At 67.6% G+C, this 221,073-nt stretch carries 221 protein-coding genes and 1 pseudogene (2 of these 222 running past the window's edge); 87 read left to right on the plus strand and 135 right to left on the minus strand.

The window, feature by feature from the left end; genetic code table 11:
• From DWF00_RS05805 to DWF00_RS05820, 4 genes are all read left to right on the plus strand, one after another.
• Positions 1 to 155: the 3' portion of an ABC transporter permease gene (locus DWF00_RS05805; protein ID WP_147283732.1), read on the plus strand. Its footprint begins 634 nt before the window's first position; only the last 155 of its 789 coding nucleotides appear in the window; its start codon lies off the left edge, out of view; the stop codon is at positions 153 to 155.
• Positions 156 to 162: 7 nt separating this feature from the next.
• Entirely contained in the window at positions 163 to 939 is a 777-nt protein-coding gene (locus DWF00_RS05810; protein ID WP_114830490.1) for an ABC transporter ATP-binding protein, read from the plus strand.
• A 157-nt stretch (positions 940 to 1,096) separates the two neighbouring features.
• Positions 1,097 to 1,999 carry a transglycosylase SLT domain-containing protein gene (locus tag DWF00_RS05815; RefSeq protein ID WP_425453062.1) on the plus strand — a complete coding sequence of 301 codons (903 nt, stop codon included), beginning with the start codon at positions 1,097 to 1,099 and terminating at the stop codon, positions 1,997 to 1,999.
• Positions 2,000 to 2,321: 322 nt separating this feature from the next.
• Positions 2,322 to 2,903, plus strand: a complete 582-nt coding sequence (locus DWF00_RS05820) for a L,D-transpeptidase (protein WP_114830492.1) — start codon at positions 2,322 to 2,324, stop codon at positions 2,901 to 2,903.
• A gap of 356 nt (positions 2,904 to 3,259) precedes the next feature.
• Here DWF00_RS05820 and DWF00_RS05825 read toward each other — a convergent pair whose 3' ends face one another.
• Positions 3,260 to 4,012, minus strand: coding sequence for an SDR family NAD(P)-dependent oxidoreductase (locus DWF00_RS05825; RefSeq protein ID WP_114830493.1), 753 nt, complete (start codon positions 4,010 to 4,012; stop codon positions 3,260 to 3,262).
• Positions 4,013 to 4,107: 95 nt separating this feature from the next.
• Between DWF00_RS05825 and DWF00_RS05830 the strand changes: the two genes are divergently transcribed.
• Complete coding sequence (locus tag DWF00_RS05830) at positions 4,108 to 4,425, plus strand: ArsR/SmtB family transcription factor (protein WP_114830494.1); 318 nt, start codon at positions 4,108 to 4,110, stop codon at positions 4,423 to 4,425.
• 172 nt (positions 4,426 to 4,597) lie between these two features.
• On the opposite strand, the gene DWF00_RS05835 is transcribed toward DWF00_RS05830, so the two are convergent.
• Positions 4,598 to 5,194 carry a TetR/AcrR family transcriptional regulator gene (locus tag DWF00_RS05835; RefSeq protein WP_114830495.1) on the minus strand — a complete coding sequence of 199 codons (597 nt, stop codon included), beginning with the start codon at positions 5,192 to 5,194 and terminating at the stop codon, positions 4,598 to 4,600.
• A 218-nt stretch (positions 5,195 to 5,412) separates the two neighbouring features.
• On the opposite strand from DWF00_RS05835, the gene DWF00_RS05840 reads away from it, so the two are divergent.
• A complete protein-coding gene (locus tag DWF00_RS05840) occupies positions 5,413 to 5,811 on the plus strand; it encodes a RidA family protein (protein WP_114830496.1) in 399 nt (132 codons plus the stop codon).
• Between the two features lie 179 nt (positions 5,812 to 5,990).
• Here the strand turns inward: DWF00_RS05840 and DWF00_RS05845 are convergent, their stop codons facing one another.
• Both DWF00_RS05845 and DWF00_RS05850 read right to left on the minus strand, forming a co-directional pair.
• Complete coding sequence (locus tag DWF00_RS05845; protein WP_114830497.1) at positions 5,991 to 6,521, minus strand: dihydrofolate reductase family protein; 531 nt, start codon at positions 6,519 to 6,521, stop codon at positions 5,991 to 5,993.
• 162 nt (positions 6,522 to 6,683) lie between these two features.
• Positions 6,684 to 7,052, minus strand: a complete 369-nt coding sequence (locus DWF00_RS05850; RefSeq protein ID WP_114830498.1) for a gamma-butyrobetaine hydroxylase family protein — start codon at positions 7,050 to 7,052, stop codon at positions 6,684 to 6,686.
• 248 nt (positions 7,053 to 7,300) lie between these two features.
• Here DWF00_RS05850 and moaA point away from each other — a divergent pair, with 248 nt between their 5' ends.
• Positions 7,301 to 8,302, plus strand: coding sequence for a GTP 3',8-cyclase MoaA (moaA, locus tag DWF00_RS05855; protein WP_181832749.1), 1,002 nt, complete (start codon positions 7,301 to 7,303; stop codon positions 8,300 to 8,302).
• 34 nt (positions 8,303 to 8,336) lie between these two features.
• On the opposite strand, the gene DWF00_RS05860 is transcribed toward moaA, so the two are convergent.
• Positions 8,337 to 8,651 carry an MliC family protein gene (locus DWF00_RS05860; RefSeq protein ID WP_114830500.1) on the minus strand — a complete coding sequence of 105 codons (315 nt, stop codon included), beginning with the start codon at positions 8,649 to 8,651 and terminating at the stop codon, positions 8,337 to 8,339.
• A gap of 152 nt (positions 8,652 to 8,803) precedes the next feature.
• Here DWF00_RS05860 and DWF00_RS05865 point away from each other — a divergent pair, with 152 nt between their 5' ends.
• The 3 genes from DWF00_RS05865 to DWF00_RS05875 all read left to right on the plus strand — a co-directional run bounded on the left by DWF00_RS05865 (position 8,804) and on the right by DWF00_RS05875 (position 10,943).
• Positions 8,804 to 9,109 (plus strand): hypothetical protein, encoded by a 306-nt coding sequence (locus DWF00_RS05865; protein WP_114830501.1) that lies wholly within the window; start codon positions 8,804 to 8,806, stop codon positions 9,107 to 9,109.
• Entirely contained in the window at positions 9,106 to 9,402 is a 297-nt protein-coding gene (locus DWF00_RS05870; RefSeq protein ID WP_114830502.1) for a hypothetical protein, read from the plus strand. The genes DWF00_RS05865 and DWF00_RS05870 overlap by 4 nt, the downstream gene beginning before the upstream one ends.
• Before the next feature lie 155 nt (positions 9,403 to 9,557).
• Entirely contained in the window at positions 9,558 to 10,943 is a 1,386-nt protein-coding gene (locus DWF00_RS05875) for an FAD-binding oxidoreductase (protein ID WP_114830503.1), read from the plus strand.
• A gap of 6 nt (positions 10,944 to 10,949) precedes the next feature.
• Here DWF00_RS05875 and DWF00_RS05880 read toward each other — a convergent pair whose 3' ends face one another.
• The gene (locus tag DWF00_RS05880) at positions 10,950 to 12,647 is read right to left on the minus strand and encodes a methyl-accepting chemotaxis protein (RefSeq protein WP_181832750.1); all 1,698 of its coding nucleotides are present in this window, start codon (positions 12,645 to 12,647) and stop codon (positions 10,950 to 10,952) included.
• Positions 12,648 to 12,939: 292 nt separating this feature from the next.
• On the opposite strand from DWF00_RS05880, the gene solA reads away from it, so the two are divergent.
• From solA to DWF00_RS05895, 3 genes are read left to right on the plus strand one after another with little or no spacing between them, the layout of a single operon-like run.
• Entirely contained in the window at positions 12,940 to 14,079 is a 1,140-nt protein-coding gene (gene solA, locus DWF00_RS05885) for an N-methyl-L-tryptophan oxidase (RefSeq protein ID WP_114830505.1), read from the plus strand.
• 27 nt (positions 14,080 to 14,106) lie between these two features.
• Positions 14,107 to 15,009 (plus strand): DMT family transporter, encoded by a 903-nt coding sequence (locus DWF00_RS05890; protein ID WP_114853004.1) that lies wholly within the window; start codon positions 14,107 to 14,109, stop codon positions 15,007 to 15,009.
• A complete protein-coding gene (locus DWF00_RS05895; protein ID WP_114830507.1) occupies positions 15,006 to 16,196 on the plus strand; it encodes a multidrug effflux MFS transporter in 1,191 nt (396 codons plus the stop codon). The genes DWF00_RS05890 and DWF00_RS05895 overlap by 4 nt, the downstream gene beginning before the upstream one ends.
• A gap of 17 nt (positions 16,197 to 16,213) precedes the next feature.
• Here the strand turns inward: DWF00_RS05895 and DWF00_RS05900 are convergent, their stop codons facing one another.
• The 3 genes from DWF00_RS05900 to DWF00_RS05910 form a co-directional block, all read right to left on the minus strand.
• On the minus strand, positions 16,214 to 16,624 hold the full coding sequence (locus DWF00_RS05900) for a hypothetical protein (protein WP_114830508.1): 411 nt from the start codon (positions 16,622 to 16,624) through the stop codon (positions 16,214 to 16,216).
• A 284-nt stretch (positions 16,625 to 16,908) separates the two neighbouring features.
• Positions 16,909 to 18,006 (minus strand): TRAP transporter substrate-binding protein, encoded by a 1,098-nt coding sequence (locus tag DWF00_RS05905; RefSeq protein WP_114830509.1) that lies wholly within the window; start codon positions 18,004 to 18,006, stop codon positions 16,909 to 16,911.
• 267 nt (positions 18,007 to 18,273) lie between these two features.
• Complete coding sequence (locus tag DWF00_RS05910; RefSeq protein WP_114830510.1) at positions 18,274 to 19,359, minus strand: TRAP transporter substrate-binding protein; 1,086 nt, start codon at positions 19,357 to 19,359, stop codon at positions 18,274 to 18,276.
• A gap of 489 nt (positions 19,360 to 19,848) precedes the next feature.
• Between DWF00_RS05910 and speB the strand changes: the two genes are divergently transcribed.
• Both speB and DWF00_RS05920 read left to right on the plus strand, forming a co-directional pair.
• A complete protein-coding gene (gene speB, locus DWF00_RS05915) occupies positions 19,849 to 20,901 on the plus strand; it encodes an agmatinase (RefSeq protein ID WP_114830511.1) in 1,053 nt (350 codons plus the stop codon).
• Complete coding sequence (locus tag DWF00_RS05920; protein ID WP_114830512.1) at positions 20,898 to 21,383, plus strand: Lrp/AsnC family transcriptional regulator; 486 nt, start codon at positions 20,898 to 20,900, stop codon at positions 21,381 to 21,383. The genes speB and DWF00_RS05920 overlap by 4 nt, the downstream gene beginning before the upstream one ends.
• Positions 21,384 to 21,491: 108 nt before the next feature.
• Here the strand turns inward: DWF00_RS05920 and DWF00_RS05925 are convergent, their stop codons facing one another.
• A complete protein-coding gene (locus tag DWF00_RS05925; RefSeq protein WP_114830513.1) occupies positions 21,492 to 22,163 on the minus strand; it encodes a spermidine synthase in 672 nt (223 codons plus the stop codon).
• A gap of 199 nt (positions 22,164 to 22,362) precedes the next feature.
• Here DWF00_RS05925 and rocD point away from each other — a divergent pair, with 199 nt between their 5' ends.
• From rocD to DWF00_RS05960, 7 genes are all read left to right on the plus strand, one after another.
• On the plus strand, positions 22,363 to 23,583 hold the full coding sequence (gene rocD / locus DWF00_RS05930; RefSeq protein ID WP_114830514.1) for an ornithine--oxo-acid transaminase: 1,221 nt from the start codon (positions 22,363 to 22,365) through the stop codon (positions 23,581 to 23,583).
• Between the two features lie 221 nt (positions 23,584 to 23,804).
• Positions 23,805 to 24,596, plus strand: coding sequence for a transporter substrate-binding domain-containing protein (locus DWF00_RS05935; protein ID WP_114830515.1), 792 nt, complete (start codon positions 23,805 to 23,807; stop codon positions 24,594 to 24,596).
• A gap of 95 nt (positions 24,597 to 24,691) precedes the next feature.
• The gene (locus DWF00_RS05940; protein ID WP_114830516.1) at positions 24,692 to 25,402 is read left to right on the plus strand and encodes an ABC transporter permease; all 711 of its coding nucleotides are present in this window, start codon (positions 24,692 to 24,694) and stop codon (positions 25,400 to 25,402) included.
• The gene (locus DWF00_RS05945) at positions 25,399 to 26,115 is read left to right on the plus strand and encodes an ABC transporter permease (protein ID WP_114830517.1); all 717 of its coding nucleotides are present in this window, start codon (positions 25,399 to 25,401) and stop codon (positions 26,113 to 26,115) included. Before DWF00_RS05940 ends, DWF00_RS05945 begins: the two co-directional genes overlap by 4 nt.
• A gap of 117 nt (positions 26,116 to 26,232) precedes the next feature.
• Positions 26,233 to 26,589 (plus strand): VOC family protein, encoded by a 357-nt coding sequence (locus DWF00_RS05950; RefSeq protein ID WP_114830518.1) that lies wholly within the window; start codon positions 26,233 to 26,235, stop codon positions 26,587 to 26,589.
• Between the two features lie 122 nt (positions 26,590 to 26,711).
• Positions 26,712 to 27,578 carry an NAD(P)-dependent oxidoreductase gene (locus DWF00_RS05955; protein WP_114830519.1) on the plus strand — a complete coding sequence of 289 codons (867 nt, stop codon included), beginning with the start codon at positions 26,712 to 26,714 and terminating at the stop codon, positions 27,576 to 27,578.
• A 146-nt stretch (positions 27,579 to 27,724) separates the two neighbouring features.
• Positions 27,725 to 28,111: a hypothetical protein gene (locus tag DWF00_RS05960; protein ID WP_114830520.1), complete on the plus strand. Its 387-nt coding sequence runs from the start codon at positions 27,725 to 27,727 to the stop codon at positions 28,109 to 28,111.
• Positions 28,112 to 28,119: 8 nt separating this feature from the next.
• Here the strand turns inward: DWF00_RS05960 and DWF00_RS05965 are convergent, their stop codons facing one another.
• The 9 genes from DWF00_RS05965 to DWF00_RS06005 form a co-directional block, all read right to left on the minus strand.
• Entirely contained in the window at positions 28,120 to 28,758 is a 639-nt protein-coding gene (locus DWF00_RS05965) for a uracil-DNA glycosylase family protein (protein WP_114830521.1), read from the minus strand.
• Positions 28,755 to 29,246 (minus strand): hypothetical protein, encoded by a 492-nt coding sequence (locus DWF00_RS05970; protein WP_114830522.1) that lies wholly within the window; start codon positions 29,244 to 29,246, stop codon positions 28,755 to 28,757. Before DWF00_RS05970 ends, DWF00_RS05965 begins: the two co-directional genes overlap by 4 nt.
• Positions 29,243 to 29,728: a hypothetical protein gene (locus DWF00_RS05975; protein WP_114830523.1), complete on the minus strand. Its 486-nt coding sequence runs from the start codon at positions 29,726 to 29,728 to the stop codon at positions 29,243 to 29,245. The genes DWF00_RS05970 and DWF00_RS05975 overlap by 4 nt, the downstream gene beginning before the upstream one ends.
• Positions 29,725 to 30,204 carry a hypothetical protein gene (locus tag DWF00_RS05980; protein WP_114830524.1) on the minus strand — a complete coding sequence of 160 codons (480 nt, stop codon included), beginning with the start codon at positions 30,202 to 30,204 and terminating at the stop codon, positions 29,725 to 29,727. The genes DWF00_RS05975 and DWF00_RS05980 overlap by 4 nt, the downstream gene beginning before the upstream one ends.
• Positions 30,201 to 30,689, minus strand: a complete 489-nt coding sequence (locus DWF00_RS05985) for a hypothetical protein (RefSeq protein WP_147283734.1) — start codon at positions 30,687 to 30,689, stop codon at positions 30,201 to 30,203. Before DWF00_RS05985 ends, DWF00_RS05980 begins: the two co-directional genes overlap by 4 nt.
• Complete coding sequence (locus DWF00_RS05990) at positions 30,686 to 31,165, minus strand: hypothetical protein (protein ID WP_114830526.1); 480 nt, start codon at positions 31,163 to 31,165, stop codon at positions 30,686 to 30,688. The genes DWF00_RS05985 and DWF00_RS05990 overlap by 4 nt, the downstream gene beginning before the upstream one ends.
• The gene (locus DWF00_RS05995; RefSeq protein ID WP_114830527.1) at positions 31,162 to 31,632 is read right to left on the minus strand and encodes a hypothetical protein; all 471 of its coding nucleotides are present in this window, start codon (positions 31,630 to 31,632) and stop codon (positions 31,162 to 31,164) included. The genes DWF00_RS05990 and DWF00_RS05995 overlap by 4 nt, the downstream gene beginning before the upstream one ends.
• Positions 31,633 to 31,634: 2 nt before the next feature.
• Positions 31,635 to 32,246, minus strand: coding sequence for a glutathione S-transferase family protein (locus DWF00_RS06000; protein ID WP_114830709.1), 612 nt, complete (start codon positions 32,244 to 32,246; stop codon positions 31,635 to 31,637).
• Between the two features lie 174 nt (positions 32,247 to 32,420).
• The gene (locus DWF00_RS06005; protein WP_181832751.1) at positions 32,421 to 32,879 is read right to left on the minus strand and encodes a thermonuclease family protein; all 459 of its coding nucleotides are present in this window, start codon (positions 32,877 to 32,879) and stop codon (positions 32,421 to 32,423) included.
• A gap of 189 nt (positions 32,880 to 33,068) precedes the next feature.
• On the opposite strand from DWF00_RS06005, the gene DWF00_RS06010 reads away from it, so the two are divergent.
• From DWF00_RS06010 to DWF00_RS06020, 3 genes are all read left to right on the plus strand, one after another.
• Positions 33,069 to 34,589, plus strand: coding sequence for a sensor histidine kinase (locus DWF00_RS06010; protein WP_114830529.1), 1,521 nt, complete (start codon positions 33,069 to 33,071; stop codon positions 34,587 to 34,589).
• A 68-nt stretch (positions 34,590 to 34,657) separates the two neighbouring features.
• Positions 34,658 to 34,894, plus strand: a complete 237-nt coding sequence (locus DWF00_RS06015) for an AbrB/MazE/SpoVT family DNA-binding domain-containing protein (RefSeq protein ID WP_114830530.1) — start codon at positions 34,658 to 34,660, stop codon at positions 34,892 to 34,894.
• Entirely contained in the window at positions 34,891 to 35,295 is a 405-nt protein-coding gene (locus DWF00_RS06020) for a PIN domain-containing protein (protein ID WP_114830531.1), read from the plus strand. Before DWF00_RS06015 ends, DWF00_RS06020 begins: the two co-directional genes overlap by 4 nt.
• Positions 35,296 to 35,307: 12 nt before the next feature.
• Here the strand turns inward: DWF00_RS06020 and DWF00_RS06025 are convergent, their stop codons facing one another.
• Together DWF00_RS06025 and cobT are read right to left on the minus strand one after the other, a co-directional pair.
• Positions 35,308 to 36,930: an ABC-F family ATP-binding cassette domain-containing protein gene (locus DWF00_RS06025; RefSeq protein ID WP_114830532.1), complete on the minus strand. Its 1,623-nt coding sequence runs from the start codon at positions 36,928 to 36,930 to the stop codon at positions 35,308 to 35,310.
• Positions 36,927 to 37,973 (minus strand): nicotinate-nucleotide--dimethylbenzimidazole phosphoribosyltransferase, encoded by a 1,047-nt coding sequence (gene cobT / locus DWF00_RS06030; RefSeq protein WP_114830710.1) that lies wholly within the window; start codon positions 37,971 to 37,973, stop codon positions 36,927 to 36,929. The genes DWF00_RS06025 and cobT overlap by 4 nt, the downstream gene beginning before the upstream one ends.
• A gap of 110 nt (positions 37,974 to 38,083) precedes the next feature.
• Between cobT and DWF00_RS06035 the strand changes: the two genes are divergently transcribed.
• Positions 38,084 to 38,923, plus strand: coding sequence for an adenosylcobinamide-GDP ribazoletransferase (locus DWF00_RS06035; RefSeq protein ID WP_425453056.1), 840 nt, complete (start codon positions 38,084 to 38,086; stop codon positions 38,921 to 38,923).
• Positions 38,920 to 39,135, plus strand: coding sequence for a DUF1289 domain-containing protein (locus tag DWF00_RS06040; protein ID WP_114830533.1), 216 nt, complete (start codon positions 38,920 to 38,922; stop codon positions 39,133 to 39,135). The genes DWF00_RS06035 and DWF00_RS06040 overlap by 4 nt, the downstream gene beginning before the upstream one ends.
• Before the next feature lie 170 nt (positions 39,136 to 39,305).
• On the opposite strand, the gene DWF00_RS06045 is transcribed toward DWF00_RS06040, so the two are convergent.
• Together DWF00_RS06045 and DWF00_RS06050 are read right to left on the minus strand one after the other, a co-directional pair.
• Positions 39,306 to 39,782 carry a GNAT family N-acetyltransferase gene (locus DWF00_RS06045; protein WP_114830534.1) on the minus strand — a complete coding sequence of 159 codons (477 nt, stop codon included), beginning with the start codon at positions 39,780 to 39,782 and terminating at the stop codon, positions 39,306 to 39,308.
• Between the two features lie 10 nt (positions 39,783 to 39,792).
• Entirely contained in the window at positions 39,793 to 40,626 is an 834-nt protein-coding gene (locus DWF00_RS06050) for a sulfite exporter TauE/SafE family protein (RefSeq protein ID WP_114830535.1), read from the minus strand.
• Positions 40,627 to 40,918: 292 nt separating this feature from the next.
• On the opposite strand from DWF00_RS06050, the gene DWF00_RS06055 reads away from it, so the two are divergent.
• A complete protein-coding gene (locus DWF00_RS06055; RefSeq protein WP_114830536.1) occupies positions 40,919 to 42,136 on the plus strand; it encodes an SMP-30/gluconolactonase/LRE family protein in 1,218 nt (405 codons plus the stop codon).
• A 144-nt stretch (positions 42,137 to 42,280) separates the two neighbouring features.
• Here DWF00_RS06055 and DWF00_RS06060 read toward each other — a convergent pair whose 3' ends face one another.
• The 8 genes from DWF00_RS06060 to DWF00_RS06090 all read right to left on the minus strand — a co-directional run bounded on the left by DWF00_RS06060 (position 42,281) and on the right by DWF00_RS06090 (position 48,639).
• Positions 42,281 to 42,715: an SRPBCC family protein gene (locus DWF00_RS06060; RefSeq protein WP_114830537.1), complete on the minus strand. Its 435-nt coding sequence runs from the start codon at positions 42,713 to 42,715 to the stop codon at positions 42,281 to 42,283.
• 16 nt (positions 42,716 to 42,731) lie between these two features.
• The gene (locus DWF00_RS29340) at positions 42,732 to 42,869 is read right to left on the minus strand and encodes a hypothetical protein (RefSeq protein WP_181832752.1); all 138 of its coding nucleotides are present in this window, start codon (positions 42,867 to 42,869) and stop codon (positions 42,732 to 42,734) included.
• Positions 42,870 to 42,999: 130 nt separating this feature from the next.
• Positions 43,000 to 43,458, minus strand: coding sequence for a PaaI family thioesterase (locus tag DWF00_RS06065; protein ID WP_114830538.1), 459 nt, complete (start codon positions 43,456 to 43,458; stop codon positions 43,000 to 43,002).
• 10 nt (positions 43,459 to 43,468) lie between these two features.
• Entirely contained in the window at positions 43,469 to 44,467 is a 999-nt protein-coding gene (gene dusA / locus DWF00_RS06070) for a tRNA dihydrouridine(20/20a) synthase DusA (protein ID WP_114830539.1), read from the minus strand.
• A 263-nt stretch (positions 44,468 to 44,730) separates the two neighbouring features.
• Entirely contained in the window at positions 44,731 to 46,128 is a 1,398-nt protein-coding gene (locus tag DWF00_RS06075) for an AtzE family amidohydrolase (protein WP_114830540.1), read from the minus strand.
• Entirely contained in the window at positions 46,125 to 46,349 is a 225-nt protein-coding gene (locus DWF00_RS06080; protein ID WP_114830541.1) for a DUF4089 domain-containing protein, read from the minus strand. The genes DWF00_RS06075 and DWF00_RS06080 overlap by 4 nt, the downstream gene beginning before the upstream one ends.
• Entirely contained in the window at positions 46,346 to 47,968 is a 1,623-nt protein-coding gene (locus DWF00_RS06085) for a regulator (protein ID WP_425453063.1), read from the minus strand. The genes DWF00_RS06080 and DWF00_RS06085 overlap by 4 nt, the downstream gene beginning before the upstream one ends.
• A complete protein-coding gene (locus tag DWF00_RS06090) occupies positions 47,968 to 48,639 on the minus strand; it encodes a cysteine hydrolase family protein (protein WP_245973763.1) in 672 nt (223 codons plus the stop codon). Before DWF00_RS06090 ends, DWF00_RS06085 begins: the two co-directional genes overlap by 1 nt.
• Positions 48,640 to 48,935: 296 nt before the next feature.
• On the opposite strand from DWF00_RS06090, the gene atzF reads away from it, so the two are divergent.
• The gene (gene atzF, locus DWF00_RS06095; protein WP_245973764.1) at positions 48,936 to 50,738 is read left to right on the plus strand and encodes an allophanate hydrolase; all 1,803 of its coding nucleotides are present in this window, start codon (positions 48,936 to 48,938) and stop codon (positions 50,736 to 50,738) included.
• A gap of 158 nt (positions 50,739 to 50,896) precedes the next feature.
• Here the strand turns inward: atzF and DWF00_RS06100 are convergent, their stop codons facing one another.
• From DWF00_RS06100 to DWF00_RS06135, 8 genes are all read right to left on the minus strand, one after another.
• Entirely contained in the window at positions 50,897 to 51,595 is a 699-nt protein-coding gene (locus tag DWF00_RS06100; protein ID WP_114830544.1) for a GntR family transcriptional regulator, read from the minus strand.
• Positions 51,596 to 51,680: 85 nt separating this feature from the next.
• The gene (gene hpxZ, locus DWF00_RS06105; protein WP_114830545.1) at positions 51,681 to 52,061 is read right to left on the minus strand and encodes an oxalurate catabolism protein HpxZ; all 381 of its coding nucleotides are present in this window, start codon (positions 52,059 to 52,061) and stop codon (positions 51,681 to 51,683) included.
• A gap of 77 nt (positions 52,062 to 52,138) precedes the next feature.
• Positions 52,139 to 52,915 (minus strand): SDR family oxidoreductase, encoded by a 777-nt coding sequence (locus tag DWF00_RS06110; protein WP_114830546.1) that lies wholly within the window; start codon positions 52,913 to 52,915, stop codon positions 52,139 to 52,141.
• Positions 52,916 to 53,150: 235 nt separating this feature from the next.
• Positions 53,151 to 54,407 carry an aminopeptidase gene (locus tag DWF00_RS06115; protein WP_114830547.1) on the minus strand — a complete coding sequence of 419 codons (1,257 nt, stop codon included), beginning with the start codon at positions 54,405 to 54,407 and terminating at the stop codon, positions 53,151 to 53,153.
• Between the two features lie 70 nt (positions 54,408 to 54,477).
• The gene (locus DWF00_RS06120) at positions 54,478 to 57,639 is read right to left on the minus strand and encodes an efflux RND transporter permease subunit (protein WP_114830548.1); all 3,162 of its coding nucleotides are present in this window, start codon (positions 57,637 to 57,639) and stop codon (positions 54,478 to 54,480) included.
• Positions 57,640 to 57,642: 3 nt separating this feature from the next.
• A complete protein-coding gene (locus DWF00_RS06125; protein WP_181832753.1) occupies positions 57,643 to 58,773 on the minus strand; it encodes an efflux RND transporter periplasmic adaptor subunit in 1,131 nt (376 codons plus the stop codon).
• A gap of 157 nt (positions 58,774 to 58,930) precedes the next feature.
• Entirely contained in the window at positions 58,931 to 59,944 is a 1,014-nt protein-coding gene (locus DWF00_RS06130) for a DNA topoisomerase IB (RefSeq protein WP_114830550.1), read from the minus strand.
• 70 nt (positions 59,945 to 60,014) lie between these two features.
• On the minus strand, positions 60,015 to 60,731 hold the full coding sequence (locus DWF00_RS06135; protein WP_114830551.1) for a GntR family transcriptional regulator: 717 nt from the start codon (positions 60,729 to 60,731) through the stop codon (positions 60,015 to 60,017).
• 310 nt (positions 60,732 to 61,041) lie between these two features.
• Here DWF00_RS06135 and uxuA point away from each other — a divergent pair, with 310 nt between their 5' ends.
• On the plus strand, positions 61,042 to 62,235 hold the full coding sequence (gene uxuA, locus DWF00_RS06140) for a mannonate dehydratase (protein ID WP_114830552.1): 1,194 nt from the start codon (positions 61,042 to 61,044) through the stop codon (positions 62,233 to 62,235).
• 111 nt (positions 62,236 to 62,346) lie between these two features.
• The gene (locus DWF00_RS06145; protein ID WP_114830553.1) at positions 62,347 to 62,637 is read left to right on the plus strand and encodes a GIY-YIG nuclease family protein; all 291 of its coding nucleotides are present in this window, start codon (positions 62,347 to 62,349) and stop codon (positions 62,635 to 62,637) included.
• Positions 62,638 to 62,735: 98 nt separating this feature from the next.
• On the opposite strand, the gene DWF00_RS06150 is transcribed toward DWF00_RS06145, so the two are convergent.
• The 31 genes from DWF00_RS06150 to DWF00_RS06300 all read right to left on the minus strand — a co-directional run bounded on the left by DWF00_RS06150 (position 62,736) and on the right by DWF00_RS06300 (position 90,748).
• Positions 62,736 to 63,878: an alpha-D-ribose 1-methylphosphonate 5-triphosphate diphosphatase gene (locus DWF00_RS06150; protein WP_114830554.1), complete on the minus strand. Its 1,143-nt coding sequence runs from the start codon at positions 63,876 to 63,878 to the stop codon at positions 62,736 to 62,738.
• 111 nt (positions 63,879 to 63,989) lie between these two features.
• Positions 63,990 to 65,576 (minus strand): sulfite reductase subunit alpha, encoded by a 1,587-nt coding sequence (locus DWF00_RS06155; protein WP_114830555.1) that lies wholly within the window; start codon positions 65,574 to 65,576, stop codon positions 63,990 to 63,992.
• A gap of 193 nt (positions 65,577 to 65,769) precedes the next feature.
• A complete protein-coding gene (locus DWF00_RS06160) occupies positions 65,770 to 67,566 on the minus strand; it encodes a NirA family protein (RefSeq protein ID WP_114830556.1) in 1,797 nt (598 codons plus the stop codon).
• Positions 67,567 to 67,582: 16 nt separating this feature from the next.
• On the minus strand, positions 67,583 to 68,005 hold the full coding sequence (locus DWF00_RS06165) for a globin family protein (RefSeq protein ID WP_114830557.1): 423 nt from the start codon (positions 68,003 to 68,005) through the stop codon (positions 67,583 to 67,585).
• Positions 68,006 to 68,015: 10 nt separating this feature from the next.
• Positions 68,016 to 68,807, minus strand: coding sequence for an ABC transporter ATP-binding protein (locus DWF00_RS06170; RefSeq protein WP_114830558.1), 792 nt, complete (start codon positions 68,805 to 68,807; stop codon positions 68,016 to 68,018).
• Positions 68,808 to 68,817: 10 nt separating this feature from the next.
• On the minus strand, positions 68,818 to 69,720 hold the full coding sequence (gene ntrB / locus DWF00_RS06175; RefSeq protein ID WP_114830713.1) for a nitrate ABC transporter permease: 903 nt from the start codon (positions 69,718 to 69,720) through the stop codon (positions 68,818 to 68,820).
• Between the two features lie 38 nt (positions 69,721 to 69,758).
• Entirely contained in the window at positions 69,759 to 72,470 is a 2,712-nt protein-coding gene (locus tag DWF00_RS06180) for a nitrate reductase (protein ID WP_114830559.1), read from the minus strand.
• A gap of 1 nt (position 72,471) precedes the next feature.
• Positions 72,472 to 73,686, minus strand: a complete 1,215-nt coding sequence (locus tag DWF00_RS06185; protein WP_114830560.1) for an NAD(P)/FAD-dependent oxidoreductase — start codon at positions 73,684 to 73,686, stop codon at positions 72,472 to 72,474.
• A gap of 185 nt (positions 73,687 to 73,871) precedes the next feature.
• A complete protein-coding gene (locus DWF00_RS06190; protein ID WP_114830561.1) occupies positions 73,872 to 75,182 on the minus strand; it encodes a CmpA/NrtA family ABC transporter substrate-binding protein in 1,311 nt (436 codons plus the stop codon).
• A 309-nt stretch (positions 75,183 to 75,491) separates the two neighbouring features.
• Positions 75,492 to 76,535, minus strand: coding sequence for a CmpA/NrtA family ABC transporter substrate-binding protein (locus DWF00_RS06195; protein WP_114830562.1), 1,044 nt, complete (start codon positions 76,533 to 76,535; stop codon positions 75,492 to 75,494).
• The gene (locus DWF00_RS06200) at positions 76,532 to 77,116 is read right to left on the minus strand and encodes an ANTAR domain-containing response regulator (RefSeq protein ID WP_114830563.1); all 585 of its coding nucleotides are present in this window, start codon (positions 77,114 to 77,116) and stop codon (positions 76,532 to 76,534) included. Before DWF00_RS06200 ends, DWF00_RS06195 begins: the two co-directional genes overlap by 4 nt.
• 45 nt (positions 77,117 to 77,161) lie before the next feature.
• Positions 77,162 to 77,743, minus strand: a complete 582-nt coding sequence (locus tag DWF00_RS06205) for a HupE/UreJ family protein (RefSeq protein WP_114830564.1) — start codon at positions 77,741 to 77,743, stop codon at positions 77,162 to 77,164.
• 11 nt (positions 77,744 to 77,754) lie between these two features.
• Positions 77,755 to 78,387 carry an urease accessory protein UreG gene (gene ureG, locus DWF00_RS06210; RefSeq protein ID WP_114830565.1) on the minus strand — a complete coding sequence of 211 codons (633 nt, stop codon included), beginning with the start codon at positions 78,385 to 78,387 and terminating at the stop codon, positions 77,755 to 77,757.
• Positions 78,384 to 79,061 carry an urease accessory protein UreF gene (locus DWF00_RS06215; protein ID WP_114830566.1) on the minus strand — a complete coding sequence of 226 codons (678 nt, stop codon included), beginning with the start codon at positions 79,059 to 79,061 and terminating at the stop codon, positions 78,384 to 78,386. The genes ureG and DWF00_RS06215 overlap by 4 nt, the downstream gene beginning before the upstream one ends.
• Before the next feature lie 6 nt (positions 79,062 to 79,067).
• The gene (locus DWF00_RS06220; RefSeq protein WP_114830567.1) at positions 79,068 to 79,808 is read right to left on the minus strand and encodes an urease accessory protein UreE; all 741 of its coding nucleotides are present in this window, start codon (positions 79,806 to 79,808) and stop codon (positions 79,068 to 79,070) included.
• Between the two features lie 24 nt (positions 79,809 to 79,832).
• Positions 79,833 to 80,141, minus strand: a complete 309-nt coding sequence (locus DWF00_RS06225; protein WP_114830568.1) for a putative quinol monooxygenase — start codon at positions 80,139 to 80,141, stop codon at positions 79,833 to 79,835.
• Positions 80,142 to 80,334: 193 nt separating this feature from the next.
• The gene (locus DWF00_RS06230; protein WP_114830569.1) at positions 80,335 to 81,375 is read right to left on the minus strand and encodes an ABC transporter substrate-binding protein; all 1,041 of its coding nucleotides are present in this window, start codon (positions 81,373 to 81,375) and stop codon (positions 80,335 to 80,337) included.
• 117 nt (positions 81,376 to 81,492) lie between these two features.
• Positions 81,493 to 83,229 carry an urease subunit alpha gene (gene ureC / locus DWF00_RS06235; protein WP_114830570.1) on the minus strand — a complete coding sequence of 579 codons (1,737 nt, stop codon included), beginning with the start codon at positions 83,227 to 83,229 and terminating at the stop codon, positions 81,493 to 81,495.
• A gap of 9 nt (positions 83,230 to 83,238) precedes the next feature.
• Positions 83,239 to 83,637: a PIN domain-containing protein gene (locus tag DWF00_RS06240; protein WP_114830571.1), complete on the minus strand. Its 399-nt coding sequence runs from the start codon at positions 83,635 to 83,637 to the stop codon at positions 83,239 to 83,241.
• On the minus strand, positions 83,637 to 83,915 hold the full coding sequence (locus DWF00_RS06245) for an AbrB/MazE/SpoVT family DNA-binding domain-containing protein (protein WP_114830572.1): 279 nt from the start codon (positions 83,913 to 83,915) through the stop codon (positions 83,637 to 83,639). The genes DWF00_RS06240 and DWF00_RS06245 overlap by 1 nt, the downstream gene beginning before the upstream one ends.
• Before the next feature lie 99 nt (positions 83,916 to 84,014).
• On the minus strand, positions 84,015 to 84,842 hold the full coding sequence (locus DWF00_RS06250) for a DUF1003 domain-containing protein (RefSeq protein ID WP_114830573.1): 828 nt from the start codon (positions 84,840 to 84,842) through the stop codon (positions 84,015 to 84,017).
• 31 nt (positions 84,843 to 84,873) lie between these two features.
• Positions 84,874 to 85,269, minus strand: coding sequence for a PIN domain-containing protein (locus DWF00_RS06255; protein WP_114830574.1), 396 nt, complete (start codon positions 85,267 to 85,269; stop codon positions 84,874 to 84,876).
• Positions 85,270 to 85,314: 45 nt separating this feature from the next.
• Positions 85,315 to 85,638 (minus strand): AbrB/MazE/SpoVT family DNA-binding domain-containing protein, encoded by a 324-nt coding sequence (locus tag DWF00_RS06260; protein WP_114830575.1) that lies wholly within the window; start codon positions 85,636 to 85,638, stop codon positions 85,315 to 85,317.
• A gap of 30 nt (positions 85,639 to 85,668) precedes the next feature.
• The gene (locus DWF00_RS06265; RefSeq protein WP_114830576.1) at positions 85,669 to 86,289 is read right to left on the minus strand and encodes an urease subunit gamma; all 621 of its coding nucleotides are present in this window, start codon (positions 86,287 to 86,289) and stop codon (positions 85,669 to 85,671) included.
• The gene (locus DWF00_RS06270) at positions 86,286 to 86,627 is read right to left on the minus strand and encodes a hypothetical protein (RefSeq protein ID WP_114830577.1); all 342 of its coding nucleotides are present in this window, start codon (positions 86,625 to 86,627) and stop codon (positions 86,286 to 86,288) included. Before DWF00_RS06270 ends, DWF00_RS06265 begins: the two co-directional genes overlap by 4 nt.
• A 10-nt stretch (positions 86,628 to 86,637) precedes the next feature.
• Entirely contained in the window at positions 86,638 to 87,495 is an 858-nt protein-coding gene (locus DWF00_RS06275) for an urease accessory protein UreD (protein ID WP_114830578.1), read from the minus strand.
• A 115-nt stretch (positions 87,496 to 87,610) separates the two neighbouring features.
• Positions 87,611 to 88,504: a PfkB family carbohydrate kinase gene (locus DWF00_RS06280; RefSeq protein WP_114830579.1), complete on the minus strand. Its 894-nt coding sequence runs from the start codon at positions 88,502 to 88,504 to the stop codon at positions 87,611 to 87,613.
• Between the two features lie 6 nt (positions 88,505 to 88,510).
• Positions 88,511 to 89,554 carry an aldose epimerase family protein gene (locus DWF00_RS06285; RefSeq protein ID WP_114830580.1) on the minus strand — a complete coding sequence of 348 codons (1,044 nt, stop codon included), beginning with the start codon at positions 89,552 to 89,554 and terminating at the stop codon, positions 88,511 to 88,513.
• A gap of 19 nt (positions 89,555 to 89,573) precedes the next feature.
• Positions 89,574 to 89,984, minus strand: a complete 411-nt coding sequence (locus DWF00_RS06290) for a type II toxin-antitoxin system VapC family toxin (RefSeq protein WP_114830581.1) — start codon at positions 89,982 to 89,984, stop codon at positions 89,574 to 89,576.
• On the minus strand, positions 89,984 to 90,229 hold the full coding sequence (locus DWF00_RS06295) for a type II toxin-antitoxin system VapB family antitoxin (RefSeq protein ID WP_181832754.1): 246 nt from the start codon (positions 90,227 to 90,229) through the stop codon (positions 89,984 to 89,986). Before DWF00_RS06295 ends, DWF00_RS06290 begins: the two co-directional genes overlap by 1 nt.
• A 75-nt stretch (positions 90,230 to 90,304) precedes the next feature.
• Entirely contained in the window at positions 90,305 to 90,748 is a 444-nt protein-coding gene (locus DWF00_RS06300) for a VOC family protein (RefSeq protein ID WP_114830583.1), read from the minus strand.
• 159 nt (positions 90,749 to 90,907) lie between these two features.
• On the opposite strand from DWF00_RS06300, the gene DWF00_RS06305 reads away from it, so the two are divergent.
• From DWF00_RS06305 to DWF00_RS06320, 5 genes are all read left to right on the plus strand, one after another.
• Positions 90,908 to 92,341, plus strand: coding sequence for a cation diffusion facilitator family transporter (locus tag DWF00_RS06305; protein ID WP_114830584.1), 1,434 nt, complete (start codon positions 90,908 to 90,910; stop codon positions 92,339 to 92,341).
• Between the two features lie 234 nt (positions 92,342 to 92,575).
• Complete coding sequence (locus DWF00_RS06310) at positions 92,576 to 93,916, plus strand: class I SAM-dependent methyltransferase (RefSeq protein WP_114830585.1); 1,341 nt, start codon at positions 92,576 to 92,578, stop codon at positions 93,914 to 93,916.
• A gap of 67 nt (positions 93,917 to 93,983) precedes the next feature.
• Positions 93,984 to 94,145 (plus strand): hypothetical protein, encoded by a 162-nt coding sequence (locus tag DWF00_RS29345; protein WP_181832755.1) that lies wholly within the window; start codon positions 93,984 to 93,986, stop codon positions 94,143 to 94,145.
• A gap of 156 nt (positions 94,146 to 94,301) precedes the next feature.
• The gene (gene pepN / locus DWF00_RS06315; RefSeq protein ID WP_114830586.1) at positions 94,302 to 96,947 is read left to right on the plus strand and encodes an aminopeptidase N; all 2,646 of its coding nucleotides are present in this window, start codon (positions 94,302 to 94,304) and stop codon (positions 96,945 to 96,947) included.
• 434 nt (positions 96,948 to 97,381) lie between these two features.
• Positions 97,382 to 99,505 carry a PAS domain-containing sensor histidine kinase gene (locus DWF00_RS06320; protein WP_245973765.1) on the plus strand — a complete coding sequence of 708 codons (2,124 nt, stop codon included), beginning with the start codon at positions 97,382 to 97,384 and terminating at the stop codon, positions 99,503 to 99,505.
• A gap of 3 nt (positions 99,506 to 99,508) precedes the next feature.
• Here the strand turns inward: DWF00_RS06320 and DWF00_RS06325 are convergent, their stop codons facing one another.
• The 22 genes from DWF00_RS06325 to DWF00_RS06430 form a co-directional block, all read right to left on the minus strand.
• Positions 99,509 to 102,460, minus strand: coding sequence for a bifunctional [glutamine synthetase] adenylyltransferase/[glutamine synthetase]-adenylyl-L-tyrosine phosphorylase (locus DWF00_RS06325; RefSeq protein ID WP_114830588.1), 2,952 nt, complete (start codon positions 102,458 to 102,460; stop codon positions 99,509 to 99,511).
• 15 nt (positions 102,461 to 102,475) lie between these two features.
• On the minus strand, positions 102,476 to 103,972 hold the full coding sequence (locus tag DWF00_RS06330; RefSeq protein ID WP_114830589.1) for a HAMP domain-containing sensor histidine kinase: 1,497 nt from the start codon (positions 103,970 to 103,972) through the stop codon (positions 102,476 to 102,478).
• 10 nt (positions 103,973 to 103,982) lie between these two features.
• The gene (locus DWF00_RS06335; RefSeq protein ID WP_114830590.1) at positions 103,983 to 104,666 is read right to left on the minus strand and encodes a response regulator transcription factor; all 684 of its coding nucleotides are present in this window, start codon (positions 104,664 to 104,666) and stop codon (positions 103,983 to 103,985) included.
• Positions 104,667 to 104,799: 133 nt separating this feature from the next.
• Complete coding sequence (locus DWF00_RS06340) at positions 104,800 to 106,008, minus strand: S1C family serine protease (RefSeq protein WP_114830591.1); 1,209 nt, start codon at positions 106,006 to 106,008, stop codon at positions 104,800 to 104,802.
• A 165-nt stretch (positions 106,009 to 106,173) separates the two neighbouring features.
• Complete coding sequence (locus tag DWF00_RS06345) at positions 106,174 to 106,641, minus strand: cytochrome c-type biogenesis protein (RefSeq protein WP_114830592.1); 468 nt, start codon at positions 106,639 to 106,641, stop codon at positions 106,174 to 106,176.
• A gap of 5 nt (positions 106,642 to 106,646) precedes the next feature.
• Positions 106,647 to 108,629, minus strand: coding sequence for a heme lyase CcmF/NrfE family subunit (locus tag DWF00_RS06350; protein WP_114830593.1), 1,983 nt, complete (start codon positions 108,627 to 108,629; stop codon positions 106,647 to 106,649).
• The gene (ccmE, locus tag DWF00_RS06355) at positions 108,629 to 109,081 is read right to left on the minus strand and encodes a cytochrome c maturation protein CcmE (protein ID WP_114830714.1); all 453 of its coding nucleotides are present in this window, start codon (positions 109,079 to 109,081) and stop codon (positions 108,629 to 108,631) included. Before ccmE ends, DWF00_RS06350 begins: the two co-directional genes overlap by 1 nt.
• A gap of 41 nt (positions 109,082 to 109,122) precedes the next feature.
• Positions 109,123 to 110,229: a c-type cytochrome biogenesis protein CcmI gene (ccmI, locus tag DWF00_RS06360; RefSeq protein WP_114830594.1), complete on the minus strand. Its 1,107-nt coding sequence runs from the start codon at positions 110,227 to 110,229 to the stop codon at positions 109,123 to 109,125.
• Positions 110,230 to 110,300: 71 nt separating this feature from the next.
• Positions 110,301 to 111,677, minus strand: coding sequence for an ATP-binding protein (locus DWF00_RS06365; RefSeq protein ID WP_114830595.1), 1,377 nt, complete (start codon positions 111,675 to 111,677; stop codon positions 110,301 to 110,303).
• A 9-nt stretch (positions 111,678 to 111,686) separates the two neighbouring features.
• On the minus strand, positions 111,687 to 112,355 hold the full coding sequence (locus tag DWF00_RS06370) for a response regulator transcription factor (RefSeq protein WP_114830596.1): 669 nt from the start codon (positions 112,353 to 112,355) through the stop codon (positions 111,687 to 111,689).
• Positions 112,356 to 112,402: 47 nt separating this feature from the next.
• Positions 112,403 to 112,723 (minus strand): PepSY domain-containing protein, encoded by a 321-nt coding sequence (locus tag DWF00_RS06375; protein ID WP_114830597.1) that lies wholly within the window; start codon positions 112,721 to 112,723, stop codon positions 112,403 to 112,405.
• Positions 112,724 to 112,786: 63 nt separating this feature from the next.
• A complete protein-coding gene (locus DWF00_RS06380) occupies positions 112,787 to 116,707 on the minus strand; it encodes a baseplate multidomain protein megatron (RefSeq protein WP_114830598.1) in 3,921 nt (1,306 codons plus the stop codon).
• Positions 116,707 to 117,153 (minus strand): NlpC/P60 family protein, encoded by a 447-nt coding sequence (locus DWF00_RS06385; RefSeq protein ID WP_114830599.1) that lies wholly within the window; start codon positions 117,151 to 117,153, stop codon positions 116,707 to 116,709. Before DWF00_RS06385 ends, DWF00_RS06380 begins: the two co-directional genes overlap by 1 nt.
• Positions 117,150 to 118,031: a DUF2163 domain-containing protein gene (locus DWF00_RS06390; protein WP_114830600.1), complete on the minus strand. Its 882-nt coding sequence runs from the start codon at positions 118,029 to 118,031 to the stop codon at positions 117,150 to 117,152. Before DWF00_RS06390 ends, DWF00_RS06385 begins: the two co-directional genes overlap by 4 nt.
• A gap of 153 nt (positions 118,032 to 118,184) precedes the next feature.
• Entirely contained in the window at positions 118,185 to 118,826 is a 642-nt protein-coding gene (locus DWF00_RS06395) for a DUF2460 domain-containing protein (protein ID WP_181832756.1), read from the minus strand.
• Positions 118,827 to 118,842: 16 nt separating this feature from the next.
• Complete coding sequence (locus DWF00_RS06400; RefSeq protein ID WP_114830602.1) at positions 118,843 to 119,433, minus strand: phage tail tape measure protein; 591 nt, start codon at positions 119,431 to 119,433, stop codon at positions 118,843 to 118,845.
• Positions 119,434 to 119,470: 37 nt separating this feature from the next.
• A complete protein-coding gene (locus DWF00_RS06405) occupies positions 119,471 to 119,674 on the minus strand; it encodes a phage tail assembly chaperone (protein ID WP_281270124.1) in 204 nt (67 codons plus the stop codon).
• A complete protein-coding gene (locus DWF00_RS06410; protein WP_114830604.1) occupies positions 119,671 to 120,033 on the minus strand; it encodes a gene transfer agent family protein in 363 nt (120 codons plus the stop codon). The genes DWF00_RS06405 and DWF00_RS06410 overlap by 4 nt, the downstream gene beginning before the upstream one ends.
• Positions 120,034 to 120,037: 4 nt before the next feature.
• Complete coding sequence (locus DWF00_RS06415) at positions 120,038 to 120,448, minus strand: phage major tail protein, TP901-1 family (protein ID WP_114830605.1); 411 nt, start codon at positions 120,446 to 120,448, stop codon at positions 120,038 to 120,040.
• A 25-nt stretch (positions 120,449 to 120,473) separates the two neighbouring features.
• Positions 120,474 to 120,884, minus strand: coding sequence for a DUF3168 domain-containing protein (locus tag DWF00_RS06420; protein ID WP_114830606.1), 411 nt, complete (start codon positions 120,882 to 120,884; stop codon positions 120,474 to 120,476).
• Positions 120,881 to 121,222, minus strand: a complete 342-nt coding sequence (locus tag DWF00_RS06425; RefSeq protein WP_114830607.1) for a phage head closure protein — start codon at positions 121,220 to 121,222, stop codon at positions 120,881 to 120,883. The genes DWF00_RS06420 and DWF00_RS06425 overlap by 4 nt, the downstream gene beginning before the upstream one ends.
• A gap of 2 nt (positions 121,223 to 121,224) precedes the next feature.
• Complete coding sequence (locus DWF00_RS06430) at positions 121,225 to 121,794, minus strand: head-tail connector protein (protein WP_114830608.1); 570 nt, start codon at positions 121,792 to 121,794, stop codon at positions 121,225 to 121,227.
• A 68-nt stretch (positions 121,795 to 121,862) separates the two neighbouring features.
• On the opposite strand from DWF00_RS06430, the gene DWF00_RS06435 reads away from it, so the two are divergent.
• Positions 121,863 to 122,636, plus strand: coding sequence for a S1 family peptidase (locus DWF00_RS06435; protein WP_114830609.1), 774 nt, complete (start codon positions 121,863 to 121,865; stop codon positions 122,634 to 122,636).
• Between the two features lie 75 nt (positions 122,637 to 122,711).
• Positions 122,712 to 123,560 (plus strand): S1 family peptidase, encoded by an 849-nt coding sequence (locus DWF00_RS06440; RefSeq protein ID WP_114830715.1) that lies wholly within the window; start codon positions 122,712 to 122,714, stop codon positions 123,558 to 123,560.
• A gap of 89 nt (positions 123,561 to 123,649) precedes the next feature.
• Here DWF00_RS06440 and DWF00_RS06445 read toward each other — a convergent pair whose 3' ends face one another.
• From DWF00_RS06445 to DWF00_RS06485, 11 genes are all read right to left on the minus strand, one after another.
• A complete protein-coding gene (locus DWF00_RS06445) occupies positions 123,650 to 124,894 on the minus strand; it encodes a phage major capsid protein (RefSeq protein ID WP_114830610.1) in 1,245 nt (414 codons plus the stop codon).
• Between the two features lie 24 nt (positions 124,895 to 124,918).
• Complete coding sequence (locus tag DWF00_RS06450) at positions 124,919 to 125,455, minus strand: HK97 family phage prohead protease (protein ID WP_114830611.1); 537 nt, start codon at positions 125,453 to 125,455, stop codon at positions 124,919 to 124,921.
• On the minus strand, positions 125,452 to 125,637 hold the full coding sequence (locus tag DWF00_RS06455; RefSeq protein WP_114830612.1) for a hypothetical protein: 186 nt from the start codon (positions 125,635 to 125,637) through the stop codon (positions 125,452 to 125,454). The genes DWF00_RS06450 and DWF00_RS06455 overlap by 4 nt, the downstream gene beginning before the upstream one ends.
• Complete coding sequence (locus DWF00_RS06460) at positions 125,634 to 125,834, minus strand: hypothetical protein (protein ID WP_114830613.1); 201 nt, start codon at positions 125,832 to 125,834, stop codon at positions 125,634 to 125,636. Before DWF00_RS06460 ends, DWF00_RS06455 begins: the two co-directional genes overlap by 4 nt.
• On the minus strand, positions 125,831 to 127,018 hold the full coding sequence (locus DWF00_RS06465) for a phage portal protein (protein WP_114830614.1): 1,188 nt from the start codon (positions 127,016 to 127,018) through the stop codon (positions 125,831 to 125,833). Before DWF00_RS06465 ends, DWF00_RS06460 begins: the two co-directional genes overlap by 4 nt.
• A gap of 47 nt (positions 127,019 to 127,065) precedes the next feature.
• Positions 127,066 to 128,352, minus strand: a complete 1,287-nt coding sequence (locus tag DWF00_RS06470; protein ID WP_425453057.1) for a DNA-packaging protein — start codon at positions 128,350 to 128,352, stop codon at positions 127,066 to 127,068.
• Complete coding sequence (locus tag DWF00_RS29780) at positions 128,303 to 128,707, minus strand: hypothetical protein (RefSeq protein ID WP_245973766.1); 405 nt, start codon at positions 128,705 to 128,707, stop codon at positions 128,303 to 128,305. The genes DWF00_RS06470 and DWF00_RS29780 overlap by 50 nt, the downstream gene beginning before the upstream one ends.
• A gap of 222 nt (positions 128,708 to 128,929) precedes the next feature.
• On the minus strand, positions 128,930 to 129,577 hold the full coding sequence (locus DWF00_RS28990; protein WP_147283735.1) for a hypothetical protein: 648 nt from the start codon (positions 129,575 to 129,577) through the stop codon (positions 128,930 to 128,932).
• A gap of 86 nt (positions 129,578 to 129,663) precedes the next feature.
• Positions 129,664 to 130,245: an LOG family protein gene (locus tag DWF00_RS06475; protein WP_114830616.1), complete on the minus strand. Its 582-nt coding sequence runs from the start codon at positions 130,243 to 130,245 to the stop codon at positions 129,664 to 129,666.
• On the minus strand, positions 130,242 to 131,624 hold the full coding sequence (locus DWF00_RS06480; protein ID WP_114830617.1) for a M20/M25/M40 family metallo-hydrolase: 1,383 nt from the start codon (positions 131,622 to 131,624) through the stop codon (positions 130,242 to 130,244). Before DWF00_RS06480 ends, DWF00_RS06475 begins: the two co-directional genes overlap by 4 nt.
• Before the next feature lie 213 nt (positions 131,625 to 131,837).
• Positions 131,838 to 133,418 carry a helicase HerA-like domain-containing protein gene (locus DWF00_RS06485; protein ID WP_114830618.1) on the minus strand — a complete coding sequence of 527 codons (1,581 nt, stop codon included), beginning with the start codon at positions 133,416 to 133,418 and terminating at the stop codon, positions 131,838 to 131,840.
• Positions 133,419 to 133,572: 154 nt separating this feature from the next.
• On the opposite strand from DWF00_RS06485, the gene DWF00_RS06490 reads away from it, so the two are divergent.
• Positions 133,573 to 133,959 carry a DUF2267 domain-containing protein gene (locus DWF00_RS06490; protein ID WP_114830619.1) on the plus strand — a complete coding sequence of 129 codons (387 nt, stop codon included), beginning with the start codon at positions 133,573 to 133,575 and terminating at the stop codon, positions 133,957 to 133,959.
• Between the two features lie 197 nt (positions 133,960 to 134,156).
• Here the strand turns inward: DWF00_RS06490 and DWF00_RS06495 are convergent, their stop codons facing one another.
• Entirely contained in the window at positions 134,157 to 134,687 is a 531-nt protein-coding gene (locus tag DWF00_RS06495; protein WP_245973767.1) for a GNAT family N-acetyltransferase, read from the minus strand.
• A 212-nt stretch (positions 134,688 to 134,899) separates the two neighbouring features.
• Here DWF00_RS06495 and DWF00_RS06500 point away from each other — a divergent pair, with 212 nt between their 5' ends.
• From DWF00_RS06500 to DWF00_RS06530, 7 genes are all read left to right on the plus strand, one after another.
• Positions 134,900 to 136,894 (plus strand): methylmalonyl-CoA mutase subunit beta, encoded by a 1,995-nt coding sequence (locus DWF00_RS06500; RefSeq protein WP_114830620.1) that lies wholly within the window; start codon positions 134,900 to 134,902, stop codon positions 136,892 to 136,894.
• A gap of 12 nt (positions 136,895 to 136,906) precedes the next feature.
• The gene (locus DWF00_RS06505) at positions 136,907 to 137,242 is read left to right on the plus strand and encodes a type II toxin-antitoxin system RelE/ParE family toxin (RefSeq protein ID WP_114830621.1); all 336 of its coding nucleotides are present in this window, start codon (positions 136,907 to 136,909) and stop codon (positions 137,240 to 137,242) included.
• Positions 137,239 to 137,520 carry a helix-turn-helix domain-containing protein gene (locus DWF00_RS06510; protein ID WP_114830622.1) on the plus strand — a complete coding sequence of 94 codons (282 nt, stop codon included), beginning with the start codon at positions 137,239 to 137,241 and terminating at the stop codon, positions 137,518 to 137,520. The genes DWF00_RS06505 and DWF00_RS06510 overlap by 4 nt, the downstream gene beginning before the upstream one ends.
• A complete protein-coding gene (gene thiD, locus DWF00_RS06515) occupies positions 137,517 to 138,350 on the plus strand; it encodes a bifunctional hydroxymethylpyrimidine kinase/phosphomethylpyrimidine kinase (RefSeq protein WP_210207904.1) in 834 nt (277 codons plus the stop codon). Before DWF00_RS06510 ends, thiD begins: the two co-directional genes overlap by 4 nt.
• On the plus strand, positions 138,347 to 140,512 hold the full coding sequence (scpA, locus tag DWF00_RS06520) for a methylmalonyl-CoA mutase (protein WP_114830623.1): 2,166 nt from the start codon (positions 138,347 to 138,349) through the stop codon (positions 140,510 to 140,512). Before thiD ends, scpA begins: the two co-directional genes overlap by 4 nt.
• Before the next feature lie 84 nt (positions 140,513 to 140,596).
• A complete protein-coding gene (locus DWF00_RS06525) occupies positions 140,597 to 140,854 on the plus strand; it encodes a nucleotidyltransferase family protein (protein ID WP_114830718.1) in 258 nt (85 codons plus the stop codon).
• A complete protein-coding gene (locus DWF00_RS06530; protein ID WP_114830624.1) occupies positions 140,854 to 141,204 on the plus strand; it encodes a HepT-like ribonuclease domain-containing protein in 351 nt (116 codons plus the stop codon). The genes DWF00_RS06525 and DWF00_RS06530 overlap by 1 nt, the downstream gene beginning before the upstream one ends.
• A gap of 164 nt (positions 141,205 to 141,368) precedes the next feature.
• On the opposite strand, the gene DWF00_RS06535 is transcribed toward DWF00_RS06530, so the two are convergent.
• From DWF00_RS06535 to DWF00_RS06555, 5 genes are all read right to left on the minus strand, one after another.
• A complete protein-coding gene (locus tag DWF00_RS06535) occupies positions 141,369 to 141,638 on the minus strand; it encodes a hypothetical protein (protein ID WP_114830625.1) in 270 nt (89 codons plus the stop codon).
• Positions 141,639 to 141,736: 98 nt separating this feature from the next.
• Entirely contained in the window at positions 141,737 to 142,525 is a 789-nt protein-coding gene (locus DWF00_RS06540) for an ABC transporter permease (RefSeq protein WP_114830626.1), read from the minus strand.
• On the minus strand, positions 142,522 to 143,433 hold the full coding sequence (locus DWF00_RS06545; RefSeq protein ID WP_114830627.1) for an ABC transporter permease: 912 nt from the start codon (positions 143,431 to 143,433) through the stop codon (positions 142,522 to 142,524). Before DWF00_RS06545 ends, DWF00_RS06540 begins: the two co-directional genes overlap by 4 nt.
• Positions 143,430 to 144,590 carry an ABC transporter ATP-binding protein gene (locus tag DWF00_RS06550; RefSeq protein ID WP_114830719.1) on the minus strand — a complete coding sequence of 387 codons (1,161 nt, stop codon included), beginning with the start codon at positions 144,588 to 144,590 and terminating at the stop codon, positions 143,430 to 143,432. The genes DWF00_RS06545 and DWF00_RS06550 overlap by 4 nt, the downstream gene beginning before the upstream one ends.
• Before the next feature lie 23 nt (positions 144,591 to 144,613).
• Entirely contained in the window at positions 144,614 to 145,729 is a 1,116-nt protein-coding gene (locus DWF00_RS06555) for a polyamine ABC transporter substrate-binding protein (protein WP_114830628.1), read from the minus strand.
• Positions 145,730 to 145,872: 143 nt separating this feature from the next.
• On the opposite strand from DWF00_RS06555, the gene DWF00_RS06560 reads away from it, so the two are divergent.
• A complete protein-coding gene (locus tag DWF00_RS06560) occupies positions 145,873 to 146,610 on the plus strand; it encodes a DUF3750 domain-containing protein (RefSeq protein ID WP_114830629.1) in 738 nt (245 codons plus the stop codon).
• A gap of 3 nt (positions 146,611 to 146,613) precedes the next feature.
• Here DWF00_RS06560 and DWF00_RS06565 read toward each other — a convergent pair whose 3' ends face one another.
• The 3 genes from DWF00_RS06565 to DWF00_RS06575 form a co-directional block, all read right to left on the minus strand.
• A complete protein-coding gene (locus DWF00_RS06565; protein WP_114830630.1) occupies positions 146,614 to 147,012 on the minus strand; it encodes a hypothetical protein in 399 nt (132 codons plus the stop codon).
• A complete protein-coding gene (locus DWF00_RS06570; protein ID WP_114830631.1) occupies positions 147,005 to 147,247 on the minus strand; it encodes a type II toxin-antitoxin system prevent-host-death family antitoxin in 243 nt (80 codons plus the stop codon). The genes DWF00_RS06565 and DWF00_RS06570 overlap by 8 nt, the downstream gene beginning before the upstream one ends.
• Positions 147,248 to 147,332: 85 nt before the next feature.
• Positions 147,333 to 148,616, minus strand: a complete 1,284-nt coding sequence (locus tag DWF00_RS06575) for a cystathionine gamma-synthase family protein (protein WP_114830632.1) — start codon at positions 148,614 to 148,616, stop codon at positions 147,333 to 147,335.
• Between the two features lie 151 nt (positions 148,617 to 148,767).
• Here DWF00_RS06575 and DWF00_RS06580 point away from each other — a divergent pair, with 151 nt between their 5' ends.
• Positions 148,768 to 149,226 (plus strand): Lrp/AsnC family transcriptional regulator, encoded by a 459-nt coding sequence (locus tag DWF00_RS06580; RefSeq protein WP_114830633.1) that lies wholly within the window; start codon positions 148,768 to 148,770, stop codon positions 149,224 to 149,226.
• Between the two features lie 102 nt (positions 149,227 to 149,328).
• Here the strand turns inward: DWF00_RS06580 and DWF00_RS06585 are convergent, their stop codons facing one another.
• Both DWF00_RS06585 and DWF00_RS06590 read right to left on the minus strand, forming a co-directional pair.
• Complete coding sequence (locus DWF00_RS06585; RefSeq protein ID WP_114830634.1) at positions 149,329 to 150,321, minus strand: alpha/beta hydrolase; 993 nt, start codon at positions 150,319 to 150,321, stop codon at positions 149,329 to 149,331.
• A gap of 141 nt (positions 150,322 to 150,462) precedes the next feature.
• Positions 150,463 to 151,629 carry an alpha/beta hydrolase gene (locus DWF00_RS06590; protein ID WP_114830635.1) on the minus strand — a complete coding sequence of 389 codons (1,167 nt, stop codon included), beginning with the start codon at positions 151,627 to 151,629 and terminating at the stop codon, positions 150,463 to 150,465.
• A gap of 197 nt (positions 151,630 to 151,826) precedes the next feature.
• Here DWF00_RS06590 and meaB point away from each other — a divergent pair, with 197 nt between their 5' ends.
• From meaB to DWF00_RS06605, 3 genes are all read left to right on the plus strand, one after another.
• Positions 151,827 to 152,801 carry a methylmalonyl Co-A mutase-associated GTPase MeaB gene (gene meaB, locus DWF00_RS06595; RefSeq protein ID WP_114830636.1) on the plus strand — a complete coding sequence of 325 codons (975 nt, stop codon included), beginning with the start codon at positions 151,827 to 151,829 and terminating at the stop codon, positions 152,799 to 152,801.
• 30 nt (positions 152,802 to 152,831) lie between these two features.
• Positions 152,832 to 153,443 (plus strand): pyroglutamyl-peptidase I, encoded by a 612-nt coding sequence (locus tag DWF00_RS06600; protein ID WP_245973777.1) that lies wholly within the window; start codon positions 152,832 to 152,834, stop codon positions 153,441 to 153,443.
• A gap of 67 nt (positions 153,444 to 153,510) precedes the next feature.
• Entirely contained in the window at positions 153,511 to 154,887 is a 1,377-nt protein-coding gene (locus DWF00_RS06605) for a TIGR03808 family TAT-translocated repetitive protein (protein ID WP_114830638.1), read from the plus strand.
• Between the two features lies 1 nt (position 154,888).
• On the opposite strand, the gene DWF00_RS06610 is transcribed toward DWF00_RS06605, so the two are convergent.
• From DWF00_RS06610 to DWF00_RS06620, 3 genes are all read right to left on the minus strand, one after another.
• Positions 154,889 to 155,503 (minus strand): ParB-like protein, encoded by a 615-nt coding sequence (locus DWF00_RS06610; RefSeq protein ID WP_114830639.1) that lies wholly within the window; start codon positions 155,501 to 155,503, stop codon positions 154,889 to 154,891.
• 38 nt (positions 155,504 to 155,541) lie between these two features.
• Entirely contained in the window at positions 155,542 to 157,239 is a 1,698-nt protein-coding gene (locus tag DWF00_RS06615; protein ID WP_245973769.1) for a SulP family inorganic anion transporter, read from the minus strand.
• A gap of 101 nt (positions 157,240 to 157,340) precedes the next feature.
• Entirely contained in the window at positions 157,341 to 158,339 is a 999-nt protein-coding gene (locus tag DWF00_RS06620) for an asparaginase (RefSeq protein ID WP_114830640.1), read from the minus strand.
• Between the two features lie 146 nt (positions 158,340 to 158,485).
• Between DWF00_RS06620 and DWF00_RS06625 the strand changes: the two genes are divergently transcribed.
• Both DWF00_RS06625 and DWF00_RS06630 read left to right on the plus strand, forming a co-directional pair.
• Positions 158,486 to 159,310, plus strand: coding sequence for an alpha/beta hydrolase (locus DWF00_RS06625; RefSeq protein WP_114830641.1), 825 nt, complete (start codon positions 158,486 to 158,488; stop codon positions 159,308 to 159,310).
• 50 nt (positions 159,311 to 159,360) lie between these two features.
• Positions 159,361 to 159,597 carry an Lrp/AsnC ligand binding domain-containing protein gene (locus tag DWF00_RS06630; RefSeq protein WP_038361355.1) on the plus strand — a complete coding sequence of 79 codons (237 nt, stop codon included), beginning with the start codon at positions 159,361 to 159,363 and terminating at the stop codon, positions 159,595 to 159,597.
• A 39-nt stretch (positions 159,598 to 159,636) separates the two neighbouring features.
• On the opposite strand, the gene DWF00_RS06635 is transcribed toward DWF00_RS06630, so the two are convergent.
• Together DWF00_RS06635 and DWF00_RS06640 are read right to left on the minus strand one after the other, a co-directional pair.
• The gene (locus DWF00_RS06635; RefSeq protein ID WP_147283736.1) at positions 159,637 to 159,996 is read right to left on the minus strand and encodes an HVO_A0114 family putative DNA-binding protein; all 360 of its coding nucleotides are present in this window, start codon (positions 159,994 to 159,996) and stop codon (positions 159,637 to 159,639) included.
• Positions 159,989 to 160,279: a toxin-antitoxin system TumE family protein gene (locus DWF00_RS06640; RefSeq protein ID WP_114830643.1), complete on the minus strand. Its 291-nt coding sequence runs from the start codon at positions 160,277 to 160,279 to the stop codon at positions 159,989 to 159,991. Before DWF00_RS06640 ends, DWF00_RS06635 begins: the two co-directional genes overlap by 8 nt.
• A 202-nt stretch (positions 160,280 to 160,481) precedes the next feature.
• Between DWF00_RS06640 and DWF00_RS06645 the strand changes: the two genes are divergently transcribed.
• From DWF00_RS06645 to DWF00_RS06675, 7 genes are all read left to right on the plus strand, one after another.
• A complete protein-coding gene (locus DWF00_RS06645) occupies positions 160,482 to 162,776 on the plus strand; it encodes an NADP-dependent malic enzyme (protein WP_114830644.1) in 2,295 nt (764 codons plus the stop codon).
• A 105-nt stretch (positions 162,777 to 162,881) separates the two neighbouring features.
• The gene (locus tag DWF00_RS06650) at positions 162,882 to 164,006 is read left to right on the plus strand and encodes an alpha/beta hydrolase family protein (RefSeq protein WP_114830645.1); all 1,125 of its coding nucleotides are present in this window, start codon (positions 162,882 to 162,884) and stop codon (positions 164,004 to 164,006) included.
• Between the two features lie 171 nt (positions 164,007 to 164,177).
• Positions 164,178 to 165,779 carry a peptide ABC transporter substrate-binding protein gene (locus DWF00_RS06655; RefSeq protein WP_114830646.1) on the plus strand — a complete coding sequence of 534 codons (1,602 nt, stop codon included), beginning with the start codon at positions 164,178 to 164,180 and terminating at the stop codon, positions 165,777 to 165,779.
• Positions 165,780 to 165,910: 131 nt separating this feature from the next.
• Positions 165,911 to 166,831 carry an ABC transporter permease subunit gene (locus DWF00_RS06660; protein ID WP_114830647.1) on the plus strand — a complete coding sequence of 307 codons (921 nt, stop codon included), beginning with the start codon at positions 165,911 to 165,913 and terminating at the stop codon, positions 166,829 to 166,831.
• A gap of 3 nt (positions 166,832 to 166,834) precedes the next feature.
• Positions 166,835 to 167,956 (plus strand): ABC transporter permease subunit, encoded by a 1,122-nt coding sequence (locus DWF00_RS06665; RefSeq protein ID WP_114830648.1) that lies wholly within the window; start codon positions 166,835 to 166,837, stop codon positions 167,954 to 167,956.
• Positions 167,957 to 168,049: 93 nt separating this feature from the next.
• Positions 168,050 to 169,684 (plus strand): ABC transporter ATP-binding protein, encoded by a 1,635-nt coding sequence (locus DWF00_RS06670; protein WP_114830649.1) that lies wholly within the window; start codon positions 168,050 to 168,052, stop codon positions 169,682 to 169,684.
• Positions 169,685 to 169,888: 204 nt separating this feature from the next.
• Positions 169,889 to 170,746, plus strand: coding sequence for a D-amino-acid transaminase (locus DWF00_RS06675; protein ID WP_114830650.1), 858 nt, complete (start codon positions 169,889 to 169,891; stop codon positions 170,744 to 170,746).
• Here DWF00_RS06675 and guaD read toward each other — a convergent pair.
• Entirely contained in the window at positions 170,743 to 172,047 is a 1,305-nt protein-coding gene (guaD, locus tag DWF00_RS06680; protein WP_245973770.1) for a guanine deaminase, read from the minus strand. The genes DWF00_RS06675 and guaD overlap by 4 nt on opposite strands.
• Before the next feature lie 113 nt (positions 172,048 to 172,160).
• Between guaD and DWF00_RS29680 the strand changes: the two genes are divergently transcribed.
• The 14 genes from DWF00_RS29680 to DWF00_RS06750 all read left to right on the plus strand — a co-directional run bounded on the left by DWF00_RS29680 (position 172,161) and on the right by DWF00_RS06750 (position 188,149).
• Entirely contained in the window at positions 172,161 to 173,762 is a 1,602-nt protein-coding gene (locus DWF00_RS29680; RefSeq protein ID WP_210207906.1) for a xanthine dehydrogenase small subunit, read from the plus strand.
• A complete protein-coding gene (gene xdhB / locus DWF00_RS06690; protein WP_114830651.1) occupies positions 173,755 to 176,097 on the plus strand; it encodes a xanthine dehydrogenase molybdopterin binding subunit in 2,343 nt (780 codons plus the stop codon). Before DWF00_RS29680 ends, xdhB begins: the two co-directional genes overlap by 8 nt.
• Positions 176,094 to 176,945: a xanthine dehydrogenase accessory protein XdhC gene (gene xdhC / locus DWF00_RS06695; RefSeq protein ID WP_114830652.1), complete on the plus strand. Its 852-nt coding sequence runs from the start codon at positions 176,094 to 176,096 to the stop codon at positions 176,943 to 176,945. The genes xdhB and xdhC overlap by 4 nt, the downstream gene beginning before the upstream one ends.
• Positions 176,942 to 178,507, plus strand: a complete 1,566-nt coding sequence (locus tag DWF00_RS06700; protein WP_114830653.1) for an ABC transporter ATP-binding protein — start codon at positions 176,942 to 176,944, stop codon at positions 178,505 to 178,507. Before xdhC ends, DWF00_RS06700 begins: the two co-directional genes overlap by 4 nt.
• 254 nt (positions 178,508 to 178,761) lie before the next feature.
• Entirely contained in the window at positions 178,762 to 179,787 is a 1,026-nt protein-coding gene (locus DWF00_RS06705) for an ABC transporter permease (RefSeq protein WP_114830722.1), read from the plus strand.
• A gap of 139 nt (positions 179,788 to 179,926) precedes the next feature.
• Positions 179,927 to 180,850 (plus strand): ABC transporter permease, encoded by a 924-nt coding sequence (locus tag DWF00_RS06710; protein ID WP_114830654.1) that lies wholly within the window; start codon positions 179,927 to 179,929, stop codon positions 180,848 to 180,850.
• Between the two features lie 25 nt (positions 180,851 to 180,875).
• Entirely contained in the window at positions 180,876 to 181,958 is a 1,083-nt protein-coding gene (locus DWF00_RS06715; RefSeq protein ID WP_114830655.1) for a BMP family ABC transporter substrate-binding protein, read from the plus strand.
• Between the two features lie 302 nt (positions 181,959 to 182,260).
• Complete coding sequence (locus DWF00_RS06720; RefSeq protein WP_114830656.1) at positions 182,261 to 183,433, plus strand: ABC transporter substrate-binding protein; 1,173 nt, start codon at positions 182,261 to 182,263, stop codon at positions 183,431 to 183,433.
• Positions 183,434 to 183,715: 282 nt separating this feature from the next.
• Positions 183,716 to 184,642 (plus strand): branched-chain amino acid ABC transporter permease, encoded by a 927-nt coding sequence (locus tag DWF00_RS06725; protein WP_114830657.1) that lies wholly within the window; start codon positions 183,716 to 183,718, stop codon positions 184,640 to 184,642.
• Positions 184,639 to 185,694 (plus strand): branched-chain amino acid ABC transporter permease, encoded by a 1,056-nt coding sequence (locus DWF00_RS06730; RefSeq protein ID WP_114830658.1) that lies wholly within the window; start codon positions 184,639 to 184,641, stop codon positions 185,692 to 185,694. Before DWF00_RS06725 ends, DWF00_RS06730 begins: the two co-directional genes overlap by 4 nt.
• On the plus strand, positions 185,687 to 186,436 hold the full coding sequence (locus DWF00_RS06735) for an ABC transporter ATP-binding protein (RefSeq protein ID WP_114830659.1): 750 nt from the start codon (positions 185,687 to 185,689) through the stop codon (positions 186,434 to 186,436). Before DWF00_RS06730 ends, DWF00_RS06735 begins: the two co-directional genes overlap by 8 nt.
• 1 nt (position 186,437) lies before the next feature.
• Complete coding sequence (locus DWF00_RS06740; protein ID WP_114830660.1) at positions 186,438 to 187,136, plus strand: ABC transporter ATP-binding protein; 699 nt, start codon at positions 186,438 to 186,440, stop codon at positions 187,134 to 187,136.
• 77 nt (positions 187,137 to 187,213) lie between these two features.
• On the plus strand, positions 187,214 to 187,672 hold the full coding sequence (locus tag DWF00_RS06745; protein ID WP_114830723.1) for a cupin domain-containing protein: 459 nt from the start codon (positions 187,214 to 187,216) through the stop codon (positions 187,670 to 187,672).
• A gap of 111 nt (positions 187,673 to 187,783) precedes the next feature.
• A complete protein-coding gene (locus tag DWF00_RS06750) occupies positions 187,784 to 188,149 on the plus strand; it encodes a PilZ domain-containing protein (protein WP_114830661.1) in 366 nt (121 codons plus the stop codon).
• 74 nt (positions 188,150 to 188,223) lie between these two features.
• Here the strand turns inward: DWF00_RS06750 and DWF00_RS06755 are convergent, their stop codons facing one another.
• Positions 188,224 to 189,468 (minus strand): flavin-dependent oxidoreductase, encoded by a 1,245-nt coding sequence (locus tag DWF00_RS06755; RefSeq protein ID WP_114830662.1) that lies wholly within the window; start codon positions 189,466 to 189,468, stop codon positions 188,224 to 188,226.
• A gap of 268 nt (positions 189,469 to 189,736) precedes the next feature.
• Between DWF00_RS06755 and DWF00_RS06760 the strand changes: the two genes are divergently transcribed.
• From DWF00_RS06760 to DWF00_RS06770, 3 genes are all read left to right on the plus strand, one after another.
• Positions 189,737 to 190,015, plus strand: a complete 279-nt coding sequence (locus tag DWF00_RS06760) for an HU family DNA-binding protein (RefSeq protein ID WP_281270128.1) — start codon at positions 189,737 to 189,739, stop codon at positions 190,013 to 190,015.
• Positions 190,016 to 190,098: 83 nt separating this feature from the next.
• Positions 190,099 to 191,274, plus strand: coding sequence for a vWA domain-containing protein (locus DWF00_RS06765; RefSeq protein WP_114830664.1), 1,176 nt, complete (start codon positions 190,099 to 190,101; stop codon positions 191,272 to 191,274).
• Between the two features lie 31 nt (positions 191,275 to 191,305).
• The gene (locus tag DWF00_RS06770; protein ID WP_114830665.1) at positions 191,306 to 191,902 is read left to right on the plus strand and encodes a hypothetical protein; all 597 of its coding nucleotides are present in this window, start codon (positions 191,306 to 191,308) and stop codon (positions 191,900 to 191,902) included.
• 8 nt (positions 191,903 to 191,910) lie between these two features.
• Here DWF00_RS06770 and DWF00_RS06775 read toward each other — a convergent pair whose 3' ends face one another.
• Positions 191,911 to 192,339 carry a universal stress protein gene (locus tag DWF00_RS06775; RefSeq protein ID WP_114830666.1) on the minus strand — a complete coding sequence of 143 codons (429 nt, stop codon included), beginning with the start codon at positions 192,337 to 192,339 and terminating at the stop codon, positions 191,911 to 191,913.
• 228 nt (positions 192,340 to 192,567) lie between these two features.
• Here DWF00_RS06775 and DWF00_RS06780 point away from each other — a divergent pair, with 228 nt between their 5' ends.
• Entirely contained in the window at positions 192,568 to 193,806 is a 1,239-nt protein-coding gene (locus tag DWF00_RS06780; RefSeq protein WP_114830667.1) for an MFS transporter, read from the plus strand.
• A 2-nt stretch (positions 193,807 to 193,808) separates the two neighbouring features.
• On the opposite strand, the gene DWF00_RS06785 is transcribed toward DWF00_RS06780, so the two are convergent.
• Together DWF00_RS06785 and DWF00_RS06790 are read right to left on the minus strand one after the other, a co-directional pair.
• Positions 193,809 to 194,129 (minus strand): 2Fe-2S iron-sulfur cluster-binding protein, encoded by a 321-nt coding sequence (locus DWF00_RS06785; protein ID WP_114830724.1) that lies wholly within the window; start codon positions 194,127 to 194,129, stop codon positions 193,809 to 193,811.
• Positions 194,130 to 194,368: 239 nt separating this feature from the next.
• The gene (locus tag DWF00_RS06790; RefSeq protein ID WP_114830668.1) at positions 194,369 to 194,707 is read right to left on the minus strand and encodes an Hpt domain-containing protein; all 339 of its coding nucleotides are present in this window, start codon (positions 194,705 to 194,707) and stop codon (positions 194,369 to 194,371) included.
• A 279-nt stretch (positions 194,708 to 194,986) separates the two neighbouring features.
• Between DWF00_RS06790 and DWF00_RS06795 the strand changes: the two genes are divergently transcribed.
• Positions 194,987 to 201,103, plus strand: a complete 6,117-nt coding sequence (locus DWF00_RS06795) for an apolipoprotein A-IV repeat region-like domain-containing protein (protein ID WP_114830669.1) — start codon at positions 194,987 to 194,989, stop codon at positions 201,101 to 201,103.
• 221 nt (positions 201,104 to 201,324) lie between these two features.
• The gene (locus DWF00_RS06800) at positions 201,325 to 201,828 is read left to right on the plus strand and encodes a TY-Chap domain-containing protein (RefSeq protein WP_114830670.1); all 504 of its coding nucleotides are present in this window, start codon (positions 201,325 to 201,327) and stop codon (positions 201,826 to 201,828) included.
• A gap of 158 nt (positions 201,829 to 201,986) precedes the next feature.
• On the opposite strand, the gene DWF00_RS06805 is transcribed toward DWF00_RS06800, so the two are convergent.
• The 4 genes from DWF00_RS06805 to DWF00_RS06820 form a co-directional block, all read right to left on the minus strand.
• Complete coding sequence (locus DWF00_RS06805; protein ID WP_114830671.1) at positions 201,987 to 202,541, minus strand: ABC-type transport auxiliary lipoprotein family protein; 555 nt, start codon at positions 202,539 to 202,541, stop codon at positions 201,987 to 201,989.
• 46 nt (positions 202,542 to 202,587) lie between these two features.
• On the minus strand, positions 202,588 to 203,721 hold the full coding sequence (locus tag DWF00_RS06810) for an MlaD family protein (protein WP_114830672.1): 1,134 nt from the start codon (positions 203,719 to 203,721) through the stop codon (positions 202,588 to 202,590).
• An 86-nt stretch (positions 203,722 to 203,807) separates the two neighbouring features.
• Positions 203,808 to 204,623 (minus strand): ABC transporter ATP-binding protein, encoded by an 816-nt coding sequence (locus tag DWF00_RS06815; RefSeq protein WP_114830673.1) that lies wholly within the window; start codon positions 204,621 to 204,623, stop codon positions 203,808 to 203,810.
• Between the two features lie 8 nt (positions 204,624 to 204,631).
• Positions 204,632 to 205,777, minus strand: a complete 1,146-nt coding sequence (locus DWF00_RS06820; RefSeq protein WP_114830674.1) for an ABC transporter permease — start codon at positions 205,775 to 205,777, stop codon at positions 204,632 to 204,634.
• A gap of 250 nt (positions 205,778 to 206,027) precedes the next feature.
• On the opposite strand from DWF00_RS06820, the gene DWF00_RS06825 reads away from it, so the two are divergent.
• Positions 206,028 to 206,912 (plus strand): hypothetical protein, encoded by an 885-nt coding sequence (locus DWF00_RS06825; RefSeq protein WP_114830675.1) that lies wholly within the window; start codon positions 206,028 to 206,030, stop codon positions 206,910 to 206,912.
• A 232-nt stretch (positions 206,913 to 207,144) separates the two neighbouring features.
• On the opposite strand, the gene DWF00_RS06830 is transcribed toward DWF00_RS06825, so the two are convergent.
• The 4 genes from DWF00_RS06830 to DWF00_RS06845 all read right to left on the minus strand — a co-directional run bounded on the left by DWF00_RS06830 (position 207,145) and on the right by DWF00_RS06845 (position 211,528).
• Positions 207,145 to 208,524, minus strand: a complete 1,380-nt coding sequence (locus DWF00_RS06830; RefSeq protein WP_114830676.1) for an FAD-binding oxidoreductase — start codon at positions 208,522 to 208,524, stop codon at positions 207,145 to 207,147.
• Between the two features lie 127 nt (positions 208,525 to 208,651).
• Complete coding sequence (locus tag DWF00_RS06835) at positions 208,652 to 209,539, minus strand: ABC transporter permease (RefSeq protein ID WP_114830677.1); 888 nt, start codon at positions 209,537 to 209,539, stop codon at positions 208,652 to 208,654.
• The gene (locus DWF00_RS06840; RefSeq protein WP_245973771.1) at positions 209,536 to 210,351 is read right to left on the minus strand and encodes an ABC transporter ATP-binding protein; all 816 of its coding nucleotides are present in this window, start codon (positions 210,349 to 210,351) and stop codon (positions 209,536 to 209,538) included. The genes DWF00_RS06835 and DWF00_RS06840 overlap by 4 nt, the downstream gene beginning before the upstream one ends.
• Before the next feature lie 148 nt (positions 210,352 to 210,499).
• The gene (locus DWF00_RS06845; RefSeq protein ID WP_114830678.1) at positions 210,500 to 211,528 is read right to left on the minus strand and encodes an ABC transporter substrate-binding protein; all 1,029 of its coding nucleotides are present in this window, start codon (positions 211,526 to 211,528) and stop codon (positions 210,500 to 210,502) included.
• A gap of 391 nt (positions 211,529 to 211,919) precedes the next feature.
• Here DWF00_RS06845 and DWF00_RS06850 point away from each other — a divergent pair, with 391 nt between their 5' ends.
• The 6 genes and pseudogenes from DWF00_RS06850 (at position 211,920) to DWF00_RS06870 (ending at position 217,881) form a co-directional block, all read left to right on the plus strand.
• Positions 211,920 to 213,311, plus strand: coding sequence for an FAD-binding oxidoreductase (locus DWF00_RS06850; RefSeq protein WP_114830679.1), 1,392 nt, complete (start codon positions 211,920 to 211,922; stop codon positions 213,309 to 213,311).
• Between the two features lie 21 nt (positions 213,312 to 213,332).
• Entirely contained in the window at positions 213,333 to 214,010 is a 678-nt protein-coding gene (locus DWF00_RS06855) for an NAD-dependent epimerase/dehydratase family protein (protein WP_114830726.1), read from the plus strand.
• Between the two features lie 30 nt (positions 214,011 to 214,040).
• Complete coding sequence (locus tag DWF00_RS06860) at positions 214,041 to 214,838, plus strand: creatininase family protein (RefSeq protein WP_114830680.1); 798 nt, start codon at positions 214,041 to 214,043, stop codon at positions 214,836 to 214,838.
• A 443-nt stretch (positions 214,839 to 215,281) separates the two neighbouring features.
• Positions 215,282 to 216,550: pseudogene (locus DWF00_RS06865) on the plus strand (Na/Pi cotransporter family protein); the annotation flags it as partial.
• Positions 216,551 to 216,662: 112 nt separating this feature from the next.
• Complete coding sequence (locus DWF00_RS30090) at positions 216,663 to 217,001, plus strand: PhoU domain-containing protein (RefSeq protein ID WP_425453064.1); 339 nt, start codon at positions 216,663 to 216,665, stop codon at positions 216,999 to 217,001.
• Between the two features lie 115 nt (positions 217,002 to 217,116).
• Positions 217,117 to 217,881, plus strand: coding sequence for an MBL fold metallo-hydrolase (locus DWF00_RS06870; protein ID WP_114830682.1), 765 nt, complete (start codon positions 217,117 to 217,119; stop codon positions 217,879 to 217,881).
• A gap of 13 nt (positions 217,882 to 217,894) precedes the next feature.
• Here DWF00_RS06870 and DWF00_RS06875 read toward each other — a convergent pair whose 3' ends face one another.
• The 3 genes from DWF00_RS06875 to otnK form a co-directional block, all read right to left on the minus strand.
• On the minus strand, positions 217,895 to 219,442 hold the full coding sequence (locus DWF00_RS06875; protein WP_114830683.1) for a malonate--CoA ligase: 1,548 nt from the start codon (positions 219,440 to 219,442) through the stop codon (positions 217,895 to 217,897).
• Between the two features lie 90 nt (positions 219,443 to 219,532).
• Positions 219,533 to 220,867, minus strand: a complete 1,335-nt coding sequence (locus DWF00_RS06880; RefSeq protein ID WP_114830684.1) for a malonyl-CoA decarboxylase — start codon at positions 220,865 to 220,867, stop codon at positions 219,533 to 219,535.
• 122 nt (positions 220,868 to 220,989) lie between these two features.
• Positions 220,990 to 221,073, minus strand: the final stretch of a protein-coding gene (gene otnK / locus DWF00_RS06885) for a 3-oxo-tetronate kinase (protein ID WP_114830685.1). 1,182 nt of this gene lie beyond the right edge of the window; only the last 84 of its 1,266 coding nucleotides appear in the window; the start codon falls outside the window, past its right edge; the stop codon is at positions 220,990 to 220,992.

Below are 221,073 nucleotides of genomic sequence, written 5' to 3' on the forward strand. Positions count from 1 at the left end.
TGGCCGCGCTGCTCTCGGTCATCCGCGACCCGTTGCTCGACATCGTGCCGACCGCCGCGAGCTATGCGATCGCGCTGGGGATGGCCGTCCTCGGCTGGCTGCTGACGCTGAACTTCGTCCGACGCTACTCGCGGCGCATCGTCTACTGGCTGTGAGGCGGAAATGGCCCAGGTAACGCTCAAGAACGCCTCGGTCGAACTCGCGATCTACAATTCGCGGGGGCGCGGGCTGAAGAACGAGATCCTGCGCCGGGCGGTGGGCGGGAGCCTCGAAGACACGCGCGACCGCAGCGTGACCGTGGTGCACGCGCTCGACGCCATCAACCTCGAGGTCTCGAGCGGCGAGCGCATCGGGCTGATCGGCCATAATGGCGCCGGCAAGACCACGCTGCTGCGCGTGCTGGGCCGAATCTACCCGCCGACAAGCGGCGAAGCGACCATCACCGGACGGGTCTCCTCGCTCATCGACCTGTCGATGGGCATGGATTCGGAATCGACCGGCTATGAGAACATCGTCCTGCGCGGCGTCATGCTCGGCCTCACCCGGACGCAGGCCCGCGCGCTCATCCCGGACGTCGAGGAATTCAGCGAGCTCGGCGAATACCTGAACCTGCCCGTCCGGGCTTATTCCAGCGGCATGCTGCTGCGCCTCGCCTTCGCGGTGAGCACCGCCGTCCGACCGGACATCGTCATCCTCGACGAGGTGATCGGCGTCGGCGACGCGTCCTTCGCCCAGCGGGCCGAGCAGCGCCTGCACGGCATGATCGACAAGGCGGAGATCATGTTCCTGGCCTCCCACGCCAACAACTCGATCCGGCGCTTCTGCCAGCGCACGCTCTGGCTCGCCGGCGGCAAGATCGTCATGGATGGCCCGACCGATGAGGTCATGGACAAGTACGAGAGCGCGAACGCCGCAGCAGCCCAGGAGCAGGCCGGCTGATCGGGGCGCTTGGCCTGCTCGAGCGAAGGGCCTATTCGATCCGGCGATGCCCCGCAAAGCCCGCCTCCTCGATCACGTCGCAGTTGGATGGAACCATCCAATTGCGAAAAACGTGACCGTCGCCCAAAAGTCAGAGCATGGCTTACGCGAAAAACCGATTCCCGCTTTTTCGCGCCGTGCCCTGGCGATCCTCGTCCTCCTCGGCAGCGCGCTCGCTGGCCCGGCCCAGGGCAATCCGGCCGAACCTGCCTCCTCGGGCATCGATGACGCGCTCTGCCGGCTGATCGATGCGTCCGCGCGCGAGCATGACGTTCCCTCTGCCTTCCTCACCCGCCTGATCTTCCAGGAATCGAGCTTCCGCCCGGGCGTCACCAGCCCGGCCGGGGCGCAGGGCGTGGCGCAGTTCATGCCCGGCACGGCGCGCGAACGCGGGCTGATCGACCCGTTCGACCCCGAGCAGGCCGTGCCGAAGGCGGCGCATTTCCTGGCCGAGTTGCGTCAGCGCTTCGGCAATTGGGGGCTGGCCGCAGCAGGCTATAACGGCGGACCCAACCGCGTCGCCGGCTGGCTGGCGCGCGGCGGCACCGGAGCCCTGCCCTACGAGACCGAGAACTACGTCGTCGCCATCACAGGCGCGAGCGCGCAGCAATGGGCCGAGGATGCGATCACTGAAGCCAGCCGCGACGCGCGCGACCTGCCGCTCATTCGCCGTCCTGCGACGCCCGACGGCACCTCGCCCTGCGGCACGGTGGTCGAGGCGGTTCGGGCTGGCAGCCGCCCCTCGCTCAGCATCGCGGAGGCCGCCTTCGCGCCCTGGGGCGTGCAACTCGCCGGCAATTTCTCGAAGGCGCGGGCGCTCGCCTCGTTCAAGCGCGCCGCCGCCAGGCACCGCGCGGTGGTCGGCGAGCTGCTGCCGATGGTGATCGGCACGCGGCTGCGCAGCCGCGGCACGCGCGCCTTCTACCGGGTGCGGCTGCCGGCGGCGACGCGGACCGAGGCGACCGCGCTGTGCCGGCGGATCCAGGCCCAGAGCGGAGCCTGCGTGGTGCTGCGGAGCTGAGAGACCCTTTGGCAATTTTACCAGCGACGGCCGTCTGACGCGGCTGTCTGCGCTTCCGGTGCTCACAGACATTAGTCTGCTCCGCTCCGGTTCTCGACAGCCACGCCAGCCCACTCGCGCTGGCGAATTCCAAAACGGTCTCTGAGTTGCTCCCGCTATGTTGCAGGTGCGCAACGGACGCTTGGGAAAGCCTCGCCCCTCGCGCCGATGTGATGGCTGGCTGATTGCAGCCTATGCGCGATTCTGACAGGAAAGTGAGGAGATGTTGACCTTTTGCAGTCAACTTCATGTCCTTCGAACCGCCGTCCTTCCAGAGGTCCCGATGAACCGCTTCTTCCGCATGGCCATTCTCGCCGGCCTCGGCGCGATGGCTGCCGTCTCTGCCGCCCAGGCCTATGAGATCGACCCGCTGACCCGCCTGCCGCTGATGGCCGACACCGACGCCAGCAAGGCGCAGGCGACGGCGATCCCGCGTGAGGTCGTCTCCTATGACGGCAAGCAGCGCCCGGGCACGATCGTGATCAACACCAGCGAGCGCCGCCTGTACTTCGTCCTGCCCGATGGCAAGGCGATGCGCTACGGCGTCGGCGTCGGCCGCCCCGGCTTCGACTGGGCCGGCGCCCAGACCATCACCCGCAAGGCCGAATGGCCGAGCTGGACGCCCCCGTCCCAGATGATCAAGCGCCGCCCCGACCTGCCGCGCTTCATGCCCGGCGGCCCGGAGAACCCGCTCGGCGCCCGCGCGATGTATCTCGGCTCGACCCTCTACCGCATCCATGGCTCGAACGAGCCGGAGACGATCGGCCAGGCCGTCTCCTCGGGCTGCATCCGCATGCTGAACGAGGACGTGATGGATCTCTACGAGCGCGCCAAGGTCGGCACCCGCGTCGTCGTCGCGCGCTGAGCGAGGCGACCTATCGAATAGGGAAAAGGCCGGCTCCAAGCCGGCCTTTTTCTTTGAGCCCAGATCCCGCTAGAGCATGCTGCGATCGGACGGGGACCTCTCCGCGTCATCCCGGACAAGCCGCGTTTGCGGCGCAGTTCCGGGATCCATCGTAAGGCTCCGCAGCGCCCTATGATGGATCCCGGAGCTCCGCTGCGCTGCGTCCGGGATGACGGCGTTTGATTCTGCCAAATCGCAGCCTGCACCAGGGCGTCTGTGCCGACGACACCTTCAAGTTCGATCGCAGTGCAGCCGACGAGATCGCTTGAGGACCCCGGCATCGCTGCCGGGGTTTGTCACTTTGTTCGACAGTGCCGTTAGCGAAGGCCACCCGTCACGTGCAGGGTCTCGCCGGTGACGTAGGACGCGCCCTCGGAGGCGAGGAAGGCGACGACCGAGGCAATCTCCTCGACCTTGCCGATGCGGGCCATTGGCGTGACGGATTCGATCCAAGTGCGCATGTCGCCCTCGGCCAGCCCCGCCGAGGTGACGCCCTCGGTGGCGATCATGCCGGGATTAACGGCGTTGACGCGGATATTGCGCGGCGCCAGTTCCTTGGCCAGCACGGTGGTGATGGCGTCCACCGAGGCCTTGGTGGCGGTGTAGACTGCCGTATCCGCCGGCTGGATGGTGGAGACGCCCGACGAAATGTTGATGATGCTCCCGCCGTCTGCGCTGAAATTCCGCACCGCTTCCTGGGAGACCAGCAAGAGGCCCAACACGTTCAGGTCGAAATGCTTGTGGAAGTGCTCCGGCGTGATGCCGTCGAGCGGGGCGAATTCGTAGATGCCGGCGTTGTTGACGAGCACATTGATCGGCCCCAGCGCCTTCACGGTTTCCGCAACGACGGATTTTACATCCTTCGGATCGGCGAGATTGCCCTGAACGGCGACTGCCTTGCCGCCATTTGCGACGATCTTCGCGACGACATCGTCGGCGCCCTTCTTGCTCGATGCATAGTTGACGGCGACAGCCGCGCCTTGCGCTGCGAGCTGAAGCGCGATTTCGGCGCCGATGCCCTTAGATGCGCCGGTTACCAGAGCTACCTTGCCTTGGAGTGTCTTGGTCATGATCGTGGTCCTTGATCGTCGTTGAGTTCATGAGTTCGATAGTTCGGAAATAATGAACTATTGAACGACGTCAAGGGCAGGCCTATATTTATTTCATGGTTCAGTTCGTTCACCCATCGACGCAGGACATCACACTGGCCGGCGTGCTCTCGGCGCTGGCCGATCCGACGCGTCTGAAAATCGTCAAGAGCTTGATCGGGCAGAAGAATTGCCTGTCGTGCACTGCCGCGGCACCATGCCCGAACATGGCCAAGTCAACATTGTCGAACCATTTCCGCGTGCTGCGCGAGACGGGGCTCGTCCACACGACGAAGCAGGGCGTTGAGCATCGCAACGCGCTGCGCGAGGCGGACATCAACGCGCGATTTCCAGGGCTGCTGACATCGATCCTGCAGCACGCTGAGGACGACTAGATCGCCGTGCGTCCTTTCGGACGCAAAGTGGCGATCTAGGCTTTTATTATTGCATCGGATTTTCTCGAAAACCGGATTCCACTTTTCGGTCCGATGCCCTAGCCAAGTTTAGGTGGGTCGGCGTATCGCGCCGGCCTTTTTCTTTGGGTCTGCGACGATGCGGCGACTGCGCTCAGCCCTCGGCCCGCAGCAAGCCGGCCGCGAGATGTCGGAATGCCTCGACGGCCCTCGCAAAGACGGCGTGAGGATCATCGGCGGCCGCGATCCAGAGCGAGGCGTTGAGCGCCGCTCCATTGAGCAGCCGGGCGGCGGCTTCCGCATCCACCGGCCTGACCGTTCCCTCGTGGATCAGCGCCTGGATCGTTTGCGTGGTCGTGCGAAGGCACGCATTCTGATTGGCCCATTGCGATGGATCGCCGAGCACGGCCGGCCCGTCCCGCAGCATGATGCGCTGGATCTCCGGCTCCAGAGCCATTTCGACATAGGCGATGCTCTCCGCGAGGAATCCGAGCCAGCGGGTCTCCGCCCGTTCTTGAGCAACGCGCATCCGCACCAGCATTTCGGCGTCGATCTGGTCGATGACGGCCTGCAGCAGCCCCTTCTTGTCGCCGAAATTGTGATAGAGCGCGCCGCGCGTCAGGCCGGCTTCGGCGGTTAGGTCATCCATCGACGACGCCGCATAGCCCTTGGCCGCGAAAGCCTTCCGGGCGGCCTGAATGAGCTTGGCTCGGGTTTCCTCCACCATCTCGGCACGTCGTCTCGCGACCATCGCCATCTCCCGCAAATAACATACGCGCCGTATGCATATTGACATACGGTGCGTATGTGCGGATATACCGACATACGGGATGTATATCAACGGCCGTCCCGGCCGGTGAAGCGCTGCGGACCCCCAACCTCAGCCCGCGCGCACGTCTCTCGCCGTTCCCGGCGAAGCAACGTCGCGTCGGGAGGTCGGGCCTGATTTGTTCGAACAGGAGTGAAATCATGACCAAACGCGATGCGGTGTTCCCTGCCGGCCGGCAGGCGCTCTACGAGATCCACCACTATTCGGCGGCGATTCGCTCCGGCGACTTCCTGTTCGTCTCGGGCCAGGTCGGCAGCCGCGAAGACGGTTCGCCCGAGCCGGTCTTCGAAAGCCAAGTCCAGCTTGCCTTCGACAATCTCGCGGCCGTGCTGGAGGCCGCCGGTTGCACGTTCGACGACATCGTCGATGTGACCACGTTCCACACCGATCCGGCCACGCAGTGGGAGACCGTCACCGCCGTGCGACTGAAGGCGATCGGCGAACGGCCCTACCCGAACTGGACCGCGATAGGCGTTAACTGGCTGGCGGGCTTCGATTTTGAGATCAAAGTCATCGCGCGCCTGCCTCAGTCCACCTGATCAATTGCATCACCGAGCACCTGCCTTGGAATTGGCTGGCGTTGAAGCCGATGCCGCCAAAGCCGCGGCTGATCGGCTTGACCGCACGCCATGTCGGCTCTCAGGCAGGTGACGACGTTCTGCTTCCGACCAATTGCGAACCGGACGCGTCGGCGCAGTTCGTCGGGCGAGACGCGTGATCAGGCAGGAACGTACGTCAACCTGATCGCGTCCTCGCCAATTCGATCGCTGGCCACAAGGCGGAGCGGCGGCCGGGGACCGGCGAAGAATGGCTTGCCGCGACCAAGCACGACGGGGTGCAAGTAGAGGCGATACTCATCAATAAGACCAAGGTCGGTCAGGCTTCGCGCCAGGTCTGGTCCGGAAACGGCAATCTCCCCGACGAGCCGAGCCTTCAGCCCACGGACCACCGCCTCGATGTCATCCGAAACAAGTGTGGCGTTGGGGCCGACCGACTTCAACGAGCGCGATACGACCCACTTCGGTTGGCTCCTCCACGCCGCCGCGAAGTCGCGTCGCTCCGCGTCCCACTCAGGATCGTCTTCATCCCAATAGCGCATGATCTCGTACATACGGCGACCGTACACACTGCCGGTCAGGTCGCGCACGTGCTCTATCCAATGACGGAAGAGCGCGGGGCTTGGCGCAAACGCCATGTAGTCGATATAGCCGTCCAGGGACTGGTTCATTCCGAAGACAAGCTTCGCCATGCTGCAAAATCTCCATCCCAGGGTCTTCAGAACAGCTTGAGCCGCCGTTACGCGCAGGTGAGGTTGGGCACAAACTGCGCGCCGCCTTGTCGGCCTGACGAACAACCAGAAGTCCGCCAACCATCGCTCGCGGCCTTTGGCCGGCAAAACCGCGAGCGCGCTCTACCTCTGCCCGCTCCGCTCCCGCGACAGTCCCTTCTCCGCCAGCGCGTCGAGATAGGCCTGCATCTTCTCCCCGCCATGCTCGCCAAGCTCGCGCAAATAGTCCCAGGCGAAGATGCCGGTGTCGTGCATGTCGTCGAAGCCGAGCTTGACGGCGTAGTGGCCGACCGGCTCGACGCGGAGGATCTCGACCTCGCGCTTGCCGGGCACGGTCTGCTTCTGCGTCGGACTGTGGCCCTGCACCTCGGCCGAGGGGCTCTCGACCCTCAGCAACTCGGCGGCAAGTGCGTAGCTCGCGCCGTCCTCGAAGGAGACGTGCAGGGTGCGCCGGTCCTTGGACAGGCGGATTTCGGTCGGCCAGGCTGACATCTTCGTGTTTCCCAACGCTGCACGCGATTCATATCGTGAGCATGTCCTAGCCGCAAAATCGCGCCCCACTTTTGCGGAACATGCTCAAGTGCATGTGACGATTGCCGCTATTGACGTCGCGCCCCGCGATGCCAATGTCTCTGCAAGCTATAGCAATGCTGTTGCCACCACGCACGTGCGAGCAACAGGTGGTGGAAACGCGGCAGAGACGAAAACCAGAAGTGCTTCTCGATCCCCACAAGCCCCTGATGCGCGCACCCCTGGTCGATCCGTTCGGCCGGGAGATTTCCTATCTGCGCATCTCCGTGACGGATCGCTGCGATTTCCGCTGCGTCTACTGCATGTCCGAGGACATGACCTTCCTGCCCAAGCGCGACCTGCTGACGCTCGAAGAGGTCGACCGCGTCGCCACCGCCTTCGTCGCGCGCGGCACGCGCAAGCTGCGCATCACCGGCGGCGAGCCGCTAGTCCGGCGCGACATCATGAACCTGTTCCGCTCGCTCTCGCGCCACCTGACCTCGGGCGCGCTCGACGAGCTGACCCTGACCACCAACGGCTCGCAGCTCGAGCGCTATGCCAGCGAACTCGCCGCCTGCGGCGTGCGCCGCATCAACGTCTCGCTCGACACGCTCGACCCCGACAAGTTCCGCAAGATCACGCGCTGGGGCGACCTCGCCAAGGTGCAGCGCGGCATCGAAGCGGCGCAGAGGGCGGGCCTCCGGGTCAAGATCAACGCGGTGGCGCTGAAGGGCGTCAACGAGGACGAGATCGAGGGCCTGATGGCCTGGGCCCACGGGCTCGGCATGGACCTGACGCTGATCGAGGTGATGCCGCTCGGCGAGATCGAGCCCGGCCGGATCGACCAGTTCCTGCCACTCTCGATCGTGCGCGCAAGGCTGATGGACAAGTACACGCTCGACGACGACCCGTACCGCACCGGCGGACCGGCGCGCTATGTCCGGGTGCGCGAGACCGGCGGGCTGCTCGGCTTCATCACGCCGATGACGCATAATTTCTGCGAGAGCTGCAACCGCGTCCGCCTGACCTGCACGGGCACGCTCTACATGTGCCTGGGCCAGGAGGACGCCGCCGACCTGCGCTCGGCCGTGCGCGCCTCAAGTGACGACGCCCTGCTCTACCGCGCCATGGACGAGGCGATCTCGCGCAAGCCCAAGGGCCATGATTTCGTGATCGACCGGCGGCGCTCGCGCCCGGCCGTGGGCCGGCACATGAGCGTGACGGGCGGCTAGTCACTGCCCCCCGGCAAGTCCCACAGCGCAGCCTTCACTTGCCGCGACAGGTCTCGCTCTGGCTCTTGCCTGCCCGCGCCAGCGTGGCGTCGTTCCCCTTGATCCAGAATTCCACGGCGCCGGACGCATAGCGGCCGCCATCGGCAGAAACCACTTGCGGCAGCGTGAGCTTGCCGCGCTCGCCGGCAATCGTCAGGACGACGTTTCTTGGCGTAGCGCCCGGAGCGGAAAACGCCGCGGTCAACCGCGTGCCGCCACTGCAGTCATAGCGCAGTTCGGCGGATAGGGCCGGGCCGGTCATCGCCACAACGGCGAGAAACCCGGCACATGCGACAGCTTTGGCGGCCATGTTGCCCTCCCTGGAAGCCGAACAGCCCGGATGCGAAGCGCTCATCCTGCGGCCAGCGGTCTGTGAGCTAGCACACATTTTCGCCGGGTCCGAGCGGCTATGCCTCTAGCGCTTTCAAGGCGCCTTGCTCGACCACCTTCCAGGAGAGACAGATGCGCAGCAGCCTTGCCCTTGCCCTCGTCACTCTTGTCACCCTCGGCCAGCAGCTCGGTGCCCAGAGCGCCGAGAGAGCCGATCATGACCGTCAGATCTCCGCCTGCAATGCCTGGCGGGAGCGGCTCTCGAACACGGTCCGCGACAGCAGCGGGACAGGATCGCTATCGCTGGAGGATGCGGCCGCCGCGAACGGGCTGATCGAGATGATCGGGAGGCGCTGCAGCGGCGACGATCCGCAGAGGATGTCCCAGCTCTTCGCCATCGTCCTCGACACGCTGAGCGACCAGAGGCAGCAGCCATGATGCCGGTCGCAGCGCTGACGGACCTGATCGGCTTTCTTGCCGCCGGCATGACCCTGACGGCCTTCTGCTGCACGCAAATGATCTCGCTCCGGGCGGCTGCGATTCTGGCGAACCTGCTCTTCATCGCCTATGGCGCGCTGCTCAATCTGACCCCTGTCCTCGGACTCCATTGCATCCTGCTGCCGCTCAACCTGCTGCGCTTCGCCGGTTGCATGCGGGAGAGGCAGGTCGATCTGCCCGGCCGGGCGACTGGACCATGCCCATTGCGGCGGGCGCCGCCTCTCCATCACTGACGCACGCGGCCAGTGCCCGCCGGTCCCCGGCGCCGACCCGGCTGGGTCGCGTTTCGACGATGGCGGGGCCCTCGTTCCCGCCTCTTTTGAGGCCCAGCCGTAAGAGCAGTCTCCCGCCTGCCCAAGCCCACCATCGCAAAGACGAGGAGGACACCATGGATGCCACCACGACCGACGCCTTCATCGGAGCCATGCGCGGCCCAGTCGTGACCCGAGCGGATGCGGACTACGACTCCGTCCGCAGCCTCTATAACGGCATGATCGACAAGAGCCCGATGCTGATCGCGCGCTGCACGGACGTCGCCGACGTCGTCACCGCCGTGAAATTCGCCCGCGACAGCGGCCTGCGCGTCGCGATCCGCGGCGGCGGGCATAACGGCCCCGGCCTCGCCAGCGTCGATGACGGGTTGATGATCGACCTCTCGCTGATGAAGGGCGTGCGCGTCGACCCCGCCAGCCGCACCGTGCGCGCCGGCCCCGGCTGCACGCAGGGCGATGTCGACCACGCCACGCACGCCTACGGCCTGGCGGTGCCGGCCGGCATCGTCTCCAGCACGGGCATCGCCGGGCTGACGCTGGGCGGCGGCACCGGCTACCTGACCCGCAAGCACGGGCTCACCAGCGACAACCTGATCGAGGCCGACGTCGTGCTGGCCGATGGCCGCATCGTCACGGCGAGCGCGGCGGAGAACCCGGACCTCTACTGGGGCCTGCGCGGCGGCGGCGGCAATTTCGGCATCGTCACCAGCTTCCTGTTCAAGGCGCACCCGGTCGGCATGGTCTATGCCGGGCCGGTGTTCTGGGACATCAAGGACGCGCAGCAGGTCATGAAGGCCTATCGCGACTTCCTGCCCGGCGCGCCGGAGGAGCTCGGCGCCTTCGTGGGCCTAAAGACCGTGCCGCCGGTGGAGCCCTTCCCGGCCGAGCATCGGGGCAAGAAGGCCTGCGCCGTCATCGCCTGCTATAACGGCCCGGCCGAGCAGGGCCAGGCCGCCATGGCCAAGCTCTTGAGCAAGCTGCCGGCGCCGCTGTTCAACTGGATGGGCGAGATGCCCTTCCCGGCGCTGCAGTCGATGTTCGACCCGTTCTTCCCCAAGGGGATGCAGTGGTACTGGCGCGGCGACTTCGTGAAAGAGCTGACCGACGCTGCGATCGACGCCCATATCGTCCAGGCGCAGCAGGTTCCGAGCGCGCTCTGCCTGATGCATCTCTACCCGATCGACGGCGCGGTGCGCCGCGTCGGCCGGAACGACACGGCCTGGAACACGCGCGACGCGACCTGGTCGATGGTGATCGCCGGCATCGACCCGAACCCGCAGAAGGCCGGCGAGATCACGCGCTGGACCAAGGGCTATTGGGAGGCGGTGCATCCCTATTCAGGCAGCGGCGGCTATGTGAACTTCATGATGGAGGATGGCGACGTCAGCCGGCTCAAGGCGACCTATGGCGACAATTACGAGCGGCTGGTCGCGCTGAAGGCGAAGTACGATCCGGAGAACTTCTTCCGCATCAACCAGAACATCAAGCCGATGCACGCCTGAAGAAGGCTACATCCGGTAGGCCATGCGCACGCCGCCCCAATGGCGGCCGTTGATGCGCAGCGGGGCATCGACCTCGCGCATGACATGGGTGACGCCGCCGCCCATGTCGCGGTGATAGGACTGGACCAGGAAGGGCCGCACCGACCGCGCCGCCATGATGCCGGCGCGGTCGTCGAAGATGCGGCGGTTGCGGCTGTTGGCCGTGTTCCAGACCGTCTCGCCCGGCCGCTGCTTCTGGGCGAACGGCACGTTGTGCACCGGGATGTAGCCGTTGCGGTCGATCGGCACCGCGAAGACGAGGCGCGGGTCGCTGCCGAGCATCTCGGCCAGGATCGGCGGCAGCAGCGCCTCCAACGCCGGCAGGGCACGATGCGTGAACTGCTGCGGATCGGTGCCGGCGACCGGCTGGTAGTCGATGTCGAACAGGTCGGCCTCGCTGAGCTTGCCCTGGCGCAGCGCCAGCTCGTAGAGCGCCGCAATGCGGGCGGCGAAGTGCTGGGCGCGGTCGATCAGCGGCCGGTAGGATTGCTCGATCTCGTCGAGCAGCCGGCGCAGCGGCTCGTGATCGCTGACAGCCGTCCCGTCGAAGGCGACGTGCAGGCCGAGCTCGCTCTTCGCCATCAGGCGGCAGACTAGCGGCGGCAGGTCGGCGATCGTGATCGAGCCGGACAGGCCGGGCTGAACCTTGGGCGTGCCCTGGCCGGCCAGCAGCGCGCCGCCAAGGCCGAGGTCGACGGTCTGCGACGAGAAGCTGTCGGAGCCAAAGCGCGCCTGGACCGGGTATTCGGCGGGAAAGCGATCATGCTGGCGGCGGTCGGCGAAGGCGGTGTGGCGCAGCAGCGGCACGAAGCGGACCAGCAGCCCTTCCGACTGCCTGGCGCCGTCGGCCATGGCACCCCGCGCCTCGGCGCTGCGGGCGGCGGCCATGAGCGCCATCTCGTCGATCTCGCCGACCTGGCGCGAGACGGTGTCGATGAAGCGGGCGGTCTCGTCGGCGCTGCGCGAGAGTTCGGCCGCAGCGGCGGCCTGCTCGTGGGCTGCGCTGCCGATCGCGGCGATGACCGGGTTGACGTCGCGCACCATCTGCAGCGCGTCGTTGACGATGCCGGCCGAGCCCTGGGCCGTCTGAGCCAGCCTGTCGACGCGGCTGCGGATATGGTCGACGGCCTCGCGCACCTCGACCGAGAGCGCCTTGACCTCCTGCGCCACGACGGCGAAGCCGCGCCCGCTCTCGCCGGCGCGCGAGGCCTCGATGGTGGCGTTGAGCGCGAGCAGGTTGGTCTGGCGGGCGATCTCGGCGATCGAATCGACGATGGAGCGAATCTCGACCGTGGCGATGGCGAGCCCGGTCATCATCTGCGTCGCCTCGCCGGCGCGCGTGGCGGCGGCCTCCAGCATGTCGCGGGCGCCGTTCATCGAGCTGCCGACCTGCTCGGCGGCGTCGGAGACCTGCTGGGTCGCGGTCGCGAGCGCGCTCGAATTCAGGCTCGCGGTCTCGGCCGCCTCGCGGAGGTCGCCGGTGCGCCTGTGGATGCCGATCGAGCCCTCCTCGGCCTGGCTCGACGTGTGCTCGGCCTGGTAGAGGCGCCCGGTCAGACGGCGCAGCGCAGCGACGACATCCTGCTCGAGCGCGCCGACCGCCTCCCGGATCGAGGCCTCGGTGTCGAGCGGATCGCTCTCGTCATAGGTGGGTGCCGCACGCATGCTTTTGGCAGGCGTGAACGGCCCTGCGGGCACAGCCCGGTTTCGGCTGTCCAACCAGCGCCGTAGCCTGTCGCGAAGCATCAGCAATCCCGTTCAGCAAGGAACCAGGCGTTTATCGATTCATAACGTTAACAAAGCCTGACCTTGCGTCAGATCGAGGCGCCAGCCAGCACGGCGCGGCATGGAGCCCCGCTACTAAAAGCGCTTCGCACTTCCCGAGATCATGTTTTAAAGCTCCGCTCCCATCCTGCTCTCGCTCTGAGCCCCCTGCCCCCTCTGCAAGGCCACTCTCATGACGAGCCAAAGCTATGACGTGATCGTCGCCGGCGTCGGCGCCATGGGCTCGGCCGCCTGCTGGCACCTGGCGCAGCGTGGCCTCAAGGTGCTCGGGCTGGAGCGCTTCGACCTCGGCCATGCGATGGGCTCCTCGCACGGGCTGAACCGGATCATCCGCCTCGCCTATTTCGAGGGCTCGCACTACGTGCCGATCGTGCGGCGCGCGCACGAGCTCTGGGCCCAGACCGGCGCGGAAGCCGGGATGCAGCTGCTGCACGTCACCGGCTCGGTCGACCTTGCGCCCGAAGGGGCGGGGATGGTCGAATCCTCCCTGAAATCCTGCCTCGACCACGGGCTGACGCATGAGGTGCTCGACGGCAAGGAGATCGCGCGGCGCTTTCCGGCCTTCCACCTGCCGGCCGGCCATCTCGGCCTGTGGCAGCCGGATGGCGGCTTCGTCGCCTCCGAGAAGGCGATCTACGCCCATGTCGGGCTGGCGCAGTCGCGCGGCGCCGATATCCGCACCAACGAACCGCTGCTCGACTGGTCTCCCACCGCTGACGGCGGCGTCACCGTGCGCACCGAGCGCGGCACCTATTCGGCCGGGCGGCTCGTCATCACCTCCGGCGGCTGGATCACTGATGCTGTGCCGGCGCTGGCGAGCAAGCTGACGACCGTGCGGCAGGCCATCGGCTGGTTCACCACGCGGCGGCCGGAGCTGTTCCGGCAAGGCGCCTTCCCGGTCTTCATCCTCACGGTCGAGGAAGGCAATTTCTACGGCTTCCCGCTCTACGAGCATCCCGGCTTCAAGCTGGGCGGGCCGCATTTCGCGCGCGAGCCGATGGACCCGCGCGATCCCGACCGCACGCCGAGCCCGCAGCAGGTCGCGATGATCAGGGAGTGCCTGGCGCGCTACCTGCCCGATGCCGCCGGCGACCCGCTGACGCTGAAGGGCTGCGTCTACACCGTCTCGCCCGACGAGGACTTCGTCATCGACACGGTGCCGGGCGTGCCGCAGGCGGTCTTCGCCTCGTGCTGCTCCGGCCACGGCTTCAAGTTCGCCAGCGCCATCGGCGAGATCCTCGCCGACCTCTCGACCAGCGGCCGCTCGGCCTTCAACCTTTCCCCCTTCTCGCTCGGCCGCCTCGCGGCCTGACCGGACATTCCCCGACAGGACGCCGTCTTGGCCAGTGCCGCCCAGAACCGCCGCGGAATCATCGCGTTGCTGATGGCGATGTCGCTCTTCGTCGGCAGCGACACGCTGATGAAGCTGGCGCGCGAGATCTATCCGGCCGGGCAGGCGCTCGCGGTGCGGGCGATCTTCGCCATCACCGCCGGCATCGTGCTGGTCTTCCTGTTCCGGGAGGGGCGCCACCTCGGGAAGCTGCTCAAGCCCTACGTCCTCCTGCGCGGGGTGATCGAGGGCACGGTCGCGCTGACCTTCATGTGGTCGCTCGGAAAGCTGCCGCTCGCCAACATCACCGCCATCCTGATGGCCTCGCCGATCATCATCGTCGTCATGGCGGTTCTGCTGGGCATCGAGAGCGTCGGCTGGCGGCGCAGCCTGGCGGTGGTCGTCGGTTTCCTCGGCGTGCTGCTGGTGATCAGGCCGGCGCCCGAGAACTTCGACATTCCGGCGATCGTGGCGCTGATCAGCGCCATCCTGGTCGGTGCGCGCGACCTGCTGACGCGCAAGATCGGCAGCGACATCCCGGCGACGGTGGTCACGCTGTCGACGACCGTGATCGTCGGTGCGTCCTCGCTGGGGCTCGGGCTCTTCGAGACGTGGCAACCGGCATGGCGCCTTGAGACCCTCTATCTCGCGGCCGCCGCCGTGCTGGTCACGATCGGCAGCGTGCTCACCGTGATCGCCTTCCGGAGCGGCGATATCGGCGTCATCTCCGGCTATCGCTATTCCGTCGTCGTCTTCGCGGTGCTCGTCGGCTATCTCGTCTGGGGCGACATGCCCGACGCCTGGGCGATGGCCGGCATCGCACTGATCGTCGCTAGCGGGCTCTACACGCTGCACCGGCAGCGCGTGCGCCCCGATTCCAAGCTCCAGATCGAAAGCGGGCCGACGCCATGAGCGCGACCGCTTTGCCAGCCAGGCCGACGCTGCTGGTGCTCGTGGCGATCTCGATGCTGCAGCCGATCGCGCTCAACCTGCTGGCGCCGGCGACACCGGCCCTGGCGCGCGCCTTCGGCGCCAGCTACGCCACGATCCAGCTCACGCTGACGCTGTTCCTGGTGGCGGTGGCGGTGACGCAGCTCATCATCGGCCCGCTCTCGGACCGGTTCGGCAGGCGGCCCTGCGTCGTCGCCGGGATCGCGGTCTTCGTCTCCGGCTCGGTGCTCGGCGCGCTCTCGCAATCGACCGGCGTGCTATTGAGCGCGCGGGTGCTGGAGGGCGCGGGGTCCGGCATCGCGTTTGCGCTGGCGCGCGCGATCATCCGCGACACCGCGAGCAAGGACCAGGCGGCGAGCCAGATCGCCAGCGTCACCATGGTCATGGTGGTGGCGCCGATGATCTCGCCCTATCTCGGCGGCCATATCGAGACCTGGTTCGGCTGGCGCGTGATCTTCTGGTTCATGACCGCAGTCGGCAGCGCCGTGCTGCTGCTGACCATCCTCAAGCTGCCGGAGACGGCGCCGAGCGTCGGCATCAGGACCTCGCTGCTCGGCGTGTTCCGCGCCTTCCCGGCGCTTGCGGTCGATCGCGGCTTCCTCGTCAACGTCGTGGCGCTGGCGATGACCTCGGGCGCCTTCTTCGCCTTCGTCGCGGCGGCGCCCTACATCATCGTCGAGATCATGGGCCGGGGCTCGGACACCTACGGCGCCTATTTCGTCCTGAACGCGCTCGGCTACATGATCGGCAACTTCTTCATGTCGCGCCAGGTCGTGCGGCGCGGCACCGGGCCGATGATCCGGTTCGGGCTGATCATCTCGTTCGCAGCGATGAGCGTCGCGCTGGCGCTGTCGCTGAGCCCCTGGTGGACGCCGCTCACCTTGTTCGTGCCGCTCGCCGTCAGCGCGCTCGGCAACGGCTTCACCATCCCCGGCTCGACCGCGGCCGCGCTCTCGGCCAAGCCCGAGCTCGCCGGCTCGGCAGCGGGGCTGATGGGCGCGCTCCAGCTCGGATCGAGCGCGCTCGTCACCGTGATCATCAGCTGGCTGGTGACGATCTGGCCCCAGTCGCTGGTCGTGACGATGTGGCTGATGACCGGAATCGGCCTGTTCTGCCTGCGCTTCGGCGGCTTCAAGCCGCGCGGCTGAGCGAGAGCCCAGCGAACTCAGCGGTAGAAGCCGCCCTCGTAGCGGTCGCGGCTGAGGTTGCCGACGCTGCCTCCGCCGACGAAGACGCCGCGGATTTCGCCCAGGCCGGTGGTGCCGCGCGCCTCGACATAGCCGAGCGCCCGCGCCGAGGAGCCGAAGGAGGAACCACGGCTGTTATAGGAGCGCTTGCCGAACTCGGCCCGGACCTGGCCGCCGGCGCGCACGCACAGCGTCGAACCCTCGACCTTGACGAAGCCCGGCCCGTATTCCGGGCAGGCGCGCGCGGCCTGCTGCTGCTTCAGGGCAGCGGGCAGTCTGGACTTGGCCAGCGCGTCGCCATGACCGGGAATGGGCTGGCCGATCGACTGCGCAGCCGCGGGCGCGGCAACGGCGAGCGCGGCGAGGAGGCACAGGGCGAAGCGCGGCATCAGCAAAATCCTCCAACGAAGCAGCGTTAGCACATCGGCATCATGCCGCTAAACCGCAAGCGCGGCAAAGCCATGGCGGCAAGATCGTGATCGGCAGAACTCTGGAGCCTGCTGCAATCAAGCGAAAACGTCTCCGCGTCATCCCGGATAAGCGGCGAAGCAGCGCCGCTCCGGGATGACGGCGTTCGCTTCTGGCAAGTCACAGCATGCTCCAGCTAAACGAAAAACCCCGGCCTTGCGGCCGGGGCTCTCGAGTTGGCCGGTAACCCGGCGGGTCGCTCTCTTCAGAGCTGATTGGCCGCGCGGGCGCGGATCAGGAAATTGTCGAAGGTATATTCGGCGATCTGGAACCAGAGATACTCGTCGCCGCGGAAGGCCGACATCGCCTCGTAGATCTTCTTGAAGTCGGGGTTCTTGGCCGAGGTCTCGGCATAGACCTCCTTGGAGGCCTTGAGGCAGGCCTCGAGGATCTCCTGCGAGAACGGCCGCAATTGCGCGCCGCCGCCGACGAGGCGCTTCAGCGCCGCCGGGTTGCGGGCGTCGTACTTGGCGGTCATGTCGACATTGGCGAGCGCAGCCGCCGTGGTCAGGATCGACTTGTAGGTCTTGGGCAGGCTGTCCCATTTGGCGGTGTTGATGAAGAAGTGCAGCGAGGCGCCGCCCTCCCACCAGCCGGGATAATAGTAGTAGGGCGCGACCTTGTTGAAGCCGAGCTTCTCGTCATCGGCCGGCCCGACCCATTCGGCCGCGTCGATCGTGCCCTTCTCCAGCGCCGGGTAGATGTCGCCGCCGCCGATCTGCTGCGGCACGACGCCGAGCTTGCTCAACACCTGGCCGGCGAAGCCGCCGATGCGCATCTTGATGCCCTGGAGGTCGGCCGCCGTCTTGATCTCCTTGCGGAACCAGCCGCCCATCTGGCAGCCCGTATTCCCGCCCGGAATCGCGTAGATGTTGTGCTTCTTGTAGAACTCGTTGAGCAGCTCGTTGCCGCCACCATGATAGAACCAGGCGTTCTGCTGGCGGGCGTTGAGGCCGAACGGCACCGCGGTGCCGAAGGCGAAGGTCGGGTCCTTGCCGACATAGTAATACGACGCGGTATGGCACATCTCGACCGTGCCGTTGGTGACAGCGTCGGAAGCCTGCAGGGCGGGGACGATCTCGCCCGCTGCGAAGACCTGGATCTGGAACTTGCCGTCGGTCGCCTCGGAGACCGCCTTGGAGAGCACTTCCGAAGCGCCGTAGATCGTATCGAGCGATTTCGGGAAGGATGAGGTGACGCGCCATTTCACCTCGGGATAGCTTTGCGCGATGGCCGGGCTCGCAATCACCCCGGCGGCGGCGGCCCCTGTGCCTGCCACCTTCAAGAACTGACGACGCTTCATCTGGACTGCCCCTCCCAGAGCCGATGGCGCGCCGGTTGATCCGGCTTGGCGCCTCCCCGTCACAAGAAAAACAGGTCCGTCATACAGCGCAAGAGGAAATGCATGCCCCCTATGCATAATTTGCAAGAATCTAGACTTTAGATGTAGCCGGCGAACCAAAATCGCCTTGGCAGCGCGCCATTAGAGCTTTCCAGTCAAGAAAAAGCCCGGCTTGCGCCGGGCTTTCATTTGGCTCGACCGGCGCCTGAGCGCCGATTTTCATCCGACTCAGCGGGCGCGCGAACGCACCTGGAAGACGTCGAAGGTGAGTTCGGCGACCTGCCACCAGAGATACTGGTCGGAGCGGAAGGCGGTCATCGAGTCGATCGCCTTCTTGAAGTCGGGGTTCTTGGCCGAGATCTCGCTGTAGAGCTCGTTCGAGGCCTTGAGGCAGGCTTCGAGCACGTCCTGCGGGAACGGACGCAGCTGCGTGCCGGCGCCGACGAGGCGCTTCAGCGCGGACGGGTTCTGGACGTCGTATTTCGCCGCCATCTGGGTGTTGGCATAGGTGCAGGCGGCGGTCAGCGCGGCCTGATAGGCCTTCGGCAGCGAGTTCCACTTCTCGAGGTTGACGAAAGCGTGGACGCAGGGACCGCCTTCCCAGAAGCCCGGATAGTAGTAGTACGGCGCGACCTTGGCGAAGCCGAGCTTCTCGTCGTCGTAGGGGCCGACCCATTCGGCGCCGTCGATCGTGCCCTTCTCGAGCGCCGGGTAGATGTCGCCGCCGCCGAGCTGCTGCGGCACGACGCCGAGCTTCTGCAGGACCGAGCCGGCGATGCCGCCGATGCGCATCTTCAGGCCCTGGAGATCGGCGACCGTCTTGATCTCCTTGCGGAACCAGCCACCCATCTGCGCGCCGGTATTTCCGCAGGGCAGGCCGTAGATGTTGAACTTCTTGTAGAACTCGTTGAACAGCTCGTTGCCGCCGCCCTGGAACAGCCAGGCATTCTGCTGGCGGGCATTGAGGCCGAACGGCACCGAGGCCGAGATCGCGAAGGTCGGGTCCTTGCCGACGTAGTAGTACGAGACGGTGTGGGCCATCTCGATGGTGCCGTTGGTCACCGCGTCGGCCGCCTGCAGGGCGGGGACGATCTCGCCGGCGGCGAAGACCTGGATCTGGAACTTTCCGTCGGTCAGGTCGGAGACCATCTTGGCCATGACCTCGGCGCCGCCATAGATGGTGTCGAGCGACTTGGGGAAGCTGGAGGCGAGACGCCACTTCACCTCGGGATTGGACTGGGCGACGGCGGGCATGGCGACCGCGGACGCGGCTGCTCCGGCCGTGGCGGCCTGGATAAACTGACGGCGCTTCATAGGGGCATCTCCTCAGACTTCAGCAGAACGATGCGCAGACGGGTTTCTCCCCATCCTGCGACGTTTCAGGACAATGGTGGCGGGCTGCGACGATCAGCAAGGCCGAGGATGTTGTTCTTTGGTGCAACGTGTACCGGCCACGATCTCAATACTTGCGCGATTCCGCGCTCTTCTCCCTAGACGTCATGCGACCGTCGACCAGCGCTCCAGGCTCGACAATTGCGCCTGAGGCATGGCACGGCTGCACCCAAAGCGCATGATACTTTTCGCGGGCGCGGTCAACCTCGCGCGCGACAGCTTTTTCCCATGACGCATTTTCTTTACGCGAACCGGTAGCCACTTCGCTTGAAAATGCTCTAGATCGCCGTGCGTCCTATCGGACGCAATGTGGCGATCTAGGCCTTTGTTATTGCATCGGATCTTTCCGAAAATCGGATTCCACTTTTCGGTCCAATGCTCTAGCACCGGCCAAAGACGAAAGGCGTAGCGATGGATCAGGACAAGCTGGCGAAGCTGAGGGCGCGCTATGCCGATGCGAGCGGCGCCGACATCCATGACCCGCGCTTCGCCAAGGTCGCGGCCGACCAGTTCAAGGGCGACAAGCGGAAATGGCCCTTCGCCGACGTCGCGACCTTCATCAACGCGCCCTACCGGCCGGATGCGCTGGGCCAGCCCGGCCTCGGCGGGCTCGACGTCGCGATCATCGGCCTGCCGATGGATCTCGGCGTCACCAACCGCGCCGGCACGCGGCTGGGGCCGCGCGCTGTCAGAGCCGTCGAGCGCATGGGACCGATGGACCATGTCAACGGCACCGCCCCCTTCGGCATGGTCAAGGCGGCCGATATCGGCGACGTGCCGTTCCGCTCGCGCTATTCGCTGGAGAGCTGCCACGAGGATATCGAGGCGACCTTCAAGACCATCGTGAAGGCCGGCGTCTCGCCGCTCGCGGTCGGCGGCGACCATTCGATCACCTACCCGATCCTGAAGGCGGTCGGCGAGAAGCGCCCGGTCGGCATGGTGCATATCGACGCCCATTGCGACACGTCCGGCCCCTATGAGGGTTCGAAATTCCACCATGGCGGGCCGTTCCGGCAGGCGGTGCTCGACGGCGTGCTCGATCCCGAGCGCGTCATCCAGATCGGCATCCGCGGCGGCGCCGAGTATCTCTGGGAGTTCTCCTACGAGTCCGGCATGACCGTGATCCATGCCGACGAGGTCGATCGGATGGGGTTGGATGCCGTCATCGCCAAGGCGCTCGCCGTGATCGGCGACGGGCCGACCTATGTCTCCTTCGACGTCGACTCGCTCGACCCGGCGTTTGCGCCCGGCACCGGCACGCCGGAAGTCGGCGGCCTGACGCCGCGCGAGGCGCTCGCCATCCTGCGCGGGCTGAAGGGCCGCGACATCGTCGCCGCCGACGTGGTCGAGGTCGCGCCGCAATATGACGCGACGACCAACACGGCCCAATGCGCGGCGCAGGTGCTGTTCACCGAGCTCTGCCTGATCGCCGAAGCGCGCGCCGCCGGTAAGGGAAGGCCGTGAAGCGCAAGCCGCTCAGCCTCGACGCGATCGACCGCAGGATCATCGCGATCCTGCGCAACGAGGGCCGCATCACCAACCAGGCTCTGTCCGAGCGGGTCGGCCTCTCCGCCCGCCCCTGCCTGGAGCGCGTGCGCAAGCTGGAGGCGTCCGGCCTGATCCTCGGCTATGGCGCCAGGCTCGCGCCGGAGCTCGCCGGGCACGCCATCGTCGCCTTCGCCCAGATCTCGCTGCGCGACCATTCGGTCGGGCGGCGCGAGCGCGTGGAGAGGGTGCTGCGCGCCGCGCCGGATGTGGCCGAGGTCCAGGTCGTCAGCGGCGAGGCCGATTATTTGGCGCGCATCGTCGCCGGCTCGCTCGCCGAATACGAGGAGCTGACCGGCGCCTGGCTCGCCGACCCGCAGCTCGGCGTCGCCAAGATCAGCACGACCTTCGCGCTCAAGGCGCTGAAGGAGTTCGAGGGTTATCCTCTGGCGGAGGAGTAAAGCATCGGACCGAAAAGTGGAATCCGGTTTTCGGAAAAATCCGATGCAATGACAAAAGCCTAGATCGCCACTTTGCGTCCGATAGGACGCACGGCGATCGAGCGCCGCTCAGCGCCGCGCCAGCCAGATCACATGCCGTGCGCCGCTGCGGCCCTTGTTCGCCCGCACCATGACTTCCTCGACCGCGAAGCCGGCCCGGCGCAGGCGCTGGGTGAAGCGGCGGTCGGGACCTTGCGACCAGACCGCGAGGATGCCGCCCGGGCGCAGCGCCGCCTTCGCCTGACCCAGGCCGCCGTCGTCGTAGAGCGCGTCATTGGCCGCGATGGTCATGGCCTCCGGGCCGTTATCGACGTCGAGCAGGACCGCGTCATAGGCGCCGGGCGCGGCCCGGATCACGCCCGCGACATCCGCCACCGTGATGGTGACGCGCGGATCGTCCAGGCAGTCCCCGAAAACGACGGCCATCGGCCCCCGCGCCCAGGCGACGACGGCAGGCATGAGCTCGGCGATCTCGATCCGCGCGTCAGTGCCCCAGGCGGCGAGCGCGGCGCGCAAGGTGAAGCCCATGCCGAGCCCGCCGATCAGGATGCGCGGCTTCGGCCTCTCGCTGAGCCGCTCGCGGACCAGCGTCGCCAGCGCCTCCTCGGAGCCGCTGAGGCGGCTGTTCATCAGCTCGTTCGTGCCGAGCATGATCGAGAATTCGCTGCCACGCTGCTTCAGGCGCAATTCTCCGCTGCCATCCGGCAGCTTGGCGGTGTCGAGCAGCGACCACGGGATCAACGGGCTATTCTCCTGCGAGGGGCAGCCAGCCTATAGACCGCGCGGGGCGGCGCTTCGAGTGCGCAATTTCACTGCGGAGCGGCCGACCCAGCCCAATCCTGCTGCCATGACGACAGAATCGGCCGAGCGAAGCGCGTTTCACCGCCCTCTCCGGCTGCAGCCTCGCGCCTACCCTGCCCCCTTGCGAGGGAGAGTAGCCATGAACGCCATCGAGCTCGAACGTCAGGTCTGCGCCGCCAACTACGCGCCGCTGCCGATCATGCTCTCGCATGGCGAGGGCGTCTGGCTCACCGATGTCGCCGGCGTGAAGCGGCTGGACATGATGAGCGGCTATTCCGCCGTCAGCCTCGGCCATGGCCATCCGCGCATCCTCAAAGTGCTGAGCGAGCAGGCGCGCAAGCTCACCGTCACCAGCCGCGCCTTCCATAGCGAGCCGCTCGGACCGTTCCTGGCCAAGCTCTGCGCCGTCTCCGGCCAGGAGATGGCGCTGCCGATGAATACCGGTGCCGAAGCTGTCGAGACCGCGATCAAGGCTGCCAGGCGCTGGGGCTACCGGGTCAAGGGCATCGCAGACGGCAAGGCCGAGATCATCGTGGCAGACGGCAATTTCCACGGCCGGACCACGACGATCGTCGGCTTCTCCTCGGACGAGGGCTATCGCGACGGCTTCGGCCCATTCACGCCCGGCTTCGTCAACGTGCCCTTCGGCGATGCAGCCGCGGTCGAAGCCGCGATCACGCCGAACACGGCGGCGATCATGATCGAGCCGATTCAGGGCGAGGCCGGCATCGTCGTGCCGCCCATGGGCTATCTCAAGCGCCTGCGCGACCTCTGCGACGCCAACAACGTCCTGCTCATCCTCGACGAGGTCCAGTCCGGCCTCGGCCGCACCGGGCGCTGGTTCGCGCATGAGCATGAGGGCATCCGGCCGGATGGTCTGATCGTCGGCAAGGCGCTCGGCGGCGGGGTCTATCCGGTCTCGGCCTTCCTCGCCTCGCGCGACGTGATGCGGCTGTTCGAGCCCGGCTCGCATGGCTCGACCTTCGGCGGCAATGCGCTGGCGGCAGCGATCGGGCTCGAGGCCCTGAACATCATCGAGGAGGAGCGGCTGGTCGAGCGCTCGGCCGAGCACGGCGCATACATGAAGCGCCGCCTCGCGGCGATGACGCAGGGTCTAGCGCGCGATGTCCGCGGCGCGGGCCTGTGGGTCGGCGTCGATCTCGACCCCAGCGCCGCTTCGGCAAAGACGGTCGTCAGCGCGCTGGCCGGCGCCGGCGTGCTGACTAAGGAGACGCATGAGACCGTGATCCGCTTCGCGCCGCCGCTGACGATCAGCCGGGCCGAGCTCGACTGGGGGCTCGACTGCTGCGAGGCGGTTTTCGCGAGCTTTGCCGGGCGCGCCGGAGCGGCAGCCGCCTGAAGGCGGCACGCTCCACAGATTCGCGCGCTCGGTTCAGAGCCCAGACCATGCGGAAATAATCAATAAAACCATAGAGTTGCACTGCCGGTTCTTTAAGCGCCCCCGCTTAGAAAAGCTGCATGCCCCCACTTGCGGGCAAGGCACCGGATCGCCCAATCTGTGGGCACAAGCCGGACACGGGAACTCGAAACGCCCGACCGGTCGAACCTGTGGGAGGTACCATGAAAGGTTTCGTTCGTTTGATCGCCGGCGCGGCCCTGGCCGCGGCATCCTTCGCGGCGCTGGGCTCGACGGCCGCGCTCGCCCAGCAGAAGGAATGGAAGGAGATCCGGATCGGCACCGAAGGCGCCTATCCGCCCTTCAACAACCTCAACGCCAAGAAAGAGCTCGAAGGCTTCGAGATCGACTACGCCAACATGCTTTGCGAGAAGATGAAGGTGAAGTGCACCTGGGTGGTGCAGGATTGGGACGGCATCATCCCGGCGCTGCTCGCCAATAAATACGACATCATCATCGCCGGCATGAACGCCACCGACGAGCGCAAGAAGCGGGTCGACTTCACCTCGGTCTACACCAAGACGCCGATCTGGGCGATCAGCGCCAAGTCGGCCTCGACCGACATCTCGCCCGCCGCCCTGAAGGGCAAGGCGGTCGGCACGCAAGGCGGGACCATCCACGCCAACTTCCTCGAGAAGTACTACAAGGACTCCAACATCCGCCTCTATCCGACCCAGGAAGAGGCCAATCTCGACCTGCTCAACGGGCGCCTCGACTACATCATCGCCGACTCGCTGGCGCTGCAGGACTTCCTCGACGGCAAAGGCAAGGATTGCTGCCAGAAGGCCGGCGAAGTGACGCGCGATCCGGCGATCCACGGCCCCGGCGTCGGCGGCGCGGTGCGCAAGGAGGACACCGCCCTGAAGGAGATGTTCAGCAAGGCGATCGCCGAATCGCTGGCTGATGGCTCCTACAAGAAGATCCAGGGCAAGTGGTTCAAGATCGACTTGATGTGACGGTCATCCGGCCGGGGCGGCGCTGCGCCGCCCCGGTTTTCCTTCGATAATCAGCGGCGACCCAACGCCGTTCGCTCAGCACGCCAGGGGGCGGCATGCTCGACAAGTTCGCATTGCTCGGCTTCGGCGACGGCGGCTGGGGCGCCGCGCTGCTCCAGGGCGCCTTCACCACCATCTCGATCGCGCTCGCGACCCTGCCCTTCGGCCTGATGCTCGGGTTGATCGTCGCGCTCGGCAAGCGCTCCGAGAACATCGTCCTGCGGGCGCTGGCGACGGCCTACACCACCGTGTTCCGCGGCGTGCCGGAGTTGCTGACGCTCTACATCATCTATTTCGGCATCCAGATTTTGGTGCAGCAGGTCTTCCACTCCTTCAGCATCCCGCCTTTCGTCGCCGGCATGGTGGCGCTGGGCGTCGTGCTCTCGGCCTTTTCCAGCGAGGTCTGGGTCGGCGCGCTGAACGCGATCCAGAAGGGCCAGCGCGAGGCCGCTTCGGCGCTCGGCCTGAGCAAGGCGCAGGCCTTCCGCCTTATCGTCTTCCCGCAATTGATGCGCGTAGCTTTGCCCGGCCTCGGCAATAACTGGATGGTGCTGCTGAAGGAGACCTCGCTGGTCTCGGTCATCACGCTGCAGGACATCATGTTCATCACCACCCGCGCCAATGTGGTGACCAAGGAGCCGTTCCTGTTCTTCGGCGCGGCGATGCTGCTCTACCTGATCTTCTCGCTGATCTCGGCCTGGGGCGTCGGCAGGCTAGAGGCCCGGGCCAACCGCGGTTACGCCGCCTTCGGCGGAGCGACGCGATGAACTGGTGCGACTATCCCGGCTACTGGGTCGGCAGCGAGGTCCTGCAGAACTACGGCTGCCGGATGGCGGGCGGGTTGTGGATCACCTTCGAGCTCGTCGCGATCTCGGTCGTGCTCGGCTTCGCGCTGGCGCTCGGACTTGCCGTAGCCCGGCTCTACGGGCCGAAATGGGCGCAGGCCGCGATCAACGGCTACACGACGCTGTTCCGCGGCACGCCGCTGCTGTGCCAGCTCTTCCTGGTCTATTACGGGCTCGGCCAGTTCCGCCTGTTCTGGCAGGATGTCGGCCTGTGGTGGTTCTTCCGCGAGCCGTTCTATTGCGCGCTGCTGACCTTCACGATCAACACCGCCGCCTACCAGGCCGAGATCCTGCGCGGCGCGATCCAGTCGATCCCGCGCGGGCAGTTCGAGGGCGCATTGGCGCTCGGCCTGCACCGCTGGGCGACGCTGCGCCACGTCGTCATGCCGCAAGCGATGATCCTGGCGCTGCGCCCGCTCGGCAACGAGCTGATCGTGATGATCAAGTCGAGCGCCGTCGCCTCGCTGGTGACGCTGATCGACCTGATGGGCGCGACGAAGCTCGCCTTCTCGCGCTCCTTCGACATCTCGATCTATCTCTACGCCGCGCTGATCTACCTCGTGCTGGTCGAGGTGATCCGGCAGGTCTGGGACAAGCTGGAGCTGCGGCTGACGCGGCACATCGCCTTGCGATAATGCAAACGCCACCGACGCGGCTTGCATACTAGTATGTCATATTTTTCTCAGGCGGCCAGTACCCTTGCCGTATGGGAATGCCGTATCTTCTCCCGCCGCATTGAGCGGGAGGGGTCTATGCGTCTCTACGGTCAGCGGGTCTTCGTCGAAGACCTCAAATCGGCGCGGCAATTCTATCACGAGGTCCTCGGGCTCTCGATCGATTGGGAAGATGCCGATGCAATCGGCTTCGACATCGGCGCGACGCTGATCATCGAGGCCGTCGGCGACACCGACGAGGGGGACGAGGGCGGAACGCTGGTCGGCCGCTTCGTCGGCTGCTCGCTCGCGGTCAACGATATCGAGGCGAGCTATCGCAGCCTGGTCGAGAAGGGCGTCACCTTCTCGGGCCCGCCGGAGCGGCAGCATTGGGGCGGCGTGCTCGCCTATTTCCGCGATCCGTACGGGAACGTACTGACCCTGCTCGGCGAGTAGCGCCCGCACGCCCCCTTCTCCCGCAAGAGGTGAAGGATAGGCACGCGCCCGCCGTACTTCCCTCTCGCGCGCCCGCGCGCTACAGCCGCTGCGCAATTCCAAAGCCAGCAGCGGAGCGTAGCATGGCCAAAGTCGCCTTCCTCGGTCTCGGCGTCATGGGTTATCCCATGGCCGGACATCTCAAGGCCAAGGGCCATGACGTCACGGTCTACAACCGCAATCCGAGCAAGGCGCAGGCCTGGGTGGCGCAGCATGGCGGCGTCTCGTCGCCCACACCGGCCGACGCGGCCAAGGGCCAGGAGATCGTGTTCTGCTGCGTCGGCAACGACGACGACCTGCGCGCGGTGACCACGGCCGAGAACGGCGCCTTCTCCGGCATGGAGAAGGGCGCTGTGTTCGTCGACCACACCACGGCCTCGGCCAATGTCGCGCGCGAGCTCGAAGCGGCGGCGAAGGCGGCCGGCTTCGGCTTCATCGACGCGCCGGTCTCGGGCGGCCAGGCCGGCGCCGAGAACGGCGTGCTGACCGTGATGTGCGGCGGCGAGGCCGGGACCTATGCCAAGGTCGAGCCGGTGATCGCGAGCTTCGCCCGGATGTGCAAGCTGATGGGCCCGGCCGGCTCCGGCCAGCTCACCAAGATGGTCAACCAGATCTGCATCGCCGGCACCGTCCAGGGCCTGTCCGAGGGCATCCACTTCGCCAAGCGCTCCGGGCTCGACGTCGAGGCGATGCTCGAGGTGATCTCGAAGGGCGCCGCCGGCTCCTGGCAGATGGACAACCGCGGCAAGACCATGAACATCGGCAAGTTCGACTACGGCTTCGCCGTCGACTGGATGCGCAAGGACCTCGGCATCGTGCTCGACGAAGCCCGCCGCAACGGCGCGCAGCTGCCGGTCACGGCGCTGGTCGACCAGTTCTATGCCGAAGTGCAGAAGCTGGGCGGGCAGCGCTGGGACACGTCGAGCCTGATCGCGCGACTGGAAGAGTGACATTACGTCAGGCGCTATACAATCCAGCCTGAGCATTGGCCAAGTATATGCCGTTGCGATAGCCGGCTCATTAGGCCGGCGGAGTTGCGCAGCTGATGGAATGATGCGAATTCTTCTCCCGCGGGCCATTCTCGGGGGAGGAAAACATGCCATCGACAAGACTAGGGCTGGCAGCCGCACTGCTGCTGGCGGCCTCGGCTCCGGCCTCCGCACTCGACAGGACGGTCAAAAGCGGCGCCGAGCAGATGATCGGCATTCACGGCACTATCAGCAATCAAACCTGCGAGTCGGGAGGCGGGCTGCCGACGCTGACCGAGAGACCTGCTCATGGCAGCGTCGAATTCCGGTCGCAGATGTTTCGGGTCACGAATACGAGCTCCCAGTGCCATGGCCGGCCGTATCGGGGCTATGGCATCTACTATCGCTCGCATCCGGGGTTCCGCGGCATCGACCGCGCGGTGATCTCGACGTTTGTGTTCAACGGCCGCACCGATGTGAGGACCGACCACACCGTGAATATCAGGGTGCAATAGCGCTCCGCTCACCCCACCAGCCGCGCCACGTCCGCGCGCAGCACCGGCAGCAGTTCGGCCTCGAACCAGGGATTGCGCCGGAGCCAGGCGTTGTTGCGCCAGGAGGGGTGCGGCAGCGGCAGGATGCGCGGGCGGCGCGGCGCGGACAGGATCGCGCGCCAGTCGGCGACGGTCTCCGACAGTTTCGCGCCGGCCTTGGGGCCGAGATGCCAGGCCTGGGCATAGCGGCCGACGACAAGGATCAGCTCGATCGCCGGCAAGGCGGCGAAGACGCGCGCGTGCCAGATCGGAGCGCATTCGCGCCTGGGCGGCAGGTCGCCGCCATGGGCGTCGTAGCCGGGAAAGCAAGCGCCCATCGGCACGATCGCGACTTTGCTCTCGTCATAGAAGACATCCTCGCCAATGCCGAGCCAGGAGCGCAGCCTGACGCCGGAGGGGTCGGTGAAGGGCCGGCCGCTGGCATGGACCCGGATGCCCGGCGCCTGGCTGGCGACGCAGAGCCGCGCCGTGACCGCAGCCTGGATCACCGGGCGCGGCTCATGCGGCAGCGGCGGCTGAAAACGCGGCTCGTCGCGGCAGACGCGGCAGGCGCGCAGCTCTGTCAGGACGGCGTCGAGCGTCTCGGGGCCGGCCGCGGGCGCGCTCATCGCGCAGCGAGCTGGCGGCGGCTCATCGCCGGGCCCTTGGCCGGCGCCTGCGAGATCATCCCGTCGCAGGTCCAGGGCTTGGAGCTCTGGGCAAACTTGTGCGGATCGCCGGGTTCGATCGTGGCGATGCCGTTGATGCGGCCACTCGGGCGGCTGCGCAGGACGTAGAGGTTGCCGGAGAGGTCGACGTCGAAGCAATAGGTGCGGCGGCTTTCGGGCGGGCCGTAGTAATAGCAGACGCCGTCCGGCACCGTGATCCAGCAAGCGTCGGTGTTCGGAACATTGCGGTTATGCCCGGTCGCCCGGCCGTCGATCCCGTGATGCTCGCTGAAAGGCAGATTGTTGCCGCTATAGCGGCCGGTGACGGTGTTGCCTTCGAAGAGCTTCTGGAGTTGCGGGCCGGTCAGGCGCTCGACGGCGCCAGCGGACAGGTTCGAGCCAAACAGGAGGGCGACCGCCAGCGCGGCCATGATGGGCATCGTCTTCATCGTGCTGCAAGACGCCGCGATTGCGGCACTCCCTGTTCCGGCGCCTGCGAGATCAGGCCGCCGCAATACCAAGGCTTGCCGTTGTCGGAAAGATGGCGGGGATTGCCCGGCTCGGCCGTAACGAAGGCGTCGTAGCTGCTACTCACGGTATGGTGCAGATGCAGCAGCTTGCCGATGGGCTGGACCCGGTAGCAATGCACCCGCTGCTGCTCCTGCGCGCCGTAATAGTAGCAGATCTGGTCGTCCTTGATCGTCCAGCAGGCGTCGGTGTTGGGCACGTTGCCGTTATGGCCGACCGCCTGGCCATTGGCGTCGTGGTATTCGCTGAAGAACTTGCCGTCCTTGAAGCGACCGCTGACGGTATGGCCCTCGAAGGTCCGCCTGATATCCTCGCCGCTCATGCGGTCTTCCGCCTGGACCGGCGCTGCCAATCCATGCAGGAGCATGGCCACCACGAAGGCGATGACCCAGCCTGTCCTCACTGCGCCGCCGCCAGGCGCCGCGACATCGGCGCGCCCTGCCCCGGCGCCCTCGAGATCAGCCCGTCGCAGATCCAGGGCTTGCCATGGTCGCCGAGATTGCGCGGATTGCCGGGCTCGATGGTCACCGCGCCGGTGAGCTGCGGATCGGTGAGATGGCGCAGGACATAGAGCCGGCCGACGGCCTGCACGGTGTAGCAATGGGTGATCCGGCCGCGCAGCGGACCGTAATAGTAGCAGACATTATCGTTCCGGACGGTCCAGCAGGCGTCGGTGTTCTCGCCCCAGCCGCCATTGCCGAGCGCGCGGCCGTCCGTGGCGTGATACTCGCTGAAACGATTGCCAACGACGAAGCGGCCACTGACGGTGTTGCCGTCAAAGGCCTGGCGGATCTCGTCTCCCGTGAGGAATTGCTGCGCCATGGCCGGCGCGGCGAGGCCGAGCGCGAGAAGGGCCGCGATGGCGCGCAGCACCCTCATCGCGCCGCCAGGCGCCGCGACATCGGCGCTCCCCGCTCCGGCGCCTTCGAGATCAGGCCGTCGCAAGCCCAGGGCTTGCCGTTATCGGTGTGGTTTCGCGGGTTGCCGGGCTCGACCGTGACGATCGCGTTGATCTCGCCGTTGCTCGCGTTGCGCTGGACCTGGAGCGAACCGGTCTGCTCGACGGTGAAGCAATGCACGGTGCGGTCGCTCGGCGGGCCGTAGTAGTAGCAGATCTGGTCTTCCTTGATGATCCAGCAGGCGTCGGCATTGGGCTCGTAGCCGTTGTTGCCGAGCGCGCGGCCGTCGAGGTCGTGATACTCGGTGAAGAAGCCGCCGCGCATATAGCGGCCGCTCACGGTGTTGCCCTGATAGGCTTGCCTGATCTGCTCGCCGGTCATTTTCTCGGCTGCGCCGGCCGGCTGTCCAAGAGCGAGCAAGGCAAGCGCGGCGAGCGCCGCCATGGTGCGTCCCGACGTCATCATCGCGCCGCCAGGCGCCGCGACAGCGGCGCTCCCTGCCCGGGCGCCTGCGAGATCAGCCCGTCGCAGACCCAGGGCTTGCCATTGTCGGTGTGACCGCGCGGGTTGCCGGGCTCGACCGTCATCATGGCGTTGAGGCGCCCGCCATCGGCATCATGCTGAACATAAAGCCCGGCGGTGAGCTGCAAGGTGGAGCAATAGACCGTGCGCGCGCTCGGCGGGCCGTAATAATAGCAGATCTGGTCTTGCCTGATGGTCCAGCAGGCATCGGTATTGGTCTTCCAGCCGTTATAGCCAAGCGCCCGCCCGTCCGGGAGATGGTATTCGGTGAAGGAGCCGCCCCAGGTATAGCGGCCGCTCACGGTGTTGCCCTCGAAGGCGCGCCTGATCTGCTCGCCGGTCAGCTTGTCCGCTGCGCCAGCCGGCTGGCTCAGCAGAGCGAGCGCGGCCATGGCCGCGAGGATGCCGATCCGCCTCATCGCGCCGCCAGACGCCGTGACAGCGGCGCTCCCCGTTCGGGCGCCTGCGAGATCAGCCCGTCGCAGACCCAGGGCTTGCCGCGGTCGGAATGCCCGCGCGGGTTGCCCGGCTCGACCGCGGCCAGCGCATCGACCTTGCCGTTGGCCGTGCTGCGCAACGCGTAGAGCCGGCCGGTCAACTCGATGGTGAAGCAGCTGACGACCCGCGCGCTGGGAGGACCGTAATAATAGCAGATCTCATCCGCCCTGACGGTCCAGCAGCCGTCGTCATTCTCGACGAGGCCGTTATTGCCGTAAGCCTGACCGCCGGCATCGTGATACTCGCTGAACGGATTGCCCCGGATGCCGCGGCCGCTCACGGTGTTGCCTTCGAAGGCCTGCCTGATCTGCGCGCCGGTCAGCGTCTCGACCGCCAGCGACGGCGCCGGCAGAGCGAGCAAGGCGGCGATCGCGACGGCAAGGCGCATGCTCAGGCGGCCCAGCTCGGCCGCGCCGCAAGCTCGCCGTGCCAGCGGCGGATATTGGCGAAATCCTCCGGCAGCGGGATGCGCGAGGGCCTCATGAAGTCGACGGCGATGCCGGCGGTGATGTCGGCCACAGTCATCAGCTCGCCGCACAGAAAGGGATTGGCCGCGAGCTGCAGGTCGAGGAGCAGGAGGTGGTCGTCGATCAGCTCGCGGTTGGCGTCGGCCCATTCCGGCACCTGATGCTCGAGCTCGACCATCGAGGGGTGGCTGTGGCGGAACACCGCCATGACGCTGGAGAACAGGCCGAGCTCGACGCGCCGGTTCCACATCTCGATCTGGCCCTGCTCCTTGGCGTCGCGGCCGAACAAGGCCGGCTCGGGATGCAGGCTCTCGAGATAGCGGCAGATCGCGATGGTCTCGGCCAAAGCCGTGCCGTCGTCGAGTTCGAGCACCGGCAGCCGCCGCATCGGGTTGATGCGGGTGAATTCCGGCGTGAGGTGCTCCTTCTTGGCGATGTCGACCGGGATCAGCTCGGGCAGCGCGATGCCCTTCTCGGCGAAGAAGATGCGGACCCGCCGCGGATTGGGTGAGCGCCCGCCGTCATAGAGCCTCATCAGCATGTCCCTTCTCCCGCGCCGCAGCATCACGGCCGCATTCACGGTGCAGCAGGCGCGCTGTCAAGGTAAAGTCCCGACATCGCGGCGCAACCATGGCGGCCCGCCTCGCGCAGGCTGGTGACGGCTGCATGACAGGCTGAGCGCCCTATACAGCGCTGCCGCAACGTCCGTTCAAGACCCTCCGCGATTATGGCTCCGGCGCCAGGTTTCGGGCCGCTCGAAATTCAGCGCCCAGATGCCGCGATTGGCCGCCTTCGCCTCGGCCTCCTCGGAGCGATAGCCGCCATAGGACACGGCCTGGCCCTGGCGGACCATGGCGGCGTTGACGTCGCTCTCGCCCTGGCGGCAGCGGGCGAGCCCGCGGCCATAGCGGTCGGCCTTGCCGATCTCGCAGGTGACGAGGCCGCGCGACAGGAGATCGACCAGCGCACGGCGGGCGGCGCGGCCGCAATCGACTTGCCCGCCGCTGCGGTCGGTGCAGCTCTGGCGATATTCCGGCGCGTCGATTCCCTCCAGCCGCAATTCCTCGCCGTTCAGCCGAAGCGAATCACCGTCGATCGCCTGGGCCGCGCCGGTGAGAGATCGCGCCGGGCCGAGCTTATATTGCAGCACCGCGCCGCCAATCGCCATAAGCCCAATGATTCCAAGGGCAACGACGAGATCAACCGTCCGGCCGACGCGCCGCCAGCCGAAGGGTCCATAGCGGGATCGTCCGAATCCGAAGCGCGTCATCAGGAAGAGCTTAACGATTTTGAGACCATATTGACGAGCCGGGCGTGCGTGCTGCGTTGTCGGCTGAGAGGAAGTTGCGTCGCGACAATGGCCGAGGTCACAGCCGAACAGGTGCAGCGAGGGCGTGGACCCGACCCCTCAGCGCTTGCGCGGCGCAAGCTGGTGACGCGCGAGGTCAAGTCCGTGCGCGAGAAGCTGACCTCCTCGACCGGGCTGGTGCGCGCCTTCGACTACGAGTTGCTGCGGGTCTTCGCCCAGTACCGGCTGCACGGCTCAGCCGGCGTGCTGGTGCTGGCGCTCTGCATCGGGCTTGCCGGCTGCCTCTGGGTGCCGGTGCCCCAGGTCGCGGCCTGGCTCGGCGCCGTCATCGCGTCCTGCGTGGTCATGATCGTACTGTGCCGGCGCTTCCTGGCGCAGCCGGCGGGTGAGGTCAAAATCCGCCTCTGGCGCAAGCTGCTGCCGGCCGCCGAGGCGCTGCACAGCCTGTCATGGACCTTGATCCTGGTGCTGTTCGCGCAGGTCGACGCGGCCGGCGCCAAGGTCTTCGTGATGACGACGCTGCTGATCGTCGGCGCGCTGACGGTCATGCTGTCCGCGACGATCCCGCTCGCGGTCTATTCCGGGCTGATCCCGATCACGATCGGCATCACGCTGTTCTTCTGGGGCCGCGCCGACATCGACAGCGTGACGATGGCGCTGATGGCGGCCTCGGCCCAGCTCTTCTTCATCTTCCTGGCCAATCGGCTCTACACGAGCTCGGTCGCCACCATCGCGTTCCGGGCCGAGAAGGACGCGCTGATCGCGGAGCTGGAAACCGCTACAGCCAATTCCGACGAGGCAAGGCGCAAGGCGGAGGAGGCCAACCTCGCCAAGTCGCGCTTCCTCGCCACGATGAGCCATGAGCTGCGCACGCCGCTCAACGCCATCCTCGGCTTCTCCGAGGTGATGAAGAACGAGATCTTCGGCACGCACGCCAACGCCGCCTACAAGGAATACTCGACCGACATCCACGGCTCGGGCCAGCACCTGCTCAACCTGATCAACGAGATCCTCGACCTCTCGCGCATCGAGGCCGGCAAGTACGAGCTCAACGAGGAGGCGCTCAGCCTCGCCGGCATCGTCGAGGATTGCCGGCACATGCTGAACCTGCGCGCCAAGGCCAAGGGCCAGACCATCCGCGAGGTGGCCGAGCCCGACCTGCCGAAGATCTGGGCCGACGAGCGCGCCATCCGCCAGGTCGTGCTCAACATCCTGTCGAACGCGATCAAGTTCACGCCCCAGGGCGGCGACATCACCATCAAGGTCGGCTGGACCGCGACCGGCGGGCAATACGTCTCGATCATCGATACCGGCCCGGGCATCCCCGATGACGAGATCCCGGTGGTGCTGCAGACCTTCGGGCGTGGCTCGCTCGCCATCAAGACGGCCGAGCAGGGCTCGGGGCTCGGCCTGCCGATCGTCAAGGGGCTGATCGACCTGCATGGCGGCGGCTTCCACCTGAAGTCGAAGCCGCGCGCCGGCACGGAAGTGACGATGACCCTGCCGGCCGAACGCGTGATGGACACGCTCGCGGCGCTGCCGGAGCCGGAGGCGAGGTCGGCGGCTTGACGCAGCCTTGACTCATCGGCATTGGATATACATTTATCGTGTATATCCTCACCCTTGAGAGGTCAGCCATGCAAGTCACCCGCTGGGGCAACAGCCTCGCCATCCGCCTCCCCGCCGCCGTGGTCGAAGCCCTCTCGCTCAAGGAAGGCGACGATATCGAGGTGCGCGTTGTCGGCGAGCGGGTCTTCGACATCGCCCGCGACCAGAGCCGCCTGCGGGCGCTCGACCGCATCCGCAGCCTGCGCAAGCCGCTCCCCGCCGGCTGGAGCTTCGACCGGGACGAGGCCAACGAGCGCTCGTCGTGACGAGGGCGTTCCTCGACACCAACATCCTCGTCTACGCCTTCTCCGACGACGCTCGAAACGCCGTCGCGGAGCAAATCCTCGGCAAGGGCGGCGAGATCAGCATCCAGGTCGTCAACGAGTTCTCGAATGTCGCCCGGAGGAAGCTCGGCTTCGACTGGCTGCAGATTTCGGAAGCGGTCGATGCCATCCGCACCTTGGCACGCGGAATCCACCTCCTCGATCTGGAGACCCATGCGGAGGCCATCCGATTGGCTGACCGGTATGGTTTCTCGTTCTACGACGCGTTGATCGTCGCTTCGGCGCTGCGGGCGAAATGCGACCTGCTCTACACGGAGGACATGCAGAGCGGGCTCCTGGTCGATGGCACGCTGCGGATCGAGAATCCGTTCCAGCCAGGCTGAATGCCTGCCGGCTCAGCTCCGCAAGCCCGGCGCCTCCTGGCCGGTGCGCGCCACATACTCCGTGTAACCGCCGCCATAGGCGTGGACGCCCTCCGGCGTCAACTCCAGCACGCGGTTCGATAGCGCGGCCAGGAAGTGGCGGTCGTGCGAGACGAAGAGCATGGTGCCCTCGTACTGCGCCAGCGCCGCTATCAGCATCTCCTTGGTCGCGATGTCGAGATGGTTGGTCGGCTCGTCCAGCACCAGGAAGTTCGGCGGGTCGTAGAGCATCTTGGCCATGACGAGGCGCGCCTTCTCGCCGCCCGAGAGCACCCGGCAGCGCTTCTCGACATCGTCGCCGGAGAAGCCGAAGCAGCCGGCGAGCGCGCGCAGCGAGCCCTGCCCGGCCTGCGGGAACGAATCCTCCAGCGACTGGAACACCGTGGCGTCGCCGTCGAGCAGCTCCATCGCGTGCTGGGCGAAATAGCCCAGCTTGACGGTGCCGCCGAGCGCGACCGTGCCCTCGTCCGGGTCGGTGCTGCCGGTCACCAGCTTCAGCAGCGTCGACTTGCCGGCGCCGTTGATGCCCATCACGCACCAGCGCTCCTTGCGGCGCACCTGGAAGTCGAGCCCCTCATAGATGGTCCGGCTGCCATAGCGCTTGTGGACGCTCTTCAGCGTGACGATGTCCTCGCCGGAGCGCGGCGCCGGCTGGAACTCGAACTGCACGGTCTGGCGGCGCTTGGGCGGCTCGACGCGGTCGATCTTGTCGAGCTTCTTGACCCGGCTCTGCACCTGCGCGGCGTGCGAGGCGCGCGCCTTGAAGCGCTCGATGAAGGCGATCTCCTTGGCCAGCATCGCCTGCTGGCGCTCGAACTGGGCCTGCTGCTGCTTCTCGCTGAGCGCGCGCTGCTGCTGGTAGAACTCGTAGTCGCCGGAATAGGTCGTCAGCGCGCCGCCATCGATCTCGACGATCTTGTTGACGATGCGGTTCATGAACTCGCGATCGTGCGAGGTCATCAGCAGCGCGCCGTCATAGCCCTTCAGGAACTCCTCCAGCCAGATCAGGCTTTCGAGGTCGAGATGGTTGCTCGGCTCGTCGAGCAGCATGGCATCGGGCCGCATCAGCAGGATGCGGGCGAGCGCGACGCGCATCTTCCAGCCGCCCGAGAGCGCGCCGACATCGCCCTCCATCATCTCCTGGCTGAAGCCGAGGCCGTCGAGCACCTCGCGCGCCCTGCCATCCATGGCGTAGCCGTCGAGCTCCTCGAAGCGCCCTTGGACCTCGCCGTAGCGGGTGATGATCTCGTCCATCTCGTCGGCGCGGTCGGGATCGGCCATCGCCGCTTCGAGCTCCTTGAGCTCGGCCGCGACCGCGCTGACCGGGCCGGCGCCGTCCATGACCTCGGTGACGGCGCTGCGGCCGGCCATATCGCCGACATCCTGGCTGAAATAGCCGATGGTCACGCCGCGATCGACCGAGACCTGGCCCTCGTCCGGGGGCTCCTGCCCGGTGATCATGCGGAAGAGCGTGGTCTTGCCGGCGCCGTTGGGGCCGACGAGGCCGATCTTCTCGCCCTTCTGCAGCGTCGCGGACGCCTCGATGAAGACGATCTGCTTGCCGTTCTGCTTGCCGATATTTTCGAGGCGGATCACTGGAGCTGGCCCTTCTGCGAGACTTGGTCCTGCTTGGAGACCTGGGCCTGCTCGAAGGTCGCCATGCCTGAATGCACGGCCGCGGCGGCCTTGACGATCGAAGCGGCCAGCGCCGCCCCACTGCCCTCGCCGAGGCGCATGTCGAGCGCCAGCAGCGGCTGCTTGCCGAGCCGGACCAGAGCCTCGGCATGGGCGCCCTCGGCGGAAAGGTGGCCGGCGAGGCAATGGTCGAGGGCCGAGGGCTCGATCGCGTGCAGGATCGCGGCGGCGGCGGTGACGACATAGCCGTCGAGGATGACCGGGATGCGCTGCAGGCGCGCCGCGATGATCGCGCCGCAGATCGCCGCCATCTCGCGCCCGCCGAAGCGGCGCAGGACCTCGAGCGGATCGTTCAGGTGCGCCGCGTGGAAGGCTAAGCCCGCCTCGACGGCGGCGATCTTGCGCTTCAGCCCCTCGTCGTCGACGCCAGTGCCGCGGCCGCACCACACCGCCGCCCCACCGCCATAGAGCGCGGCGTAGATTGCGGCGGCCGAGGTGGTGTTGGCGATGCCCATCTCGCCCAGGCAAAGCAGGTCGGCCCCGCCGGCGAGCGCCTCCATGCCGAAGGCCATGGTGGCAACGCAAGAGCGCTCATCAAGCGCGTCTTCCTTGGTGAAATCGCCGGTCGGCAGGTCGAGTGCGAGGTCGAAGACCTTGAAGCCGAGGTCGAAGGCGGCGCAGATCTGGTTGATCGCGGCGCCGCCGGCGGCAAAGTTCTCCAGCATCTGGCGCGTGACCGCCTGCGGGTAGGCCGAGACGCCCTGGGCGGCGACGCCATGATTGCCGGCGAAGACGCAGACCAGCGGCCGGTCGACGCGCGGCGGCGCCTTGCCCTGCCAGGCAGCGAGCCATTCGGCGATCTCCTCCATGCGGCCGAGGCTGCCGGCCGGCTTGGTCAATTCCTTGTCGCGGGCGCGCACGGCATTGGCCGCCTCCATGTCGGGGCCCGGCATGCTGGCGATGAGGTGGCGGATATCGTCGAAGGGCAGGCCTGAGGCGGACATCGCTGGAATCTCGTGAAAGCTCTGGATCGGCGGCGCATGCATGGCGCGCCTCGTTGGCGCTGCTGCTATAGGCTTGGGCTGGCGAAGACAATCGAGGATACCGAAGCGGCATGGCCGAGATGCAGGGCGAGAGCAGGCAGGAGGCGCCGCATTGGCCGGGCTGGCTCGCCGCCACCGCGATCTGCATCCGCTTCTATTCGCGCCTGCCGGTGCCGCGCCTGCCCGGCGAGGGCGACCTGCACGCCCTGCCCGATTTCCGGCTGGTGCCGCGCGCTCTGCCTTTGGCTGCCCTTGTGATCGCGCTTCCGGCGGCGCTGGTGCAGCTGGCCGGCGGTTTGGCCGGCGTCAATGCGTACCTCGCCGCCACGCTGGCGATCACGGCTCTGGTGCTGACGACCGGCGCCTTCCATGAAGATGGGCTCGCCGACACTGCCGACGGACTGTTCGGCGGTACGACGCCGGAGCGGCGGCTGGAGATCATGAAGGACAGCCGCGTCGGCTCCTACGGTGCGATGGCGCTCGGGCTGTCGCTGCTGCTCCGGGTCACGGCCCTCGCGGCGATCCTTCAGGCGGCGGGGGGCTGGGCCGCGGCGGCGGCCATTCTCGCCGCCGCCCCCTGGTCGCGCAGCGAGGGCGTGCGCCTGCTCGCGGGTGAGGCGGCAGCCCGCAGCTCGGGAGCCTCCGCCGCCGTCGGCCGGCCCGCCATGGTGACGGCAGGGATCGCTTCGGCCCTGGCCCTGGCACTGGGCCTTGCCGCGACGCTCGCCGCCGGCCTGCCGCCGCTTGGCCTCGCGTTGGGGCTGGTCCTTGCCGGCCTCGCCGTCACCTGGCTGGCGCAGCTGGCGCGGCGCCTCATTGGCGGGCAGACCGGCGACATCATCGGCGCGGCACAGCAGATCTCCGAGATCGCGATCTATTGCGGCTTCGCCTTCGTGCTGGGTGCGCGATGAGCGGTGCATCCACTCCCTGCATCAATATCTGCGTGATCGATCAGGCAAGCGGCCTGTGCGAGGGCTGCGGGCGGACGCTGCAGGAAATCGCGCAGTGGGGCGCGCTCAGCGAAGCTGAGCGGCTGGCGATCATGGCGGTGCTACCCGGGCGGCAGGCAACACAGGACGAGGCGCGGGATTCCGTGTGGGGGAAAAGCAGAACGGCCGGGTGAGCCGCCTTCTTTCCTTCTCCCGGATGGGAGAAGGTGCCCCGGCAGGGGCGGATGAGGGCCCGGCCCCAAACCAGCGAAACGAAAACGGAGCCACGGTCAGGTCACAGCGCAGCGTCTAACCGCAGGCCCTCACCCTGCCCTCTCCCATCCGGGAGAGGGTTCCTCGCGCTCTACGTCTCCGCGTCCGCTCCAAGCCGCGTTAGCGCCTCCCCGGTGATCCGGTAGAACACCTTCTCCGGATGAACCGCAGCCCCTAGCTCCTCGTAGAATCTCCGCAGGCGCTGGTCGTCGCGGGCGGCGGTGAAGTCGATGCGTTGGAAGCCGCGCTCCAGCGCCAGTCGGGCAAGCTCGCGCATCAGCGCGGCCCCGATCCCGCCGCCGCGCGCGGAAGCCGCGACATAGAGCTCCTTGAGGAAGAAGCCCGGTTGCAGGCCGGGACCGGGATAGATCGGCGCGAAGGCGGCGAAGCCGAGCAGGTCGCCCTCATGCTCCGCCAGCAGAAGCTCGGCGCCCGCGGGCCGCTCCGCCAGTCCGGCGAGGACGGCGTCGGGCTCCGGACACGGCACCTGATAATGCGCCTGCATCTCGACGAAGAGCGCGGCGAGCGCGGAATGATCGGCTGAGGTGGCGAGGCGCAGAATCGGCATGCGCGTTAGCTTAGCCGAGCAGCGACCAGGCGAAACGCCCGGCGACGCTCAGCAGGAAGATGCCGAAGACCACCTCCAGCTTGCGCTTGGAGAGCCGATGCGCCAGCCGCGCGCCGACCGGCGCCATCCAGATGCTGGTCGGGATGAACAGCAAGAAGCCGATGAAGGAGACATAGCCGAGCGAGAGCGGCGGCAGGATGTCCATCTTCGGCCAGCCGGCATAGATGAAGCCGAGCGCGCCGGGGATCGAGATCAGCACGCCGAGGCCCGACGAGGTCGCGATCGCCTGGTGGATCGGCCGGCCGTAGAAGGTCATGAACAGGCTGGAAAGCTGGCCTCCGCCAATGCCCATCAGCGCCGAAAGCACGCCGATCAGCCCGCCATAGCCGACCATGACCGGCTTGCCCGGCAGCTCGTCGCCGAATTTCCAGCGGTCGGCGGCGAAGAGCAGGCGCAGCGCGCTGAGCACGGCAACGACGACGAAGATGATCTTGAACAGGTCGGGCGGGGCGAAACGGGCGATATAGCTGCCGGCGAGCACGCCGAGCACGACCGGAGCGGCCCAGACCTTGAGGATGGCGAGATCGACCAGGCCCTTGGCCCGGTGCGTCAGGAAGGAGCGGATCGAGGTCGGGATGATGATCGCCAGCGAGGTGCCGACGCAGAGCGGCATGCGGACCTCCTCCGGCACGCCGATGACGCGGAAGATCTCATAGAGGATGGGCACGATGACCGCGCCGCCGCCGACTCCAAAAAGTCCGGCCAAAACACCAGTAATTGCACCTGCAACTATTAGGGACGCGGCGAGAAGGGCGAGTTCGCCGGGTGAAATCGCAGAAAACATCTAAGAGTCCGTCAGTAAAGGCGCGCTCCCTCTGCGGTATTTTGCATGCCAGGGCAAGGCGCAGGCGGCAGGGCCGCCATGTGCAGAGCGGTATGGCAGGTTGCACCGCACCATAACACGCGTTGCTGCCGCAATCTCCGGCCTGTGCTACAGAGATCGCCCGGCTGCAGCCGCACCAAGCTCCCCTGCGTCATGGCAACGCAGGGCACTCCAGGAAGGACTATCTCGCTAGCAAGGACACGGGCCGCACGACCGGGACAACGTCACAAAAGACTTATCCAGGGAGGTATCGATGACAGACCCGCATGCCGATACGCCGCTAGACAGTTCACTTTCGCGACGGACCCTGATCAGGGCGACGGGGATCGGCGTTCTCGCCGCCGCCGCAAGCCCCGCCTTCGCGCAGACGCCAGCCGCCCCGCCGACCACAGTGACCAGCCCACCCCGCGACTTCAGCCGCGGCGGCGCTCCGACCACCTATTTCAGCGATCCCGACATCCTGACGATCGACCCGGTCTTCAACAACTACGCCCAGCCCAATGCCGCGATCCAGCGGATCTGGACCGGCGCGCTCTGGGCCGAGGGGCCGGCCTGGAATGCGCAGGGGCGCTACCTCGTCTGGAGCGACATTCCCAACAACCGGCAGATGCGCTGGATCGAGGATGACGGGCGCGTCAGCGTCTTCCGCACGCCATCGGGCAACAGCAACGGCAACAGCTTCGACTTCCAGGGCAGGCAGCTCTCCTGCGAGCACCTCAACCGCCGCGTGGTGCGCTATGAGCTCGACGGCTCGGCGACGGTGCTGGCCGATGCGTTCGAGGGCAAGAAGCTGAACTCACCCAACGACATCGTCGCCCATACCGATGGCAGCTACTGGTTCACCGACCCGCCCTATGGCGGACAGCTCTACGAGGGCGCGCCGGATGCGGCGGGCGGGCCGAGCAATCCGAGCGGACGGATCAACCCGAAGCTCGGGCAACTCCCCGGCATCGGCACGGCCAAGCGCGAGTTGCCGACGAATTGCTACCGGATCGACCCGAGCGGCCGCATCGACCTCGTCGTCACCGAAGCGCAGGTGCCGGACCCGAACGGGCTGTGCTTCTCGCCCGACTTCAAGAAGCTCTACATCGCCTCGACCGGCAAGGGGCCGGGCGATAGCGGGCCGGGCGGCAAAGGCGACGTGCACGTCTTCGACGTCGGCACCGACAACAAGCTCTCGAACCAGAAGCTGTTCTCGGACTGCATGCTCGACGGCGTGAAATGCGGGCCGGACGGCCTGCGCTGCGATGTCGACGGCAATCTCTGGGTCTCGAGCAATGCCGGGCGCGCGGTCGGCTATAACGGTGTCTCGGTGTTCAACCCCGCGGGCAAGCTGATCGGCCGCATCCGCCTGCCGGAGGTCTGCGGCAACATCACCTTCGGCGGGCCGAAGCGGAACCGCCTGTTCATGGCGGCGAGCCAGTCGATCTACGCGGTCTATACGGCCACGCAGGGGGCGGGGCCGGGTTAGCGGCGCCGGAACCCCGCTTCCCGCACACACTCCGTCATGCTCGCCCTTGTGGCGAGCATCCACGTCTTGAACGGCGCCCACGATAGGCGAAGACGTGGATGGTCGGCACAAGGCCGACCATGACGTTGGGGGGCGGCCCCCCCTCTAGGCGAACAGGCGCTCCAGCTTGTCCATGGAGCCAGTCCAGCCGCGGGTGTGGCGCGTGGCCGCGTCGGTGTCGAAGAACTGCTCGTGCAGCAGGGTCAGGATGGTGACGTCGCCATCGGGCTTGAGCGTTACGGTGACGCGCGAGACGCGTTCCGGCGTCGAGACCCAGGCCCAGTCGAAGACCAGCCGCTCGTTCTCGACGACCTCGTGATAGGTGCCGGAGACCTGATGCAGCTCGCCATCGGTGCCGAGCATCACGATGCGATAGCGGCCGCCGACACGAGGGTCGATCTCAGCCGATTGCGCCGTGACGTTCTCCGGGCCGAACCAGCGCGCCAGCAGCTCGGGCTGCGTCCAGGCGCGATAGACCTCGGCGGGCGTGGCGTTGAGCCTCCGCTTCATCGTCAGGCTCGGCGTTACCTTCTGGTCCATGGCGTCCTCCTGCCGGTCAGGACTTAAGCTTGTCCTTGTCGACTTCGCCAGCGGGCTTGCCCGGCTCGGCGCCTTTGCGGGAACCCGTGAAGAAGGCTTCGAGCGCATCGAGCTTCTCGCGCCAGAAGCGTTCGTAGCGACGCAGCCAACCCATTGCGCCCTCCATCGATGCGGCATCGCGATGGCAGTCGGCCGCTCGGCCGCTTTATTTAACCATTTAGTTAATCTCAAGGAAGGGCAGCGTCAAGCGATCCTGTCATTGCGAGGGCTGATCGGGGGGCGCTTCAGTCCGAGACGCCGTCGCGCCCGGCGATGGTCATGCAGGTCGCGGTCATCAGCGCACAGAGCTTGGAGACGCCCTTGGCCTCCGCGAAGACCTCGGCCATGGCGAGGGTGAGCGTACGGCCGGCCTTGATCACCTTGCCCCTGGCGATGAGCCGCTCGCCCGCGGCTGGGGCGAGCAGGTTGATCTTGAACTCGGCCGTGAGGATTCCGGCGCCGCCAGGCATCGTCGTCAGCGCCGCATAGCCGCAGGCGGAATCGGCGATGCTGGAGACCGCGCCGGCATGGACGAAGCCGTGCTGCTGGCAAAGATGCGGTGAAACCGGCAATTCGATATCGACCTCGCCGGGCGCGACGCGCAGGAGCTTGGCACCAAGCGTCGCCATGAAGGCCTGCTTGCCGAAGCTCGCCCCTATGCGCGCGGCCACCTCTTGAGCGGAAAGCGAGGCGGGCGCGGTCATGGCAGGCTCCCTAGGCGGCGACGGCAGCCTGTTCGTAGCGCGAGACATGCGCCACCGCAGCGCGCAAATCCGCAAGTCCCGCCTCGGCAGAGACGCAGTGCTCGGCGAGATGGCGGCGGAACAGGCGCGCGCCGGGACGCCCCGGGAAAAGCCCGACGAGATGGCGGGTGAAGGCATGCAGCCGCCCGCCCCGCTCCAGATGCGCCGCGATAGGCGGCTCGAGCGCCTCCAGCATGGCGAAGGCGTCGGTGACCGGCGCGGCCTCGCCGAAAAGCAGCAGATCGGCCTGAAGCAGGATCTCCGGGTTCTGATAGGCCTCGCGGCCGATCATGACTCCGTCGAGATGGGCAAGATGCCCGGCCCATTCCGCCGGGGCGCGGATGCCGCCGTTGATCGCGACGATGAGATCGGGATTGGCCTGTTTCAGGCGATAGGCGCGCTCGTAGTCGAGCGGCGGAATCTCGCGGTTCTCCTTGGGCGAAAGGCCCTGGAGCCAGGCTTTTCGGGCATGGACGATCAGCGCATCGACACCCGCCGCACGCACGCTCGCAGTCAGCGCATCGAGCGCCGCTTCCGGGTCCTGATCGTCGACGCCGATGCGGCACTTGACCGTGACGGGGATCGCAACCGCCGCCTTCATCGCGGCGACGCAGGCGCCGACCAACTCGGGCTCGCGCATCAGGCAGGCGCCGAAGGCGCCGCCCTGGACGCGGTCGGAGGGGCAGCCGCAATTCAGGTTGATCTCGTCATAGCCGAAATCGGCGCCGATCTTCGCGGCCTCGGCCAGAAGCGCCGGATCGTTGCCGCCGAGTTGCAGGGCGACGGGGTGCTCGAAGGAGTCGAAGCCGATCAGCCGCTGGCGGTCGCCACGGATCACGGCCTGTGCCGTCACCATCTCGGTATAGAGCCGGGCGCGGCGGGACATCAGGCGATGGATGACGCGGCAATGCCGGTCGGTCCAGTCCATCATCGGCGCGACGGAGAATTTAAGCTCTTGATCTTTCAGCATAATCTTAGCGGCTCGGGCCGTGATCCCTGCGATGTCGCCGTGCTTTTACGCTATCGGGCGCAGTTTTTCGATATCCGCGTAGATGTGAGCGCTCCCGCCGTCATTGCGAGCGCAGCGAAGCAACCCAGGGGGACCGGGCGAGGGAGACCCCCTGGGTTGCTTCGCTGCGCTCGCAATGACGGCGGTTAGGTCGCCGCTCAAACGTCAAACGGCCTACACCTCACCCCTGCCCCTCTCCTTACAGGAGAGGGGTTCCCCGCGCTCTACTTCAAAGCCCCAGGCGCCCTCGCTTCGACGCAACCCGCCTGCTCCAGCGCATAAGCCGCACGCAAACAGATATCCTCGCGCCAGGGGGCTGCGATCAGCTGCACGCCGATCGGCATCCCCGCCCCAAAAACCGGCACGGCCGCGACCGGCAGGCCGATGCAGGAGATCGGCTGGGTGAAGAGGCCGAGATTGGGCCGCAGCGGCACGGCCTCCCCGCGCAGCTGAAGCGTGCGCTGGCCGATCTCGGGCGCGGGGCATGGCGTCGCCGGCGCGATGATCAGGTCGACCTCGTCGAAGAGCTGCATCATCCGGTCGTGGAACCAGCGCCGGGCGCGCTGCGCTTGGACATACCAGGCGGCCGGCAGCATTGCGCCGGCGAGGAAGCGGTCGCGGGTGTCGGGATCGAAATCGCCGGCGCGGGCCCGCAGCCGGTCGAGATGGAAGGTGGCGCTCTCGGCGTTGGTGATCAGGAAGGCGGCGGCGCGGGCAATCGCCGCGCCTTCGATGTCTACCACCCTATCAGCGCCCAGCGCCTCGGCGACGCGCGCTACGGCCTCGCCCGCCTCCGGCATGCCTTCGGTCGAGAAATGGCCGCCGGCAATGGCGACGCGCAGGCCGCCAACGCCCTGCGACAGGTCAGCCGAGACCGGCTCGACCGGGCTCGGCGCGCAGGATAGATCGTGCGCGTCATGGCCCTGCAGCGCGTCATAGGCGAGCGCGAGGTCGGTGACGTTGCGGGCGAAGGGGCCGAGATGGTCGAGCGAGTCGCAGAACGGGAAGCTGCGGGTGCGCGGCAGGCGGCCATAGGTGGGCTTGAGCCCGAAGATGCCGCAGAGCGAGCTCGGTACGCGGATCGAGCCGTTGGTGTCGGAGCCGAGCGAGAGCGGGGCCAAGCCCGCCGCCGTCGCAGAGCCCGAGCCCGAGGATGAGCCGCCAGCCATCCGCATCAGGTCGTGCGGATTGCGGCAGGCGCCGTCATGCGCGTTCTCGCCGGTGAAGTCATAGGCGTATTCGCCCATGTTGAGCCCGCCGAGCAGCACCGCTCCCGCCGCACTCAGCCGCTCGATAAGGACCGCATCGCGTGCAGACGGGGCGCGCTCGCGGTTGATCTTCGAGCCCGCGCGCGTCGGCAGGCCGGTGATGTCGAACAGGTTCTTGGCGGCGAAGGGCACGCCGGCAAGTGGGCCGAGTGCCTCCCCGCGCGCGCGCGCCGCATCGATGCCGCGCGCTTGGGCCAAGGCGCGGTCGGCGGTGACGTCGGTATAGGCGTTGAGCGCCGGGTTCAGCCGGGCGATCCGGTCGAGATAGGCCGAGGTCACCGCCTCGGCGCTGAGCTCGCCCTGCCTGACCCTGGCGGCGATGAGATGGGCCGGCGCAAAGGCGTCGAAGCTCACGCGTCGCCTCCGGAACGGCCCGGCCGGAAGGCCGGCGCCAATTCGAAGGAGCCGTCCTCGATCGGCGCCGCCTTCACGACCTCGAACATGGCGCGCGCAGTCGAGAGGAATTGCAGCACGCCGGGCCGGTGCTCGGCCGTAACAGTCAGGCCGAGCGCGGGCGCCATCGCGTCGAGATGGCCCGCCGCATCGAAGGCAGGCGCAGGCTTGGTCTCGCTCATTCGGCCGGCTCCAGCTTGCCATGCGGTTCGGTCGTCATGGTCTTAGGCTCGACCGCGCCGACGAGCGAGCGCGAGCAGGCATAGAGCAGGGCCGCGACCATGGCATAGGCCAGGCTGATCGAGGGCGTGACGCCGAGCCCCTTGCCGATGCCTATGGCCTCGCCATGCATCAGGCCGAAATAGGTCAGCACCGCGCCGGCCGCGGCGAAGGCCGCGGCGTTGAGGAACTGCCGCTCGATGACGAAGACGGCGATGGCGCCGAGCACGAGGCCGGACAGGATGGCGCCGCCGCCCATCAGTTCGAGCCCGTGATAGAGCACGCCCATATTGGCCATCTTGTCGATGCCCACAGCCGCCGCGTTGGTACCGGCCGCGCCGAGCGCGCCATCGATCAGGGTCTTGGCCCAGGCGGCGAGATGCGGGGTCAGGGCCAGCACAATGGCGGGAGCATGGCTCGTCGGCGTGGTCTGGAAGGCCTGCGCGCCGATCAGCATGCCGATATAGAGCAGGATCGGCGAGATCGCGACGATCGGGATCAGCGCCAGCAAGAGCGCGATGATGCCGAACCAGCAGAGCGCGATCACCATCAGGCCGGTCGCGGCGGAATAGCCGATGCGCCCGCCCATCGCCTTCCAGCCGGGATGGCCGATATAGACCGCGTTGATGAACGGGTTGCCCATCAGGCAGCCGATCAGCGAGACGACGCCGTCGGCGGTCAGCACCCGCGTCGTCGGATAGTGGTCGCCGGCCGCTTCCGCGCTCTCGACATTGTCCATCGCCTCGACGAGGTCGTAGATGCCGAAGGGGATCGCGGTGACTAGGATGATGCCGAGATAGCTGAAGCCGGAGAAGACGTGGTCGACCGCCGGCAACGGCAGCGAGAAGCCGAAGGTCGAGAAGGCCGCGCCAAGCTTGGCGAGGCTGAGTCCGCCGACGTCGAGGCCGAGCAGGGCCGAGCCCCAGGCGATGACCATGCCGAAGCCGATCGCAACCAGACCCGCCGGGATGCCGCGCGGATAACGCACGCCGCCGAACCAGCTCAGCAGGATGATGGCGAGGCAGGTCAGGCCGATCGCGGGCGTCAGAAAGATCTCTAGCGCCGGCCGCATCGAGATGAAGGCGATCGAGACGCCGGCCAGCGTGCCGAGCAGGGCGGCGCGCGGCGTGACCTTGCGGATGAAGGGCGCGATGAAGCCACCCGCCATCAGGATGAAGCTCTGGAAGAAGACCCAGACGAGCCCGGCCTCCCAGCCCTTGACAGGGTCGCCGGTCATGCTGGCGATCGGCAGCATGATGACGAAGGTGACGACGAACATATGAGGCACGCTGATGCCGGAGGGCAGCGCGCAGACGTCGTCTCGCCCGGTCTTCTTCGCCAGTTGGTAGGCGAGCCAGGCGTAGTATCCGGTCGAGAGGAACATCATCAGGCCGAGCGCCGGCAGGATGCGCCCGAAGACGATATCGCTCGGCATCTTCAGCACGAATTGCAGCAGCCCGGTCAGGACCAGCAGGTTGACCAGGATGTTGGTGCCGAAGCCGAACAGGGCGTTCCAGTCGCCCGGCGTCCAGAGCAGCGGCTTGGTTTTCGGCGGCATGGTCCCCTCCTTCGCTTGCTGCATCATTTCGGCAAGGCGGCCAGCACCTCGTCCGTGGACGAGACCCAGCCGAAAATGCCGCCCTGGGCCGCGATCATCCGCAGCCCGACCTCGTGGAACTCCGGAAAATACGAGCCGCAGGCATCTCCGAGCACGAGGCAGCGATAGCCCCGGTCGTTCGCCTCGCGGACGGTGGTGTGGACGCAGACCTCGGTGGTGACGCCGCAGACGAGCAGCGTCTCGATGCCGCTGTTGCGCAGCATCAGCTCGAGGTCGGTCTGGTAGAAGGCCCCCTTGCCGGGCTTGTCGATCACCGGCTCGTCCGGCAGCGGAGCGAGTTCCGGGATGATGTCGTGGCCGGCCTCGCCGCGGATCAGGATGCGCCCCATCGGGCCTTCAGCGCCGATGCGCTTGTCGGGCGCGCCGCGCGAGACCTTGGCCGGCGGGGCGTCGGAGAGATCGGGCCGGTGGCCCTCGCGGGTGTGGATGACGAGGATGCCGGCCTCGCGCGCGCCGGCCAGGATGCGCCGGCAGGGCTCGACAGCCGCCATCAGCAGCGAGACGTCGTTGCCGAGCGCCGCGCCAAAGCCGCCGGGCTCGAGGAAGTCGCGCTGCATGTCGATGATCACCAACGCCGCGCGCGCGAAGTCGACATCGAGCGGATAGGGCTTGGCTGGGATCTCTATTCTGGCCACGCAGGCGCTCCGTCGACAGCGGACGGAACGGGCTTTGCAAGGGACATGCCTGTGGAGAGGCCAGCGATCGGCAAATCGGGCAGGCTTACCGGAGCGACCCGGACAGCCGATCTAACGGATTGATGCGCAATGACAAATCGTGCCGCGGCCATGACTGGGCAACATCATCACCAGCAAGGCGGTGACGACGGGCGCGCCATCCTGGCGGATCGTCGCTGCCCATTGCATAATCTCTGCATACAATACGAAGCAATTGCCTATTTCATATGCATGCCCTTTCACCCGGAAAGCCCACCGTGCCGACACTGACCAGCATCCTCTCCGCCCATCTCGACGGCAGCCGGAGCATCCCGGAGACGATCGCCGCCTGCTATGCGCGGCTGCGCGAGCATGGCGACGACGCCATCTTCATCAGCCTGAAGCCGGAGGCCGAGGCGCTGGCGGAGGCTTTGCGGCTTCAGGACGAGGGGCCGCGCGGGCGGTCGCTCTGGGGCGTGCCAGTCGCGGTGAAGGACAATATCGACGTCGCCGGCCTGCCGACCACGGCCGCCTGCCCCGCCTTCGCCTATGAGCCGAAACGCGACGCCAGCGCGGTGGCGCGGCTGAGAGCGGCGGGCGCGATCATCATCGGCAAGACCAATCTCGACCAGTTCGCCACCGGCCTGAACGGCACGCGCTCGCCCTATGGCGTGCCGCGCAACGCGCTGCGCCCCGATCTCGTGCCGGGCGGATCGAGTTCGGGCTCGGCCAGCGCGGTCGCTGCCGGCATCGTTCCGGTGGCGCTCGGCACCGACACGGCCGGCTCCGGCCGGGTGCCGGCGGGACTGCAGAACCTCGTTGGGCTCAAGCCCAGCCTCGGCCTCGTACCCAGCGCCGGCGTGGTGCCGGCCTGCCGGACGCTCGATTGCATCTCGGTCTTCGCACTGACGGTCGAGGATGCCTGGCTCGCGCTGGAGGCGATGGCCGGGCTCGATGCCGAGGATCCCTTCTCGCGTACGCTGCCGCTCGGCCGGCTCGGCGCCGCGCCGCCGCACCTGCGCATTGGCGTGCCGCGCCCGGCCGACCGGGATTTCGACGGCGATGCGGGCGCCGCGCGGAGCTTCGAGGTCGCGGTCGAGTGCGCCCGGACGCTCGGCGCGGAGATCGTGCCGCTCGACATGACGCCGCTCTACGAGGTGGCGCGGCTGCTCTATGACGGGCCATGGGTGGCCGAGCGCTGGCTGGCGATCCGCGAGCTGCTGGAGCGCGATCCCGAGGCGATCCTGCCGGTAACGCGGCAGATCATCGCCGGAAAGCCGCTGCCGAGCGCGGCGGATGCCTTCTCCGCCCGCTACCACCTCGCCGAGCTGGCTCTCGCAGCCAATGCCGCGCTCAAGGGGCTGGACGCTCTGATGGTGCCGACCGCGCCGCGCGCAGTGACACTCGCCGAGATGGCGGCCGATCCGATCGGCGCCAACAGCATGCTCGGCCGCTACACCAATTTCGTGAACCTGCTCGACCTCTGCGCATTGGCGCTCCCAGTGACGCTGGCCTCCGACGGGCTCGCGGCTGGCATCACCCTGATCGCTCCGGCCGGCCGCGACGCCGCGCTCGCCAGCATTGGCCGCGCCCTGCACGCCGCCTCCGGCCTGCCGCTGGGAGCCACAGGCTCACCGCAGCCGGCGCTGACGTCGCGGCCGGTCACGGCGCCGGTGGGCATGATCGAGGTCGCTGTGGTCGGCGCCCATCTCTCCGGCATGCCGCTCAATGGCGAGCTGACCGGCCTTGGCGGCGTGTTCCTGCGCAGCACCGCGACGACGGCGGCCTACCGGCTCTTCGCCCTGCCCGGCGGCCCGCCGGCGCGGCCGGGCCTGCTGCGCGTGCACGAGGGCGACGGCGCGCCGATCGCGCTCGAAGTCTGGGCGCTGTCGCCGGAGGGGTTCGGCAAGCTCGTCGCCGGCATCCCCTCGCCGCTCGGCATCGCCACCCTGGCGCTGGCCGACGGCACCCGCGTCAAGGGCTTCATCGTCGAGGCGGCCGCGGTCGCGGAGGCGCGCGACGTGACGCATTACGGCGGCTGGCGTGCGTTCTGCGCGAGCCTGAAGTCGAGCGCGGCTTAGGACCTGCAAAGGTCCAACGAAAACGTCTCCGCGTCATCCCGGCCGAAGCGCAGCGTAGCGCCGGGATCCATCGTAGAGCGCGGAGCCCTACGATGGATCCCGGAGCGGCGCCGCTAAAGCGGCTTGTCCGGGATGACGTGGGAGGGAGCGAAAACCGCTCAGCGCGTCTCGGCGTAGCTGTGGAAGGCGTCGCGGACGATGCCGATGTGCTTGCGCATGGCCTCGGTGGCTCCGGCCTGATCGCCGCGCATGATCGCCTGCACGACGAGGTCATGCTCCTCATAGGAGCCGCCGAGCCGGCCCGCCGCGCGGAATTGGGCGCGGCGGAACGGCGCGACGCGGGTGCGGGTCATCAGCGTGATGTCGGCCAGGTAGCTGTTATGCGAGCCGGCATAGATCGCGGTGTGAAAGGCCTCGTTCTTCTCATGGTAGCGCACCGGGTCGCCCTCGCGCACCAGGGTGCGCAATTCCTCGTGCAGCGCCTCCAGGCTGCGCCGCTCGGCAATGGTCATGTTGCGGGCGGCCATGCCGGCGCAGAGCCCCTCCAGCTCCGCCATCGCCTCGAACATGTCGTTGAGCTGGCGCGGCGTCGGCAGCGCCACCACGGCGCCGCGATGCGGCCTGACGCTGACCAATCCGGATGCGGAGAGCTGGCGGATCGCCTCCCTGACCGGCGTGCGCGAGACGCCGAAGCGGCCGGCCAGCTCCTGCTCGTCGAGCGGCGTGCCGGGCTCGAGCACGCCGGAGACGATCTCGTCGGCGAGTTGCAGGCGCAGCGCCTCCGTCCGCGTCCGCGGCGCGGCGAGCGGCGGCTTCGGCGCTTTCGGTGAAATCGGCTTGGCGGCGCTGCGCGGCATGAATCAGGATCGTCGAACGGGCAAAGGTACGGACTCGTCCATAGCAGCTGCGCGCTTCGCGGTCATGGCGCGGCGCAAGGTGCTCTCATTCGGCGATCAGGCTGACATGGGCCGAGACCACGCGCCAGCCTTCGGCGAACTTCACCCAGATCTGGCTCTGCCGCCCGACCTTGCCGGGCATGCTGGCGCGGCGGAACAGCGTGTTGGCCGTGGCCATGTCCTGGCCATAGGTGGTGATCACCGTGCGATCGAGCATGCGCTCCAGCCCGACCGGGGAGCGGGCCGAGCGGAAGGCGGCGATCTCGTCATAGCCGTAGAGGTTCTCAGCCACGCCATAGCGGATCGTCTGCGGGCTCTGCCGGAACAGCGAATCGAGCGTGACGACGTCGTTGCTGGTCAGGGCCGCCTCGTAGATGGCGAAGACCGCCTCGACTTCGGCAAGGACATTTGGATCGTTGATCGTCATCGGCGCTTCCCTGGCGGGCGTTGGGGGAAAGGTGCCCGCTCAGCGCCGTCAAAGCAATTTCCGATCCAGCCGAGCCCTCAGCTCAACATGCGCGTGTCGCCGCAGACCGAGATCTCCTGGCCGGAGATCGTCTTGGCGAAGGGCGAGGCCAGGAAGGCGATCTGCCTGGCGATGTCGGCGGGGTCGACGAACTGCTTGATCGAGACGCCGGCGAAGAGGCGCTGCGTCATCTCCTCATGCGAGATGTTGAAGCTGCGCGCCTTGTTGGCGATGACGCTCTGGATGCGCGGGCCTTCGACGAGGCCGGGGCAGATCGCGTTGGCCCGGATGCCGAACTCGCCGAGCTCGGCCGAGAGCGCCTTGGTGAAGCCGATAACGCCCCATTTCGCCGCGCCATAGGGCGAGCGCAGGGGGAAGCCGTGCTTGCCGGCCTGGCTCGACAGGTTGACGATGCTGGCGTTGCCGGACTGCTTGAGGTGCTGGACCGCGAGCCTGGTGCAGTTGAACTGGCCGGTGAGATCGACCGCGAGGCAGGAATCCCAATCGGCCGGGTCGATCTCGTCGACGCGGCCGGTCGGCCCGGCGATGCCGGCATTGTTGACGAGGCAATCGAGCCCGCCGAGTGCGGTCAGCGCCTCGTCGAACAGCGTCGCGACCGCGTTGCGGTCGGAGACGTCGCAGATTGATTGCGTGATGGCCGGGTCGCTCGCCGTCATGGCCGCGAGCGCCTCGCGGTCGACGTCGCAAATATGGACTTTTGCGCCCTCGGCCGCGAAGGCGCGGGCCGTCGCCCGGCCGATGCCGCCGGCGCCGGCCGTGACCAGAACGCGCAAGCCTTCGATCTGCAGATCCATGGTCGCCTCCCCTTGGTTCTTGTTTTGGCAGAAAGCCGGGCGCGGGGAACCCTCTCCTGTAAGGAGAGGGCAGGGTGAGGTGTCGGCCAGAACACCAGTTAAACGAACCGGGGTGGGCATCTCACAAGTTGCCAGGTGCCGGTCAGCCCACGGCAGCCGCGTCCAACGGCCTACACCTCACCCAACCCTCTCCTCCCAGGAGAGGGCTCCCGCGCTCTCTCCTAAAGCGGCGAAGCTACGCCCACTCGCCTTTGCGGAACACCGGCACGCGGCGGCCATCCTCGTGCACGCCGTCGATGTCGACCTCGCCGGAGCCGATCATCCAGTCGATATGGATGAAGCTCTTGTTGCCGCCCTGGGCCGCGACCTGCTCCGGCGTCAGGCTGGCGCCGTCGACGAAGCATTTCGAATAGCACTGGCCGAGCGCGATGTGGCAGGAGGCGTTCTCGTCGAAGAGCGTGTTGTAGAACAGGATACCGCTCTTCGAGATCGGCGAGGAATGCGGCACCAGCGCCACCTCGCCGAGCCGGCGCGAGCCCTCGTCGGTGTCGAGCACCTTGTTCAGCACCTCCTCGCCGCGCGAGGCCTTGGCCTCGACGATGCGGCCTTCCTCGAAGCGCACCTGGATCTGGTCGATCAGCGTGCCCTGGTAGGAGAGTGGCTTGGTCGAGGAGACATGGCCCTCGACCCGGCGCGCATGCGGCGTGGTGAAGACCTCCTCGGTCGGGATGTTCGGGTTGCAGACGATGCCGTTCTTGGCCGGCGAGGCGCCGCCCTGCCAGAGATGGCCGTCAGCCAGGCCGACCGTGAGGTCGGTGCCCGGGCCGGTGAAGTGCAGCGCGGCGAAGCGCTGGCCGTTCAGCCAGTCGTAGCGGCTGCGCAGCGTGGCGTTATGCGCGCTCCAGGCCGCGACCGCGCCGTCCTTGTCGACGCGCGAGGCCGCGAAGATCGCCTCGGCCAGCTTGGCGACGGCGACATCCTCCGGTTCGCCCGGGAAGACTTGGCGAGCCCAGGCGGCGCTGGGATAGGCGATGATGTTCCAGTTGATGTCGAAGCCGGCGATCTTCTCCAGCGCCGGCTGGTAAGCAACGGAATTGGCCTTGCTGGCGCGCGAGACCTTGGCCGGGTCTTCGCCCGAGAGCAGCATCGGATTGTCGCCGACGATGGCGAGCCGCGCCGTGTTGCCCTCGAAGGCTTTGGCGACGCCCTCGTAGAGCCAGCTCGCCGCCTTGTCGAAGCTCGCATCCGGCGCGAAGCGATAGCGCGCCAGCGTGATCTCCTCGTCGGAGAAGAACGGCGTGATCAGCCCGGCGCCGGCCTTGTAGGCATGCTCGGCGATGCGCCGCACCAGCGGCAGCGCCGCGACCGGGGCGGTGAGGAAGAGGTCCTGCCCCGGCTGCAGGTTGAGGCCGACCTTGACCGCGACCTCGGCGAGCCGGTCGAGCTTGACGGGATCGATGGCGGCGGAGAACTCGCGCTGATGGGTGTTCATGAGACTCAAGCCCAATAGGTTCCGAGCGCGGTGGACGCGCTCATGATCAGGGTGACTGGGGCGATCTAACTCAGTTGCCGTGGCCCGCGGTAGGGGCCGGCTCGCTCAGCGGGATTGCGTCCTTCGGCTTGCCGCGCACGCGCTCGCGCATCCACTGGAACACGACATAGAGCATCGGGATCAGGAAGATGCCGAAGATCGAGGCGAAGAGCATGCCGCCAAAGACCGGCGTGCCGACAGCGCGGCGACTCAGCGCGCCGGCGCCGGTGGCGATGACCAGCGGCAGCAGGCCGAGAATGAAGGCGAAGCTCGTCATCATCACCGGGCGGAAGCGCAGGCGGGCGCCGGAGATAGCGGAATCGACGATCGACTCGCCCTTGGCGCGCTGCTCCAGCGCGAACTCGACGATCAGGATGCCGTTCTTCGCCGCGAGCGCGATCAGCACGACCAGGCCGATCTGGGCGTAGACGCCAAGGCTGACGCCAGTGAGCGCGATCGATGCGACGGCGCCGAGGATCGCAACCGTAACCGACAGCAGCACAGCAACCGGAACGTTCCAGCTTTCGTAGAGCGCGACGAGGAACAGATAGGCAAACAACACGGCGAGAGCGAGCACGATCGTCGTACCACCGCTCGCCGCCTTCTCCTGCAGAGCCGTTCCGGTCCATTCGAAGCCGTAGCCGGCCGGCAGGGTTGTCGCCGAGATCCGCTCCATCGCAGCCAACGCCTCGCCGGAGCTGACGCCGGGCTTCTGCGAGCCGTTGATGATCACCGCACGGTAGCCGTTATAGCGCGTCAGCGCCTGCGGGCCGGTGACGAGCCGCGCCTGCGCCAGGGCGTTCATGGGCACCATGGTGCCGGCGCTGTTGCGGACATAGATCTTGCCGATGTCGGTGACGGCGCGGCGGAAGGGCGTCTCGGCCTGGACGTTGACCTGCCAGGTGCGGCCGAAGACGTTGAAGTCGTTGACGTAGAAGCCGCCGAGCGTGGCCTGGAGGGCGCTGAAGATGTCGGCGATCTGGACGCCGAGCACCTGCGCCTTGTCGCGGTCGATGTCGAGATAGATCTGCGGCGTGTCGGCGGCGAAGGTGCTGAACACCGCGGCGAGCTCTGGCGCCTGGTTGGCGGCGATGAGCAGGCCGCGCATCGTCGCGGCGATGTCGGTCGGCGACTGGCCCTGCAAGGCCTCGAGCACGTACTGGAAGCCGCCGGTGCTGCCGAGACCGATGATCGGCGGCAGGTTGAAGGGGAAGACCGTCGCCTGCTGCACGGCCGCGAGCTGCGGCGAGACCTGCCTGATGATTGCGGCGGCGCTCTGGGCCGGATCCTTGCGGTCCTCGAACGGCTTGAGCCGGACGACAAAGAAGGCCTGGTTCGAGGACGCCAGGCCGTCGATGAAGTTGAAGCCGACGACGGAGAGCACGCCTTCGACGCCGGCGATCGGCCGGATGATGTTCTCGACCTGCTCGACGACGACCTGCGTGCGGTTCACCGAGGCGCCCTCGGGCAGGCGCATGGCGATGAAGAAGGCGCCCTGGTCCTCCTCGGGCAGGAAGCTCTGCGGCGTCGTCAGGAACAGCCCGCCGGTCGCGGCGATGATGCCGCCCAGCACGAGCACCACGACGACGGCGACGCGGACGAGGCGCCTGACGATCGCGGCATAGCCGTCGCGGACCTTGTCGATGCCGTTCATGACGTAGCGCATCGGGCCGCCGGTACTGTGGCCGCGCTTGATCAGGATCGAGCAGAGCGCCGGGCTCAGCGTCAGGGCGTTGACCGCCGAGATCAGCATGGCGGCCGAGACGGACACCGCGAACTGCCGGAAGAGCTGGCCGCTGATGCCGGGAATGAAGGCGACCGGCACGAAGACCGCGAGCAGCACGAAGGTGATGGCGATGATGGGACCGGTGATCTCGGCCATCGCCTTCTTGGTCGCCTCGGCGATGGTGAGGTCAGGCTCCTCCTCGACGACGCGCTCGACGTTCTCGATGACCACGATGGCGTCGTCGACGACGATGCCGATCGCAAGCACGAGCGCCAGCAGCGAGACCGTGTTCGCCGTGAACCCGACCAGGAGCATCACCGCGAAGGCGCCGATGATCGAGACCGGCACCGCGATCAGCGGGATGATGGTCGTGCGCAGCTTGCCGAGGAAGAGGAAGACGACGAGGCCGACCAGCACGAAGGCCTCGAGCAGGGTGCGAATGACCTCGTCGATCGTGGCGCTGACGAAGACGGTGGTGTCGAAGAAGACACCGTAGGAGAGGTCGTCCGGGAAGCGCTTGGAGAGCTCCTCCATCGTCGCCCTGACCTTCTTGGCGACCTCGATCGCATTGGCGCCGGGCGACTGGTAGATGCCCATGGCGGCGCCGGGCGCGCCGTTGAAGCGGCTGTAGCGGTCCGAGGTGCGGGCGCCCAGCTCGACGCGGGCCACGTCCTTGATCCGGACGACCGAGCCGCCCGGATTGGTGCGCAGGATGATGTTGGCGAATTCCTCGGGCTTGGTGAGCCGGCCCTGCGTCTTCACCGTGAGCTGGTATTGCTGGTCGCTGCTGACCGGGGCCGCGCCGATGCGGCCGAGCGCGGCCTGGACGTTCTGGCCCTGGACGGCGTTGATGACGTCGTTGGGCGTCAGGCTGAGCGCGGTCAGCCGGTTCGGATCGAGCCAGACCCTGAGCGAATAGTCGAGCGGGCCGAACAGGCTGACCTGGCCGACGCCGTTGATGCGGGCGAGCGCGTCGATGATGTTGATGGTGGCGTAGTTGCTGAGATAGAGCGCATCGAAGCTGTGCTTGGGCGAGTGGACTTCGACCACCTGCAGCAGCGCCGCCGATTTCTTGCGGATGGTCAGGCCCTGGCGCGTGACTTCGGCCGGCAGCTGCGGCTCCGCCAACGAGGCGCGGTTCTGGACGTTGACGGTGTTGATGTCCGGGTTGGTGCCGAGCGCGAAGGTGACGTTGAGCGTGTAGCTGCCGTCGGCGCCGCTGGTCGACTGGTAGTAAATCGCGTTGTCGACGCCGTTGATCTGCTGCTCGATCGGCTGGGCGACCGTGGTCTCGACCACCTCGGCATCGGCGCCGGGATAGCTCGCGGTCAGCGTCACCTGCGGCGGCACGATGTCCGGGAACTGCGCCACCGGGATCGAGAAGATGGCGATCAGGCCCGCCAGCGTGATGACGATCGAGATGACGAAGGCGAGGCGCGGCCGGTCGACGAAGACGGAGGAGATCACGTCCTAGCTCCCGCTGGCGGGAGTGACGGGCGTGGCTGAGACGATCAGGCCCGGTCGTACCTTGAGCAGCCCGTCGACGATGATGTTCTCGCCTTCCTCGATCCCGGATTCCGCGACGATGTCGGAGCCCTGCTGCGGCCCGAGCTTGATCCGGCGCTGCTGGACCTTGTTGTCCTTGTCGACGACCATGACGTAGCTGCCGGCCTGGTCGACCTGGATCGCCGCCTGCGGCACGACGAGCCGCGGCTGCTCCTGCCGCTCGCGCACCTCGACCGAGACGAACTCGCCGTCGATGAGCTGGCGCTCCGGGTTCGGCAGCGTGGCGCGCATGGTCAGCGTATCGGTCTGCTGGTCGACCTGCGGGTCGGTGTAGTTCCAGACGCCGGGATGGGCGTATTCCTTGCCGGTCGGCAGGCGCACGGTGATCGCGATCTTGAGCTGGCTGCCGTCCTCCTGCTTGCGCGCCTCGCGGATCTCCTCGAGCTGGCGCACGCTGACCTGGAACAGGACATACATCGGGTCCTGGCTGACGATGGTCGCCAGCGTGCCGCTGGTGGGGCCGACGAGGTTGCCCTGGGTATAGGTCGTGCGGCCGATGCGCCCGTTGATCGGGGAGATGACGTCGGTGTAGCCGAGGTTCTCCTTGGCCTGGGTCAGCGCGGCCTGGTTCTGCAGCACCGAGGCATGGGCGATGTCGAGATTGGCGCGGTTGCTGTCGAGCGTCGCCTGCGAGACGGCCTGCGTCTTCACCAGATCCTGCGAGCGGGTGTAGGTGAGCTGGGCGTTGAGCTCCTGCGCCTTGGCGGCCGCGAGATTGGCCTGCGCCTGGTCGACCTGCGCCTGATACTGGATCTTCTCGATCTGGTAGAGCACGTCGCCGGTCTTGACGTCCTGCCCTTCGGTGAACTGCACCTTGTCGAGGAAGCCCTGCACGCGGGCCATCAGCGCGACGTTCTCGATCGCCTTGATGCGGCCGACGAAGGAATAGGTCCAGGTCACGCCCTTCTTGGCCGCGGGCTGCACGCCGACGGCGGGCGGCGGCGGGGCAGCCGGAGGCGCCGCGGCCTGCCGCTCATTGCAGGCGCCCAGAGCGAGCGCCATCGCCGCGGCCGAGACAAGCAACCGGAGCTTCATCCGTATCCCCCGCATGATCGATCCGAAGATCAGCCGCGTTCAGCCATATCGTGGCAAACTTCCGTGCGCTTGCACAGTGCCTTGCTGACGCAATGCAAGGTCACCGACAGCGCAGTGCAAAGTAAGGCTCGCAACGTCACGTTCGCGTGACGGGACGTCAGACCGCCAGCAGGCCGAGCGCCCGCTCGATGCGCGAGCAGCCGCCGCGCTGCCGGGCCTTGTCATAGCAAGCTTTCAGCTTGCCGCTGGCATAGGAGCTGACCACGATGGCGTGGACATAGCTCTTGCGGACGACGGCCGGCGTGTTGACCAGCCGCTCCGAGATGGCGCGCATGATGTCGGCGAGCTGGCGCTTCCTGCCGGTCTCGCTGGCGGCGACGTCGCCCGCGAGCAGGAGCTCCGCGGCCGCGGCGTTGGCCGCCAGCATGCGCAGGTCCTTGCTGCTGATCGGCAGGCCGGAGACGCGGCGCAGATAGGCGTTGATCTCGCCGGCATGGACACGGGCGACTGAGCCGTCCTCGCGCCGGTATTGCAGGAGCGCACGCCCTTTCAGGGTCATGATCCGGGTCAACGCGCGGGCCAGGGCGGCGTCATCGACGGCGCAGGCAATGTCCTTGCCGCTCTTGCCGCGAAAGGAGAGCTCGATGCGGCGACCACTCAACGCGACATGGCGCTTGAGCAGGGTCGAGGCACCGTAGCTGCCGTTCTCTTTTGCATAGGCGTCGTTGCCGACGCGGATATGGCAGCGGTCGATGATCGCGGCGGCGCAAGCGAGCGCCTTGTCGCGCGACAGCGTTCGCGCCTTGAGGTCGTGGGCGATGGCGGCCCGCAGCTTCGGCAAGGCCTCGATCAGCCGGTGCAGCCGCTTGAGCTTGCGGCGCTCGCGGACCTTGTCCCAGTCGGGGTGGTAGCGGTGCTGGATGCGCCCGGCTTCGTCGCGGCCGACCGCCTGGAGATGCGCGCGCGGATCAGCGGCGATGCGGACGTCGCGATAGGCCGGAGGAATTGCCAGCGAGCGGATGCGGGCTAGCGTCTCGTCGTCGCGGATCGGCGCGCCGGCCTCGTCGGCATAGGAAAAACCCTTGCCGCGGCGCTGGCGCTCGATCGTCAGGGCCGTGGCGCGCGTGCGACGAAGACGGCCTGACGCTTGCCCGCTCTCGATCGAAGCCATCTCCCAGCCCTCCGCGCCCGATGGCTAACAAGTGGCGGCGGGGAGAGAAGGTTCCGCGAGGCGGCTCGCGTCAGGGGATGTGCAGCGTGCGCGTATGCTCCGGCATGATCTCGTCCTCGAACAGCTCGGGATGGTCATGGGCGATGCGCGGCAGGGCGTTGAGGATCTCGCGCAGGTGCTTGCGCATCTGCGTCTCCGCGCCGTCGGCGTCGCGCGCCTCGATCGCATCGACGATCGCGACGTGCTGGGAGATCAGGAGAGGCGCCGGCGAGGCGCCGGGCAGCGAGAGGTAGCGCACCCGGTCGGTCTGGGCCCGGGCGCCTTCGACGACGCGGCCGGCATAATCGCAGTCGACGATCTCGGCGAGGAGCTGGTGGAAATCCTCATCGAGAACGGAGAAACCGGCATGGTCGTCCAGGGCAGCCGCGTTGCGCTGCCCCTCGATCAGGGCGCGGAGCCGCGCCACCTGCGCGGGCGTGATCAGCGTCGTCGCGGCCCGCGCGATGGCGCATTCCACCGCCTCGCGGACGAAGCGGGCATTGGCGACGGCGCGCATCGAGATCTTCATGACATAGGTGCCGCGGCTGGGCAGCACCTGCACCAGCCCGGCCTCGGCGAGCTTGATGAAGGCCTCGCGCACCGGCTGGCGGCTGACGCCGAAGCGCCCCGCGATCTCCTTTTCGGAGAGCGCCTCGCCCGGCCTGAGCTCGACGGCGATGATGGCCTGGCGCAGCACCTGGACCAGTTGCGGCGCGATCGGGTCCTTCAGCCTGAGCGTGGCGTCCATGTCAAAACCCGCTTGCAGCTTCGCTCATGGCGGCTATCATACCGGTATGGTGCAGAATAACCAACAAGAACATGCTTTTGTGCCGGCTCGATTGTTGCGATCCACGAAGCGTCCGGGAACCGCAGCCCTCATCCTGAGGAGCGCGCAGCGCGTCTCGAAGGATGATGCAGCGCCCTCTGGAGCATCCTTCGAGACGCGATCTGCGACCGCTCCTCAGGATGAGGGCTATACGTGACCCCAACAGATTTCATTGCAACCGGCTGCCCCGAAGCGTAGCCCGTCACTGATCAAACCCCGAGGATAGTGAACGATGGAACAAACCTGGCGCTGGTTCGGCCCGGACGACGTGGTGACGCTTGCCCAGGCGCGGCAGGCGGGCGCGCAGGGCATCGTCAACGCCCTGCACCAGATCCCCTACGGCGTGATCTGGAGCGTCGAGGAGATCGAGGCGCGCAAGGCGATCATCGAGCAGGACAAGAGCCTCGGGCTGCGCTGGTCGGTGGTCGAGAGCCTGCCGATCCATGAGAGCGTCAAGATCGGCGAAGGCGACCTCGGGACCATCTTCGCGAACTACCGCCAGTCGCTGCGCAACCTCGCCGCCTGCGGCGTCGAGGTGGTCTGCTACAATTTCATGCCGGTGCTGGACTGGACCCGCACCGAGCTGGCCTATCCCCTGCCCGGCGGCGGCACGGCCCTGCGCTTCAACATCCACGAATACGTCGCCTTCGACCATTTCATGCTGCAGCGGCCCGGCGCCGACGAGGGCCATTCGGCTGAGATCATGGACCGGGCCAAGGCCTGGTTCGAGCGCTCGAGCGAGTCCGACCGCGCCAAACTGCTCGCCAACATCATGGCCGGGCTGCCCGGCGCCTATGACCGCTACGACGTGCCCGGCCTGAAGAGCATGCTGGAGCGCTATAGCGGCATGAGCCATGACGGCTTGCGCGCCAACCTGAAGCGCTTCCTCGAAGAGGTCATCCCGACCGCGGAAGAGGTCGGCATCCGCATGTGCATCCACCCCGACGATCCGCCACGGCCGCTCTTCGGCCTGCCGCGCATCTGCTCGACCGAAGAGGACGTCGCCTACATCCTCGGCGCGGTCGACAAGCCCGCCAACGGCCTGACGCTGTGCTCGGGCTCGCTCGGCGCCAACCCGAAGAACGACGTGCCGGGGATCGCCAAGCGCTTCGCCGACCGGATCTGGTTCGCGCATCTGCGCAACGTCGCCAAGGACCCGGACGGCTCGTTCATGGAGGCCGAGCATCTCGGCGGCGACACCGACATGGTGGCGCTGGTCGAGGTGCTGCTGGCCGAGGAGCAGCGCCGCAAGGCCGCCGGCTGGAAGCACTGGCGCATCCCGATGCGGCCCGACCATGGCCACGAACTGCTCGACGATGCCGGCAAGGGCTCTTTCCCCGGCTATCCGGCGGTCGGGCGGCTGCGCGGGCTGGCGGAACTGCGCGGCGTGATGACGGCGGTGACGAGCCTGCGCGGCTACGCATAACCGTCATTGCGAGGAGCAAAGCGACGAAGCAATCTAGGGGGATTGCGCGAGACCTCCTGGACTGCTTCGCTACGCTCGCAGTGACGGTCTGCGCGCCACTGGCGCCATGTGATGCGCGAGCCGGCTGTCTACATCATGGCCAGCCGGCGCAACGGCACGCTCTATGTCGGAGTCACCTCGAACCTGTCGCTGCGAGCTTGGCAGCACCGCGAAGCAACATTGCCAAGCTTCACCAAACAATACGGTTGCAAGATGCTCGTCTGGTACGAGTATCATGAGCGCATGGACGAAGCGATTGCCCGCGAGAAGCAGATCAAGAGCGGCTCGCGCGCGAGGAAGCTTGCACTGATTGAAGGCATGAATCCAAACTGGCGTGACCTCTACGAAGAGCTGGCTCTATGAATTGAGGTCACCCTTGCGAGGGTAAGGGAAGCAGTCCAAATTGTTGTGCGGTTGCCCCTGGATTGCTTCGTCGGCTGCGCCTCCTCGCAATGACGGGTTCAGCCAAGCAGACGCTGGTCGGCGAGCTGGACCAGCTTGCCGCCGGCGATGGTCGCGAGCACGCGCGGCTGCAGAGCATCCTCGACGATGATCAGGTCGGCGCGCCTGCCGGGCGCGATCGCGCCGCGGTCGTGCAGGCCGAGCGCTTCGGCCGGGGCCTGCGAGACCAGCTTCCAGGCATCCGTGAAGCCCGCGGTGCCGTTGCGCGCCAGGATGAAGGGCGCGAGCAGCAGCGAGGGGTAGTAATAGTCCGAGGCCAGGATGGTGCAGAGCCTCTGCCCGACCATCTCCTCCGCGCCCGGACAGCCGGTATGCGAGCCGCCGCGCACGACGTTGGGCGCGCCGAAGACCGTCGCCTCGCCATGCGCGACAGCCTCGCGCGCCGTCTCCACATTCATCGGGAACTCGGCCACGGCGACGCCGAGCGAGCGGTACCAGCGCCGCATCGCCGGCGTCATGTCGTCATGCGAGAGAACCGGGACGCCAGCAGCCAGCGAGGCCTCGGCGAGCCGCGCGACCGAGTCGGGGATCTCATCCTTGCGAGCGTGGACGTTGTGGGCCAGCGCCATGAAATCGGCGTGCGACAGGCCGGTGCGCTCGACCATCTTGGCGATCTTGTCGGGCCGGCCGGTGTCTTTCAGGATGCCGCCGGTATGGTCGTTGAAGGCGAGCACGCCGACCTTGCCGCCGGCGAGCCAATCGATGATCTCCGCCTCGGCGTCGAGGTTGAAGATCTCATGGCGCAAATGGAAGCGCGTGTCGGCACCGAGCGCCGGCGACAGCCGCGTGATCGCCTCGACCAGCGAGCGGGCGTTTCCGGCCCCGCGCAGGCCCGGCTCCCAGGACCAGGTCACGCCGTGGAAGGCGGTGGTGATGCCGCAGCTCAGCATGGCGCGGTCGGCGTCGCGCAGGGCGAGGTCGATGTCGAAGGAGACGCCCGGGCGCGGCATGATGTGGCGCTCGAAGGCGTCGCCATGGCAATCGACGATGCCGGGCAGGACGAGCAGGCCGGTGGCGTCGAGGCGCAGCGCGCCGGCTGGGGCTGGAGCGTCGAGGGAGGCGATCTCTCCCCCCGCCGTCACGATATCGGCGCGCACCAGTTCGTCCGCGAGAACCGTCCCGCCCGTGATGTGAAGATTCACGCCCGCCTCCTCGATTTTGCCGGAGGCGGGCGCTTGGGCGCCGATGATGACGGCAGGATGACGAAGGCACGATTTGTCTAGACTATTTGCACCCACACGCTGCGAAGCGCCTCAGTAGACGTCCGCCTGATAGCGCCCGGCCTTCTTGAGCGCGGCGACATAGGCCACTGCCTCGTCGGCAGAGCGCTTGCCGTGCTCGGCGACGACATCGACCATGGCGCGCTCGACATCCTTGGCCATGCGCTTGGCGTCGCCGCAGACATAGAAATGCGCGCCCTGCTCCAGCCAGGCGAAGAGTTCGGCGCCGCGCTCGCGCATGCGGTCCTGGACGTAGATCTTGTCCTTGCCGTCGCGCGACCAGGCAAGGGTGAGGCCGTGAAGAACGCCCTCCTCCTTCAGCGCCGTCAGCTCGTCCTCGTAGAAGAAGTCGGTGGCACGGCGCTGATGCCCGAAGAAGAGCCAATTCCGGCCGGGGGCCTTCGTCGCCTTGCGATCATGCAGGAAGGCGCGGAAGGGCGCGATGCCGGTGCCGGGGCCGCACATGATCACCGGAATCTCCGGGTCCGCCGGCAGGCCGAAGCCATGGGCGCGCTGGACATAGACCGGCACCTTGTCGCCGGGAGAGACGCGCTCGCCCAAAAAGGTCGAGGCGACGCCCCAGCGCGGGCGCGTGCCGATCTTGTAGCGCACGGTGTCGACCGTCAGCGAGATGCGGCCGGGCGTGGCGTTGCAGGAGGACGAGATCGAGTAGAGCCGTGGCTGCAGCTCGTCGAGCGCCTCGACGAAGGCCTCGGGCGAGAGCCGGGCTCCGCCGAACTTGTGCAGGGCGCCGAGCACGTCGAGCCGATCGAGATCGCCATCCGGGTCCTCGCCGGCAGCGAGGCGTTTGGCCTTCTGGCGGGTCTCGCCGCCGGTGACATAGGAGATGAGCTGGAAGAGCGCATCCGGCGCCGGGCCGAGCCCGCGGTCGGCGAGCAAGATATCGCGCAACGTCTTGCCGCCGATAGCGGCATCGGGGCGCGCGCCCAGCAGTGCGATGACGGCATCGACGAGGCGCGGATCGTTCTGCGCAACGATGCCGAAGGCGTCGCCGACGACATAGTCGAGCCCGCTCTCGGTCAGGTCGAACTCGACATGCCAGGTCTCCTTCTCCGAGCCCTCGCCATTGAGCTTGCGGCGCGACAGAAAGGTGGCGAGCGCTGGATTCTCGCGCGAGCGGCCGGCGGGACCGGCCGGTGCGACAGATGCCGCTTCCGCGGGCACGGCAGCGGCAGGCGCGCTGCCGGCCTCCTCCGTCAGCGTCTTGAGCATGCGCAAGGTGTCCTTGCCGCCCGGCGCGCAAAGATTGAGCCTGCCTTCCTTGCCCTCGGCGATCGCGGCGGAATAGGTCTCGCAGACATAGCCGCACTGGCCGCAATCCTGCTGCGCCATCGCGGCAAAGAGCCGGCGCGGCAGCGGCTTGCCCTCGGCGAGCTTCATGCGCTCGGGCAGCTCCATGGCCGGGTCGTGCCAGGGCGCGCCATCATCAGCCTCGCCCATCACGGCGGCGTTCTCCGCCGGCGACAGCGCAGTGACGCCGGCATTGTCGAGCGAGAGCAGGCCGGCGAAGAAGCCGTTGAGCCAGGAGCGCTGCTCCTCGCTGAAGGGCGCGGTCTCGGGCAGGACCTGGACGAGCGGGTTCGGGCTCTGGACGGTCATGGCCGCATGCTCCGCTTTTCATGGCGCGGGAAGCGCAACGCTCCTCCCTCCCCCCGCTTGCGGTGGGGAGGGCTGGGGTGGGGGGGAGAGTCGCCAGGCTTCAAAGGTGAGCTTCCTCCTGCACGCCCCCCCAACCCTAACCCTTCCCCACCGCAAGCGGGGGGAAGGGGACCTGTCGCAGTGAAGAGCGCAGTCATGCCGCCTCTCCCATCGTATCGACCAGGGCCTTCAACTCGGCGATCTCATGACGGCGGGCGAAGGCGACGAAGCTCTCCTCCGGCGACGAGCGGTGTACCTGCCAAGTGCGCAGCACCTTCTCGACCAAAGCCGGCGCATCCTCGGCCCGGATGTTCTCCTGGAAGTCGCGCGCCATCGCGCCGTCGACGCCATAGCCGCCGCCGACCAGCAGGTGATAGCCGGGCACGGTGTCGCCCTCCTCGTTGACCGGCACCTTGGCGCCGATCAGGCCGAGATCGCCGATATAGTGCTGGGCGCAGGAATGATGGCAGCCGGTCAGGTGGATGTTGACCGGCGTCTCCAGCGCCAGCCGCTCGTCGCAATGGGCGGCGATGGCGAGCGCGTCCTCCTTGGTATGGGCGGCGCCAAACTTGCAGCCGGTCGCGCCAGTGCAGGCGATCAGCCCGGCGCGCAGGATCGAGGTCTCGGCCGAGAGGCCGCAGGCCTTCAGATTGGCGAGGACGTCGTCGACCTTTGCGTCCGGCACGCCGGAGATCAGCAGGTTCTGCCAGACCGTGAGGCGGATATCGCCGTCGCCACACTGACTGGAGATCGCGGCGAGCACGCGCATCTGCGCGGCGGTGAGCTTGCCGACCGGCAGGGCGACGCCGACCCAGTTGAGGCCCGGCTGGATCTGCCTGTGCACGCCGATATGGGCGAGGCGGTCATAGACCGGGCGCGGCTTCACGAACTCTCCGCCGACGCGGATCAGCCTGCGGCCAAGCTTCTCCTCGACGGCGGCCAGGAACTTGTCGAAGCCCCAGGCGTCGAGCACGTATTTCAGCCGGGCCTTGACGCGGTTGGTGCGATCGCCATTGGCGATGAAGACGCGCACGATCGCATCCGCCACGGCTACGGCATCGGAGGGCGCGGCGACGATGCCGGTGTCGCGGGCGAGGTCGTGATGGCCGGTGATGCCGCCGAGCGCGAGCCGGTACCAGATGCCAGCTTCGATGGCAGCGCCTTCGAAGCTGGCGCCCTCCCCGATCTCCACGGCCTGGAAGCCGATGTCGTTGGTGTCCTCCAAGGTCGCGATCGAGCCGGCGCCGTCGAAGGCGACGTTGAACTTGCGCGGCAGGCCGTAGAGCGAGCGGTCGTTGAGGATATGGTGGTGCCAGGCGCGGGCATGCGGCCTTGTGTCGAGCAGTTCGAGCGGGTCGATGCCCGCTGCGGCCGAGCCGGTGACGTTGCGAATGTTGTCGGCGCCGGAGCCCTTCGCGGTCAGGCCGAGATCGGCGAGGCCTTCGAGCAGGAGTGGCGCGTTCTCGGCGGAGATCTCGCGAATCTGCAGGTTGGCGCGGGTGGTGACGTGGCTGTAGCCGCCGCCTAAGCGCTCGGCGAGGTCAGCGGTGCCCTCGAACTGCCAAGCCTTCAGGATGCCGTTCGGGATGCGCAGCCGGCACATGTAGCTGTCCTGCGCCGGGGCGACGTAGAACAGGCCGTGATAGCGCCAGCGGAAATTGTCCTCGGGCTTGGGATAGGTGCCGGCGCCGGCCTGCTGCTTGAAGCGGGCATAGGCGTCGAACGGGTGCTCGGCCTGCTTCCATTTCTCCTGGTCGACCAGCTTGCCGCCGCCGGCGACCGTGCGCCCTTGCGCCTCCGCATGCTCCTTGTCGGGGCCGGCAGGCGCGGCGCTGCCGCCGCCTCCGGCGCCGCCGAGCGGGCCCAAGCCCCGCGCGGCGCGGGCCGACTGCATGCCGCTCATGAAGCCTTCGAGATAGCGCTTCTGATCGGGGGTGAAATCGCCGCTCATGACCTGTCCCGAAAGCTCAAGCGACCGGAGCCGCGGCTTCGCCCGCCGCAATCATCGCGCCGGACAAGGTGCCGTAGGCCGTGGTCCAGGCGTCCTTGACCTCGGGCGTGAAGCCTTCGCCGAGCCCCTGCTCCAGCGTCCAGAGCAAGGCTGCGCCGACCGGGACGTAGTGCGTCGCTTCCACGCCATAGCCGGCATGGCGCTCGGCCAGCCGCGTCACCGCCGGCATCAGCGCGGGCAAATCGTCGAGGCCACGCACGACGACGGCGAGCGTCGCCATCAGCTTGCGGCCCTGCTCGCTGATATCCGACTTGAACAGGGCGCGGGTCTCGGGCGCTATCTCGAAGAGCCGGCCGTAGAACAGGGCTGCGGCCTGATCGGCGATGGGCGCGACCTTGCCAAAACTGTCGCGGACGTTGGCAATCTGCTCAGGTGTCATGGAAGCCCCCTCATGCTGCCTCGACGAAGCGGTGGCGCTCGTAGAGGAATTTCAGGACGGCCTCGCGCGCCGCGATGTAGCTGCGGTCGGAGACCAGTTCGAGGCGCTTGCGCGGGCGCGCAAGATCGACCTGCAGCACCTCGCCGATGCGGGCGGAGGGGCCGTTGGTCATCATCACGATGCGGTCGGAGAGCAGCACGGCCTCGTCGACATCGTGGGTGATCATGATCATCGTGTTGCCGAGCGCGGCATGGATCTGCATCACCGAATCCTGCAGATGCGCGCGGGTCAGCGCGTCGAGTGCCCCGAAGGGCTCGTCGAGCAGGAGGATTTTTGGCTGCATCGACAGGCCGCGCGCGATGCCGACGCGCTGCTTCATGCCGCCGGAGATCTCGGCCGGGCGCTTGTCGCTGGCATGGCCCATCTGGACGAGGTCGAGATTGTGCATGATCCAGTCATGCCGCTCGGCCCGCGACTTGGTGCGGCCGAAGACCTTGTTCACGGCCAGCGCGACATTGTCGTAGACGCTGAGCCAGGGCAGCAGCGAGTGGTTCTGGAAGACGACGGCGCGCTCCGGGCCGGGTTCGCTGACCTCCTTGTCCTCCAGCAGCACCGCGCCTTTGCTCACCGGGGTCAGTCCGGCGATGATGTTGAGCAAGGTCGACTTGCCGCAGCCGGAATGGCCGATGATCGAGACGTACTCGCCCTTGTCGATGACGAGGTTGATGTCCTTCAGCACCTCGGTCGTGGCGGCGCCGCGCTGGAAGCTTTTGTCGACATGGTCGATCTTGAGATAGCTCATCGCATCCTCCTCAGTTGACCACAGTGCCGCGGGTGACGACCGTGCCGATGAAGGCGACGAGGCGGTCGAGGATGAAGCCGACCACGCCGATGTAGATCAGCGCCACGATGATGTCGGAGAGGCGCGAGGAGTTCCACGCGTCCCAGATGAAGAAGCCGATGCCGACGCCGCCTGTCAGCATCTCCGCTGCGACGATGGCGAGCCAGGACAGGCCGACGCCGATGCGCAGGCCGGTGAAGATGTAGGGCGCGGCCGAGGGCACCATGATCTTGAAGAAGAACTCGACCTGGTTGAGCCGCAGCACCTGCGCGACGTTGCGGTAGTCCTGCGGGATGTTGCGGATGCCGACGGCAGTGTTGATGATCACCGGCCAGATCGCCGTGATGAAGATCACGAAGATCGCCGAGGGCTGGCTGTCGCGGAAGGCGGCGAGCGAGAGCGGCAGCCAGGCGAGCGGCGGCACGGTGCGCAGCACCTGGAAGACGGGGTCGAGCCCGCGCATCGCCCAGATCGACTGGCCGATCAGCGCGCCGACGAGCACTCCGGCGATGGCGGCGAGGCCGAAGCCAATGGCGACGCGCTGGAGCGAGACCAGGATGCGCCAGCCAAGGCCGATGTCCTGCGTGCCGGCCCAGTAGAACGGCTCGGTGATCAGGTCCTTGGCCTCGTCCCAGATCTTGGTCGGCGGCGGCAGGGAGGATTGCGGGCCGGAGGCCGCGATCTGCCAGAAGAGCAGGATCAGCGCGACGGTGATGAGCGGCGGCACGACATTCTGCAGGATCGGCCTGAGCCACGGCAGGATGCGCGCCATCAGCGGCTTGCCCGCCGCTTGCGGCAGGCTGACGACCTGCGCCTTCGCGGCCGGCAATGCGACGATTTTCGCATCGGCCTCCTTCAAGACGGCCTGACCCATCCCGTTGCTCCTCTCGATCGCTTCGATGCTGGTGATGCTCATGCCGCCGCCTCTCCTGCCGAGGCCCCTTGGCGCTCGCTGGCGCCGATGCGCCGGAGTTCCGGCAGGCAGGAGCCGCAATTGGTGCCGGCCTTGAGCTGGCGGCCGATATCCTCGACGCTGACCTCGTTGCCGGCTGCGAAGGCTGCACGGATGGCATTGAGGCCGACGCCGAAGCAGGCACAAACCACCGGGCCGGGATCGGCCGCGCCATCGAGCCGGCGGCCGGCCAAGAGGGCAAGCCGGTTCTGCGGCGCAAAGTCGGGGTCAGCGAAGGCGGCCTTGACCGTGTCCCAGAGCGGTGCACGCGCAGCCGGGCCGAGGAACAGGGCGGCGACGAGCTTGCCGTCGCGCGTCGCGGCGCAGCGATAGATGCCGGCCTCGCGGTCGATCATCTCGACCAGCCCGTCCTCGCCGAAGAGGCTGCGGCTATGGGCCATCAGTTCCTCGGCCGAGGCGTCGGTGGCAAAGAGCCTGCCCTGCCCGCCTTCGACGGCGACCGAGGCCCACCAGCTTCCGGCCGGCAGCGCGGCGGGATCACGCGAGAGCACGAAGCCTCTGGAGGCATAGGCGACGGGGAGGATGCGCGAGGGCGTCGCCTTCATCTCGGGTTGGCCGGAAAAGGGATCGCAAAGCGGCTGCACGGCGGCGCCGATGCGGGCATGCGAGGCCGTCTCGGCCGACCAGTGAATCGGGGCGAAAAGCGAGCCCTGCGGGACGCCGGCATCGAGGGCGACCTTGAGCACGACAGCGCCATGGCCGTTCTCGATGCGGGCGAAGCCGCCAGCCGTGAGGCCGTAGCGGATGGCGTCGGCCGGGTTCACATAGACCGAGGGCTCGCTGATATGGGCGCCGAGCTTTGGGCTCAGGCCCGTGCGGGTCATCGTGTGCCACTGGTCGCGGATGCGGCCGGTGTTGAGGACCAGCGGGAACTCCTCACTCACGGTCGCGGCGAGCGCGGGCGTAGCCAGCGGCTTCAGGCTCGCGCGGCGATCTGGCGTGTAGAAATTGCCATCGGCGAAGAGCCGGGGCGTGCCGAGCGGACGCCCAGCCGGAACCGGCCATTGCACCGGGTTGAGCGCGTCATAGGCGCGGCGATCGAGCATCGAATGCGCGCCGATGTCGAAGTCGCGGCTGCCCTCGTTCTCGAAAGCCGAGAGCGTGGCGTGTTCGACATAGATCTCGGAAGCGTCGGGGTAGTTGAAGGCCTGGGCGAAGCCGAGCCGCCTGGCGACCTCGCAAATGATCCACCAATCCGGCCTCGCCTCGCCCGGCAGGGCTAAGAAGGCGCGCTGGCGCGAGATGCGGCGCTCGGAATTGGTGACGGTGCCGTCCTTCTCGCCCCAGGCGGCGGCGGGCAGGATGAAGTCGGGCTCGCCGCGCAGCGTGTCGTTGGAGATGACGTTCTCGGAGACGACGAAGAGGTCGAGCCCCTTCAGTGCCGAGAGCACATGGTCGGCGCGCGGCAGCGAGACAGCCGGGTTGGTCGCCATCACCCAGAGCGCCCGGATGCGCTTTTCGGCGACGGCGTCGAGCATGGCTACCGCCTTGAGCCCCTCGTGGCGCGCCATGTTGGGCGCGTTCCAGAAGCGGCCGACGCGGTCGATCTCGGCCGGGGTGTAGTTCATATGGGCCGCCAGCATGTTGGCGAGCCCGCCGACCTCGCGCCCGCCCATGGCGTTGGGCTGGCCGGTCAGCGAGAACGGCCCGCCGCCGGGCCGGCCGATGCGGCCGGTGGCGAGGTGGCAATGCAGGATCGCGGCGACCTTGTCGGTGCCCTGTGCCGATTGGTTGACGCCCTGGCTCCAGGCCGTGACCACGGCAGGCGTGCCGGCCCAGAGCGCGTAGAAGGCGGCGATATCGGCCAGCTTCAGCCCGGTATGGCTCGCGACCGCCGCCATATCGGGCGCGATGGCGCGGGCATTGGCCAGCGTCTCGTCGAAGCCCGCGGTGTGATTGGCGAGATAGGTCGCGTCGGTCAGGCCTTGATCAGTGAGATGGACGAGCAGGCCGGCGAAGAGCGCGCCGTCCGAACCCGGCTTCAGCGGCAGGACAAGGTCGCTATCCTCGGCTGTCGCGGTGACGCGCGGATCGATGACGACGACCTTGGCGCCGCGCTCGGCCCGGTTCTGCTGGATGCGGCGGAACAGGACCGGGTGGCACCAGGCGGTGTTCGAGCCGACCAGCACGATCAGGTCGGCGCAGTCGAGGTCCTCGTAGCTGCCCGGCACGGTGTCCGAGCCGAAGACGCGGCGCTGGCCGGCGACGGTCGAGGACATGCAGAGCCGTGAATTGGTGTCGACATGCGGTGAGCCGATGAAGCCCTTCATCAGCTTGTTGGCGACATAATAATCCTCGGTCAGGAGCTGGCCGGAGAGGTAGAAGGCGACGGCTTCCGGGCCATGCTCGGCGATGATCGTCTTGAGGCCATCTGCGACCGCATCGAGCGCGACGTCCCAGGACACGCGATCATAATCACCAGCGGCATTGCGCTTCAGCGGGTGCAGGACGCGGCTGCCGAGGCCGAGCGTCTCGCCCAGCGCCGAGCCCTTGGAGCAGAGCCGGCCGAGATTGGCGGGATGGGTCGGATCGCCCGCCACAGCCGCGCCGCCCTTGCCGTCCGGCAGCGCCAGCACGCCGCAGCCGACCCCGCAATAGGGGCAGGTCGTGCGGACCGGGCCGGCGCTGGATAGCGGGGCGTCGTGGCGCATGTCAGGCGGCCTCCCCGACGCAATAGGCCTCGCCGAAGGGCAGATCGGCGCGCATGGCCGTGATGTCCTGGCCGGAGCGGATCAGGCCGAGATAGAACAGCGCGCCCGAGGTCTCGCCGACGAGGATGCAGCCGACGAGCCTTCCCTCGCGCAGCACGAACTTGCGGTAGATGCCGGCGGCGCGGTCGCGCAGCACGACAAGCTCATCGCCCTCGCCCGCCTCGAAATCGCCAGCCGAGAAGACGCCGACGCCGCTGACCTTGAGGTTGGTCGCGAGCAAGGAGCCGGCATAGCTGGCGTCCTTGCCGGCAAGCCGCGCTGCGAGCACGCGGGCCTGCTCATAGGCCGGCTCGACCAGGCCGTAGACCTGGCCGCGATGCTCGGCGCATTCGCCGATGGCGAAGATCGCGGGATCGTCGCTGGCCAGGCCGTCATCGACCAGGATGCCGCGATTGGTTGCGATGCCCGCCGTCTTGGCGAGGCTGGCATTCGGCCGGACGCCGATGGCGATGACGACGAGATCGGCGGGGACGATCGTGCCACCTGCAAGCTCGACGCCCTCGACCTTATCCGTGCCGACGAAGCCCTTGGTGGCGGCGTTGAGGCGCACCGCGATGCCGCGCTTGCTCATCTCAGCCGCGAGCAGCGCCGCACCTTCGCCATCGAGCTGGCGTTCCATCAGCCGGTCGACGAGGTGCAGCAGCGTGACCTTGCCGCCGGCCCTGGACAGCCCATAGGCCGCCTCCAGCCCGAGCAGGCCGCCGCCGATCACGACGATGCGGGCGCCGCGCTCAGCATGGGCGCGCAGCAGCTCGACATCGGCGGTGTCGCGGAAGGTCGCGACGCCGGGCAGATCGATGCCGGGAAACGGCGGCTTCAATGGGCTTGAGCCGGTGGCGAGCACGAGCTTGGCATAAGGCAGGCTCAGGCCGCCTTCGAGCGCAATCGTCTTCGCCTCGCGATCGATCGCCGTGACGGCCCGGCCGTACAGCGTCGAGACACCCCTCGCCCGCCACCAGACGGCGGGCTTCAGCTCGATATCGGGCGCGCCGATCTCGCCCGCCAGCAGCGGCGAGAGCAGCACGCGGTTATAGGCGAGCCTGGGCTCGGCGCCGATCACCGCGATGGAATAGCGGCCGAGCGCGCGCTGGCTGAGCTCGTCGACCAGCCGCGTCGCCGCCATTCCCTTGCCGACGATGATCAGCGGTTCGGCCATCACTCCCTCCCCCCGCTTGCGGTGGGGAGGGTTGGGGTGGGGGGCAGTGCCGCTCGGCGCGACAACGCAGGTGGCACTCCGGCTTTACGCCCCCCCATCCCTAGCCCTTCCCCACCGCAAGCGGGGGGAAGGGGATGGCGGCGCGCCTCAGGGTTACGGTTGAGGGAAACTGAGCGGGCCATGGCTCAGGCGATCCGCTTGATCTTGAGGGCCTTGAGGTAGTCCATCGGCGCCGCCGGATCGAACTTCACGCCGTCGAAGAAGGTCTCGACACCGCGCGAGTCGCCCTTGGGCGCATTGGCGACGCCGAGCGTCTTGGCGGCCTCCGACCAGAGGTCGCTGCGGTTGGTCTTTTCGACCAGCGCCTTGATGTCCAGCGTCGGCTCGAACTTGCCCCAGCGGATGTTCTCGGTGACGAACCAGGTGTCGAGGCTCTTCCAGGGATAGGAGGCGGCGCCGCCCTCGCCCCAGAACTTCATGTAGAGGTTGGTGCCCTTGGCGACGCGGCCATTGCCGTAATTGATGTCGCCCTTGAGCCGGCCGATGATGTCGGCGACGGGCACGTTGAACCATTGCCGGCGGCCGACGATGTCGGCCAGCTCCTGCTTGTTGTCCATCTTGTCGGCCCAGATCTGGGCCTCCATGACGGCCATCAGGATCGCCTGCGTCGCCTTGGGATTGGCGTCGACGACGTCGGCGCGCATGCCCAAAATCTTCTCGGGGTGCTGGAACCAGAGCTCGCCCGTGGTCAGCGCGGTGTAGCCGATGTTCTGGTTGACGAGCTGCTCGTGCCAGGGATCGCCGACGCAGAAGCAGTCCATGGTGCCGACCTTCATGTTCGCCACCATCTGCGGAGGCGGCACGGTGATCAGCTTGATCTCGCTGTCGGGGTCGATGCCGCCGGCCGCGAGCCAGTAGCGGATCCAGAGATCATGGGTGCCGCCCGGGAAGGTCATGGCGGCGGTCAGCTCCTTGCCGGCCGCGCGCTTGCGCTCGAAGGCCGCCTTCAGGGCCGAGGCATCCTTCTGGACGTTCAAGTCCTTGTACTCGTTGGAGACCGAGATGCCCTGGCTGTCCTCGTTGAGGTTGAGCAGCGTGTACATCGGCAGCGGCTGGCCGTTCTGCATCACCTTGCCGGTCGAGTAGAGATGCGTCTTCGGCCGCAGGATGTGGCCGCCATCGATGCCGTTATTCTTGAAGCCGAGCGCCATGTTGTCGCGCGTCGCGCCCCAGGAGGCCTGCTTGGCGATCTCCATGTCGGGCAGGCCGTATTTGGCGAAGAGGCCCTTCTCCTTGGCGATGATCAGCGGCGCGGCATCGGTGAGCGCGATGTAGCCGAGGCGCGTGCCCTTGATCTCGGGACCGGCTTCCTGGGCGAAGGCGCCCGACGGAAACGCAGTCCTGGCTGCGGCGAGAAGCGCGGCGGCGCCGGAGAGCTTGAGCAGCTGGCGGCGGCTTGAACCTGAAACTCCGGCCTTCTGAACGGTCTTCGTCATCGATCGCCTCGTGGATGTGAAAGGGTTGGGCCCGCCATGCCGCCGAAAACGAAAACGCCGCGCGAGAGCGCCCTTGCGGGCCCAATCGACAGCGGCGTTGCTGTGCGTTCCGGTTCGAACTGGCGCGGGCAGCGTTGGCCGCGTCGTTAGAACCGATACAAAACGCGTGCCAGCCGGCGGCGGCCGGGCCAAGCGTTTGAATTGCTTTGGTTCAAGGCTGAATCAGCCGGGCGGGCCGAAGGGCCGATCTGCCCTTGTGCGTCGCACAAATGCGACGCAGATGCACAAAACTTGCGCAAGCCTGAAAATTCAGCGGCGGGCTTCGAACAGCGCCGGGCGGAAGACCAAGCGGGCGATCTCGGCGGCAGCGGGATCATCGCTGAGCTGCCCGGCGCGCCCCATCCCGGCCAGCACCCAGTCGGCATGGGCAGGGTCGGGGCGAATGGCGTCGGGGTCGAAGCGGATATAGTCGGGAACGTGGCGGGTCGGGCGATTGCCGCCCTGCGCGATCTCGCCGCGCAGCACGGATTCGACGATATCGGCGCGGGTGTTGAGCCGCTCCGGCGCGGCCAGCAATTCAGCGAGATGCGGCCAGTTGGCCGGGGAGTTCGCCCAGCGGCTGGCCTCGATCAGGGCGGCGTTGAGTTTTGAGACCGCCTCGCTGCGGCGCTCGACATCGTCGGCCCGCCAGGCCAGCACCTTTTCCGGGCAATCGGGCTGAAGATCGACGCCGCAATGCAGGATGGCGCCGATGCCGGTGGCGACGGCCAGCGTGTTCCAGGGCGCGCCGGCACAGAAGCCATCGACCTGGCCGCTGCTCAGCGCCTCCACGGTGCGCACCGGCGGCACGACCTCGAAGCGGACATCTTCGCCGAGCTTGACGCCACCCAGCGCCATCCACTCGCCGAGCAGGTAGGTGTGGCTGGAGAAGGCGAAGACCGCGGCGAAGGTCAAAGGCGGCAGGCCGGAGGCCTTGCGGGTCGCGACCAGCTTCGCCAGTGCCCGGGCCGAGACGGCGGGATCGGCGAGATCGCCCTGCGCCGCACGCGACAATTCCTCGAAGCGGCGCTGCGAGACGGTGATGGCGTTGCCGTTGAGGTTGAGCGCTATCGGCACCGCCATCGGTGCCTTGACACCGTTGAGGCCGAGCGTCGAGGCGATCGCGGCGGGCGCGAGCATATGGGCCGCGTCGAGCAGGCGGACATGCAGCTTGTCGCGCAGGTTCGACCAGGAGACGTCGCGCACCAGTTCGAGCGAGAGGCCTTCCGCCTCGGCGAAGCCCTCGTCGGCCGCAGCGACCAGAAGCGCGGCATCGACCAGCGGCAGGAATCCGACACGCAGATGCAGGGTCATTTCAGCACCTCGGCGGCTGTGATGATGGAGCGGGCGATCTCGGCGAGCTTGCGCTTCTCGTTCATCGCGGTGCGGCGCATCAGGGCGTAGGCCTCGTCCTCGCCGAGCCCTTTCAGGCGCATGACGATGCCCTTGGCGCGGTCGATCGCCTTGCGCTCCTCGAGCTGGGAGCGGGCCTCGTCGAGCTCCTCGCGCAGGCGGCGGAAGGCGTTGAAGCGGCTGATGCAGGTCTGCAGGATCGGCTTCAGCCGCTCCTTCTTCAGGCCGTCGACGATATAGGCGGAGACGCCGGCCTCGACCGCCGCCTCGATCGAGGCCGTGTCGGACTGGTCGACGAACATGGTGATCGGGCGCTTCACGTGGCGGCTGACCAGGAACATGTCGGCCAACGCGTCGCGGCTCGGGTCCTCAAGGTCGATCACGACCACGTCGGGATCATGCGCCTCGATCGCGGCGACGAGCCCATTGGTCGCGCCGATGCGGACGAGGTCGGTGAAGCCGGCCTCGCGCAGGCCCTCGTCGATGATCGCGGCGCGGACGGGGTTGGCGTCGACGATCAGGATTTTGAGGTCCGGCTTCATGTCCGCGATCTATGCCTTGCACCCGCAGGAATGAAGCCGCCGCCCTCAACCCGCCAGGATGGCGACCCCGGCCAGAACCAAACCACCGCCGGCGACGCGCGCCAGCAGCGGCGCTCGCGCGGCAAGTCCGCTCGCCAGCACGAGGCCGACGCCATGCAGCGCCGCGGTCGCGACGATGAAGCCGAGCGCATAGCTGAAGCCGCTGGCATTCTCGGGCAGCTCGGCGCCATGGGCGAAGCCGTGGAAGATGGCGAAGAGGCCGCAAGCCAGCGTGCCGGCCGCGAGCGGCGGCGAGAGCCTGAACGTGATCGCAAGGCCCAGCATCACAACGGAGATGGCGATGCCGATCTCGACGCCGGGCAGCGCTACGCCGGACATGCCCCAGATGCCGGCGGCGACCATCATGCCGACGAAGGCGACGGGGTAGGCGATGCGCGCCTTGCCGCCGACGAGCCCGGCCCAGAGGCCGACGGCGACCATGGCCAGGATATGGTCGAGCCCGGTCAGCGGGTGCAGCAGGCCGTGGGCGAAGCCGTCGACCGAGCCGTGGCCGGTATGGGCCAGGGCGGGCGCAGCCGCCGCCATCGTCAGGAGGAGCGCGAGCGCGCCGGTGATCCGCTTCGTCATCGTCAGTTCCCTCAGCCTTGCGCGGCGGCTCGGAGCCCGCCCGCCGTCTCGATGAAATCCACCACCACGTCGACCCCGTCACCCGCCCGCGTATTGGTGAAGACGAAGGGGCGCTTGCCGCGCATGGTGCGCGAATCCCGGTCCATCACTGCAAGATCCGCACCGACATATGGCGCAAGATCGATCTTGTTGATGACGAGCAGGTCGGAGCGGGTGATGCCCGGCCCGCCCTTGCGCGGGATTTTTTCGCCCGCAGCTACGTCGATGACGTAGATCGTGATGTCGGCCAGTTCGGGCGAGAAGGTCGCGGCGAGGTTGTCGCCGCCGGATTCGATCAGGATGAGGTCGAGCTTGGGGAATTTGGCTCGCATCTCCTCGACCGCGGCGAGGTTGATCGAGCAATCCTCGCGGATCGCGGTATGCGGGCAGCCGCCGGTCTCGACGCCCATGATGCGCTCTTCCGGCAGGGCGCCGGCCACGGTCAGCAGGCGCGCATCCTCCTTGGTGTAGATGTCGTTGGTGATGGCGCAGAGGTCGTAGCGATCGCGCATGCGCTTGCAGAGCACCTCCATCAGCGCGGTTTTGCCGGAGCCGACCGGGCCGCCGATGCCGACGCGAAGCGGGCCGTGGGGTGAGCTAGTCATGAGCGGAACAGCCTCGAATACTGGGTTTCGTGACGCAAAGACGCCAGGTCCGAGCGAAGCGCGCAGCCGCCGAGATCGTCGAGCGTCGCGGCCTCGGTGCGTGCGGCGGCCTCATGCAAGGACGGCACCAGCCCGGCGATGATCCTCTGCCCGTCGGTCTGGCCGACGATGCCGAGCCTGACCGAGGCCGAGACGAGGTTCGCGACGAAGCCGAGCGCATAGGCCTCCAGCGCCGGGCGCAGCGGCACGTCATGGCCATTGGTGGCGACGGCGACGGCGACGGGATAGGCGACGTCGCCATCCCAGGCCGCGCGCAGCCGATCAAACGATGCGCAGGGCCAGGCGGCACGCCCGGCCAGGATGAAGGCATTGCCCTGCGTCACCGTCTCCAGCCGGCGCTCGGCGGAGTTGGCCAGGGCCAGCGCCAGTTCGGCGATCTCGGCGAGCGCGGCCCCATCCCCCTCCCCGCAGGCGCGCCAGGCGCAGGCGAAGAGCACGAGGTCATTGTGCAGCGAGCCGTGCGTGACGAGCGCGTCGAGCCAGTCGCGCAACGTCGCGGCGTCGGTGAGGTCGCCGGCCTCATGGGCCCATTCGAGCCCATGCGAATAGGCGAAGGCGCCGACCGGGAAGGACGGCGAGAGCCAGACCAGCAGCGGCAGATGGGCGTGAGACATCAGCCCTCAATGGTCGTGCTTGTGGCCCTTATGCGCATGCTCGGCGCCGTGATGGTGGCCATGATCGTGCTTGTGGTCGTGGTCATGGCCGCAGCCGCAATCGGCGCCATGGGCATGCGCGTGATCGTGCTTGTGCTCGTGGCCATGTTCGTGCGCGTGCTTATGGTCGTGGCCGTGGTCATGAGCCTTGTGATCATGGTGTTCATGGCCATGATCATGATGGTCATGGCTGTGATCGTGACCGCAGCCACAATCTGCACCGTGGGCATGATGCTCATGGCCGTGATGATCGTGACCACTATGGTCATGGCCCGCGTGATCATAGGCGCCGCGCTCCGGCTGGAACGGCCGCTCGACCTCGCTCATGGCGCAGCCCTGGCCGCGGATCATCTCGGCGAGGACATGGTCGTTCTCGATATAGATCGCATCGGCCGTGATCTCGGCCGGGGTGTGGCGGTTGCCGATATGCCAGGCGACGCGCATCAGGCGCAGCGGGTTCTCGGCACGTATCTCCAGCAGGCGCTGCGCCGCGGCCTTGATCAGGACAAGCCGGCCGTCCTCGAGCTTGACGGCGTCGCCATCGTTCAGCGCGGTCGGCTTGTCGAGGTCGAGCAGGATGTCGAGCCCGCCATCGCCCTTGAGCGCGACGCGGCGGCGGTTGCGGTCCTCATGGTCGAGGGTCAGCGTCTCGACGACCTTGTCCTGCTTGACCGCGGCCTTGCGGGTGACGGAGGTGGCGCGCAGCATGATCGTGAACCTGTGCGAGATGGATCAGAGGCGATCGACCGATCGCGGTTCGATCACTTCGATCACCGGCGGAGCCGTGACGCAAGCCCCTGCGACATCGAGGAAGGCCCGCAGGTGCGGCTGCTGCAGGTGCCGGTCGACATGCTCGCGCTGCTCCCAGCTCTCGATGCAGACGAAATGCCCGGGCTCGGTCAGGCTCTCATGCATGTCATAGGCGAGGCAGCCATGCTCGCGGCGCGTCGCGGCGATGCAATCGCGCGCCGCAGCGACGAAAGCCGCACGGGCATCGGGCCGCACCCGCGCCCGCGCGATGACGATAACCGGATCGGACATGCGGCCTTGCCTCCTACGTAGCCGGGGCCAAGCGCCCCGACCGGATACGCATGAGACTCGACCAAGGATGCAGGGCGCGCGATGCCGGCTTTACAGATGGTAAACAGACCGCTCGCGACGCGTACGGCGCAGACCGGAGGCACCGACCTAGTAGCAGAGATGGTGTTTGCGCCGCCAAGTTTGGCAGCAGCGCTCAGCGCGGCAGCGCCTTCACATCGGTGTCGAATTTCTTCAGCAGCCGCGAGCGCTCGGCCGGGCTGCCCCAGCGCGGCGTGTCGTAGTCGATCAGCTTGATCTCCGAGAATTTCGGCGCGTCCGGCGAGAGTTCGGCGTTCTTGTTCGAAGGGATCGAATTGATCTTCAGCTTGGCGTTGATGTTCTGCGCCTCGGGCGAGAGCGCGAAGTCGAGGAACTTGCGGGCCGCCTCCGGGTTCTTGCCGCCCTTGATGATGGAGACCGAGCCGGTCTCGTAGCCGGTGCCCTCGCAGGGGGCGAAGGTCTTGACCGGCGCGCCCTGCAATTGCTGCGTCAGCATGTCGTGGATGAAGGCGATGCCGACCGTGGTCTCGCCAAGCGCCGTCGCCTTGACCGGGGCGATGCCGGATTTGGTGTACTGGTTGACGTTCTTGTGCAGGGCCTTGAGGTAGTCGAAGCCTTTCTCCTCGCCCAAGCGCTGGACGGTGGTGGCGAGGAAGACATAGGCCGTGCCGGAGGAGCTCGGATCGGCGATCTGGATCTCGTCCTTGAACTTGGCGTCGAGCAGATCGGCCCAGCATTTCGGCTCGGGCAGGCCCTTCTTCTTGAGAAGCTCGGTGTTGTAGCCGACGCCGAGCGCGCCGAGGTAGATCCCGGCGGTGCGGAACTTGGACTGCTCGGCATGGCGCTGCGCCCATTCGTGCAGTTCGGGCAGGCGCGGTGACTTGTACTCGTCGAGCAGCCCCTCGTCCGCCGCCTGCAAATGCGGCTCGCCGGGCCCGCCCCACCAGATATCGCCGCGCGGATTCGTGGCCTCGGCCTTGACCTGGGCATAGACCTCGCCGGTGCTCTTGCGCACCATCGCGACCTTGATGCCGGTCGAGCGCTCGAACATCGCCGCGCCCTCGCGGCACTGCTCTTCGAGGATGGAGCAGTAGACCGTGACCTGGCCCTGCGCCGTCGCAGGCTGATGCGCAGCGATGAGCGCCGCGCCAGCGAGCCAGAACCACGCCTGGCGGGCAAAACGGAAACGAGTCATGGGCCTCTCCCTGGCAATTTTTATTTGCCAGCAAAGAAGCGGATCGCAGGCCTGCAAGTCAATATGCCGGCCGCAAGCAGGGGATTATTCCCTGGCAAAACGGCGAAATCAGCCATTTCAGAACAGGAAATACCGCTGCGCCAGCGGCAGTTCCTTCGCCGGCTCGCAAACCAGCAGCTCGCCATCGGCGACCACCGCATAGGTCTCCGGGTCGATCTGGATGTCGGGCGTAGCGTCGTTGTGGATCATGCTCTTCTTCGAGATGCCGCCGCGGGTGTTCTCGACCGCGACCATCTCCTTCTCGGTGCCGAGGCGGTTCCTCAGCCCGTTCGCCATGGCGGCCTGCGAGACGAAGACCAGCGAGGTCGAGGTCACGGCCTTGCCGAAGGCGCCGAACATCGGGCGATAATGCACCGGCTGCGGCGTCGGGATCGAGGCGTTGGGGTCGCCCATCGGCGCGGCGGCGATCATGCCGCCCTTGATGATCAGGTCCGGCTTGGCGCCGAAAAAGGCCGGCGACCAGATCACGAGATCGGCGAGCTTGCCGATCTCGACCGAGCCGATATGGCGGGAGATGCCGTGCGAGATCGCCGGGTTGATCGTGTATTTCGCGACATAGCGCTTGGCGCGGAAATTATCGGCGCCGGTGCCGACATCCTCCGGCAGCGGGCCGCGCTGGACCTTCATCTTGTGAGCGGTCTGCCAGGTCCGGGTGACGACCTCGCCGACGCGGCCCATGGCCTGGCTATCCGACGACATCATCGAGAGCGCGCCGAGATCGTGCAGGATGTCCTCGGCCGCGATGGTCTCCTTGCGGATGCGGCTCTCGGCGAAGGCGAGATCCTCCGGGATCGACGGCGAGAGGTGGTGGCAGACCATGAGCATGTCGAGATGCTCGTCGAGCGTGTTGACGGTGAAGGGCCGCGTCGGGTTGGTCGAGGAAGGCAGCACGTTCTCCAGGCCCGCGACCTTCATGATGTCGGGGGCATGGCCGCCGCCGGCGCCCTCGGTGTGAAAGGCGTGGATCGTACGGTTCTTGAAGGCCTTGATCGTGTCCTCGACGAAGCCCGACTCGTTCAGCGTGTCGGTATGGATCATCACCTGCACGTCATAGTCGTCGGCGACCGAGAGGCAGTTGTCGATCGCGGCCGGGGTCGTGCCCCAGTCTTCGTGCAACTTTAGCGCGCAGGCGCCGGCCTCGACCATCTCGACGAGCGCGCCGGGCAGCGCCGCATTGCCCTTGCCGGCGAAGGCGAGGTTCATCGGGAAGGCGTCGGCGGCCTTGATCATCTGGCCGAGATGCCAGGGGCCGGGCGTGCAGGTCGTCGCGAGCGTGCCATGGGCCGGGCCGGTGCCGCCGCCCAGCATGGTGGTGAGGCCGCTCATCAAGGCGTCCTCGATCTGCTGCGGGCAGATGTAATGGATGTGGCTGTCGAAGCCGCCGGCGGTGATGATCTTGCCCTCGCCGGCGATGACCTCGGTGCCGGGACCGACGATGATCGTCTCGGACGGGTCGAAATTGCCGAAGCCGGCCTGGATGTCGGGATTGCCGGCCTTGCCGATGGCGCAGATGCGGCCGGCCCTGATGCCGATATCGGCTTTGACGATGCCCCAATGGTCGAGGATCAGCGCGTTGGTGATGACGGTGTCGACCGCGCCGTCGGCATTGCGGACCTGGGACTGGCCCATGCCGTCGCGGATGACCTTGCCGCCGCCGAACTTCACCTCCTCGCCATAGGTGGTGAAGTCCTTCTCGACCTTGATGACGAGCTCGGTGTCGCCGAGGCGCACCGTGTCGCCGGTGGTGGGACCGAACATCGCTGCGTAGGCATTGCGGGGAAAGGCGAAGGGCATGGGAGAGCCTCAGGGTCGCAGGGGCGAGAATAGGTCGGTCATCCCGACGGCATCGCCGTCGAATGTCAGCGTGGTCGAACAGCCGGATGCAAGATTCGTCGCACCGATCAGGCAGTCCGGGAACTGCGCCTTGCCGTTCTCGAAAAAATCGAGTGCCCGCTCCACAAGATCGGCACGTTCGACGACGAAGTCGGGCGCCTCGATGACGTGACGCAGGCGCATCGCGATCTCGTCCCGCTTCAACCGATAGCGCCGCGCCAGCGTCCAAGCGAACTCGCTGAGTACGATGTGGTTGACGAACAATGGCTCGCCAACTGCCTCGTCGAGCAATCGCTCGACAACAGCGGTTTGACCGGCGTCCGACAGATCGACCGTGCGCAGCAGGATGTTGGTGTCGATCCCCCGCATCAACGCGCCAACCGGACGCGTTCTTCCTGCGCATTCATTTCTTCAGTAATGGCGTCTTCGATATCGGCTTGCGTCAATGGCCGCCCCAAGGTCAGAGGCGGCACGGTCTCGCGCAGCTCGCGAATGCTCCGCCGCCGCCTCGGCGCGACCGTGAGCGTCTTGTCGTCGCTCAGTTCGAAGCGCAGCTCGTCGCCCGGCCGCAGGTCGAGCGCCTGACGGATTTCCACCGGCAAGGTGAACTGGCCCTTCGAGGTCAATGTGCTGGCTGCCTTGATCATTGCGGACGCCTTTCGTCAGAAGATCGCCTTACCGTAGCACGCTCCTTACACGCTTAGAAGTAAGGAGCCGTCGGCGCAGCCGCAACCTGGGCCGATCGATTACTCGTTCTCCGCGGCTGGCGATGCTGGCCCGTCCGGCTTCCGGCGCGCCGGCTTCTTCTTCGCTGCAGGCCTGGCCTTGGCAAGCCGCTTTGCCTGATCGCGCTGGGTATCCTGCAGGATCTCGAGCTGGACCTGCTGGATTTCGGCCAGGCGCTGCCATTGCTTGGTGATGAGGTGGTCGATCTTCTCGTGCAGATGCCGGATTTCTAGCTCGGCCTTGAGATTGACCTGGTAGTCGTTGGAGGAGCGCAGCCGGTCCTTCTGCTCCTGCCGCTTCTGGCTCATCATGATGATCGGCGCCTGGATGGCGGCGATGCAAGAGAGCACGAGATTGAGCAGGATGAAGGGATAGGGGTCGAAGGCGCCCGTGCCCTGGAGCACGTTGATCACCATCCAGACGAAGATCACGCAGCCGAAGCTGATCAGGAAGGCCCAGGAGCCGCCAAAGCTCGCGAGCCCATCGGAAAGGTGCTCGCCGAGGGTGCGCTTCTCGTCGAAATCCTCCTCGACATTGGCCGCGATCGTATCCTGCCTGGCGATGCTCTCGACGACCTCGCGGTCGAGGTCCGAGTACTCGCCGTGCTCCTCGCGCAGGATCTCCTCGACATAGCGGGTGCGATAACGCGCCAGCTCGGTCTTGCTGATCAGGCTGTGCTCGGTGAGCTGCGGGAAATCGACAAGGATGCGCTCGGCGAGCGAGGGGCGCAGCGTCTCCAGCGGCACGAGGTTCTTGCGGCTGGTCTCGACGCCGGAAATGGCGCAGACGCCGCGCTTCTTGCCGTTTCCATCGAGAGGCGGGCGTGGCGGTTCAACGATCTCCGACATCGGCTCTTCCCGGATACTGCGGCTGTAGGCACTATTCGACGATCGCGAAGCCGGCGTCTACCGGCGCGCCCCGGTCGAATGTCAGCGTCCGCTGACAGCCGGCTTGACGGTTCAACATGCCGATCAGCGCATCGTTGAAGCCGCCGCCTTCGCGCTTGACGAGTTCGAGCGCTGCGGCGACCTCTCCATGCGCCTCGATCTCGAAGCTCGAGCCGTGCAGCAGCGTCTCGATCGCGAGATGGATGTCGCCAGGCCCGGCCCGATATTTCCGGATTAGGCTCCAGGTGACCTCGGCCAGGACGACGAGGTTGATGTAGCCCCGCTCCGCGGGTGTGAGCTTTCCCAAAATGTCGCGCGCCTTCGGCGATTGCACCGGGTCGTCATCGGTCAGCGCACGCAGCAGGATGTTAGAATCCAGCCCGATCATGCGGCGCGGGGCGGCTTGCCGCCCAAGGATTTGCCGCCCAAGGATTTACCGCCGGGGGGGGCCGCCACGAGACCGGCCCTGGCCGGATTTGGTCGCCTCGTCATCCGCCAGAAGCTGCGCGGCGATGGCGTCGTCGTCGCTCGCATAGGCAGGATCCGGCTTGAGATGCGACAGCAGGCCAAAGATCGCCGAGGCGGGAAGGTTGCGCGGTCTGACGAAGACGCGCCCGTCCCTCAGCATGACGAACTCGACCTGCTCCCCCGCCTGCAGATTCCAAGCTCGCCGAATCTCGATTGGCAGCGTCAGCTGCCCCTTTGAGGTGACGGTCGCATCAAAGGTAGCCATGCCCGATCCCTTCCATTGCGCCATATCCTTACATATAGCGGAAAGTAAGGAATCCTACAATTTCCCCATGACCTCCTGCCGGAAGCCATAGACCTCGCGCTTGCCGGCAAGCGCGACCAGCCTGACTTCGCGGCTCTGGCCGGGTTCGAAGCGCACGGCGGTGCCGGCGGGGATATCGAGACGAAACCCCCTCGCCTTCTCGCGCTCGAAGGCGAGCGCCGGGTTGGCCTCGTAGAAATGGTAGTGCGAGCCGATCTGGATCGGCCGGTCGCCGGTATTGGCGACGGTCAGCGTCAGGCTCTCGCGGCCCTCGTTCAGGATGAGATCGCCCGGCAACGTCGTGACCTCGCCCGGCTTCAGGCGCCCGGCCGAGCCGCGGATCGGCTCATGCACGGTGACGAGCTTGGTGCCGTCGGGAAAGGTCGCCTCGACCTGGACGTCGTGGATCAGCTCGGCGATGCCGTCCATGACCTGGTCGGCGGCGATGACATGGGCGCCGGCCTCCATCAGCTCGGCGACCGATCTGCCGTCGCGCGCGCCCTCGACCACGAAGTCGGTGATGAGCGCGACGGCTTCGGGATAGTTGAGCTTGACGCCGCGCTCCAGCCTTCGCCGCGCCACCATGGCAGCCATGGCGATGAGCAGCTTGTCCTTTTCGCGCGGCGTCAGATTCATGCCTTGGCCTTCTCTTCGTCTTCGTCGGTGTCGTCTTCCGAGGTCTCGGTCTCTTCGCCGTCCTCGTCGTCCTCTTCCTCGTCGCCTTCGTCTTCAGCCTCTTCCTCGTCTTCGTCGAGGTCGGCATATTCGTAAGCGAAGATGATCTCGCCGGTCGCCGGATCGAAGATGCTCGAGGACGAATCCTCAAAAGCTTCGATCAGCATTTCCGCATCTTCCGGGCCGTCGACGTCGAAGCGGCGGACGGCGTTTTCGCCCTCGCCACCGAGAGTCAGTTCCATCGCCCAGCCCCGAGCGCCGGTGTCGTAGATGCATTTCAGCCCATGGATCGCCAGCATGATGCTCTCCTCAAGTTGACCACGTGCGCGGCAGCGCACGCTTGGTCACATGCCGAAGCAGCATGACGAGGGCGCGACGGAGAGCCCCCGCGTCAGTGGAGAGCAGGCGGATGACGAGCAGGCCGGAGACGAGGCCCGCGCCGGCCTCGACGCCGGTGAAATCAGGGCTTTCGGCGAAGACCGCGCGGATATCGTCGAGCTGCGACAGATGGTCCGGCCCGGCGGCGATCACGGTCGCGGTGGCGCGGGCGCCGGCGCCAATGGCCGGGCGGGCGAGCTTGGCCTCGATGGCGCCATCGAGCCGCAGATCCTCGGCGAAGACGAGCCTGCCCTCGCGCCGGATGCGCCAGCGGTCGCGCAGGGCGCCGCGCGTCACCACCTCGCCCATGGCGCTGCGCCCGAAATAGACGGTTTCGCAGGCGACGAGCCGGGAATCGGCGGCGAGATCGATGGTCAGGTTGCGGGCCAGCCGCGCGCCCGAGAACAGGATGCTCTCCTGCGGCAGCCAGGCGAGGCTGGCACCGGCACCGACCGAAAGCGTCGTCTCGACGCGCGTATCCGCCCCCTGGCTGCGGTAGATCTTCTCGGCCGCCTGGCTGGTGATGACCGCCTCGGCGCCCGGCCCCACCACAGCCGCGACGCGCATCGCATCGCCGCCGGCCATGCCGCCGCCGGTATTGATCAACACCGCCTCGCAGGTCGCGTCGAAGGTGGTCGGGAAGCGGGCGCGGTAGCCACCGGACTCGGCCACTTCGAGCCGGCGCGTGACCTCGCCAACCTTGCCGAAGCGCAGCCGCACGCCACCATCGGCCCTGACATAGGCCGGCAGAAGCGGTTCGGCAGAGGCCGGAATGGGCGGCGCTAACATCTCGAGGCCTGAGCTAGGGGGCGCACCAATCTTCCGTGCGCCGCTTTGCCGGGCAAGGGGTTCGGCCGCAGCTACTGCCTAAATTTACGGCAGAGACCACCTGTGAGGGCGACGCTCAGTCGGCTTCGGCCAGGAACCGCTCGACCTCGTCGCGCGTCGGCGCACCGGCGCGGCCGCCGAAGCGCATGCATTTGATCGCGGCGGCAGCCGAGGCGAAGCGGATGGCCTCGCGCTCGCCCTGCCCTTCGGCCAGCGCAAGCGCGAAGGCGCCGTGCCAGACGTCGCCCGCGCCGAGCGTGTCCACGGTCTCGATGCTGAAGGCCGGGATATGCGCAACCACGCCGTTCTCGAGGAAGAGCACGCCTTCCTTGCCGAGCGTGACGGCGAGCCAGTTGGCGGCGCCCTGCGCGAGCTTCGCCAGCCCGACGCGCGGGTTCTCCTCGCCCGCGACCTCGCGCAGGGCCTGGGCGCTGAAGGCGACATGGCTTGCCGTCGCGAGGAGGTCGGGATGCGGCGGCCGGCGGTCGCCGTCGAGCACGCCGGGGACATTGGCAGCCCGCGCCAGTTTCAGCGCAGCGAGCGAGCCCTCGCCCCAGCGCGTATCGGCCAGCACGGCGCCAGCGCCGACCGGCAAAGTCGCGGGCAACCAGTCCGGTGCCTCGGGCACGGCGGGATCGGAATAGGATACGACCATGCGCTCGCCCGCAGCATCGACCAGGATGGCAGAGACCGGCGAGCGCAGGCCCTCGAAGCGGTGAGCGAAGCGGATATCGACAGCGTCCGCCTCAAGATCGGCGACGATCCGGTCCCCGGTCAGGTCATCGGAAAGCCGTGTCGCGATCCAGCTCTTGCCGCCGAGCCGCGCGATGGCAGCCGAGGCGTTGCCGGCGCAGCCGCCACCGCCGACGGAGAGATCGCGGGCACGATATTTCTCGCCGCGCGTGGGGAAATGCTCGACGCCGTAGACATAATCGAGCGTGGCGATGCCGAGGCAGAAGACGCCGGCCATGCCGCCTCAGGCGCCGAAGCGGTATTCGCTGACCTGCCGGTAGACCTCGCCAGGGCGCAGGATCGTCGAGGGGAAGTGCGGCAGGTTCGGCGAATCCGGCACGTGCTGCGGCTCCATCGCGATGCCGGCATTGGCGCCGTAGGGCGCGTCGTCGAGGCCCGGCACCGGCGTGTTGATGTTGCGGCCGTCATAGACCTGCAAGGCGGGCTCGGTGGTCCAGACCTGCATGGCCAGCCCGTTGCGCGGTGAGCGCAGCGTCGCGGCATGCGCGATCTCAAGCCCGGCGGCAGCGCTCGGCTCACTCCGGTCGCGGCGCAGGATGAAGTTGTTATCGTACCAGAACAGCGAGCCGTCCGGCTTCGCCAGGCGGACGGGGCGGGCTTTCCGGAAATCATAGGGCGTGCCGACGACGCTCGCGACCGTGCCGTCCGGGATCAGGTCGGTGTCGACAGGCGTTATCAGGTTGGCACGGATTTCGAGCTCGTGGTCGAGGATATCGACGCCGTCGTCGAGCTTGAAATAGGAGTGATGGGCGAGGTTGATGATGGTCGCCGCGTCAGTGGTGGCGCCGAGCTCGATCCGCAACGTCGCCGCGCCGACCAGGCTGTAGCGGCAGAAAACGTTGACCGTGCCGGGCAGCCCGGCATCGCCATCGGGCGAGACCAGGGCGAGCGTCACGCTCGCCTCGTCATGATGCACGAAGGTCCAGGGTCGCTTGCCGAAGCCGTTTCCGCCGCTGTGCAGGCTGTGCCGGCCGTCCTGGTTGAGCGGCATCTGGTAGGTCTTGCCGTCGAGCGTGAAGCGGCCGCCCGCGATGCGGTTGGCATAGCGGCCGGCCATCGCGCCGGCATGCGGCGAGTGGGCGGGATAATCCTCCAGCCGCGGGAAGCCGATGACGACGCGTTGCGTCCCGCCCGCATGCGGCACGACGAGATCGCGCACCACGGCGCCCCATTCGATGATCCGCGCCTGCGCACCCGCAGCCGAGCGCAAGGTCACCTCGTGGATCGGCGTTCCATCGGCGAGCGTGCCGAACAAGGTCTTGGTCAAGGCGGGTTCTCCGAAAAAGTCAGGGGCCGAAGCGGACGGCCTCGATGTCGGTGTGGAGGAAGTCGTTGCCTTTGTAGGCGAGCTTCAAGCCGGAGGTGCGAGCGGCGGCATAGGCAAAGCAGTCGCCCAGGTTGAGGCGCGCAGGATGGCCGGTGAGGTGATGATAGCGATCGGCGCAGGCATGGGCTTCGCGCCCCAGAGCGGCGTCGATCACGATCGAATCCACACCCACGGTATCGAGGAACTCCTCGACCGCCTCACGAGCCTGGACGATCGAGATTCGACGTAATTTCGCGAGGCGACAGGAGGCTTCGAAGATCGCAAGCGCCGTAGTGGACAATTCCGATGCATCGAACATGGCCAGTTTGATCTCGGCCGCCTCAGCCTCCTCGGCTATGGCGGCGATCAGAACAGATGCGTCGAGGAACATCAGAGGTCGCCGTATTCGCGGTCGAAGAATTCCTTGTGCGTCATGCCGTCATCGATGGTCGGATAGGCGGCCAGGCGTTCCCGAGCTTGTCTGAAAGCGGCTTCAATGCGCTCGCGGCGCTCGTCGAGCCGTTTCAACTCATTCTCGACGGCGACGCCGATAGCGCCCTGCAGGGACGTCTTCCGGCGCTTCGCCAACTCGCGGATCTGCCGGTCGATCTTCTCGTCCCGTACGAGGATTCCCATTGGAACCTCCATGATATCACCAAATGATATCATGGAGGCCGTCTTTCAACAAGCAGGCTGGCGCAATCCAGCGCCTCACCAAGCGCCGGTATTCGGCATGCTCGCCCAGGGCTCGGCCGCAGGCTTGGGATCGCCCTTCTGCAGGATCTCGATCGAGATGTTGTCGGGCGAGCGGACGAAGGCCATGTTGCCGTCGCGCGGCGGGCGGTTGATGGTGACGCCCGCCTTCATCAGCTTGTCGCAGGTGGCGTAGATATCGTCGACCTCATAGGCGAGGTGGCCGAAATTGCGGCCGCCGGTATAGGCCTCCGGATCCCAGTTATAGGTCAGTTCCAAGGTCGGGCGGCCGCGGGCGCCCTTGACGTCGGCGGCATCGTCCGAAGCCGCCAGGAAGACCAGCGTGAAGCGGCCCTTCTCGTTCTCGATCCGGCGGGTTTCGACGAGCCCGAACTTGTTCACATAGAAATCGAGCGCCTGGTCGAGATCGGTGACGCGCACCATGGTGTGGAGATAACGCATGCTCTTGGCTCCCCTGTCCGGCCGAGGCCGGGTTGATCTCACCCCGAAATCAGGCGAGAGGCTGTGCTTCTCTCACCTATAGGTGAGAGCATGATGTCGCCGGGAAACGGGTTCCCACTTTTCGACCTCATGCTCTAGAGGCGATCTGCGAGACGAGCCATGACGAAAACGCAAGGCGCCGAGACGACACGTCCCGACGCCGCCGAAATCTCCGGCATCAAGCAGCGCGCCGCCACGTTCTCGGTGCTGGCGACGCTCGTGCTGACGAGCGCCAAGGCGGTCGCGGCCGCGCTCTCCGGCTCGCTGGCCCTGCTGACCGACGCCCTGCAGGGGCTGATCGACATCGGCTCGACGATGTTCACCTGGTTTGCGGTGCGGGCAGCCGACAAGCCGGCCGACGAGGAGCATCACTACGGCCATGGCAAGGTCGAGGCGCTGGCCGCCCTGGTCGAGACCGCCATCCTGTTCGCGCTCGCCGGCGCCATCCTCTGGGAGGCGGTGAGCCGGCTCTGGAGCGGCGCACTCGCCCATGTCGCCGTGACGCCGATTGTGATCGGCGTGATCCTGTTCTCGATGGCGGTCGATGCTGCACGCTGGTGGTCGCTTCACAAGGTCGCCAAGCGCACCGGCAGCGAGGCGCTGGCAGCCGAGGCGACGCATTTCTCGACCGATTTCGTCGGTTCGGCCCTGGTGCTCGTCGGCCTGATCGGCGCCTGGGCCGGGTTCGAGCGGGCCGACACGATCGCGGCCTTCGCGATTGCCGCCTACATGGCCTATTCGGCCTACAAGATCGGCCGCCGCACGCTCGACACACTGCTCGACGCGGCGCCTGCCGGCTTGAGCGAGCGGCTGCGCGAGGTCGCCTCGGGCGTGCCCGGCGTCGTCGCCGTGGATTGGCTCAAGGTCCGGCCGACCGGTGGGCGGACCCATGGCGAGATGGGCATCCGCGTCTCCCGCACCTTGCCGCTGGAGCGCGTGGCCGCGATCAAGGACGCGCTCGTCACGGCGATACGGCAGGCCGAGCCCGGTGCCGAGATCACCATCGCCGCAAACCCGATCCAGGTCGACGACGAGACGGCGCTGGAGCGCGTGCTGCTGATCGCGCTCAAGCTCAAGATCCCGGTGCATCACGTCACCGTCCACATGATCGGCGAGCGGCTCTCGGTCAGCCTCGACATGGAGGTCGATGCCAAATTGCCGCTCGGCGAGGCGCATGAGATCGCGACGCGGCTGGAGGCGGCGATCCGGGCCGAATTCGGCGGCGAGACCGAGGTCGAGACCCATATCGAGCCGATGGAGACCGGTGCCCCGCACGGGCACAACGCCGCCTGGGAAACGGTCGAGGACATCGGCAAGGCGATCGCCAGCGAAGCGGCGCAACTGGGCGGGCCGATCCACGACGTGCACGACGTGCGCGTGCGCCAGACGGGCAACGGGCTCGTGGTGAACTACCATTGCCGCGTCGACCCCAAGCTCGACGTCGCCGCGGTGCACGCCGCCGTGGATGCGATCGAGCGGGCGGTCAGGGCGGCGCGGCCGCAGGTCTGCCGGCTGGTGAGCCATGCCGAACCGGCGCGGATGGCGGAGTCGTGATCCGCGAAAGGCCGATGGAGAAGCGGAAGACGAAGATACGGGAGTGCGCTTTATCCTCCCCGCGATGGTGTTAGTATCCCCCTACGCGGGGTTGCACTTCGAGCCCTCACATGGCTTACCAGAAAGGAGAGCGTTCTTTCTGCTTCTTGCTAGCAACTGGTGCCGGCCAACAAGATTATATGACCTAACGGCACTAAAACTAAGTTTGCAAGACCTGTCCAATGGGAGCGGCCGATGTCCTGGGTTGAGCGCTTGGCGTGTCCGATTTGCCAACATGATTTGCGGAGCGTCGGCGAAGATCGCGTCAGATGCTCAAGTTGCGGCGTGTCTTACCCGGTGCTCCACGACACGCCGATATTGGTGGCAAATGTGAAGTTCGACCGCCGGGACGGGAGCCCCAACCCCGCAACCATCGACGCCTTGGTCAAAAACATCATCTTTGACGAAACCAAGCGAGAAGAGCTAACCGAGTGCTATAGAAGCACATTCACGTTCGACAATAAGATTATCCAGACCGAGGCCGATCAATTTCTCAACAGGCTGCGCAGCGACGGATTGGTGATACCGGAGCCGTGGCCCAAAACTGACGCCGAAGAGCGCACCGTAACGGCCGCAATCGACAACAAGAATGCACGAGCAAACCTGGAGCTGCTCTGCCCGCCGGCCGCCGTTCGGCCCGGCGAGCTTTTCTCTACGACCGTGAAACTTCGCAATGTCGGAGAAACGTCGATTTCATCGACGGGAGACCTGCCGTTCCATCTCTCCTATAGCTGGGCCGACGTAGAGACGGATCAGCTGCGAACGAAACTGCTTATCGACCTCCCACCGGGGCGGCAGATTTCGATGCCGGTCGTGGTGAAGGCCCCTGCCGTTCAAGGAATCCTGCGGCTCTCGCTCCTGCCGGTCATAGAGGGGGTTCGATGGGCGACCGAGGCGAGCGCCTCCTGCGTCGTCGACGTCAACGCGAACGCCGCAGGGACGTTGAGCACGGGCTGGCCCGTCTCTTCCGAAGTCGTCGACTACATGGGCGATCACTTCAACGCAGTGGCGAGGCTCAAGGCCTGGCTCGCCAAGCGGACCTGGACCAGCCCGCCAAGGATCCTTGAGATTGGCGGCAATTTTCATCCGATGATGCGGTATATGGACAATGTGGAGGCCTATAACCTCGACATAGACCCTTTCGGCTTGATGACTGCATCGATCCATCAAAACAGCGGCGGCCAGAAGATTCACAACGTTGTCGCGGACGGAAACATGCTGCCGTTCCACGATAATTTCTTCGATGCGATTGTGATGTTCGCGACGCTGCACCATTTTCCGGAGCCGCAGGACTTTCTCGGCTCGATCAAGCCAAAGCTTAAGGCGGATGGCTTTCTAGGTCTATTCTGTGAGCCGGTGGGCCATATATTCTACCCCGATATCCCACATGGCTACCTGGAAGAAATCAAGCGAGGCGTCTACGAGCAGAGCTTCATGCCCTGGGAGTATCGGAGCTTTCTGCATCAGGAAGGTTTTCGCGTCTGCGACGCAGCCATCGAATATGGCTCGCTGAAGCTGATCGCGATGAAGTCGTGAGCGCAGTTCCGGTCGCCCCGAGCTCAGCCTGTCCGAGCGCGCCGCGGCAATCGTGCGTGAGGTCTCCATGGCGCGCCGGATTGCCAATGCCCTGAGCTGGACGGCAAGCCTATATGCCCTGATCGGTGCGGGCCTTTTGGCATGCGGCATCGGCTTCTACCTCCTGATCGCGGCTGGGCGCGCGCTGCTGGAGATCATCCGCAAGGAGCGGACGGCGCCCGTGCCATGAGGCAGCCCGAGGCGACGACGGCCTCCGATAAGCAAGCGGGCTGGCGCTGAGCCAATAGCGCCAGCTCTCCCGGAGCCGGGACGCCCGCAAGGGTTTCCAGCGGCAGGACTATCGGGCTACAGACGAAGCTCTTTAGTAAACTCCGCAAGGTCATCCATGCGCGCCGAAGATGCTCCCTTGATCCGCCTCGAGGATTACCGCCCCTCCGACTGGCTGATCGATACGGTCGATCTCGACATCGCGCTCGACGAGCGCGAGACGCGTGTGCGCAGCCTGCTGGGCCTGCGCCCCAACCCCGGCGGGCAAGCGGGAGCGCCGCTGGTGCTCGACGGCGATGAGCTGACGCTGGCGAACGTGAAGCTCGACGGCGTGGCCTTAGGCGCGGGAGCCTACAGCGTGACGCCGCAAGGGCTCATCATCCACGCGCCGCCGCAGCGCGGCTTCACCCTCACCGTCGAGACGGTGGTGAACCCCTCGGCCAACACCAAGCTGATGGGCCTCTACCGCTCGTCCAACGCCTATTGCACGCAATGCGAGGCGGACGGCTTCCGGCGCATCACCTATTTCCTCGACCGGCCCGACGTGATGTCGGTCTACACGGTCAGGCTGGAGGCCAGGAAGGCCGAGGCGCCCGTGCTGCTCTCGAACGGCAACCGGGTCGCGACCGGCGACGTGATCGGCAGCGACCGGCATTTCGCCGTCTGGCACGATCCGCATCCCAAGCCGGCCTATCTCTTCGCGCTGGTCGGCGGGGCGCTCGACCATGTCCGCGAGGATTACGTCACGGCCGAGGGCAACAAGGTCGAGCTCGCAGTCTATGTCGAGCCCGGCAAGGCGGGCCGCGCCGGCTGGGCGCTGGATTCGCTGGTGCGCTGCATGCGCTGGGACGAGCGCGTCTTCGGCCGCAACTACGATCTCGACGTGTTCAACGTCGTCGCCGTGTCCGACTTCAACATGGGTGCGATGGAGAACAAGGGCCTCAACATCTTCAACGACAAGTACGTGCTCGCCGATCCGCAGACGGCGACCGATGGCGATTATGCCTCGATCGAGGCGATCATCGCCCACGAATACTTCCACAACTGGACCGGCAACCGCATCACCTGCCGCGACTGGTTTCAGCTCTGCCTGAAGGAGGGCCTCACCGTCTTCCGCGACCAGGAATTCTCCTCCGACGAGCGCTCGCGCCCGGTGAAGCGCATCGCCGACGTGCGCACGTTGCGGGCGACGCAGTTCAGCGAGGATGCCGGCCCCCTCGCCCACCCGGTCAGGCCGCGCGCCTACAAGGAAATCAACAACTTCTACACGCCGACGGTCTATGAGAAGGGCGCGGAGGTCATCCGCATGCTCAAGGTGCTGATCGGCGCGGACGCCTTCAAGCGCGGCATGGACCTCTATTTCGAGCGCTGCGACGGGACAGCCGCGACGATCGAGGAATTCCTGGCCTGCTTCGCCGAAAGCTCCGGCCAGGACCTCAGCCATTTCGCCCGCTGGTACGAGCAGGCGGGCACGCCGACCATCACGGCGTCGGGCCGCTACGACGCGGCGGCGCAGACCTATACGCTCGACCTCGCCCAAAGCACGCCGCCGACGCCGGGCCAGCCGGAGAAGCTGCCGGTGGTGCTGCCGGTTGCGCTCGGCCTCGTCGGCAAGGGCGGCGACCTGCCGCTCCATACCGGCTCGAACGCCTATGCCGGCAATGGCGTGATCGTGCTCGACCGGCCCTCGCTCTCGGTCACCTTCAGCGACGTCGCCGAGCCACCGATCCCCTCGCTGCTGCGCGGCTTCTCCGCGCCGGCGCGGCTGGAGCTCGATCTCGGCGATGCCGACCTGCTCAAGCTGTTCTCGACCGACAGCGATTCCTTCAACCGCTGGCAGGCGCTGCAGAGCGTGGCCACGCGGGCGCTGGTCGAGACCGGCAGCGGCGCCTCCAACCGGGTCTGGCTCATGGGCAAGGCGCGCGAGCTTGCGGCGGCGCTCGACCTCTTCCTGCGCGAGCAGGCGGCGGCCGATCCGGCCTTCGCGGCGCAGGTGCTGCGTCTGCCGGCGCCGGCCGACATCGCCCGCGAAATCGGCAGGGATGTCGATCCCGAGCGGATTCACGCGGCCCACCGCTCCCTCTCCGCCGAGATCGGCAACGCGCTGGCGGCGCGCCTCGCCACGCTGCGCGAGGCCCTGGCCGAGAGCGGCCCCTATGCGCCTGATGCCTCGGCCGCCGGCCAGCGCGCCCTGCGCAACGAGGCGCTCGGCCTGATCGCGATCGGCGATCCCGACATCGGCGCGCGGCTGGCGCAGCTGCAATTCGCCGGCGCGGACAACCTGACCGACCGGCTGGCGGCACTCGCCGCGATGACGCTGATCCCCGGCGCGGCACGCGAGGAGCTGATCGCGCGCTTCGCCGAGCGCTATGCCAGCGAGCCGCTGGTGCTCGACAAATGGCTGATGGCGCAGGCGCTGATCGCCGAGCCCGGCACGCTCGACCGGGTCAAGGAGCTGATGCGCCACCCGGCCTTCTCGCTCGGCAACCCCAACCGCGTGCGGGCGCTGATCGGCGGCTTCGCGGCGAACCTGACCCAGTTCAACCGCGCCGACGGAGCCGGCTATAGCTTCGTCGCCGATATCGTCATCGCGCTCGACCGGACCAACCCGCAAGTCGCCTCGCGCCTGCTCGGCTCGTTCCGGGCCTGGCGGATGCTGGAGCCCGGCCGCCGGGCGCTGGCGCAGAGCGCGCTGGCCATGGTCTCGAACATGCCAAACCTCTCGCGCGACGTGGCCGATATCGCCGAGCGGGCGCTGGCCTGAGCAGGCGGCCGCCATCGCCATCGCGAGCGCTTTTCAGCCCCATTCGTAAACGCGCCGGGGCCCCTTCCCCAGGTCGTTAACGAATTATTACCCGCACAAGATTCATTGTCGCAATTCATGCAACCTGGGGGCGAATTCTGGGGTCTTGATTCAACTCAAGGCTAGACAAACCGATTCGCTCGGATTCAACTGCTTGTGATTCGAGGGGATGCGGCACGTCTCCCGATCTTACTGACGGTACTGATTTCCGAAGGGGGACGGGCATGGCGCGTGCCAACGCAGCCGGCGCATCATTGCGCGCTGGTACGATTCTGGGTGTCGCACGATCGCTGACGCATCCGCTGTACCAGCGGTACGCGCGGTTCGAGCCGACATTCCGGAAGGTCATCCCAGCGCTCGTCATCGGATTTCTCGCCATCTTCACGGCCGGTGCCATGATGCAGAGCTCGGCCATGCGCGACGACGCGCTCTCCGACGCGGCCGGCGACCTCGACCTCGTTTCCGCCCTGGTCGCCCGCGAACTCGACAATGCGGCGCGCACCGAGGCCAATCCCGCCGCCATCCTTGCCGCTCTCTCCTCCCGCCACCTCGCCGCGCATGGCCGCATCGTCCATGTCAGCGACGCCAGCGGCCAGGTCATCGCCAGCGAGCCGGTGATCGGCCAGACCCAGCGCACGCTGGTCGACTTCCTCGGCCAGACCCAGCCGCTCACCGTGTTCGGCGACCGCGCCGGCGTCATGAAGATCACCCTGCCGGGCGGTCTCGAAGTCTTCGCCACCGTGCGCAACCTCGCAGCCCCGCTCGGCCAGGTCGCCGTGATGCAGCCCGTCTCGCGCGCGCTCTCGCTCTGGCAGGAGCGCCGCCGGGCGCTGATGGTGCTGTTCGCCTCGGGCGGCCTCGTGCTCATCGCCACCACCATCGCCTTCATGATGCAGTCGATGCGGGCGCGCGCCGCCGACGACGATTGCGACTGCGTGCGCGAGCGCATCGACACCGCCCTGAACCGCGGCCATTGCGGCCTGTGGGATTGGGACCTGGCGCGCGGGCGCATCTACTGGTCGGATTCGATGTACGCCATGCTCGGCTATGACCGCGCCGGCGACTTCATGTCCTTCGGCGAGGTCAACGCCTTCATCCACCCGGCCGATGCCGACCTCTACGCGCTGGCCGATGCGATCAGCCGCGGCGAGGCCGACCATCTCGACCAGGAGTTCCGGGTGCGCGACGCGCAGGGCAACTGGATCTGGCTCAAGGCCCGCGCCGAGTTGGTGACCGACCGGCGCACCCATGCGCAGCACCTCGTCGGCATCGCCGTCGACATCTCCGAGCAGCGCCGCATGGCCGAGCGCACCGCAACCGCCGATGCCCGCCTGCGCGACGCGGTCGAGGCGATCTCGGAGGCCTTCGTGCTCTGGGACGCCGATAACAAGCTCGTGCTCTGCAACGCCAAGTACCAGCAGCTGCACCAGTTGCCGACCGATGCGGTGCGTCAGGGCGCCGGCCATGACGAAATCATGCAGCTCAGCGCCCAGCCCAATATCGACCGCGAGCCGACCCGCAACTCGCGCGGCGAGCCCGGCTCCTCGTCCTACGAGGCCCGCCTCTCCGATGGCCGCTGGCTCCAGATCAACGGCCGCCGCACCAAGGATGGCGGCTCGGTCTCGGTCGGCACCGACATCACCACGCTGAAGCAGCAGGAAGAGCGGCTGACCCAGTCCGAACATGAGCTGCTGCTGCACGTCACCGACCTCAAGGCCTCGCGCCAGAAGCTCGAGGCACAGGCCCAACAACTCGCCGACCTCGCCGAGCGCTATCTCGAGCAGAAGGCCGCGGCCGAGAGCGCCAACCGCGCCAAGTCGGAATTCCTCGCCAATATGAGCCACGAGCTGCGCACGCCGCTCAACGCCATCATCGGCTTCTCCGAGATGATGCAGAACCAGCTCTTCGGCGAGCTCGGCGAGCGCTATCTCGACTATATCGCCGATATCCGCGCCAGCGGCGGCAACCTGCTCAGCGTCATCGACGACATCCTCGACATGTCCAGGCTGGAATCCGGCAAGCGCCGGCTGGAGACCGAGGAGGTCTCGCTCGACCTCGTCGTCGCCGAGGCGGTGCGTGAGATGCGGGAGGAGATCGAGCGCAAGCAGCTTTCGCTCAGCGTCGAGGGCGCCCGGGACCTGCGCCTCGTCGCCGACCCGCACGCGCTCTACCAGATCCTCGGCAACCTCATCGACAACGCCGTCAAGTTCACCCCGACGGGCGGGCGCATCGCGATCCGCACGCGGCAGGTGCCGGACGCGCTCAACGTCTATGTCGAGGATACCGGCATCGGCATCCCCAAGGAGAAGATCGAGCGCATCGGTCGGCCGTTCGAGCAGGTCGAGGGCGACCTCATCCGCAGCCATGGCGGCTCGGGCCTCGGCCTCGCCATCGCCCGCTCGCTGACTGAGCTGCATGGCGGCTCGCTGCGCCTGCGCTCGACCTCGGGCGCCGGCACGATCGTGATGGTCCACCTGCCGATCAATGGCGGCGCCGGGCGGATCGCCCAGGCGGCGTGAGCGTCAGCCCGGCCGGGCGCTGCCGAGCACGCGCTTGAAGATGGCGCGAACCGCGGCGCGGGTCTCGTCGAGTTCGGCCCGCAGCACCTTGGCATCGGGCCGCCCGACCGCCGTCGCGATGCGCCGCAGCACCCGCTCCGGCACGGTGTTCAAGTCGAAATCCTCCTCGACCGTGAAACGCTGCCAGAGCTGGACGTCGCCGATCAGGCGATGCGCCTCGCCAAGCGCCGAGGCATCTCCCGCGGAGAGCAGGCCGGCCCCGCGCGCCGCGGCGAAGACGGACGCGGTATCGCGCACCAGCAGCTCAGGGCAATCGCCGGCATAGGCCAGGATCAGGAACTGGGCGAGGAAGTCGAGATCCGTCAGCCCGCCGGCGGCGAGCTTCAGGTCCCAGGGATCGTCTTCGCCCTTCTCCTTGGCGATCAGCGCGCGCATCTGGGAGACGGCAGCGGCGACCTTGGCCGGATTGCGCTTGCGCGCGAGGATGGCGCGGATCGCGGCCTCGGCCCTGCCAGCCAGAGCGGCATCGCCGGCGACGACGCGGGCGCGGGTCAGCGCCATCTCCTCCCAGATCTCGGCCTCGCCGGAATGATAGGCCTCGAAGCCCTTGAACTGGGTCGCGACCGGGCTCTTGTTGCCGGAGGGGCGCAGGCGCATGTCGACCTGGTAGAGCGTGCCGCGCCGCGTCGGCACGGTCAGCGCCGCCACGAGCCGCTGGGTGAAGCGGACATGCCAGGTTACGGGATCGAGCGCCTTGCGGCCATTGCTCGCCTCGGCATCGTCCGGGCGGTCGTAGAGCAGGATCAGGTCGAGATCGGAGGACGGGGTCAGCTCGCCTGCGCCGAGGCGGCCGAGCCCGAGCACCGCGATCTCCGCGCCCTCGACGATGCCGTGATCGGCGGCGAAGGCCGCCTTGGTGTCCTCAAAGGCGACGCGCAGGCAGGCTTCCGCCACGGCGCAATAGGCCTGCCCCGCTTGCTGTGCCGGGTAGACGCCCGAGAGCAGCCGCGCGCCGACCAGAAAATTCTCCTGCCGCGCGGCGTCGCGCAGCCGGTCGAGCCCGTCCTCGACGCTGGGCGGCGTTCCGACCGCAGAACGGACGCGGCGCGCCACCGCCTCGGCATCGAGCGCGGATGAGGTGAAGGCCGGGTCGATGACGCCGTCGAGCACATGCGGATAGAGCGCCGCGACCTTGGCGAGGCGCGGCGCGCTGCCGAGGATCTCGGCGAAGAGCGTCAGCAGCGAGCCATGCGAGCGCAGCAGCGTCAGCAGTTCGACCGCCGCCGGCATGCGCACGAAGGCGTTGTCGAGATGGGCGAGCGCGCCGTCGGGATCGGCCGTGCGGCCAAGCGCGACGAGCAAGGCCGGGGTCAGCTCAGTCAGGACCTCGCGGGCGCGCGAGCTGGTGACGGCGGCGCGACGGCCGAAATGCCAGCCGCGCACCGTCTCGGCAGCCGCCTTGGGATCGCGGAAGCCGAGCTTCCTCAAGGTCTCCAGCGTATCGGGATCGACCTCGGTGCCGGTGAAGCTGAGCGTGCCGGCCTCGCTCGCCAGGCTCGGGCCCTCCTCGAACAGCAGGGCGTAATGGCCCTCGACCCGCCTGGCATGGAAGGTCAGCGCCTTGCCGAACGCGGCCGTCGAGGGATAGCCGCAGAAGCGGGAGAAGGCTTCGAGATCGTCCTTCTGCGCCGGCAAGGTCTGCGTCTGCTCATCGGCGCGCATCTGCAGGCGATGCTCGATGGTGCGCAGGAAGCGGTAGGATTCTCCCAGCTCGTCGCGCGCCTTGTCGTTGATCCAGCCCTCGCGGGTCAGCTCGGCCAGCATGTCCAGCGTGCGCGGCCCACGCAAAGCCGGGCGCCGGCCGCCGAAGACGAGTTGCTGCGTCTGCACGAAGAACTCGATCTCGCGGATGCCGCCGCGGCCGAGCTTCACGTTATGGCCGGCGACCGCGATCGTCTCGTGGCCCTTCACCGTCTGGATCTGGCGCTTCATCGCGTGGATGTCGGCGATCGCGGCGAAGTCGAAATACTTGCGCCAGATGAAGGGGGCGAGATCGGCGATGAAGCGGCGGCCGAGATCGAGATCGCCCGCCACCGGCCGCGCCTTGATCATGGCGGCGCGCTCCCAGTTCTGGCCGACCGTCTCGTAGTAGGAATAGGCCGAGGGCAGCGCGACCGCGACATGGGTCGAGGCGGGATCGGGCCGCAGGCGCAGGTCGACGCGGAAGACGTAGCCGTCCGGCGTGCGCTCCTGGATGATGCGGGCGACCTGCTGGGTGAGCTTGACGAAGAAGCTCGACGGCTCGGCGACGCCGGCCGCCTCCGCAGCCTCGGGGTCGAAGAAGACGACGATGTCGATGTCGGAGGAATAGTTCAGCTCGCCGGCGCCATGCTTGCCGAGCGCGAGCACGACGAGGCCCGAACCAAGGCCGGGATTCTCGGGATCAGCGAGCGTGATGCGGCCGAGGTCGGCGGCCTGGCGCAGGGCGTGATCGGCGGCGAGGCGCACCGCCATGTCGGCCGTTGCGGTCAGCGCCGCCGTGACGGTCTCGACATCCCAGACACCGCCGATATCGGCGAGCGCGATCAGCAGCGCCATCGCCTGGCGGAAGCGCCTGAGCGCGCGCATCAAGTCGGGCGTCTCGCAGCCCGCCCCGCCCTGCGCCGCCACCTCGGCGAGCAGCGCATCGCGGCGCTCTTCCGGCCGCATGGTCAGCGCGGCGAGCAGGCCCGCCGGGTCGAAGCGCATGACCTGGGTCAGGAAGGGCGAATGCGCCAGAATGCCGGCGACCAGCGCGGCCGAATTCGGGTTGGCGGCGAAATGCGCGGTCAGAGCCTTGGCCGCATCCTCGTCGTGGAGCCGCTCGATCAGATCGCGCTGGAGCAGCGCCTCGGCCCTGGCCCGGGCAGGCAGGACGGGCGCCAATGTCAGTCGCTCGCAAAGCTGCCCGCTCATCGCTCCTCCAGCCGCTCAGGCTGTCTGGAGGCCAGCAGGGTTCGGCTGCGCTGTCGAGGGCGGAGGCGGCTCGTCCGCCATTGTTTCCACAGGCTTAGGCGGTGCCGCAGGGAGAAGCATGACGACGCGCAGGCCCGGCTCGTTATCCTCCAGCCTGAGCTGGCCGCCATGCAGCCTGACCACCCCGGCCGCCAATGAGAGGCCGAGGCCGAAGCCCGGCTTGGTCCGGCTCTGGTCGAGCCTGACGAAACGCTCGAGCACCCGGCCGCGGTCGGCTTCGGGAATGCCGGCGCCATGATCGGCAACCGAGAGCGCGATCTGGCCATCGACGCGCTCGGCCGCGATGCGCACCAGCGGCCGCGCCTCGCCGGTGGGCTGGCCGTATTTCAGGGCGTTGTCGATCAGGTTGGCGAGCGCCTGGCCGATCAGCTCGCGATTGCCCGATAGCCGCAGCTCGGGCTCGACCTGGCTTTCGATCGAGAGCCCGGCCTCCTCGGCCAGCGGCTCGTAGAGCTCGGCCATGCCGGAGACGATCTCGGAGAGGTCGAGCTCGGCCATGCTCTCGTTGATCCGGCCGGTCTCCAGCCTGGCGATCATCAGGAGCGCGTTGAAGACGCGGATCAGGTTGTCGGCCTCGTCGATCGAGGCGTCGAGCGCGGCGCGCAGCTCGTCCGGCGTACCAGCCGTGCGCAACGCCTCCTCGGCGCGGTTGCGCAGACGCGTCAGCGGCGTCTTGAGGTCATGGGCGATGTTGTCCGAGACCTCCTGCATGCCGGCCATCAACTCGCCGATGCGGTCGAGCATCGCGTTCAGGTTGAGCGCGAGGCGGTCGAGCTCGTCGCCGGTGCCGGCAATGGCGAGGCGGCCCTTGAGGTCGCCCTCCATGATCGAATGCGCTGTTTCGGTCATGTCGTCGATGCGCTTGAGCACGCGCCTGGCCACGAACCAGCTGGCGAAGCAGCCGAGCACGAAGACCAGCAGCAGCGACCAACCGGCCGCGCGCCGGATCACCACGCCGAGCCGCTCGCGCTCCTCGACATCGCGGCCGACCAGCAGCCGGAACCCGGCCGGCAGCATGAAGACGCGGACGATGGCGCGGCTCGGCTGGTCGAGCGAGTCGCCGCTGCGGGCATATTCGATCTCGCTCTCGCCCGGCTGGTCGAGCGCGCCGGGCTGGAGCGCCTCGACATTGCCGACCAAGCGCTCGCCGAGCGGCGTCGTCACCAGATAGAGCGAGGCGCCGGGCCCGCGCGAGCGCCGCTCGATAATGCTGACGAGGCGCCTGATGCCGCCGACGCGCTGCTGCTCGGCCAGGCCCCGGATCTCAGCATCGATGGTCGAGCGGATCTGGTCGTCGAGCAGGTTCCTGGCGTTCCAGGCGACATAGCCGAGCACGAACCCGGCGAAGAGCGTGAAGATGACGAGGTAGACCGCCGTCAGCTTGAAGGCCGTCGTGCGGAACAGGTTGGGGAGCAGGCGCTGCTTCTTGCGCGGCGCCGGCGGCGTTTTCAAAGGGGCACTATCAGCGGGCCGTGTCACGGACCATGTATCCCGCACCGCGAATGGTATGGATCATCGGATGCTCGAAGCCCTTGTCGACCTTCGAGCGCAGCCGCGAGACATGAACGTCGATGACGTTGGTCTGCGGGTCGAAATGATAGTCCCAGACGTTCTCCAGCAGCATGGTGCGCGTCACCACCTGGCCGGCATGCTTCATCAAGTATTCGAGCAGGCGGAACTCGCGCGGCTGCAGCACGATCTCGCCATCGCCGCGCGTGACGCGGTGGGCGAGACGGTCGAGCACGAGGTCGCCGACGCGGTAGGTCGTGGGCTCGGAGGCCGGCGCGGCGCGGCGCCGCGCCAGCACCTCGACGCGGGCGAGGAGCTCCGAGAAGGCGTAGGGCTTGGGCAAATAGTCGTCGCCGCCGGCGCGCAGGCCCTTCACGCGGTCGTCGACCTGCGCCAAGGCGGAGAGGATGAGGGCCGGCGTCGCATCGTTCTGCTCGCGCAGCGAGCGGATCAGCGAGAGCCCGTCGAGCCGGGGCAGCATGCGGTCGACGACCAGCACGTCGTAGCCGCCGCCCTCGGCCATGGCGTAGCCCTGCAGGCCGTCGGCAGCATGGTCGGCGACATGGCCGACCTCGCGAAAGGCCTTGACCAGGTAGGCAGCCGCCTCGGCGTCGTCTTCAACAATCAGGAGTCGCATGATCCGACACTACCTCAGCAAACAGAAAAACGGCAGGCCGGATGGAAACCATCCGGCCTGCCGCGTGAAGCTGGCTTCCCTGGCGGGGGCGACAGGATACCGGGAAACCCGCCCACATCCTTCAGGCCATCGCTTACGCCGGCTGCTTGCCGACCTCGAAGCTGATCACCTGTTCCTTGCCGCTGCGCCAGACCGTCAGGTTGGTCTTGGTGCCCGGCGCGAAGCCGGCGATCTTGCGCGACAGGTCGCGGGCGTCGGTGATCTTCTCACCGTTGACGGCCAGGATCGTGTCGCCGCGCTTGATGCCCGCCTTCGACGCCGGACCGTTGGCCTCGGCCGAGGCGACGAGCGCGCCATGGGCGTCCTTCAGGCCGATCGCGTCGGCGACCTCGCTGGTCACAGGCTGGATCTGCACGCCGATGAAGCCGCGGGCGACCGAACCGTCCTTCTTGAGCTGGTCGATGACGTTCGAGACCGTCGCCGCCGGAATGGCGAAGGCGATGCCGACATTGCCACCGGACGGCGAGTAGATCGCGGTGTTGACGCCGATGACCTGGCCCTGCTGGTTGAAGGTCGGGCCGCCCGAGTTGCCGCGGTTCACCGCCGCGTCGATCTGCAGGAAGTCGTCATAGGGGCCGGAGCCGATATCGCGACCCTGGGCCGAGACGATGCCGGCCGTGACCGTGCCGCCGAGGCCGAACGGGTTGCCGACCGCCAGCACCCAGTCGCCGATGCGCGGCTTGGCCTGGGAGAGCTGGACGAACGGGAAGCTGCCGGGCTCCGTGACCTTGAGCAGGGCGAGGTCGGTGCGCGGATCGGTGCCGATCACCTTGGCGGCGAGCGTCTTGCCGTCATCGGTGACGAGCTGGACCTCGATCGCGTCCTTGACGACGTGGTTGTTGGTCACGACATAGCCGTCCTGGCTGATGAAGAAGCCGGAGCCCTGGGCGAGCTGAATGCGCGGCTGCTGCTGGCGCTGCTGGCCCTGCTGACCCTGAGCCTGACCTTCCTCGCCGAAGCGACGGAAGAAGCGCTCGAGCGGGTGGCCGGGGGGCAGGCCTTCGACGCCGCTGCTGGCATCGCCGTCATCGTTGGCCGCGGCGACGCGGGACTTGACGCGGACCGAGACGACGGCGGGCTTCACGTTGTCGACGACGTCGGCGAAGGACGGAACCTGGTTCTGGACGCCGGAAAGCTGGATCGGCTGGGCGACGGCGCTGCGGCTCGCCAGCAGCGTGACGTCGGTGAGGCCAGCGGCGAGACCGATGCCGACGACGGCCGCGCCGGCCATCAGGGCCCCGCGCTTCAGGACGGACCTCTTGGGGGAATTGGTGGTGGTCATGGGACTAACCTCTGCAAATGGAGCAGGGCCTTCCCTGCCGCCTTGAAGAGGACAATGAGCCCCCGCGCCTTACCCGGTTTTCGCCCCCAGATGACGTTTTTGTAAGGTTGGCGGCCGGTACATCCAGCGTTCAGACGCGCGCCAGGCATCCTTTCGCGGGCAGCCTTATCCGGCGCGCTCGTCCTGCATCAGCGCATCCACGCGCTTGCGCTCCTCGTCCGAAAGCGGCGAGGCCGCGGCCGGAACCACCAGCCGGCGACTGCGCCGCCAGAGATATGCGAGGCCAAGCGCCAGAATCAGGAAGGGCGCAGCCCAAAGCAGCAACGTGCGGATATTGAAGGGCGGGCTCAGCAGCACGAAGTCGCCATAGCGCGCCACCACGAAATCGCGCACCGCCGCGTCGCTGTCGCCGGCGACGAGCCGCTCGCGCACGAGGATGCGCAGGTCGCGGGCGAGCGGCGCATCGGAATCGTCGATCGACTGGTTCTGGCAGACGAGGCAGCGCAGCCCGCCGGATATCTCGCGGGCCCGGTGCTCCAGCGCGACGTTGGGCAGGATTTCGTCCGGCTGCACCGCGCGCAGCGGCTCGGCCGAGAACAGGCTCAGCAGCAGCAGGGCGAACAGGCGGCGCATCGCCCTCATTCCGCCGGCTGCACGATGGCGGCGCGCGGCTGGGCGCGGCGCGGCGCCGCCAACCGGAAGCGCCGATCGGTCAGCGACAGGCCGCCGCCGAAGGCCATCACGACGGCGCCGAGCCAGACCAGCAGGATCAGCGGCTTGTCGTAGAAGCGCACGGCGATGCCGCCATCGGCCTGCGCCTCGCCCAGCGCGACATAGGCCTGGCTCAGGCCGTCGGTGTGGATGCCGGCCTCGGTGGTCGGCATGGCGCGGGCGGTGTAGACGCGCTTGGAGGCCTCGATGGGGGCCAGCACGCGGTCGCCGGCGGCTAGCTTGAAGCGCGCCACGTCGGCCCGGAAATTCGGGCCGGTGCGCGGCGTGATCGAGTCGAGCGTGATGGTGTAGCGGCCGCTGCTCAGGCTCTCGCCCTGCTTGAGCACGCCGATCGCCTCAGAGCTCCAGGCCGAGGCGGCGATGCCGATCACGGTGAGGCCGACGCCGGCATGGGCGAAGGCGGTTCCCCAGGCCGAGCGCGGCAGGCCGATGGCGCGCGAGAACATGGCCTGGACGCCGCTGGCGCGGCCGACGACGCGCTCGCCGATGTCGAAGAGCGCGCTCGCCACAAGGAACACTCCGAGCCCGACGCCGAGCGGCGCCAGCACCGGCCCACCGCGCGAAAAGGCGATCAGGGCCAGTGCGACGAGGATTGCCAGGATGAAAGCGGCGAGCACGCGTTGCGCCGCGCCAAGCAGGTCGCCGCGCTTCCAGGCCAGCGTCTGGCCGAGCGGCAGGACGAGCAGCAGCGGCACCAGCACCGGCACGAAGGTGGCGTTGAAAAAGGGCGGGCCGACCGAGATCTTGTCGCCGGTGATCATCTCCAGCACCAGCGGGTAGAGCGTGCCGATGAAGACGGTGGCGCAGGCCGTGGCGATGAAGAGATTGTTGACGACGAGCGCGCTCTCCCGCGAGACCGGCGCGAACAGTCCGCCCTGCCGCAGCAGCGGCGCGCGCCAGGCGAACAGCGCCAGCGAGCCGCCGACGAAGAAGACGAGGATGCCGAGGATGAAGAGCCCGCGCTGCGGGTCGCTGGCGAAGGAATGCACCGAGGTCAGCACGCCGGAGCGGACGATGAAGGTGCCGAGCAGCGAGAGCGAGAAGGTCAGGATCGCCAGCAGGATCGTCCAGACCTTGAGCGCGTCGCGCTTCTCCATGACCACGGTCGAATGGATCAGCGCCGTGCCGGCGAGCCAGGGCATCAGCGAGGCGTTCTCGACCGGGTCCCAGAACCACCAGCCGCCCCAGCCGAGCTCGTAATAGGCCCAGTACGAGCCCATCGCGATGCCGAGCGTCAGGAAGACCCAGGCGAGCAGGGTCCAGGGCCGGACGGCGCGAGCCCAGACCGCGTCGATGCGCCCGTCGATCAGCGCCGCGACGGCGAAGGCATAGGTGATGGAGAAGCCGACATAGCCGACATAGAGCAGCGGCGGGTGGATCGCGAGGCCGAGGTCCTGAAGGATCGGGTTCAGGTCCTGGCCGTCAGCGGGCGCCGGATCGAGCCGGGCGAAGGGGTTGGAGGTCAGCAGCACGAAGGCGAGGAAGGCGACGGTGACGAGGCCTTGCGCCGCGAGCGTGCCGGCGCGCAGCCGCATCGGCAGGGAATTGCGCGAGAGTGCGACCAGGGCCCCGAACAGGGTCAGGATCAGCACCCAGAGCAGCATGGAGCCTTCGTGATTGCCCCAGACAGACGTGATTTTGTAGATCAGAGGCTGGGTCGAATGCGAATTGGCGACGACGGTCTCGACCGAGAAATCGGAGCGGACATAAGCCGAGACCAGCGCCGCGAAGGACAAGGCCACCAGCAGAAAGCAGGTGATCGCGGCGGCAGGGCCGACGGAGGCGAGCGCGGTGTCCTGCCGCGAGACGCCCCAGAGCGGCACGAGCGCCTGCACGACGGCGACCCCGAGCGCGAGCGCAAGCGCGAAATGTCCGATCTCGACGATCATCACTGCCCCGGCTTCTGTACGCCGGGCTGCCAATGGCCCTGCTTCTTCAATGCGTCCGCGACCTCGCGCGGCATATAGGTCTCGTCATGCTTGGCGAGGACGGAATCGGCCCGGAAGCGCCCGGCCCCTTCGAACACACCTTCGGTCACCACGCCCTGCCCCTCGCGGAACAGGTCGGGTAGCAGGCCCTCGTAGCCGACGCGGACGGTGTTCTTGCCGTCGGTGACGGCGAAGCTGACGCGCTGGCCAGGCCCGCGCTCGACCGAGCCGGCCTCGACCAACCCGCCCAGCCGCATGCGCGTGCCGGGCTGCAGGCCCTTCTCGGCGATCTCGGTCGGGCCGTAGAAGAAGACGATCGTGTCGCGCATGGCGAAGAGGACGAGGCCGGCGGCGACAAACAGGACTGCGCCGGCCGCCGCGATCAGCATCAGGCGGCGCTGCTTGCGGTTCATCCGGCGCGGCGGTGGGGCGGGACGCGCGGGCGAGACGGCCGTCATGGCTGCGGCTCCCGCAGGTTGAGTTCGCCGGCGAGCGCATCGAGCTGCGCCACCGCCTCGGCATCCTGCCCCAATCTCTGCCGCGCCGTCGCTATCGCCTCGATCGCCGCCGGGCGATTGCCGAGCACGAGTTGCGAGCGGATCAGCCGGGTCCATTCCGGCAAGGTGCCGCCGCCCTGCTTCAGGCGCTCGGCCAGGCCATCGACCATGCCGCGAATGGCGGCCTGCTGGTCGGCGGCCGGAAGCGAGGCGATGGTGGAGCCGGCCGTGCTGCCGGGAGCGAGGCTCTCGAGGCGCTGCTGCACCATGCCGGTCCAGCCGGCATCGGGCGGCGCGTCGGCCAGAAGCGCGCGCAAGGCGGCGACGGCAGCGTCATTGTCGCCGTCCTGCTCCTTGGCGACGGCGAGGAAGAAGCGGGCGCGTGGGTTCTTGGCATCGAGCGCCACGGCTTCGCTGAAAGCCTGGAGCGCCTCGCCGGTAACGACGCCGCCGGCCGCGAACGTGCGCGCCTCGCCCAGGCCGGCCAGCCTGTCGGCGCTGGTGCCATCATGCCGGATCGCGGCGGCAAAGGCGCGCGCGGCATCGTCGAAGCGGCCTTGGCGCAGGTAGACCGGCGCAATCACGGCCCAGCCGCGCCCGTCGCTCGGATTGGCGGCGAGATGAGTCTCGATGCGCGCGAGCGCCAGCTCGAAATCCTGTTGCGAGGGAACCGATTGCAGTCGGGCCGAGAGCGGCTGGTCGGGATGGCTCGGCGAACCCAGCGCGCCATAGAGCAGCAGCGCCAGCAGCGGCACGCAGGAGAGCGCCAGCGCCGAGGCGGCGCGGCGACGGCGCAGGGCCGGCTCGCTCTCGCCAGCGAGCTCAGGCTCGCCTTCGGCGGTACGGAGCAACCGGCGCGCAGCTTCCGCCCGCGCCGCATCGGCCTCGACCGCGCCAAGCAGGCCGCGGCCGAGGTCGCGATCGATCTCGCCGAGCTGGGCGCGATAGAGGCTCTTGGCGTCGGCCGTATCGGCGAACGCGTCCGGGCTTCTCCGGCCGAGGGGCCAGAGCAAGGCGAAAACCGCCGCCCCGGTCATGGCCGCGAAGATGATCCAGATCAGCATGGCCCGTTCATAGCCAATCGCTCGTTCCGCATCATGTCCGGTGATGGCGACAAAGGGTCACGTACCCCGGCTCAAACGGCGGGCAGGACGAGCCGCGCCCGCAAGCCGCCGAGCGGCGCCCTCTCCAGCGACAGCTCGCCGCCATAGAGCTTGGCGAGATCGACGACGATGGAGAGCCCGAGGCCCGAACCCGGCGTCGCCTCGTCGAGTCGCCGGCCGCGCTTCAGCACATCGGCGAGCGCCTCGGAGGGCAGCCCCGGCCCGTCATCGTCGATGAGCAGCGCGAGCCGGTCGTTCCCTGCTTCGTCCGCCGGCGCGAGACTGACTTCGACCGTCGAGTCGGCCCATTTGAAGGCGTTGTCGAGCAGGTTGCCGAGCATCTCCTCGAGATCCTGCTTCTCGCCGCGAAACTTCACTCCGGCCGGCACATCGTGCGAGCCGGTGATACCCTTGCCCTGCGAAATCTTGGCGAAGGTCCGGATCAGCGCATCGAGCGAGGGCGCGATCTCGGTGACGCCGCCGAGCGCACCCGACAGCGCCGCCGCGCGGGCGCGGTCGAGATAGTACTGCACTTGGTCGCGCATCACCGCGGCCTGGGTCCGCACGGTCTGCGGCAAATGCGTGTCCTCGGCCTCGGCCTCGTTGAGCATGACGCTGAGCGGCGTCTTCAGGGCATGGGCGAGATTGCCGACCTGGGTGCGCGCGCGCTCCAGAATCTCGCGATTGGTGTCGATGAGCTGGTTGAGCTCGCCGGCCAATGGGGCGAGGTCCGGCGGGTACTTGCCGACGATATGGGTCGATTCGCCCGTGCGCACCGTGCCGACTGCGCCACGCAGCCTGACCAATGGACGCAAACCGAAGCGGACCTGGACGATGGTCGAGACGACCAGCGCCAAGCCCAGCGCCAGGAAGGTCATCGTCAGGGTCAGCCGGAAATTGCGGATATCGTCGTCGATCTCGTCGGCGGGCGCTGCGACCGCTACGGTGAAGCGGCCGTCCTCGCCGACATCGATCTCGCGCTCGAGGATGCGCAATTCGCGGTCATCGGGGCCGGAGACATAGCTCTCGCGCAGGCCGCGCGCGTTCGGAACGAGCTGCTGGTCGAGCAGCTTGGGCAATTGCCCGCCGACCAGCGAGCGCGAGGTCCGCATCACCGGCTTGTCGCCGTCGAGCCGGACGATCTGCCAGTACCAGCCGGAGAGCGGCAGGTCGAAGCGCGGCTCGCCGAGATCGCCGATCGACTGGCGCTCGGTCTCGGGCGGCGCGGCGAGGTCGGCGACCAGTTCCTTGATGTAGACGCTCAGGCGCTCGTCGAAGCCGCGCTCGGCCGAGCGCCTGTAGAAGGTGGTCAGGCCAATGCCGGCCAGCGCCAGCACCAGCGCGCAGCAGATCGCCGCCGACAGGAAGAGCCGCGCTCCGAGCGAGTAGCGGTGCGGCGAGAATGGCATCGGAGGTCGTCAGACCTTGGCGGGAGCGGCGGCGATATAGCCCAGACCCCGGACGGTCTCGATGACCTCGACGCCGAGCTTCTTGCGCAGGCGGCCGACGAAGACCTCGATCGTATTGGAATCGCGGTCGAAATCCTGGTCGTAGAGATGCTCGACCAATTCGGTGCGCGAGACGACGCGGCCCTGGTGATGCATCAGGTAGGCGAGCAGCCGGTACTCGTGCGAGGTCAGCTTGACCGGGTTGCCGTCGACCACGACGCGGCTGGCGCGGGTGTCGAGCCGGACCGGGCCGCAGATCAGCTCGGAGGTGGCGTGGCCGGCGGCGCGGCGCAGCAGCGCCCGCACGCGCGCCAGCAGCTCCTCGATATGGAAGGGCTTGACGACATAGTCGTCGGCGCCGGCATCGAAGCCGGAGACCTTGTCGCTCCAGCGGTCGCGCGCGGTCAGGATCAGCACCGGCATGGTCTTGCCGGCGCGGCGCCAGCCCTGCAGCACGGCGACGCCGTCGACCTTGGGCAGGCCGAGGTCGAGAATCACGGCGTCGTAGGGCTCGGTCTCGCCGAGATAGAGCCCCTCCTCGCCATCGAACGCCTTGTCGACCGCGTAGCCGGCATTCTCCAGCGCGGTCACGATCTGGCGGTTGAGGTCCTTGTCGTCCTCGACGACGAGCAGTCTCACGGTCGACTCACTCCTGTTGAAACAGCCACGCTAGCAGAAAGTCCCGCTCAGCGGATGGCCGAGACCTTGCCCGATTGACCTTCGAGCGTGACGCGCGCGACGCGGCCGTCGCGCTTCAGCGTCGTCACCACATAGACGAAATCCTCGCCCTGACGGCAGAGCCTGATGCGCACGACCTCGCCGGGGGCGGCATTACGCGCATGGCGCGAGGCCTGAGCCGGCTGCATCACCCGGCCCTCGGCGACTGCGTCGCGCGTCTCGTCGGCCGACAGGCACGAGATCGGCGCCTGGCTGTCAACCTGGACGACCTGCAGCGGCGCGGCCAGCAGGCTCAGGGCAAAGAAGGTTTCGACGGGCATCATCGACATGCGGTAACCCCGAGCAACTGAACGCGCCATGAATACGACCGTCCTGCTGTCCGCGAGGATATGTCAGCGCACCCGGACGCGTCCACGCCATTCCTGGCCTCTACCCATGATTGCACTGGTTTGCGCGATCACGAGTTCGAATTCGGCCTGTGAACTGCCGAAATCGGCAAGCTCCTGCGCGGCCGGATAGAGCCAGGACTGCGTCGCCGCAACGCCCGTCCGAATCGTGCCGGCGTCGTTGAGCAGGCCGATTTCGTAACGCTCCACCTCCTCGCCGAGCGGGATTTCGGTCAGGTCCCACGAATCGCCGTCGATGCGGCTGCGCCTGATCCAGGAGAACGTCACGCCGGCAGACGACCGCCGCGCGCGCGGATGGACCGGCGCGAGCGGCAGCAGCGCCGTGCCCGTCGCCGTCGCGGTGATCTCGGCCAGGGCGGGATCGCCGAGATCGAGCTGGACCGGCCCGATGCGATAGCGGGACGGCCGGCCGAGATCGGCAAGCTCGGTCGCGAGCGGCACCGCCGCGCCGTCGAGAACGATCACGCGCGAGCCAGCGGGAAGGCTGCGCGCCGCCGCCGGCTCCGAGCCGCCAAGGCCGCGGATCAGCTCCGAGAGGCGGAATCTCTGCGGGCCGATCAGCTCGACGCGGGCGACTGTCACGATCTCGACGCTGCCGGCGGCATCGAGCAGCGCCAGCGCGTTGGCCCCGGCAAGCGCCGCCTCCGGCGAGACGGCGGACAAGGTCCCGCCCCGCAACTTCACGTCGAGCGCGGCGCTCCGGTCGGTGCGCCAGAGCGGGCCGGGCGGCAACGCTGTCAACGTCTCGCCGACGATCGAAGGCGCCTCGACCAAGCTGTGCAGCGTGAACGGGCCGCCGGGATCGGCGCGCCAGATGGCAAGCGCTCCCGGCCAGGGCGAGGCGAAGGCGGCGAGGCTGAGCAGCGGCACAGGCTGCGTACGCACGATCGGTAGATCGAGCGGCACGACCATCGGCCGCCCCGGCAGCGAGGGAGCCGGACGCGGCACGCGGCCCGGCCCCTTCACGCCGGCGCTGGCATAGATCGCCGGCTCGACCGCGCGCCCGCTCGCCTTGCGGCTGGTGCCGTCGCTGATCCGCGTCAGACGGTAGAGCCGGTCATGGCCATCGACCGGCAGCGAGACGACGTCGCCTGGTTCGAGATCGATGCAGCGCGGCGAGAGGTCGAGCTCGATCGTCTCGCGCCCGGCCCAGGCCTCCTGCAGGCGCTGGTCGGCGAGGCGCTGGCCCTCGGCAGGCCGCGTGACGATGGCGGTCTCGACGCTGTTCTCGCGGATCGCCGCTCCCGCAAGCCGGCGCGAGCGGGCGGTGGCGCGGCGATAATCGCTGTCGCCGTCGCTATAGGAGAGCCGCAACTCGCGCGGCAGCTCGCTTTCCTGCGCGCGGCGCAGCTCATAGGGCCGTCCGTCGCGGTCGAGCAGCAATTCGTCGAAGCCGAGCGCCCGCGAGAGCTTGCCGCCGCGACCGCGCAGGCTGAGCCGGCCCGCGCTCATCGTCACGTCGAAGCCGAAGGCCTGGGCGAGCGGCTCCAGCACCGCGCGCGCCGAGAGCGGCCGGTCGAGCACGTAGCCGTCGACGAAGCCGTCGACCACCAGCTCATCGGGCATGGGCAGGCCGAAATCGGCGAGGATGGCGCGGATCAGCCGGTCGACCGGCGTGCCTTCGAGCCGCCCGTTGATCCAGTGCCCGGTCTCCCAGTTCGGCCCGTCGGCCCAGACCGATTGCAGGTCCGGAAAAGCCGGAAAGGGCCGCGCATCCCAGGTCCAGACGAAGATGTTGGCGGGATCGACCATGCGGATGCCGGTGCCGGGATGCACCGGGTTGCGCGCCGCCTCGAAACCGACCCGCGCGGGGTCGAGGCCGGAGATGATCGCCTCCAGCCCGCGCGCCTGGACGAGGTCGTCCCGGGCGCGGCTGGAGAAATGCGGATAGCCGCCATCGACGGATTTCGGATCGGGGAAGACGTTGGGCGAGTTGCCGCCCTTATCGACGGCCGGCAGGCCGATCTCGGTCAACCAGATCGGCTTCGAGCCCGGCACCCAGGCCGTCGCCGAGGTCTCGACACCGGCAGAGCGCTCGATATGCGGATTGCCCCACCAGTTCGGCAGGTCCTTGGCGCGGTAGATCCAGGGCTTGCCATAGGCGCCGTCCGTGATCGGCAGGCGCTGCTGCGCAATGCGCCCGGCCATGTCGGCATAGTACCAATCGTAGGCCTCACCCGCATTCAGGCGCGAGCGCAGGTAGCCGAGATCGGCCGGCCCGCGCGCGATTGCAGTATCCGCGTGGTCGCTGGTGTCGCGACAGTCCGAGAGCGGGGCGTAGAAATCGATGCCGATCGCGTCCAGTGCCGGCGAGGCCCAGAGCGGATCGAGCGGGAAGCGCACCTCCTGCCCGCCCTCGCGGACATGGGCGCCGTACTCGGTCCAGTCGGCGGCGTAGACCAGCTTGGCCGAGGGCAGGATCGCGCGGACGTCGCTGGCGAGCGCGACCAGCCCGTCGACCATCGGATAGCCCAACGCCCCGCGCACCCGCGTCAGCCCGACCAGCTCGGAGCCGATCACGAAGCCATCGACGCCGCCGGCCACGGCAGCCAGCTTGGCGTAGTGCAGGATATGGCGCCGGAAACTCCACTCCTCCGGCCGCGCGCAGACCACCCGCTCGCCTTCGAGCGAGAAATCGGCGGGCGCGAGCGTTCCGAGCAGCGCCGCGATCTGGCCGGCCGCCTCGTCCGAGCCATCGACTGTCCCTGCCACGCCGGGCGCGGGCGAGCAGGTGATGCGGCCGCGCCAGGGATAGGGCGGCTGGCCGGGCGCGCCGGTCTGGGGATCGATCAGCTCATTCCCAGCCGGGATGTCCATCATCACGAAGGGATAGAGCACGACTTCGAGGCCATGGACCTCGCGCAGGCGCCTGATCAGCAGAGTCACGCTCTCGTCCGAGGGCGTGCCGCCATAGGCGGCGTGACCGCCGGAGACGCTGACGAGGCGGGCCGAAGCGCGGTCGAGCCCGGCCGAAAACCACTCGGCCCCGATGGTCGGCTTGTGCGAAATCTCGACGCGCGGCGCGATCGTGCAGGAGCCGGCGCGCAGATCGTCGCCAAACCAGCTCACCACAAGCGAAATCCGTCGCAGGCTGGGGCAGAGCGCTCGCAACTGGTTGATGGCGACATCGACATCGGCGCCGCCATGGAGCTGGTGGCGCGTCTCGCTTTGAGTCACGCCCGGCTCGGATTCGTGGCTGATCGGGCGGACGTCGTAGATGAACTCGCTTGCGCCGGGGATCAGCGTCACCGCGCGGATCATGCCACCGAGACCATCGACCGCCCGCACCACCTCGAACGAGAATTGCGGTACGCGGTTGCCATATTCGGCCAGCGCGAGGCGCTCGAACACGACATAGGCCAGGCCGCGATAGGCCGGCGTTGCACCGGCCTCCTTGGCTGAGATCAGCGGGTCGGGCTGCTGGTTCTCGTAGCCGTTATGGACGCGCATCTGCACCGTCGAGACGTCGAGCTCGCGGCCATCGGCCCAGACCCGGCGCACGAAGGCGATCGGTCCCTCGCACAAGCCAATCGCGAGGTTGGCGTGGTAGCTATAGGTCGTCTCGTAAGTCCTCTGCGCCTTCGGCCCGCCCTTGCCGCCGCTCTTGGCGCGGGTCACCGTGGTGGTGATCTCCTCCTCGAAGCGCGTCGCCCAGATCAGCTGCCCGCCCAGCCGCGCCCGACCGTAGACGCGCGGGATTGCAGCGCCTTCGGTCGAGGCGAGCCCGTCGACCTCCTTCAGCCGGGGACCCTCGACGATGCGGTTGCCACCGCCGCCAAGCAGCGACTGGTCGATCATGTTGCCGGCGATGCCACCCGCCGCCCGGCCGAGCGCGGAGCCGAGCGAGCCGAGACCGACCGCGCTTCCGAGCGTGGAACCGGCGAGCGAGAGGAGAAGCGTGGCCATTACTCTGCGATCTCCGGAAACGAGAAGGCGTGGCTGAGATGGCGGCGCCACCAGCCGGTGAAGGCGACCTCGCTCACGGCGGCGCCGTCATGGGCGTGCAGGATGCGGTCGGGCGCCGTCAGGATGGCGCAATGCTTGGCAGGCAGATGCGCGCGCCAGCGAAAGAGTAGGACATCGCCCGGCCGTTCGCGCCCCAAGGCAAGTGGCCGCATATGCCGAAAGGCGGCCGCGGCCAGGCTCTCCTCGCGGCCGCTTTCCGCCCAATTGGGCGAATAGGCCGGCAGCGTCTCAGGTTCAGCCCCGTAAAGGTCGCGCCAGATGCCCCGCACCAGTCCGAGGCAATCGCAGCCGACGCCGCGCAGCGAGGCCTGGTGGTGATAGGGTGTGCCGAGCCAAAGCCGCGCCGCGCCAATAATGCCGTCACGCGTGATCAATCCGGCGCTCATCGGAACAGGCTCCCGCCATCGAGCGCGCCGTCACCCGGCCGCACGCCGCCAATGACGAAGTCGTTGCCGGGGATATGCGGAAAGCCGCGGAAGTTGATTCCATTCGCGAATTTCGCCTGGCAGATCGCGAAACTCTTGTCGCAGCCGGGCGTCAGGCTGAAGGCGTCGCCCGGCGCGATCGACCCGGGCGGCGCCTGCCAGAGCTGGATCGCCCCGACGCCGCCGGCATCGGCATGGCTCTTCACCTCGCTGGCGAAGCCGAGATTGGCGCCGCTGGTGAAGATCAGCCGCCCGCCGGTAAAATGCCCGTCGCCATGGCCGGCGAGCGAGGGCGCGGTCAGGCCGATGCGGCCATCCGTGCTCGCGACCACGGCATTGAAAGTGCCGAGCGCGACGCCGCATCTGATATCGCCGAGATCGGCCGAGCAGGAGCGCATGTAGAGCCGGCCGCGCTCGTCGTCGAAGGCCTTGGCGAGCCCCCTCACCTCGGCGGTGAAGGCAAGGTCGCTGCGGCGGATCTCGCCGACGAAGCCGGTCTCCAGCAGCACGCGCTGGGCGATATCCGCCCAGTTCACCAGCCAGATCGCGACCCGCGCGTCGTCATAGAGCCCGCGCGCCAGGTCGGCCTCGTTCAGGCCGATCGCGGCGAAGGCGCCGGCGACCTCGCCGCCGCCAATGGCGAAGCCAAGCTCGGCCGCGCTTTCGGCCGCCTCCAGCCCGGTCGTCGCGGCGTAGGTGATGCCGTCGAAGACGAGGTCGCGGTCATGATCGGTGAAGCCGAGCACCTGCCCGTCACGGCGAGTCAGGCTCCAGCAGCGGCACAAGGTGGTCGCGCCACCTTCGAGATGGGCGGCAAGGGCATTGGGGATTTGGCGCATGGCAATAGCCTTTGAACCTGTCTGAAACCACAGCCCTCATCCTGAGGAGGCCCGCAGGGCCGTCTCGAAGGATGGTCCAGCGGACGCCGGAGCCACCTGGAGCATCCTTCGAGACGCGCTTCGCGCTCCTCAGGATGAGGGCTGAGAGGAACGTCAGATGATGATCTCGACGACGGGGATGCGCGGGATCTCGCCGGCCTCGAAGGCGGAGAGGTCGACCTCGATCATGTCGGTGTCGAAGCGCACGGGGACGTCGAAGGCGAAGCCTGCGGTGACGCTCGCGCCCGGAGCCGGGACATGGCCGGAGGCGAAGGTCACGCGCCCGGTCGCGGTGTCGCAGGAAACCTGTGCCGGCTGCGCCTGGAGCACGCCGTCGACCGCGACCAGCACCGAGCCGGGCCAGGGCTTGTGAATCGTCCGGCGATAGGTCGCGGTGCCGGTGCCATAGTCCTTGGCGAGCAGGAAGTTGGCGGTGGCGCCATCGCCGACACCGATGGTCTGGTCGCTGGCGGAAGGTTGCAGCGAGGGCGCGCAGCTCTTCCAGTCGAGCTGGTCGCGCCAGCGGAAACCGTAGAGCCGGCCGCGCCGCTCCTCGAAGAAAGCGATGATACCAGCCAGCGCGTCGAGCGTGCGCACGCCGACGCCGGCATCGTAGCGGCGGCGCGAATGGGCCCAGCGGCTGTTGCGGATCTCGCGACCCGAGGCCAGCGCGACGACTTGCGTCAGCCGCTCCGGCCCGCCGCGCGCACCGCGCGCGACATCGAGCGGGAACCGCACTTCATGGAAGTCGCTCATGATCTGTCCTGTGGGATCAAAGCGCGCGGCTGCCGCGCGCCACGGCGCGCGCGATCGCGGCGGAGACCTGCGCCTCGGAGCGGCGGAAGCTGTCGGCGTCCGGCGTCGTCACCTGGACGGTGACGCTGAGCGGGCGCCCGCCCTCGCCGCCGCCGGCGCGCACGCCGAGCTTGCCGTCGGGGCCGCGCGAGAGCGGCATGATCGCCTCGGCGCCACGCTCGCCCATCAGGCCGAGATCGCGGCCAAGCGGGAAATAGGCCGGCGAGGCGATGACGCCGCCATCGGCGAAGGGGCGGACGCTCGCGCCAAGCGCGCCCAGCCCGACACCGCCCCTGACGACGTTGAGCAGGCTGTTGGCGCCGGAGCTGATCAAACTGGAGAGCATGCCTTGCGCCGGCGCGAGCGCGCTCTTGAGCAGGCTCTCGGTCATCGACTTGCCGACGCCGCGCAGCACGTCCTCCAAACGCTTGCCTTCGATGATGCCTTGAGCGAGCGCGCTCGTGAGCGTGCGGCCGAACTGCGCGGCGGACTGGCTGAGCTCCTTGGTCAGGCGATCTACCGTGCGCAGGGTGCCGATCGAAGGGGCGAATGCGTCATTTTCGGCCATGTCGGTCTTGCTTTCGTGGTTGAGAGGAATGCTGCCTTCAACGGTCGGGATGCGCCGCCATCAGCCCCGCAAGCGCGCTACGCGATGGCGCCTCGGCTCCAGCCTGCGGCTGAAAGGCCTGCAGCGCGGCCGCGATCTCACGCGGCGTCGCCGCCCAGAACTGCTCGGGCGGCCAGCGCAACCGGCCGAGCCCGAAGGCCATGACCTCGCGCCAGGGAAAAGCCGCCGCCGACGCGCTCAGCGCTCCGGCGGCAGCTGAGGGCGCGGCTCGGAAGCCTCCCGCGCCGGATCACCGAAGGTCGCGTCGAGCAGGCGGATCGCGGCTGCGATCGCGCCATTGAGGCCGCCGTCGAAGGCGAAGCCCGCGACCTCGGCTTCGCTGAAGCTGCCGCCCGCTCCGCGCAGCCCTGCGGTCAGGATGCAGGCGACGTCGCGAGCCGAAAGCCTGCCCCCGACAAAGCGCTCGCCGAGCGCAGGCAGGCTGTCGACGGCAAAGGCGGCCTCCAACTCGGCGAGCGCGCCGAGGGTGAGCCGCATCGGCAGGGTTTCGCCGTCGACCATGAGGGCAACCTCGCCCCGGTAACGATTGACCATGGCCATCTCCTCAAAGCGCCGTGAAGGCGAGCTGGCCCGCCGATTCCAGCGAGAGGTCGAATGTGATCTCCGCCGTATGCTCGCCGCGATATTCCAGGCTGGTGAGCTGGAACGGCCCGGTGATCGTGCCGAAATCCGGCACGATCACCTGCCAGTCCCGGATCACCCCGTCGAAGAAGATCTGCCGCACCAGCGCGTCCGAGGCCTCGTCCTTGAACAGCCCGGCGCCACTGATGCCGGCCCGCCTGACTCCGGCACCGGCGAGCAATTCGCGCCAGCGACCGGCGGATTCCGAATGGGTCACGTCGACCGTCTCGGCGTTGAACGCGATCTGGCGGGCGCGCAAGCCCGCGACGGTGACGAAGGTCCCGCCTGCATCTGCCGCCTTGAGCAGCAGGTCCTTGCCCTTCTGTGCCGACATCGGCCTCTCCTTGGTTCGCGGTGGTTCAGAGCGCCTCGGATACGGCGCGGAAGCGGATGGTGACGGCGGCGAGCCTGGTGGCGGCATCGCGCGAGAGCTTGGTCGAGCGCCAGGCGAGATCGATCAGCCGGTGCCCGGCAAGGGCCAGCGGCGCGCGGTCGAGCGCGGCGACGAGGACCGCGGCGGCCTGCAGCGCGAGCTTCGACGAGCCGCCCTCCTCCGCCCAGACGACGAGCCCGAACTCCTGCTCGCAACCGCTATCGCTGCCGGTCGACCAGTCCCGCGCATCGACCTCGCCGTGAGTGACGTAGACGCCCCTGGCGGCGCGCGGCGCCTCATCATGGATACGGCCGCTGCCGATCAGCGCGGTCAGTGGCGCATGCGCGGCCAGATGCGCCTGGACCGCGCTCCGCAATGCGAGAATAGCTCCGCTCATGGCCTGGCCTCCTCGACGAGGCAGATCAGCCTGCGCCGGCTGCCATCGGGATCGTCGACGGCGCGGATCTCGTAGATGCGGGCGCCGTCGCGCAGGCGCTGGCCGGCATCGAGGCCGGCGCGCCAGCGCAAGGTGACGCGGTGCGTCGCGAATTGCTCGGGGCGCCCGGCGCGCCAGCGCTCGTCACCCGACATCCACTCGACCTGGGCCCAGAGCGCGGCGACGGTCGCATAGACCTGCGTCGCGCCGCCGAGCCCATCGGGCGTCGCGACCGGCGCTTCCAGGATCAGCCGGCGGCGCAAGGCGCCGACCGAGCCGCGTTCGGATGCAGCAGCCATGGTCAGAGCCTCGCGCGGCGATAGGGCGCAACCAGCGCCAGGATCTCGCCGGGCAGAGCCGCCGCGTCGCGGCCGACGACATCGCCGCGCTGCTCGAACCAGCGCGTGGCCAGGCGCAGCACCGCTTGCCGCAAGGGGGCCGGCACGGCAGCGGCGGTCGCGCCATAGCCGGCGACGACATCGATCTCGATCGCGCCACGCTCGCGGCCAAGCTCCGGCACCTCGCCGGCGACGCGGATCATCGGCGGATCTGACGCGATATCGAGTGCGAGCGCTCCCGCCGCGACCGGCTGCGCACTGCCGAGAACGTCATAGACCCGCGCTGCCGCGATCGCGTTGACCGGCGCGAAGGGCAGCCTGATCTCGCCGCTCTCAGGCCAGCGGTCGAGCACGATCCGCCAGGTCTGGTCGATCAGCATGCGGCCGGACGCCGCCTCGACCATCAGCCTGGAGGCGGTGATCAGGGTCCCGAGCAATTCATCCTCGTCGCCGGCGTCGAGCCGCAGGAAGAGCTTGGCATCAGTCAGCGAAACCGGCTCGCTCACCGGGGGTGTCAGGGCAATGGGCGTCATGGTCGCTCCGATTGGGGTTCATTCGCGCCGCCCGACGCGCTATCGAACCTCCTGACGAGGAGAACCCGATGACACCCGGACGATGGATTGCTGGCGCCGGATTGGCGCTCACCTTGCTGCCGGCGCCGGCCCAGGCGGTGGTCGGCGGACGCGAGGGCGGGCCTGCCGCCGCCTCGACCGTGATGGTCCTGAACGCGCGCGGCGGCGTCTGCACCGGCATCGTGCTGTCTTCACGCGCGATCCTGACCGCGGCGCATTGCACCGAGGGCGGCGTCGACCTGCGCGTCCACTGGAAGGATGGCAGCGGCGAGCCGGTGCTGATCGCGCCGACCAATGTCAGCTTCCATCCCGAATTCGATGCCAAGGCGATCACCACGCGGCGTCGCTCCGTCGACCTCGCGCTGCTGCGGCTACCCTCGGCCCTGCCCGGCCGGTTCTCGCCGGCAACGCTGTTTGACGGCTCACTGCCCCGCGCCGGCACCTCGATCACGGTGGCCGGCTATGGCGTGTCCCGCGAGGGCGAGGCACGCACCACCGGCACCTACCGTTCGGCCGGGCTCAGCGCCGTCGAGCCCTATGGTCCCGGCCGCATCCTGATCTGGGCCTCCGATCCGGAAACCGGCGGCAAGAAGCCTGGCGCTGGTGCCTGCCAGGGCGATTCCGGCGGCCCTATCCTGCTCGGCAGCAAGGACGTCGTCGCCGTCAGCAGCTGGTCGACCGGCCCAAAAGGCCGCAATTGCGGCCTGCTGAGCCAGGGCGTGCTGGTCGCGCCGCAGCGCGGCTGGATCGACGGAACGCTCTCGCAATGGGGCGAGAGCGCGAGCTGGACGACTGGCCGCTAACCGCACTTGACCAAAGGGCTGGACTGCCGCGCGCAAGGCCATAGATTGGAAGCCATGAGAATGGCGGTTTGCTTCATGACCTTTCGCGGCCCAGCCCTTGCCCTGACCGCCGCGCTCTGCGCGGCCGCCTCGCCTGCGTTGGCCGTCGTCGGCGGCGAGCTCTCGCGGGATGTCGACGGCCCGCGCTCCTGGACGGTGCGGGTCGAGACCAGTCGCGGCGAGCTCTGTTCCGGTGCGGCGATCGCGCCCGAACTCGTGCTGACAGCGGCCCATTGCCTGATGGGCGGCGGTTCGGTCAGCGTCGTCAGTCTCGATCCGCGCTTCCGCGACCGCCGGCAGGCCGTGATCGCCGTGCTGCCGCATCCTACATTCGTGCCCGGCACGACGCCGCGCACCCAGCCGGGCGCCGACCTCGCGCTGCTGCGCCTGGCCGCGCCGCTGCCGGCCGATATCGAGCCGCTTTCGCTCGGCTCCGGGCTCTGGCAGGGCGAGACCGTGACCATGGCGGGCTATGGCCTGGCGGTCGAGAACAACAAGCGCACCGCGCGCAAGCTGCGCGAGACGCAGCTCGTCAACGCCGGCAATTACACCACGGCCAACACGGTCAAGGTCGCGGTCGATACGCAGGCGATGGGAGAGGCTCCTGGCGCCGGCGCCTGCCGCGGCGATTCCGGCGGCCCGGTCCTGCGCGGCAACGGCACCTCGCACGACCTCGTCGGCATCGTCAGCTGGTCGAGCGGCCCGCTGAACTCGCATGTCCGGCGCATCTGCGGCGGCTTCACCGCGATCACGCCGGTCAACGACTATCGCTCCTGGATCTCCGAGGCGAGCAGCCAGTTGCTGGCGATGGGTCGCGAAAGGCGGCGGGGCGATCCCGTCCCGCCGCGCGAGAACTCCAGCTGGAGCTGGTGGTTCAGCCGCTGAGACCGTTCGATAATTCTACTGGCGCGGCCGTCTGACGCGGCCAGCTCGCGCTAGCGAATTCTCAAATGGTCTCAGAAGACTGTCCCGGATCAAGCCGAGAACTTCAACCCCTTGATCGCGGCAAAATCCTGCACGCCGCCGCCGACGCGCTTGGTGGTGTAGAACAGCACGTGCGGCTTGGCGGAATAGGGATCGCGCAGGATGCGCACGCCCGCCCGGTCGACGACGAGATAGCCGCGGCGGAAATCGCCAAACGCCAGCGAGACCGAATCCTCGGCGATATCAGGCATGTCCTCGGCCTCGACGACGGGGAAACCGAGCAAGGTCGCCGGCGCGCCAGCCGAGGCCGGGGGCTGCCAGAGGTAGTAGCCGTTATCGTCCTTGAACTTGCGGATGACGGCTTGCGTCTTGCGGTTCATCACGAAGCTGGCGTTCTGGCGATAGCCGGCTTTGAGCGCGTAGACGAGGTCGATCAGGATGTCGGACGGGTTCGCCGCCGCGAAGGCACCATCGACGCCAGTGCTCAGCACGCCGATATTGCCCCAGCTCCAGCTCGCCTCGGCCACGGTCGGGTAGGCCAGGAAGCCCTTCGGCTTGTCGACGCCGTCGCCCCTGACGAAGGCGGCGCCTTCCTGCTCGGCAAAGGCGCTCTCGACCTCCTCGGCGATCCACTGGTCGATATTGACGATGGCGTCGTCGAGCAGGGTCTGCGTCGCCGCCGGCATGGCGTAGAGTTCCATCGCCGGGAAGCTCAGCTCAGCCAGCACCGGCGTATTGGTCTGCGGGCGCGCCGCCGTCTCGGCGACCCAGCCGGAGGCCGGGCCGGTCTTGGAGAAGGCCTTCTTGTAGGTGCCGGACGAGATCATGCGCACCGTGGCGAGCGCGCGGATCGGCGAGATATTGGCCAGACGGCGCAGGATCTCGCCCTCGACGGTCGGCGGCGCGAGATAGCCGCCATCCGGGCCGGAGCCGACGGAGAGCGCCTTGCCTTCGAGCCGCTTCAGCCCGCCGGCCTCGCCGCTGCGGATATAGGAGGCGAAGGCGGCCTTGTGCTCGTGCAGCATCGGGTCGCGCGGGCCATCGAAGCCGAGCGCGGGGCGGCTGCGGTCGAGCGTCATCCGGTCGAGCCGGCGGCGGGATTCGTCGAGCGCCGCGTCGATGCGGATGAGCTTCTCCTCGGTCAGAGGATCGCCGCCGCCGCGGGTCTCCATCTCGGCGAGGCGCTGGTCGTTGGTGGCGCGGTAGCTCTCGAAGGCGTAGCGGACGTCGTCGAGCGCGACGGCCAGGTCGCCGCCGGCGGCCTTGGTCTCGGGGGCGTGAGTCTGTTCGGTCATGGTTTCTCCTCGGGTGAAGCGGGTTCAGGCATGGAGGGCCGAAGGCGCGCGCTGCAGCGCCTTGACGGCGGAGACGCGGGCCTGCGGCAGCATCGGGAAGGTGACGAGCGAGATCTCCCAGAGATCGACGCGCTGGAGCCGGCGCAGGCCGGTGCGCGGCTCGGTGCGGGCGCGCTCGGCCTTGAAGCCGATCGAGAGCCCGTCGACCGCGCCCTCACGCATCAGCGCGTGGATCTCGCGCGCCCGGCCGACGGCGAGCGAGAGCTGGCCGCGCACAAAGAGCCCGCGCGAATCCTCGTGCAGCGAGACCCAGCGGCCGATCGGCTCGGCCGGATCATGCTGCCAGAGCAGCTTGATGCCAGCCGGCCCACGCCGGGTCAGGCTCTCGCGGAAGGCGCCGGGCTCGACCACGTCCTTGCCGAGATCGGCGACGCTGAACAGGCTGGCATAGCCCTCGAACAGCCCGCCGGGATGAATGCGCGCCGGCGGCAGTGCCAGCAGCTTGGTCTCGCGCGCGAAGGGCGATGCTGCTCCTCGGCCAGGAATGAAGCCGCTTGTCATCGGCCGCCTCCCTTGCCCTTGCGGCCCTTGCCCGCCGCGTTGCCTTCCAGCTTCGCCAGATTGCGGATGAAGCGGCCGAAGGTCTCGGTCGTGGCCAGGCCAACGCGCCCCGGCTTCGGCGTCTTTGCTCCGGCAGAGCCGGCAGCGCTCGCCGCCGGCTTCCGTCCCCCCGGTGTCGTCATGCATCCTCTCCCTCGTGGCGGGTGTTGAAGCGGTTGAGCTCGCGCACGAAATCGTCGAAGCGCCGGTTGGCGGCGGTCAGCTCGCGCAGCATGAAATAGGCGAAGGCAGAGGCGCAGGCGGCCCAGAGCAGCAGGCCGAGATGGCCGACATCGCCGCGTCCGACCATCGCCGTGACGACCTGTTCGACAGGGTTCATGATTCCACCTCCGTGGTTGACGCGAAGAGGCGGCCGTAGCCGACCGCCTCGCGCTTCTCGTCCTCGCTGAGGAAGGACGCGGCGCTGAGGCGCCGCCAGAGCGATTCCCGCTCCTCGGCCAGCGCCTCGATGGCATCGAGATCAGGTTCGAGCGTCAGCTCGTCGCCGAAGGCCGGGCCGAGCCATTGCGCCAGCGACTGCGCGGTGCGGCGCACCAGCGGGATCGCCGTCTGGCGCCAGAAGGCGCGGTTGGCCTCGGCATAGTTGGCGAAGGTGTTGTCACCAGGCAGGCCGAGCAGCAGCGGCGGCACGCCGAAGGCGAGCGCGATCTCGCGCGCCGCCATGCTCTTGGCCGCGACGAAATCGAGCTCGGCTGGGGTCAGCGAGAGCGGCTTCCAGTCGAGCCCGCCTTCGAGCAGCAGCGGCCTTCCGGCATTGCGGGCGCCCTGAAAACTGTCCTCCAGCTCCTGCTTAAGCCGCTCGAACTGGGCCTCGGTCAGGCTCGCGCCGTCGGGCCCGTCATAGACCAGCGCACCGGAGGGTCTCGCCGCATTGTCGAGCAGCGCCTTGTGCCAGTTGCTGGCGGCGTTGTGGATGTCGAGCGGGCAGGCCGCCGCCTCGATCGGCGAGAGCCCATAGTGATCATCGACCGGGTGGAACAGCGTCAGGTGCAGGATCGGCGGCAGCCCCTCCTCGTCCTGCCGGAAGCGGATGGTCTCGGCGCCGACGGTGTAGTCATAGGCCTCCGGCCAGCCGTCGCGGCCCGGCACCAGCCGCATCCGGTCGGGCCTGAGAGCATAAAGCTCGCGCGGCTCGTGCCCGATGCTGGCGGCCTCGACATAGGCGTTGCCGGCGACGAGCAGGTGGCCATAGAGCATCTCGCGGAAGGCGATGCCGCCCTGGCGCGGATTGGGCCGGTCGATCAGCGCCAGTGCCGGATGCTCCGGCATCTCGCGGCCGCCGACCTTGGCGACGAGCGGCGTCTGCGCCGCCGCCTCGGCGACCAGCCTGACGCAGCGATGCACGATCGGATTGCGCTCATAACCTTCGCGCGCCAGCGCCGCGTAGTCGCGCGGCGTCCAGACCGGTCGCCCGGCCTCGTGCAGCGCGATCAGCGGCCCGACGCGCGAGCGCTTCTGATCCGGCGCGGCGATGCCGCGCAGGTTGCGTAGGAAGTTGAACATCAAGGTCTCGCTGTTGGGCGTTGGAAGCTGTTGTGCGGACGGCGGGGCTACATCCCCCTCACCCGCGGCCGTCCCTTCGGCTGGAGCATCAGATGCGTCAGCGCCCAGACCAGCGCGTCGAGCCTATCCGGCGAGCGGCCAGAGCTCAGCCCGCCCGGGCCAAAGTCGCACATCTCGTCCTCGAGCGCCGGGAAGCGGCCGGCATGGCGCACGCGGCCCTGCGCATAGAGCGCCGCCACCGGCTCGGCCCGCAGGTACTTGCCGCGCGTCGCCCGGACGGCGGTGACCGGCACGGAGGCATCGACCTCGCGGATGACGCTCGTCGCCATCTCGCCGCCCTGGTTGACCTCAACCACGAGCGCATCGGCCTCATGGCGCCGGTAGAGCGCAACTGCCTTCGCCGCCCATTCATGCGGACGCGCGCCGGAGATCGTGCCATCCTCCAGCACATGGCCGATGCCGTCTTGATCGATGCCGGCCACCACCAGCCCGCAGGAATCCGCCCGTTGCGAGGACGAGGCCGGCGGATCGACCGCCACGACGATCCGCGCCAGCCCTGATGCGGCCGGCTCGCGGCAGCTCTCGATCATTGCCCGCGTCCAGAGCGCATCGGCACTTTCCTCGACGATCTCGCCATCGAGTTCCTGCCGGCCGAGCCGCGTGCCGCCATAGGCCTCCGTGACGCTGCGGATGAAGTCCGGCGCGAGGTTGAAGCGGTTCGCCGCCGTCGCCGCGCGGCTGACCGCGACGCGTGGATCGTCCAGCAGGCGCTTGATCAGCGGCAGCGGGCGCGGCGTCGTGGTCACGACCTGGCGCGGCCTGTCGCCGAGGCGCAGTCCGAATTGCAGCATGTCCCAGCACTCCTGAAGGTTTGGCCATTTCGCCAGCTCGTCGGACCAGGCGGCGCCGAACTGCGGGCCGCGCAGCCCTTCCGGGTCCTCGGCCGAGAAGGCCTGCGCAATCGAGCCGTTGCCCCATTCGAGCCGGCGCCGCGAGGGCGACCAGCTCGGCCGTTCGGAGCGAAGATGGATCGCAAGCAGCCCGGAGATGCCCTCGATCATCACATCGCGGACCTGCCCTTGCGTTTCGCCCACGAGGGCGATGCGGCCGGTGGGGGCGTTGGCGAAAGGCGGCAAGCCCAAGGCCATTCCCCTCACCCATTCCGCGCCCGTTCGGGTCTTGCCGGCCCCGCGCCCGCCCAGCACCAGCCAGATGAACCAGGGCGGAGACCGGCGCGCCTTCTGGTCCGGCCGTGCCCAGACCGTCCACTCCTGCCGGAGCGTCTCAAGCAACTCCGCCGGAAGCTCGGGCAGCAGCCGCTTCAGCAGCCGCACCTGCGTCCTCGGCGATAAGGCGCTCCATGCGTCGTGCCAGCTCGGCACGAAGCTCGGCAGCGCGTCGCAATCCGGCGGCAGGATCGGCGTCATCGGCGGCTTTCACTCCCTGGCTTGCGGTCGCCGCTTCCAGCGCCAGCAATTCGCGGACGGTGCGGGCGAGCGTCGCCAGCGCCTTGGCGTCGCTCTCGCTCGCCGCCGCACCCTTGGGCAGCTCGGCGAGATGCGCCTCATGCGCCGCGAGTTGACGCTTGGCAGCGCGCCAGAGCTTGTCGACCACGGCCTTCCGGCTCGCAGGCATGCGCCCGCCCCTCGCGGCCGGCACAGCCGGCGCGTCGTCATCGTCTTCGGACATGGAAAATCCTCGCATCGGAAACGCGAAAGCCGCCGGCTGGAGAGCGCGGCGGCTTCGGTTCAGGTCACATTTCGTGAGCGTTCCTGATGTCTACCCGATCAGCGCCACGAAGTCAAGGATTAATTTCCTATTTTAATCTGACGTTCTCTCGTGTTGTGAAAGCGACCCACGGTCGTTCTGATAGAGCCAACAGGCTGCGGTATAAGCGTGGTTCAAGCAGATTCAGCTTCCGGATGGTGGCGGAGCACCGGAAGTCCCAGCCTCGGCTTTGATAAAAGCCTCTTCAACGATGTTCAATACCTCGGCCAGTTTCTGGATGGAACTGGTGTCCATGTGGACTTCGAAAACCTGCCCTATCCAACCAATCGCATACGTACGTTCGTATAGCGATTGTATCGACAAGCCGCCGGCTGCTGAGAAAACACCAATGCCTCTATAGTCTTGTTTTTGTTCGTGTTGTCTGATCGCAGCGGGCGATTTGTATATTTCGCCCGCATGGGCCACAGCATTCCGGGTGTTGTCAGCATTGGGAAAGTATCGATCGAAGAGAGATTTCGCTTCGCGCAATTTTTTTCCGTCCACGTAACGCGTGCGCGGACAGCGATATATGTACTCGCGCAGCGCCTCTAGACTATTTTTGAAGTGGAAGAGGCTTAACGCACCTTGCTTCGCAGCGATAATCCGAAATTTAATAAATACACCACCGAACACTCCAACACTTGGCGGCCCTCCGCCCCGCTCTAGAAGCTCAAAAAGCTGGACCGTTTCGACAAACTCATCAAGAAAGCGCTGTAGATTCAGCCGGTTTGCCGAGACACAATCACAAAATGCATCTTCGTCCACTGACTTGACATTGTGGGTTTCTGACATGCGCTCAGCGCCTGAGTTCGACTAGAAGCACACCGACATGAGAAAAACTCAGACAAGACTACCAATTGCAGGCAAGCCTGAGAAACTCAAACCTCCTCCTTCTCCACCCATTTGAAGGCGGCAGACGGCACATACTGCTCCATCCGGTCGAGCAGGGTCGCCGGCTCGGTATCGGTGATCGCCATGGCGCGGTGGTTCTGCTTGAGGAACCCGGCCTCGACCGTGTTGTCGAGGAAGCTCGCGAGCGGGTCGTAGAAGCCGGCGATGTTGAGGAAGGCCAGCGGCTTGGTGTGGATGCCGAGCTGGCCCCAGGTCCAGACCTCGAACAACTCCTCGAAGGTGCCGATGCCGCCGGGCATGGCGATGAAGCCGTCCGAGAGCTCGGCCATCCGCGCCTTGCGGGTGTGCATGGTATCAACCACTTCGAGTTCGCTCAGCCCGTTATGGCCGATCTCCTTCTCGCGGAGCGCGCGCGGGATGATGCCATGCACCCTGCCGCCCGCCGCCAGCGCCGCATTGGCGACGATGCCCATCAGGCCGACGGCGCCGCCGCCATAGACCAGCGTCAGTCCGCGCTTCGCGATCTCGACGCCCATTGCGGTGGCGCCGGCCGCGTAGACCGGATCATTGCCGGGATTCGAACCGCAGAAGACACAGACCGATTTCATGCGCCGAGAACCTGCAGGATGCGGGCCCAGGAACGCTGGCCCTTGTGGAAGGAGGAGAGATCATACTTCTCATTCGGCGAATGCACGCGGTCGTCGTCGAGGCCGAAGCCGACGAGCAGCGTGTCCATGCCGAGGAGGCTCTTGAAATCGGCCGCCACGGGGATCGAGCCGCCGGAGCCGATCGTGATGGCCTTGCGGCCCCATTCCTCGGTCAGCGCGGCCTGCGCCTTGAGCAGGGCCGGCGAATCGACGGGTACCGCGATGGCCGGCGAGGCGCCATGGGCGATGAATTCGGCGCTGATGTCGTCCGGCAGGCGCTCGCGCACGAATTGCTGGAAGGCGGCGGCGATCTTGTGCGGGTCCTGCTTGCCGACGAGGCGGAAGGAGACCTTGGCCGAGGCTTTTGAGGCGATCACCGTCTTGGTGCCCTCGCCGGTATAGCCGCCCCAGATGCCGTTGACGTCGCAGGTCGGGCGCGACTGGATCTGCTCCAGCAGCATGCGGCCCTTCTCGCCGATCGAGTGCTTGAGGCCGATCTGGCCGAGGAACTCGGCCTCGGTCAGCCCGAGATCGGCCCAATCGGCCTTTTGCGAATTGGTCGGCTCCTCGACGCCGTCATAGAAGCCGGGGATCGTGATCCGGCCGGTCTCGTCCTTGAACTGCGCGATGATGCCGGCGAGCACATGGATCGGGTTCGCCGCCGCGCCGCCGAACAGGCCGGAATGCAGGTCGCGGTCGGCGCAGGTGATCGTGACTTCCTGATAGACCATGCCGCGCAGCGAGGCGGTGATCGCCGGGGTCTCGCGGTCCCACATGCCGGTGTCGCAGATCAGCGCGAGATCGGCCTTCAGCTCCTCGGCGTTGGCCTTGACGAAACCGGGCAGGTTGGCCGAGCCCGACTCCTCCTCGCCCTCGACGATGATGGTGAGGCTGACCGGCAGGTCGCCGGTCTCGGCCAGCGTCGCGCGCAGGGCCTCGACGAACGTCATGACCTGGCCCTTGTCGTCGCAGGCGCCGCGGCCGGTGATGACCTTGCGGCCGGGCGCGATCTCCTTGACCACCGGCTTGAACGGATCGTCCACCCAGAGGTTCAGCGGATCGACCGGCTGGACGTCGTAATGGCCGTAGAACAGCACATGCGGCGCGCCGGGCTTGCGGCGATGCGCCAGCACGACCGGCTGGCCGCCGGTCTCGCGCAGCGAGGCTTCGAAGCCGAGCGATTCGAGATCGGCCCGCAGCCATTCCGCCGCGCGGCGGGTGTCGGCGTTATAGGCCGGGTCGGTCCCGATCGAGGGGATTTCGATCCAGGTCGACAGGCGCGCCAGCGACGCATCGAGATCGGCGTCGAGCCGGGAGAGGATCGCGGGAAGCTTGGACATGGCACTGGCTCTCGATAGGCGTTCGGGGAAAAGCTGATTCAGGTGGCGTCATCATGACAAGGGCAACGGGCGGCGTCAGCCTGCCGCAACGCATGGGGGTTGTGCGACAGGCCGTCATTCTCGGGCGGAGCGCAGCACAGACCCGAGAATCTCCTGCCGGACAAAGCTCCGCCTCCAGAGAGGCTCAGGTCAAGCCCGAGCATGACGCGCGGGTCAGCGCTTCCCGCCCATCATCGAGCCCAACACCCCGCGCAGGATCGCCGTCCCCACCTGCCGGCCGATCGAGGTCGCGGCCGAGCGGGCGGCGGAGGTGATGATCTTCTCGGTCATGCTTTGCGGCAAGGGCCCGCCGCGGCTGCCCGGCCCCGTCTTCGGCCGCGCACCGCCACTGCCGCCGCCGATCGCATCCTCGAGCCAGCCGCCGATCGTGCCCATCAGGCCGCCGCCGCTATCGCCGCCCTCCGTGGAGGCCTCGACCGGCGAGCCGTCGCCGTTCAGGCCCTTGCGCTTCATCAGCTCCTCATAGGCCGAGTCACGATCGATCATCGTGTCGTATTTGCCCTTGAAGCCGGAATTGGTCAGGCACTGCGCCCGCTCCTGCGGCGAGACCGGGCCGACCTGTGCCATGGGCGGGGCGATTTGGGTGCGCTCGACGATGGTCGGCGTGCCCTTGCCTTCCAGCGTCGAGGTCAGCGCCTCGCCGACGGCGAGCTGGGTGATCGCCTCCTCGGTGCTGAACTTGGGGTTCTGGCGAAAAGTCTCGGCGGCGGCGCGCACGGCCTTCTGGTCGCGCGGGGTGAAGGCGCGCAGCGCGTGCTGGACGCGGTTGCCGAGCTGGGCCAGCACGGTATCGGGAATGTCGAGCGGGTTCTGCGTGACGAAATAGACGCCGACGCCCTTGGAGCGGATCAGCCGCACGACCTGCTCGACCGCGGTCAGCAGCACCTTGGGCGCGCCGTTGAAGAGCAGATGCGCCTCGTCGAAGAAGAAGACCAGCTTCGGCTTGTCGAGATCGCCGACCTCGGGCAGCTGCTCGAACAGCTCCGAGAGCAGCCAGAGCAGGAAGGTGGCGTAGAGCCGCGGGTTCGACATCAGCTTGTCGGCAGCCATGATGTTGACGATGCCGCGCCCGTCGCGGTCGGTGCGCATCAGGTCGCTGATCTCGAGCGCCGGCTCGCCGAAGAACAGGTCGCCCTTCTGGTTCTCCAGCACGAGCAACGCGCGCTGGATGGTGCCGACCGACTGGGCGGTGACGTTGCCGTATTTGGTGGTCAGCTCCTGCGCGTTCTCGGCGATGAAGGCGAGGATGGCGCGCAGATCCTTCAGGTCTAGCAGCAGCAGCTTCTGCTCGTCGGCGATGCGGAAGGCGATGTTGAGCACGCCCTCCTGCGTGTCGTTGAGGTCGAGCAGGCGCGAGAGCAGCAGCGGTCCCATTTCGGAGATGGTGGCGCGCACCGGGTGGCCCTGCTCGCCGAAGACGTCCCAGAACACGGTGGTGAACTGGTCCGGCTCGTACTTGATGCCGAGCTCCTTGGCGCGGGCGACGAAGGGCGGCTTGGAATCGCCGGGCGCCGCGATGCCGGAGAGATCGCCCTTGATGTCGGCGGCGAAGACCGGGACGCCGTTGCGGGCAAAACCCTCGGCCAGCACCTGCAGGGTCACGGTCTTGCCGGTGCCGGTCGCGCCGGTGATCAGGCCGTGGCGGTTGGCGAGCTTGAGCAGGAGGTTCTCTTCCTTCCAGCTCTTGCCGATCAGGATCGTGCCGTCATCCGCCAAGGAAACCGTCTGCGCCATGAGAACCGCCTATGCTGTCATCGATTTGCCAGGGGCAAGGGTGTAGCGAAACCGGCCAGCTGGCGGAAGCCCGGACCCGGCTTGATTTAGATCGTAAACATGTAAACTATCGCCCGCATCCGCGCCCGGCGCGCCATCAAGAAGGACGAAACCGATGGATGAACTGATCTCCCGCATCATGGCGGCCTCGGGGCTCGATGACGGCCTTGCCCGCAAGGCGATCGGCATCATCCTCGCCTTCCTGCAAAAAGAAGGCCCGCAAGCCGAGATCGGCCAGCTGATGGCGGCGCTGCCCGGCGCGCAGGAACTCGCCGACTCGGCCAATGGCGGCAGCGGCGGCCTGATGGGCATGGTCGGCGGGCTCATGGGCGGTGGCGGCGGCGTGATGGCGCTCGGCGGCCAGCTGATGAGCGCCGGCCTGTCGATGGGCCAGATCCAGTCGGTCTCGAAGGAGATGTTCGCAGTCGGCCGCGAGAAGGCGGGCGAGGACGCGATGGGCGCCATCGTCGGCGCGATTCCGGGACTGGGGCAGTTTGTTTGAGCGGGCAGTGCCCTGGCTCGCCAAATCAAAGCCGCCCGAAATGGGCGGCTTTTCTATTAGGCAGAGCAGTTTCCGCAGCTCTCGCCGTCATTGCGAGCGCAGCGAAGCAACCCAGGGGGACTGGGCGGAGCGAGACCTCCTGGGTTGCTTCGCTGCGCTCGCAATGACGGTGGGGATCGTCGCGCTCAGATTATCCCTTATCCGCGCTCTTTGTAATCAGCCCTCGTGAAACAATACGATTTCAGCAACGCGCCGTCGTGCCTGATGTCACCGACAAATCTCATGCCGATTTTCTCTGCAACCCGGACAGATGCGAGATTGCCCGGATTGATATCGGCAACGATTTCAGGCAGTCCAATTTTATCAAAGGAGTGCCTGACAAAAGGCAACGCCGCCTCTGTTGCATACCCCTTCCCCCAAGCCAGCCTGTTCAAACGCCAACCGATCTCGACTTTTGGCCCGATGCCATCGTAGGGAATCAATAATACCCATCCAAGAAATTGCTTCGAATCAGTTTTGTTGAAGATGGACCAGTAACCAAGCCCATCTCCGAAATTCACCTGTATCCGATCCCTGAGAAAGCGTTCATGACTGGCTGAATCGCCCCATGGTACCGCGATATGCTTTATGACTTCGGGATCGCGGTCCATAGCCAAGCAGGCGTCGAAATCCGACATGGTCCGTGGTCGGATCGACAGACGCTCGGTCTCGAAGGCCGGCAACATCATTGGCTCTCCCCGAGGACGAGTATCGCCGTCACGGCGCTTCGTCCGCAAGAGGTCGAGAGCTGCCTGCCCGACAGGTCTCCGGCTTGTCTTTCTGGTGCGGCCTCGCGTTTGCGCACGCCCCTTAAGACGAACTAGGGATGGCGGTGCGTTCGCGCGCATGGCAATCAGCGTCTCGCGACTGCACAATGGCCGAAAGAGGAGCGTCAGCGCGCATGGGTTCCGCCTCGGCATCCGATCTTCCCTATCTCGACGCCTTTCCGCAGCCGGACTTGGGCCATTGGCGCGCCGCCGTCGAGAAGGTGCTGAAGGGCGCGGATTTCGAGAAGCGCCTCGTCGGCAGGACCGCCGACGGCATCCGCATCGAGCCGCTCTACCCCGCCGCGACACCGGCACAGCGGCCGAGCCGGGCCGAAACGGGGCGCTGGCACGTCACCGCCAGGCTCGATCATCCCGATCCCGCCGAGGCGCAGACGCTGGCGCTGGCCGATCTCGAAGGCGGCGCGGATTCGCTGGCGCTGAGCTTTGCCGGCGCGCGCGCCGCTCGCGGCTACGGCCTCGTCGCGGATGATGTCGCGGCACTCGACGCCGCGCTCGACGGCGTGATGCTCGACCTGATCCGGGTGCGGCTCGACCCCACGCCAGAGGGCCGCATCAACGCGCTGCTGCTCGCCGCCCTGATCGAAAAGCGCGGCCTTGCGCCCGCGACCACCACGATCGATTTCGGGCTCGACCCGATCGGCACTCTCGCCAGCACCGGCGATCTCTCTGCCTCGTGGGCCGAGGTCGGCCGCCGCCTCGCGGAAACCATTGCGGCGCTGAAGACGCGCGGCTTCATCGGCCCCTTCATCACGGTCGACAGCCGCCCCTATCACGAGGCCGGGGCCAGCGAGGCGCAGGAGCTCGGCGCCGCCATGGCGACGGCCATCGCCTATCTGCGCGCACTCGAAGCCAACGGCATGGCGCTCGCCGAGGCGCGCGACGCCATCTCCTTCACGCTCGTCGCGGATACCGACGAGTTCCTGACCATCGCAAAATTCCGCGCTGCGCGCCTGCTCTGGCAGCGCGTGCAGGAGGCCTGCGGGCTCGAACCCAAGCCGATGGCGCTGCATGCCGAGACGGCCTGGCGCTCGCTGACCAGACGCGATCCCTGGGTCAACCTGCTGCGCGCGACGATCGCGACCTTCTCGGCCGGGATCGGCGGGGCGGATTCGCTGACCGTCCTGCCCTTCACCGCGGCGCTCGGCCTGCCCGACGCCTTCGCCCGCCGCAGCGCCCGCAACACCCAGCTCGTGCTGCTGGAAGAGGCCAGTCTCTGGCGCGTCGCCGACCCTGCCGCCGGCGCAGGCGGCTTCGAGGCCTTGACCAAAGCGCTTTGCGAGCAGGGCTGGAGCAAGCTGCAGGACCTGGAGCGCGAGACCGCCGACGGCCTGACCGGCATCGTCGCCGCGCTGGTCAACGGCCATGTCCCGGCCGGCCTCGCCCGCCAGCGCGAGGCGCGCGCCAAAGCCATCGCCACCCGTCGCGAGCCGATCACCGGCACGAGCGAGTTCCCCAATCTGACAGAAGCGCCGGTCAGCGTTCTCGACGTCGCGTCGGTGCAGCGCGCGAAGCTGAGGGGAAGCGCCAAGGCCAGCGAGCAGAAGCAGGCCGATCTCATCGGCCGGCTCGCACAAGGCGGGACGCGCGCCGAGGCCTTGGTCATGCCGGAGCCCGGCATCAAGACCGAGGCGCTCCCCTCCGTCCGGCTCGCCGAGCCGTTCGAAGCCCTGCGCGGTAAGGCCGATGCAGCCACGGTCAAACATGGCCAACGCCCGCAGGTCTTCCTGGCAACGCTCGGCCCGATCGCCGATTTCACCGCCCGCGCCGGCTTTGCCCGCAACCTGCTCGAGGCTGGCGGATTGGCCGCACCGAGCCATGACGGCTTTGCCAAGGATGGCGCAACCGACATCGCCGCGCTCGTCGGGGCCTACAAGGCGTCCGGGGCAAAGCTCGCCTGCTTGTGCGGCTCGGATGCCGGCTATGCCGCGGAGGGCGTCGCAGCCGCACAAGCGCTTGCCGCGGCAGGCGCGACGATCTGGCTCGCCGGCAAGCCCGGCGATCTCGAAGCCGCGCTGAACAATGCCGGGGTGACCTCGTTCATCCAGGCGGGAGGCGACGCGGTCGCCGCACTGCAGGCCGCATTTGTCGCACGCGAATTGCACGAATAGCGCAAATTTGCTATGAGCATCGAAAAGCAATGGGTGGTTCAAGCGCTGAACCACATCGTCGAGCAGGAGCTTGCGGCACTGCCTCCAGATATTCGGGCGCGGTTTGCCCGCTTCACTCAGGTGATCCGGGAGGATGGCCTCCATGCCTTACCGTTCGGTTGGGTCAAGCCTCTCGGCGACAAACTCTGGGAATTCAGGCTAACCGGACGCGATGGCATTGCACGAGCGATCTACATCGCCGCCAGCGGGCGGCGCGTCGTCATCGTGCGGGCCTTTATCAAGAAAACCGAGAAGACGCCAAAACGCGAACTCGATCTGGCCCGCGAACGCGCGAAGGACGTGACATGAGGGATATTCGCGAATGGCTCGCTGAGCAGATGCAGGACCCCGAGTTCAAGCGCGAATACGACGCGCTTGAAGAGGAATTCGCCCTGCTCACCTCCCTGATCCGCGCCCGCACACGGGCCGGCCTCACGCAGGAAGAACTGGCAGACCGCATGGGAACGACGCAATCCGTGATCGCCCGGCTCGAAAGCGGCCGGGGCAAGCCCTCAACGCGCACCCTTGAGCGCTATGCCAAGGCGACGGGCACGAAGCTGCGCATCACGCTGGAAGCCGCCGAGTGACGAGCACGCACCCCATCGCCCTCACCATCGCCGGCTCGGATTCGAGCGGCGGCGCCGGCATCCAGGCCGATCTCAAGACCTTTGCGGCGCATCAGGTCTATGGCGCCAGCGTCATCGTCGCGCTGACGGCGCAGAACACGATGGGCGTGACCGCCATCCACGCCGCGCCGGCCGATTTCGTCACACAGCAGATCGATGCGGTCTTCTCCGATCTCGACGTCGCCGCGGTGAAGATCGGCATGCTCGCCACGGTCGACGTCATCAGGACGGTGGCCGCCGGGCTGAAGCGCCACAAGGCCCGCAACATCGTGCTCGACCCGGTGATGGTCGCGGCCTCGGGCTCGCGGCTGCTGGAGGAGAATGCGGTCGAGGCGATCAGGACCGAGCTCTTCCCGCTGGCGACCCTGATCACGCCGAACCTGCCGGAGGCCGCCGCCCTCCTCGGCACCAGCATGGCCGAGACCGACGATGCCATAGACGAGCAGGCGGAGAAGCTCATGGCACTCGGCGCGGCGAACGTCCTGATCAAGGGCGGCCACGGCACCGGCGACACCAGCACCGACCTTCTGCTGCTCGCGGGCGGCGCGCGCCAGCGCTTCAGCGCGCCGCGCTACCAGACGCGCAACACCCATGGCACCGGCTGCACCTTGTCCTCGGCCATCGCGGCCGGCCTCGCCAAGGGCCTCGATCTGCCCGAGGCGGTCGGGCATGCGAAGACCTACATCACGGCTGCGATTGCCGCCGCCGATCAGGTTCCGGTTGGCCACGGCCACGGACCGGTGCATCATTTCCACCATTGGTGGGACAGGAGCGACGGGAGCAAGCCATGACCGCGATCCCGGATTTCACGACGCTGGCCTTCGATGCTGGCAGCTCTGCGAGCGCCGCACCGTCAGCAGCAGGCGAGCCGTGGTTGACGCCGGAAGGCATCCCGGTGAAGCCGCTCTACACGGCCGCGGACCGCGACGGCCTGCCCTTCGTCGATAGCCTGCCCGGCATCGCGCCTTATCTGCGCGGTCCCTACCCGACCATGTACGTCAACCAGCCCTGGACGATCCGGCAGTACGCCGGCTTCTCCACGGCCGAGGATTCGAACGCCTTCTACCGGCGCAACCTCGCCGCGGGACAGAAGGGCCTCTCCGTCGCCTTCGACCTCGCCACCCATCGCGGCTATGACAGCGATCATCCGCGCGTCGGCGGCGATGTCGGCATGGCCGGGGTCGCGATCGACTCGATCTACGACATGCGCACGCTGTTCTCCGGCATCCCGCTCGACCAGATGAGCGTCTCGATGACGATGAACGGCGCGGTGCTGCCGGTGCTGGCGCTCTACATCGTCGCGGCGGAAGAACAGGGCGTACCGGCGGCAAAACTCTCGGGGACCATCCAGAACGACATCCTCAAGGAGTTCATGGTCCGCAACACCTATATCTATCCGCCCACGCCCTCGATGCGGATCATCGGCGACATCTTCGCCTATACCTCGGCCAACATGCCGAAATTCAACTCGATCTCGATCTCCGGCTACCACATGCAGGAGGCCGGGGCGACGCAGGACCTCGAGCTCGGCTACACGCTCGCCGATGGCGTCGAGTATATCCGCGCCGGCCAGCGCGCGGGCCTGGGCGTCGACGTCTTCGCACCGCGGCTCTCGTTCTTCTGGGCCATCGGCATGAACTTCTTTATGGAGGTGGCGAAGCTCAGGGCGGCCCGGCTGATCTGGGCGAAGCTGGTCAAGGATTTCGGCGCACAGAACGAGAAATCCCTGCCCCTGCGCACGCATTGCCAGACCTCCGGCTGGTCGCTGACGGCGCAGGACGTGTTCAACAACGTGCCGCGCACCATGATCGAGGCGATGGCGGCAACGCAAGGGCACACCCAGTCGCTGCACACCAACGCGCTCGACGAGGCGCTGGCACTGCCGACCGACTTCTCCGCCCGCATCGCCCGCAACACCCAGATCCTGCTGCAGCAGGAGAGCGGCACAACGCGGATCATCGATCCCTGGGGCGGCTCCTATTATGTCGAACGCCTCACGGCCGAGTTGGCAGCCAAAGCCTGGGCGCATATCACCGAAGTCGAAGCGCTCGGCGGCATGGCCAAGGCGATCGAGGCCGGCATCCCGAAGCTGCGCATCGAGGAGGCCGCCGCCAAGACCCAGGCCCGCATCGACGGCAACCAGCAGGCGATCGTCGGCGTCAACATCTTCAAGCCGACGAACGAGGCCTCGATCGACGTGCTCAAGGTCGACAATGCCTCGGTGCGCAGCCAGCAGCTCGACAAGCTGCGGCGCCTCAGGGCCGAGCGCGTTGAGGCCGATGTCCAGGCCGCGCTGACGGCGCTGACCAATGGTGCGGCCGGCGACGCCAACCTGCTCGATCTCGCGGTGAAGGCGGCGCGGGCCAAGGCCACGGTCGGCGAGATCTCGCTGGCGATGGAAAAGGTCTTCGGACGCCACCGGGCCGAGATCAAGGCGATCTCCGGCGTCTACAAGCGGGAGGTCGGCACGATGAACCCGGCAGTCACACGCGTGCAGATGATGACGCAAGCGTTCGAGGAGGCCGATGGGCGCCGCCCGCGCATCCTCGTCGCCAAGATGGGCCAGGACGGGCATGACCGCGGCCAGAAGGTCATCGCCTCCGCCTTCGCCGATCTCGGCTTCGACGTCGATATCGGGCCACTCTTCGCGACACCGGACGAGGCGGCGCGGCAGGCGGTGGAGAACGACGTCCACATCGTCGGCGTCTCCTCGCTCGCAGCGGGCCATCTGACACTGGTGCCGGAGCTGAAGGGTGCGCTGGCCAAGGCTGGCCGCCCCGACATCATGATCGTTGTCGGCGGCGTGATCCCGCCGCAGGATTTCGAGGCCCTGATCGAAGCCGGCGCGAGCGCGATCTTCCCGCCGGGCACGGTCATCGCCGACGCAGCGGAGAAGCTGCTGGAGGACCTGAACGCCCGGCTGGGCTATGTGCAGCGGACGGCGGCGGAGTGATGTGGTAGGCTTGCCGCGAGAATTTCGATCGTCGGTTGCCTTGCCATGTTGAGCCAGGATGAACTCAAGCGACGCATTCTGACCATGCGGCCGGAATTGCGGGCGCGTGGCGTCAGCCACATGGCGCTCTTCGGCTCGCGCGCGCGCGGCGATGCGCGAGATGACAGCGACGTCGACCTGATGATCGATGTCGATAATCCGCGCTTTTCATTGATCGATCTCGTCGGCGTCGAGCAAGATTTGTCGGAGCATCTCGGGCTGCCGGTGCAGGTCACCATGCGCCGGAGCCTGTCCGAGAGGCTGGCGCGGGCCACGCGGAACGAGCGCATCGAGCTGTTCTGATGACTGCGACGTTCGGAGATCGCGTCACCCACATCAAGGAAGCGATCGGCAATATCCGCCTGCTGCGCAGCCGCGCCGCGGATGAGAAAATCAAGAACGACCCGGTTTTGCGGGCGGCGCTGGAGCGCTTCTTCGAGATCATCAGCGAAGCGAGCCGTTACGTCCCCGAGGAGCGGCGATTGGCCTACCCGCATATTCCGTGGAAGCAGATCGCGGGTATCGGCAACTTCTTGCGCCACGCCTATGACGGCATCGACATCGACGTGCTGATCAATGCGGCGGGCGCCGATCTGGATTTGCTCGAATGCGCCATCGACGACATGACGGCGGGTGAAGGTCCCCAAACTTAGAGCCTCGGACCGAAAAGTGGAATCCGGCTTTCGAAAAAATCGGATGCAATAACAAAGGCCTAGATCGCCACTTTGCGTCCGGTAGGACGCACGGCGATCTAAGACGCCGGCCAAGCCATGCGCAGCGGACGGCGGCGGAGTAGCCGCCGTCGCGCAGGATGGGCTCAGCGCCAGCCGTAGCGCTCGCGCATGACCGGCGGCGGGGCGCGGAAGCCGTAGCCGTCATTGTAGCGGCGCCACTGGCGCTGGCCCCAATAGCCATGGGACACGGGCGGCGGCGGTGGGCGGAAGCCGTAGGCGGGGCGCTGATAGCCGTAGCCGTAGCGGCCGTCATAGGCCTCGGACGAGCCGGCGAAGCTGAGCGTGGCCAGCCCGAGCGCGGCGGCGCCGATGGCGAGCTTGGCCAGACGGTGGGTGGCGGAGATGCGGAACATGGTTCCCGTCCTGTTGCTGGGCCGGGAGCATCCCGGCCTGGCAAGGACATTCGCATCACGGCGCTGAACGGGACTTGAGGGCGACGTTCAGCCCTGGTTTATCGATCGCTCAATTGCTCCCGCTTCATCAGCAGCGAAGCCGAGATCACCACGACTGCCGCCGTGACGATCATGATGGTGCAGGCGGCGTTGATCTCCGGCGTGACGCCACGCTTCACCGCCGAATAGAGCCGGATCGGCAAGGTCGCTGCGCCCGAGCCACCGGCAAAGGTCGCGACGACGAGGTCGTCGAGCGAGAGCGCGAAGGCCAGCATCCAGGCGGCGGCGATGGCAGGCCAGATCAGCGGCAGGGTCACGGTCCAGAAGGTGACGAAGGGCGTCGCACCGAGGTCCTGCGCCGCCTCCTCCAGCGAGCGGTCGAAGCCCATCAGCCGCGATTGCACGACGATGCAGGCGAAGCCGAGGCCGAAGGTGGCGTGCGCGGCGGCGATGGTCCAGAAGCCGCGTTCGACATCCAGGGCGATGAAGAGCAGCAGCAGCGACAGGCCGGTGATCACCTCCGGCATCACCAGCGGCGCCAGCACCATGCCGGAAAACAAGGTACGCCCGCGGAAGGCGCCGTAGCGCGTCAGCGCCAAGGCGGCGAGCGTGCCGAGCGCGGTCGCCGCCGTCGCCGAGACCAGCGCCAGTCGCAGGCTGGTCCAGGCGGCGTCGAGCAGCGCCTCGTTGCCCATCAACGCGCCATACCAATGCGTGGAGAAGCCGCCCCAGACCGCGACCAGCCGCGAGGCATTGAAGGAATAGGCGACCAGCACCAGGATCGGCAGGTAGAGGAAGGCGAAGCCAAAGACGAGCGCCAGGATCAGGCCGGGACCGAGCCGCTTCATGCCGCCCTCTCCCGCGCCACACGCGCCCGCTGCAACAGCACCAGCGGCAACACCAGCACGACGAGCAGCGCGATCGCGATCGCCGAAGCCAGCGGCCAGTCACGGTTCGAGAAGACCTCGTTCCAGATCACGCCGCCGATCATCAGCGTATCCGGACCGCCGAGCAGGTCGGGAATGACGAACTCGCTGACGCAGGGAATGAAGACCAGCGCCGCGCCAGCGAGGATTCCCGGCAGCGACAAGGGCAGCGTCACGGTCAGGAAGGCGGTGAGCGGCGTCGCGCCGAGATCGGCCGCGGCCTCCAGCAGCGAGCGGTCGAATTTCTGCAAGCTGGCGAAGAGCGGCAACACCATGAAAGGCAGGTAGGAGTAGACCATGCCGATCAGCACGGCCGCCTCGGTGTTGAGCAGGCGCAGCGGCTCATCCGTGAGACCGAGCCCCATCAGCAGCTTGTCGAGCGGCCCCTCGGGCCCAAGGATGCCCATCCAGGCGTAGACGCGGATCAGGAACGAGGTCCAGAACGGCAATACGACGAAGACGAGCAGCGCGCCCTGCCAGCGCTTCGGCGCCACCGCCATGGCGTACGCCAGCGGATAGCCGATCAGGAGCGCGAAGAGCGTGGTCAGCGCGGCGATGCGCAGCGAGTAGAGATAGCTCGCGCCATAGAGCGAGTCGCCGGAGAGCACGTCGTCGAGCAGCGTCTTGAAGTTGCCGAGGTCGAGCCCCGACAGGAACTCGCCGAGCTTCGAAAAGCCCTCGAAATGCGGCTGGTAGGGCGGCACGGCGCTCGCCACCTCCGAGAGCGCGATGCGCAGCACGATCGCGAAGGGCGCCAGGAAGAACAGCATCAGCCAGAGATAGGGCAAGGCGACGACGAGGCGCCTTGCCGTCGCGCCGCGCCCGCTCATGGCGGCAGCACCAGCCCGGCCTCGACATCCCAGGAGAGCCAGACCTTGTCCTCCCAGGCGAAAGGCCGGGCGATCCGCCGGGTGCGGTTGGCGAGCGCGACCTTGAGCAATTGCCCGCCCTCGCCGCCGACCATGACCTGCACCATGGTGAAATCGCCGAGATAGCCGATGTCCCAGATCTCGCCCGCGACCTTGTTGACGCCCTGCCCCGGCTCGTCATGCGAGAGCGTGATCTTCTCGGGGCGCAGGCCGACGAAGATCGCCTCGCCCGGCTTCAGCGACGGCGCCTCCTCGTCGAGTTCGACCGTGCCGGCTGTGGCGCTCTCGACCGTGACGAGATCGCCCGCGACCGAGGCGACGCGCCCCTCGATGATATTGATGTCGCCAACGAACTCCGCGACGTAGCGCGTCGCCGGCGCCTCATAGATCACGTCGGGCGGGCCGATCTGGACGAGCTTGCCATGGGACATCACCGCCATGCGGTCGGCCATGGTCATCGCTTCGTCCTGGTCGTGGGTGACGACCATGAAGGTGAGGCCGAGCTCGCTTTGCAGGTCCATCAGCTCGAACTGGGTCGCTTCGCGCAGCTTGCGGTCGAGCGCCGCCATCGGCTCGTCGAGCAGCAGGAGCTTGGGCCGCTTGGCGAGCGAGCGGGCGAGTGCGACGCGCTGGCGCTGACCGCCGGAGAGCTGGTCCGGCCGGCGCTTGCCGAGCCCATCGAGCTTCACCAGCGCCAGCATTTCCTCGACCCGCCGGGTGATCTCGGGCTTGGGCAAGCCCTCGCGCCTGAGGCCATAGGCGACGTTGTCGGCGACGCTGAGATGCGGGAACAGCGCGTAGGACTGGAACATCATGTTGATAGGCCGCCGATGCGGCGGGACCTTGGTGATGTCGACGCCGTCGAGCAGGATCTCGCCGGCATCCGGCGTCTCGAACCCGGCCAGCATGCGCATAAGCGTGGTCTTGCCGCAGCCTGACGGCCCGAGCAGTGCGAAGAACTCGCGCGGGTAGAGCGAAAGCGAGAGATCATCGACCGCTGTCACGTTGCCGAAGCGCTTCACGACATTGCGGAAGCTGACTAGCGGCTTGGCCGCCGGATCGTTCCAGGGCTGGAAGGCGCGGCGCACGCTGCCCGGCGAGGCCTTGCGCGCCGGCACCGCCCCCGTCCGCGCCGCCTCGCTCACTTGCCCGTCTTCACGCGCGTCCACAGCCGGTTCACCAGCCTCTGCGTCTTCTGGTCATAGGGCGTGATCGTATAGAGCCGGCTCATCACCGCATCCGGCGGATAGATGCCGGGATTGTCGCGCACGGCGGCCGAGAGCAGCGGCTTCGAGGCGATGTTGCCGTTGGCGTACTGGATGAAGTCCGAGTTCTTCGCCGCCATGGCCGGCCGGTTGACGAAGTCGATGAACTGCAGGGCCGCATCGGGATTAGCCGCGTCCTTCGGGATGACGAAGGAATCGAACCACATCAGCGCGCCCTCCTTCGGGATGGAATAGGCGATCTCGACCTTGTTCTTGGCCTCCTCGGCGCGCTTCTTGGCCTGGAGTATGTCGCCGGAATAGCCGACCGCGAGGCAGATATCGCCGTTGGCGAGCGCGTTGATGTATTCCGACGAGTGAAACTTCTGGATGTTCGGCCGCATCTTGCGCAGCAGCTCGGCCGCCTTGTTGAGGTCGGCCTCGTTCTTCGAGTCAGGGTTCAGGCCGAGATAGCGCAGCGCCGCCGGGAACATCTCCTCGACCGCGTCGAGCACGTGCACGCCGCAATTCGAGAGCTTCTTCAGCTTCTCGGCATCGAACAGGATGCTCCAGGAATCGATCACCGCGTCGGGGCCGAGCCGCTCCTTGATCTTGGCGACGTTGTAGCCGATCCCGGTGGTGCCCCACATGTAGTTCACGGCGTATTTGTTGCCGGGATCGTACTTGGCTAGGCGCTGCTGGATCTCGGGCCAGGCGTTCTTGAGGTTGGGCACCTTGGCGGCGTCGATCGGCGCGTAGAGGCCAAGCGGGATATGGCGCGGCAGGAAGGAGGCGGTGACGACGATCAGGTCGTAGCCGGTCTTGCCGGCGAGCAGCTTGGTCTCGACAGTCTCCATCTGGTCGAACGTGTCGTAGACGACGGTAATGCCGGTCTCCTTCTTGAAGGCGTCGAGCACCTCCGGATCGACATAGTCGGACCAGTTGTAGATGCGCAGTTCCTTGTTCTGCGCCTCAGCCGGTGCTCCCACGATCAAAGCCCACCCCAGCGCCGCGGCCGCAGCCAGGCCCTTCAAGCCTCGTCCAACCCTAGCCAATCTGCCCCTCCACCGAAGACCCTGAGTCTGCCGCAGCGGCGGCACGCTATCAGCTTGCCCGGTAGCCTCAACCACCTTTTCGTGAAGCGCGGGCCGGCGCCGCCACCTTGCGATGCAACAAGCCGGCCAGATATCCTGCCGCGATGCGCCACGCCCGCCGTTTCCTGCTGCTGTTCTCGCTGTTCTTCCTGCTGCCGGTCGCGACCCATGCGGCGTGGTGGTACTGGCAGCCGCTTGCGCCGGACTGGCGTCGGGCCGACTGGTCGAGCGCGCATTTGCTGCCTGCCGCCACGATCGAGCCGGAGGCCACGATCCACGTCTTCGCGGCCCGCGTCGGGCGCTGGCGCGGCATCTTCGCGCATCATTCCTGGGTGGTGGTGAAGGAGGCCAATGCCACGGCCTATACGCGCTTCGACGTGGTCGGCTGGGGCAACCCGGTGCGCGTCAACCATCGCGAGGCGGATGGGCGCTGGTTCGGCAACGTGCCGGAGCTGGTCGCGCAGGTGAAGGGACCGGCTGCCGAAGCGCTGATCCCGCGCATCCGCGCTGCGGTGAAGAGCTATTCCTATAACAGCTACGGCACCTATTCGGCCTGGCCGGGGCCGAACTCGAACAGCTTCGTCCAGCACGTCCTGGCCGAGGTGCCGGAACTGCACCGCGCCCTGCCGCCGACCGCGATCGGCAAGGACTGGCGCGATGACGGGCTCTTCGCCGGGCTGACGCCGAGCCGCACCGGCATCCAGGCCTCGCTCTTCGGCGTGGCCGGCGTGACGCTCGGCTGGGTCGAGGGCGTCGAGATCAACCTGCTCGGGCTGGTCGCCGGGCTCGACATCCGCGAGCCGGCGCTGAAGCTGCCGGGCTGGGGGCGGGTGGGAATCTAGGGATCACGGGCCGCGCCGAACCCCCTTGAGGCGACGCTCGGCGGAGGCCAATTTCACGAGGGTTGCGACCTTTGTCATGGTTGCCCGACTCAAGCTGCCAATGGCGGTCGGCGACGCTAGGTCGAAGAGCTCGTCGGACGCGGCAACGTTGTATTCGTCCACGATCAGCCAGGTCGGAAAATCCAGTCCCGTACGCCTGCATTCGAATTGGCCGATCGGCAACGAGAGGCGATCGGATCCCGGCTGCTTGCTCGTCAGAGGAAAGAGATAAAGCAGAGCCGGATTGCTCGGCGTGCGGACAACGAGGCAGACCGGCCTGTCTTTTCGGCCACTCTCCTCGCCGTCCTCGACCTGATGCGACCAGAGATAGTAGAAGCGCAGGATATCTCCCTGCTCAAACATCGTCTTTAGCGTCCAGGATCGCGTCGATTCCCTTCATCAGGCCGGCATGAATATCGTCCGGCGCATTCTCGATCGTGTAAGCCTGCGTCTTTCCAACCAATCGCCGGTAAAGCTCGGCGTTGATGATCACCAACTTTTCCTTGCCGTGCTTGGTCAGGGCGACCGGCTCGATCATGGCGGCATCCATCACCGCGCCGGAGAGCCGGTTCAGATCGGAAAATCGAAACTGCTTCATGGCCGACCCCAATGCTAAATTACGTATTATACGTATAATACGTAATGCCTTGCAATCAAGCAAGGGGCAATCGCGACGAAAGCCCTCACACCGCGTCGAAGGCCTGCGCCAGATCCGAGATCAGATCCTCGATGTTCTCGATCCCCACCGAAATCCGGATCAGCGCATCCGTCAGCCCGATCTCCTCGCGCAGCTCGCGCGCCACGCCGGAATGGGTCATTGCGGCGGGATGCGAGACCAGCGTCTCGGTGCCGCCGAGGCTGACCGCGAGCTTCATGATCTGGAGGTTGTCGAGCACCGCGAAAGCCTCCTTCTCGCCGCCCTTGACGTCGAAGGAGAAGGTCGAGCCCGGCGCCGTGCACTGCCGGTCGAAGACGGGCTTACGCGGGTCGCCATCCTTGAGGTCGCCGAGATAGTGCAGCTTGGCGACCTTGGGGTGGCCGGCGAGATAGTCCGCCACCAAGCGCGCGTTCTCGTTGGCGCGGCTCATGCGGATGTCGAGCGTCTCGAGCGAGCGCATCAGCATCCAGCAGGAATTCGGGTCGAGCTGCGTGCCGAGCGAGCTGCGCCAGCCCTTGACCTGCTTGACCAGAGCGTCCTTGCCGCTGATCGAGCCGCCGACGAGGTCGCTATGGCCGCCGACATATTTGGTCAGCGAGAGCAGCGAGAGATCGGCGCCGTGCTTCAGCGGCTTCTGGAATTTCGGGCCGAGCATGGTGTTGTCGACCACGACCGGCGGGCGATGGCCCTGCGACTTCTCCAGCTCATCGGCGATTGCGGCGCAGGCGACGAGATCGACGAGGCCGTTGGTCGGGTTGGCCGGCGTCTCGACCAGGATCATGCCGACCCGGCCCTTGGCGGCGGCGGCCTTGGCGGTCTCGCGCATCTGCGCGATGTCGACGCCGTCGGTGAAGCCGAAGGGCGTGACGCCAAAGGCGCCCATCTGGTTCTTCAGCAGCGTCTCGGTGCCGCCATAGAGCGGGCGGCTATGGATCACGGTGTCGCCGGGGCGCAGGAAGGCGAAGCAGGTCGTGGCGATCGCGGCCATGCCGCTGGCGAAGACGGCGCAGCGCTCGGCCTCGTCCCAGATCGCGAGGCGATCCTCCAGGATCTCCATGTTGGGGTGGTTGAAGCGCGAATAGACCAGGCCCGACTTCTCGCCCGGCTTGAGCTGGCGGCGGCCGGAGGTCAGGTCGAAGAAGTCCTTGCCCTGCTGGGCGTTCTCGAAGACGAAGGTCGAGGTCAGGAATACCGGCGGCTTGAGCGAGCCCTCCGACATGGCCGGCGAGTAGCCGTAGCCCATCATCAGCGTCTCGGGATGCAGCTTGCGATTGGCGATGCGGTCCTTGTGGTAGTTGTCCTCGCTCATCGCGATCTCCCCTTTGCCTGCTCTTGCCCCGCCTGGAAGGCGCTGGACGACAGGTTAGGCCGATCCCGACGGCATTGCATGACCGATCACGATCGTCGTAGAGGCTCGTTGTGCAGCTTTCTGCTCAAACGCCCGCACTGAGGAGCAGCCTATGCTCGATACGACCGACCGCCGCATGCTCGCCCTCCTGCAGGAGGATGGCCGCATCACCAACCAGGACCTGTCGCAGAAGATCGGGCTGTCGCCGACGCCCTGCCTGCGCCGGCTGAAGCGCCTGGAGGAGAGCGGCGTGATCCAGGGCTATTCGGCGATCGTCGACCCCAAGGCCTATGGCCTGCCCTTCAGCGTCTTCGTCTCGATCCGGCTGTCTCAGCAGACGCAGGACAACATCGCCGAGTTCGAGAAGGCGGTCGAAAGCTGGAACGAGGTGGCCGAGTGCTACCTGATGACCGGCTCGCAGGACTACCTGCTGCGCGTGCTGACCGACGGGATCGAGGGCTATGAGCGCTTCCTGAAGCAGAAGATCACGCGGCTGAAATGCATCCAGTCGGTCGAGTCGAACTTCGCCCTCGGCACGATCAAGAAGCGCATCGGCCTGCCGCCGATCTGACCAACGCCAGAATACCTCAGCCCTCATCCTGAGGAGCCGCTTTGGCGGCGTCTCGAAGGATGAGGGCTGTGGCTCCAGTATGAGGGCGTGGTTCCAGTGGCCCTAACCGCCGGCGCGCTCGACCGCCCGCGCCACGACCTGCGTGACGCCGCTATTCGACAGGAACAGGCTGTGCCGCAGCACGCTCCAGCCGCGGCCCGAGGTGTCGGCGACGCGGACGCCGAGCGCTTCCAGCCGCGAGCGCTCGGCCGAACCGGCGCGCGCGATGCCGCCGGCGATGCGCGAGGAGATCGCCAGCGCCCGGTCGCCGGGATCGACGATCAGGGTCATGCGCTGCGCCAGCGAGCCGAGCTTGGTCACCGTCTGCTCGAAGGCGTCGATGTCGACATCGGGCGAGGCGAGCACGATGGCGCCGAGATGGGCGGCGACCTCCGGCGTATCCCTGAGCTCCCGCAGCGCCTCCAGCGTCAGGAACGAGCCCATCGAATGGGCGACGAGGTGGATGCGGCCTACGGTCGGGTTCGCAGCCAGCGCCCGCAGCGTCTGCACGAGGCCATCGCGCGACCAGAGCGCGCTTTCGCGATCATAGCCGTAGCCCCAGAGGCTGGCGCTCGACGGCCAGGTGAAGAGCGCCGTGCGGCCCTGGAAATGCAGCGCGTGCGAGAGCTGTCCGGCATTGGTCGCGGCGGATTCGAAGGTCTCGTTGAAGCCGTGGATGTAGAGCAGCACGTCGCGGCCGGTGACCGCCTCGGCAAAGCGCTGCGCCGGACTGCTCGACGTCTCCTTGACCATTCCGAGCACGGCCCAGTCGCCACTCACGGTCGAGGCTACCTGGCCGACGATGCCGCGCCCGGGCGGCGACAGGCGCATCTCGGCGAAGGTCAGGCCGGAGCCGCGCTCCGAACCGAAGAAGGGGCTGCGGTCGCCGACGGGCTTGCGCGTCGTCGCGACCAGTAGGATCGGCTCCTTGCCGAGCGCCGAGGCATCGGCCCGGGTCGGTTCCTCGAAGGGCGAGACGGCAGCCTCGGTCTGCGCGCAGGCGGCGAGCGCGAGCGACATCAGCGGGGCGAGCAGGACAAAGCGACGGGACGGCATTGGGTGCGGGATTCGGATCGGAATGAGGAACTGCCCTTAAGGCGGGCGCAACGCGGCCAGAATGCGGCACCGGCAAAGCAAATTTACGAAGCCCGGCGAGCGTGTCCTGGCGGCAACGCTCGCCGCTGCCGGCAGAGCGCGCTATTTGACGCCGCCGACGATCGCGGCAGGCGCGGTCACGACCAGTTCCATCGTGCCGCCGACGGTCCCCATCACGCCGCCGGCGATGTCGCCGAGCCGGTCGCCGAAGCCCGGCCCGCGCGTCGCGATCCCCCTGTCGGCCTGGAGACGCTTGCCGATCAGCGCGACCACCTTGGGCGAGGCGGCGAACTTGCCGTGGTTGAGCGAATCGCTGGTCGAGACGTCGGACAGGTCGATCAGGTCGACGCCGAGCTTCTCGAGGTCGGCGATGTCCTGCTTGTCGTTGGCGGAGAGCGCGCCGAGGCGGATCTTGCCGCCGGCGAAGCGGCGCGAGAAGTCGAGCGCGCGGTCATCGGCCGAGACGAAGACCGTGACCGGGCGCTTGATCGTGCGCATCTGCATCTTGAACACGTCGAGATCGACGTCGGGCGCCGCCAGCATGACGTTGCGCAGCTTGCCGCCGAAGCTGCCATCGCCGCGGATCGCCGCCTGGCGCAAGGTCTCCAGCGTCAGCAGCGTCCCCATCGAATGCGCCAGGATGTCCATCCTGCCGGCGCCGATATCCTTCGAGATCGCCCTGAGGTTCATCTCGAGGAAGTCGCGCGAGTAGAAGGTGCTCTCGCGGTCATAGGGATAGGCGAGCAGTTCGGCGCGCGACGGCCAGGTGAACAGCACCGGCACGCCCTTGAAGCCGGAATCGTAGACGATCTGGGCGAAGCGATAGGCGGCGTCGGCGAAATTGGTGTTGTAGCCGTGGACGAAGACGAGCACGTCGCGCTCATTCGCCGGGCGCCGCGCCACGTCCCTGCGGACATCGGCCAGGATGACCGGGGGCTCCATGCGCTGAACCGAGCTCACGGCGAAATGCTTGGCCGGGTTGGCGCTGCTATAGCTGTCCGGCAGCTCGAGCTCGCCGGATTTGTGGCCGCGCGGGACGGTGATGTCGACCTTGGCGAAGGACAGCTTGAGCCCGCGCTCGCCGGTGAAATATTGCGGCTCATCGGCCGGGTCGCGCGTGGTCGCGACGTAGATGGTGACCTTGCCCTCGACCTCGTCGGAGGTGATCGTGCTGAGCGCCAAGGTTCGCGGCGGCCCACCGCAAGCGCCAAGCGCGAGCGGGGCCAGCAACGCCATCACCAAACGAAACTGAAACGCCGTGCGCCACATGGAGTATCTCGTCTCACCTAAGAAGACGATGTTCAAGAGGCTGGCGTGACACAGTCATGACGCAATCGCCCTCCCTGCGCCTTCCGCACAGGCGCAAGGCTTGCTAGATCACGTCGTGATCGTCGCCAAAAAGTTAGAGCATGGCTTACGCGAAAAACCGGTTCCCACTTTTTCGCACCATGCTCTAGGTGCCGGGGATGGTCGATGTCAGCGCCCTTGGCGATGCGATTCTCAACGGGGACCGGGCCGCGCTGGCCCGCGCCATCACGCTGGCCGAGTCGCGCCGGGCCGACCACCGCGAGCAGGCGCGGGCGCTGATCCAGAGGTTGCTGCCGAAGACCGGCGGCGCGATCCGCGTCGGCATCACCGGCGTCCCCGGCGTCGGCAAATCGACCACGATCGACGCGCTCGGCACCTATCTCACCAGCCTCGGCCACAAGGTCGCGGTGCTGGCGGTCGATCCCTCCTCCAGCCGCAGCGGCGGCTCGATCCTCGGCGACAAGACCCGGATGGCGCGGCTCGCGGTCGATCCGAACGCCTATATCCGGCCCTCGCCCTCCTCCGGCACGTTAGGGGGCGTCGCAGCCAAGACGCGCGAGACCATGCTGCTGTGCGAGGCCGCGGGGTTCGACGTCATCCTGGTCGAGACCGTCGGCGTCGGCCAGTCCGAGACGGCAGTGGCCGACCTCACCGACTTCTTCCTGGTGCTGATGCTGCCCAATGCCGGCGACGAGCTGCAGGGCATCAAGAAGGGCATCATCGAGCTCGCCGACATGATCGCGGTCAACAAGGCCGATGGGGACGGCGCGATCGCGGCGCGGGCGGCAGCGGCGCAGTATCAGGCGGCGCTGCACATCCTCGCGCCGGCCTCCATGGTGTGGTCGGTGCCGGTCGTGACCATCTCGGGCCTGACCGGGGATGGGCTCGACGGGCTCTGGGCCAAGATCAGGGATCATCGCACCCGACACGAGACCAACGGGCTGATCACCAAGAAGCGCCGCAGGCAGGATGTCAAATGGATGTGGGCGATGGTCGAGGACAGGCTGCAGGCCCGCTTGCGGCACGATCCGGCGCTGAAGGCGCGGATACCGGCGCTGGAGGCGGCTGTCGGAGCCGGCGAGATGGCGCCGACAGCCGCAGCCGACGAGATCGCTGGGGCGCTCGGGCTTTGAGCGGCGGGCTATGAGGAGGATGCGTTGAGCGTGGATATCCTGGTCACCGGCTTCGGCCCCTTCCCGCATGTCCGGATCAATCCGACGACCGCGCTCGCCCGGCAGGTGGCGCGGCGGCTGAACGCCTCGTTCAGGGCCGAGGCGCTGGTGCTGGAGACCAGCTATGCGGGCGGGCTGCCGACCCTGCGCAAGCACCTCACGGAGACCCGTCCGAAGGCCGTGCTGATGCTCGGGCTGGCGGCGCGGGCGCGCTTCATCCGGGTCGAGTTGTTCGCACGCGGACGTTCGAGCCGGCTGCATGTCGATGCAACGGGCAAGATTCCGGCCGGCAGCGGCGCCGGCGCCCTGCCCGCCCGCACCACCGCCAACCCGGAAGGCGCGCTCGCATCCCTGCGGCGGCAGGGTCTGCACGTGCGGCTCTCGCCGAGCGCCGGCCGCTATCTCTGCGATGCCAGCTACGCAGTGAGCCTGGCCACGGCCGGGCGCGAGGGCGTGCCGGTGCTGTTCGTCCACGTGCCATGGCTGCGGCCAGGGCCAGGGCGCAAGCCGAAGGGCAAGGTCGCGGCGTTCCGGCCTGCTACGCCGGCGCTTGTGGCTGCACTGGCAGAGATCGGCGCCGCCATGGCCCGCGCCGGCCGTTAGCCGTCTCGCAACGGCACAGGCCGGCCCGGCACGCCATTTGAAGCGTCGCGACCTCACGGAGGTCACCATGGATGTTTCGCGGCGCTCGCTGCTGGCGACGGCTCTTTTTGGCACAGGCGCGCTGATCGGCGGCCCGGCCTGGGCGCAGGCAGCGAAGACCGCGGCCGCGCTGCCGCTCGGCTCGTTCGGACTGGAGGCCAGCCATTTCGGCCTGCGCCCCGGCGCAACCGACGACCAGTCGAAGCTGTTGCAGAACGCCCTGCTCGAAGCGGCCAAGCGCAGCGCGCCGCTGATCGTGGCGCCCGGCCGCTATCGCATCGCCAATGTCGTCCTGCCCGAAGGCGCACGGCTGATCGGCGTGCCCGGCGCGACGCAGTTCGTCGCGGCGCAGGCCGGGCCGCTGCTGGTCGGCCGCCGGATCAAACGCGCGGCGGTGAGCGGGATCGGGCTCGACGGGCTCGACATCCGCACCAGCCAGCGCGACGGGCTGCTCTCCGCGGACGAGGTTTTGGACTTCGCTCTGAGCGAATGCGACTTCGCCAATGCCGGCTCGGTCGGCCTGATCCTGAATCGCACGGCCGGCCGCATCGAGACCAACCATTTCCGCTCGATGCGCGAATCCGCCCTGTTCTCGCTCGACTCGCGCGGGCTTTCGATCGAGGGCAACCAGGTCGAGGATTGCGGCAATAACGGCATCCAGCTCTGGCGCAGCCAGGCCGGCGACGAGCAGTCGCTGATCCGCGGCAACCGGCTCAACCGCATCCGCTCCGATGCCGGCGGCGACGGGCCAAACGGCAACGGCATCAGCCTGTTCAAGGCCGGCGGCGTGATCATCGAGGGCAACACGCTGCGCGACTGCGCGCTCACCTTCATCCGCAACAATTCCGGCTCGGGCGTGCAGATCATCGGCAACCAGGGCCGGCGCTGCGGCGAGACGGCGCTCTATTCGGAGTTCGCCTTCGAGGGCGCGATCATCAGCAACAACCTGGTCGAGGACTGCGCTCAGGGCGCCAACATCACCAATCTCGACCATGGCGGGCGGCTCTCGGTCTTCGCCAACAACATCATCCGCAACGCCCAGAAGGGCTTTGCGCCGAAGGGCAAGGAGCTGGTCGGCGGCATGGGCGTTCATGTCGAGGCCGAGGCTGCGATCACCGGCAACGTCATCGAGGGCGCCAGCGATATCGGCATCTCGCTCGGCTGGTCCTGGGGCATGCGCAACCTTGTCTGCACCGGCAACATGGTGCGCAAGACCGGGATCGGCATTTCGGTCTCGGTGGTGCCGAAGGAGCGCAACGCGCTGATCGCCAACAACATCATCGCCGACGCCAAGCTCGGCGCCGTGCTCGGCACCGAATACGGCAAGATCGTCACCGGTGACCTGACCCAGGGCCCCGACAAGCGCGCGGCCGGAATCAGGGTCGAGAACAACGCGGTGGGTTAGTTCAATCGTCGCTCGGGCCGCTCCAGCCGGGCAGGTAATCGGCGGCTTGAGTCTTGGCCTCGGCGATGGCGCGGTCGAGCGCCTTGTCGAAATCGCGCTTGATCGCGGCGGGCTTGATCCGCCGGCGCAGGAAATCGGCCCAGAGGAACTCGCTGAACGGTGTCGTGTCCTTGGCGAAGCCGCCGGCCCGCCTCAAGGCGCCGGCGAGCGAGCGGTAGGGATCGTCGACCATGTCGCTGATCGAGTTCGGCAGGTCCTCGTAGCTGCGCCGCCGGCCCTTCGCGTCGAACGGGTGCATCCAGCCGCGGCTGTCGAGGTAGATCCAGAAGGCCTCCCTGTCGAGGCGGCTGAGATCGCTGACGACCGTGGTCAGCACATGCTTCTCGCCTTCGAGATGCAGCGCCAAAGCGAGATGGTGGTGGTCGATCAGGTAGGGCCGCCCCTTCGGCCCGAGCACGACCGGGATCATGTGGCGGCCGAGATATTCCGATTCCTTCTGGGCGCTCTCGTCGCGCCAATGGGCGCGCTTGTCAGCGACTTCGCGCATGCCGACGGAGATCTGCGTCGGGCGCAATTCGGTGATGGCGGTGGGCTTGAGGAGAGGCTCGCGGGACATCGGCGCAGCGACCTTTCAGGCGCAGTCGGGAGCGGGTTTCATGGCTTGCCCGCCTCGGTTGGCAGCGTCGCACGCAAGGCGATGACCGCCTCCTCGACGCTGTGGAAGAGATGGTCGGGGCCGATCTCGGCCATGATGCCGAGCCGCTGCAGCGCCGCGCGGGCGCGCACCGATTCCAGCCGGGCGACGGCGAAGGCGACGCCCTGCGCCCGGCAGCCGCGGACGACGTCGCCCAGCGCCTGGGCGGCGGTGTAGTCGATCGCGGCGACGCCGCTGGCCTCGAGCACGAGGATGGCGGGGCGCCGGCTTTCGAGCAGCGCCAGCATGGCCTGCCGGAAGCTGTTGGCGTTGGCGAAGAGCAGCGGCGCCTGGAAGCCGACGACGAGCACGTCCGGCACCGGCTCCAGCGGCCTGCCCTGCTCCGGCGGCCACCAGATCGTCGTGCCGGCGATCTTGCCGAACTCGATCGGCCGGCTGCGCGTCGTCATCCAGACGCCGTGCAGCAGCGAGATGCCGATGCCGATGGCGACGCCGGCCTCGATCGGCAGCAGGACGATGCCGAGCGCGGTCAGCACGATCAGCGCGAATTCGGCCGGGGCCTGGCGGGCGATGGCGAGGATCGTCCCGAGTCGGAAGATGCGCTGGGCGACGAAGAGCAGCACGCCCGCCAGCGCCGCCTGCGGCACCTTGGCCAGCAGCGAGCCGCCGGCGAGCGCGAGCGCCAGGATGATCGCCGCGGCGAGCAGCGCGCCGCGCTGCGTGCTGCCGCCGGTCTCGGAGACCACAGCCGTGCGCGGCGGGCTGGCATTGACCGGGAAGGCGCCGGCGAGCCCCGCGAAGAGGTTGGCCGCGCCGAGGCCGAGGAAGTCGCGGTCGACGTTGGCATCGCCGCCATCGGGATCGCGGAAGGAGCGGCTGACGGCAGCGCCCTGCATCATCACGATCAGGCAGAGCACCAGCGCCAGCGGCAGCAATTGGCGGATCACGCCCCAGTCGAGCGCGAAGCCGGGAAGCCGCGGCACCGCTGCCGGCAACGCGCCGAGCACGGCGACGCCGCGCGCCTCCAGATTGAAGAGCGGGACCGCGACCGTCGCCAACGCGAGCGCGATCAGCGCGCCGGGCAGGCGCGCCGAAATGCGCTCGCAGACCAGCATGATCACGAGGACGCCGAGGCCGATTGCGGTCGAGATGGGGTTGATCGCACCGGCATGGGCGTAAATCGCCTGCAACTGCCCGACGACCTCGTGCCCGCCGCCGGGAACGCCGAACAGGCCGGGCAATTGCGACACGAGGATGTGAAGGGAGATGCCGGCCAGAAAGCCGGTGACGACCGGCGTCGAGAGCAAGTCGGCAACCCAGCCGAGCCGCAGCAGGCCGCCGATCACCAGCAACGCGCCGACGAACAGAGCCAGCAGCGGCGCGGTCGTTCCTAGGTTCACGCCGCTCGCGGCAAGCGTCGCCAGCGCCCCGGCGAAGATCGGCGTGATCGTCGAATCCGCGCCCGCCGTCAGCAGGCGGCTGGCGCCGAACAGGGCGAAGCCGATGGTGGCGGCGACGAAGGCGAGGAAGCCGAGCTGCGGCTCAAAGCCGCCGAGCCGCGCCGTCGCCATCTGCTCGGGAATGGTGATCGCCGCCAGGGTCAGCCCGGCGACGATGTCGCGGCTAAGTCCGTCTCTGCGCAGCATCCCGCCTAGGGCGGGTTTCATGGTCGCGCGGGCGGGCGGCTCCATCGGCATGTCCATCGTCCCGAGGCAAACCGATAGCCGGCTCAAGCCTCAGCGCCATGAGGGACGCCAATTCATGACCGATTCAAGGCCGGAGTCACCCCGTGAGGGGCTCAGAACTGAGCCGCGCGCACCCGGCCCACCTCGATGCCGTTCCAGTTCTTCAGCAGGCTCTCGCGCATCGGCGTGAATTCGGCCGCCTCCATCCCGCTCATCGGCAGAAGGCGCGCGATCAGTTCGGCCATCGCGACCTCGGCGGCACGGCCGGCGCCGTCATCGCATTTCAGCGCGATGCCAAGCCCGAGTTCGGGGATCGCGCCGCAATAGACGCCTTCCGCCCCGGTCTTGATGAAGATGCGCTCGCCGAACAGGCCCATCACGCGGGTGTCGAAGCGGCCGGTGCCGGCGACCATGAAGGGATGCGCCGCGACGGCCTTGCGGATGCGGGCCGCAGCCTCCGCCCGCTTCGGGCCAAGGCCCTGCCCCGTGCCCAGACGAGCGAAGCCGCGCGCCAGCGCGGTCAATGGCACGGCATAGCTCGGGATCGAGCAGCCATCGGTGCCCATGTGGTCGGACGAGTGCCTGGCGCCGGTCACCTCCTCCAGCGCGGCGCGCACGGCCTGCTGCACGGCATGGCCGGGTTTCACGTAGCCGGTGGGGTCCTCGTCAAGCCCGCAGGCGAGACAGACGAAGCCGGCATGCTTGCCCGAGCAGTTGTTGTTGAGCGCGCTCGGCTCCTGTCCGTCCCGAGCCATGGCGCGGGCGGCGGCCTCGTTCATCGGCCAATGCGCGCCGCATTCGAGGCAGCCGGCGTCGCGGCCGGCCTTCCGGAGCATGCCGAGCGAGGTTTCGGCATGGAGCGGCTCGCCGGAATGCGAGGAGACGGCGAGCGCGATCTCGGGCTCGGTCAAGCCATAATGGTCGGCCGCGCCGCTCTCCAGCAGCGGCAGGCCCTGGATCGCCTTCACCGCCGAGCGCGGGAAGACGGGCCGCTCGACATCGCCAAGCGAGAGCACCACGCCGCCATCGGCATCGAGCACGATCACGGAACCGCGATGGCGCGATTCGACCGTGTTTCCGCGGGTCACCTCGGCGAGTACGGGATTGTCCATGATGGTCTCCGGGATTGGCCAGTGCCTGCCATGAGCGTGCGGCGCGCGGCCTTGTGGCGTTTGCGGCTCGACCTGTCAAAAGCCGTGGCGCAAACTGGCGGCGCCTGTCATCAACGACGCCGATCAATAGCGCAGACCGAGCCCGCATGCAGCCCGACTACGAAACCGAGTACAATAACCGCGCCCGGGTGCCGGAGCATCCCGGCATCATCGCCGGCTGGGCGGCCGACGCGGCGGCCTATCGCGCCAGCGCCTTCTGCGAGCTCGGCATCTCCTACGGCCCGAGCGCGCGGCAATATTACGACCTGTTCAAGCCGCAGGTCACGAAGGGTGACGCTCTGGTCCTGCTCATCCATGGCGGCTACTGGCAAGCGCTCGATCCCTCCTTCGGCTCGCATTGGGCGCGCGGCGCCAATCTGCGCGGCGTGCCGGTCGCGGTCGCCGGCTATGACCTCTGCCCGCAGGTCGAGCTCGGCCACATCGTCTGGGAGATGCAGCAGGCGGCCGCGGCGTTGTGGCGGCAATACAACCTGCCGATCGTCGCAGCCGGGCATTCCGCCGGCGGCCAGCTCGCCGCCTGCCTGCTCGCGACCGACTGGAAGAACGTCGATCCCGACCTGCCCGACCAGCTGGTACGGGCGGCCTATGGCATCTCCGGCCTCTACAACCTGAAGCCTCTGACCGAGACCAGCCTGAACAAGGCGCTCGGCCTGACCATGGAATCGGCCGAGCGCGAGAGCCCGCTGTTCTGGCCGGCGCCATCGGGGCTGACGATGGACGCCGTCGTCGGCGGCGCCGAGAGCGACGAGTACCTGAAGCAGAGCCGCCGCCTCACCGATGTCTGGGGGCTGGAGGGCGTCAGGACGCGCTACGAGGAGATCGACGGCGCCAACCACTTCACCGTGCTCGCCGGCCTGCCCGATCCCGAGAGTGCGATGAGCCGGCGCCTCGCCGAACTCGCAGGCGCTTGATCTTCCCGCCGGAGCCTCTATCCAAGGGCGCAGGATATTCGGAGCGCGCGATGCAGACCTTCTTCGTCGAGATCAAATGCAAGCTCGGCAAGACCTATGAGGTCGCCAGCGAACTCGCCGACCGCGAGATCGCCTCGGAAATCTACTCGACCGCCGGCAATTACGACATCCTGGCCAAGTTCCATGTCGCGGCCGACGTCGATATCGGCCATTTCGTCGCGCAGAAGGTGCAGTCGATCCCCGAGATCGCCGACACGCACACGATCATCACGTTCAAGGCGTTCTGAACAGGCGCCAACCCAAGACAGCCGGCAAGGGACCGTTGCTCAAGCCGCGGCCAGGTCGAGTTCGGCCGAAATCCGGCTCCAGGGCACGCTGATGAGGCCAGCCTGGTCGCGCTCGATCAGCCCAGCCTCGATGAGCGCCGTCACGTCCGAATGGACGGCCTTGTAGTCGCGGCCGAGGGCAGCCGCGAGCGCGCGGATCGAGCTCGCTCCGCGCTGCCGCAAGCTCCGCAGCAACGCCCAGCGGTTGTGGGTCATCGTCCTGAGTAGCAGGTCGAGCCCATCGAAGCTCAGATGAGCCTCGCTCAGCTCGCGCTCGCCGGCATCGAGGCGCCGCGCCAGATCGGCTGCGCGGCGAAAGAACTCACCGGTGTCTTCGACATGGATCTTCAGCTCACGCATCGCCGCCACGCTCCCTCGCCACGTCCCGCTCGAAATCGGCGATCAGCTTTTCCATGCTGACGAACCGGTAGGGCTCCTCGCGCTCGCGCAGGTGCCGATGATCGCCTTTGCCTGCCTCGTTGTCATAGGCAACGATGCGCTCGCCGGGCCTCCCGTAGAACAGCGAGTATTTCAGCCCGTGAGGCCGCTCGACGGTTGCCCCGGGAAGCCGCCAGACACGCATTTCGATAATGCTGCCATCGGCGAGGATCCGCTTGAGTCTCACCAATGGCGCCGCAGACATATGTTCTCTCTAACATAGATCGAGCGCTCGTACCACCCAGACTTCAGCAAGCCAACCGCCCCAATGCTCAGCACTGCCAGCCGGCGAGCAGCATGCGCACCAAGGAATTGTTCCGTCACGGAAGCTTGACGAGCCCCCCCTTTCCGCGCGACCTCGCTTGCCGGAAGAGCGCGCGAGCGCCACGGAGTCGGGGAAGCCAGCAATGAAAAGCACGTTGTCGTCGGATCTGCGCTCGGGCGCGCTGGTCTATCACCGCACCCCCCGCCCCGGTAAGATCGAGATCCAGGCCACCAAGCCGCTCGGCAACCAGCGCGACCTCGCGCTCGCCTATTCGCCCGGCGTCGCCGCCGCCTGCGAGGCGATCGTCGACGACCCGTCCGAGGCGGCCGAGCTGACCGCGCGCCAGAACCTCGTCGCCGTCATCACCAACGGCACCGCCGTGCTCGGGCTCGGCGACATCGGCCCGCTCGCCTCGAAGCCGGTGATGGAGGGCAAGGCCGTCCTCTTCAAGAAATTCGCCGGGATCGACTGCTTCGACATCGAGGTCGACCAGAAGAACATCGAGAAATTCGTCGAGGTCGTCGCCGCGCTCGAGCCGACCTTCGGCGGCATCAACCTCGAGGACATCAAGGGCCCGGAATGCTTCGAGATCGAGGAGCAGCTCAAGGCCCGGATGAACATCCCGGTCTTCCATGACGACCAGCACGGCACCGCGATCATCGTCAGCGCCGCGATCCTGAACGGGCTCGACCTTGCCGGAAAGAAGATCGGCGAGGTCAAGATCGTCGTCTCCGGCGCCGGCGCCGCCGCGCTCGCCTGCCTCAACCTGCTGGTCGAGCTCGGCGTCAACCGCGGCAACATCTGGGTCACCGACATCGAGGGCGTGGTCTACAAGGGCCGCACCGCCCTGATGGACCGCTGGAAGGAGGCCTTCGCGCAGGAGACGCAGGCGCGCACGCTGAACGACGTCATCGACGGCGCCGACATCTTCCTCGGCCTCTCCGCCGCCGGCGTGCTGAAGCCCGAGATGGCCAAGCGCATGGGGCCGAAGCCGCTGATCATGGCGCTCGCCAACCCCAACCCCGAGATCACGCCGGAGGATGCGCTGGCGGCGCGGCCGGACGCGATGATCTGCACCGGGCGCTCCGACTATCCGAACCAGGTCAACAACGTCCTGTGCTTCCCCTACATCTTCCGCGGCGCGCTCGACGTGCAGGCGACGACGATCAACGAGGCGATGAAGCTCGCCGCCGTCCGCGCCATCGCGGCGCTGGCGCGCGAGGCGACCTCCGACATCGCGGCACGCGCCTATGGCGGGGAATCCACGACATTCGGGGCGACCTCGCTGATCCCGAACCCGTTCGACCCGCGCCTGATCCTGCGCATCGCGCCGGCCGTCGCCGAAGCGGCGATGCTGACCGGCGTCGCGCGCAAGCCGCTGATCGACGTCGAGGCCTATCGCGAGAACCTGTCGCGCTTCGTCTTCCGCTCCGGCTTCATCATGAAGCCGCTCTTCGCCCAGGCGAAGGCCGACCCCAAGCGCGTGATCTACGCCGAGGGCGAGGATGAGCGCGTGCTGCGCGCGGCCCAGGTCGCGCTCGAAGAGGGCCTGGCGGTGCCGATCCTGATCGGCCGCCCGAGCGTGATCGAGAGCCGGGTCAAACGCTTCGGCCTGACGATCCGGCCGGGCGTCGACTGCGAGCTGATCAACCCCGAGGACGACCCGCGCTACCGCGACTACGTCCAGACCTATCTCGAGATCGCCGGGCGGCGCGGCGTCACGCCCGAGGCGGCGCGCTCGCTGGTACGCACCAACAACACCGTGATCGCGGCGCTGGCCCTGGCGCGCGGCGAGGCCGACGCGATGATCACCGGGCTCGAAGGCCGCTTCATGTCCCGCCTCAGGCACATCAAGGACATCATCGGCCTCGAGCCCGGCGTACGCGACATCTCGGCGATGACGCTGATCATCACCAACAAGGGCGCCTTCTTCCTCGCCGACACGCATGTGAAGCACGATCCGACGGCCGAGGAGATCGCCGACATGACCGTGCTGGCGGCGAGCCACGTCGCGCGCTTCGGCATCGAGCCCAAGATCGCGCTGCTCTCGCATTCCGATTTCGGCGCGGCCGACACGCCCTCCGCGCTGAAGATGCGCAAGGCGGCCTGCCTGATCCAGGAGCGCGCGCCCGAACTCGAATGCGACGGCGAGATGGAGGCCGACACCGCGCTGGTCGAGATGATCCGCGAGCGCGTGCTGCCGTCGTCGCGCCTCAAGGGCGTGGCGAACGTGCTGATCTTCCCGAACCTCGACGCCGCCAACATCGCCTACCAGTTCGCCAAGGTGCTGGCCGACGCGCTGCCGGTCGGGCCGATCCTGATCGGCGCCGCCAAGCCCGCCCATATCCTCACCGGCAACGTCACGGCGCGCGGCGTGGTCAACATGACGGCGGTCGCGGTGGTCGAGGCGCAGGAGCGCGCGGCGAAGAAGGCCTAGCACCCGCGAGATTGCGACGCCGATTTGCCTGCGCGGCCTTGCCCTTGGGGCACGCGCAGGCCAAAAGCAGCGGCAAGCGTCCGTGACGCGCAAGGGGAGAAGGACATGCTTGCCGCCCTGCGGCTCGTTGCGAGGTCGGCCGGCCTCTGCTTCGTCATCCTTGGCCTCGTCACCCTCGGCGCCGGCCTCGCCGCCGCGCAGGAGCCGTTGCGGCAGGAGGACACCTTCCTCCGCATCAGGCTCGACCAGCGCGACGTCCGGCTGGAGGCGCTGATCGTCAGGCCCGAGGGCGCGCAGGGACGCCTGCCGCTGGTCCTGATCACCCACGGGAAATCGTCGAGCAGCATCAGCATGGGCGACCTGCGGGCGTCGAGCTATGCCACGGTGGCGCGCGACTTCGCCCGCCGCGGCTGGCTCGCGGCGGTGGTGATGCGGCGTGGCTTCGGCCAGTCCGACGGGCCCTACCCGTCCTCGACCTCCTGCGCGAACCTCAACCTCGCGCCGGTGTTCAACTCCGACGCCGACGAGCTCGAAGCGGCGCTCCAGGCCCTGCAGAAGCGCGACGACGTCGACCCGGCCCGCGCCATCGCCATCGGCGAATCCGCCGGCGGGGCGGCCGTGCTGGCGCTCGCCAGGAAGAAGCCGCCCGGGCTGCGCGGCATCATCAACATCGCCGGCGGCCTCAGCATCGACAATTGCGTCGACAAGAGCCGCGACGCGCTCGTCGAGGTGGTGAAGGGTTTCCAGCAGCCGGGCGCGGCGCCGCAGCTCTGGATCTACGCCAGGAACGACGAGCTGTTTCCGCCCGGCCTTGTCGACCGCATGCGCAGCGCGGCGCTGGACGCGGGCGGCAATGTCCGGTTCGTCGAGCTGCCGGAGACCAAGCCGCGCGGCCATCTGATCTTCCGCCATAGCCAGGCTCGCCTGGCCTGGCTGCGCGAGATGGACGCCTCGCTGCGGGCCTGGCAATTGCCGACCTGGTCTCCGGCGCAAGCGCGCCAGCATTTCGCCAAGCTTGGGTTGACCACGCGCGCCGACGTATTCGAGCGCTATTTCGCCGCGCCCGGCGAGAAGGCGATGGCGCTCAGCCGCTCGAACAAGCAATTCCGCTTCTGGTATGGCGCCGACACGCTCGACCGCGCCAGGACGGGCGCCCTGAGCGATTGCGGCAAAACCTGGCGGGACTGCGTCGTCGCCTTCGAGAACGACCGGCTGGTGCTGCCCGAGTGAGGCAATCTCCGGTTGAGGCGCCGGCATTGCAGGTTGAACACCAGCCGCAAGACTATACAGGCTAGTTTTCCCTCCCGAGCTTTCAGCCTTGGCAGGCGGCGAATCGCGCGCTCTACTCTCCCACGGTCATGTCAGGAACGGGCGGGCCATCTGCCCAAGGGGAGTTTCGCCATGCTCGCGATCACGCGCCGCGCCGCGCCCTTGGCGCTGGCAGCCCTGCTCGCCCTCGCGACGGCGACCTCGGCCTTCGCCGAGATCGTGTTCAACCGCGGCAATGACTCCGACCCGGAGACGCTCGACCCGCACAAGACCTCGACCGTCTCGGAGGCGCATCTGCTGCGCGACCTGTTCGAGGGCCTCGTCATCCACGACATGAAGGGCGAGGTCGTGCCCGGCGTCGCCGAGAGCTGGACGATGAGCCCGGACGGCAAGACCTATACGTTCAAGCTGCGCGCCAACGCCAAATGGTCGAATGGCGACCCGGTCCTCGCCTCGGACTTCGTCTTTTCGCTGCGGCGGATGATCAATCCGGAGACCGGCGCGAAATACGCCAACATCCTCTATCCCGTCCTCAACGCCGAGAAGATCAACAAGGCGGCCGACAACAAGCGGCTGGAGGACCTCGGCGTCTCGGCAATCGACGAGCGCACCGTCGAGATCAAGCTGGAGCGGCCGACGCCGTATTTCCTTGAGCTGCTGACGCACCAGACCGGCCTGCCGGTGCACCCGGCCTCGGTGCAGAAATTCGGCAGCGAGTTCATCAAGCCGGAGAACTGGGTCTCGAACGGCGCCTATGTGCTGAAGGAGTTCGTGCCGAACTCGCACATCAAGCTGGCGAAGAGCCCGGCCTTCCACGACGCCGCCAACGTCAAGATCGACACGGTGATCTACTACCCGACGCCCGATCTCGCCTCGGCCGTGCGCCGCTTCCAGGCCGGCGAGCTGCACATGACGAGCGACATCCCGGCCGACCAGGTCAAGCAGCTGCGCGAAAAGTTCGGCGACCAGGTCAAGGTCGCGCCCTATCTCGGCACCTATTTCCTGATCATCAACTCGTCGAAGAAGCCCTTCGACGACATCCGCGTGCGCCAGGCGCTCTCGATGGTGATCGACCGCGAATTCCTGGCCGACGAAATCTGGGGTGGCACGATGCTGCCGGCCTATGGCGTGATCCCGCCCAATATCGGCAATTACGGCATGGCGGCGGAAGCCGATTTCAAGAACGCCTCGCCGCTGGAGCGCGAGGACAGGGCGAAGCAGCTGCTGGCCGATGCCGGCTTCGGCCCGGGCGTGCCGCTCAGGGTCCAACTGCGCTACAACACCACCGACAATAACCGCCGCACCGTGATCGCCATCGCCGAGCAGTGGAAGGCGATCGGCGTCGAGACCAGCTTCATCAACACCGACGGCAAGACGCATTTCGCCTTCCTGCGCGACGGCGGCGATTTCGACATCGCGCGCTACGGCTGGATCGGCGATTATTCCGACCCGCAGAACTTCCTCTTCCTGTTCCAGAGCGACAATACCGGCTTCAACTCCGGCAAGTACAACAACCCGACCTTCGATGCGCTGATGCGGCAGGCGGCCGACGAGGTCGACCTCGCCAAGCGCGCCGCGATCCTGCGCGAGGCCGACAGCATCCTCGCCATCGAGGTGCCATGGATCCCGCTGATGTTCTATTCCTCGAAGAACCTGGTCTCGCCGAAGCTGGTCGGCTTCCAGCAGAACCTGCGCGGCGCGCTGCCGACGCGGTTCCTGAGCCTGAAGCCATAGCCATCACCGCGCCGCCCTCCCGGCCGGAGTGAAGCGCAGTGCCGGGATCCATCGTAGAATGCATCGCCCTGCGATGGATTCCGGGTTGCCCTTCGGCCGCCCGGGATGACGCGCGAGGGTGAGAGAACCCCATGCTTCCCTTCATCCTCCGCCGCCTGCTGACCGCGATCCCGACGCTGCTCGTGGTGGTGACGTTGTCGTTCTTCCTGATGCGCGTCGCACCGGGCGGGCCGTTCGACCTCGAGCAGCCGCTGGAGGCCAAGGTGATGGCGAACCTGCGCCGCATCTACCAGCTCGACCAGCCGCTCTACACGCAATACCTGACCTATCTCGGCGCGCTGCTCCGCGGCGATTTCGGCCCGTCCTTCTACTTCCGCGACTTCACCATCGCCGAGCTGTTCAGGCAGGGCCTGCCGGTCTCGATGCGGCTCGGCGCCTCGGCGCTGCTGCTGGCGCTCGCCATCGGCGGGCCGCTCGGCGTGCTCGCCGCCTTCCGCCAGAACCAGGGCGCCGACTATGCCGTGATGGGCTTCGCCACGGCCGGCATCACCATCCCGAATTTCGTCGTGGCGCCGGTGCTGCAGATCGTCTTCGGCCTGACGCTGGCCTGGCTCCCCGTCGCCGGCTGGAACGATGGCGCGGTGCGCAACACCATCCTGCCGATCGTGACGCTGGCCCTGCCGCAGATCGCCGTGATCGCGCGGATGACGCGGGCCTCGATGATCGAGACCTTGCGCGCCAACCATATCCGCACCTTGCGGGCGCAGGGGCTCCCGGCCACGACCATCGCACTGCACGCGCTGCGCGGCGCAGCCCTGCCGGTCGTGTCCTATCTCGGGCCGGCGGCGGCGGCGCTGCTGACCGGCTCGGTCGTGGTCGAGAACATCTTCGCCATTCCCGGCATCGGCCGCTATTTCGTCGAGGGCGCGCTCAACCGCGACTACACGCTGGTGATGGGCACGGTCGTCGTGGTCGCGATCTTCGTGCTCGCCTTCAACCTGGTCGTCGACCTCATCTATGCGCTGCTCGACCCGCGCGTCAGGCTGGGCTGAGCGATGAGCGACCAGGCCCTCGCCTCCCCGCCCATTGCCGGCCGCTCACTCTGGCAGGACGCAGCCACGAGGCTGCAGCGCAACCGCGCGGCGATGGCGAGCCTGATCGTGCTCGGCCTGATCGCGCTCGCCTGCCTGATCGGGCCGTGGCTGACCGGCCATGCCTATGACCACGCCTATCAGGACTATGTCCGCACGCCGGCGAGCTTCGAGAGCCGCCCGACGGCTGAGGCCATCCCGGCCGCCGTCCAGCGCGTCGCAGCCCGCATTCGCGCGACGCCAAGCGATATTGCGGTCAATGGCGACACCGTGCGGCTGACCCTGTCCGCGCCGCGGCCGATCGACCAGCGCCTGCTGGTCTATTTCGATCGCTCCGACATGTTCGGCACACCCAAAATTCTCGCCACCGCCGAGGACGGCCGCAGGCTTTCGCTGGAGGTCCCGGTCGAGCACCTTCGCTTCCTGTTCGGTACCGACGGCAATGGCCGCGACCTGCTCACCCGCACCCTGATCGCGGGCCGCGTCTCGCTCGCCATCGGCCTGCTCGCGACCGGGGTCGCGCTCGTCATCGGCGTCGTCTACGGCGCGGCGGCGGGCTATCTCGGCGGACGTATCGACATGCTGATGATGCGCATCGTCGACGTACTCTACGCCCTGCCCTTCATCTTCTTCGTCATCCTGCTCGTCGTGTTCTTCGGCCGGAACTTCGTCCTGATGTTTTTGGCCGTGGGCGCGATCGAATGGCTCGACATGGCCCGCATCGTCCGCGGCCAGACGCTCTCGATCAAGCGGCAGGACTACGTGCTGGCGGCCGAGGCGCTCGGCGTCCCGACGCGGGACATCCTCACGCGCCACATCATCCCCAACACGCTCGGGCCGGTGATCATCTATGTCACGCTGCTGGTGCCCAAGGTCATCCTGCTGGAGAGCTTCCTGTCCTTCCTCGGGCTCGGCGTGCAGGAGCCGATGACGAGCTGGGGCGTGCTGATCTCGGACGGGGCGAGAGCCATTGAGGGCGCAGCGTGGATGCTGGCCTTTCCGGCTGCTTTCCTGGTGACGACGCTGTTTGCGCTGAATTTTTTGGGCGACGGCCTGCGCGATGCGCTCGATCCAAGGGATCGCTGAGGTGGGAAGCAATCGTATCCGAGAAGGGCGCGGGATCCCCTCTCCCGTGTGGGAGAGGGTTCCCCGCGCCTCGGCCTCACAAGGTGGCGTCTGATGGCAGACGCCATCCTCGCCGTCCGAGACCTGCGCGTCCGCTTCCGCACCAATGACGGCATGGTCGAGGCCGTCAGCGGCATCGATCTCGACATCAACCCCGGCGAGTTCGTCGCCATCGTCGGCGAATCCGGCTCCGGCAAGAGCCAGAGCGTCATGGCCGCGATGGGGCTGCTCGCCAGCAATGGCGAGGCCACCGGCTCGGTGCGCTATCGCGGCACGGAGCTGCTCGGGCTGAAACCGGCCGCGCTCAACGCCTATCGCGGCCGCAAGCTCGCGATGATCTTCCAGGAGCCGATGACCTCGCTCGATCCGCTGTTCAGGATCGGCACGCAGATCGCGGCGCCCCTGCGCAGGCACCAGGGCCTGTCGCGGCAAGCGGCGCGGGCCCGGGCGCTGGAACTGCTGAAGCTCGTCCAAATTCCTCGCCCCGAAGCACGGCTCGACGCCTATCCACACGAGCTTTCCGGCGGCCAGCGCCAGCGGGTGATGATCGCGATGGCGCTGGCCAACGACCCGGACATCCTGATTGCCGACGAGCCGACCACGGCGCTCGACGTCACCATCGAAGCCGACATCCTCAACCTGATCGCCGACCTCCGGCAGCGGCTCGGCATGGCCGTGATCCTGATCAGCCACGACCTCGGACTGGTCCGGAGATATGCCGAGCGCGTCTATGTGATGAAGGATGGCGAGGTCGTCGAGAGCGGCCCGGCAGAGACGCTCTTCGCTGCCCCTGCCCACCCCTATACCCAGCAGCTCGTCGCTGCCGAGCCCGAGGGTCGCAAGCCGCCGGTGCCGCCCTATGCGCCGGTGCTGCTCGATGCCAAAAACATCCGCGTCTCGTTCGATCTTTCGCGTGGAATCTTCCGGCGCGAGCACTTCGTCCTGCATGCGGTCGACGGCGTCGACCTGACGCTCCGGCGCGGCCAGACCATCGGCATCGTCGGCGAATCCGGCTCGGGCAAATCGACGCTCGGCCGGGCGCTGCTGAAGCTGATGCCCTCCACCGGTACGATCCGCTTCGAGGACCGGGCACTGGAGCCGCTCGACCGCGCCGCGATGCGGCCGCTGCGGCGCAGCCTGCAGGCGGTGTTCCAGGACCCTTACGGCTCGCTCTCGCCGCGCATGACGGTGGGCGAGATCGTCGGCGAGGGGCTGCTGGTGCACGCGCCACAGCTCAACCGAGCCGAGCGCGACCGGCGCGCTGCCGAGGCGCTTGCCGAGGTCTCGCTCGACCCGGCCTTGCGCAACCGCTACCCGCACGAGTTCTCCGGCGGCCAGCGCCAGCGCATCGCGATCGCGCGCGCCATGATCCTGAACCCGGCGCTGGTCGTGCTGGACGAGCCGACCTCGGCGCTCGACCGCACCGTGCAGAAGAGCATCGTCGCGCTGCTCAAGGACATGCAGACGCGGCACGCGCTGTCCTATCTCTTCATCAGCCACGACCTCGCCGTGGTCCGCGCCATGGCAGATACGCTGATGGTGATGAAGGATGGGCGCGTGATCGAAGGTGGGCCGACGGAGGCGATCTTTGAGGCGCCGCGCGAGGCCTATACGCGCCGACTGCTCGCGGCTTCGATCAAGGAGGTGCGGGAGCCCTCTCCTGTAAGGAGAGGGTTGGGTGAGGTGTAGGCCGTTTGACGCCGCAGCCGTGACCTGACCGCCGTCCCCGCCGGGTTTCACTGGTGCTCTGGCCGACACCTCACCCTGCCCTCTCCTTACAGGAGAGGGTTCCCCGCGCCCTCGCGTGTTGAACTGCTCACCCGCGCCGACGTTGGTTCCACGTTAAGCCGCCATGCTCTAGGAAGGTGTGTTCCCCATGAAGAGACCGCACCGATGAGCCGCACCGTCTACGTCAATGGCGCCTATCTCCCCGAGGAAGACGCCAAGATCTCGATCTTCGACCGCAGCTTCATCTTCGGCGACGGCATCTACGAGGTTTCGGCCGTGATCGGCGGCAAGCTGGTCGATTGCGAGGCGCATCTGGCCCGGCTGGAGCGCTCCTGCGGCGAGATCAGGCTCGCCCTGCCCTGGTCGAAGGCCGAGCTGGTCGCGGTCCACGAGGAGCTGATCAAGCGCAACTCGCTCGACGAGGGCGGCATCTACCTGCAGGTCTCGCGCGGCGCCGCCGATCGCGACTTCGCCTTCCCGACTGACGCGACGCCGACGCTGGTGATGTTCACGCAGGAGCGCAACATGAGCAGCGCGCCGGCGGCCAAGACCGGCATCAAGGTCGTCTCCTGCCCGGACCTGCGCTGGGCCAGGCGCGACATCAAGAGCGTCAACCTGCTCGGGCCGGTGCTCGCCAAGCAGTTCGCCGCCGAGAGCGGCGCGCAGGAGGCCTGGCTGGTGGAGGACGGCGTCGTCACCGAAGGCGCCTCCTCGACCGCCTGGATCGTCAAGGGCAAGACGCTGATCTCGCGCCCGCTCTCCAACAAGGTCCTGCCCGGCATCACCCGCAAGGCGGTGCTGGCCTATATCGGCGAGACCGATTTCACCTTCGAGGAACGAACCTTCACGCTGGACGAGGCGCTCGACGCCGAGGAGGTCTTCATCACCTCCGCGACCAGCCTGGTGATGCCGGTGGTGCAGATCGACGGCCACACCATCCATAACGGTGCGCCCGGCCCGACGGCGATCAGGCTGCGCGAGATCTATCTCGACTTCGCCAAGAAGGGCGGCGCGCTGGGCTAGGCGCCCGCGCGCTCTCCCGCGACATAAGTCGCCACGACATTGCGCTCGTCGCCAAGCGTGACGAGCACAAAGAGCTCCTCCGCCAGGTCGCGCGCCGTCTCCAGCCGGTGCGCCATCACCCGCGTCGCGGCGGGGTCGAGCACGACGACATCCGCCTCCGTCCCCGGCTCCAGCGTGCCGATCAGGTGGTCGAGCCCGAGCGCGACGGCGTTGCCGCGGGTGATCGCATGCAGCGAGCCGAAGGCCGAGAGCGACTGCCCCTGCAATTGCAGGATCTTGTAGGCCTCGGCCATGGTCCGCAGCATCGAATAGCTGGTGCCGCCGCCGATATCGGTGGCGACGGCGACGCGCACGCATTCGCGCTTGGCGCGGGCCCAGTCGAACAGGCCGGAGCCAAGGAACAGGTTCGAGGTCGGGCAGAACACCGCGACTGCGCCGGCCTCGGCGAAGGCACGCCACTCGTGCTTGGTGTTGTGAATGCAATGGCCCATCAGGCTCTTGGCGCCGAGCAGGCCGAAATCCTGGTAGATGCCGGTATAATCGTCGGAATCGGGGTAAAGCTCACGGGCGAAGGCGATCTCGGCCTGGTTCTCGTTGATGTGGGTCTGGACGTAGCAATCGGGATGCTCGGCCGCGAGCTGGCCGGAGAGCCGCATCTGCTCCGGCGTCGAGGTCACGGCGAAGCGCGGCGTGATCGCGTAGAGCTGGCGGCCCCGGCCGTGCCAGCGCTCGATCAGCGCCTTGCTGTCGGCATAGCCAGTTTCGGCCGTGTCGGTCAGCGCCGCCGGGGCGTTGCGGTCCATCATCACCTTGCCGGCGATCATGCGGGTGTTGCGGCGCTCGGATTCGGCGAAGAAGGCCTCGGCCGATTGCGGATGGACCGAGCAATAGACCGCCGCGGTCGTGGTGCCGCTCGCCAGCAGCTCGTCGAGCAGGAAGCGCGTCAGCTTTTCGGGATGACCCTGCTGGGCCAGCTTCTGCTCCTCGACGAAGGTGTATTTGTTCAGCCACTCCATCAGCTGCGCGCCATAGGAGGCGATCACCTGGGTCTGCGGCATGTGCAGATGGGCGTCGATGAAGCCGGGCATGATCAGGTGCGGGCGATGATCGACGATCTCGGTGCCCGCCGGCAGCGTCGGCAGCAACTCGGCCGCTTCGCCAGTTGCCTGGATCATCCCGCCGGACAACACCAGCAAACCATCCTCGACATAGCGATGCGCCGCCTCGCCGGCCGTTTCCGGATCATCGACGAACCAGAGCAATCTGCCGCGAAGGGCGCGAATGGTGGCTTTCTCGGTCACGGGCGCGGCTCCGGCTTAAATCGAGGTCATATCTGCACTAAATCAAAGCTTTCGGCCAAGCGCCGAACATGCCTAATCTGCAGGCATGACATCGTTTCAGCGGTCAAGCCGCCATGCGTGAGAGATTGCGCTTCTATTTCGGCGACAAGCTGGTCGAGATCGCGGCCTGCGATCCGACGCTGACGCTGCTCGACTGGCTGCGGCTGGAACGGCGCAAGACCGGCAGCAAGGAAGGCTGCGCCGAGGGCGATTGCGGCGCCTGCACCGTCGTGATCGGCCGGCTCGACCAGGGCCGGCTGCGCTACGAGGCGATCAACGCCTGCATCCGCTTCCTGCCGACGCTGGACGGCTGCCATCTGCTCACGGTGGAGCACCTGAAGGCCGAGAACGGCGCGCTGCATCCGGTGCAGCAGGCGCTGGTCGATTGCCACGGCTCGCAATGCGGCTTCTGCACGCCGGGCTTCGTGATGTCGCTGTTTGCGCTCTGGCTGAACGAGCCGAACCCGAGCGTGGCTCGGATCGAGGACGCGCTGGCGGGCAATCTCTGCCGCTGCACCGGCTATGAGCCGATCATCCAGGCGGCGCAGCGCCTCTACGAGCGGACGAACCGCCGGGGCGACCCCTTCGCGCTGAAGGCCTCGGCGATGACGGAGCGGCTGCGCGATCTGGCAGACGGCGAGACGCTTTCGCTCGGCGACGGCACGCGCCGCTTCTTCGCGCCTGCGACAGTCGGCGCCCTGGCCGATCTCGTCAGCGCTCACCCGCAGGCCGTGCTGGTCGCGGGAGCGACCGATGTCGGGCTCTGGGTCACCAAGGGCATGCAGCAGCCGGACGCCGTGATCTATCTCGGCCGGCTCGACGAGTTGCGCGGCATCTCCGACGAGGGCGGCCATCTGCGCCTCGGCGCGATGGTCAACCATATCGACACCCGCACGGCGCTGGCCGCGCTCTCTCCGCAGCTCGACGAGTTGATGCGGCGCTTCGGCGGTGAGCAGGTGCGCAATGCCGGCACGATCGGTGGCAACATCGCCAATGGCTCGCCGATCGGCGACCTGCCGCCGGCCCTGATCGCGCTCGGCGCGACGCTGGTATTGGTGCGAAAAACGCCCTCCAGCCCTCATCCTGAGGAGCCGCGTAGCGGCGTCTCGAAGGATGTTCCAGAGGCCACTGGAGCATCCTTCGAGACGCGCTCTGCGAGCGCTCCTCAGGATGAGGGCTCGGGTGGGATCGAGCGTAGGAAAATCCTCCTCGAAAGCTTCTTCCTCGACTATCGCAAGCAGGACCGGAAACCGGGCGAATTCGTCGAGGCCGTGCTGGTGCCGAAGCTGCCGGGCGATGCGCTGTTCCACATCTCAAAAATCTCGAAGCGCTTCGACGAGGATATCTCGGCGCTATGCGGCGCCTTCCTGCTGCGGCGGGATACGAGCGGAAAAATCAGCGAGGCGCGGCTCGCCTATGGCGGCATGGCCGGCATTCCGAAGCGCGCGGCGGCAACTGAGGCGGCGCTGATCGGGCGCGACTGGGACGAGGCTGCGGTATCGGCCGCCATCGCCGCCCTGCCCCAGGATTTCACGCCGCTGACCGACATGCGCGCCTCGGCCGGCTACCGGCTCAAGGTCGCCGGCAACCTGCTCAGGCGCTTCCTGATCGAAACCACGGAACCAGCGGTCGAGACCCGCGTCGCCGGCCTGCTCGCGGAGGCCGCCCATGGCTGACGCTCGCAAGCGGCTGGAGATGGAAACACGGCGCGGCCCGATCGGCAGCGCCAGCCCACACGACTCGGCTGCCAAGCAGGTCGCGGGCGAAGCCATCTATATCGATGATATCGCCGAGCCCGCCGGGCTGGTCCATGCCTGCCTCGGCCTCGCCCAGATCGCGCATGGCAGGCTGATCTCGCTCGACCTCGCGCCCGTGCGCGCGGCTTCTGGCGTGCTCGCGGTGCTGACGGCGGAGGATATTCCCGGCGCCAACGACATCTCCTCGACCCATCGCCATGACGAGCCAGTCTTCGCGACGGAAACGATCCTGCATCACGGCCAGCCGCTCTTCGCGGTGGTGGCCGTGACGCGCGATCAGGCACGGCGGGCGGCGATGCTGGCGAAAGCCGTCTACGAGGAGGCCAAGCCCAATCTGGACGTCGCCGCGGCGCGCGCTGCCGGCGGCGATCTCGTCACCGATCCGCTCAAGCTCGAACGCGGCGATGTCGCGGGCGCGCTTGCCGCCAGCCCGCGCCGGCTGAAGGGCTCGATGGCGATCGGCGGGCAGGACCATTTCTACCTGGAAGGCCAGATCGCACTCGCCATCCCCGGCGAGGACGAGGACATGCTGGTGCATTCCTCGACCCAGCATCCGAGCGAGGTCCAGCACATGGTCGCCGCCGTGCTTGGCGTCGGCTCGCATGCGGTGACGATCGAGGTCCGGCGCATGGGCGGCGGCTTCGGCGGCAAGGAGACACAATCCAATCTCTTCGCCGTCGTCGCGGCGCTCGCGGCCCGCAAGCTGAAGCGGCCGGTCAAGCTCAGGCCCGACCGCGACGACGACATGGTGATCACCGGCAAGCGCCACGACTTCGTCTGCGACTACGAGATTGGCTTCGACGACGCGGGCCATATCCTGGCGGTCGATGCGGTCTATGCGGCGCGCTGCGGCTGGAACGCCGACCTCTCCGGCCCGGTCACGGACCGCGCCTTGTTCCACATGGATAATTGCTATTTCTACCCGGCGGTAAGAGGCCGCTCCGAGCCGCTGCGCACGCATACCGTCTCGAACACCGCCTTCCGCGGCTTCGGCGGGCCGCAGGGCATGGTCGGGGCCGAGCGCTTCATCGAGGAGGTCGCCTATGCGACCGGGCTCGACCCGCTCGAGGTGCGCAAGCGCAATCTCTATGGCGATGCGGGCCGGGACGTCACGCCCTATCACCAGCAGGTCGAGGACAACATCGCCGGCCATGTCATCGCCGAACTGGAGCGCAGTTGCGATTACCGGGCCCGGCAGGCAGCGATCCGCGAGGTCAACCGCACGAGCAAGGTGATCAAGCGGGGCATCGCGCTGACGCCGGTCAAGTTCGGCATCTCCTTCACCGCGACCTGGTACAATCAGGCGGGAGCGCTGGTGCATGTCTATACCGACGGCACGGTCATGCTGAACCATGGCGGCACCGAGATGGGCCAGGGGCTCTACATCAAGGTGGCGCAGGTCGTGGCGCACTCGTTCGGCATCCCTCTCGACCAGGTCAAGATCACGGCGACCACGACCGGCAAGGTGCCGAACACCTCGGCCACCGCGGCCTCCTCCGGCTCCGACCTCAACGGCATGGCGGCGCTCGACGCCTGCGAGACGATCAAGCAGCGGCTGACCGCCTTCGCCGCCGAACGCTGGCAGGTAGCGCCGGAAGCCGTCGCGTTCCTGCCCGGCTGCGTCAGGATCGGCGCGCAGGAGATGAGCTTCGCCGAGCTCGTGGCCGCCGCCTATATGGGCCGCGTCCAGCTCTCGGCGACCGGCTTCTACGCGACGCCAAAAATCCATTGGGACCGCAAGGCCGGGCGCGGCCATCCGTTCTACTATTTCGCCTATGGGGCGGCGGCAGCCGAGGTCGCGATCGATACGCTGACCGGCGAGTACAAGGTCGAGCGCGTCGACATCCTGCATGATTGCGGCACGTCGCTGAACCCGGCGATCGACAAGGGCCAGATCGAGGGCGGCTTCATCCAGGGCATGGGCTGGCTCACGACCGAGGAACTGGTCTGGGACGAGAAGGGCCGGCTGCGCACCCACGCGCCCTCGACCTACAAGATTCCCGTCGCCTCCGACCGGCCCCGCATCTTCAACGTCGCATTGCTGGAGAACGCGCCGAACCGCGAGCCGACGATCCACCGCTCCAAGGCGGTCGGCGAGCCGCCGCTGATGCTGGCGATCAGCGTGCTGCACGCGCTCTCGGATGCGGTGGCGAGCGTGGGGGACTATCGAGTGTGCCCGAGGCTGGACGCTCCGGCGACGCCGGAGCGGGTGCTGGATGCGGTCGAGCGGGTGCGGGCGGAGGCGGCGCCATGACCTCCCTCTCCGCCTTCCTCGACATGCATCTTTCCGAAGGCGCGATCCTCGTCCGCATCGAGACGGCCGAGGGTTCGACTCCGCGCGAGGCCGGCGCGACCATGATCGTCATGGCAAAAGCCAGCGCCGGCACGATTGGCGGCGGGCAGCTCGAATTCCACTGCCTCGACATCGCCCGCGAGATGCTGGCGAGCGGCAAGGCTGCGCGAATTCTCGACATCCCGCTCGGCCCGCAAATGGGCCAGTGCTGCGGCGGGCGGGTTCGCGTCACGTTGGAGCAGGCGACACCAGTCCATGTCGAGAGCCTGCGCGCCGCCGAGGCGGAACATCAGGCGGCGCGGCCCGCCGTGCTGATTTTCGGTGCGGGCCATACCGGCCGGGCGCTGGCGGAGACGCTGGCGCGCCTGCCCTTCGCCGTGACCCTGATCGACGATCGCGACGATCAGATGGACGGGCTGCCGGCCGGGATCGCCTGCCTCCGGCTCGACGACCCCGCCGAGATGATCAACGACGCCCCGCGCGGCGCGGCCTTCATCATCCTCACCCATAGCCACGCGCTCGACTATCGCCTGGCCGAGGCCGCATTGCTGCGCTCCGACGCCGCTTATGTCGGCATGATCGGCTCGGCGACCAAGCGCGCCCGCTTCGCCGCGAGCTTCCGGCGGCGTCATCCGGCGAGCCCCGCGCTCGCCGGCCTGACCTGCCCGATCGGCGGGGACGATGTGGACGACAAGCGGCCCGAGGTCATCGCCGCCTTGACGGCGGCCGAGCTGGTGCGTTGCTTGCTTGCCCATAGGCAGGCGTCCGAACTGGACCGAAAACGATCAGGGAGGAAGGGCTGGGGATGACGGCGTCGCCGCGTGACAGGACGGATGCGCCGCCGCGTCTGGCGCTGTCGCACATCTCCAAGAGCTTTCCGGGCGTGAAGGCGAACGAGGATATCAGCCTCAGCGTTCGGCCGGGCGAGATCCACGCCCTGCTCGGCGAGAACGGTGCCGGCAAATCGACCCTGGTCAAGATCATCTACGGCGTGCAGCAGGCCGATGCCGGCACCATCGCCTGGAATGGCGACATCGTCTCGATCCCCTCGCCCAAGGCGGCGCGACGGCTCGGCATCGGCATGGTCTTCCAGCATTTCTCGCTGTTCGACGCGATGACCGTGATCGAGAACATCGCGCTGGGGCTCGACGAGGCGGTCGACCGCGACGAATTGAAGGCGCGCGTCGCCAAGGTGCTGGAGAGCTATTCGCTGCCGCTCGATCCCGAGCGCGAGGTCCACACGCTCTCGGTCGGCGAGCGCCAGCGCATCGAGATCGTGCGCTGCCTGCTGCAGAAGCCCAAGCTGCTGATCATGGACGAGCCGACCTCGGTGCTGACGCCGCAGGAGGTCGAACGGCTGTTCGAGACGCTCCGGCAGATCGCCTCCGAGGGCTGCTCGATCCTCTACATCAGCCACAAGCTGCATGAGATCAAAGCCCTGTGCGACACCGCCACGATCCTGCGCGGCGGCAAGGTGGTCGCGGCCTGCGATCCGAAGGTCGAGACGACCCGGCGCATGGCCGAGCTGATGATCGGCGCCGACCTGAAGCAGATCGAGGGCGCCCATGGCGGCAAGGTGGGGAGTTCCCGCCTAACCGCCTCCAGCCTTTCGATGCCGGGCGAGCCGCCCTTCGGCACCAATCTGAAAGAGGTCTCCTTCGAGGCGCGGGCGGGCGAGATCCTCGGCATCGCGGGTGTCGCCGGCAATGGCCAGGCCGAATTGCTGACGGCTCTCTCGGGCGAGCGGCTGGCAGCGAGCCCGGCCATGATCCAGCTCGACGGCAAGCCGGTCGGATGCGCCGGAGCCGGCCAGCGCCGCGCCGCCGGCCTCGCCTGCGTGCCCGAGGAGCGCAACGGCCATGCCGCGGTGCCCGATTTCTCGCTGGCCGAGAACGCCGTGCTGACGGCGCGCTACCGGCTGCCGCTGGCGCCGCAGGGCTTCATCCGGCTCGGCGCCGTCAGGCGTTTCGCCCAGGCCGTGATCGGGCGCTTCGACGTGCGCACCACCGGCCCGGCCGCGCCGGCGCGTGCGCTCTCGGGCGGCAATCTGCAGAAGTTCATCATGGGCCGCGAGATCGGCCAGGAGCCGGGCGTGCTCGTCGTCTCGCAGCCGACCTGGGGCGTCGACGCCGGCGCCGCGGCCGCGATCAGGCAGGCGCTGGTCGATCTGGCGGCGCGGGGCTCGGCCGTCGTGGTGATCTCGCAGGATCTCGACGAATTGCTCGAGCTGGCCGACCGGCTTTGCGTCATCAACGAAGGCAGGCTCTCGGCGCCGCGCGCCGTCGCCGACCTCAAGATCGAGGAGATCGGCCTGATGATGGGCGGCATCCATGGTGCCGGCCAGGCGGCGGAGGTGGCAGCCCATGCATAACTCTTCAGCCAAGCAGGCAGAGACGCCGGGAACCCCTCCCCCTTGTGGGGAGGGGCAGGGGTGGGGGGCGAAAAGTCGGAGCGACCGGCTGAGAATTTCCGCCGTTTCGTTGATACAAGTAGCACCGCACCCAGTCGCTCGCCCCCCATCCCCCTACCCTTCCCCACAAGGGGGAAGGGTGGAGCCATTCCCCCCAGAGTCGCGCGGAGGCGCCCGTGCTTGAATGGCGCCGCCGCCGCGAGCCGAGCAAGGCGATGCTCTATCTGAGCCCGCTGATCGCGATCGCGCTGACCATGCTTACTGGCACGATCGTCTTCACCGCCATGGGCTATGACGGCCTGACTGCCGTCTACGACTTCTTCCTGCTGCCGCTGCTCGAGCCGCAGCGCTGGCCCGATCTCGGCGTCAAGGCCGCGCCGCTGGTGATGATCGCGCTCGGCCTCGCCATCGGCTTCCGCGCCAATGTCTGGAACATCGGCGCCGAGGGCCAGTATGTCATGGGCGCCATCGCCGGCACCGGCGTCGCGCTCGCGACCTACGACATGACCGGCTGGTGGATCCTGCCCGCGATGGCGCTGGCCGGCGTGCTCGGCGGCATGGCCTGGGCGGCGATCCCGGCGCTGCTGCGCACGAAGCTCCAGGTCAGCGAGATCCTGACCAGCCTGATGCTGACCTATGTCGCGATCCAGGCGCTGTATTATCTCGTACGCGGCCCGTGGAAGGACCCGGACGGCTTCAACTTCCCGCAGACGCGGATGTTCACGCCCGACCAGACCCTGCCGGCCATGACCGAGGGCTCGCTCGTCCATCTCGGCATCCCGCTGGCGCTGGTCATCGCCGTCATCGCCTGGCTGGTGATGGAGAAGACGACGGCCGGCTTCGCCGTGAAGGTCGTCGGCCTGGCGCCGGCAGCGGCGCGCCATGGCGGCTTCAGCGCCGAGCGCACGACCTGGCTGACGCTGCTGACCGGCGGCGGGCTCGCGGGGCTCGCAGGGCTGTTCGAGGCTGCCGGCCCCTTCGGCCAGCTCACGCCGCAATTCCCGGTCGGTTACGGCTTCACCGCGATCATCGTCGCCTTCCTCGGCCGGCTGCACCCGCTCGGCATCGTCTTCGGCGGCATCGTGCTGGCCGCGACCTATGTCGGCGGCGAGGTGGCGCAGACGACGGTGAAGCTGCCGCAGGCCGCGACCGGCATGTTCCAGGCGCTGCTGCTGTTCTTCCTGCTCGCGACCAACGTGCTGATCACCTACCGGATCGGCCTGAAGGCGAGGCCGGCATGAGGAGGAGGCAGCGCCATACCCTCCCCGTCATTGCGAGCGCAGCGAAGCAATCCAGGGGCCTCACGCACTCCCTCTGGATTGCTTCGTCGGCTGCGCCTCCTCGCAATGACGGATTGGCCTCCCCGGAGAGGGAAACGCCATGAGCGACACGATCCTCGTCTCGATCATCATGACGCTGGTCGCGGCCTCGACGCCGATATTGCTGGCGGCGCTGGGCGAGCTCGTCGTCGAGAAGTCGGGCGTGCTCAACCTCGGCGTCGAGGGCATGATGCTGACCGGCGCGGTCGCCGGCTTCGCCGTGTCCCTGACCACCGGCAGCCTGGCTCTCGGGCTCGTCGCCGCCGTGCTGGCCGGCATTGCCACGGCGATGGTCTTCGCCGTGCTGACGCTGAGCCTGACCGCCAACCAGGTCGCGACCGGGCTGGCGCTGACCATCTTCGGCATCGGCGCCTCGTCGCTGATCGGCGCCGGCTTCGTCGGCCGCACGATCACGCGGCTCGGGCCAATCTTCCCGGCGGCGCTGTCGGAGCATCCCGGGCTGCGGGCGATCTTCGGCCACGACATCGTCGTCTATCTCTCGCTCGCGCTGGTCGCCGGCGTCAGCTGGTTCCTGCGCAGCACGCGGCCGGGCCTGATCCTGCGCGCGGTAGGCGAGAACGACGCTTCGGCCCATGCGATCGGCTACCCCGTCATCGCCATCCGCTATGGTGCGATCGCCTTCGGCGGGGCGCTGGCAGGCCTGGGCGGCGCCTATTTCTCGCTGGCGCTGACGCCGATGTGGGCGGACAGGCTGACCGCCGGCCGCGGCTGGATCGCGCTCGCGCTCGTCGTCTTCGCCGCCTGGAAGCCGGGCCGGCTGCTGCTCGGTGCCTATCTCTTCGGCGCGGTGATGACCTTCGAATTGCAGGCCAAGGCGGCCGGCATCAGCTGGCTCGCGCCGGAGGTGCTGGCCATGGCCCCCTACCTTGCGACGATTGCGGTTCTGACCATGATGTCGCTAGGACGGAAGACCGGTCGGCTCGATGCGCCGGCCTGCCTCGGCAAACCTTTCTCGGCGTCGTGACGCCCAACCACAACGGGGACCGCAAATGACCAGCATCATCACCCGCCGCAGGTTCAATTTCGGCGCTGCCGCCGCTGCCGCGACCACGCCGCTGCTCGGGCACTCCGCCTCGGCGCAGGCGCCTGTCGGCATCGGCTTCATCTATGTCGGCCCCGTCGGCGACCATGGCTGGACCTGGACGCATGACCAGGGCCGCAAGGCGCTGGAGGCGCATTTCGGCAGCAAGATCAAGACGAGCTTCCTCGAGAACGTCGCCGAGGGCCCGGATGCGGCGCGCGCCATCCGCCAGCTCGCGCAGGCCGGCAACCAGATCATCTTCACGACCTCGTTCGGCTTCATGAACCCGACCATCCAGGTCGCCAAGCAGTTCCCGAAGCTGAAGTTCGAGCACGCCACCGGCTATCAGCGCACTGAGAATGTCGCGACCTATAATGCCCGCTTCTACGAGGGCCGCGCCGTGATCGGCACCATCGCCGGCCACATGTCCAAGAGCGGCCAGGCCGGCTACATCGCCTCCTTCCCGATTCCGGAGGTGGTGATGGGCATCAACGCCTTCACGCTCGCCGCCCGCAAGGTGAACCCGAACTTCAAGACCAAGGTGATCTGGGCCTCGACCTGGTACGACCCGGCCAAGGAGGCCGACGCCGCCAAGGCGCTGATCGACCAGGGCGCCGACATGATCACCCAGCACACCGACTCCGCCGCTGCCCTGCAGGCGGCGGAGCAGCGCGGCGTCTTCGCCTTCGGCCAGGCCTCGGACATGAGCTCCTTCGCCCCCAAGGCGCATCTCTCGGCGATCGTCGACGACTGGTCGGGCTATTACATCAAGCGCGTCCAGGAGGTGATCGACGACAAGTGGAAGTCGGGCGACGTCTGGGGCGGCATCAAGGACGGCTTCGTCAAGCTCGCGCCCTATAACGCGGCGGTGACGCCGGCGGCGCGCGCCGCGGCGGATGCGGTCAAGGACGGCATCGTCTCCGGCAAGCTCCACCCGTTCACCGGCGAGCTCAAGGACCAGAAGGGCGTGGTGCGCGTCAAGGCGGGCGAGACCGCGCCGGACGAGGTGCTGGCCAAGATGGATTGGTACATCGACGGCGTGCAGGCGTAAGGCGTCATCCCGTGCGCGCTGCGGCGCGAAGTGCCGCTGCGCAGACACGGGACCGCATGACGAGAAGGCGCCCTTTCTGAACGGTCCCCGGAAGGGGCGCCCTATTCTGAGGACGGTCCCGCATCTGCGCAGCAGCATTGCATGCTGCGGCGCGTGCGGGATGACAGAGGGCAAAATTCCTCTCTCCGAACCCCTTGCAGATATTTTAAGCTTGAAACAATATGCCTTCGTCGCGTGATGGAGAGGGTGAGGGTCCCCTGTCGCGCAGTCGCTTTCTCGCTCGTCCCGGGAGGACATCGGACATGACACTCAAATACGCATTGTCGCTCAGTGCGGGCCTGCTCGCGCTCGGGATTGCCGGCGCGCAGGCGCAGGAGCCGCTGAAGATCGGCGTCGTCAGCGTTCTCACCGGGCCGCAGGCGGCGCTCGGCCAGCAGGTGCGCGACGGCTTCCAGCTCTCGGTCGACCAGCTCGGCGGCAAGTTCGGAGGACGGCCGGTGCAGATCACCGTGATCGACGACGAGCTCAAGCCCGACGTCGCCGTCAGCAAGGTCCGCAGCTATATCGAGAGCGGCAAGGTCGACTTCGTCGTCGGGCCGGTCTTCTCCAACATCCTCGGCGCCATCGCCAAGCCGGTGCTCGATTCCGGCGCCTTCCTGATCAGCCCGAATGCCGGCCCGTCGACGCTTGCCGGCAAGGCCTGCAACCAGAACTTCTTCGTGACCTCGTACCAGAACGACCAGGTCCACGAAGTGCTCGGCAAGTATGCGCAGGACCAAGGCTTCAAGAAAGCCTACATCATGGCGCCGAACTACCAGGCGGGTAAGGACTCGCTCGCCGGCTTCAAGAACTATTTCAAGGGTGAAATAGTCGACGAGGTCTATGTCCCGCTGACCCAGCTCGACTTCTCGGCCGAGCTCGCCAAGATCGCCGCCGCCAAGCCCGACGTCGTGTTCGCCTTCATGCCGGGCGGGCTCGGCGTCAACCTGGTCAAGCAATGGTCGCAGGCCGGCCTGACCGGCAAGATCCCGTTCCTCTCCGCGTTCACGGTCGATGAATCGACCCTCCCGGCGCAGCAGGATGCGGCTATCGGCCTGTTCGGCGGCATGACCTGGGCGCCCAACATGGACAACCCGCAGACGAAGAAGTTCGTCGCGGACTACGAGGCCGCCTACAAGATCGTGCCCGGCTCCTATGCCCAGCAGGCCTACGACGCCGGCCTGCTGATCGACTCGGCGCTGAAGGCGACGAAGGGCGACACCTCCGACAAGGACAAGCTGCGCGCCGCGATCAAGAAGGCCGACTTCACCTCGCTGCGCGGCAAGTTCAAGTTCAACACCAACGGCTTCCCGATCCAGGACTTCTACCTGGTCAAGGTCGCCAAGCGGCCGGACGGCAAGTTCCAGACCGAGATCGCCCAGAAGGTGTTTTCGGACTACGCCGACCCGCACGCGAAGGATTGCGGCCTCAAGTAAGGCAACCGAACCGCGGGGAACCCCTCTCCTGTAAGGAGAGGGGCAGGGGTGAGGTGTAGGCCGTTGGACGGTTGAGCGGCGACCTGACCGCCGCCGTGATTGCGAGCGTAGCGAAGCAATCCAGACTGTTCCGCTTGGCGGCCCCTGGATTGCTTCGCTGCGCTCGCAATGACGGAGAGAGCACTCGGTTCAGCCTCGCTGGTGTTCTGGCCTACACCTCACCCTGCCCTCTCCTTACAGGAGAGGGTTCCCCGCGCTCATCCGGCAACGCCAACTCAAGCCATGACCACCAGCCTCCTCATCGTCCAGATCCTGAACGGGCTCCAGCTCGGCATCCTGCTGTTTCTGGTGGCGGCGGGGCTGACGCTGGTCTTCGGCGTGATGGACTTCATCAACCTGGCGCATGGCGTGCAGTACATGCTCGGCGCCTATCTCGCCGTGACCTTCGTCGGGCTGACCGGGAGCTTCGGGCTCGGCCTGGCGCTGGCATTGGCGGCGGCGCTGGTGATCGGGCTGGCGCTGGAATTCCTCGTCTTCCGACACCTCTACGAACGAGACCATCTCGACCAGGTGCTGGCGACCTTCGGGCTGATCCTGCTGCTGAACCAGGGCGTCAAGATCGTCTGGGGCGCCGCCCCCCTCTCCGTCCCGGTGCCCGCGTTCCTCTCCGGCTCGGTGCAGCTGATGGATGGCATCCTCTACCCCGTCTACCGCTTCGCGCTGATCGGCGCAGGGCTCGGGGTCGGCGGGCTGCTCTGGTTCATCGTCGAGAAGACCCGCACCGGCATGCTGCTGCGCGCCGGCGCCTCGAATGCGGCGATGGTCTCGGCGCTCGGCGTCGACATCCGCCAGCTCTTCATGATCGTCTTCGCCTTCGGCACGATGCTGGCGGGCTTCGCTGGGGCGATGGCGGCGCCGATCCTCTCGGTCGAGCCCGGCATGGGCGACACCGTGCTGATCCTCGCCTTCGTCGTCATCGTGGTTGGCGGCATCGGCTCGATCCGCGGCGCCTTCGTCGGCGCGCTGATCGTCGGCCTCGTCGACACGCTCGGCCGCTCCTTCATGAACGACCTGCTGCGCCTGTTCATGAGCGCACCCTCGGCGCGGGCAACCGGCGCGGCCCTGTCCTCGATGCTGATCTACCTGGTGATGGCGATCGTGCTGTTCGTGCGGCCGGAAGGGCTGTTGCCCTCCAAGGGCCGGACATGAGCACGGCCGGCGCCATCGCCGAGACGCCGGCGGTCGCGACGCCGCTGCCGAAGCGCCGCCCCGTCATCGCGCTCGTGCTGTTCGTCCTGCTGGCGCTGATCCCGGTTGCGACCGCGCTCGGCCTGCCCTCGCATTGGCTCTCCCTGGTGACGCGGGCGATGATCTTCGCCATCGCGGCGCTCTCGCTCGATCTCATCCTCGGCGTCGGCGGGCTGGTCTCGTTCGGCCATGCCGCCTTCATCGGCATCGGCGCCTACGTGACCGGGATCATGATCACCGAGGGCAGGCCGGAGGCGCTGCTCGCCCTGCCCTTGATCCTCGTCGCCTGCGCCGTCTTCGCGGCGGTCACCGGCGCGGTCTCGCTGCGCACGCGCGGCGTCGCCTTCATCATGATCACGCTCGCCTTCGGCCAGATGGGCTTCTTCCTGGCGCAGGCGCTCTCGGCCTATGGCGGCGATGACGGCCTGACGCTGGCCGAGCGCAGCACGGTGCTGGGCTTCGACGTCTTCGCCAATCGCACCCGCTTCTTCTACATCGTGCTGGCCGCGCTCGCCGGCTGCTACGCGCTGGTCAGCATCATCGTCGCCTCGCGCTTCGGGCGGGTGCTCAGGGCCTCGCGCGAGAACGCCACCCGCGTCACCGTGACCGGCTATGACGTCGGCCGCGTCAGGCTGATCGCCTATGTGATCAGCGGCATGATCGCGGGGCTCTCCGGCTTCTTCCTCGCCAACCAGACCGAGTTCGTCAGCCCGGCCTTCATGTCCTGGCAGCGCTCGGGCGAGCTGATCTTCATGGTCGTGCTCGGCGGCACCGGCTCGCTGCACGGCGCGGTCATCGGCGCGCTTGCCTATCTCTTCACCGAAGAAATCCTGTCCGGCCTAGGCGAATACTGGCGCGGCATCTTTGGAACATATCTGCTATTCGGCTTTGATCTGCGTATCGCCGCAGAACACTGGAAGGCGATCTTCGGGCCGCTGATCGTGCTCTTCGTGCTGTTCACGCGCGGCGGCATCGTCGGCATCATCAGCAAGCTCGGCCGGCGTCATGACTGAGCCGGTCCTCGTCCTCGATGGCGTCCAGAAGTCCTTCGGCGCGCTGAAGGTGACCGATGGCGTCAGCCTCGCAGTTGCGCCCGGCGAGTTGCACGCGCTGATCGGCCCCAATGGCGCCGGCAAGACCACGCTCGTCCACCAGATCTCCGGCATGCTCCGGCCCGATACCGGCACGGTTCGCTTCCGCGGCCACGACATCACCACGCTCTCGCCGGAGAAGCGGGCACGTGCGGGGCTTGCCCGCACCTTCCAGATCACCTCGACCATCGCCTCTCTGTCGGTGCTGGAGAACGTGGCGCTGAGCGTGCAGGCGCGCGCAGCGCATCCGCTCGCCCTCTTCCGCAACGCCGCGCGCGACGAGCGCCTGAACGGTCCGGCCTGGGCGGCGATCGAGGCCGTCGGTCTGGCGGAGCGCGCCCATGTCCCGGCCGGCCGCCTCTCGCATGGCGAAAAGCGCGCGCTCGAGATCGCCATGGCGCTGACGCTGGAGCCGGCTGCGATCCTGCTCGACGAGCCGCTTGCAGGCGTCGGCCGCGAGGAAGGCGAGCGGCTGATCTCGCTGCTGAAGAGCCTGAAGGGCCGCTACGCCATGTTGCTTGTCGAGCACGACATGGAGGCGGTCTTCGCGCTCGCCGACAAGGTCAGCGTGCTCGTCTATGGCCGCGTCATCGCCTCGGGCGACCCCGCTGTCGTCCGCGCCGATCCGGCGGTGCGCGAAGCCTATCTCGGCGAGGAGGGCTGAGATGCTCGTCGTCGAGAACCTCGATGCCGGCTATGGCGAGGCGCAGATCCTGTTCGGGGTCGGCCTCACCATCAACGAGGGCGAGGTCGTCACCCTGCTCGGCCGCAACGGCATGGGCAAGACCACGACGATCCGCGCCATCATGGGGCTGATCCATCCCAAGGCCGGCCGCGTCAGCGTCGCCGGCCAGGATCTCACCGGCGCGGCACCGTTCAAGATCGCGCAGGCTGGCATCGGGCTGGTGCCGGAGGGGCGCCAGATCTTCCCGACGCTCAGCGTCGAGGAGAACCTGATCGCCACCGCCGCCAGCCGCTTCGGCCGGAAGCGCTGGGACATCGAGCGCATCTACGCCTTCTTCCCGCGCCTGAAGGAGCGGCGCACCAATCGCGGCAACCAACTCTCCGGCGGCGAGCAGCAGATGCTCGCGATCGGCCGCGCGCTGATGACCAATCCAAAACTCGTCATTCTCGACGAGGCGACCGAGGGGCTCGCGCCGATCATCCGGCAGGAGATCTGGTCCTGCCTCGCGGCGCTCAAGGCCGAGGGCGAGTCGATCCTCGTCATCGACAAGAATGTCGACGCCCTGGCCAAGATCGCCGATCGTCATATCGTGCTGGAGAAGGGCCGCGTCGTCTGGCGCGGCTCCAGCGACGACCTGCGCAGCGACAGCGCGGTCAAGGACCGCTTCCTGCATCTGTAACTTTTTGTTTTAACGCATTTTCTTCACGCGAACCGGTATCCACTTCGCTCGAAAATGCTCTTAGGAGAACCATCATGATGAAGCCGCTGACCGCCGGCGTGACCAAGGCCAATCAGGGGATCGACGGCATCTCCTGGAACATCCTGGGCCAGACCTATGTGCCGAAGACGCTGAGCGCCGACAGCTTCTCCTGGCACGCGACCTTCCCGCCCGGCACCTTCGTGCCGCCGCATATCCACCCGACGCAGGACGAGTTCATCTACCTGCTGGAGGGAAGGCTCGACCTCGTGCTCGACGGCGAGGAATCGCACGCGACCGCCGGAGACCTGATCCGCCTGCCCCGCAACGTCCCGCACGGGCTCTTCAACAAGAGCGATGCAACCGTGAAGTGCCTGTTCTGGGTTGCGCCGACCGGACGGCTCTACGACCTGTTCTGGGCGATCCATTCGATGCCGGAGCAGAACCCGGCCGAGGTCGTGGCGCTGTCGGCTAAGTACGAGATCGACTTTCTGCCGCCACCGCCCGACGGTGCGTGATGCGTTAAGGTTAAGCCAAGGTTAAGGCTGCAATCGCCCCGTCGTTGGGCGATAAGCGCGCATAGGTTGCATGACGCAGAGATCGCGCAGCCGAAGCGGGGGCCTCCTTTCATGACGACCGAACGCCGCAAGATGCCGCGCCAGCGCACGCTGCTGGGCGGCCGTATCGTCTTCAACCAGCGCCGCGCGACGCTCGACTGCGTCGTGCGCAACTTCTCGGATGCCGGCGCCTTGATCCTGCTCTCCGACGCCGTCGCCCTGCCCTCCGCCTTCGATCTGGAGATCGACCACAAGCAGCGCTCCTATGGCGCGCGCATCCGCTGGCGCAATGGCGAGCGCATCGGCCTCGTCTTCGCAGATCAGGCCGCGACTGACGCGGAGATCGTGCCGCTCGACATCGCCCGGCGCCTCAGGATGTGCGAGCAGAACAACGCTCAGCTCAAGGCGCGCATCGCGCAGCTGAGCCAGGCCGGCTGATTGTCCCCAGCCCTCATCCTGAGGAGCCGCGGAGCGGCGTCTCGAAGGATGAGGGCTGTGGTTCCGATAAGCGCTCAGCGCTTCCTGGCCAATTGCTCCGGCGCGAAGCCGGCCTTGCCCGCATAGGATTTCACGATCGCCTCGCGCCTGGCGTAGCTCATCACCCGCTCGACATCGTCGAAGCCGTTTGGCGCCAGCGCCTCGACCGCGTCGATGACCCGCTCCGGCCCGCCGACACGGTTCATCGCGACGATCTCGGCCGTCGCCGGCAGGCGTTCCGCTTCATAGGCCGCGAGTGCCTGGCGCGGATGCTCGGCGCGTACCAGCGCGTCGGCGAGCGCGCGGGCATCGAGGATCGCCTGCGAGGCGCCGTTCGAGCCGACCGGATACATCGGATGGGCGGCATCGCCGAGCAGGGTGACGCGGCCATGGGTCCAGCGCGGCAGCGGGTCGCGGTCGCACATCGGATAGTCCCAGAAGCCGGGCGAGGCCTGGATCAGGGCGAGGATGTCGATGCCAGGCACGGTGAAGCGGCGCGCATAGGGCAGCACGTCCTCGAGCCGGCCGGGCTTCGACCAGGCCTCCTTCGGCGGCGGCTTGGCCGGGTCGCCGGTGCGGATGTTGACCACCCAGTTGGTCAGGCGCGTGCCGGGCCTGGAGCCGGCCGCGATCGGGTAGAGCACCAGCTTGCCGGCCATGCCGCCGGCGATGATCATGCTCTCGCCATCGAGGAAAACCGGCCAGTCGCAGGCGCCGCGCCACATCTGCACGCCATTCCAGCGCGGCGAGCCCTGGTTCGGGAAATAATGGCCGCGTACGGTCGAGTGGATGCCGTCGGCGGCGATGAGCACATCGGCGCGAGCCGTCTCGCCCGCCTCGCCGCGACGGGAATCGGCGAAATAGGCGGTGACGCCGCCCTCGTCCTGCATGAAGCCCTGCAGGCGGCGCCCCGTGCGCAGCGCGTCAGCGCCGAGCCGCTCGACCACCGCGTCGCGGATCACGCCCTGCAACCTGCCGCGATGGATCGAGAATTGCGGCACCGGCGCGCCGGCATGCAAGCCCCGCGGCTCGCGCCAGACGGTTTGGCCGAAACGGTTCATGTAGATGAGTTCACGGGTGCGGATCGCGACCGCGTCGAGCGCCGGCAGCAGGCCGAGTTCCGCCAGTTCCCTGATCGCGTGCGGCAAGGTGTTGATGCCGACGCCGACCTCGCGGATCTCGCTCGACTGCTCGTAGACCGTGGCGGCGATCCCGCGCGCATGCAGCATCAGCGCCAGCGTCAGCCCGCCGATCCCGCCCCCTGCGATGACAACCTGCATGCGTCTCGACCCCCGATATATTTTAAGCTTGAAATAATAGGCGGAGGCTTGTCAATCGCCTCTTGGGCCGCCGTTTAACCCTCAATTGCATGGGAACGAAGCGGATTGCTGTGCGTATCTAGGGCCGATGCCACCGTTTTTTTGGCGTCGGCCATGTCAATCGGCGCTTTCGCGTGTAACGGAGTCGTGACCGCCACTGATTCGTGGCCGGTCGCGCACAGGCTCTGCCCGGCGCGAGGCCTGTCCAACACCCGCGTTCTTCAGGAGAATCAAAATGACCAAGAACGAACTGATCGCCGCCATCGCCGACGAGACCGGCAAGACCAAGACCGACGTCAGCGCCATCCTGGGCTCGCTCGCCACCGTCGTCGCCAAGACGCTGAAGTCGGGCGGCGAAGTCACCCTCGGCGGCGTCGGCAAGCTGGCTGCCGCCAAGCGCGAGGCCCGCGAGGCCCGCAACCCGTCGACCGGCGCCACGATCAAGGTTCCCGCCAAGACCGTCGTCAAGTTCAAGGTCACCAAGGACCTCGCCGACGCGGTCGCCTGACCACCGGCAATGCCTGGAAGCAGCACCTCGCCCACAAGGCAGGTGCTGCTTGACCCCGCCCCCGCCATCCGCACAGTGGGGCGATGTTCCTTAGGCTCTTCACCGACCTGCGCGCCGCCAAGGTTCCCGTCACGCTGCGGGAGTATCTGGCGCTGCTGGAAGGAGTGGAGGCCGATCTCGCCGAGCACCGCGTCGACGAGTTCTACTACCTCGCCCGCACCTGCCTGGTGAAGGACGAGCGCCATCTCGACAAGTTCGACCAGGTCTTCGCCCAGGTGTTCAAGGGCATGGAGACGCTGCAGCAGGCGATCGAACAGGCCGGCATTCCCGAGGAATGGCTGCGCAAGCTCGCCGAGAAGTACCTCACCGACGAAGAGAAGTCGCAGATCGAGGCGATGGGCTGGGAGAAGCTCTGGGAGACGCTGAAGCAGCGGCTCGACGAGCAGAAGGGCCGGCACCAGGGCGGCTCGAAATGGATCGGCACCGCCGGCACCTCGCCCTATGGCGCCTATGGCTACAATCCCGAGGGCGTGCGCATCGGCCAGGACAAGAACCGCAACTTCCGGGCGGTGAAGGTCTGGGACAAGCGCGAGTTCAAGGATTTCGACGACACGCGCGAGCTCGGCGTGCGCAACCTGCGCATCGCCTTGCGGCGGCTGCGGCGCTTCGCCCGCACCGGCGCGGCCGAGGAGCTCGACCTCGACAACACGATCTCCGAGACGGCCAGGCACGGCTATCTCGACGTCAAGCTCAGGCCGGAGCGCCGCAACGCCGTCAAGGTCCTGCTCTTCCTCGATGTCGGCGGCTCGATGGACTGGCATGTCGAGCTGGCCGAGGAGCTGTTCTCGGCAGCGCGGGCCGAGTTCAAGCATTTCGAGCATTTCTACTTCCATAACTGCCCGTATGAGCGGGTCTGGCGCGAGAACCGGCGCCGGCACGACCAGGTCATCCCGACCTGGGATATCCTGCGGACCTATCCGGCCGACTACCGCGTCGTCTTCGTCGGCGACGCCTCGATGAGCCCCTACGAGGTCGCGATGCCCGGCGGCTCGGTGGAGCACTGGAACGAGGAGGCCGGCGAGGTCTGGATGAGGCGGCTGACCGAGCGCTTCCAGAAATCGGTCTGGCTCAACCCGGTCGAGCAGAAGCTCTGGGGCTACACCCAGTCGATCCGCCAGATCGGGGGGCTGATGAACGGCCGGATGTTCCCGCTGACGCTGGACGGGCTCGACGGCGCGATGAAGGCGCTGGCGCGCTGACAAAGCCCGGCCGAGCCGCTATGGCTCGGCCATGAACAGCCCGGACACCGACACGCCACCGCCCTTCTGGCACCAGCGCCCGCGGCCCGTCGGCTTCGTGATCGCCTATCGGATCAAGGGCGACGAGCTGGAGATCGACTCGACCCGCAAGGTCGACAGGGTCAAGCTCGCCGCGATCGAGCAGGTGCGCTTCACCTTCGCGCCGAGCAACATCTCGTCGAAGGGCTTCAAGACGCAGCTGCGGCTCGGCAATGGCGGGAAGGTCAGCTTCGGCAACCTGTCCTGGCGCTCGGTCACCGAGATCGAGCGCGACGATGCCGGCTACCGCGCCTTCGTCGAGGCGCTCGCGGCGGCGATTGCGCAGGCCAATCCGCGCGCCCGCTTCGTCGCCGGCAAGCCGAGATGGCTCTGGCTGACGCTCGCCATCGTCAGCGGGCTTCTGCTCGTCATACTGGGGGTCTTCACGGCGCGCGCCTTCCTGCAAGGCGCTGCGCCGGCCGGCTGGCTCGGCATCGCGCTGGCAGCGGCCTCGGTCTGGCAGGTCTGGCCGATGGTCAGGCTCAACCGGCCGCAGGAGTTGCGGACGGGGGAAGTGCCGGACGATCTGGTGCCGCGGCCTTCTACCTGAGCGGCGTCTCAGCCGCTGCGCACCACCAGCACCGAGCATTTCGCTCGGCGCACGATGGTCGAGGCGTTGGAGCCGATGACGTAGGCGAGCATGCCGGGCTCATGCGAGCCGATCACGATCAGGTCGGTGCCGCTCGCCTCGGCCTCGGCCAGGACCTCGCCATAGACCGAACCGACCAGGACCTTGGCCGAGACCCGCTCGGGCGGCAGCGCGACGCCAGCCGCGATCTCGGCGAGCTTGGCCTCGGCCTCGCTCTGCTGCTCGGTGTCGAATTCGGCCGGGACGAATTCCATGTAGGTGATCGGCACCAGCGAGCGGACATAGATCAGCCGGACCGTGCCGCCGGAGGTTTCCGCGAAGGAGACCGCCGCGGTGATGGCAGGGGCCGCGAGATCGGCCTCGGCGAGATCGACGGGAACCAGAATCGATTTGTACATCGCATCCTCCGGCTGTGGGCTTGGTCACGTCCCGCTATGCCGCGTCCCGTCTTCAGTCCCTGCGGCTGGCCTCCGTCATACCACAAATGGCTCCCGGCCGCGCCGCTGCATGGTCGCCATGATCTGCCGGAATTGACGCAGGTGGCCCCCTGCCTAAAACTGGTGCAATACAACGCCAATGACGTGGCCGCGGCCTGCGGCCTCCTTCCATCTCCGTTCGGTAGTTCAATGACAGCAGCCTCGCCTGCCTCCCCTGCCTCGAAAGGGCTGCTGCACTCGCCTGCCGTCTTCCTGATGGTGCTGGCCTTCGTCAACTGGCTCGGCTTCGCCAGCTGGACCGCGCTGCTGAACAATTTCGCCAAAGAGGCCGCCGGCTTCACCGGGCAATATATCGGCATCCTGCAATCGGTCCGCGAGATCCCCGGCTTCCTGGCCTTCACCGCGATCATCCTGTTCTGGTTCATGCGCGAGCAGATGCTGGCCTATGTCAGCCTGATCACGCTCGGCATCGGCGTCGCGATCACCGGCTACTTCCCCACCCTCGGCGGCCTGCTGCTGACGACGACGGTGATGTCGCTGGGCTTCCACTACTACGAGACCGCGCAGCAGGCGCTGCAGCTGCAATTGCTGCCCAAGGCGGAGGCGCCGCGGCTGCTCGGCAGGATCGCGGGCGCCTCGGCGGCGGCGCAGCTCATCGCCTTCGGCTCGATCGCGCTGATCTGGAAGCTGTTCCAGCCGGGCTACATCACGATCTTCGTCGTCGCCGGCCTCGTGACGATCGCGCTGACGCTGGCGACCTGGCTCACCTTCCCGCGCTTCCAGGGCACCGTGCCGCAAAACAAGGGCTTCGTGCTGCGCAAGCGCTACTGGCTCTACTACGCGCTCACCTTCATGTCGGGCGCGCGCCGGCAGATCTTCATGGCCTTCGGCGGCTTCCTGCTGGTCGAGCGCTTCGGCTACGACGTCTCCGCCACCGCGACGCTGCTGCTCGCGACCTACGGCATCAACACCTTCGTCGGCCCGATGCTCGGCCGGCTCGTCGGCACGGTCGGCGAGCGGGCTACGATCCAGATGGAGAACATCTCGCTGATCGCCGTCTTCGTCGGCTACGCGCTGGCGAGCCATGGCCATTTCGCCGGCTGGGGCGTCTTCGTCGCCGGCGCGCTCTTCATCGTCGATGGCGTGTTCTTCACGCTGACGCTGGCGCAGCGCACCTATTTCCAGAAGATCGCCGACCCGGCCGACATCGCGCCGACCTCGGCGGTGGCCTTCACCATCAACCACATCGCGGCAGTGTTCCTGCCGGTCACCTTCGGGCTGCTCTGGATCCGCGATCCGGCGATCGTCTTCTATATCGGGGCGGCGGTGGCGACGGTCTCGCTCAGCCTCGCCTTCCTGGTGCCGCGCCATCCCGTGCCGGGACAGGAGACCGTGCTGTCGCCTGCCCTGCCGGTCGCCGCAGAATAGGCTTACCCCTGGCGCGCCGGCGTGCGCACGGTGAGCCCGTCGAGGTCGTCGCGGACCCTGATCTGGCAGGAGAGGCGCGAGTTCGGGCGGACGTCGAAGGCGAAGTCGAGCATGTCCTCCTCCATCGATTCCGGCTCGCCCGTCTTCGCGGTCCAGGCCTCGTCGACATAGACATGGCAGGTGGCGCAGGCGCAGGCGCCGCCGCATTCGGCCTCGATGCCGGGAATGCCATTGCGCACGGCAGTCTCCATCACGGTGGAGCCGGTCTCACCCTCGACGGTGCGGCTCTCCCCGAGGGCGTCGATATAGGTGATCTTCGGCATCATGAACTCCGCGGACCGATGGCCGGCATCGCTTAGAGGATGCATGCGGAAAGGGGAACGCCCTTTCCGTCCGGTCAGGCTCGAATTTTTCGAATGAGACGCGGTCTACGCTCGGAGCCCGTTTGAGACTTCGCCGGCGTGAGCCGGCTGGCGTGGCTGTCGAGAACCGGAGCGGAGCGACATTGGTCCGTGAGCGCCGGAAGCGCAGACGGCCGCGCCGGTAGAAGTCGCCAATGGGCTCAGGCGGCCAGGTCGAACTGGGAGATCACAGCCCTGGCCTCGGCGGCGGCGAGCGCCAGCGCGTCCATGGCGCATTCGGTGCGGCCGGCATCGTTGGCGGCGAGCTGGCGCTCGATCGCGTCGGCGGCCTCCGCGACCTGCCAGGCGCCGATCGCCTGCGCCGCGCCCTTCAGCGTGTGGGCGGCGTCGATCCGCGTGCGGGCATCGCTGCCGGCATGGATGGTGCGCAGGTGGCGGACGCATTGCTGCGCGAAAAGCGCGAGCAGCTCACGTTCGAGGGCGTGGTCGCCGCCGGTCTGGCGGGCGAGATGGGCGAGATCGATGGGACTCTGGGACATGGCGGGGCTCGATAAGCAAGATCGACACAAAAGTCACGCGGGCTTGTGGAGTAGCCCGTCGGCGCTAACAGCCGCCTTCATGGTGAACGAGGCGTTAACGACGTTTGTGAATCGACCACTCAAATGGGTTTCCATTGGACAGTCGCTCCACTACCCTTCGAAATGGTAAATGATGGGCGCAATGTCCCTTTTCCAGGCGAAAGTCAGAGGCGGCTTTCGGCTTGAAATGGGGATGATTGGCGGCGTCCATCATGTGAGTAGCGTTGCGAGGCGGCAATCATGACCCGGCAGAACAAGCTCCAGGATCCGACCGAGGCGGCCATGTCCGCGATCGAAGAGGCTCTGAGGCTCGACCAGCCCAAGGTAGAGGCCGACGCCTCCCCGGCCTCGGAGCTCAAGCTCCCCTCCGCGGCCGAGGGCGATCTCAAGCTCGAGCTACCCCGCGTCGAGCAGCCGGCGCCCAGGCCCGAAGCCGAGGCGCCGCGGGCGCCCGCCCCCCGCGCCGCCATCGCCCCCGACACCAGCCGCGTCGCCAATGACGACCGCCGCGATTCGAGCTCGCTCGTCCAGGCCTTCTCGGTTCGCCCCTCCTCCCGCCCCTATTGGCTCGCCGCGCTCGCGTCGCTCGTCTGGCTCGGCGGCGCCGGCTTCGTGCTGGTCAGCCGCTTCGGCTCCTTCGCCAACGGCGTGCCGGAGGGCATGGCCGGGTTCGGCCCGGGCGAGTGGACGCTGCTGTCGCTCGCCGTCGGCACGCCGGTGGTCTTCTTCTTCGTGCTCGCGGCGCTGTATCGACGCACCCAGGAGATGCGTCTGGTCGCGCGCGCCATGACCGAGGTCGCGCTGCGGCTCGCCGAGCCGGAGGTGGTCGGCGCCGATTCGATTCTTTCGCTGAGCCAGACCATCCGCCGCGAGGTCGCGGCGATGGGCGACGGCATCGAGCGCGCCGTGGCGCGCGCCGGCGAGCTCGAGACGATCGTGCGCGGCGAGATCGCCACGCTGGAGCGCGCCTATGCCGATAACGAGATCCGGCTGCGCTCGCTGATCGACGAGCTCGTCACCCAGCGCGAATCCGTCGTCGGCAATGCCGAGCGGGTGAAGTTCGCCATCAGCGGCGCCCATGAGGGCCTATCCAAGGACCTGGAGAGCGCCAGCCGCGCCATTGCCGACGCCGTGGCGCAGGCGGGCGACCGCGTCACCGGCTCGCTCGGCGAGAAGGGCGACCAGATCACCATCGCGCTCGGACGCGCCGGCGAGCGCATGATCGACGAGATCAGCGGCCGCGGCCATGAGCTGGTCGAACGCCTGCAGGTCACCTCCGGCGAGGTCAGCGAGCGGCTCTCGGGCGCCAGCACCAACCTCTCCACCCTGCTCGACGGGCGCGCGCACGAGATCGCCGCCTCGCTGGAGCAGACCGGCGCCGTGCTGACCGAGGGCCTGACCACGAGCGCGCGCGAAGTGACCCGCGCGATCAGCGAGACCGGCTCGCAGGTCGCCGACAACCTGGCGACCCGGGTCGAGACGGTCAACGAGACGCTGCGGATGACGGGCGAGAGCCTCGCCCAGGAGATTTCCGCGCGCGGCGCCTCGGTTGCCGAGCGCTTCGAGCAGAGCAGCAAGACCATGGTCGAGCTGATCGACGGCCAGAGCGAGAGCCTGAGCAAGCGCCTCGCCGAGACCGGCGAGACCCTGCGCAACTCGATCTCCGAAGAAGGCGAGAGCGTCACCGTGCGCCTCGCCGAGGTCGGCCGCGGCGTCCACGGCCTGCTCAACAAGCAGAACGAGCTGATCGCCTCGCGCCTGCAGGAGGTCGGCGACAGCGTTCACAGCCTGATCGGCAGCCAGGGCGACAGCCTGATCGGCCGCCTCAACGACACCACGCGCACCGTCGAGGACGTGCTGCGCGAGCGCGGCGACGCCATCGTGCTGCGCTTCGACGAGGCCAGCAAATCGCTCGGCGACACGGTCTCCCGCCATGGCGAGGACCTGACGAGCCGCATCACCGAGGTCGGCGCCAGCGTCCACGGCCTCTTCACCGAGCAGGGCAGCAACCTGGTCAACCGCCTCTCCGAGACCGGCGAGACCGTGCACGTGCTGCTCGACCAGCAGACGGAAAAGCTCGTCTCGCGCCTGGCGACGGCGGGCAACGAGACCGAGAGCCTGCTCAATAAGCAGGGCGAGGCGCTCGCGACCCGCCTCGACCAGACCGGCAGGGAGGTCCACGGGCTGATCAGCCAGCAGGGCGACAGCCTGATCTCCCGCCTCGGCCAGGCCGGCCAGGAGGTCGAGAGCCTCATCGGCGCGCAAAGCGAGACCCTGGTCAGCCGCGTCGGCCAGCTCGGCCAGGAGGTCGAGGGTCTGCTCGGCCGCCAGAGCGACACGCTCGTCGCCCGCCTCGGCCAGGCCGGCAGGGACGTCCACACGCTCATCGGCGAACAGGGCGACGGCCTCGTCGCGCGCCTCGGCCTCGCCGGCCAGGAGGTGCAGAGCCTGATCGGCGAGCAGCGCACGGCGCTGATCGACAGCCTGTCGGAGACCGGAGCCAAGGTCAGCGCCCTGCTCGAGGAGCAGGCCGGCGCCATGACCGTGAAGGTCTCGCAGGCCGGGCTGGAAATGCAGGACCTGCTCAGCGGCCAGAGCCAGGCGCTGGTGACCCGCGTCGCCGATGTCGGCCGCTCGGTCCACGGCCTGCTGGCGGAGCGCGGCAGCGCGCTGATCACCCGGCTCGACGAGACCAGCGAGGCCGTCCACGCCAAGCTCGGCGAACAGGGCGATGCGCTCGCCGCCAAGGTCAGCCAGAGCGTCGAGGGCGCCCGGGCGGCGCTGGAGGAGCAGCAGGGCGGCTTCATCAGCAAGCTCGGCGAGACCAGCGGCCAGGTCGCCGGCCTGCTCGGCGAGCAGCGCGAGGGCATGATCCGCGACCTCGTCTCGGCCGGCCGCGAGGTCCACACCTTGCTCGGCGAGCAGAGCGAGGAGCTGGCGCGGCGCATGACCGACGCCACCAGGAGCCTGACCGAGACGATCAACGTCGACGGCCGCCATGTCGCCGACCGCGTCTCGGAGGCGACGCAGGGGCTGCGCGAGACCTTCACCATCCATGCCGAGGAGGCGCGCACCATGCTCGCCGGCACCGGCAAGGAGATCGTGCTCGCCCTCACCCAGCAGGGCGGACGCGTCAACGAGGCACTGGCCGCCAATGCCGAGTCGATGCTGCGCTCGGTCGAGAGCCGCTCGCAGGCGCTCAACGAGACCCTCGCCACCCGCCACGACGCACTGAACCAGCTCTTCGACACGCAAGGCCGCCAGATCGACGGCACCCTCGCCGAGCGTCTTTCCGCCTTCACCTCCCTGTTCGATACGCAGGGCCGCGACCTCGAGAGCGCTCTCGACGGGCGCCTCATCGCCTTCACCAGCCTGTTCGACACGCAAGGGCGCGACATCGGCGCCACGCTCGACGAGCGCCTTGCCGCCTTCGCCCGGCTCTTCGAAGCCCATGGCAGTGGCCTCGGCAGCAGCCTCGACGAACGCCTCGCCGCCTTTACCCAGCTCTTCGACACGCAGGGCAGCGGGCTCGGCAGCAGCCTGGACGAACGCCTCGCCGCCTTCACCGCCCTGTTCGAGAGCCGCGGCCGCAGCGTCGAAAGCGGGCTCGACGAGCGCCTTGCCGCCTTCACCGGCCTGTTCGACCGGCAGGGCCGCGAGATCGAAGGCACGCTCGACGAGCGCCTCGTCGCCTTCACCAGCCTGTTCGACCGGCAGGGCCGCGAGATCGAGGGCACGCTCGGCGAGCGCCTCGGCGCGTTCACCCGGCTCTTCGACACGCAGGGGCGCGAGATCGACACGTCGCTGGCGGCGCGCCTCATCGCCTTCGAGGAGGTCGTCATCAGGCAGGGCGGCACGCTCACAGCCAAGCTCGCCAACGACGCGCGCAGCTTCACCGACGCGGTCGGCATCCGCCTCGGCCAGGTCGAGAAGCTGCTGACCGAGGACGGGTACGCGCTGGCCGACAAGGTCGGCAGCCGCGCCGCCGAAGCAGCCGAGATCCTGGCCGCGCGGACGCAGGAAGCCGCGGACGCGATGGAAAGCCAGATCAAGATCTTCGAGGAGCGCTCCGGCGCGAAGAGCGCGGAGATCGCGACCTCGCTCGACGGTCTCATCGCCCGCATCGACGGCAATCTCGGCTCGCGCGCCACCGCCCTCAACGAGGCGCTGGTCGAACGCACGGTCGACATCGCCCGCGTGCTGGCCGAAGGCGGGCGCGAGGTCACCCGCGCGCTCGCGGCCAAGGCCGACGAGATCGGCGAGGTCGTCACCTCCAAGAGCGAGTCGCTCACCCGCACGCTCGGCGAGAAGGCCGACGCGATCAACGCCACGCTCGGCGGCCGCGCGCTGCAGATCGCCGATACGCTCGACCAGAGCGTGGCGCGCTTCGAGGAGCGCGTCGTCAACCGGCTCGACACCGTCTCCAGCACGCTCGACTCGCGCGGCCAGCAGATCGCCGACACGCTCCAGGGCAAGTCGGAGGCGATCGCCGCCTCGCTCGGCGCCCGCGCCGAGGAGCTGCGCGTGCTGTTCGACGACAAGGGCGGCGGCATGGTCACGGCGCTGGGCCAGCGCGGCGAGACGATCGCGAACGAAGTCGCCATGGTCGGCGAGTCCGTGGTGCGGGCCATCGAGAGCCGCGGCAGCGCGATGATCGAGGGGCTGCGCGAGCGCGGCAGCGAGATCACCACGGCGCTCGACACCTCCTCGGCCGGGCTGCGCGAGACGCTGGAAAGCGGCGCGCGCCAGTCCGTCGATGCGCTGGTCGCCACCAACGAGCAGCTTCGCGGCGAACTGGGCGGCATGCTTGGCCGCCTCGGCGAAGCCAACAAGCTGATGCAGCAGATCGTCAGCGGCGCGAACAAGAACCTCGCCTCCATCGAGAATGGCCTCTCGGCCCGCGTCGGCGAGCTGCAGACCGTGCTCGCGACCGTGATGGACGAGGCCAAGAGCGCCTCGCAGCAGGTCTCGTCGCAGGTCGAGGAGCTCAAGACCTTCTCGGAGGGCACCTTGCGCCAGACCACGGCGCTGGTCGGCCAGATCGACGGCCAGGGCGCCTCGCTCAGCGAGGTCACCCAGGCCAGCACGGCTGCGCTGCACGCCGTCGCCTCGCGCCTGGAGCAGGTCGAGGCGCGCGTCGGCAAGGCGCTCAGCGACCGCAAGGACTCGCTCGAGGAACTGCACGGGCTGATCGCCAACCGCACCGACGACATCGAGTCGATCACCCGCTCCTTCGCGGCGCTGATCGATGAATCGCTCAGCGGCGCCGAAGCGCGGGCGCGCCAGATCGGCGGCGTGCTGACCGACTCGGCCGAGGCGACGACGAACGCGATCTCGCAGCAGTTCGAGACGATCCGCGCCACCACCGGCAAGGAGCGCGAGCGCACCGCGCATGCCCTGCGCTCGGCCTATGAGCAGGTCACCAACGAGGTCGGCAACGAGCTCGGCAAGGTGATCGAGCGCTTCCAGAACGCGGCGCAGGACATGCGCGGCGTCTCCGCCGAGATCCAGCGCGAGCTGGAGACGACGCGGGCGGAGCTGAAGCGCGGCGTGCTCGACCTGCCGCGCGAGACGCAGGAATCGACCGCCGCGATGCGCCGCGTCGTCGCCGAGCAGATCAAGGCGCTGAACGACCTCACCGAGATCGTGACCCGCTCCGGCCGTGGCAGCGACGTCGCCGTCCCGACCGAGGCCCAGAGCCGCCGCGCCGCGGCTGCTGCGCCTGCCGCCCCGACCTATGCGACCGCGGTGACGCAGGCGCGCATCCAGGCTCCGGCCGAACAGCCGCTGCTGCGCCCCTCGCTCGACGCCACGCCGGAGCCGGCACGGCCGGAACCGGCGCGCGCCGAGGTCAAGCCCGCCCCTGCCCCGCGTCCCGCCCCCGCACAGGAGGCGCCGCGCCGTCAGGCTCCGGTTGAGACGGCCCCGCCCGCCAAGGCCGGCTGGCTCTCCGACCTGCTCAACCGCGCCTCGCGCGAGGACAAGGCGCCGGAGACGAGCAAGCCGACCGCGCACTCGATCGAGCGGCTCGACTCGCTCTCGGTCGACATCGCCCGGATGATCGACCACGACGCCGCGGTCGAGCTCTGGGACCGCTACAAGCGCGGCGAGCGCAACGTCTTCACCCGCCGGCTCTACACGCTGCAGGGCCAGCAGACCTTCGACGAGATCCGGCGCAAGTATCGCCGCGACGCGGAGTTCAAGGAGACGGTCGACCGCTATATCGACGAGTTCGAGCGCCTGCTCGGCGAAGCGGCCAAGGACGACCGCGACTCGATGGTGGCCAAGACCTACCTCACCTCCGAGACCGGCAAGGTCTACACGATGCTCGCCCATGCGAGCGGGCGCTTCGAGTGAGGCCGCCGTTCAGAAACTGATTCAAGTTCATCTGACGTTGAGTCAGATAGCTCACGTTAGGTCTTGATGGACTTGGTGAAACGGGCGCCGTGAGGCGCCCGTTTTCATTCGGAACGGGGCAGAAGGCGCAGACAACGGCTTACGCCCGCGCCATAGTCTCGCTCACCAATAGCGGCGGGGGGCTGATTTTGCGACGCGGACGATCATGGGGAAGCACGGCCTTGATCGGCGTCCTCGCCCTCGCCGCTCCGGCCTTCGGCAAGGAGCGCGGCCTCGAGGCCTTCCTGGCGGCCTATCACTGCGAGATCGCCGGACGGCTCGCCCAGATCCATGCCGACCCGCGCACGCAGGCGCGCTATCTCATCCTCACCGACAGAGACGCCCCCAGCCACTACGTCCAGTGCCTGCTCCGCGACGAGCCGATGCTGTGCGAGGCCGCTTCGGGCTTCTACGGCACGAAACCGGGCGAGCGGCGGGCCCAGATCGTTACGAAAGACGGACTCGCCGCCTTGCAGCGCCTGGGCTTTTCGACCGATGGAACGGAGGGCAATTTCCAGATTTCCGTCAAAGCCACGACGCAAGCGGATTTCTCGGCTGCTGCCGAGCTGATGCTGACGGCGCTCTATGAGGGCTACAGCCCGCGTCCGGGCAAGAGGCTGAAGATCGATGCACCCTACGGGCCGGGCGGACGGGCGATGCGGGCGCAATGCGCGCCGGTGTCGTAGAGTACGCCGTCATGCTCGCCCTTTTGGCTGGCATCCACGTCTCGAGCGGCGCCCGCGACGGGCGAAGACGTGGATGGTCGGGACAAGCCCGACCATGACGAAGAGAGTTTGCCCGCGACGGCGCGGGACGTTTCCGCAGAACGCGACGGCTCAGACGCTCACGCCGCCCAGCGCGCGATCTGGATCAGCACCTGCGACAGCGCCTGGTCGAGCGCCTGTGCAGCGCCGGGACCATCGACGGCACCGGCCGGCACGCGCGCGGTGAAGAGCCTGGCGCGCTGGATATGGCCGGTCTTGTCGGCGACGAGCTTGGCGGTGATCTCGACGACGGCGCTGCCGGAGGCGGTGTCGATGTTGAAGGCGCGGATGTCGGTGTTGAGCTGGTAGTCCGGCACGATGCGCTCACCGGGACGGCTGACCGAGGCGATGCGGCTGCCATTCTCGAAGGTCTGGATCAGTCTGATCTGCACCAGCTTGGGCACGCGGTCGGCCCATTGCGCGCCGCCGAGGAAGGAGAGCGCGCCGGTCGAATCCTTGACGATGACGCGGTCGGAATCGAGTGTCTGCACCGTGGTCGGCTCGTTGACGACGACTGCGGCGCGCGAGCCCTTCAGCTTGCCGAAATCGCGTGGCGCCGAGAGGTCGAAGGTGGTCGGCGTCGCGCCGCCGCCACAGCCGGCCAGGCCCAGCGAAACGGCCAGGACGAGCGGCATGGCAAATGGCGTGGGCGACTTAAGGCGGAGCGACATCATCATCTGACTAGCGCGATCCGCCGTATTGAGGAAGCGGCGGCTTGCTGCCGAGGATGAATTGCTGCGGATTGCGCTCGATGCTGCGCAAGGTGCGGTTGAAATCGGTCAGGCTGCGCCGTCCCTCGGCCGCGAGGTTCTCGATGTCGCGCAGGCCCGGCCCGGTGAAGCGGTTGATGCCGGTGGTGATGTCGGCCGTGCGCTTGTCGAGGTTGTCGGCGAGCGTGCGCACCGAACGCGCGGCATTGGCGACCTCGGCGAAGGCGCCCTGACCATCCTGAGTGTTCAGGAAGGACTGCGCGGCCTTGAGGACGCCCTCGACCTGATCGGCCGCCTTGTTGAGCTTCTCCGAGATCGAGGCGGCGTCCTTGACGATCTTGCCGACATCGCCGCTGGAATCGCCGAGCGCGCCGGTGAACTTGTCGACGTTGTCGACGATCTCCGCGACCTTGCGCCGGTCGACCGAGCGCACGACCTCGGTCAGCTCCTCGCTGAGGACGCCGAGCTTCTGCGACAGCGGCGTGATCGTCTCTGCGATCTGGCCGAAGCTCGCCAGGACCTTGTCGACATTGCCGGAATTGTCCCCGAGCGCAGCCGAGAACTTCTCGACGTTCTTGACGGTGTTGCTGATCGAGCCGGAATTCTCCTTGACCAGCTGGTCGATGCTGCCCAGCACCGTGTCGGCGCGCGAGGCGATGGTGCGCACCGTCTCCAGGATGTCCTGGAACTCCGACTTCTCGGCGATGATCGTCGGCATCGGCTGGCCCGGCTGGGCGGTCAGGACCGGGGAGCTCGGGTCGCCGCCGAGCAACTGAACCGCGACCACGCCGGCAAGGCCCTGCGCCTCGATGCGCGCGCGCGTGTCGACGCGCAGCGGCGTGGTATTGTCGACTTGGACGACTGCGTAGATCCGGCGCGGATCGTCCGGCTGCAGCTCGATGCGCGTGACCTCGCCGACCCGCAGGCCGTTGAAAAGCACGCTCGAGCCGCGCCCCAGCCCCGTCACGGTGCCGCTGAAGATGATGCGGACGTCCTGCCGACGCCCGGCCGCGCCACTGTTGAACCAGTAGACGAAGCCGAACATCGCCGCGAGCACGGCGAGCGTGAACAGGCCGACCAGAGCATAGTTGGCGCGTGATTCCATTGCGGTCGACGCTAGAGCATCAGCCCGGCCCTTGCGAAGCTGTTTTCGGGCAACATCGTCGGCCAAACCGTTGGCGAAAAGATGATTTAGTGGCTGGCCGGCAGCCTCGCCTTCGCCCGCTCGCCGCCGAAATAGGCCTTCAGCCAGGGATGGTCGGAGGCCAGCATGGTCGAAAGCGGCCCCACCGCGATGACGCGCTTGTCGGCCAGGGCCGCGATCCGGTCGCAGGCCGAATAGAGGCTGTCGAGGTCATGCGTGACCATGAAGACGGTGAGGCCGAGCGTCTGCTTCAGGGTCATGATCAGCTCGTCGAACTCGGCCGCACCGATCGGGTCGAGCCCTGAGGTCGGCTCGTCGAGGAAGACGATCTCGGGGTCGAGCGACAGCGCGCGGGCGAGCGCCGCGCGCTTGATCATGCCGCCGGACAGCTCGGAGGGCGCCTTGTCGGCCGCATCATGCGGCAGGCCGACCATCTCCAGCTTCAGCATCGCCATCTCGTCGAGCAGAGCCGGCGAGAGCTTAAGATATTCGCGCATCGGCACCTGGATGTTCTGCTTCACGGTCAGCGCCGAGAACAGCGCGCCCTGCTGGAACATCACGCCGAAGCGGCGCTCGAGCGTGCGCTTTGCGGCGAGGTCGAGATCATCGACATCCTCGCCGAAGACCTCGATCGTGCCGCGGCTCTTGCGCACGAGACCGAGGATGGTGCGGGTCAGCACGGACTTGCCCTGGCCGGAGCCGCCGACGAAGCCCAAGATCTCGCCGCGCATCACGTCGAGGTCGAGCCCGTCCATGATCACCTTGTCGCCGAAGGCCACGCGGAGATCGCGCACGCGGATCACCGCCTCGGGCTCGCCGTCGTGATGCTGGCCATTCGGCCGCTGGACCGGGTCTGCGCTCATCCCCGCCCTCAGAACGCGATCGACGCGAAGAACATGGCGAAGAGCCCGTCGACGACGATGACCATGAAGATCGACTTCACCACCGAGGCCGTGACCTGGCGGCCGAGCGATTCAGCCGAGCCCTTGACCGCCAGCCCCTCGATCGAGGCGATCAGCCCGATGACGAAGGCCATGAACGGCGCCTTGATCAGGCCGACGGCGAAGTGCTTCCAGGTGATGACCGATTGCAGCCGTGCCAGGAAGGTGTCGATGCCGATGCCGCCATAGAGCCAGGTCACCAGCGCCGCGCCGATGATGCCCGACATGGCCGAGATGAAGGTCAGGATCGGCAGCGAGATGATCAGCGCCAGGATGCGCGGCACAATCAGGACCTCGATCGGGTCGAGCCCCATCACGCGTAGCGCGTCGATCTCCTCGCGCATCTTCATCGAGCCGATCTCGGCCGTGAAGGCCGAGCCGGAACGGCCGGCGATCATGATCGAGGTCAGCAGGACCGAGAGCTCGCGCAGGATCAGGATGCCGGTCAGGTTGACGACGAAGACGGTAGCGCCGAACTGCTGGAGCTGGAAGATGCCCTGCTGGGCGACGATGCAGCCGACCAGAAACGAGATCAGCGCGATGATCGGCGCGCCGTTGAAGGCGATCAGCTCGATCTGGTTGACCAGGGAGGGGCCGCGGAACTTGCGCGGGCCGAGCACGACGCCGAGCGACCCGACCACGACCTCGCCAAGGAACATGGCGCCGCCGACCATGTCGCGGCCGAAGCGGACGACGGCCTTGCCGATATTGACCAGCACATTGACGACGCCGAAATGCCGGGTGGTCGGCGTCACCGAGCAATCATGCACGTCGACCTCGGCCAGCAGCACCGTGTGCTCCGGCTGGCTGCTGACGAATTCGACGGCGGCGCCCGCCTCCTCGCGCTGCGCCTTGAGGCGGCTCAGCACATAGGCGCCGAGCGTATCGAGCCGGACCACGGCCGAGAGGTCGAGCGTGGCGCGCGAGGCCTCGGCGACGCGCTCGCCGATCTCCTTGACCAGCGCCTCGATGCGCGGGGCGCGGTCGGCGCTCCACGAGCCCGCGAGCGCGACGGCGAGCGTGCCGGCATCGTCGCGAAAGACCGCTTGCGGTTCAGCGCTGTCGAGGCTCGCCATGGTCCTCAGTGGTGTCCCTCGGGCGGCCGGTGTCCCGGCCCGCCATGCCCAACCTGTATCACCATGCGCCATGGGCTTGGCAAGCAACCTTCCCTTCTCCCGAGGGGAGAAGGGAAAAGCGCGCGCTTCCCAAACGTAAGAAAAGCCAAAAACTTTCAGCGATTCCTTAAGCACTTTCGCGGCACGATTCCGAATCATCCCCGCGATTGATAGCGTGCTGCATTCGGTGCGCTACCGGAACAGGTTGGTCATGAGCGACGCACGTTCGCTGACACCGCTGAGCGAGACCGACTACGAGGCGATCGCCTCCGCAGTGATGGAAACCGCGCGCGGGCGCTGGTTCATGACCGAATTCGCCAAGCGCAACCGGCAGGCCGACACGGCGCAGGTGCTGGCGGCGATCAACAAGCTCCAGCGTACGTTCGGTGCAGCGCCGGCCCAGCAGCCGACGGGCGGCGCCGACCTGCGCGATGCGATCACGCTGATCATGGAGCTGCGCACCGATCTGGAGCGGATCGGCGGCGGCGCGGGCGAGCCCTCCTCCCGGCTCGCAGCGCGAATCGAGGGCGCCGCCAGCAGCGTCATCGGCGCGACCGAGAGCATCCAGGAGGCGGCCTGGGGCCTGCGCGAGGCCGGCGCCAGCGACGCCCTCTGCGACACGCTCGACCGGCGCGCCACCGAGATCTACGGCGCGACCGCGATCATCGAGGCCACCGCACAGCAGCTCGGCAAGATCGCCGATACGATCGCGATGCTCGACAGCAGTCTGCGCGCCTTCGCCGAAGGGGCACATGAGACGCCCAACCTCGACGTCGTCCCGGCGGCGAGCTCGGCGCCCGCGCGCGCACCCGACAGGCCGTTCGACCTGCGCGAGGCCGCGCCACTGTCGAGCTATGACGATATCGAGATCGTCGAGATCGACGACCGGCAATCGGCCCTCAGCGATTCGGCCCGCACCCGGACCGAGCCTTCGAAGCACCGCCGCTTCAGCTCGATGCAAATCATCGACGAGGATCTCGTGTTCTCCGAGACGGGCGGCGGCGCGGCGTCCTCCGGGGCGGTCGCCACATCCGAAGACGACCTGCGCGCCATCGACGCGCTGCCAGCCAGCGGCAAGCTCGCCTATTTCGCATAGCCTGACGATTACGAAGCAAGGGCGCGGGAGCCCTCTCCTGTAAGGAGAGGGTTGGGTGAGGTGTCGGCCGGTGGACGCTTCAGCCGTGACCTGACCGCTGCTTTGAGTGCGGCAATAGCCGCTGCCCTCGCTGAGTTTTACTGGTGTTCTGGCCTACACCTCACCCTGCCCTCTCCTTACAGGAGAGGGTTCCCCGCGCCTGCTTCTGCCTGGCCTGCGGCAGCGAATTGGCTCACCCCTTCGCCACGAAGCTTTCCATCTTGCCGGGGTTGAGCAGGCCGTAGGGGTCGACCTCGTGCTTGAAGCCAAGCTGGTCGGCATCGGCGCGCTTGTGGCGGCTGCCGGCCTCCAGCGAGACGACATGGGGGTTGGCGATCATCACGCCGGCCGCTTCGTGCAGGGCGATGATCTCGTTCAGGCGCTCCGGCGTCGAGTAGCGCAGGATCGGCAGGGCGCTCGCCGTCACCCGACCGCCGAAGCGGATGAATTCGTGATGCGCCAGCACCTCGTCGGGGAAGCGCGCGATCATCTCCTTCGCGCTCTCGACCAGCCGGTCATGCGGGAACAGGCACTGCAGGTAGGTGATCGAGCGGTCGCTCTTCAGCCATTGCAGCGTCGTGTGGTTCCAGGTGTACTCGTAGAGCGGCACCGTGCCCGGCCCCTCCTCCGAGGGCGCCTCGTAGGTCACCGTGCCCCGTCCGCCGATGATCGCCTTGAACGGGCCGAGCGAGGCCGCCGCGATCATGCAGATCAGGATGCTCTTGCCCTCCGGGCAATGCTGCTTCAGCGCGCCGAAATAGGGCGTGATCGGCGCCGAGACCGGTGTCACCAGCTTCTTGACGACGCCGTCGGCCAGCGCGACCTCGTAGCCGGCCTGGAAGGCGTCCATGTAGTCGTCGAAGGCGACGATGACGTCGATCCACGGCCAGGCCGGGGCGAGCGGCATCTCCAGCGCGGTGATGATGCCGGTCGTGCCATAGGCGCGATTGACCTTCTGGGCGGCGTCATCGCGCAATTCGAGGATGCGCGGCTCCTCCTCCACCGTGACGATGCGCGCAGCCAGAATGTTGCCGGGCTCGCGCAGCCCGCCGTAGGTCACCGAGCCGACCCCGCCCGAGCCGCCGGCGACGAAGCCGCCGATCGTGGCCGAGCGCTTGGTCGAGGGATGCATGCGCAGCTCGTAGCCGGAGGGCCGCGTCGCCATGTCGATGTCGAGCATCTTCGCGCCGGCCCCGACGCGAATGACGCCGGGCTTCTGCCATTCGATCGCGGTCAGCGCGGTGATGTCGAGCAGCACGCCGCCTTGGAGCGGCACGGCCTGACCGTAATTGCCGGTGCCGGCGGCGCGCACGGTGAGCGGGATGCGGCGGCGCGCGCAGGCCGCCGCGACGCGGACGATCTCGGCCTCGTCGCGTGGGGCAACGATGACGTCAGCCGATTTGTCGGCGAGCTCGGCGTTGAGGATCGGCGAGTACCAGAAGAAGTCGCGCGAGCGCTTGCGGACGACCGGCGCCTCAGTGACCGCGGGAATGCCGTCGAGATCGGCGAGCAGTCCCGCGATATCGTAGCGCGAGGGCTGGACGGGCTTCGGCTTGCGTTCAGTTGCTGTCATCTCACCCCCGTGGCCTTCAAGGACGCCCTCAACGTCATTGCGAGCGGAGCGAAGCAATCCAGAAGGTCTCGCTCGGCGGCCCCTGGATTGCTTCGTCGCTACGCTCCTCGCAATGACGGAAGTGCCGTCAATTCTCCCGCTTGAGCGCGCTCTCGTGCCAGCGCCGCAGCAGCAGATGCGAGATCCAGCTCGTCGCCAGGAAGATGGCGATGCCCGACATCGAGATCATGATCAAAGCCGCGAAGACGCGGGGGATCTTGAGCTGATAGCCGGCCTCGAGGATGCGGTAGGCCAGCCCCGACTCGGTGCCGCCGGTGCCGGCGACGAACTCGGCGACGACCGCGCCGATCAGCGCCAGGCCGCCGGAGATCTTCAGGCCAGCGAGGAAATAGGGCAACGCCGCTGGCAGCTTGAGGTAGCGCATCGTCTGCCAGCGCGTCGCGCCGTAGAGCTGGAAGAAGTTGATCAGGTTGTGGTCGGCCGAGTTCAGCCCGAGGATCGTGTTCGACAGGATCGGGAAGAAGGCGACGATCCAGGCGCAGATCAGCAGCGACAGGTTGATGTCGCCGGCCCAGATGATGATCAGCGGCGCGATCGCGACGATCGGCGTCACCTGCAGGATCACCGCATAGGGCAGCAGCGACATCTCCAGCCATTTCGACTGGGTGAAGAGCACCGCCAGCGAGACGCCGAAGATGATGGCCGCCGCCAGCGCCATGAAGGTGATGCGCAAGGTGATCAGCAGCGAGCCCGACAGCGTGCCCCAGTCGGCGACCAGCGTCTGGCCGATCAGGAGCGGGCCGGGCAGGATATAGGGCGGGATCTGCTTCCAGCGGACGACGAACTCCCACAGCGCCAGCGCGAGCACGCCGATGACGATCGGCGCCAGGATGCGCGGCCAGGCGCTCGCGGGCAGGCCGAGCACGCGCGGCTCGGTCAGGAAGACAGGGCGGGCCTCAGCATCGGTGCCGTCATGAGCCGGTTGCGGCAGGCCGTGATCGAGGGACGCGCTCATGAGCCGATCGCCTCCTTGAGCTTGCCGGAGACGACGCGGCAGAGATGGGCGTAGTCGGAGGAGGTGCGGAACAGCTCGTCGCGCGGATAGGGCGCGTCGACGTCGAGATCGGCCATCACCCGGCCGGGCCGCGCCGCCATCACGACAATGCGCTTGGAGAGGTAGACCGACTCGAAGACCGAATGAGTGACGAAGACCGCGGTGAACTTGGTCTTCCACCAGAGTTCGAGCAGGTCGTCGTTGAGGCGATGGCGGGTGATCTCGTCGAGCGCCGCGAAGGGCTCGTCCATCAGCAGGATCTTTGGCCGCATCACCAGCGCGCGGGCGATCGAGACGCGCATCTTCATGCCGCCGGAGAGCTCGCGCGGATAGGACTTCTCGAAGCCCTTGAGCCCGACCAGCTCCAGCATCTCGGCGCTGCGCTGCTCCGCCTCGCGCTTCGGCATGTGCTTGAGGATCAGCGGCATCATCACGTTTGCGAGCGCGTTCGCCCAGGGCATCAACGTCGGGTCCTGGAAGACGAAGCCGAGATCGCGCTCGGGCTTGCCGGAGGCATCGTGGCTGGTCGTCGGCCACTCGATCGTGCCGGTCGAGGGCGCGCCCAGGCCGGCGATCATGCGCAGCAGCGTGGACTTGCCGCAGCCGGAAGGGCCGAGCAGGCTGATGAACTGGCCGGTGCCGAGATCGAGATTGACGTCGCGGACGGCGAGCGTGCCGTTGGCGAACTGCTTGGAGACGTGCCGGACGGAGACGAGCGGCTTGCCGCCTCCGGTCTTCTCGTCATGAGGTGTGCTCAGATAGGCTGTGTCCAAAGCCTGATGATCCGTTCTCGTAGTCAGCCGCAACCGTAGACGTCATCCCGGCCGAAGCGCCGGGATCCATCGTAAAGCGCGGCGTCTCACGATGGACCCCGGAGCGGCGCGGCTTCACCGCTTGTCCGGGATGACGGGTGCGCCGGCTTTAAGCCTTGCCGACGCCCTTGTTGATGAAGTCGAGGCTGTAGGCCTTCTTGATGTCGATGCCGGCCGGGAAGACGCCGGCCTCGGTCATGCCCTTGTAGAACTCGGCCCAGCGCGCATCGGTCATGGCGCCGATGCCGAGCGTCAGCGCGTCGCCGGAGAGCACGATGCCCTTCTCGTTCATCACCTTGGCCGCATAGTCGATCTTGGCCTGATCCATGTCGGGATTGTCCTTGAGGATCAGCGCATTCGCCGCGGCGACCGCCGGACCGCCCTTCATGTACTCGGCCCAGCCTTCGAGCGAGGCGGTGACGAAGCGCTGCACCAAGTCCTTCTTCTCGTCGGCCATCTTCTTCGAGATGTTGATGGTCGTGTTGTAGTTGGCGAAGCCGGCATCGGCGAGGAGGTGCACGACCGGGTTGACGCCGGCCTGCTGGATCGCGAAGGGCTCGGATGAGAGGAAGCCCTGCTGCGAGATCGTCTTGTCGGCCAGGAACGGCGCCATGTTGAAGGTGTAGGGCCGGATCTGCTCGTCGGTGTAGCCGAACTTGGCCTTGAGAAAGGGCCAGTAGCTGTTACGGCCGGCGGCGCCGACCAGGATCGGCTTGCCCTTCAGCGCGGCCAGCGAGTCGTTGCCGACGCCGGGATGCGAGATCAGGACCTGCGGGTCCTTCTGGAAGATCGAGGCGATGCAGAGGAAGGGGATGTTCTCCTGCGCGTAGCGGATCGCCTCGAAGGAGTTCGACATGATCATGTCGACGCGGCCGCCGAGCAGGAGCTGCGACGGGTTCTGCTGCGGGCCGCCCATGCGGATGTCGGCGTCGATGCCGTATTTCTTGTAGATGCCGTTGGCGGCGGCGAGATAGAAGCCGCCATGCTCAGCCTGAGCGCGCCAGTTGGTCTGGTAGCTGACCTTGTCGAGCGTCTGCGCGTTAACGCGGGCGCCGGGAACCGGAACGAGGACCGATGCAGCCGAGCCGCCGATCAGGCCGAGCGCGGCGCGACGGCTCACGCGGTATTTCATCGACATGGAAAATCTCCCTGGAGCTTTCGCTGGCAGCGCCGGGCGCCGCGATTGGCCGCACGCGAGCAACATATATGCCATGCCGGACGAGCCCGTGGAAATGCGGCATGGCGCGTTTACGCACAGGGATCAGGCAATTGCCTTAAACGCCGGCAGATGCCTTTGCGGCAGGCAGGACACAAGCCCTCATCCTGAAGAGCAGCCAAGCGGCGTCTCGAAGGATGAGCCAGCTCGCGGCGACAGCGTCTTCTGCAGCATCCTTCGAGACGCGATCTGCGATCGCTCCTCAGGATGAGGGCTTGGAAGGCGAACCCTTGGGCCGCTATGCAAGCCGGGCGCTTCCTCAAATCATGCTTCCGGCTAAGGTAGCGCCGACTGAGCTTGACCTGGAACCCGCATGACCCGCCCTGCCCTCGCCGCCTTGCGCGCCGAACTTGCCGACCTGACCATCTATGACGACGCGCCGTCGCTCAGGATGCATAGCCGCGACTTCTTCTGGTTCTCGCCGGTGCTGAAGCCGGACCTGGAGGGCAAGCAGGCTGAGCTCATCATCCTGCCGAAGAGCAAGGACGAGGTCCGGCGCATCGCCTCAGCCTGCGCGCGCCATCGCGTGCCGCTGACGGTGCGCGGCGGCGGCACCGGCAATTACGGCCAGGCCGTGCCGCTGGAAGGCGGCGTGGTGCTGAACCTGACCCGGCTCAACCGCGTCGTCTCGACCACGCTCGGCGCGGGCCGGTTCGAGGCCGGCGCCAACCTGCTCGACATCGACAAGGCGCTCTGGCCGCTCGGCCAGGAGTTGCGCATGCACCCCTCGACGCGGGCGCAGGCGACGATCGGCGGCTTCGTCGCCGGCGGGGCGGCCGGGGCCGGCTCCTGCACCTGGGGCCAGATCGACAATCTCGGCGCCGTCATCGCGCTCGAAGTCATGACGGTCGAGGCCGAGCCGCGGCTGATCGAGCTGCGCGGCAAGGAGATCCTCAAGGTGATGCACGCCTACGGCGTCAACGGCATCATCACCGAGGTCGAGGTGCCCCTCGCCCCCGCCCATGCCTGGGCCGAGCGGATCGCGACCTTCGACACGCTGAAAGAGGCCGCCGCCTTCGGCCAGGCCTTCACCGAATGCGACGGCATCGCCAAGAAGCTGGTCAGCATCCACGACCCGCGCATCGCGCCCTATCTGCGCCGGCTCGGCCCCTATCTCGGCGAGGACAAGGCCTTCGCCATCCTGATGGTCTCCGAGCCGCAGGGCGACGAGCTCGACCGGCTGATCGCCGAGATGGGCGGCAGCGTCACCTTCTCGCGCGGCGCCGAGGCGGCGCGGCTGGCGGCTTTCGGCGAGCATCGCGAGAAGGGCGCGCCGGGACCGCTCTACGAGTACACCTGGAACCACACGACGCTGCACGCGCTCAAGGTCGATCCGAGCATCACCTATCTGCAGCTGCGCTTCCCGCCCGTCCGCAATCTCGAACTGCTGGAATGGGCGGAGAAAGCGTTCCACGACGACGTGATCTTCCACATCGAGTTCCAGCGCCGGCAGGGCAAGGTCTATCATTCCAGCTTGCCGCTGGTGCGCTTCAGCACGGCCGAGCGCCTGCACGAGATCATGGCCAAGGCTGAGGAAGCCGGCATCCAGGCCTCCAACCCGCATACCTGGGTGCTGAACAATGCCGGCTGGAAGCGCACCGACGCGCCGCAGCCGGAGTTCAAGCGCCTCGCCGACCCGCACGGCCTGATGAACCCCGGCAAGCTGCTGGACTGGCAGGCTGCGGCCGCGGAAGCGGCGGAATAGGCCTGCCGGAGTATGCGCGCGATGAAGGTCCTGATCTTCGGTGCGACCGGCATGGTCGGGCAAGGCGTGCTGCGCGAGTGCCTGCTCGATGACGGCGTCCGGACGGTCGTCACGGTCGGCCGGCACCCGACCGGGCAGAAGCATCCGAAGCTCCGCGAGATCATCCATGCCGACCTGCTGAACTACCGCGCGCTCGAAGGCCGGCTCTCCGGCTTCGACGCCTGCTTCTTCTGCCTCGGCGTCGCCTCGGCCGGGATGAGCGAGGCGGATTACAGCCGCATCACCTACGACATCCCGCTCGCGGCCGCCCAGGCGCTGCTGCCGCGCAATCCGGAGATGACCTTCGTCCATGTCTCCGGCGGCGGGGCCGATAGCAGCGAGCAGGGCCGCGTGATGTGGGCGCGGGTCAAGGGCAAGGCCGAGAACGCCCTGCTGCGCCTGCCCTTCAAGGCGGTCTACGTGCTGCGCCCAGGCGCGATCCGGCCGATGCACGGCATCAAGTCGAGCACGCGCGCCTATCGGATCATCTACAGCCTGCTCGCGCCGATCCTGCCGCTGCTTGAGCGGCGCTACCCGCAATACGTCACCTCGACCGAGTGCGTCGGCAGGACGATGCTCACGCTCGCCCGCGACGGCACGCAAGGGCGCATCCTCGATTGCGCCGACATCAACCGCATCGCGACCCTTTCCGGCGGCTGAGCCCGTCACGACGACAAGGACCACAGCATCATGAGCGCGCGTTTCTGGGGCGACCTCAAGACCACCGAATTCGAGGGCCTCTCCGCCGACAAGACCGTCGCCGTGCTGCCGCTGGCCGCGATCGAGCAGCACGGCCCGCATCTGCCCGTGTCGGTCGACGCCACCATCATGAACGCGATGCTGGCGCAGGCGATGCCGCTGGTTCCGGCCGGGCTCGACGTGCTGGTGCTGCCGACGGTCGCGATCGCCAAATCGAACGAGCACCTGCATTCGCCGGGCACCCTGACCCTCTCCTGGGAGAGCGCGACGCAGAGCTGGATCGAGATCGGCGAGAGCGTGCTGCGCGCCGGGTTGCGCAAGCTGGTGATCGTGACCTCGCATGGCGGCAATATCGACCCGATGAAAGTGGTCTCACGGGAACTCCGCGTGCGCCACGGCATGCTGGCCGTGACGACCGCCTGGCGCGCCTTCGGCCTGCCCGCCGGCCTCTATGCCGATCTCGACGCCAATCACGGCATCCATGCCGGCGATATCGAGACCTCGCTGATGCTGCATTTCCGGCCCGACCTCGTCGACATGAGCAAGGCCGGGCGCTTCGAGCCATCGACGATCAAGATGCAGGGCGAGTACGCCTGGCTGCGCCCGACCGGCCTGCACGCCCATGCCTGGATGGCACAGGACGTTCATCCCTCCGGCGCCGCGGGCGATGCCAGCCTCGCCACGGCCGAGAAGGGCAAGGCGACGGCGGCGTTCCAGGCGAAGGGGTTTGTCGAGTTGCTGGCGGATGTGGCGAAGTTTCCGCTGGCGAGCTTGCACAAGGCGGGGTGAGGCGCCGGCCACCGGCGTCATGCTCGGGCTTGTCCCGAGCATCTCAGGACGGAAGGCGCCCTATCCGGCAAGAGTTTCTCGGGACGAGCCCGAGAACGACGCATCTTTGGTCAATCCGCGACGGCGTCGCCTTCGCATTGCCTGGGACCAGTTCGATTCGACGGGGTAGCTGCTCGCCCCTGATCGCGCCGAGAAGGCGACGGCGAAGATGCTGGCGCAATTGCACTGTGGGCGACGGCGTTGCGCAACGCGCGCAGCGGCGTGCCTCATGGGCAATTCGCGATATGATTTCAAAGCATTAGAAGATACTTTAAGCGCGAAAAGCGGGGGTCATGAAATGGCCCATTTCGAGGCTATTTTTATAAGACGGCTAACGATTAGCGATCTATGATCGCGCGCTTCGCAGCCACCTCGCACCCCAGCCCCGGAGTTCCCCGACCGATATGAACGCAGCCGACAGCACCACCTCGATCCTGATTCATCTTGCCGGCGCGGTGGCGCTGCTGATCTGGGCGGTACGGCTGGTCCGAACCGGCGCGACGCGGGCGTTCGGCTCCTCGCTGCGGCAGGCGCTCGCACGCTTCACCCAGAACCGCGCCTCGGCGATGGCCGGTGGCGCGGTGGTGACGCTGATCCTGCAAAGCTCGACCGCGACGACGCTGCTGCTCTCCTCCTTCGTCGGGCAGACGCTGATCGCGCTGCCGATGGCGTTTGCGGTGCTGCTCGGCGCCAATATCGGCACGGCGCTCGCCGCCTTCATCGTCTCGCTCGATCTCGGCTGGATCTGGGGCCTGTGCCTTGCGGTCGGCGTGGCGCTCTATCTCGCCAACGAGGCGATGGACAAGGCGCGCAACATCGGGCGCCTGCTGGTCGGCATCGGGCTGATCCTGCTCTCGCTGGTCGAGCTGAAGGCGGCTTCCGCGCCGCTGGCGCAATCGCCGACCTTCCGCATGGTGTTCGAGGCGCTGGCCGGCGAGCCGGTGATGGCGATCGCGGTCGCCGTGCTGGCGACCTGGCTGACCCATTCCAGCCTCGCCATCGTGCTGCTGATCGCCTCGTTCTGGTCGGGCGGGCTGCTCTCGCCGGCGATGGCGCTGACGCTGATCGTCGGCGCCAATCTCGGCAACGCGCTGGTGCCTGTGGTCGACCAGCTCGGCGCGCCGGTGGCGCAGCGGCGGGTGGCGGTCGCCAACCTGTTCACCCGCATGGTCATCACGCTGGCGGTCGTGCCGTTCGCGAAGCCGCTGGCGGCCTGGATCATGACGCTGTCGAGCGATTCCGCCCGGCTCGCGGTCGAGATCCACCTTGGCCTCAACATCCTGGGCGGGCTCGTCTTCCTGCCCTTCGTCACGCCGATCGCCACTCTCGTTACCCGCCTGATGCCGGCGGAGCCGGCGACCGAGCGCACGACCCGGCCGCTCTATCTCGACCCCGGCGTGCTCGACAGTCCGTCGGAGGCGCTCGCCTGCGCCATGCGCGAGACGCTGCATCTCGGCGACCGCGTCGGCGAGATGCTGAAGGATACGCTGACCCTGCTCGACGGCGACAAGCTCAAGCTGTCGCGCGAGATCGCCGAGGCCGATGACGGCGTCGATGCGATCCACGAGGCGATCAAGCTCTATCTGGTGCGGCTGTCGCGCTTGGAGCTCAGCGAGGAGGAGAGCAAGCGCCTCGTCGAGATCATCACGCTCAACACCAACCTTGAGCATATCGGCGACATCATCGACAAGAACCTGCGGGAGCTGGCCGAGAAGAAGATCCGCAAGGGCTACCCGCTTCTCGCCGGAAGGGCTCGCCGAGATCAGCGCCCTGCACGGCAAGGTGATGCACAGCCTGCGCCTGGCGCTCAACGTGCTCGCCACCCGCGACATCGCGCTGGCGCGCCAGCTCTTCGACGAGAAGCCGGCCATGCGCTCGGCCGAGCGGCAGGCGACCGAGAGCCACTACGAGCGGCTGCGCAGCGGGGTCCTGGAGTCGATCGAGACCTCCTCGATCCATCTCGACGTGCTGCGCGACCTCAAGCGCATCCACGGCCACATCACCTCGATCGCCTATCCGATCCTGGAGGCGGCCGACGAGCTGAGGGAAACGCGGCTGCGGCGCGCGGAGACGCCGTCGCACGAGGGCAATTTCGACCTCGCGATGCCGCAACCGAAGGGGTGAACCCTTAGCCAATTGGCCACGCCGCCGTTATGGCTTCCCCAACAAACCGGCATTGGTCGCTTGCGCCAGGGCGCGGCATGATCGGGCTCCGATCATGCCAGCGTCCGGGTCTCCCATGCAGCTCCAGCTCCTGCGCAACGCCCTGCTCAAGCTCAGCTATGCCGGGCGGACATTCCTGATCGATCCCGATCTCGGACCGAAGCACAGCCGCCCCTCCTTCACCGGGCGCTCGCAGAATCCGATGGTCGACCTGCCGGAGCCGATCGAGACGATCCTGGCCGGCGTCGAGCAGCTGATCGTCTCGCATCTCCATGCCGACCATTTCGACGAAGTCGCCAAGGCGCGCATTCCCAAGCACCTGCCGCTGATCTGCCAGCCCGGAAACGAAGAGACGATCACCGCCGCCGGCTTCCAGTCGGTCGTCCCGCTGGAGAACTTCCTGCGGCTGGGCTCGATCGTGATCAAGCGCCACCCGGCCCAGCACGGCACCGGCGCGGTCGTCGAGAAGATGGGGCGGGTGATGGGCTTCAGCCTGGAGGCGCCGGGCGAGCCCACACTCTACTGGTGCGGCGACAGCGTGCTCTATCCGCCGCTCCTGGAAACCGTCGCTGCTATCAGGCCGGACGTGATCGTGACGCATTCCTGCGGCGCCAAGTGGGACGAGACGCTGATCGTGATGGATGCCGAGCAGACGCTCGACCTTTGCGCGGCCGCGCCCGGCGCCACGGTCATCGCGACGCATATGGAGGCGCTCGACCACGCCACGATCAGCCGCGCCGCGCTGCGCGAGGCCGCCGAGGCGCGCGGCATCGGGGCGGACCGGCTGCTGATCCCGGCCGACGGCGAGACGATTATGCTCAAGCTGCCGGAGCGGCTCTGACCCGCACTGCGGCCTATTCGCCCGCCTTCATCGCCCTGGCGTAGATGTCCTTGTACTGGTCGCGCAGCAGGTTCTTCTGGACCTTGCCCATGGTGTTGCGCGGCAGGTCGTCGACGATGAAGACCTGCTTGGGCAGCTTGAACTTGGCGAGGCGCTGGTCGAGCGTCCCTGCGATCGAGGCGGCGCTGATCTCGGCGCCGGGCTTGACCACGACGACCGCCGTGACGCCCTCGCCGAAATCGGGATGCGGGCAGCCGATCACGGCGCTCTCGATCACGCCGGGCATCTCGTCGATCTCGGTCTCGACCTCCTTGGGATAGACGTTGTAGCCGCCGGTGATGATCAGGTCCTTGCCGCGCCCGACGATGTGGACGTAGCCGGCCGGGTCGATCTTGCCGAGGTCGCCGGTGATGAAGAAGCCGTCGTCGCGGAACTCGGCCCTGGTCTTCTCGGGGTTGCGCCAATAGCCCTTGAAGACGTTGGGACCCTTGACCTCGATCATGCCGATCTCGTCGCGGCCGAGCTCCTTGCCGGTCTCGGGGTCCGTGACGCGGGCGGAGACGCCCGGCAGCGGAAAGCCGACCGTGCCGGCGACGCGCTCGCCCTCATAGGGGTTCGAGGTGTTCATGTTGGTCTCGGTCATGCCGTAGCGCTCGAGGATGGCGTGGCCGGTGCGCTCGCGCCATTCGCGATGGGTCTCGGCGAGCAAGGGGGCCGAGCCGGAGACGAAGAGCCGCATATGCGCGGTCGCCTCCTTCGTCAGGCGCTGGTCCTGGAGCAGGCGGACGTAGAAGGTCGGCACGCCCATCATCGCCGTCGCCTGCGGCAGGTGCTTGAAGACCTGGTCGGGATCGAATTTCGGCATGAAGATCATCGAGGCGCCGGCGAAGAGGATCGTGTTGGTCGCGACGAAGAGCCCGTGCGTGTGGAAGATCGGCAGGGCGTGCAGCAGCTTGTCGGCCTTGGTGAAGCGCCAGTAGTCGACCAGCGCCAGCGCGTTCGAGGCCAGGTTGTCATGGCTCAGCATCGCGCCCTTGGAGCGGCCGGTCGTCCCGGAGGTGTAGAGGATGGCGGCGAGGTCGTCCGGCCCGCGCGCGACGTCGGCGAACTCGGTCGACGCGGCGAGCGCGCGGTCGGCCAGCGTGCCGGCGGAAACCTCGTGCGTGCGCCAGATTCCGAGCGTCTCCAGCTTGGCCCCGGCCTTCTCGGCATAGGGGCGCAGCGCCTCGGCCTTGGCCGGGTCGCAGACGAAGACGGCGGGCTCGGCATCGCCGAGGAAATACTCGATCTCGGCCGGGGTATAGGCGGTGTTCAGCGGCAGGAAGATCGCGCCGGCGCGGACCGTGCCGAGATAGAGCATCAGCGCCTCGATGCTTTTCTCGACCTGGACGGCGACGCGGTCGCCCGGCTTGACGCCGAGCGCGGTCAGCGCATTGGCGAAGCGGGCCGAGATGGCGAGCATGTCGGAATAGAGATAGGTGCGGCCGTCATCGAGCAGCGCGAAGGGAGCGTCGGGCGCGGGAACGCGCGCCTTGATGAGGTCGAACAGGTGGTTGGCCATCGTAGAATCTTGTCCTTGGAAGTCTCGTGGGGCGTTTCTTGAAGGGCGTTTCTTGGTGGTTCAGGTCTTGGTGGTTCAGGTCCTGGTGGTTCAGGTCGCTGCCGGGCGCAGCAGCTTGCGCGCGGCGGATGAAGCGACGACCGTGTTGCGCGTGGCGAAGGCCTCGTGGTTCACCTCGATGTCGGCGAGGTCATAGCGGTAGTTGACCATGATGCCATGCGACTCGCGCAGGCCGCGCGCCGAGAGGTTGCCGCCGACATTGATGCGCTCGAGCCGCGCGCCATTGCCGAGGTGGAAGCGGGCGACCGGGTCGATGACGCGGCCGGAGCCGGTGCGGGCGCGCAGCAGGTATTGCGCCGCCATTTGGCCGAGCAGCTTGTCGCGACGCAGGCGGGCGGCATCGTCGAGTGAGATCGTCTCGCCGAAGGGGCGCGCCAGCTCCGAACTCTCCTCGTTGGTCAGGCCGAGTTCGATGGGCTCGGCGATGGCGCCGTCGAGCCAGCGCGCAAAGCCAGGCAGCGGCGAGAGCGTGACGAAGGTGTCGAGCCCGGGCAACTCGCGCTTCAGGTCCTCTGCGACCTGCTTGATCAGGAAATTGCCGAAGGAGATGCCGCGCAGGCCCTCCTGGCAGTTCGAGATCGAATAGAACACCGCCGTCGTCGCCTTCTGCGCCGGCAGCACGTCGCGGTCCTCGCTGAGGACGTCGCTGATGGCGCGCGGGGTCTCCTTGGTCAGCGCGACCTCGACGAAGATCAGCGGCTCGTCGACCAGTTGCGGATGGAAGAAGGCGAAGCAGCGCCGGTCGGCCGGCTCCAGCCGCCGGCGCAGGTCGTCCCAGCCCTGGATCTCGTGCACCGCCTCGTAGCGGATGATCTTCTCCAGCACGTTGGCCGGCGTGCGCCAGTCGATGCGGCGCAGCACCAGGAAGCCACGGTTGAACCAGGAGCCGAACAGGTGCCGGAAGTCGGTATCGACCACGGCGAGGTCGGGCTCCTTGGCCAGCGCCTCGAACATCGCTTCGCGCATGCGGACCAGCACATGCGTGCCGCCGGGCGCGAGGTTGAGCCGGCGGAACAGCTCCTGCCGGCGCGGCTCGGAGGCGAGGTGCAGCGCCGCGATCGAAGCCGGGCGCGGATCCTCGCGATATTGCGCCAGCGCCTTGTCGAGCCGCTCGGCGTCGGGGCCGAACCTGTCCTGCAGCATGCGGAAAAAGTCGAGCCGGCCGGCCGCGTCGAGCCCATCCCAGGCGTCGAGCACGGCCTGGGCCAACGCCATGCCCGAGGCCTCGCCACGACCGGAGAGCAGGTCCTCGCAGAGCCGGTCGAGCGGGCGGCTGCGGCCATTGCCGAAGCGCTCGAGCCCGATCAGCGCGCGACCGCGATCGGCCACGCTGGTCAGAAGATCGCCGAGAAACGCCATGTCCATGTCAGCCCTCTCCGCTGCCCCAGCGCACTTTCCGTTCGGCTGGAATCAGCCGAACGATAAGAATTCGCGCCAGCACAAAGCCAATCCTATACGAGTTTTCGCGTATCGGAACGGAGCGGGTGTCAGCGCAGGAGGCTCCACGCCTTCAGGAAAAAGTCCGGCGCGCCGAAATTGCCTGATTTCAAGGCAATCACCATCTCCGGCCC

It is taken from the genome of Allobosea caraganae (genome assembly GCF_003351345.1).
Taxonomy (GTDB): Bacteria; Pseudomonadota; Alphaproteobacteria; order Rhizobiales; family Beijerinckiaceae; genus Allobosea; species Allobosea caraganae.

Excerpts from the sequence above, each read along its gene's own strand:
- DWF00_RS05810 (WP_114830490.1), top strand. The coding sequence starts at position 163 with ATGGCCCAGGTAACGCTCAAGAACGCCTCGGTCGAACTCGCGATCTAC.
- DWF00_RS05820 (WP_114830492.1), top strand. The coding sequence starts at position 2,322 with ATGAACCGCTTCTTCCGCATGGCCATTCTCGCCGGCCTCGGCGCGATG.
- DWF00_RS05825 (WP_114830493.1), bottom strand. The coding sequence starts at position 4,012 with ATGACCAAGACACTCCAAGGCAAGGTAGCTCTGGTAACCGGCGCATCT.
- DWF00_RS05830 (WP_114830494.1), top strand. The coding sequence starts at position 4,108 with ATGGTTCAGTTCGTTCACCCATCGACGCAGGACATCACACTGGCCGGC.
- DWF00_RS05835 (WP_114830495.1), bottom strand. The coding sequence starts at position 5,194 with ATGGTCGCGAGACGACGTGCCGAGATGGTGGAGGAAACCCGAGCCAAG.
- DWF00_RS05840 (WP_114830496.1), top strand. The coding sequence starts at position 5,413 with ATGACCAAACGCGATGCGGTGTTCCCTGCCGGCCGGCAGGCGCTCTAC.
- DWF00_RS05845 (WP_114830497.1), bottom strand. The coding sequence starts at position 6,521 with ATGGCGAAGCTTGTCTTCGGAATGAACCAGTCCCTGGACGGCTATATC.
- DWF00_RS05850 (WP_114830498.1), bottom strand. The coding sequence starts at position 7,052 with ATGTCAGCCTGGCCGACCGAAATCCGCCTGTCCAAGGACCGGCGCACC.
- moaA (WP_181832749.1), top strand. The coding sequence starts at position 7,301 with ATGCGCGCACCCCTGGTCGATCCGTTCGGCCGGGAGATTTCCTATCTG.
- DWF00_RS05860 (WP_114830500.1), bottom strand. The coding sequence starts at position 8,651 with ATGGCCGCCAAAGCTGTCGCATGTGCCGGGTTTCTCGCCGTTGTGGCG.
- DWF00_RS05865 (WP_114830501.1), top strand. The coding sequence starts at position 8,804 with ATGCGCAGCAGCCTTGCCCTTGCCCTCGTCACTCTTGTCACCCTCGGC.
- DWF00_RS05870 (WP_114830502.1), top strand. The coding sequence starts at position 9,106 with ATGATGCCGGTCGCAGCGCTGACGGACCTGATCGGCTTTCTTGCCGCC.
- DWF00_RS05875 (WP_114830503.1), top strand. The coding sequence starts at position 9,558 with ATGGATGCCACCACGACCGACGCCTTCATCGGAGCCATGCGCGGCCCA.
- DWF00_RS05880 (WP_181832750.1), bottom strand. The coding sequence starts at position 12,647 with ATGCGTGCGGCACCCACCTATGACGAGAGCGATCCGCTCGACACCGAG.
- solA (WP_114830505.1), top strand. The coding sequence starts at position 12,940 with ATGACGAGCCAAAGCTATGACGTGATCGTCGCCGGCGTCGGCGCCATG.
- DWF00_RS05895 (WP_114830507.1), top strand. The coding sequence starts at position 15,006 with ATGAGCGCGACCGCTTTGCCAGCCAGGCCGACGCTGCTGGTGCTCGTG.
- DWF00_RS05900 (WP_114830508.1), bottom strand. The coding sequence starts at position 16,624 with ATGCCGCGCTTCGCCCTGTGCCTCCTCGCCGCGCTCGCCGTTGCCGCG.
- DWF00_RS05905 (WP_114830509.1), bottom strand. The coding sequence starts at position 18,006 with ATGAAGCGTCGTCAGTTCTTGAAGGTGGCAGGCACAGGGGCCGCCGCC.
- DWF00_RS05910 (WP_114830510.1), bottom strand. The coding sequence starts at position 19,359 with ATGAAGCGCCGTCAGTTTATCCAGGCCGCCACGGCCGGAGCAGCCGCG.
- speB (WP_114830511.1), top strand. The coding sequence starts at position 19,849 with ATGGATCAGGACAAGCTGGCGAAGCTGAGGGCGCGCTATGCCGATGCG.
- rocD (WP_114830514.1), top strand. The coding sequence starts at position 22,363 with ATGAACGCCATCGAGCTCGAACGTCAGGTCTGCGCCGCCAACTACGCG.
- DWF00_RS05935 (WP_114830515.1), top strand. The coding sequence starts at position 23,805 with ATGAAAGGTTTCGTTCGTTTGATCGCCGGCGCGGCCCTGGCCGCGGCA.
- DWF00_RS05940 (WP_114830516.1), top strand. The coding sequence starts at position 24,692 with ATGCTCGACAAGTTCGCATTGCTCGGCTTCGGCGACGGCGGCTGGGGC.
- DWF00_RS05945 (WP_114830517.1), top strand. The coding sequence starts at position 25,399 with ATGAACTGGTGCGACTATCCCGGCTACTGGGTCGGCAGCGAGGTCCTG.
- DWF00_RS05950 (WP_114830518.1), top strand. The coding sequence starts at position 26,233 with ATGCGTCTCTACGGTCAGCGGGTCTTCGTCGAAGACCTCAAATCGGCG.
- DWF00_RS05955 (WP_114830519.1), top strand. The coding sequence starts at position 26,712 with ATGGCCAAAGTCGCCTTCCTCGGTCTCGGCGTCATGGGTTATCCCATG.
- DWF00_RS05960 (WP_114830520.1), top strand. The coding sequence starts at position 27,725 with ATGCCATCGACAAGACTAGGGCTGGCAGCCGCACTGCTGCTGGCGGCC.
- DWF00_RS05965 (WP_114830521.1), bottom strand. The coding sequence starts at position 28,758 with ATGAGCGCGCCCGCGGCCGGCCCCGAGACGCTCGACGCCGTCCTGACA.
- DWF00_RS05970 (WP_114830522.1), bottom strand. The coding sequence starts at position 29,246 with ATGAAGACGATGCCCATCATGGCCGCGCTGGCGGTCGCCCTCCTGTTT.
- DWF00_RS05980 (WP_114830524.1), bottom strand. The coding sequence starts at position 30,204 with ATGAGGGTGCTGCGCGCCATCGCGGCCCTTCTCGCGCTCGGCCTCGCC.
- DWF00_RS05985 (WP_147283734.1), bottom strand. The coding sequence starts at position 30,689 with ATGATGACGTCGGGACGCACCATGGCGGCGCTCGCCGCGCTTGCCTTG.
- DWF00_RS05990 (WP_114830526.1), bottom strand. The coding sequence starts at position 31,165 with ATGAGGCGGATCGGCATCCTCGCGGCCATGGCCGCGCTCGCTCTGCTG.
- DWF00_RS05995 (WP_114830527.1), bottom strand. The coding sequence starts at position 31,632 with ATGCGCCTTGCCGTCGCGATCGCCGCCTTGCTCGCTCTGCCGGCGCCG.
- DWF00_RS06000 (WP_114830709.1), bottom strand. The coding sequence starts at position 32,246 with ATGAGGCTCTATGACGGCGGGCGCTCACCCAATCCGCGGCGGGTCCGC.
- DWF00_RS06005 (WP_181832751.1), bottom strand. The coding sequence starts at position 32,879 with ATGGCGATTGGCGGCGCGGTGCTGCAATATAAGCTCGGCCCGGCGCGA.
- DWF00_RS06010 (WP_114830529.1), top strand. The coding sequence starts at position 33,069 with ATGGCCGAGGTCACAGCCGAACAGGTGCAGCGAGGGCGTGGACCCGAC.
- DWF00_RS06015 (WP_114830530.1), top strand. The coding sequence starts at position 34,658 with ATGCAAGTCACCCGCTGGGGCAACAGCCTCGCCATCCGCCTCCCCGCC.
- cobT (WP_114830710.1), bottom strand. The coding sequence starts at position 37,973 with ATGTCCGCCTCAGGCCTGCCCTTCGACGATATCCGCCACCTCATCGCC.
- DWF00_RS06035 (WP_425453056.1), top strand. The coding sequence starts at position 38,084 with ATGGCCGAGATGCAGGGCGAGAGCAGGCAGGAGGCGCCGCATTGGCCG.
- DWF00_RS06040 (WP_114830533.1), top strand. The coding sequence starts at position 38,920 with ATGAGCGGTGCATCCACTCCCTGCATCAATATCTGCGTGATCGATCAG.
- DWF00_RS06045 (WP_114830534.1), bottom strand. The coding sequence starts at position 39,782 with ATGCCGATTCTGCGCCTCGCCACCTCAGCCGATCATTCCGCGCTCGCC.
- DWF00_RS06050 (WP_114830535.1), bottom strand. The coding sequence starts at position 40,626 with ATGTTTTCTGCGATTTCACCCGGCGAACTCGCCCTTCTCGCCGCGTCC.
- DWF00_RS06055 (WP_114830536.1), top strand. The coding sequence starts at position 40,919 with ATGACAGACCCGCATGCCGATACGCCGCTAGACAGTTCACTTTCGCGA.
- DWF00_RS06060 (WP_114830537.1), bottom strand. The coding sequence starts at position 42,715 with ATGGACCAGAAGGTAACGCCGAGCCTGACGATGAAGCGGAGGCTCAAC.
- DWF00_RS29340 (WP_181832752.1), bottom strand. The coding sequence starts at position 42,869 with ATGGGTTGGCTGCGTCGCTACGAACGCTTCTGGCGCGAGAAGCTCGAT.
- DWF00_RS06065 (WP_114830538.1), bottom strand. The coding sequence starts at position 43,458 with ATGACCGCGCCCGCCTCGCTTTCCGCTCAAGAGGTGGCCGCGCGCATA.
- dusA (WP_114830539.1), bottom strand. The coding sequence starts at position 44,467 with ATGCTGAAAGATCAAGAGCTTAAATTCTCCGTCGCGCCGATGATGGAC.
- DWF00_RS06080 (WP_114830541.1), bottom strand. The coding sequence starts at position 46,349 with ATGAGCGAGACCAAGCCTGCGCCTGCCTTCGATGCGGCGGGCCATCTC.
- DWF00_RS06085 (WP_425453063.1), bottom strand. The coding sequence starts at position 47,968 with ATGCAGCAAGCGAAGGAGGGGACCATGCCGCCGAAAACCAAGCCGCTG.
- DWF00_RS06100 (WP_114830544.1), bottom strand. The coding sequence starts at position 51,595 with ATGCCGCGCAGCGCCGCCAAGCCGATTTCACCGAAAGCGCCGAAGCCG.
- hpxZ (WP_114830545.1), bottom strand. The coding sequence starts at position 52,061 with ATGACGATCAACGATCCAAATGTCCTTGCCGAAGTCGAGGCGGTCTTC.
- DWF00_RS06110 (WP_114830546.1), bottom strand. The coding sequence starts at position 52,915 with ATGGATCTGCAGATCGAAGGCTTGCGCGTTCTGGTCACGGCCGGCGCC.
- DWF00_RS06115 (WP_114830547.1), bottom strand. The coding sequence starts at position 54,407 with ATGAACACCCATCAGCGCGAGTTCTCCGCCGCCATCGATCCCGTCAAG.
- DWF00_RS06125 (WP_181832753.1), bottom strand. The coding sequence starts at position 58,773 with ATGAAGCTCCGGTTGCTTGTCTCGGCCGCGGCGATGGCGCTCGCTCTG.
- DWF00_RS06130 (WP_114830550.1), bottom strand. The coding sequence starts at position 59,944 with ATGGCTTCGATCGAGAGCGGGCAAGCGTCAGGCCGTCTTCGTCGCACG.
- DWF00_RS06135 (WP_114830551.1), bottom strand. The coding sequence starts at position 60,731 with ATGGACGCCACGCTCAGGCTGAAGGACCCGATCGCGCCGCAACTGGTC.
- uxuA (WP_114830552.1), top strand. The coding sequence starts at position 61,042 with ATGGAACAAACCTGGCGCTGGTTCGGCCCGGACGACGTGGTGACGCTT.
- DWF00_RS06145 (WP_114830553.1), top strand. The coding sequence starts at position 62,347 with ATGCGCGAGCCGGCTGTCTACATCATGGCCAGCCGGCGCAACGGCACG.
- DWF00_RS06155 (WP_114830555.1), bottom strand. The coding sequence starts at position 65,576 with ATGACCGTCCAGAGCCCGAACCCGCTCGTCCAGGTCCTGCCCGAGACC.
- DWF00_RS06160 (WP_114830556.1), bottom strand. The coding sequence starts at position 67,566 with ATGAGCGGCGATTTCACCCCCGATCAGAAGCGCTATCTCGAAGGCTTC.
- DWF00_RS06165 (WP_114830557.1), bottom strand. The coding sequence starts at position 68,005 with ATGACACCTGAGCAGATTGCCAACGTCCGCGACAGTTTTGGCAAGGTC.
- DWF00_RS06170 (WP_114830558.1), bottom strand. The coding sequence starts at position 68,807 with ATGAGCTATCTCAAGATCGACCATGTCGACAAAAGCTTCCAGCGCGGC.
- ntrB (WP_114830713.1), bottom strand. The coding sequence starts at position 69,720 with ATGGGTCAGGCCGTCTTGAAGGAGGCCGATGCGAAAATCGTCGCATTG.
- DWF00_RS06180 (WP_114830559.1), bottom strand. The coding sequence starts at position 72,470 with ATGCGCCACGACGCCCCGCTATCCAGCGCCGGCCCGGTCCGCACGACC.
- DWF00_RS06185 (WP_114830560.1), bottom strand. The coding sequence starts at position 73,686 with ATGGCCGAACCGCTGATCATCGTCGGCAAGGGAATGGCGGCGACGCGG.
- DWF00_RS06190 (WP_114830561.1), bottom strand. The coding sequence starts at position 75,182 with ATGACGAAGACCGTTCAGAAGGCCGGAGTTTCAGGTTCAAGCCGCCGC.
- DWF00_RS06195 (WP_114830562.1), bottom strand. The coding sequence starts at position 76,535 with ATGACCCTGCATCTGCGTGTCGGATTCCTGCCGCTGGTCGATGCCGCG.
- DWF00_RS06200 (WP_114830563.1), bottom strand. The coding sequence starts at position 77,116 with ATGAAGCCGGACCTCAAAATCCTGATCGTCGACGCCAACCCCGTCCGC.
- DWF00_RS06205 (WP_114830564.1), bottom strand. The coding sequence starts at position 77,743 with ATGACGAAGCGGATCACCGGCGCGCTCGCGCTCCTCCTGACGATGGCG.
- ureG (WP_114830565.1), bottom strand. The coding sequence starts at position 78,387 with ATGACTAGCTCACCCCACGGCCCGCTTCGCGTCGGCATCGGCGGCCCG.
- DWF00_RS06215 (WP_114830566.1), bottom strand. The coding sequence starts at position 79,061 with ATGTCTCACGCCCATCTGCCGCTGCTGGTCTGGCTCTCGCCGTCCTTC.
- DWF00_RS06220 (WP_114830567.1), bottom strand. The coding sequence starts at position 79,808 with ATGCTGCGCGCCACCTCCGTCACCCGCAAGGCCGCGGTCAAGCAGGAC.
- DWF00_RS06225 (WP_114830568.1), bottom strand. The coding sequence starts at position 80,141 with ATGTCCGATCCGGTTATCGTCATCGCGCGGGCGCGGGTGCGGCCCGAT.
- DWF00_RS06230 (WP_114830569.1), bottom strand. The coding sequence starts at position 81,375 with ATGACTCGTTTCCGTTTTGCCCGCCAGGCGTGGTTCTGGCTCGCTGGC.
- ureC (WP_114830570.1), bottom strand. The coding sequence starts at position 83,229 with ATGCCCTTCGCCTTTCCCCGCAATGCCTACGCAGCGATGTTCGGTCCC.
- DWF00_RS06240 (WP_114830571.1), bottom strand. The coding sequence starts at position 83,637 with ATGCGGGGGATCGACACCAACATCCTGCTGCGCACGGTCGATCTGTCG.
- DWF00_RS06245 (WP_114830572.1), bottom strand. The coding sequence starts at position 83,915 with ATGATCAAGGCAGCCAGCACATTGACCTCGAAGGGCCAGTTCACCTTG.
- DWF00_RS06250 (WP_114830573.1), bottom strand. The coding sequence starts at position 84,842 with ATGTCGGAGATCGTTGAACCGCCACGCCCGCCTCTCGATGGAAACGGC.
- DWF00_RS06255 (WP_114830574.1), bottom strand. The coding sequence starts at position 85,269 with ATGATCGGGCTGGATTCTAACATCCTGCTGCGTGCGCTGACCGATGAC.
- DWF00_RS06260 (WP_114830575.1), bottom strand. The coding sequence starts at position 85,638 with ATGGCGCAATGGAAGGGATCGGGCATGGCTACCTTTGATGCGACCGTC.
- DWF00_RS06265 (WP_114830576.1), bottom strand. The coding sequence starts at position 86,289 with ATGAATCTGACGCCGCGCGAAAAGGACAAGCTGCTCATCGCCATGGCT.
- DWF00_RS06270 (WP_114830577.1), bottom strand. The coding sequence starts at position 86,627 with ATGCTGGCGATCCATGGGCTGAAATGCATCTACGACACCGGCGCTCGG.
- DWF00_RS06275 (WP_114830578.1), bottom strand. The coding sequence starts at position 87,495 with ATGTTAGCGCCGCCCATTCCGGCCTCTGCCGAACCGCTTCTGCCGGCC.
- DWF00_RS06280 (WP_114830579.1), bottom strand. The coding sequence starts at position 88,504 with ATGGCCGGCGTCTTCTGCCTCGGCATCGCCACGCTCGATTATGTCTAC.
- DWF00_RS06290 (WP_114830581.1), bottom strand. The coding sequence starts at position 89,984 with ATGTTCCTCGACGCATCTGTTCTGATCGCCGCCATAGCCGAGGAGGCT.
- DWF00_RS06295 (WP_181832754.1), bottom strand. The coding sequence starts at position 90,229 with ATGGGAATCCTCGTACGGGACGAGAAGATCGACCGGCAGATCCGCGAG.
- DWF00_RS06300 (WP_114830583.1), bottom strand. The coding sequence starts at position 90,748 with ATGCGTTATCTCCACACCATGGTGCGCGTCACCGATCTCGACCAGGCG.
- DWF00_RS06305 (WP_114830584.1), top strand. The coding sequence starts at position 90,908 with ATGACGAAAACGCAAGGCGCCGAGACGACACGTCCCGACGCCGCCGAA.
- DWF00_RS06310 (WP_114830585.1), top strand. The coding sequence starts at position 92,576 with ATGTCCTGGGTTGAGCGCTTGGCGTGTCCGATTTGCCAACATGATTTG.
- DWF00_RS29345 (WP_181832755.1), top strand. The coding sequence starts at position 93,984 with ATGGCGCGCCGGATTGCCAATGCCCTGAGCTGGACGGCAAGCCTATAT.
- pepN (WP_114830586.1), top strand. The coding sequence starts at position 94,302 with ATGCGCGCCGAAGATGCTCCCTTGATCCGCCTCGAGGATTACCGCCCC.
- DWF00_RS06320 (WP_245973765.1), top strand. The coding sequence starts at position 97,382 with ATGATGCAGAGCTCGGCCATGCGCGACGACGCGCTCTCCGACGCGGCC.
- DWF00_RS06325 (WP_114830588.1), bottom strand. The coding sequence starts at position 102,460 with ATGAGCGGGCAGCTTTGCGAGCGACTGACATTGGCGCCCGTCCTGCCT.
- DWF00_RS06335 (WP_114830590.1), bottom strand. The coding sequence starts at position 104,666 with ATGCGACTCCTGATTGTTGAAGACGACGCCGAGGCGGCTGCCTACCTG.
- DWF00_RS06340 (WP_114830591.1), bottom strand. The coding sequence starts at position 106,008 with ATGACCACCACCAATTCCCCCAAGAGGTCCGTCCTGAAGCGCGGGGCC.
- DWF00_RS06345 (WP_114830592.1), bottom strand. The coding sequence starts at position 106,641 with ATGCGCCGCCTGTTCGCCCTGCTGCTGCTGAGCCTGTTCTCGGCCGAG.
- DWF00_RS06350 (WP_114830593.1), bottom strand. The coding sequence starts at position 108,629 with ATGATCGTCGAGATCGGACATTTCGCGCTTGCGCTCGCGCTCGGGGTC.
- ccmE (WP_114830714.1), bottom strand. The coding sequence starts at position 109,081 with ATGAACCGCAAGCAGCGCCGCCTGATGCTGATCGCGGCGGCCGGCGCA.
- ccmI (WP_114830594.1), bottom strand. The coding sequence starts at position 110,229 with ATGCTGATCTGGATCATCTTCGCGGCCATGACCGGGGCGGCGGTTTTC.
- DWF00_RS06365 (WP_114830595.1), bottom strand. The coding sequence starts at position 111,677 with ATGCCATTCTCGCCGCACCGCTACTCGCTCGGAGCGCGGCTCTTCCTG.
- DWF00_RS06375 (WP_114830597.1), bottom strand. The coding sequence starts at position 112,723 with ATGTCGATGATGCCCGTCGAAACCTTCTTTGCCCTGAGCCTGCTGGCC.
- DWF00_RS06380 (WP_114830598.1), bottom strand. The coding sequence starts at position 116,707 with ATGGCCACGCTTCTCCTCTCGCTCGCCGGTTCCACGCTCGGAAGCGCG.
- DWF00_RS06385 (WP_114830599.1), bottom strand. The coding sequence starts at position 117,153 with ATGAGCGCCGGATTGATCACGCGTGACGGCATTATTGGCGCGGCGCGG.
- DWF00_RS06390 (WP_114830600.1), bottom strand. The coding sequence starts at position 118,031 with ATGCGCCAAATCCCCAATGCCCTTGCCGCCCATCTCGAAGGTGGCGCG.
- DWF00_RS06395 (WP_181832756.1), bottom strand. The coding sequence starts at position 118,826 with ATGAGCGACTTCCATGAAGTGCGGTTCCCGCTCGATGTCGCGCGCGGT.
- DWF00_RS06400 (WP_114830602.1), bottom strand. The coding sequence starts at position 119,433 with ATGGCCGAAAATGACGCATTCGCCCCTTCGATCGGCACCCTGCGCACG.
- DWF00_RS06410 (WP_114830604.1), bottom strand. The coding sequence starts at position 120,033 with ATGGCCATGGTCAATCGTTACCGGGGCGAGGTTGCCCTCATGGTCGAC.
- DWF00_RS06415 (WP_114830605.1), bottom strand. The coding sequence starts at position 120,448 with ATGTCGGCACAGAAGGGCAAGGACCTGCTGCTCAAGGCGGCAGATGCA.
- DWF00_RS06420 (WP_114830606.1), bottom strand. The coding sequence starts at position 120,884 with ATGAGCGGAGCTATTCTCGCATTGCGGAGCGCGGTCCAGGCGCATCTG.
- DWF00_RS06425 (WP_114830607.1), bottom strand. The coding sequence starts at position 121,222 with ATGGCTGCTGCATCCGAACGCGGCTCGGTCGGCGCCTTGCGCCGCCGG.
- DWF00_RS06430 (WP_114830608.1), bottom strand. The coding sequence starts at position 121,794 with ATGACGCCCATTGCCCTGACACCCCCGGTGAGCGAGCCGGTTTCGCTG.
- DWF00_RS06435 (WP_114830609.1), top strand. The coding sequence starts at position 121,863 with ATGACACCCGGACGATGGATTGCTGGCGCCGGATTGGCGCTCACCTTG.
- DWF00_RS06440 (WP_114830715.1), top strand. The coding sequence starts at position 122,712 with ATGACCTTTCGCGGCCCAGCCCTTGCCCTGACCGCCGCGCTCTGCGCG.
- DWF00_RS06445 (WP_114830610.1), bottom strand. The coding sequence starts at position 124,894 with ATGACCGAACAGACTCACGCCCCCGAGACCAAGGCCGCCGGCGGCGAC.
- DWF00_RS06450 (WP_114830611.1), bottom strand. The coding sequence starts at position 125,455 with ATGACAAGCGGCTTCATTCCTGGCCGAGGAGCAGCATCGCCCTTCGCG.
- DWF00_RS06455 (WP_114830612.1), bottom strand. The coding sequence starts at position 125,637 with ATGACGACACCGGGGGGACGGAAGCCGGCGGCGAGCGCTGCCGGCTCT.
- DWF00_RS06460 (WP_114830613.1), bottom strand. The coding sequence starts at position 125,834 with ATGAACCCTGTCGAACAGGTCGTCACGGCGATGGTCGGACGCGGCGAT.
- DWF00_RS06465 (WP_114830614.1), bottom strand. The coding sequence starts at position 127,018 with ATGTTCAACTTCCTACGCAACCTGCGCGGCATCGCCGCGCCGGATCAG.
- DWF00_RS29780 (WP_245973766.1), bottom strand. The coding sequence starts at position 128,707 with ATGTCCGAAGACGATGACGACGCGCCGGCTGTGCCGGCCGCGAGGGGC.
- DWF00_RS28990 (WP_147283735.1), bottom strand. The coding sequence starts at position 129,577 with ATGTCAGAAACCCACAATGTCAAGTCAGTGGACGAAGATGCATTTTGT.
- DWF00_RS06475 (WP_114830616.1), bottom strand. The coding sequence starts at position 130,245 with ATGAAATCGGTCTGTGTCTTCTGCGGTTCGAATCCCGGCAATGATCCG.
- DWF00_RS06480 (WP_114830617.1), bottom strand. The coding sequence starts at position 131,624 with ATGTCCAAGCTTCCCGCGATCCTCTCCCGGCTCGACGCCGATCTCGAT.
- DWF00_RS06485 (WP_114830618.1), bottom strand. The coding sequence starts at position 133,418 with ATGGCGCAGACGGTTTCCTTGGCGGATGACGGCACGATCCTGATCGGC.
- DWF00_RS06490 (WP_114830619.1), top strand. The coding sequence starts at position 133,573 with ATGGATGAACTGATCTCCCGCATCATGGCGGCCTCGGGGCTCGATGAC.
- DWF00_RS06495 (WP_245973767.1), bottom strand. The coding sequence starts at position 134,687 with ATGATGTTGCCGGCCTTCGAGACCGAGCGTCTGTCGATCCGACCACGG.
- DWF00_RS06500 (WP_114830620.1), top strand. The coding sequence starts at position 134,900 with ATGGGTTCCGCCTCGGCATCCGATCTTCCCTATCTCGACGCCTTTCCG.
- DWF00_RS06505 (WP_114830621.1), top strand. The coding sequence starts at position 136,907 with ATGAGCATCGAAAAGCAATGGGTGGTTCAAGCGCTGAACCACATCGTC.
- DWF00_RS06510 (WP_114830622.1), top strand. The coding sequence starts at position 137,239 with ATGAGGGATATTCGCGAATGGCTCGCTGAGCAGATGCAGGACCCCGAG.
- scpA (WP_114830623.1), top strand. The coding sequence starts at position 138,347 with ATGACCGCGATCCCGGATTTCACGACGCTGGCCTTCGATGCTGGCAGC.
- DWF00_RS06525 (WP_114830718.1), top strand. The coding sequence starts at position 140,597 with ATGCGGCCGGAATTGCGGGCGCGTGGCGTCAGCCACATGGCGCTCTTC.
- DWF00_RS06530 (WP_114830624.1), top strand. The coding sequence starts at position 140,854 with ATGACTGCGACGTTCGGAGATCGCGTCACCCACATCAAGGAAGCGATC.
- DWF00_RS06535 (WP_114830625.1), bottom strand. The coding sequence starts at position 141,638 with ATGTTCCGCATCTCCGCCACCCACCGTCTGGCCAAGCTCGCCATCGGC.
- DWF00_RS06540 (WP_114830626.1), bottom strand. The coding sequence starts at position 142,525 with ATGAAGCGGCTCGGTCCCGGCCTGATCCTGGCGCTCGTCTTTGGCTTC.
- DWF00_RS06545 (WP_114830627.1), bottom strand. The coding sequence starts at position 143,433 with ATGAGCGGGCGCGGCGCGACGGCAAGGCGCCTCGTCGTCGCCTTGCCC.
- DWF00_RS06560 (WP_114830629.1), top strand. The coding sequence starts at position 145,873 with ATGCGCCACGCCCGCCGTTTCCTGCTGCTGTTCTCGCTGTTCTTCCTG.
- DWF00_RS06565 (WP_114830630.1), bottom strand. The coding sequence starts at position 147,012 with ATGTTTGAGCAGGGAGATATCCTGCGCTTCTACTATCTCTGGTCGCAT.
- DWF00_RS06570 (WP_114830631.1), bottom strand. The coding sequence starts at position 147,247 with ATGAAGCAGTTTCGATTTTCCGATCTGAACCGGCTCTCCGGCGCGGTG.
- DWF00_RS06575 (WP_114830632.1), bottom strand. The coding sequence starts at position 148,616 with ATGAGCGAGGACAACTACCACAAGGACCGCATCGCCAATCGCAAGCTG.
- DWF00_RS06580 (WP_114830633.1), top strand. The coding sequence starts at position 148,768 with ATGCTCGATACGACCGACCGCCGCATGCTCGCCCTCCTGCAGGAGGAT.
- DWF00_RS06585 (WP_114830634.1), bottom strand. The coding sequence starts at position 150,321 with ATGCCGTCCCGTCGCTTTGTCCTGCTCGCCCCGCTGATGTCGCTCGCG.
- DWF00_RS06590 (WP_114830635.1), bottom strand. The coding sequence starts at position 151,629 with ATGTGGCGCACGGCGTTTCAGTTTCGTTTGGTGATGGCGTTGCTGGCC.
- meaB (WP_114830636.1), top strand. The coding sequence starts at position 151,827 with ATGGTCGATGTCAGCGCCCTTGGCGATGCGATTCTCAACGGGGACCGG.
- DWF00_RS06605 (WP_114830638.1), top strand. The coding sequence starts at position 153,511 with ATGGATGTTTCGCGGCGCTCGCTGCTGGCGACGGCTCTTTTTGGCACA.
- DWF00_RS06610 (WP_114830639.1), bottom strand. The coding sequence starts at position 155,503 with ATGTCCCGCGAGCCTCTCCTCAAGCCCACCGCCATCACCGAATTGCGC.
- DWF00_RS06615 (WP_245973769.1), bottom strand. The coding sequence starts at position 157,239 with ATGCCGATGGAGCCGCCCGCCCGCGCGACCATGAAACCCGCCCTAGGC.
- DWF00_RS06620 (WP_114830640.1), bottom strand. The coding sequence starts at position 158,339 with ATGGACAATCCCGTACTCGCCGAGGTGACCCGCGGAAACACGGTCGAA.
- DWF00_RS06625 (WP_114830641.1), top strand. The coding sequence starts at position 158,486 with ATGCAGCCCGACTACGAAACCGAGTACAATAACCGCGCCCGGGTGCCG.
- DWF00_RS06630 (WP_038361355.1), top strand. The coding sequence starts at position 159,361 with ATGCAGACCTTCTTCGTCGAGATCAAATGCAAGCTCGGCAAGACCTAT.
- DWF00_RS06635 (WP_147283736.1), bottom strand. The coding sequence starts at position 159,996 with ATGCGTGAGCTGAAGATCCATGTCGAAGACACCGGTGAGTTCTTTCGC.
- DWF00_RS06640 (WP_114830643.1), bottom strand. The coding sequence starts at position 160,279 with ATGTCTGCGGCGCCATTGGTGAGACTCAAGCGGATCCTCGCCGATGGC.
- DWF00_RS06645 (WP_114830644.1), top strand. The coding sequence starts at position 160,482 with ATGAAAAGCACGTTGTCGTCGGATCTGCGCTCGGGCGCGCTGGTCTAT.
- DWF00_RS06650 (WP_114830645.1), top strand. The coding sequence starts at position 162,882 with ATGCTTGCCGCCCTGCGGCTCGTTGCGAGGTCGGCCGGCCTCTGCTTC.
- DWF00_RS06655 (WP_114830646.1), top strand. The coding sequence starts at position 164,178 with ATGCTCGCGATCACGCGCCGCGCCGCGCCCTTGGCGCTGGCAGCCCTG.
- DWF00_RS06660 (WP_114830647.1), top strand. The coding sequence starts at position 165,911 with ATGCTTCCCTTCATCCTCCGCCGCCTGCTGACCGCGATCCCGACGCTG.
- DWF00_RS06665 (WP_114830648.1), top strand. The coding sequence starts at position 166,835 with ATGAGCGACCAGGCCCTCGCCTCCCCGCCCATTGCCGGCCGCTCACTC.
- DWF00_RS06670 (WP_114830649.1), top strand. The coding sequence starts at position 168,050 with ATGGCAGACGCCATCCTCGCCGTCCGAGACCTGCGCGTCCGCTTCCGC.
- DWF00_RS06675 (WP_114830650.1), top strand. The coding sequence starts at position 169,889 with ATGAGCCGCACCGTCTACGTCAATGGCGCCTATCTCCCCGAGGAAGAC.
- DWF00_RS29680 (WP_210207906.1), top strand. The coding sequence starts at position 172,161 with ATGCGTGAGAGATTGCGCTTCTATTTCGGCGACAAGCTGGTCGAGATC.
- xdhB (WP_114830651.1), top strand. The coding sequence starts at position 173,755 with ATGGCTGACGCTCGCAAGCGGCTGGAGATGGAAACACGGCGCGGCCCG.
- xdhC (WP_114830652.1), top strand. The coding sequence starts at position 176,094 with ATGACCTCCCTCTCCGCCTTCCTCGACATGCATCTTTCCGAAGGCGCG.
- DWF00_RS06700 (WP_114830653.1), top strand. The coding sequence starts at position 176,942 with ATGACGGCGTCGCCGCGTGACAGGACGGATGCGCCGCCGCGTCTGGCG.
- DWF00_RS06705 (WP_114830722.1), top strand. The coding sequence starts at position 178,762 with ATGCTCTATCTGAGCCCGCTGATCGCGATCGCGCTGACCATGCTTACT.
- DWF00_RS06710 (WP_114830654.1), top strand. The coding sequence starts at position 179,927 with ATGAGCGACACGATCCTCGTCTCGATCATCATGACGCTGGTCGCGGCC.
- DWF00_RS06715 (WP_114830655.1), top strand. The coding sequence starts at position 180,876 with ATGACCAGCATCATCACCCGCCGCAGGTTCAATTTCGGCGCTGCCGCC.
- DWF00_RS06720 (WP_114830656.1), top strand. The coding sequence starts at position 182,261 with ATGACACTCAAATACGCATTGTCGCTCAGTGCGGGCCTGCTCGCGCTC.
- DWF00_RS06725 (WP_114830657.1), top strand. The coding sequence starts at position 183,716 with ATGACCACCAGCCTCCTCATCGTCCAGATCCTGAACGGGCTCCAGCTC.
- DWF00_RS06730 (WP_114830658.1), top strand. The coding sequence starts at position 184,639 with ATGAGCACGGCCGGCGCCATCGCCGAGACGCCGGCGGTCGCGACGCCG.
- DWF00_RS06735 (WP_114830659.1), top strand. The coding sequence starts at position 185,687 with ATGACTGAGCCGGTCCTCGTCCTCGATGGCGTCCAGAAGTCCTTCGGC.
- DWF00_RS06740 (WP_114830660.1), top strand. The coding sequence starts at position 186,438 with ATGCTCGTCGTCGAGAACCTCGATGCCGGCTATGGCGAGGCGCAGATC.
- DWF00_RS06745 (WP_114830723.1), top strand. The coding sequence starts at position 187,214 with ATGAAGCCGCTGACCGCCGGCGTGACCAAGGCCAATCAGGGGATCGAC.
- DWF00_RS06750 (WP_114830661.1), top strand. The coding sequence starts at position 187,784 with ATGACGACCGAACGCCGCAAGATGCCGCGCCAGCGCACGCTGCTGGGC.
- DWF00_RS06755 (WP_114830662.1), bottom strand. The coding sequence starts at position 189,468 with ATGCAGGTTGTCATCGCAGGGGGCGGGATCGGCGGGCTGACGCTGGCG.
- DWF00_RS06765 (WP_114830664.1), top strand. The coding sequence starts at position 190,099 with ATGTTCCTTAGGCTCTTCACCGACCTGCGCGCCGCCAAGGTTCCCGTC.
- DWF00_RS06770 (WP_114830665.1), top strand. The coding sequence starts at position 191,306 with ATGAACAGCCCGGACACCGACACGCCACCGCCCTTCTGGCACCAGCGC.
- DWF00_RS06775 (WP_114830666.1), bottom strand. The coding sequence starts at position 192,339 with ATGTACAAATCGATTCTGGTTCCCGTCGATCTCGCCGAGGCCGATCTC.
- DWF00_RS06780 (WP_114830667.1), top strand. The coding sequence starts at position 192,568 with ATGACAGCAGCCTCGCCTGCCTCCCCTGCCTCGAAAGGGCTGCTGCAC.
- DWF00_RS06785 (WP_114830724.1), bottom strand. The coding sequence starts at position 194,129 with ATGCCGAAGATCACCTATATCGACGCCCTCGGGGAGAGCCGCACCGTC.
- DWF00_RS06790 (WP_114830668.1), bottom strand. The coding sequence starts at position 194,707 with ATGTCCCAGAGTCCCATCGATCTCGCCCATCTCGCCCGCCAGACCGGC.
- DWF00_RS06795 (WP_114830669.1), top strand. The coding sequence starts at position 194,987 with ATGACCCGGCAGAACAAGCTCCAGGATCCGACCGAGGCGGCCATGTCC.
- DWF00_RS06805 (WP_114830671.1), bottom strand. The coding sequence starts at position 202,541 with ATGCCGCTCGTCCTGGCCGTTTCGCTGGGCCTGGCCGGCTGTGGCGGC.
- DWF00_RS06810 (WP_114830672.1), bottom strand. The coding sequence starts at position 203,721 with ATGGAATCACGCGCCAACTATGCTCTGGTCGGCCTGTTCACGCTCGCC.
- DWF00_RS06815 (WP_114830673.1), bottom strand. The coding sequence starts at position 204,623 with ATGAGCGCAGACCCGGTCCAGCGGCCGAATGGCCAGCATCACGACGGC.
- DWF00_RS06820 (WP_114830674.1), bottom strand. The coding sequence starts at position 205,777 with ATGGCGAGCCTCGACAGCGCTGAACCGCAAGCGGTCTTTCGCGACGAT.
- DWF00_RS06825 (WP_114830675.1), top strand. The coding sequence starts at position 206,028 with ATGAGCGACGCACGTTCGCTGACACCGCTGAGCGAGACCGACTACGAG.
- DWF00_RS06830 (WP_114830676.1), bottom strand. The coding sequence starts at position 208,524 with ATGACAGCAACTGAACGCAAGCCGAAGCCCGTCCAGCCCTCGCGCTAC.
- DWF00_RS06835 (WP_114830677.1), bottom strand. The coding sequence starts at position 209,539 with ATGAGCGCGTCCCTCGATCACGGCCTGCCGCAACCGGCTCATGACGGC.
- DWF00_RS06845 (WP_114830678.1), bottom strand. The coding sequence starts at position 211,528 with ATGTCGATGAAATACCGCGTGAGCCGTCGCGCCGCGCTCGGCCTGATC.
- DWF00_RS06850 (WP_114830679.1), top strand. The coding sequence starts at position 211,920 with ATGACCCGCCCTGCCCTCGCCGCCTTGCGCGCCGAACTTGCCGACCTG.
- DWF00_RS06855 (WP_114830726.1), top strand. The coding sequence starts at position 213,333 with ATGAAGGTCCTGATCTTCGGTGCGACCGGCATGGTCGGGCAAGGCGTG.
- DWF00_RS06860 (WP_114830680.1), top strand. The coding sequence starts at position 214,041 with ATGAGCGCGCGTTTCTGGGGCGACCTCAAGACCACCGAATTCGAGGGC.
- DWF00_RS30090 (WP_425453064.1), top strand. The coding sequence starts at position 216,663 with ATGCACAGCCTGCGCCTGGCGCTCAACGTGCTCGCCACCCGCGACATC.
- DWF00_RS06870 (WP_114830682.1), top strand. The coding sequence starts at position 217,117 with ATGCAGCTCCAGCTCCTGCGCAACGCCCTGCTCAAGCTCAGCTATGCC.
- DWF00_RS06875 (WP_114830683.1), bottom strand. The coding sequence starts at position 219,442 with ATGGCCAACCACCTGTTCGACCTCATCAAGGCGCGCGTTCCCGCGCCC.
- DWF00_RS06880 (WP_114830684.1), bottom strand. The coding sequence starts at position 220,867 with ATGGACATGGCGTTTCTCGGCGATCTTCTGACCAGCGTGGCCGATCGC.